Origin of the sequence: Trujillonella humicola (genome assembly GCF_046233715.1) — a bacterium.
Classification (GTDB): Bacteria; Actinomycetota; Actinomycetes; order Mycobacteriales; family Geodermatophilaceae; genus Trujillonella; species Trujillonella humicola.
On record NZ_JBJNRJ010000002.1, the window covers coordinates 1 to 203,076 of the forward strand.

Genomic DNA, 203,076 nt, shown 5'->3' on the forward strand with positions numbered 1-203,076 from the left:
CCCCCCCCCCCCCCCCCCCCCCCCCCCCCCCCCCCCCCCCCCCCCCCCCCCCCCCCCCCCCCCCCCCCCCCCCCCCCCCCCCCCCCCCCCCCCCCCTCGCGGGGGCGGCTCTCGTCTGCCCGCCGTCGCGGGGCGGCTCACGTCTGCCCGCCGTCGCAGGGGCGGCCGGTGGCCGGTGGTCGGTGGGCCGGCCGGGGTCACTGGCCCCGGCCGGTCTCCTCCTGGAGCTCGTCGATCTTCATCGAGGCGTCGGCCTTGGTGATGTCGTCGGGCACCTCCTCGCCCGCCTGGCGGGCGAGGGTGGTCAGGTAGCTCTTCTGCGCGCCGGTGGCCGGCTCGTCGCCGGTCACCCAGTCCTTCGGGTCCTTCTCCGCGGTCGGGTCACCGGGCTGGCCGCTGTTCACCGTCGATTCGCTCATGTGTTCGATGCTAGGCGCGGGTGAGCTCCTGCGCAGCGCGAGCCGAGGCGGCGGAGGCGGTGGCCGCGGCGGCGCGGGTGCCGGCCTCGGCGACCCGGCGGCGGGCGTCCTCCCACCGCCGGCCGGTCCGGTAGACGTGGACGCTGCCGCAGGCGGGGCACTCGACGGCCATAGCCACGTGCGTCGGGTGGTTCGTGACCGACCGGATGCGCCGGTCGGCGACGAGCTCGTCGGTCCGTGTGACGGGGCAGGTGATCAGCAACATGGGACGAGCCTGTCCCGGCGCGGCCGCGGAGACGAGTGGCCGGAGTGACACGTATCGCGTCATTCCTGCCATAGTGTCCGCATGACCGACACGCAGCGGCCCGTCGTCGTCAGCGCGATCGTGTCCGACCGCCTGGTCGGCGCCTTCGGGCTCGGGGTGGCCGCCGAGGTGTTCGGCTACGACCGCAGCTCCATGGGTCTGCCGCGGTTCGACTTCGCCCTGGTCAGCGACCGGCCGGGCGTCGTCCGCACCGACACCGGGCTCCCCCTCACCGTCGAGCACGGCTTCGAGCGGCTGGCCGAGTCCGACGTCCTGCTGATGACCGCCTGGGAGGGCATGCACGACGTGCCGCCGGAGGCGCTGCTCGAGGCGTTGCGCGCCGCCCACGCCCGCGGCGCGATCATCGTCAGCCACTGCACCGGCGCGTTCGCCGTCGCCGCCGCGGGGCTGCTCGACGGCTGCCGGGCCACGACGCACTGGAAGTACGCCGGCGAGCTGGCCGCCCGCTACCCGGCCGTCGACGTCGACCCGGCGGTCCTCTACGTCGACTGCGGCCAGATCATCACCGGTGCCGGCACTGCCGCCGGCGTCGACGCGATGCTGCACCTGATCCGCCGGGAGTGGGGCCCGGCCGCGGCCAACGCGCTGGCCCGCGAGATGGTCGTCCCGCCGCACCGCGACGGCGGGCAGGCGCAGTTCATCGACGCGCCGGTCGCCGCCTGCGAGGACGACCGGCTCGGGGTCGTCCTCGAGTGGGCCCTCAACCACCTGGCCGAGGAGATCTCCGTCGAGACGCTGGCCCGCCGCGCCCTGATGAGCCCGCGCAGCTTCGCCCGCCGGTTCAAGGCGACCACCGGGACCACCCCGCACGCCTGGCTGCTCGGCCAGCGGCTGGCCGCAGCGGAGACGCTGCTGGAGGACAGCGACGCCTCGGTCGAGGAGATCGCCCGGCTGGTCGGGTTCGGCACGGCGGCCGGCTTCCGCGACCAGTTCGCCCGTCGCCGCGGGGTGTCCCCGCGCGCCTACCGGCAGACCTTCCGCACGGTCCGCACCAGGGACGGCGGGGTCGACGACGACGCGGCCGCCTGAGCGCCGACCGGCCCGGGCCGGCCTAGGGTCGCCCGTGCCCGGCGCCGACCGGCGGTGACGGGACCCGTGGGGACGGGGCCCGCGGCCCGGCCGTCCTCCGCGGCAGGCGCAGGGCCAGCAGCGCGGCGACCCGCGCCTCCACCACCGGGGACACCAGCGGGGTGCCACCGGCCCGCTCCGCCGGCCGCAGCAGCTCCCCGGGCACCACGACGTAGCGGTCGGGCGCGGCCTCGGCGCGATCGAGGAACGCGCGGCGCACCGCGGCCGGGTCGGCGTCGGCCGGTGCCTCGGTGACCGGTGCGTCGACCACGACGGTCAGGTCCGGCAGCAGGGTGCGGGTCGCCCACATCGACGTCCGCAGGATGCGGTCGGCGTCCAGCCCCTGGCCCGCGCCGTGGAAGGCCATCGAGGCGTCGACGTAGTGGGCGCTGAGGACCACCCGGTCGGCGGCGAGCGCGGGGCGGATGACGGTGGCCACGTGCTCGGCGCGGTCGGCGGCGGCCAGCAGCGCCGCGGTGTAGGCCTCCACCCGCGGGCCCTCGACGTCGACCCGCACCTCACCGGCGATCCGGCCCGCGCCGGCCCGGCGCGGTGCGGGAGCGGACCCTCCCGTCCCGGAGCCGCCGGGCCGCGGCGGGTACAGCAGCCGGCCCACGCGCCGGCCGAGGTCGGTGTCGCTGGGCTCGGAGGTGACGACGACGGGGTACCCGCGGTCGCGCACCACCTCGGCGAGCGCATCGGTGTAGCGCCGGGTCAGCTCGCGGTCGGCGCCCTCGACGACGAGGAACAGCCCGGCCGAGCGGGGGGTGGCGGTGAGGATGTCCGAGCTGCCCCACAGCAGGCGCAGCAGGTCGCGGGAGCGTCCGCGGTGCCGGGGCGCCACCTGACGGGTCGCGTAGGTGCTCACCAGCAGGGCGACGGCGCTGCCGACGAGGAGGGTGAGGCCGGGGCCGGTGACGCTGAAGACCAGGTCGCCGAGCGCGAAGTCGTGCGAGCCCAGCGTGCCGGCCAGGCCAGGGCCGATCGCGACGGCGAGCAGCAGCACGATCCGCACGGAGGAGACGACGAAGGAGAACACCCGCCCGCGCAGCCGGTCCTCGACCTCGAGACCGATCAGGGTGTAGCCGATGATCCAGCTCATCCCGGCGAACAGCCCCACGAGGAACGCCGCGGCCGTCGCGAGGACGAAGTCCTGCAGCAGGGACATCGCGAGCAGCGCCAGGCCGGCGAGGCCGATCGCGCGGGCGAACAGGGTGCGCCGAGGGACCGTCGGCAGGATCCGCGGGCCGACGAGCATGCCCAGCGCCAGCCCGGTGAAGACGGTGCCGAAGAGGATGCCGTAGCCGGCCGGCCCGGCCTGCAGCGTGGCGATGTAGAGCTGGGCGACGCCGATGACCAGGCCGCCGGCCCCGAAGGCCCCGACGGTGCCGATGTACAGCGCCCGCATGGTGGGCTGGCCGCGCAGGAACGAGATCCCCTCGGCGACCAGCGAGAAGACGTTCGTGGCCGTGCTGCGTTCGGCCGCCCTCCCGGGTATGAGGTGGCGGGACAGGAAGATCGTCGCAGCGGTCACCCCGTAGGTCAGCGCGTCGACGACCAGCGCGATCACGATCGCCGAGCGCTCCGCGCCCGGGCCGCCGGAGACGGCCCGGGTCAGCGTGGACAGCAGCGCGAACAGCAGCGCGGCGATCGGGACGGCGCCGTAGATCGAGAACTGCACGAGCTGGTTGGCCACGGCCAGCCGTTCCCGCGGCACGATCGCCACCTGCATGGCCTGCTTGGCCGGGTTGGTGAACAGCCCCACCGCCTCGACCAGGAACTGGGCGACGTACAGCCAGGTCAGCTGGTAGGTGAAGGCGATCGACAGGTACAGCGAGAGCGCGAGCAGGTCGCCGACGACCGCGGTGACCCGGCGGTCGAGCTTGTCGGCGAGCGCCCCGGCCAGCGGCGCGAGGAGCAGGTCGGGCAGCAAGCGGACGAGGATGACGCCGGAGATGGCCGCGCCCTGGACCGCCATCGACTCCTCGCGGGTGAGCTGCGCGGCCATCGCGGTCGTGGCGAGCAGGCCCAGCCAGTCGCCCAGGCTGGAGACGGTGATCGCCAGCCACAGCCGGCGGAAGACCGGGATGTGCAGCAGCACCCGGAGCGCGCTGTCGGGCGCCGCGCCGGCCGGGCCCCGGGGGAGGCCCGCGTTCGCGTGCTCCTCGGTCACTGCTGTCGCCGTTCGTCCGCCGGTCGGTTGGCGGCGAGGGTAGTGCCGGGCCCACCGTCTCAGGGGGCCTGTGGCTCCGCGGGGGCCGATCCGGCCGGGAATCCACCCGGACGGCGGACGTGGAGCACCAGCGGCAGGGGGCTGGCCGGGTGCGGGGCGACCATGCCGAGGTCCATCCGGGCCTCGGCCAGCCGCCGCAGCTCGGCGAACGCCGGCGCACCGATCAGCGCGGTGAGCTCCGCGGCGTAGGTGAGCACCATCGGCTCGGGCGAGACGTGCGCGGCCGGGGAGCCGGTGCACCACCAGTGCAGGTCGGCCCCGCCGGGCCCCCAGCCGCGGCGGTCGAACTCGCCCAGGGTGGTCACCACCACCCGGGTGCCGTCCGGGCGGTCGACGACCTCCTGCTCCCGGCGCACCGGCAGCTGCCAGCAGACGTCGGGCTTGGTGGTGAGCGGGTGCAGGTCCTCGCGCAGGGCCATCCGGTGCAGCGCGCAGCCGGCTCCTCCGGGGAAGCCGGGCCGGTTGAGGAACACGCAGGCACCGTCGACCAGGCGGGTGCGCAGCGAGCGGGCGCCGTCCTCGGCGTCGTCGTCGGCGTCGTCGGCGTCCCGCTCGGTCCAGGCGCCGCGTCCCACCGGCGCGAGCTGCCAGTCCTCGTCGGTGAGCTCGGCGACCGCTGCCGTCACCCGCAGCAGGTCGTCCTCCTCGCTGAAGAAGGCACCGTGGCTGCAGCAGCCGTCGTCGGCGCGCCCCTCGACGACCCCGGCGCACCCGCGCCCGAACACGCAGGTCCAGGCCGACGTGAGCCAGGTCAGGTCGGCGCGGACCACCCGGCCGGGATCGGCGGGGTCGGGGAACTCCAGCCACTCGCGGGCGAAGTCCGGGTCCACCTCGCGGAGGACCTCGGGCGGGTCGTCGGTCGGCACCGCCCCAGGGTAGGGAGGGCACCGGCGCGCGGTGCCCGTGCAGCCGCCCCGGCCGGCGCCCGGCAGACTGACCGCATGCGGCTCGGGGTGCTGGACGTCGGCTCGAACACCGTCCACCTCCTCGTGGTCGACGCCCACCGGGGCGGCCACCCCACCCCGACCCACGACGACCGCTGGCTGCTGCGCCTGGCCGAGCACGTCGGCGACGACGACATGCTGTCGAAGGCGGGGGAGAAGGCCCTGGTCCGGGCCGTGCGCAAGGCCTGCGAGCGGGCCGAGAAGCTCGGCTGCGAGGAGCTGCTCGGCCTGGTCACCTCCGCCATCCGGGAGGCCCGCAACGGCCTGGAGGTGCTCGATCGCGTGCGCGCGGAGACGGGCGTGGACCTGCAGGTGACCAGCGGGGAGGACGAGGCCCGGCTGACGTTCCTCGCCGTCCGCCGGTGGTACGGCTGGAGCGCCGGCCGTCTCCTGGTGCTCGACATCGGTGGCGGATCGCTGGAGCTGGCGGCCGGCATCGACGAGGACCCGGAGGTCGCGCTCTCCCTGCCCCTGGGCGCCGGGCGGATGACCCGGCGCTTCCTGCCTGCGGCCGCGTGCGGCGGACGGCCCGACCTGGCCGCTCTGCAGGAGCTCGAGGAGCACGCCGCGGACCTGCTGGCCCCGGCGGCCAAGAAGCTGCGGGCGGTCGGTCCGCCCGACCTCGTGGCCGCGACCAGCAAGACCTTCCGGACCCTGGCCCGGCTGACCGGCGCGGCGCCCTACTCCGCCGGGCTGCGGATGCCGCGGGAGCTGACCGCCGACGGGCTGGGGCAGCTGCTCGGCTTCGTCTCGCGCATCGAGAGCTCCGCCCTGGCCGAGCTGCAGGGCGTCTCGCCGGACCGCGCGCACCAGGTGCCCGCCGGCGCCGTGGTGGCGCACGCCGCGATGCGTGCCCTGGACGTACCGTTCGTCCGCATCTGTCCGTGGGCCCTGCGGGAGGGCGTCATCCTCCGGCGGCTGGACTCCCTGGGAGGCCTGTGATGTCCGACCCGCGCCGGGACCCCGAGACAGGGGGCCGCTCGCTGGCCGACATCCTGCGCGAGGCCGGGGTCGAGTCGCCCAAGACCGGTCGGCGCCGGCGCGGCGAGACCGGCGAGGAACCGGTGGTCCGTCAGCGCGGGTCGCGCGGCAGCGGGGACACCGGCCGCGTCGCGGACGGCCCGGCCTACGGCCGCCGGGCCGGGGACACCGGCGCGACCCCGCCGGTCGCGCCCGCCGACCCGGTGAAGGCCCGGGTCCGGGCGCCCGCCGACCCGCTCGCCCGCCGCCCGGCCGCCGACCCCGCCACGGCCGTGGGGCGCGGCCCGGACGGGGGGCCCACCACGGCCGCGATCCCGGGCCTGCGGCCCTCCCGCAAGCCGGGCGTGCCCGGTGTGGCCGCGTCCGGGAACGCCGGCCCCTCCACCGGGCCCTCGACCGGGCCCATCCCGGTGGTGGGCGACGACCCTCCCCTGATCGAGGACGAGCCCACCGGCGGCGCGCTGGCCTGGCTGCGCTTCGCCGGCGAGCTGGTGGTCGCGCTGGCCGCGGGAGTGGGGATCTACCTGCTGTTCACCGTGCTGTGGGAGCAGCTGCCGCGGATCACCGTGGTCATCGCCCCGCTGGCCGTCACGGCGCTCGTCGGCGCGGTGGGTGCGTGGCGGCACCGCTTCGGCGGGGAGGGGCTGGGGTTGCGGCTGATCGTCGTCCTCGTCTTCGCCGGCACCCTGCTCACCGTCGCGCCGGCCGCCTCCCTCCTCGGTACCTGACGGAGGGCCCCGCCCCCCCAGCGCTCGCACGCTCGCGGCGGGCCCCCGCAGCCGGGCCCTGGACGTCAGTTCCCGTCCGTGTCGGTTCCCTCCTCCGTCCCGGCCTTCGCGAAGACCTCCACGACGGCGGCGCCGAAGGCCTCGAGGTCGTCGGGCTTGCGGCTGGTCACCAGGGCGCCGTCGACGACGACCTCCTCGTCGACCCACGTCGCGCCGGCGTTGCGCAGGTCGGTCCGCAGCGACGGCCACGAGGTCATCCGGCGGCCCCGGACGACGTCGGCCTCCACCAGCACCCACGGCGCGTGGCAGATCGCCGCCACCGGCTTGCCGGCGTCGAAGAACGCCTTCACGAAGGCCACGGCGTCGGCGTCGGCGCGTACGAAGTCGCCGTTGATCACCCCGCCGGGCAGCACGAGGGCGGCGTAGTCGTCGGGGTCGGCGTCGGCCACGGTGGTGTCGACGTCCTTCTGGTCCCCCTTGTCGATGTGGTCGTAGGCGGTGATCCGGCCGGACTCCAGCGAGACCAGCTCCGGCTGGGCCCCGGCCTCCTCGAGGGTCTGCCACGGCCGGTCCAGCTCGACCTGCTCGACGCCGTCGGTCGCCAGCACCGCGACCCTCATCCCGCTCAGCTCGTTCGCCATGGGGCGGCGGCTACCCCGGCACCGGAGGCGGCACACCCCGGGCCGTCCGCCCTGGTCACCACTACCGTTCGGGCCGTGCGCGCCCCCTGGCAGGACCTCGTCCGCCGAACCGGACGGCGGCCGGCCCCGGCCGCGGCCGGCCCGGCCGGCGCGGTGCGGACGGCGGCCGGCCTCGTCGCCGCCGGCCACCCCGTGGCGCTCGATCCCGTGCCCGGCGCCGGGACGCCGGAGCAGCTGGCCGCCCTGGTCGAGGAGGTCGCGGCGGCCGGTCTCGCGGCGTCCTGCCGCCTCGTCGTGCCGCTCGGCGACCTCCCCGACGCCGCCGTCGCCGGGCTGGCCGAGCGGGCCCGGGCCGCGGGGGTGGGGGTGGACCTCGCCGGTCCGCCCGACCGGGTGCGGGCGCTCGCCCCGCGGCTGCCCGGCGCCGGTGCGGTGGTGGCCGCGGCGAGCCCGGGGGCGGAGGAGGCGTGCCGTGCGCTGGCCGGCGGCCGGGTGCGCCTGGTCGCCGGGCGGACGCGGGCCGCCGACCTGGCGTTCGTGCGCTGCCTCAACGTCCTGATGGCGTCGGGCGGGCACACCGGGGTCGGCGCGGGCGACCGGCGGCTGCTGGCGATCGCCGGCGAGCGCGCGGCCTGGAACCAGCGGGATCGGGAGACCTGGGAGTACGTGATGGAGCAGGGAGTGCAGGTGGACGAGCAGCGCAGGCTGCTGGCCGGAGGTTCCACGGTGCGCGTGGTGCTGCGCTGGGGGGCCGGCCGATGAGCCGGACCGGGGTGGCGCTGGTCGGGGGCGGGAAGATGGGCGAGGCGCTGCTGTCCGGCCTGGTCCGCCGGCGCGGGCCCGCGGGCATCGTCGTCTGCGAGCGGCACGAGGAGCGGGCCGCGGAGCTCACCGCGCGCTACGGCGTCTCCGTGCTCGGCCTGGCCGAGGCCGCGGACACGGCGCGGGTGCTGGTGCTGGCCGTCAAGCCGCAGGACGTCGACACGCTGCTGGGCGCGCTCGCCGGGGCGGTGGACGACGGCCACCTCGTCGTCTCGATCGCCGCCGGCGTGCCGACCGCGCGGATCGAGGCCGCGCTGCCCGCCGGCGTGCCGGTCGTGCGGGTCATGCCCAACACCCCGGCCCTCGTCGACGAGGGGATGAGCGTGCTCTCCGCGGGCGCGCACGCCGGGGAGGAGCACCTGGACGAGGCCGAGGAGCTGCTCGCCGCCGTGGGCCGGGTGCTCCGGGTGCCCGAAGCGCAGCAGGACGCGGTGACGGCGCTGTCGGGCAGCGGGCCGGCCTACTTCTTCTACGTCGTCGAGGCGCTGGTCGAGGCAGGCATCCTGCTCGGCCTCCCCCGGGCGACCGCCGCGGACCTCGTGGTGCAGACGGCGCTGGGGGCGTCGGTGATGATGCGCGACACCGGGGAGCACCCGGTGCAGCTCCGGGAGGCGGTCACCAGCCCCGGGGGGACGACGATCGCCGCGATCCGCGAGCTGGAGCGGCACGGCGTCCGCTCGGCGCTGATCGCCGCGGTCGAGGCCGCGCACGCGCGCTCGCTGGAGCTGGGCGTCGCAACCGGCTGACGCTACCGGGTCCGGTCCGGAGGGTGGGGATGTCCGCGGAGCGGGTCGGGGCGTGTCGCGTGCGACGCGCCCGGGCACATGTCGACAGGGCTACATAGGTGTAGTTCTGCCGAGGACGGACCGGTCCGCATGTCCGTTTCATACGTCGCATCCGTAACGCGGGCCCCCCTACTCTCTGTGTCAGCACGTGCGTGTCCCGTAGCCGGTGGGGAAGCCGGCGCCCGACTCGTGCTAGTCCGGAGACGACTGACATGACCATGCCCCAGCGCCACGCCCCCCAGCAGCACGCGCAGTACGCCCGTCCGGGCGTGCCCGCCCCGCGGCCGGTCGGTCGCCCCGTCTCGGCCGCCACCATGGCCCGTCCCGTCGGCCCCCAGCACCCGGCCGCCATGCCCGTCGGCCGCCCGGCCGTCCCCGCGCCCCGCGCCTCGGTCACCTTCCTGACCGTCGCGGAGGTCGCCAGCATGATGCGCGTCTCGAAGATGACCGTGTACCGCCTCGTCCACGCCGGCGAGCTGTCCGCCGTCCGCGTCGGCCGGTCCTTCCGCGTCCCGGAGCGCGCCGTGCAGGACTACCTGCGCGACGCCTACACCGACATCGCCTGATCGAGGACCCTGCTGCCCCACGCCACGCTCCGCGCGGCGCGGGTCCCTGCAGCAGGGCCGAGGGGCGGCGGTCGGTCAGCCGCCTCGCCTCTCGAACGGGGTGTCTCCGGCTCCCGCGGCAGCGTCGCCGCGAGGGTGCCGGGTACGCTCGACGGGATGTGACCGGTGGGCCGCCCCCCGGGCGCACACGAGCTGCTCACCCCGCGCGGTGCCCCTCGGCCTCCCGGCCGGCGGACGGCGCCGCGCCCGCGACCGTCGGGAGTACCCATGGGTTCCGTGATCAAGAAGCGCCGCAAGCGGATGGCGAAGAAGAAGCACCGCAAGCTCCTCAAGAAGACGCGCGTGCAGCGTCGCAACAAGAAGTGAGCTGACGCTCGTGCCGCCCGCGGTCGTGCTGGTCACCGGTGTGAGCCGGTGGCTCGGCGGCGCGCTGGCGGCCGAGCTCGCCCACGACCCCGCCATCGGCCGGGTCATCGGCGTGGACACCGTCCCGCCGTCGGCGGAGATGCTGCGCCGGCTGGGCCGCACCGAGTTCGTGCGGGCCGACATCCGCAACCCGCTGATCGGCAAGGTCATCGCCACGGCCGGTGTCGACACGGTCGTGCACATGAACATCAGCTCCACCCCGGCCGGGTCCGGGGGGCGCGGGCCGATGAAGGAACTCAACGTCATCGGCACCATGCAGCTGCTGGCCGCCTGCCAACGCGCGCCGTCCGTGCAGCGGCTGGTCCTGAAGTCCACCAGCGCCGTCTACGGTGCCTCCCCGCGCGACCCCGCCGTCTTCACCGAGGCGATGCAGGCCCGGCGGGTGCCCTCCGGGGGCTTCGCCCGGGACAGCCTCGACATCGAGGGCTACGTGCGCTCCTTCGCGCGGCGTCGTCCCGACGTCGGCGTCGCCGTCCTGCGCTTCACCAATTTCATCGGGCCGCGGATCGACTCCCTGCTGACCGGCTTCCTGCGGATGCCGGTCGTGCCCACGGCGCTGGGCTACGACGCGCGCGTGCAGCTCCTCCACGAGGACGACGCCCTCGCGGTGCTCACCCGCGCCACCACCGGCGACTTCACCGGGACCGTGAACGTCGGCGGGGCGGGGACGATGCTGCTGTCGCAGGTCATCCGCCGGCTGGGCCGGCTGCAGGTGCCGCTGCCCTCGCCCACCCTGGGCTCCCTCGGCCGGCTGACCCGCCGGTTCGGGTTCATCGACTACTCCCCCGAGCAGATGCGCTTCCTCAACTTCGGCCGCGTCGTCGACACCACCGTCCTGCGCACCCGGTTCGGCTACGCGCCGCGCTACAGCACGGCCGAGGCGCTGGCCGACTACGCCCGCACGGTGCCGCCCGTCGTCCCGCCCGAGATCATCGGCTCGGTGGCCGGTCGCGTGGAACACCTCGTGGGCCGGGTGGGCTCGACCGCCGCGGCGGTGGGGGAGCGGCTGCGTCCGGCCCCGCCCGCTCCCGGGCTGCGGGCGGTGCGCGATGCCTGAGGCCCGCGTGATCCCGCTGCGGCCCGACGACGACGAGCCGCACGCGCCGCCGCCCTCGGCCACGAGCTGGGACGAGCAGCTCACCGAGGCCCTGGAGTTCCTCCGCCGCCGGCTGACCGGGGACTACGGCACCGACGAGTTCGGCTTCGATCCCGACCTCACCGACCACGTCCTGCTGCCGATGCTGCGGCCGTTGTTCACCCGCTGGTTCCGGGTGGAGACCCACGGGGTCGAGAACGTGCCCGACACCGGTGGTGCCCTGATCGTGGCCAACCACTCCGGCACGCTGCCGGTCGACGCGCTCATGACCACCGTCGCCCTGCACGACGACCACCCCGCCGAGCGCCGGTTCCGGCTGCTGGGTGCCGACCTCGTGTTCGAGCTGCCCTTCATCGGTGCGATGGCGCGCAAGTTCGGTGCCACCCTGGCCTGCAGCGAGGACGCCGAGCGGTTGCTCACCGGCGGCGAGCTGGTCGGGGTCTTCCCCGAGGGGTTCAAGGGCATCGGCAAGCCGTTCCGCGAGCGGTACACGCTGCAGCGGTTCGGCCGGGGCGGTTTCGTCACAGCGGCTCTGCGCACCGGGGCGCCCATCGTCCCCTGCGCGATCGTCGGGGCCGAGGAGATCTACCCGATGATCGGCAACGCGAAGACCGCCGCCCGCCTGTTCGGTCTGCCCTACCTGCCGATCACCCCCACCTTCCCGCTGCTCGGCCCGCTGGGGCTGGTGCCGTTGCCGTCGAAGTGGCTGATCGCCTTCGGGGAGCCGATCGAGACGGCGTCCTACGGCCCGGCCGCCGCCGAGGACCCGATGCTCGTGTTCAACCTCACCGACCAGGTGCGCGAGACCATCCAGCAGTCCCTCTACCAGCTCCTGCTCAAGCGCCCGTCGGTGTTCTGAGGGAGGGACGGCGGCGGCCCGGCGGCGTCCGGCCGGGGCGTTGGCCCCGGCCCGGCCACGCGGCGGGGTGGAGTGGCCGCCGGGGGGACATCGCTGCGCGCAGGCCCGGCCCGCCCCGGGCGGTCGTGCAGTTCTCCACGTCATCGCGGCGTCGTGAGGTGGACGGGTGCACACCGGTGCTGCACGGCGGCGGCCCGGCGGCGTCCGGCCGGGGCGTTGGCCCCGGCCCGGCCACGCGGCGGGGTGCATCGCTGCGCGCAGGCCCCCCCTCGTCAGAACAGCTTGGCGAGCAGGCGGCGGGGGACGGGCGGGGGCGGCAGCTCGATCACCGGCTGCCGGCGCCGGCGGATCGCCACGGTGCCGCCGACGACGCCGCCGGAGATCGCGGCCGCGGCCAGCGTGGGGATGCCGATCATGGCCGCCTTCCGGCCGGTCCGGAAGTCGCGGACCTGCCAGCCGCGCGACCGCGCCACCGCACGCAGCTCGGTGTCGGGATTCACGGCGACGGCCGTCCCGGTGAGGGTGAGCATCGGCAGGTCGTTGGAGGAATCGCTGTAGGCCGTGCAGCGGGAGAGGTCCAGCCCCTCCCGCGCGGCCAGCGCGCGGACCGCCTCGGCCTTGGCCTCGCCGTGCATCAGCTCGCCGACCAGGCGGCCGGTGTACGCACCGTCGCGGACCTCGGCGACGGTGCCGAGCGCGCCGGTGAGCCCCAGCCGGCGGGCGATGATCCGCGCCAGCTCGACCGGGGTGGCGGTGACCAGCCAGACCCGCTGGCCGGCGTCCAGGTGCTGCTGGGCGAGCACCCTCGTGCCCGCCCAGATGCGGTCGGCCATCAGCTCGTCGTAGATCTCCTCGCCGGCCTCGACGATCTCGCTGACCCGCCGGCCGGCGACGAAGGCCAGCGCGTTCTCCCGGATGGTGTGCATGTCGTCGGCGCTCTCGTTGCCGGCCATCCGGAACTTGGCCTGCTGCCAGGCGAAGCGGGCCAGGTCGCGGGCGGTGAAGTACTTGCGCGCGGCCAGCCCCCGGGCGAACCAGAACAGCGACGCGCCCATCATCATCGTGTTGTCGACGTCGAAGAACGCGGCGGACGTGGGGTCGGGGACGACGGCCGGCGGCGGCTGCACCTCTGCGGCGGCTGCCGAGGCGGCCCCGGCGACCGACGCCCGCGTCGCCTCGCCCCCGGGCGGCTCCGGTGCCCGTCGGCCGCGGAAGGGCAGGACCGGCACAGGCGACCTCCTCGGTTCCGAGCCCGCCGGCGGGCTCTCCCCTCGCGACCCTAGTGAGCCGCGGGCCGCCCCGTGCACGCGGTCAGCAGATGAGCGGCCAGACGCACACGGGCAGCGGGGTGTCCAGCAGCGGGGGCGGCGAGGAGGGGGTCGGGGACGGCCCGCCGGGCGCCCCGGGCACCGGCGGGAGCGGGAGGGGCCCTCCTCCGGGGCCGGGCAGCGGCGCCGGCGGGACCGCCGGGACCGCTCCGGTCGACGGCGCACCGGTCCCCGGGCCCCCACCCGAGCCGCTCCCGGAGCCGGGGCCGGCGCCCCCGCCCGGTGTCCCGGCCGTTCCGCCACCGGGCTGCGGCACCGGCGTCTGCTGCGGAGGAGCCGGCGCCGCCGGGGCGTCGCTCCCGGGCGCGTCCGGTCCGGCCGCCGGCGCGCCCCCGGCCGGCGGCGGCGCGGCCGGATCGGGAGCGGTGCAGATGCCCGGGACGGGGCCGAGGGCGTCTCGGCCCGCGGCCGGGGGGACCGTCGGGCAGCTGAGCGAGGCCTGCACGGCCGCGGCGCGGGCCTGCACGGCGTCGAGCAGCTCCTGCGACGCCTCGGCCGCCCCCGCCGTCACCGTCGGCAGTTCCGGCCGGAGCCCGGCCAGCCCGGCGGACTGCCGCTGGCTCCAGGCGGCCAGCCGGTCCGCCGGTGCCGGGTCCCCGTCCACGACGGCCGCGCCGACCAGCAGGGCAGCACCCTCGGTCGTCTGCGCGTCCATCGTCGAGAGCGTCTGCACCACCAGCTCCGGGTCGTCCTGCGCCGCGGCCAGCTCGTCGAGGCGGGTGCTCGCGAACTGCAGCAGGGTCAGCCCGCGGTCGTCGCCGGCGAGGGCCAGCTGGGTCTGCTCGGTGCCGCGCTTGACGTCGTAGAGCAGGTCGCCGGGCCGGGCATCGGCCGACAGGGCCACGAGGGTCCCCAGCGCGCTGACCGCGAGGGCCGCACCGGCCAGCCCGGCGGTGACGCGGGTGCGCCACCGGGACGGCGGGCCGTCGCCGGCACGGGCGCGCAGCAGGCGGCGGGCGAGGCCCGGCCGGGGCGGCTCGGGGGAGCGGACCGCCGCCATCGCGACCAGCCGGGCACGGGAGGCGGCGCGGAAGTCGGGCGCGGGCTCGTCGTCGAGGACGGTGGCCAGCCGGTGCAGCCCGGCGACGACCGCGTCCTCCCGGTCGCGCACGCCGGCAGCACGGCCGCGCGCGACCGGAGGCCGGGCGCCGTCCTCGGTCGTCATCGCCGTCCTCCGGTCGGTGCGGGACGCGTCCGGCCGCTCCGGACGTGCACCCGCACGGCCAACGACGTCCCTCCGGCGGCGGTTACGGGGTACCCGTGGGTAACCGGCAGGTCCGCCCGCGGGGTCATCGGAGGCCCTCCGGCAGGAGCGCGGCCAGCCGGCGCACCGCGCGGTGCTGCAGCGCCTTGACGGCGCCGTCCTTCTTGCCCATGACCGCCGCCGTCTCGGCCACCGACAGGCCCTGCAGGAAGCGCAGCGAGATGCACTCCTGCTGCTCGCTGTTGAGCTGGCGGACGCAGGCCAGCACCTGCTCGTGGGTCAGCCGGGAGACCACCGAGTCCTCCGGGCCCTCCGTGCCGCGGTCGGCGTCGCGCATGTCGGCGGTGGTGACCTCGAGCCGGTAGCGGCTGCTCTTCACGTGGTCGCGGACGATGTTGCGGGCGATCGTCACCAGCCAGGCGCCCACGTCGCGGCCCTGGAAGGACAGCGAGTCGATGCGGCGCAGTGCGCGGACGAAGGTCTCGCTGGTGAAGTCCTCGGCCAGCGCGCGGTCGCCGACGCGGTGGTACAGGTAGCGATACACCATCGTGACGTAGTGGTCGTACAGCTCCCCGAAGGCCTCGGCGTCGCCGCGCTGGGCCCGGGCGACGAGGGCCCAGACGTCGACCCGGTCGTCGGGGAGGGTCTCCCCGAGAGCGGCGACCTCGGCGACGAGCGCGGCGTCCTCCGGATCGGCATCCGGTGCCAGCGCCAGGTCGTCGGTCGTGGCGGGCCCGGCCTCCGGCTGCGACGGGGCCGGCCGGGGACCCGGCCGGGGACCCGGTCGCGGGGCCGGCCGCAGCGGGGCGACCGCGTCGGGCAGCCGGGCCGGCGCCGCGTCCCGCGGGTACGGCGTCGGGCGTGGCCGGCGCGGCGCCGGAGGCAGCCCGGCGGACCCCTCCGGGACGGCGGCGGACCGCTCGTCCACGGGGCGCGGCGGGGCCATGCGGGCGTCGACCTCCTCGTGGGCCCGCGGACCCGGGACCGGGGTTCGGCTGCGCGCACGCGTGCGCCGGGAGCGGCGGGCGCGTGCGGTGCTCGTCACATGGTGACAACATCGCGAGAACCCGTCCACGCGACCCCGGCGGCCACCCCTCACGGGTGACCCCCGCGGGTGGCACCACCGCGCCCGTCGGAGGAGATGCCGAGTGCCCGGAGTCCCGCCCTCGCTGGCCGCGCTGGTCCGCGCGGCGGCCCGGGAACGGCCGGACGCCCCCGCGGTTGTCGACGGGGACACCCGGCTGACCTGGGCCGAGCTCGACGCGCAGGTGGACCGGGCGGCCGCGGGCTACGCCGTCCACGGGCTCGCGCCGGGGGAGCGGGTGGCCGTCCAGCTGCCCAACGGTGTGCCCTGGCTGCGGGCGACGCTCGGTGCGCTGCGCGCCGGTCTCGTCGTCGTCCCGGTGAACACCGCGTACACCGATCCCGAGCTCGAGCACGTCCTGCTCGACTCCGGCGCCGCCCTGCTCGTCGCCGGGCGGGACCGGCCACCGGTCGCCGGGGTGACGGTGTGCCCGGGCCCACCCGAGGACGACGGTCCGGCGCCCGAGGTCGAGCCCGACCCGGCCGTGCCGGCCTTCCTGGCCTACACCAGCGGCACGACCGGCCGGCCCCGCGGCGCCGTCCTCAGCACCGCCGCGCTGCGCGCCAACCAGGAGCAGTGCCTGGCGATGGACCCGCCGCCCGTGCGCCCCGACGACCGGGTGCTCCTGGTGCTGCCGCTGTTCCACGTCTACGGCCTCAACGCCGGGTTCGGGCTGGTCGCCGCGACCGGGGCGTGCGCGGTGCTGATGGAGGCGTTCGACCCGCGGGCGGCGCTGGCGCTGATGGCCGCCGAGCAGGTCACCGCCGTCCCGGGCGCCCCGCCGATGTACCAGGCGTGGCTGGCCGCCGCCGACGCGGCCGGCAGCGACGCGGACCTGCGCCGGGCCTTCGCCGCGGTCCGGATCGCCTCGTCGGGAGCCGCACCGCTGCCCGCGGAGACCTGGACGGCGATGCGCGAGCGGGCCGCGGTCACCGTGCACGAGGGGTACGGCCTGACCGAGGCCTGCCCGGTGGTCTCGAGCACCCTGGCCACGGGCCGGCCCAAGCCCGCGTGCATCGGCGGCCCGCTGCCCGGCGTCGAGGTGCGGCTGCGCGACACCGCCACCCACGGGGCCGGTCCCGGGGCGCCGGCCGAGGAGGTCGCCGACGAGGGGCCCGGCGAGATCTGGGTGCGCGGGACCAACCTGTTCTCCGGCTACTGGCCCGACGGCGCCGACGGCCCCGACGCCGAGGGCTGGCTGGCCACCGGGGACCTCGCCTACCGCGACGCCGACGGGGACCTGCACCTGGTCGACCGGCGCAGCGACCTCGTGCTGGTCAGCGGGTTCAACGTCTACCCGGCGGAGGTGGAGCGCGTGCTGGACACCCATCCCGCGGTGCGGGAGAGCGCGGTCATCGGGGTGCCCGACACCCGGACCGGCCAGGCGGTGCGCGCGGTCGTCGTCCTGGAACCGGGGACGGCGGCGACCCTCGAGGAGCTGCAGGAGCACGCCGCGGCAGCGCTGGCCCGCTACAAGGTGCCGACCTCGGTGCACTTCCTGCCCGCCCTGCCGCACTCCCTCACCGGCAAGGTGAGCCGCGCCCGGCTGCGCGAGCTGGGGCTCACCCGGCCCGACGACCCGGCCGAGGGCGCGGCGGCGGAGGGAGCCGGCGATGGCTGACCGGCTGCAGCTGATCACCCGGGCCGGCTGCCACCTGTGCGAGACCGCGGCGCAGACGCTGGCGGCGGTGGCCGCCGAGGCCGGGCTCGAGGTCGCCGCGGTGGACGTCGACGCCGATCCCGACCGGCAGGCCGAGTACGGCGACCGGGTCCCGGTGGTGCTGCTCGACGGGCGGGAGCACTCCTACTTCACCGTCGACGTCCCCCGGCTGCGCCGCGACCTCGGCATCGGCTGAAGGCCCCTCGCAGGGGCCCGCCGCGAGCCCGCGAGTGGCGGGGGGCGAGGAGGTCCTTGGTATGGTCCTCACCACAGGGAGACGCATCCGCGCTGCCCGGCGGCACGGCCGCTGCGCAGCGACTTTGTTCCTGCGTTCACAAGCGGTTAACGTGGGCGGCGCCGGACGGCGTCTGCGTCCGGTTCCCGATGTCGTCGCTCCCCGGTCAGCCGCCGGGCGGACGGCGCGCCCGCTGTGGAGACCGTCCCGTGAACCCGTCGAGGCCCCGGATCCCGGAGGCCACCGTGGCCCGCCTGGCCGTGTACCTCCGGGTGCTCACCGGGCTGGCCGACGGCGGCCGCGGCAGCGTCTCCTCTGGTGAGCTGGCCGGCGCCGCCGGGGTGAACCCAGCCGGGCTGCGCAAGGACCTCTCCCACCTCGGCCCGTGCGGCGTGCGCGGCGTTGGTTACGACGTCGAGGGTCTGCGCGACCGGATCGCCCGCGTGCTGGGCGTCGAGCGGTCGCGCGCCTGCGTGCTCGTCGGCCTGGGCAACCTCGGTTCGGCGCTGGCCGACTACGCCGGGTTCGGCAGCCGGGGGTTCGAGTTCGTCGGCCTGTTCGACAGCTCTCCGGACCGGATCGGCCAGGTGATCGGTGGCCGCACCGTGCGCCCCGTCGACGAGCTGGACGAGGTGGTGGTCGCGACCCGCGCGACGATCGGGGTCATCGCGACACCGGCCGAGGTGGCGCAGTCGGTCTGCGACCGGCTGACCGCGGCCGGGGTGAGGAGCATCTTGAACTTCGCACCGGTGACGCTCGCCGCTCCCCCGGACGTCGACGTCCGGCAGGTCGACCTGTCCGTCGAGCTGCAGGTCCTCGCCTTCCTCGACTCGGGCCGCGACACCGACGGCCCCGCCGGGACCGACCGCCGGCGCGCCGCCGTCCCGGCCCTGGGGGGGACCGCATGAGCCTGCTCGCCGTCGGCATCAGCCACCAGACCGCACCGGTCTCCCTCCTCGAGCAGTTCGCCATGGGCGCCGACGACACGGTGAAGGCGCTCGAGGAGCTGGTGGGCACCGACCACGTCAGCGAGGCCATCGTGCTGGCCACCTGCAACCGGGTCGAGGTCTTCGCCGAGGTCGACCGCTTCCACGGCGGCGTCACCGAGGTCAGCCGGGTGCTGGCCCGCCAGGCCGGCGCCACCGTCGAGGAGCTCTCGCCGTACGTCACCGTGCACTACGAGGACCAGGCGGTCGCGCACCTGTTCACCGTCGCCGCCGGCCTGGACTCCATGGTCGTGGGCGAGACGCAGGTGCTCGGCCAGCTGCGCCACGCCTACGCGCTGGCCCGCGAGCAGGGCACCGTGGGCCGTGCGCTGCACCCGGTCGCCCAGCACGCCCTGCGGGTCGGCAAGCGGGTGCACTCCGAGACCGGCATCGACCGCGCCGGGGCGTCGCTGGTGTCGGTCTCCCTCGACCACGCCGAGCAGCGGATCGGGCCGCTGGCCGGCCGTCCGGTGCTCGTCGTCGGCGCGGGCTCCATGGGCGCGCTGGCCGCGACCACGCTGTCGCGGCGCGGCGCCCTGGTGACCGTCGCCAGCCGCACCCCGGAGCACGCGGCCCGGCTGGCCGCCGCCGTCGACGGCGCGACCGCCGAGATGGCGGACCTGCCCGCCGCCATCGCCGGGGCCGACGTGCTCGTCACGTGCACCGGCGCCTCCGGCCTCGTCGTGGGCAGCGAGGCCGTCGGCGCGGCGATGCTCGCCCGCCCCGACCGGCCGCTGGCCGTCGTCGACCTCGCGCTGCCGCGCGACGTGGACCCGGCCGTCGCCGGCCTGCCCGGCGTGCACGTCGTCGATCTGGCTCTGCTGCAGGGCGAGCGCACCGCCGCGCACGACACCTCGCTGGCCGGGGCGGTCGCCGCCGACGACATCGCCGCCGCGCACGCGCTGATCGAGGCCGAGACCGCCCTGCTGCGGGCCGAACGGCAGGCCGCCGCGGTCGCACCGACGGTGTCGGCGCTGCGCAGCCAGGCCGCCGAGGTGGTCGACGCCGAGCTCCTGCGGCTGTCCACCCGGCTGCCCGACCTCGACGCCCGCGCCCGATCGGAGATCGCCCGCACGGTCCGCCGCGTGGTCGACAAGCTGCTGCACGAGCCCACCGTGCGGGTCAAGGAGCTGGCCAGCACCCCCGGCGGGGTCGACTACGCCGACGCGTTGCGGGCGCTGTTCGGGCTCGGCATCGACGCCGACGTGCCGGCCGCGGGGCCGCGGCTGGCCGAGGCCGTCACCGTCGATCCCGACGACCTGCGCCCGGGCGGTCCGGCATGACCGGCACGACGGTGGCGACCCTGCGGCTGGGCACCCGCGCCAGCCTGCTGGCGACCACCCAGTCGCAGACCGTCGCCGACGCCATCACCGCGGCCAGCGGCGTCCCCGTGGAGCTCGTGCCCATCAGCACCGAGGGCGACCGCAACCGCGCGGCGATCAGCCAGCTCGGCGGCACCGGGGTGTTCGTGGCGGCGCTGCGCGAGGCGCTGGCCGCCGGCACGGTGGACCTCGCGGTGCACAGCTACAAGGACCTGCCGACCGCGGCGGAGCCGGGCCTGGCCATCGCGGCGGTGCCGCTGCGGGAGGACCCGCGCGACGCGCTCGTCGCCCGCGACGGCCTGACCCTCGGCGAGCTGCCGGCCGGCGCCCGCGTGGGCACCGGCGCCCCGCGGCGGGTCGCCCAGCTGCGCGCGCTCGGCCTGGGCCTCGACGTCGTCCCGATCCGCGGCAACGTGGACACCCGGATGGCCCGGGTCGCCGGGCGGACGGGCGAAGGCGGGGACCTGGACGCCGTCGTCCTCGCCCGCGCCGGGCTCGCCCGGCTGGGCCGGCTCGACGCGATCACCGAGACCCTCGACCCGCTGCAGGTGCTCCCCGCGCCCGCGCAGGGTGCGCTGGCCGTCGAGTGCCGGGCCGACGACGCGTCGACCCGCACGGTCCTCGCCGCGCTCGACGACGCCGTCACGCGGGCCTGCGTGCTCGCCGAGCGGACGACGCTGGCGGCGCTGGAGGCCGGGTGCAGCGCCCCGGTCGCGGCCTACGCCGAGGTCGCCGAGGGCGAGGACGGCCCCGAGCTCTTCCTGCGCGCCTCGGTGACCGCGCTGGACGGCAGCGACGGCGTCCGCGGCTCGGTCACCGGGCAGGCCGAGGACGCCGCGCGGCTGGGCCACGAGCTCGCCGCCGACCTGCTCGACCGCGGTGCGGCCGAGCTCATGGCCGCCTCGAGGTGACCGCTTCCCCGACCCTCCCCACGCCGGGCCCCGCGGCCCGGCCCCCGAACCCCGAACACGACGCCCTCCCCGAGGGACAGAACAGGAGCACGCGATGACGCGCTTCCGCAGCAGGAGCGGCGGGGCGGCCGGCACGGTCGTCTTCGTCGGCGCCGGCCCGGGCGACCCCGGGATGCTGACCGCCCGCGCCACGGCGGCGCTCGCCGAGGCCGACGCCCTCGTCGTCGACCCCGGGGTCGCCCCCGCCGTCACGGCCGCGGTCCGCGAGAGCCGGCCCGACCTGGAGCCGGCGACCGCGACCGGCGAGCCGGACGAGGTGGCCCGGGCCGCGGTCGCCGCGGCGAAGAAGGGCGACACCGTCGTCCGCCTCGTCGCCGGTGACCCCTTCACCTCCGACGCGGTGATCAAGGAGGTGCTCGCCGTCGGCCGCACCTCCGTGCCCTTCGACGTCGTCCCCGGCGTCGCGGCGGTCACCGCCGTCCCGGCGTTCGCCGGCGTCGCCCTCGGCGGCACCAGCCTGACCGCGGACCTCCGCGGTGGTGCCGACCTGCCGGCGCTCGCCTCGGCCGCGCACGGCCTGGGCGCCCCCCTGGTCCTCACCGGGGACGCCGCGGACCTGCCCGACGCCGCCGCCCGGCTGGTCGAGGGCGGCCTGCCCGCCGGCACGCCCGTCGTCGTCACCACCGCCGGCTCGACCACCGACCAGAAGAGCGTGGCGGCCAAGCTGGGCGCGGTCGCCGAGAAGATCGCCGGCCTCGACGCGCTGACCGGCGCCGTCGTGGCCACGGTCGGGGCCGTCGTCGACAAGCGCGGCAAGCTCTCCTGGTGGGAGAGCCGGCCGCTGTTCGGCTGGCGGGTGCTGGTGCCGCGCACCAAGGACCAGGCCGGCGACATGAGCGACCGGCTGCGGGCCTACGGTGCGGTGCCGGTGGAGGTGCCCACCATCGCCGTCGAGCCGCCGCGCAGCCCGGCGCAGATGGACCGTGCGATCAAGGGCCTGGTCACCGGCCGGTACGGCTGGATCGTGTTCACCTCGGTCAACGCGGTGAAAGCGGTCCGGGAGAAGTTCACCGAGCTCGGTCTGGACGCCCGCGCGTTCGCCGGGGTGAAGGTCGCCTGCGTCGGCGAGCAGACCGCGGCCGCGGTGCGGGACTTCGGGATCGTGCCCGAGCTCGTGCCGACCGGGGAGCAGTCCAGCGAGGGCCTGCTGGCCGACTTCCCCGAGTACGACGACGTCCTCGACCCGATCGACCGGGTGCTGCTGCCGCGGGCCGACATCGCCACCGAGACCCTCGCCGCCGGCCTCAAGGAGCGCGGCTGGGAGATCGACGACGTCACCGCCTACCGCACCGTCCGGGCGGCCCCGCCGCCGGCGGCGGTCCGCGAGGCGATCAAGGGCGGCGGCTTCGACGCGGTGTGCTTCACCTCGTCGAGCACGGTGCGCAACCTGGTCGGCATCGCCGGGAAGCCGCACGCGAAGACGGTCGTCGCGGTGATCGGGCCGCAGACCGCCGCCACCGCCCAGGAGTTCGGCCTGCGGGTCGACGTCCAGCCGGAGACCGCCGCCGTCGCCCCGCTGGTCGACGCGCTGGCCGCGTTCGCCGCGGCGCGCCGGGAGGAAGGCGACCCGAAGTGAGCGCCGCCGGGGGGGCGAACCCTGGCTTCGCCCGCGGGCGCCGGTTGCGGTCGACGCCCGCGCTGCGGCGGCTGACGGCGCAGACCCGGCTGTCGCCGGCCGACCTCGTGCTGCCGGTGTTCGTCAAGGAGGGCATCGCCGAGCCGCAGCCGATCGGCTCCATGCCCGGCGTGGTCCAGCACACCCAGGACTCGCTGCGCAAGGCCGCGCACGAGGCCGCCGAGGCCGGCATCAGCGGGCTGATCCTGTTCGGGATCCCCGCCGGCAAGGACCCGGTGGGCTCGCAGGCCGACGCCGCCGACGGCGTGGTCAACCAGGCGCTGCAGCAGTTGCGGGCCGACCTCGGCGACGAGCTGGTGCTCATGGCGGACCTGTGCCTGTGCGAGTACACCGACCACGGGCACTGCGGCGTGGTCACGCCTGCGGGCATCGTGGACAACGACCCGACCCTGGACCGGTACGCCGCGGTGGCGGTCGCGCAGGCCCAGGCCGGAGCCCACGTGATCGCCCCCAGCGGGATGATGGACGGGCAGGTCGCCGCGATCCGCCGGGCGCTGGACGGCAGCGGGTTCCCCGAGCTGCCGGTGCTGGCCTACGCGGCCAAGTACGCCTCCTGCTTCTACGGCCCGTTCCGCGAGGCCGCCGAGGGCGCTCCGCAGTTCGGCGACCGGTCGACCTACCAGATGGACCCACCCAACGCCGACGAGGCGCTGCGGGAGGTCGAGCAGGACCTCGCCGAGGGCGCCGACGCGGTGATGGTCAAGCCGGCGCTGGCCTACCTGGACGTCATCGCCCGGGTCGCCGACGAGGTCCGGGTGCCGGTGAGCGCCTACCAGGTCAGCGGCGAGTACGCGATGGTCGAGGCGGCCGCGGCCAACGGCTGGGTGGACCGCGACCGGGCGATCCTCGAGACGCTCACCGCGATCCGCCGGGCCGGCGCCGGATCGGTGCTGACCTACTGGGCGGTCGAGGCCGCCCGCCTGCTGCGCCGCTGAGCGAGGGCGCGCCCGGGGACATGGACGACGTCGAGCGGACGGACTACGTCGAGGCCGGCGGCTCGTGGCGGCCGTTCTGGCTGATCGCCGCGGCTCTCGGTGCCCTCGTCGTCATGGACGTCGTGCTGCCCGGCCCGGACGTGCCGCCGCCGGTGTGGGCGCTGTGCGTCGTCGCCGTCCTCGGGGTCGTCGCCGCCGGGGCGCTGTCGGCCCGCCGGGTGTGGACCGTGCGGGTCGGGCTCACCGACGACGGCGCCGACGGGCCGGCCGGGCAGCCGGCGCTGCGCGTGGGCCGGGAGCGGGTGCCGCTGACCGAGGTCGACACCGCCCACCTGCGCGCCGTCCGGGAGGGCGAGGCGGGGGTGGACGCCGGGGCGCCCGTGCTCGGTGGCGGCTGGACGCTGCCGCGGGGACGCACCGGCCTGCCGCTGCGGCTCGCCGACGGGCGGACCGTCCTCGTGCCCACGCGGGACCCCGGCGCGCTGACCCGCGCCCTGCTGGCGGCGGCGCCGGAGGCCGGTGAGACGGGGCCCTCACCCGGTGACCCCCGCGGGGAGGGGACACTGGGGCCGTGACCTCGCTGGACGCCTTCCGCTATCCGTACGAGGCCCCGGTCTCCGCCGAGCTGTTCGCCCGCGGGCAGCACGTGACCCCCGGCGGCGTGAACAGCCCGGTCCGCGCCTTCCGGGCGGTCGGCGGCACCCCGCGGTTCATGGCCGAGGGCCAGGGCCCCTGGCTCACCGACGCCGACGGCCGCCGCTACGTCGACCTGGTGGCCTCCTGGGGACCGCTGATCCTGGGCCACGCCCACCCGGCGGTCGTCGAGGCGGTCACCGCCGCCGCCCGTCGCGGCACCTCCTTCGGCGCCCCCACCGCCGGCGAGCTGGAGCTGGCCGAGGAGATCATCGGCCGGATGCCGCCGGTCGAGCGGGTGCGGCTGGTCAACTCCGGTACCGAGGCGGTCCTGTCGGCGATCCGGCTGGCCCGGGGCGCGACCGGCCGCCGGCTGGTCGTGAAGTTCGCCGGCTGCTACCACGGCCACGTCGACGCGCTGCTGGCGTCGGCCGGCTCCGGCGTGGCCACCCTCGGCCTGCCCGACACCCCCGGCGTCACCACCGGCGCGGCCGCCGACACCGTCGTCCTGCCCTACAACGACGTCGCCGCCGTCGAGGCGGTCTTCGCCGAGCGCGGGGCCGACATCGCCTGCGTGATCAGCGAGGCGTCGCCGGGGAACATGGGCGTCGTCCCGCCGCTGGACGGGTTCAACGCCCAGCTGCGGCGCATCACCGCCGAGCACGGCGCGCTGCTGGTCCTCGACGAGGTGATGACCGGCTTCCGGGTGTCGCGCTCCGGCTGGTACGGCCTCGACCCGGTCGACGCCGACCTGTTCACCTTCGGCAAGGTCATGGGGGGCGGGCTGCCGGCGGCGGCGTTCGGCGGCCGGGCCGACCTGATGGCGCAGCTGGCGCCGTCCGGGCCGGTCTACCAGGCCGGCACGCTGTCGGGGAACCCGGTCGCCGTGGCGGCCGGGCTCACCACGCTGCGGCTGTGCACCGACGAGGTCTACGCCCGCTGCGACGAGGTGGCCGTGACCCTGCGCGGCGCGGCCAGCGCCGCCCTCTTCGCCGCCGGCGTGCCGCACCGCATCCAGCAGGCCGGGTCGATGTTCTCGGTCTTCTTCGTCCCCGACGACCGCCAGGTGCGCGACTTCGACGACGCCCGCAGCCAGGAGACCTTCCGCTACACCGCCTTCTTCCACGCCATGCTCAGCCGCGGCGTCTACCTGCCGCCCTCGGCGTTCGAGGCCTGGTTCGTCAGCGCCGCGCTGGACGACGACGCGGTGCAGCGCGTCCTCGACGCGCTGCCGGCCGCGGCCCAGGCGGCCGCCGAGGCCACCCCGGAGGGCGCACCGCGGGTGACCGGCCAGGACCCGAGCGAGGTCAGCACCTGATGCCCGAGACCACCGTCGTCCACCTGCTGCGCCACGGCGAGGTGCACAACCCCGCCAAGGTGCTCTACGGGCGGCTGCCCGGCTACCGGCTGTCGACGGCCGGCGAGGAGATGGCCGGCAGCGCCGCCCGCTGGTTCACCGGCGTCGCCGCCGACCCGGTCGTCACGTACCTGGTGTCCAGCCCGCTCGAGCGCGCCCAGCAGACCGCGGCGCCGATCGCCGAGGCCCTCGGCCTGCCGGTCGCCACCGACGAGCGGCTGATCGAGGCCGCCAGCGACTTCGAGGGGCTGCGGGTGGCCGTGGGCGACGGCGCGCTGCGCGACCCGCGGCACTGGTGGAAGCTGCGCAACCCGTTCCGGCCGTCCTGGGGCGAGCCGTACGTGGAGATCGCCGCCCGCATGCTGCGCGCGGTCGAGGCGGCGCGGGACGCCGCCCGCGGCTCGGCCGCGGTCTGCGTCAGCCACCAGCTGCCGATCTGGACGCTGCGGCTGCACCTGGAGGGGCGCCGGTACGTGCACGACCCGCGGCGCCGCGAGTGCGCGCTGGCCAGCGTCACGTCGGTGACCTACACCGACGACCGGGTCGCCGGTGTCACCTACGCCGAGCCGGCCGGCGCCACCGACCCCGACGCGGTGCCCGGCGCATGAGGAAGCTCCTCGCGGCCCTCGGGGGCGCCGCCCTGCTCGCCGCCGGCTGCACCACCGGCGAGGGGTCGGCGGTGGACGTCAACAACGGCGGCGAGTTCCGCTTCGTCGCGGGCACCCCGGCCGGCGAGGTCATCCCCGAGGACGAGCGGGCGACCGCGCCCGAGTTCGCCGGGCAGCTGCTCGGCGGCGGCGACTTCGACTCCGCGGACCTGACCGGGGACATCGCCGTCCTCAACTTCTGGGGCAGCTGGTGCGCGCCGTGCCGGGTCGAGACGCCGGAGTTCCAGCAGGTCTACGCCGAGGTGCGCGACGACGGGGTGGAGTTCGTCGGGCTGAACGTCAAGGAGACCGACCCGCAGTTCGCCGAGGCGTTCGTCGACTCCAACGGCATCGAGTTCCCGTCGGTGTACGACCCCCGCGGCGAGGTCGCCCTGGCGTTCCGGAACTACCCCGCCAACGCCGTCCCGTCCACGATCGTGCTCGACCGGGACTACCGGGTCGCCGCCGTCTACACCAGCCAGGTCTCGCAGGAGGACCTGCGCGCCACGCTCGACCGGCTGCTCGAGGAGGGCTGACGTGGGAGAGACCTTCAGCGGCCTGGTCACCGACGGCCCGCTCCTGGTCGCCGCGGCCGTCGCGGCGCTGGTCGGGCTGATCAGCTTCGCCTCGCCCTGCGTGCTCCCGCTCGTGCCCGGCTACCTGTCCTACGTCGCCGGCCTGGCCGGCACCGGTCGGACGGCGGACGGTGACCGGCCCGCCGGCGGCGGGACGACCAGTACGGGGACGACGGGGACGGCGGCGGCGGGGACGGCGACGGCCACGGCGACGGTCGCGGCGGCCGACCAGCGGACCGGCCGCCGGCAGATGGTGCTGGGCTCGCTGCTGTTCGTGCTGGGCTTCACCGCGGTCTTCGTCGCGCTCGGCACCGCGGCCGGCTCGCTGGGGCGGCTGCTGCTCGTCCACGACGACGTCATCACCCGGGTGATGGGCGTCGTCGTCATCGTGGTGGGCCTGGGGTTCCTCGGCTGGCTGCCGCTGCTGCAGCGCACCAAGCGGCTGTCGCTGCGGCCCGCGACCGGGCTGGTCGGCGCGCCGCTGCTCGGCGTCGTCTTCGGCCTGGGGTGGACGCCGTGCCTGGGGCCGACGCTGGGCGCCGTCCTCAGCCTCGCCTACGCGGAGGGCACCGCCGGCCGCGGCGCGTTCCTGTCGGTGGCGTACTGCCTGGGCCTCGGCGTGCCCTTCGTGCTGGTCGCGCTCGGCGCGCGCTGGGCGCTGGGTGCCACCACGTTCCTGCGCCGGCACGCGCGCGCCGTCACCCGGGTGGGCGGCGGGCTGCTCGTGCTCGTCGGTCTCCTGCTGGTCACCGGCGCGTGGGCCGAGATGATGGGCTGGCTGCGCTCCTGGGCGGCCACCACCGGGATCGGGACGACGCTGTGAGCGAGCTCGCGAGACCACAGCGCGGGCACAGCACGGGTCGGAACGGCCAGGACGAGCGCCGGCGAGGACTGACGTGACGACCACCGCCCCGCCCCGGCAGGCCGCCACCCCGCCACCGCCGCCGGCCCGGCCCTCCGCCGGCCGGCGCGTCTGGAACCTGTGGCTGCGCTGGTGGCGCCGGCTGACCGCCATGCGGACGGCGATCATCCTGCTGTTCCTGCTCGCGCTGGCGGCGATCCCCGGATCCTTGCTGCCGCAGCGCTCGCTGTCGCAGACCGCCGTCGCCCGGTACTTCGCCGACCACCCGACGCTCGCGCCGGTGCTGGACCGGCTGTACCTGTTCGACGTCTTCAGCTCCCCGTGGTTCGCCGCGATCTACCTGCTCCTGTTCGTCTCGCTCATCGGCTGCGTGCTGCCCCGCGCGGTGGAGCACGCCCGTGCGCTGCGCACCCCGCCGCCGGCCGCGCCGCGCAACCTGCTGCGGCTGCCGGACTCCGCGCGGCTGGAGATCCCGTCCGGCGGCCCGGACCCCCTCGACGTCGTCGAGGAGGAGCTGCGGGTGCGCCGCTACCGCGTCGTCCGGCGCTCGACCGCTGCCGGCTCTGCCGATCCCGCCGGGTCCCGCGGCGACGAGCTCTCCGCGGAGAAGGGGTACCTCAAGGAGGCCGGGAACCTGCTGTTCCACCTCTCCCTGGTGGCCCTGCTGGTGGCGCTGGCCGGCGGGAAGCTCTGGGGCTACGAGGGCAGCATCCTGGTCACCGAGGGCCAGGGGTTCTGCAACGCCTTCCAGCAGTACGACACCTACTCCGCCGGTCCGCTGGTCGAGGGCGGGGACCTCGCCCCGCTGTGCGTCGACCTCGCGGACTTCCGCGCCGAGTACGAGGAGGACCTGACCGCCTCCTCGTTCACCGCCGACATCGCCTACGGCGCACCGGGGGCGCAGGCCGCGGAGCGGACCATCGGCGTCAACGACCCGCTGCGCGTGGACGGCGCGCGGGTGTACCTGACCGGCCACGGCTACTCGCCGACGTTCACGGTGACGGCCAACGGCCGGACCTTCGAGGACGTCTCCGCACCGTTCCTGCCCACCGACCAGGCGACGATGGGCAGCGAGGGCGCGCTGAAGCTGCCCGACCTGGGCGCCGACGCCGAGTCGCAGCTGGCCATCCAGGGCTTCTTCGCGCCGACCGGGGTCGTGCGGGACGGCATCCTGGCCAGCGTCGACCCGCGCCCGCTGGAGCCGCGGGTGGCGGTCGTGGCCTACCAGGGCTACCTGGGGCTGGACAGCGGCCGGCCCCAGTCGGTGTACGCCATCGAGCAGGAGCAGATCGACCGCGGCGCCCTGGAGCGCGTCGGCTCGGCGAACCTGGCCGTCGGCGAGACGCTGACGCTGCCCGACGGCACGGCGATCACCTTCACCGGCTACCGGCAGTTCGCCGCCCTGCAGCTGTCGCACGACCCGGGGCAGGTGGGGGTGCTCGTGGCCGCCATCGCCGTCCTGGTGGGGCTGCTCGCCATGCTCCTGCTGCGCCGGGAGCGGGTCTTCGCCCGCGTCGGCCCGGCCGCCGGGGGCAGCGGTACCGTGCTGACCATCGGCTCGCTCACGCGGGGCGGCGGAGAGGGCACCGAGCGCTTCGCCGTGCTGGCCGACGACCTGCGGGCGGCGCTGGCCGCCCGCGCACCCGCACGCACCGCCCCGCCGGCCGGCGGGGCTCGCCCGGACCCGGAGGTCCCCACCCCGTGACCGTCGACACCACCCTGGCCGACCTGTCCGACACGCTGTTCTCGATCAGCGTCGGCCTGTACTCGCTGGCCGTCGTGGCCTTCTGCGCGCAGCTGGCCTTCGGCCGCCGCCCCGCCGCCCGGCGCGAGCTGGTCGGTGCCGGTGCCGGTGCCGGTGCCGGTGGTGTCCCGCCCGCGCCGGCGGGAGGCGACGCGCCCGCCGAGCCGGCGAGCGTCCGCCGCTACGGGCTGGCCGGCATGGTCCTCACGGTGCTGGGCGCGCTGGCCCAGGGCGGCGTCCTGCTGTTCCGCGGCCTGGCCACCGACCGGCTGCCGTGGGGCAACATGTACGAGTTCGCGACCGGCGTCGTCCTCGTGGCCGTCGTCGCCTTCGTCGTCCTGGCGCTGCGGCGGCCCGCGCTGCGCCACCTCGGCGTCTTCGTCCTCGTCCCGGTCGTGCTCTCCATGGTCGGGATCGGCCTGTTCCTCTACGCCGAGGCCGGGCCGCTGGTGGCCTCGCTGCGCTCGAGCTGGCTGGCCGTGCACGTCTCCACGGCGATCCTGGGCTTCGGCGTCTTCTTCGTGAGCGGGATCGCCAGCGTCATGTACCTGCTCCGGGCCCGCCACGATGCCCGCGTCGCCGACGGCACGGCCCCCGGTGGTGGCCTGCTCGACCGCCTGCCCTCGTCCGCCGCGCTGGACCGGGTGGCCCACCGCACCGCGGTCTTCGGGTTCCCGATCTGGACCTTCGCGGTGATCGCCGGCGCCATCTGGGCCGAGAGCGCCTGGGGCCGCTTCTGGGGCTGGGACCCCAAGGAGACCTGGGCCTTCATCGCGTGGGTCGTCTACGCCGCCTACCTGCACGCCCGGACCACGGCCGGCTGGCGCGGCCGGCCGGCCGCGTGGGTCAACGTGGTCGGGCTGGGCGTCATGATCTTCAACCTGCTCTACGTCAACATGGTGTCCACCGGCCTGCACAGCTACGCCGGCGTCTCCTGAGCCGCCGGCCCGGCCGCTCCCCGGAGCGGCAGCGGTGGTCACTCCGGGTGACCGGACCCGGACGGGGGACGTCGGCGAGTGACGGGAACGCCCCGTCCGTGCTGGGATGCAGCCATGGACGGCGACGGGGCTGATGACCGTGGGTAGGCATGCAGCAGCGGCGGGCGCGGACGCCGACCCGGTGGTCGCTGCGGCGCTCGCCCGGCGCGGACCGGCGGTCACCGGTCCGCGGCACGCCCGTGACGGCGAGGAGCGGCGTCCGACGCCGGTCGGCTGGCCCGGCCGGGACGACGACGCCCCGGGCGGCTCACCGGTGGGCTGGCCGGGTTCGATCACCGACGAGCCGGCCACGCAGCCGGCCGCCGAGCCGGCCGCGGCGCCGGAGTCCGTGCGCCCCCGCGGGTGGCGGCGCCTCTTCGGCGGCCGCGCCGCCTAGCCCGCCACCCGCAGACGGGGCAGGGGCGGGCGGGCAGCCCGGCCCGCCGCGGAGGCGGGCCGCCGGCCGCTCAGGCCGGCGAGCCGTCGTCGCGGCGGGCGCGACGCTCCAGCTCGCGGAGGAACTCGGGGTCGTCGTCGGGCGCGACCGGACGCGTGCTGCGCGGGGGCCGGGGCCGGCGCTGCGGGCGCGGAGCGCCCAGGCCGGCACCCCCCGCCGTGCCGGACTTCTCCGCCGCACGCATGACCAGCACGACCACCGCGATCGCCACCACCAGGAACACCAGGAACACCACGGGCGCCACCTCTCCGTCTCCCCCCGTGGGACGAGGGTACGTCCGTGGCGATACTCGGGGGTGGGGACGGAGCGTCCGATCCCCGTCCGGACGGAGGACGTCATCGACGCGGTGGACCGAAGGCTCATCGAACTGCTGCAGGCCAACGGGCGGGCGAGCTACGCGGAGCTGGCCCGCCAGGTGGGTCTCTCGGCGCCCGCGGTGCACGAGCGGGTCGGCAAGCTGGAGGCCGCCGGTGTCATCACCGGCTACCGGGCGGTCGTCGACCCCATGGCCGTGGGGCTCGACGTCACGGCCCTGATCAGCGTCATCGAGAGCGACTCCGTCGACGAGACCGGCGTGGAGGCGGCGCTGGCCGCCATGCCCGAGGTCGAGGACTGCTGGCGGGTGGCCGGCAGCGAGGGGTACGTGCTGAAGGTCCGTGTGGCCGACATCCCGGCACTCGAGGCGGCCATCAGCGCGTTGAACCGGATCAGAGGAGTCGCACGCACCCGGACCACGGTGGTGCTCTCGACGAAGTGGGAGGGCCGGCATGGCTGAGCCGACGGACCGGACGACCGACCCGGCGACCCCCGGGTCCCCGACGGGCGGGCCGGCGACGCCCCCACGGGTGGCGCCGCCGCTGGTGCTCTACACCCTGGGCCGGCTGCTCATCACCGTCGCCCTCGTCGCGCTGATCTGGGTGGCCGGGCTCCCCGGTTTCCCGGCGCTGCTGTTCGGCCTGCTGCTGTCGATGCCCGCGGCGCACTTCCTGCTGCGCGGCGTCCGCGAGCGGCTCACCGAGGCCCTCGCGGCGCGGGGTGTCGCCCGACGCGCCGCGAAGGAGGACCTGCGCGCGCGGCTGTCCGGCGACGCCGACGACGACGTCTGAGACCCTCGATCCCGAGGGCCGGTACCGGCGGGGCCGGCTGTTCGGCCGTCCGGCGCCCTTCGTCAGCTGAGGGCGAGCCCCGCACCGAGCAGGACGCCGGTGGCCAGGGTCAGCAGGCCCGTCGACTGCAGGCCCGCGACGAGCGCCGGCCCGCGCGCCCCGGACAGCACCAGCCGGGCCGGCGGCACCGCCAGCGGGCCGGCCAGCAGCGCGAGCAGCGCCCACGGACGGGCTGCCCCGATCGCGACGACGACGGCGAAGGCGACCGCCAGCAGGCCGGCGAACGCCAGCCGGGTCCCCCGCTCGCCGAGCAGCACCGCGAGCGTCCGCTTGCCCACGGCGGCGTCCCCGGCGATGTCGCGCAGGTTGTTCACCACCAGCAGGGCCACCGAGAGCAACCCGACCGGGACGGCGGCCGCCAGCGCCAGCCCCTCCACGGCGCGGGTCTGGACGAACGTCGTGCCGGCGACGGCGACCAGGCCGAAGAAGACGAAGACGAACACCTCGCCCAGCGCCCGGTACCCGTAGGGGAGCGGGCCGCCGGTGTAGGTCCAGGCGGCCGCGATGCACACCGCGCCGACGGCGACCAGCCACCAGCTCGACAGCGCCGCCAGCACCAGCCCGGCCACCCCGGCGACGGCGAAGGCGGCCAGCGCGGCGGTGAGCACCTGGCGGGGGGTGGCCGCGCCGGAGCCGACCAGCCGCATCGGGCCGACCCGGTCGGCGTCGGTGCCGCGGCGGCCGTCGGAGTAGTCGTTGGCGTAGTTGACCGCCACCTGCAGGGCCAGCGCGACCAGCAGGGCGAGCAGCGCGGGGCCGAGCCGGAACCCGTCGAGCGCGGCCGCGGCGCCGGTGCCGACCAGCACCGGGGCGACGGCCGCCGGCAGCGTCCGGGGCCGGGCACCGGCCACCCACTGCGCGGGCGTGGCCATCAGGCGGCGCCCATCAGCGACGCCGCGACGGCGCGGCGGTCGGGTTTGCCCGTGTGCAGCGCGGGGACGGCGGGGATGCGGTGCAGCTCCCGCGGCGCGGCGGGCGGCCCCAGCCGCTGCGCCACCCAGGGGCGCAGGACCTCGAGGTCGGGGTCGGCGCCCGGCGCCGCGACGACGGCGGCGACCACCCGCTGGCCCCACTCCACGTCGGGCCGGCCGAAGACCACGGCGTCGGCGACGGCCGGGTGCTCGCGCAGCACGCTCTCGACCGCCTGCGGCGCGACGTTGACCCCGCCGGTGACGACGACGTCGTCCAGCCGGCCGTGCACGGTCAGGACGCCGTCCACGAGCTCCCCGGCGTCACGGGTGCGGAACCAGCCGGCCGCGAACGCCTCGGCCGTGGCCGCCGGGTCGGCGCGGTAGCCCAGCGCCAGCACCGGCCCGGCCAGCGCGATCCCGTCCCCGTCGACCCGCACCGCGACGCCGTCCAGCGGCACGCCGTCGTACACGCACCCGCCCGCGGTCTCGGTCATCCCGTACGTCGTCACCACCGCGACGCCGGCCTCGCGCGCCCGGGCCAGCAGCCCGGGATCGGTCGCCGCGCCGCCGACGAGCACCGCGTCCAGCGCCTGCAGCGCCGCGGGCTCGGCCGCGAGGTACCTCCGCAGCTGCGTCGGCACCAGCGAGGCGTAGCGGCGGCCGGCCGGCATCCGGGCGACCGCGGCGGCCAGGGCCTCGCCGGGGCCGAGCACGGTCGGGTCCGTGCCGGCCAGCAGCGAGCGGCCCAGCACCTGCAGGCCGGCGATCGCCGACACCGGCAGCGCCAGCAGCCACGCGCCCGGGCCGCCGAGCCGCTCGTGCGTCGCGGCGGACGAGGCGCGCAGCGCGGCGGCCGGCAGCAGGACGGCGCGGCCGTCGCCGGTGGAGCCGGAGGTGACGACGACGAGGTCGGCACCGTCCTCCAGGGGCTCCTCGGGCCGCAGCACCGAGCGGGCGCGCTGCACCGCGGCCGGTGGCCCCGCGGGCAGCACGGCCAGCGGTGCGCCACCGGCCAGGCAGGCGCGCAGCGGTTCCAGCAGCGCCAGGGGGTCGCCGGGCGCGGGCACGAGGGTGAGGTGCCGGGCCACGGCGGTTCACGCTAGATGACGGGTCCGTCGCGGCCCCCCTGTAGGGTCCCGCTGCGAGCTGGCGAGTGGTGGGGGGCAGGGGGGTCCTTTCTGTGGCGGACGCGGCGGGGATCGACGCCGTCGCCGTCTACTCGGTCCCGCTGCGCACCCGGTTCCGCGGGATCGACGTCCGCGACGGGGTGCTCGTGCACGGCCCCGCCGGCTGGGGCGAGTTCAGCCCGTTCTGGGACTACGGCGCCGCGGAGAGCCGCCGGTGGTGGGCCGCCGCCCGCGAGGCCGCCGTCGAGGGCTGGCCCGCCCGGGTCCGCGACGCCGTCCCGGTCAACGTGACCGTCCCCGCCGTCGGCCCGGAGCGCGCGCACGCGATCGTCGCCGCCTCCGGCTGCCGCACCGCCAAGGTCAAGGTCGCCGAGCCGGGGCAGACGGCGGCCGACGACCGCGCGCGGGTCGAGGCGGTGCGGGCCGCGCTCGGACCCGCCGGCGCGGTGCGGGTCGACGCCAACGCCGCCTGGGACACCGACACCGCCGCCGCGCGGATCCGCGACCTCGACGCGGCCGCGGGGGGCCTGGAGTACGTCGAGCAGCCGTGCGCCACGCTGCCGGAGCTGGCGGCGCTGCGCCGCCGGATCGACGTCCGCGTCGCCGTCGACGAGGGGGTGCGCCGCTCGGCCGACCCGCTGCGGGTGGACCTGCGCGAGGCCGCCGACGTCGTCGTCCTCAAGGTGCAGCCGCTGGGCGGCGTGCGGGCGGCGCTCGAGATCGCCGGCGCGCACGGCCTGCCGTGCGTGGTGTCCTCGGCGCTGGAGAGCTCGGTCGGCATCGCCGCCGGTGTCGCGCTGGCCGCGGCCCTGCCCGAGCTGCCCTTCGCCTGCGGGCTGGCGACCGTCGCGCTGCTCGCCGGCGACGTCGCCGCCGACCCCCTGCTGCCGGTCGGCGGCGAGCTGCCCGTGCGGGCCGTCGACCCCGACCGGCGCGGCGCGCTGGCCGCCCCCGCCGACGTCGACGCCCGCTGGCGGGCGCGCCTGCAGGAGGCCACCGCGTGAACCCCTCCACCGCCCTGGCCACCGTCCTGGTCGACGAGCTGGTCCGCGGCGGGGTGACCGACGCCGTCCTGTCGCCCGGGTCCCGGTCGGCCCCGGTCGCCCTGGCGCTGGCCGCGGCCGAGCGGTCGGGCCGGCTCACCCTGCACGTGCGGATCGACGAGCGGACGGCGGCCTTCCTGGCCCTCGGGCTGGCGAAGGCCTCCGGACGGCCGGTGCCGGTGCTCACCACGTCGGGGACGGCGACCGCGCACCTGCACGCGGCGGTCCTGGAGGCCGACGCGAGCGGGGTGCCGCTGCTCGCGCTGACCGCCGACCGCCCACCCGAGCTGCGCGGCACCGGCGCCAACCAGACGATCGAGCAGCCGGGGCTCTACGGGCGGGCGGTGCGCTGGGCGGTCGACGTCGGCGTGCCGGAGGAGGGCCGCGAGGCGGCGCAGAACCGCTACTGGCGGTCGCTGGTGGCCCGGGCGCTCGCCGTCGCCGGCGGGGTGCTGTCGGGCGACCCGGGCCCGGTGCAGCTGAACCTGGCGCTGCGCGACCCGCTGCTGCCCGACGGCCCGCCCGGTGAGCTGTCCGCGCCCTGGGCCGGGCGGCCCGGTGGGGGGCCGTGGACGGTGGCCGAGCCGTCGGCCGGCTGGGCCGCGGCCGCCCACGACCTCCCGCCGCGGACGCTGGTCATCGCCGGGGACGGACCCGGGCACGCCGCTCCCGGCCTCACCGAGGGCTCCGCCTGGCCGGTCGTGGCCGAGCCCGGCAGCGCCTTCTGGGGGGTGCGCGGTGGCGTGCGCGGCGGCGTCCTGCTCCTCGGGTCCGCGGAGTGGCTCGCCGCGCACCGACCCGAGCGGGTGCTCGTGGTGGGCCGGCCGACGCTCTCGCGCCCCGTGTCGGCGCTCCTCGCCGATCCCGCCGTCACCGTGGAGACCGTCAGCGCCGTCCCGCGGTGGGCCGATGCCGGGCGGTTGGCCGCCCGCGTGGCCCGCCTGTTCGCCGGTACCGGCCCGGAGGCCCGGGTGGACGCCGGCTGGGCGGACACCTGGCGGGCGGCCGCCGGCCGGGTGGAGGTCGCGGTGGACGCCCTCCTGGACGCGATGCCGGAGCTGACCGCGGCCCGGCTGGCCCGCGACCTGGTCGCGGCGCTGCCGCGGGGCGCCCTGCTCGTGCTCGGCTCGTCCACGCCGGTCCGCGACGTCGACCGGCTGGCCGTGCCGCGGCCCGACGTGACCGTCCTGGCCAACCGCGGCGTGGCCGGGATCGACGGCACGATCTCCACCGCGGTGGGCGCCGCGCTGGCCCACCGGCGGGCCGGTGGCGGCCCGGCCGTGGCGCTGATGGGGGACCTCACGTTCCTGCACGACCTCACCGGCCTGCTGCTCGGCCAGGGCGAGCCGGCGCCCGACCTCACCGTCGTCGTCCCCGACAACGGCGGCGGCGGCATCTTCGCCCAGCTCGAGCCCGGGCGACCGCAGCACGCCGAGGACTACGACCGGCTGTTCGGCACCCCGCACGGCCGCGACCTCGTCGCCGTCGCCCGGGCGCTGGGCTGGCCGGCCGAGGAGGTCCGGGACACCGCGGAGCTGTCCGCCGCGCTCGGTGGGGGCGGCCGGCGGGTGCTCGTCGTCCGCACCGACCAGCGGGCCGAGGCAGACCTCGCCGTCCGGCTGCGGGAGGCGGCCGCCGCGGCGCTGGGGTAACCGGCTGGATCGTGCAGGTTAGGCTGCCCTGGCCCGTCAGCCCGCCGTCCGGAGGAGGAGCACTGCCTCCGACGACGCGCACCCTGCTTCGGCGGGCCCTGCGGCGGCACCCGCGCCGGCTGGTGGCCGCGATCCTGCTGCTGTCGCTGCACCAGGCCTGCGAGGCGCTGGTCCCGGTGGCGATCGGCCTGACGATCGACCGCGCCGTCGCCACCGGCGAGGTGCCCGCGCTGGTCGTGGCGCTGCTGGGCACCGGCCTGCTCTTCGTGGTCCTGTCCCAGGCCTACCGCTTCGGCGCCCGGGCCGTGGTCGCCGCCTGGTGGGAGGAGACGCACCTGCTGCGGGTCGAGGTCACCGAGCGGGTGCTCGATCCGCGGGGGCTGGCCGATCCGCCACCGACCGGGGAGCTGCTGTCCACGGCGACGTCCGACGCCGACCGGGTGGGGCGCGTCATCGAGGCGGCGTCCGTGGTCGTGGCCGGGGCGACCGCCCTGGTCGTCGCCGCGGTGTCCCTCCTGCTCGTGCACGTCCCGCTGGGGCTGGGCGTGCTGCTGGGCGCCCCGCTGCTGGTGGGCGCCCTGCAGCTGCTCGCACCGCTGCTCACCCGCCGCACCAGCGCCCAGCAGGAGGACGTCGCGCGGACCGCGGGCATGGCCACCGACCTCGTGCAGGGGGTGCGGGCGCTGCGCGGCGTCGGCGCCGAGGACGCGGCGACCGAGCGGTACCGGCGCACCAGCCGGGCCGCGCTGGCCTCGACGATGCACGCGGCCCGGGCGGTGGGGGTGTACCGCGGGGTCACCACGCTGGGCAGCGGCCTGTTCCTCACCGCGGTCGCCGGCGTGGCCGGTGCCCTGGCCTTCGACGGCCAGCTCAGCGTGGGGGAGCTGGTCACCGTCGTCGGCCTCGCGCAGTTCCTCGCCGAGCCGGTGGGCCTGCTCGGCTTCGCCGGCCAGAAGTACGCCGAGGCGCGGGCGTCGGCGGCCCGCATCGCCGCCGTGCTGGCCCGGCCGGTGCTCACGGCGGGCGGGGGAGGCCGCGCCCCGGCAGGCGAGGGCCGGCTGGAGCTGCGCGCCGTCACGGCCGGCCCGCTGGAGGGCCTGTCGCTGTCGGTCGCGCCGGGGGAGCTGGTCGGCGTCGTGGCTCCCGATCCCCGCGACGCCGAGGCGCTGGTGGCCCTGCTCGCCGGCCGGCTCCCCGCCGGGGACGTCCGCGGGGAGGTCCTCGTCGACGGGCTGGACGTCGGCGACCTCGACCCGGCGGCCGTCCGCCGCGCCGTCCTCGTCGAGCCGCACGCGGTGGTGCTGTTCGAGGGGACCGTGCGCACGGCGGTGGACCCCGACGGCGCCGCCGGCGACGACCGGTTCCTGGCGGCGGTGCACGCGGCCGCCGCCGACGACGTCCTCACCGGCCATCCCGACGGGGCCGACCGGGCCGTGGCCGACCGGGGGCGCAGCCTCTCCGGAGGGCAGCGCCAGCGGGTCGCCCTCGCCCGGGCGCTGCTGCTGGCCCCGCCGGTGCTGGTGCTGCACGACCCGACCACCGCGGTCGACGCGGTCACCGAGGAGGCCATCGCTGCCGGGGTGGCCGGGCTGCGCCGCGGGCGGACGACGGTCCTGGTGACCAGCAGCCCGGCGCTGCTGGGCCGGTGCGACCGGGTCCTGCTGCTCGAGGGCGGCCGGGTCGCCGCCGCCGGCACGCACGCCCAGCTCTCGGCCGCCGACGCCTACCGGACGGCGGTGCTCCGGTGACCGCGGAGGCGACGGAGGACCTTCCGTCCGCAGCCGCCGGGGCGGAGGCCGGGACGCGAGCCGGGACGGGAGCCGGCACGGTGCCCGGGAACGGCGGCCTGCTGCCCACCGCGACCGGGCGGCGGGCGGCGCGGGTCGTCGGCCGGTACGCCGCCGACCGGCCGCTGCACGTCGTCGCCGCCGTCGTGCTCGCCCTCGCCGCCGCGGCCTCCGGGCTGGCCGCTCCCGTCGTGCTCGGGCGGCTCGTCGACGCCGTGTCCGAGGGCGGCTCCATCGGGGGGTACCTGATCGCGCTGGCCGCCGCGGCGGTGCTCGGCGCGGTCCTGGTCGGGGCGTCGGCCGTGGCCATCAGCCGGCTGGGGGAGTCCCTGCTGGCCCGCCTGCGCGAGGCCGTCGTGGCCCGCGTCCTGCACCTGCACACCGCGGTGCTGGACCGCGTGCGCCCCGGCGACCTGCTCGCCCGCGTCGGCGACGACGTCGCCCGGGTCAGCCAGTCGGTGACGACGGGCCTGCCCGAGGTCATCGGCGCCGGGCTCGCCGTCGTGCTCACCGTCCTCGGCCTCGGCGTGCTCGACTGGCGGCTGGCGGTGGCCGGGCTGCTGGCCCTGCCCAGCTACGCCCTGGCGCTGCGGTGGTACCTGCCGCGGTCGGCGCCGATGTACGCCCGCGAGCGCGTGGCGATCGGCGAGCGGGCCGACGGCCTGATCGGCGCGGTGCACGGCGCGGACACGATCCGGGCCTACGCCCGCAGCGCCCCCCACGCCGCGGAGGTCGCCCGCCGGTCGGCCGCCGCGCGCGACGTCGCGGTGGGCGTCTTCCGGCTGTACACCGACTTCGGGTGGCGGACGAACCGCTCGGAGTTCTTCGGGCTGGCCGCCGTCCTCGGCGTCGGGTTCCTGATGGTCCGCTGGGACGTGGGCACGGTCGGCGAGGTGACGACGGCCGCGCTGCTGTTCCACCGGTTGTTCGCCCCGCTGGGGATCCTGCTGTTCACCTTCGACGAGGTGCAGGCGGCCGGCGCGGCGCTGGTCCGGCTGGTCGGCGTGGTGGACCTCCCCGACACCGTCGCCGCGCCCCGGCGCCCGGCCGGGCCGGTCCGGCCGGCCGTGGAGCTGCGCGGCATCGGTCACCGTTACGGCGACGGGCCGGCCGTCCTCACCGACGTCGACCTGCGGATCGCGCCCGGCGAGCGGGTCGCGCTGGTCGGCGCGAGCGGAGCCGGCAAGACCACCCTGGCCGCGGTGCTCGCCGGCGCGCTGGAGCCGACGGAGGGCGAGGTGCTCCTCGACGGCGTCCCGGCCCGGGGGCTGCCCGGCCGGGGGCTACGCGACCACGTGGCGCTGGTCAGCCAGGAGGTGCACGTCTTCGCCGGACCGCTGGCCGACGACGTCCGCCTCGCCCGCCCCGACGCCTCCGACGCCGAGGTCGACGCCGCGCTGGCGCTGGTCGGCGCCCGGTGGGTGGCCGCGCTGCCGCAGGGGACGGCGACCCGGGTCGGCGAGGGCGGCACCGCGCTGACCCCGGCTCAGGCCCAGCAGCTGGCCCTGGCCCGGCTCGCCCTCGCCGACCCGCCGGTGGCGGTGCTCGACGAGGCGACGGCCGAGGCGGGCAGCGCCGGCGCCCGGGACCTCGAGGAGGCCGCGTTCGCGGCGACGGCCGGCCGCACGACGCTGGTCGTCGCGCACCGGCTCACCCAGGCGGTGCGGGCCGACCGGGTCGTGGTCCTGGACGGCGGCCGGGTGGTGGAGGAGGGCGGCCACGCCGACCTGGTCGCCGCCGGCGGCCGCTACGCGGCGCTGTGGGCGGCCTGGCAAGGCCGCTGACCGGTGCGCAGGCCCGGCGCGCGGCGGTCGCGTCGAGCGGTCCGGGCGGTCCGGGCCGGCGGCCGCGGGGTCAGCTCTCGAGCGCGGCCTGGAAGGCGGCGAACTTCGACTGCGTCTCGGCCAGCTCGGCGGCCGGGTCCGAGCCGGCCACGATGCCGCAGCCGGCGTAGAGCCGGGCGGCGGACGGGTCGTCGGGGGAGAGCTGGGCGCAGCGCAGGGCCAGGCCGAACTCGCCGTCCCCGCGGGAGTCCAGCCAGCCCACCGGCCCGGCGTAGCGCCCGCGGTCCATGCCCTCGAGCTCGCCGATGACGTCCGCCGCGCGGTCGGGCGGCGTGCCGCAGACGGCGGCGGTCGGGTGCACCGCGGCGACCAGGTCCAGCAGCGAGGCGCGGCCGGCCCGGCCGGTCCGGCGCTGGGTGCCGGTGACGTCGGTGGCCAGGTGGCGGACGTTGGCCAGGGTCAGCAGCTCCGGCTCGGCCGGGGCGTGCAGCTCGCTGCAGTAGGGCTGCAGTGCACGGACCAGCGAGTCGACGGCCAGTGCGTGCTCGGCGCGGTCCTTCTCCGAGGCGAGCAGCGCGGCGGCCAGGCGCTCGTCGTCGACCCCGGCGCCGCGGGGAGCGGTCCCGGCGAGGACCCGCGCGGACAGCTCCCGGCCGGTGCGGCGCAGCAGCAGCTCCGGGGTCGCGCCGAGCAGGCCGTCGACGGCGAAGGTCCAGCAGCCGGGGAACCGTGCGGCCAGCCGGTCCAGCAGCCGGCGCGGGTCCAGCGGCACGTCGGCGGTCACCAGCAGGTCGCGGGCGAGCACCACCTTGTCCAGCTCGCCGGCGGCGATGCGGCGCACGGCCGTGGCCACCGCCGCGCACCAGGACACCGGGTCGAGGGCGCCGTCGGCGTAGCGCAGCCGGCCGGGAGCCTGCGCCGGCTCCGGGCGGGCGGGCAGCGGCGCCGGGTCCCCGACGGTCGTCATCCAGGCCACGCCGTCGCGGCGGCCGACCACGACCTCGGGGACGACGAACACCGACGTCCCGGCCGCGGGGTCGAAGGCGACGCTGGCGAAGGCCACCGGCCCCGAGCCGGGGACGGCGACCGGGTCCGCGGCGGTCAGCCCGGCCGACAACCCCGCCCACCAGGAGGCGGCCTCGGCCAGCGCGTGCGGTCCGGAGACCTCGAGCCGGGCGGCCTCTCCCCAGCCGACGAGGCCCTCGCCCCGGCGCACCCAGGAGAGCGCCCCCTGCGCCGGCAGCAGGCGCAGCAGGTCGGGGGCGTCGGGCAGCTCGACGGTGGTGACCGCGGACGCGGCGGCGTCCGGGGAGGTCAGCGCCGCTGTCGTCACGGGTCCAGAGTAGGCAGCCGGGTAGCGTCGCTGCCGTGGCAGACCGGCGAGACGACGCACACACCGCCGGGCTCCGGGCCGGTCTGGACAAGGCGCCCGCCGAGGTCGCGGCCATGTTCGACCGGGTCGCCCGGCGCTACGACGTCACCAACACCGTGCTCTCCGGGGGCCTGGACGCCGGCTGGCGGCGCGCCACCCGCGAGGCCGTGGGTGCCCGGCCGGGCGAGACCGTGCTGGACGTGGCCGCCGGGACGGCGGTCTCCACGGTGGAGCTCGCCGCCGGGGGCGCGACCGCCATCGCGTGCGACTTCTCGCAGGGGATGCTGCGCGCCGGTGCGGGCCGGCCGGTGCCCAAGGTCGCCGGGGACGCCATGGCGCTGCCGCTGGCCGACGCGAGCGTGGACTCCGTCGTCATCTCCTTCGGCCTGCGCAACGTGGCCGACCCCGACGCGGCTCTGCGCGAGTTCCTGCGGGTCACCCGGCCCGGCGGCACATTGGTCGTCTGCGAGTTCTCCAGCCCCACCTGGGCGCCGTGGCGGACCGTCTACCTCGAGTACCTGATGCGGGCGCTGCCGCGGATCGCGCGGGCGGTCAGCAGCAACCCCGACGCCTACGTGTACCTCGCCGAGTCGATCCGCGCCTGGCCCGACCAGGCTTCGCTGGCGGCCCGCGTGCAGGCGGCGGGATGGGCCGATGTCGCCTGGCGCGACCTCACCGGCGGCATCGTCGCGCTGCACCGCGCCCGCCGGCCGTAGCCGGTCGCCGCTCCGGGCCCGGGGACCCTGGCCCCGGCCCGCCCGGCGGCCTAGCGTCGGACTATGACGACTCCCGCGGGCCCGAGGTGCGGCGCCGCCGGGCCGGCGGCGGGCTGACGTCCCGGGCGGTGCGCTTCGCCGACCGCACCGAGGCCGGCCGCGCCCTGGCCGGGGCGGTGGCCGGGGCGCTGGCGCAGCGACCCGGCGGGTGCGCGGCCGCACCGGTCGTGCTCGGCCTGCCCCGCGGCGGCGTCGTGGTCGCCGCACCGGTGGCCGCCGCGCTGCACGCGCCGCTGGACGTGCTCGTCGTCCGCAAGCTCGGCGCGCCCGGGCGGCCGGAGCTGGCGATGGGTGCGGTCGCGGTCGCCGGGGACGTCGTCGAGACCGTCCGCACGCCGGAGGTCGCCGACGCGCTGGCGGTCGACGCCGGCACCTTCGCCGCCGTCCGCGACCGGGAGCTCGCCGAGCTCTCCCGCCGGGCGGCGGCCTACCGCACCGGCCGGTCGCCGGCGGTGCTGCGCGGCCGCACCGTCGTCCTCGTCGACGACGGGCTGGCCACCGGCTCGACGATGCGCGCGGCGCTGGCCGCCGTGCGGCAGCAGCGCCCCGCCTGCGTCGTCGTCGCCGTGCCCGTCGCCTCCCCGCGGGTGGCGGCCGAGCTCGCGGCGGAGGTCGACGAGCTGGTCTGCCTCACCGCCCCGGCCGGGTTCCGGGCGGTGGGGCAGGCGTACCGGGACTTCTCGCCGACACCGGACGACGCGGTCGTGGCGGCACTGGCGGCGCCCCCGCCGTGATCCCCGCCCGGGGCACCAGGCGGGCGGCCCGCCAGAGGCCCCCCGGCCGCTCCGCGTGAGTCCGGTCACGGGGGGCTTGTTCCGTGGCTCACAACGCGGCGTAGGCTCGGACGCGACGACCTCGTGAAAATGTTCACAAGCGATCCCGGGAACGGCCGAGGGGAGGACGACGTGCCCAGCCCGCTGACGGAGGCACCGCGTGGCGAGCAGCCGCGCGCCGACGTCGTCGTCGTCGGCGCCGGTCCGGCGGGCTCCGCCGCGGCCCGGACGCTGGCGGTCGCGGGCCTGGACGTCGTCGTCCTGGAGAAGGCCGAGTTCCCCCGCGAGAAGGTCTGCGGTGACGGGCTGACCCCGCGCGGGGTCAAGGCGCTCGACGACCTGGGCGTGGACACCACCGGGTGGGTGCGGCACCGCGGGCTGCGGGTCTTCGGCGGCGGCGAGGTCGTCGAGGTCGACTGGCCGCAGCTGCGCTCGTGGCCCTCCCACGGGCTGATCCGGACCCGCAGCGACCTCGACTCGCTGCTGGCCGACCACGCCGCGGTCGCCGGTGCGCGGGTGCACACCGGAGTGCAGGTGACCGATCCGTCGCTCGACGACGCGGGGCGGGTCGCCGGGGTGCACGCCCTCGTGGGCCCGGCCCGGGAGCCGGCCACCTGGCGGGCGCCGCTCGTCGTCTCCGCCGAGGGGCTGTCCGGCCGGCTGGCCAAGTCGCTGGGCCTGGCGCGCCGCGAGGACCGCCCGCTCGGGGTGGCCGTCCGCCGGTACGTGCGCACGCCCCGCGCCGACGACCCCTACCTCGACATCTCCTTCGACCTGTCGGCCGACGGGCCGAGTGCGGACTCCATGCCCGGCTACGGCTGGTCGTTCGGGATGGGGGACGGCACGGCGAACGTCGGCTTCGGTCTGCTCGACACCCGCCGCGGCACCGGCGCCGAGCCCCGGGCGGTCCTGCGCCGGTGGCTGGCCACCCTGCCGCCCGAGTGGCAGCTGGGCGAGGAGCACGCCGTCACGCCGCTGCGCGGTGCCGGCCTGCCGATGGCGCTGCACCGCGGACCGGCCTACACCCGCGGGCTGCTGCTGGCCGGCGACTCGGCCGGCACGGTCAACCCGTTCAACGGCGAGGGCATCAGCTACGCCCTGGAGACCGGCCGGATGGCAGCCGAGACGGCGGTCGAGGCGCTCCGCGCGCCGGAGGGGCCGGCCCGCGAGGCGGTGCTGCGCCGCTACCCGGCACGGCTGCGCGCCGAGTACGGGCACCACCACCGGCTGGGCATCGGCTTCCTGGCCCTGCTGGACCGGCCCGACGTCGTCCGCTTCGCCACGGCGCACGGCCTCAAGCGGCCCGCGCTGGTGAACCGGGCGCTGCGGCTGATGGGCAACCTGTCCGACGGCGCGCAGGGCGACCGGTTCGACCGCGCGCTCGCCGTCCTGACCCGACTGACCCCGGCGGTGTGAGGTCGACATGACGATCCGATACCAATTCGACACGGGCTGTGGTCGTGCTGACCGAGCCGTGACCGTCGCCACCGTAGGGTGCCGCTGATGTTGTCGAACTACGTGCCGATCGTGGGCCTGTTCGCCCTGGCCGCGGCGTTCGCCCTCTTCTCGGTCGCCGCGGCCCCGTTCATCGGCCCCCGCCGGTACAACCGGGCCAAGCTGCAGGCCTACGAGTGCGGCATCGAGCCGGTCGACCAGCCGCTGACCGGCGGTCGCTTCCCGATCAAGTACTACCTGACGGCGATGCTCTTCATCGTCTTCGACATCGAGATCGTCTTCCTCTACCCGTGGGCCGTCGCGAACGACGCGCTCGGGGTGTTCGGGCTGGTCGCGATGGTCGTCTTCATCGGCACCGTCTTCCTCGCCTTCGCCTACGAGTGGCGGCGCGGCGGACTGGAATGGGACTGAGCGTGGGGTTGGCGATCTAGTCATGGGTCTCGAGGAGAAGCTCCCCAGCGGCGTCCTGCTGACGTCGGTGGAGAAACTGGTCAACTGGACGCGCAAGTCCTCGTTCTGGCCGGCCACCTTCGGGCTGGCCTGCTGCGCGATCGAGATGATGGCCACCGGCGCCGGGCGCTACGACCTGGCCCGGTTCGGCATGGAGGTCTTCCGCGCCTCACCCCGGCAGGCCGACCTGATGATCGTCGCCGGCCGGGTGAGCCAGAAGATGGCGCCGGTCCTGCGGCAGATCTACGACCAGATGCCCGAGCCGCGGTGGGTGCTCGCCATGGGCGTGTGCGCCAGCTCCGGCGGGATGTTCAACAACTACGCGATCGTGCAGGGCGTCGACCACGTCGTCCCGGTGGACATGTACCTGCCCGGCTGCCCGCCGCGGCCGGAGATGCTCATGGACGCGATCCTCAAGCTGCACTACAAGATCCAGCACGAGCCGCTGGGTCCCAAGCGCGCCAAGGCCCTGGCCCGGGCCCGCGAGGAGGGCACGGCGCCGGACCTGCTCGTCGAGATGCCCTCCAGCGTCCGCGCGGACAAGACCGCCCGGGCGGCCTACGAGCAGGCGGCGGCCGAGGGGCGCAGCGGCCAGTTCACGATCGAGCAGCGCGGCGGCCGTGCCGTCCTGCTGCCCGAGCCCTACGTGCGGAGCCCCCGGTGACCGGCCCGGGCGACCGCGCGGGGGCCGACGCCGCCCTGGGGGCCTCCGCGCCGTCCGGGGGGTTCCGCAAGGGGGCGTTCGGCGTCACCGGCAGCGGCGACACCTCCGGTTTCGGCGGTCTGGTCCGCGTCGAGCCCGGCGGCGCCGTCGCGCTGCACTCGACCGAGCGCCCGTACGGCGGCTGGTTCGACGAGGTCACCGACGCGCTGATCGAGGCGGTGGGCGAGGCGACCTACGCCGTCGCCGTCTCCCGGGTGGTCGTCGACCGCGGCGAGATCACCTACTTCGTGCCGCGCGAGCACCTGCTCACCGTGGTCCGGGCCCTGCGCGACGACGACGCGCTGCGTTTCGAGCTGTGCTCGAGCGTCTCCGGCGTCGACTACCTCGACAGCGGCGGCCCGGCCGTCGCGCCCGGCCGGCCCCGGCTGCACGTCGCCTACCACCTGACGTCGATGACCTACCGGCGCCGGATCCGCGTCGAGGTCGCCGTCACCGCCGAGGACCCGCACGTGCCCTCGGTGACCGGCGTCTACCCGACGGCGGACTGGCACGAGCGGGAGACCTACGACATGTTCGGCATCGTCTTCGACGGTCACCCGTCGCTCACCCGGATCCTCATGCCCGACGACTGGGACGGCTTCCCCCAGCGCAAGGACTACCCGCTCGGCGGCGTCCCCGTGGAGTACCACGGCGCGACGATCCCGCCGCCCGACACCCGCAGGTCCTACCGGTGAGGGGCTCCCGATGACGACGTCCACGACGGGGCAGGACCCGTACGCCGGCTCCCGGGAGACCACCGAGGGCCGGGTCTACACGGTCACCGGCGGGGACTGGGACCAGACCTTCGCCGGCGACCTCGGCGGCGACGAGCGGCTCGTGGTCAACATGGGGCCGCAGCACCCGTCCACGCACGGCGTGCTCCGCCTGGTGCTCGACCTCGAGGGCGAGACGGTGACCAAGGCCCGGGTGGTCATCGGCTACCTGCACACCGGCATCGAGAAGAACACCGAGTACCGCAACTGGACCCAGGGCACGACCTTCGTGACGCGGATGGACTACCTGTCGCCGCTGTTCAACGAGGCCGGCTACTGCATGGCTGTGGAGAAGCTGCTCGGCATCGAGGTGCCGCAGCGGGCGGAGACGATCCGCGTCCTGGTCATGGAGATCAACCGGGTCGCCTCCCACCTGGTCGGGCTGGCCACCGGCGGCATGGAGCTCGGCGCGCTGACCGCCATGACCAACGGCTTCCGCGAGCGGGAGCTGTGCCTGGACCTCCTCGAGGAGATCACCGGGCTGCGGATGAACCACGCCTACATCCGGCCCGGCGGGCTGGCCCAGGACCTGCCGCCGGGAGCCGTGGAGTCCATCCGCGAGTGGCTGACCGTCATGCCGCAGCGCCTGGCCGAGTACCACCGGCTCCTGACCGGCCAGCCGATCTGGCAGCGCCGGCTCAAGGACGTCGGCTACCTCGACGTCACCGGGTGCGTGGCCCTCGGCGTCACCGGTCCGCCCCTGCGGGCCGCGGGCCTGGCCTGGGACCTGCGCAAGGTGGAGCCCTACCTGGGCTACGAGACCTACGACTTCGAGGTGCCCACGGCCGACACCTCCGACGCCTGGGGTCGCTACCTGGTGCGGATGGCCGAGATGCAGGAGTCGCTCAAGATCGTCGCCCAGGCCCTGGACCGGCTGGAGCCCGGTCCGGTCATGGTGGAGGACAAGAAGATCGCCTGGCCCGCGCAGCTCTCGCTGGGCGCCGACGGCATGGGCAACTCGCTGGAGCACGTGCAGCACATCATGGCCGGCTCCATGGAGTCGCTCATCCACCACTTCAAGCTGGTGACCGAGGGCTTCCGGGTCCCCGCCGGGCAGGTGTACGTGCCGGTCGAGTCGCCCCGCGGGGAGCTCGGCTACCACGTGGTGAGCGACGGCAGCACGCGCCCGTGGCGCGTCCACGTGCGCGACCCCAGCTTCGTGAACCTGCAGGCGACGGCCGCGATGAGCGAGGGCAGCATGATCGCCGACGTCATCGCGGCGATCGCCTCCATCGACCCTGTGATGGGAGGAGTCGACAGGTGAGTTCCCTTCCTGGCTCGCCCGAGGGCGCGGCGACGACCGGCCTGGTGGACACGCCGGTCGACTCCTCGCCGGATGCGCTGGCCGAGCTCCCGCCGCTGACCGGGCAGACCCGGCTCGAGGCGCGCGAGATCATCGCCCGCTACCCGCAGCCGCGCTCGGCGCTGCTGCCGATGCTGCACCTGGTGCAGTCGGTGCAGGGCTACGTGTCGCCCGAGGGCGTGGCGCTGTGCGCCGAGGAGCTCGGCCTGACCAAGGCCGAGGTGGGCGCGGTGGCGACCTTCTACACGATGTACAAGCGCCGCCCGACCGGCCGGCACCTGGTCAGCGTGTGCACCAACACCCTGTGCAACGTCCTGGGCGGGCAGCGGATCTACGAGGCGCTGTGCACCGACCTCGGCGTCCACCACGACGAGACCGCCGCCGACGGCTCGGTCACCCTCGAGCACGCCGAGTGCCTGGCCGCCTGCGACTACGCGCCGGTCGTCACCGTCGACTACGAGTTCTACGACCAGCAGGACGTCGACAGCGCGCGGGAGCTGGTGGCGGCGCTGCGCCGGGGCGAGAAGCCGCACCCCACGCGCGGCGCCCCGCTCACCGACTTCCGCGGTGTCTCCCGCCAGCTGGCCGGGTTCTCCCAGTGGGCCGACGACGACGCGGCCGAGGCCGCGGTCGACGCCGCCTGGGCGGCCGGGCCGACCCTCCGGGGCGTCCACCTGGCCGCCGAGCGCGGCGAGACCGCCCCGCCCATGCCCGCCGGCACGCCGGCGGAGCCCGCCGACCCGGGTCAGCCGCGCGAGACGGTGCGACCTTCTGGGCGGACCGGCGAGACCCCCGAGAAGGAGGCCGGCGACGCCCGCGTCGCGGCCGCGGACACCCCGGCCGAGGAGGCCGGGACCCGGGCGACGCATCCCGACGCCGGCAGCGAGTACGGCCGCGGCCGGCCGCGCAAGCAGCCGCGGGGCGGCACCGAGACACCCGCAGGACGCGAGCCGGGCACCTCCGGCCAGGGTCCGGGAAAGGCCTGACATGCCCCTCACCCCCGTCCTCACCTCCCGCTGGGGCGCCGACCAGCCCTGGCGGCTGTCCACCTACGAGTCGCTGGAGGGCTACGACGCCCTGCGCACCGCGCTGCGGATGGACCCCGACGAGCTGGTCACCCTGGTCAAGGAGTCCGGCCTGCGCGGCCGCGGCGGCGCCGGCTTCCCGACCGGGATGAAGTGGAGCTTCATCCCGCAGCCCAAGCCGGGGGAGACCCCGACCGGCCCGGCGGCCAAGCCCAAGTACCTCGTGGTCAACGCCGACGAGGGGGAGCCGGGGACCTGCAAGGACCTGCCGCTGATGATGACCGACCCGCACTCGTTGGTCGAGGGCGTGATCATCTCCGCCTACGCCATCCGCTGCCACTTCGCGGTCATCTACGTGCGCGGCGAGGCGGTGCACGCCCACCGCCGGCTGGTCAGCGCCGTCCAGGAGGCCTACGCGGCCGGCTACCTCGGCACCGACGTCCTCGGGTCGGGCTACGACCTGGAGCTGGTGGTGCACGCCGGGGCCGGGGCCTACATCTGCGGGGAGGAGACCGCGCTGCTCGACTCGCTCGAGGGCTACCGCGGCCAGCCTCGGCTCAAGCCGCCGTTCCCGGCCGTGGCCGGCCTCTACGGCGCCCCGACGGTGATCAACAACGTGGAGACGCTGGCCAGCGTGCCGTTCGTCGTCCGCGGCGGTGCCGGGTGGTTCAAGGAGTTCGGCCCGGAGAAGTCGCCCGGCCCCAAGATCTACTCGGTGTCGGGGCGCGTGGTCCGCCCCGGTCAGTACGAGGCCCCCATGGGGACGACGATGCGCGAGCTGCTGGAGATGGCCGGGGGCATCCGCCCGGGGCACGAGCTCAAGTTCTGGACCCCCGGCGGCTCGTCGACCCCGTACTTCACCGCCGAGCACCTCGACGTCCCGCTCGACTTCGACTCCGTCGCCGCGGCCGGCTCGATGCTCGGCACCACCGCGCTCATGGTGTTCGACGAGACCGACTCGATCGTCGAGGCCACCCTGCGGTTCACCGAGTTCTACGCGCACGAGAGCTGCGGCAAGTGCACCCCGTGCCGCGAGGGCACCTACTGGCTGGTCCAGATCCTGGAGCGGCTCGTCGAGGGCCGCGGCACGGCCGCCGACCTCGACCTGCTCACCGACACCTGCGACAACATCCTGGGCCGGTCGTTCTGCGCCCTCGGCGACGGCGCCACGAGCTGCATCGCCAGCTCGCTGAAGTACTTCCGGGACGACTACATCGCCCTGCTGCCCGCCGAGGAGCAGGGCCGGCTCGGCCGGTCCCTGCGCCTGGAGCCCGTGGGAGCCGCGTCGTGACCGAGCTCGCGGGACCGCGCGAGGACCCAGCACACCGTGGTACCGGTGCGACCAGCGCCGGCGAGGAGAGCCTGTGACACTCGTCAGCCCCGAGCCCGCGGCGGCCGTCCCGCCCGGGACACCCGGGCCGCACACCCCGCCGGACGCCGTCCGCTGCACCATCGACGGGTTCGACGTCGCCGTCCCCAAGGGGACGCTGATCATCCGCGCGGCCGAGATGATCGGCGTGCAGATCCCGCGGTTCTGCGACCACCCCCTGCTCGAGCCGGTCGGCGCCTGCCGCCAGTGCCTGGTCGAGGTCGAGGGGCAGCGCAAGCCGGTCGCCTCGTGCACCATGCCGGTGACCGAAGGCATGGTCGTGCAGACGCAGCTCACCAGCCCGGTCGCCGACAAGGCGCAGCAGGGCACGATGGAGCTGCTGCTGATCAACCACCCGCTGGACTGCCCGGTCTGCGACAAGGGCGGCGAGTGCCCGCTGCAGAACCAGGCGATCAGCAACGGCCGCGCCGAGAGCCGGTTCGTCGACGTCAAGCGCACCTACCCCAAGCCGCTGCCGATCAGCAGCCAGGTGCTGCTGGACCGGGAGCGCTGCGTGCTGTGCGCCCGCTGCACCCGGTTCTCCCAGCAGATCGCCGGCGACCCGTTCATCGAGCTGTTCGAGCGCGGCGCCCTGGAGCAGGTCGCCATCTACGAGGACGAGCCGTTCGAGTCCTACTTCTCCGGCAACACCACCCAGATCTGCCCGGTCGGGGCGCTCACCAGCGCCCAGTACCGGTTCCGCTCGCGCCCGTTCGACCTGCGCAGCGAGGACAGCGTCTGCGAGCACTGCGCCTCGGGCTGCGCCCAGCGGACCGACTACCGCCGCGGCCGCGTGCTGCGCCGGCTGGCCGGTGAGGACCCGCAGGTCAACGAGGAGTGGAACTGCGACAAGGGCCGGTGGGCCTTCCGCTACACCACCGCCAACGAGCGGCTCACCACCCCGCTGGTGCGCCGGGACGGCGTCCTGCAGCCGGCCTCCTGGCCGGAGGCCTGGGCCGCGGCGGCCGCCGGCCTGACCGCGGCGCGCGCCGCCGGCGGCGTCGGGGTGCTGCCCGGCGGGCGGCTGACGGTGGAGGACGCCTACGCCTACGCGAAGTTCGCCCGCGTGGCGCTGGGCACCCACGACGTCGACGCCCGCGCCCGCGCGCACTCCGCCGAGGAGGAGGCCTTCCTCGCCGCCCGGGTGGCCGGGCGCTTCCCGGGCGCCGGTGCCGTCACCTACGACGAGCTGGGGAACGCCCCGGCCGTGCTGCTCGCCGGCTTCGAGCCGGAGGAGGAGTCGCCGATCGTCTTCCTGCGGCTGCGCCGGGCCGTGCGGACCCGCGGGCTGCCGGTCTTCGACCTGGCGCCGTTCGCCACCCGCGCCGCGGTCCGGCTGCAGGCCACCGTCCTGGGCACGCTCCCCGGCACCGAGGCCCGGTCCCTGGCCGCGCTCGCGGCCGGCACCTGGGGCGGGCCCGCGGTCGAGGCGCTGCGGCAGCCGGGCGCGGTCGTGCTCGCCGGCGAGCGGCTGGCCGAGGTCCCCGGCGCGTTCAGCGCGCTGACCGAGCTCTCCCGCCTGACCGGTGCCCGCGTCGCCTGGGTGCCGCGGCGGGCCGGTGAGCGCGGCGCCGTCGAGGCCGGGGCGCTGCCCGGGCTGCTGCCCGGCGGCCGGGTGGTCACCGAGGCCGCCCACCGGGCCGACGTCGCCGCGCTGTGGGGCCTGGCGCCCGACGCGCTGCCGGCCGCGCCCGGGCGGGACACCACCGGCATCCTCACCGCCGCACGGGACGGCCTGCTGGGCGGCCTGCTGGTCGGCGCCGTCGATCCCGCCGACCTGCCCGACCCGCGGCTGGCCGGGGCGGCGCTGGCGGCGGCCGGCTTCGTCGTCAGCCTCGAGATGCTGCCGAGCGCGGTCACCGAGCACGCCGACGTCGTCCTCCCGGTGGCCGCGGCGCCGGAGAAGGCCGGCAGCTACCTGGACTGGGAGGGCCGCGTGCGGCCCTTCGACGCGACCCTGCACGGCACCGGGCAGCTGACCGACGGCCGGGTGCTGCACGGGCTGGCCGAGGAGATGGGCGTGGACCTGCGGCTGCCCGACCCCGAGGCGGCGCGGGCCGAGCTCGGTGCGCTCGGGCTGCCGGCCACCGTGGCGCCCGTGACCGGCCTCGACGTGCCGCCGCGCCCGGACGCCGTCCCCGGCAAGGACGAGGCGGTGCTCGCCTCCTGGCGGCAGCTGCTCGACGTCGGCACCCTGCAGCGCGACGAGCCGGAGCTGGCCGGCACCGCCCGCCCGCCGGTCGCCCGGCTCGGCCGGGAGGCCGCCGCGCGGCTGGGCCTGGCCGACGGCGACCGGCTCACCGTGACCGGTGCGGCCGGCTCGGTCACCCTCCCGCTGCGGGTCACGGAGATGCCCGACCGCGTGGTCTGGCTGCCCATGCGCTCGCCCGGCAGCGAGGTCCGCGGTGCCCTCGGCACGGCGCCCGGTGGCGTCGTCCGCCTGTCCGCCGGAGGTGCGGCGTGAGCGTCCTGGCCAGCCCTGAGCAGCCGACGCTCGAGGACTTCGGCAACGACGTCTGGTGGATCGTCCTCATCAAGGTCGTCGGCGTCTTCGCCGTCCTCGTCGTGATGACGCTGTTCGCGATCGTCCTCGAGCGCAAGGTCGTGGCGCGGATGCAGCAGCGCACCGGCCCGAACCGGGTCGGCCCGCGCGGGTCGCTGCAGAGCCTGGCCGACGGCCTGAAGCTCGCGTTCAAGGAAGACATCATGCCGGCGATGGCCGACAAGCCGGTGTACTTCCTCGCCCCGGTGATCGCCGCCGTGCCGGCGTTCCTGGCCTTCTCGGTCATCCCGATGGGCCCGACGGTGAGCATCTTCGGCGAGCAGACCCCGCTGCAGCTCACCGACGCCTCCATCGGCGTGCTCATCGTCCTGGCCTGCTCGGCCATGGGGATCTACGGCATCGTGCTGGGGGGCTGGGCCTCGGGCTCGACGTACCCGCTGCTGGGCAGCCTGCGCAGCGCCGCCCAGATGATCAGCTACGAGATCGCGATGGGCCTGTCCATCGTCGCCGTCTTCCTCTACGCCGGCACGCTGTCGACCTCGGAGATCGTCGCCGCGCAGGCCGACGGCAACCAGGTGTCGTTCTTCGGCCTGGAGTTCACCGGGCCGAGCTGGTTCGGCGTCCTGCTGCCGGTCAGCTTCGTGATCTACGCGATCGCGGTGGTGGGGGAGACCAACCGGGCGCCGTTCGACCTCCCCGAGGCCGAGAGCGAGCTCGTCGGCGGCTTCCACACCGAGTACTCGTCGCTGAAGTTCGCGCTGTTCTTCCTGGCCGAGTACATCAACATGGTCACCGTCTCCGCCCTCGCCGCGACGCTCTTCCTCGGCGGCTGGCGCGCCCCCTGGCCGCTGTCCATCTGGGACGGCGCCAACTCCGGCTGGTGGCCGATGCTGTGGTTCTTCCTCAAGGTCATGGCCGCGCTGTTCGTCTTCATCTGGCTGCGCGGCACGCTGCCCCGGCTGCGCTACGACCAGTTCATGCGCTTCGGCTGGAAGGTCCTCGTCCCCGTCGCGCTGGTGTGGATCCTCGTGGTCGCCACGATGCGCACCGTCTCCCGCGAGGCCGACCTCTCCACCGGGCAGGTCGCGCTGTTCGTGGGCGTCCCGATCGCCCTGCTCCTGCTCGGCGGGCTGTGGCTCGCCGGCCGGGCGGGCAACCGCGATACCCGCGTCATGGCGGAGGAGGCCACGGCCGGCGGGATCCACGCGACCGACCCCGATCCGGAGGTGCTCGCGCCGGTCGGGCCCCGGCGGCGGCCCGCCCAGCGCACCGGTCCCAGCCGGGCCGAGGGTGGGTTCCCGATCCCGCCCATGGACCTCGTCGTCCCGCCGTCCCCGCGGCTGCGCCGCGGCGAGCCGGTGGGGGCGGGCAGCCGCAGCGAGGGCGGCGTCGTGGCCACCGGACGCCGGGGCGGCGCCCGCACCGACTCCGCGCTGACCGATACCCAGGAGGACGGCGATGCCTGACCGTGGAACCGACCCGACCTCCGGCGGCGGGGAGAAGGGGCTCGCCCGTGCCGCCCGGGGTGGCGAGGTGGAGCGCCGCGGCCGGCGGTCCGACGCGGCCCCGACGACGCGTCGCAGCCTGCTGCCGGCGCCCGGCCAGGGCTTCGGCGTCACCTTCGCCCAGATGTTCCGGAAGGTGACCACCGAGGAGTACCCCGAGGTCCCCAAGGTCACCAAGCCGCGCTACCACGGGCGGCACGTGCTCAACCGGCACCCCGACGGGCTGGAGAAGTGCGTCGGGTGCGAGCTGTGCGCCTGGGCCTGCCCGGCCGACGCCATCTACGTCGAGGGCGGCGACAACACCGAGGACGCCCGGTACTCGCCGGGTGAGCGGTACGGGCGCGTCTACCAGATCAACTACCTGCGCTGCATCTTCTGCGGTCTGTGCATCGAGGCCTGCCCGACCCGCTCGCTGACGATGAGCAACGACTTCGAGCTGGCCGACGACAACCGGCAGGACCTCATCTACACCAAGGAGCAGCTGATGGCCCCGCTGCTGCCGGGGATGGAGGCGCCCCCGCACGCCATGCGCCTGGGCGACGACGAGAAGGACTACTACCTGGCGGCCACCCAGCGCGGGGAGCAGGCGTGAACGCACTGGCCGCGGCCGCCGACACCGGGGTGCAGCTGGGCACCGGCGAGGCCGTCGTCTTCTGGGTGCTGGCCCCGGTGGCCCTCGCCGGAGCGCTGGGCATGGTGTTCTCCCGCAACGCGGTGCACTCGGCGCTGTGGCTGGTGCTGACCATGCTGTCGCTGGGCGTCTTCTACGTCGTCCAGGAGGCGCCGTTCCTCGGGGCGGTGCAGATCATCGTCTACACCGGCGCGATCATGATCCTCTTCCTGTTCGTGCTCATGCTGGTCGGCCGGGACTCCTCCGACTCGGTCGTGGAGACGCTGCGCGGCCAGCGCGTGGCGGCCATCGGCCTGGGGCTCGGCTTCGCCGCTCTGGCCGGAGCCGGCATCGGCCGGGCCACCCAGGACGCCCCGGTCGCCGGCCTGGACGCCGTGCAGGGCGCCGACACCTCCAACGTGGAGGCGATCGCTGCGCTGCTCTACACCCGCTACCTGCTGGTCTTCGAGGTGACGGGCGCGCTGCTGATCGTGGCCGCGGTGGGGGCGCTGGTGCTCACCCACGTCGAGCGCGAGCCCGGCACCCGGCAGGGGCAGAAGGAGCTCTCCCGGGCCCGCTTCCTCACCTCCGACCGGCCGCAGACGCTGCCCGGACCCGGCGTCTACGCGCGCGCCACCTCCGTCGCCGCGCCGGCGCTGCTGCCCGACGGGAGCCTCGCCGAGGACAGCTTCGGCACCGGCATCGAGCCCCAGGAGGTCGAGCAGATGCCGCGCCCCACCGGCCGCAGCCAGCTGGGCAGCCCCGACCACGCGCTCGGCACCCAGGACGGCGCCTCCGGCACCGGGCGGGAACCCCGATGACGATCGCGAACTACCTCGTCCTCGCCGCGATCCTGTTCACCATCGGCGCCGTCGGGGTGCTGGTCCGCCGCAACGCCATCGTCGTCTTCATGTGCGTCGAGCTGATGCTCAACGCGGTGAACCTGACGCTGGTCACCTTCGCGCGCTCGACCGGCACCATCGACGGCCAGATCATCGCGCTGTTCGTGATGGTCGTCGCCGCTGCCGAGGTCGTGGTCGGCCTGGCGATCATCATGTCGATCTACCGGACCCGCCGCTCGGCGTCGGTCGACGACGCCAACCTGCTGAAGTACTGATCGGGGACCGGTCGATGGAAACAGTGCCCGCTGACGGGCTGCTCTCCGCCTCCTGGCTGATGATCGCCCTGCCGCTCGCCGGCGCGGCCGTGCTGCTGCTGGGGGGTCGGCGCACCGACCGCTGGGGTCACCTGCTGGGCACCGGGACGGTGGCCGCGGCCTTCGTGATCGCGCTCGCCTGCGCCGTCCAGCTCGACGAGCGCCGGATCGCCGTCGACCTGTTCACCTTCGTCGACACCGGCTCGCTCGACGTCTCCGCCGGGCTGCTGGTCGACCAGCTGTCGATCATGTTCGCCCTGCTGATCACCGGCGTCGGCGCGCTGATCCACGTCTACTCGATCGGCTACATGGCGCACGACCCGCGCCGCCGCCGGTTCTTCGCCTACCTCAACCTGTTCGTCGCGGCCATGCTGCTGCTGGTGCTCGGCGACAACTTCGTCGCCCTGTACGTCGGCTGGGAGGGCGTGGGCCTGGCGTCCTACCTGCTCATCGCCTTCTGGCACGAGCGCCCGGCCGCGGCGACCGCCGCGAAGAAGGCCTTCATCATGAACCGGGTCGGCGACGTCGGCCTGGCCCTGGCGATCTTCATCATGTTCACGCAGCTGGGCACGGTGTCCTACGAGGGCGTGTTCGGCTCGGTGGGGCTGCTCGCCGGCGGCACGGTGACCGCGATCGGCCTGCTCCTGCTGCTCGGGGCCTGCGGCAAGTCCGGCCAGTTCCCGCTGCAGGCGTGGCTGCCCGACGCGATGGAGGGCCCGACCCCGGTCTCGGCGCTGATCCACGCGGCCACGATGGTGACCGCCGGGGTCTACCTGATCGCCCGGTCCGCGCCGATCTTCGACCTGACCGAGACCGCGCGCACCGTGGTCCTCGTCGTCGGCGCGGTGACGCTGCTGATCGGCGCGATCGCCGGCTGCGCCTACGACGACATCAAGAAGGTGCTGGCCTACTCGACGGTCAGCCAGATCGGCTACATGTTCCTGGCCGTCGGGCTCGGTCCGGCCGGGTACGTCGCCGCGCTGGCCCACCTGCTGACCCACGGCTTCTTCAAGGCCGGCCTCTTCCTCGGTGCCGGCTCGGTCATGCACGCCATGGACGACCAGGTCGACATGCGCCGCTTCGGCGGGCTGGCCCGGAGGCTCCCGGTCACCTTCGTCACCTTCGGGCTGGGCTACCTGGCGCTGATCGGCTTCCCGTTCCTGTCCGGCTACTGGACCAAGGACGCGATCATCGAGGCGGCGCTGGACCGGGGCGGCGTCTCGGGCTGGGTGCTCGGCGGCGTCGCGGTCCTCGGTGCGGGCCTGACGGCCTTCTACATGACCCGGCTCATGTTCATGACCTTCTTCGGCCAGCCGCGCTGGGCGCCCTCGGCGCCGGGTCGGCCGGCGCCCCACCCGCACGAGTCGCCGTCGGTCATGACGGTGCCGATGATCGTGCTGGCGGTCGGCTCGGTCGCGGCCGGCTTCCTGCTGGTGCAGGCCTTCCCGCTGCAGGAGTGGCTGACGCCGGTCTTCGGCGAGCCGGAGGAGGCCGAGCACGTGGTGGCGCCGGCCGTCGTGGGCGTCGTGGTGACCGCGGTGATGGCGCTCGGCGTCCTCGCCGCCTGGCTGTTCGTCGGCCGGCGGGAGGTGCCGGTGGTGGCGCCGGAGCGGGTCTCGGTGGTCACCCGGGCCGCGCGCCGGGCGCTGTACGCCGACGCGGTCAACGAGGCGCTGTTCATGCGTCCCGGCCAGTGGCTGACGCGGGCGCTGGTGTGGGTGGACAACCGCGGGGTGGACGGCGCGGTGAACGGCATGGCCGCGGCCCTGGGCGGGTCGTCGGCGCGGCTGGGCCGGGCCCAGACCGGCTTCGTGCGCACCTACGCGCTGGGGATGCTCGGCGGCGCGGTGCTCGTCGTGGGAGCCCTGCTGGCGGTGACGGCGGGATGAGCGGGAGCACGCTGCGGATCGACGGAGGGACCCCGACGGTGAGTGACCGAGACGGAGCTTGCGGAGCCGACCAGTGAACTCCTTCCCGTTCCTGCTGCTGATGATCCTGGTGCCCGCCGTCGGTGCCGCGGTCGTCGCGGCCCTGCCCCGGGGCCGCGAGCTGCTGGCCAAGCAGATCTCCCTCGGCATCAGCCTCGTGGTGCTGCTGCTCGCCGTGCTCGCCACGGCCGCGTTCGACACCGGCGGCGACCGCTTCCAGCTGACCACCTCGGTCACCTGGATCGAGGACTTCGGCGTCTCCTTCGCCCTCGGGGTCGACGGCATCGCGCTGGTGATGCTGCTGCTGATCGGCGTGCTGGTGCCGGTCGTCATCGGCGCCTCGTGGGCCGACGAGCCGGTCGGCAACCGCTCGATGACCACCTTCTTCGCCTGGATCCTGCTGCTCGAGGCGATGATGGTCGGCGTCTTCGCCGCGACCGACGTCTTCCTCTTCTACGTCTTCTTCGAGGCGATGCTCGTCCCCATGTACTTCCTGATCGGCAGCTTCGGCGGGCCGCGACGGCAGTACGCGGCGGTCAAGTTCTTCCTCTACAGCCTCGTCGGCGGACTGGTCATGCTGGCCGCCGTCATCGGCCTGTACGTCGTCAGCGCGCAGCAGGGCGAGGGCAGCTTCGCCTTCGAGGTGCTCAACGCCATCGACATCGACCCCGACGTGCAGCGGCTGCTGTTCCTCGGCTTCTTCGTCGCCTTCGCGATCAAGGCGCCGCTGGTGCCGCTGCACACCTGGTTGCCCGACGCCGGTGCCGAGGCGCCGATCGGCGGGTCCGTGCTGCTGGTCGGCGTCCTGGACAAGGTCGGCACGTTCGGTTTCATCCGCTACTGCCTGCCGCTGTTCCCCGACGCCTCCCGCGACTTCGCCCCCTACGTGCTCGTCCTGGCCGTCGCCGGGGTGCTGTACGCGGCGCTGCTGGCGATGGGGCAGACCGACATGAAGCGGCTGGTGTCCTACACGTCGATCGCCCACTTCGGCTTCATCGCGCTGGGCGTCTTCGCGTTCACCACCGAGGCCGGCACCGGCGCGGTGCTCTACATGGTCAACCACGGCATCGCGACCGGGCTGCTGTTCCTGGTGGTGGGCATGCTCATCGCGCGCGGCGGCTCGCGCCGGATCGCCGACTACGGCGGGGTCGCCGCGCACGCACCGGTGCTGGCCGGGGTCTTCCTCGTCGCCGGGCTCGCCTCGCTGGCGCTGCCGGGCACGAACAGCTTCGTCAGCGAGTTCCTCGTGCTCATCGGCTCGTTCCCGAGCCGGCCGGTGTTCACCGTCCTCGCGACGGTCGGCATCATCCTGGCCGCGCTGTACGTGCTGCTGATGTACCAGCGCACCATGCACGGCCCGCCCCGCGGGCTGTTGGACGGTCGCGGCCTGGCCGACCACGGCGCAGCCGGGCCGGCCGCCACCGTGCCGGCCGGGGACGGGGCCACGACGGCGGGGAGCAGCGCGACCGCCACCGCCACCGCGGCACCGCCCGCGGCCCGCCGGTTCCCCGACCTGAGCCGGCGCGAGATCGCGGTGGCCGCGCCGATGGTCGCGCTGATCATCGTCCTGGGCGTCTACCCGCAGCCGCTCATCGACCTCATCGAGCCCGCCGTCGCGGCGACGATCTCCGACGTCGGCGGGGACGCCGCCGGGGTCGTCCCCCAGGTGGACAGCAGCGGTGCCGAGACGGAGGCGGGGAACTGATGATCGAGGCACCGGACCTCTCCTGGGCGGCCCTCGCGCCGCTGCTGTTCGTGTTCGGCGCGGCCTGCGTCGGTGTCCTCGTCGAGTCCTTCGCCCCGAGGGACTCGCGGCACCCGGCCCAGGTGGCGGTGGCCCTCGTCGGCACGCTGGGCGGGCTGGTCAGCGCGATCCTGCTCGCCGCCACGCGCGACCTGTCCGGCGACGGGGCGGAGGTGACCGCCGTCGGCGCGCTGGCCGTCGACGGGGCCGGCGTCTTCCTGCAGGCCACGATCGCCGGACTCGGCGCCCTGTCGGTGCTGCTCTTCGCCGAGCGCTCGCTCGACCCGGCGAGGTCGTCGTTCGTCGCGGCGGCCGCCGTCCCGGCCGGCAGCCCGCGCGACCGGGAGCTGCTGACCGCGCACCGGGTGCAGACCGAGGTGTACCCGCTGGCCACGTTCGCCATCGGCGGCATGATGCTGTTCGTCGCGGCCAACGACCTGCTGGTCATGTTCATCGCGCTGGAGGTCCTCAGCTTCCCGCTCTACCTGATCTGCGGCCTGGCCCGTCGGCGGCGCCTGCTGTCGCAGGAGGCCGCGGTGAAGTACTTCCTGCTGGGCGCCTTCGCCTCGGCCTTCTTCCTCTACGGCCTCGCGCTGGTCTACGGCGCCACCGGCAGCGTCCGGCTGTCCACGATCTCGGAGACCGTCGCCACCGAGGGCGACGGCGTCCTGCTCGTCCTGGGCCTGGCCCTCCTGCTGGTCGGCCTGATGTTCAAGGCCAGCGTCGCGCCCTTCCACACCTGGACCCCGGACGTCTACCAGGGTGCCCCCACCCCGGTGACCGCCTTCATGGCCGCCTGCACCAAGGTCGCCGCGTTCGGCGCCATCCTGCGGCTGCTCTACGTCGGCTTCGGCACCGACGAGTGGACCTGGCGGCCGCTGGTCTACGGCATCGCGATCGTCTCGATGGTCGTCGGGGCCGTCCTGGGGCTCACCCAGACCGACCTCAAGCGGATGCTGGCCTACTCCTCGATCGCGCACGCGGGCTTCCTGCTCACCGGCGTCATCGGCTTCGACGCGGCCGGCGACAGCCCGGGCCTGTCGGCGACGATGTTCTACCTGCTGGTCTACGGGCTCACGACGCTCGGCACGTTCGCCGTCCTCACGATGGTGCGGGACGGCGACGGCGAGGCCACCCACCTCTCGTCCTGGGCCGGGCTGGCCCAGCGCTCGCCCCTGGTCGCGGCCGTGATGACGCTGTTCCTGCTGGCGCTCGCCGGCATCCCGCTCACCAGCGGCTTCACCGGCAAGTTCGCCGTCTTCCGGGCGGCCATCGACGGCGGCGCCTGGCCGCTGGTCGTCGTCGCGCTGCTGACCAGCGCGGTCGCGGCCTTCTTCTACCTGCGGGTGGTCGTGCTCATGTACTTCTCCGAGCCCGCCGCGGAGGGGCCCACGGTCGGGGTGCCGGGTCTGCCCACCACGGTCGTGCTGGCGGTCACCGCCGCCGCCACGCTCGTCCTGGGGATCGTGCCCGGGGCGGTGCTCGACCTCGCAGGCCAGGCGGCTAGATTCGTCGGTTGATGACCGGAGCCCGCGCCGCTGTCGACGCCACCGCGCCCGTCCAGGCGTGGCACCGCGCGTCCGCCCCGGCCTCGACGATGGGCGCCTGGCTGCCCGAGGGGGCTCTGGGGGAGGCCCTCGCCGAGGGCCTGGCGCGGGTCGAGTCGGCGCTGACGTCGTCGGTCGACAGCCCGCACCCGTTCGTGCGGGAGGCGGCCGCCCACCTCATGGCCGCCGGCGGCAAGCGCTTCCGGCCGATGCTGGCGCTGCTGGCCGCTCAGCTCGGGGACCCGTCCGCGCCCGGGGTCACCGAGTCGGCGGTCGTCTGCGAGCTGACCCACCTGGCGACGCTGTACCACGACGACGTGATGGACGAGGCCGCCGTGCGGCGGGGTGCCCCGAGCGCCAACGCCCGCTGGACCAACAGCGTCGCCATCCTCACCGGGGACTTCCTCTTCGCCCGCGCCTCCGACCTGCTGGCCGACCTCGGGCCCGAGGCGGTCCGCGTCCAGGCGCGCACCTTCGAGCGGCTGGTCACCGGCCAGATCCGGGAGACGGTCGGCCCGGCCCCCGGCGACGACCCGGTCGGGCACTACCTGGAGGTGCTCGCCGACAAGACCGGCTCGCTGGTGGCCACCGCGGCCCGGTTCGGCGCCTCGTTCGCCGGCGTCGAGGCCCGCCTGGTGGAGGCGCTCACGGCCTTCGGCGAGGAGGTGGGCGTCGCGTTCCAGCTCTCCGACGACCTCATCGACATCGTCAGCGAGGAGGGGGCATCGGGGAAGTCGCCCGGCACCGATCTCCGCGAGGGCATCGCGACGCTCCCGGTGCTGTTCGCGCTCGCCGGCGACGACCCCGCCGAGGCGCGGCTGCGCGAGCTGGTGGCCGCGCCGATCACCGACGACGCCGAGCACGCCGAGGCCCTGGCCCTGCTGCGGTCCTCGGCCTCGCTCGAGCGTGCGACCGGGGTCCTGGCCGAGTACGCCGACCGTGCCCGGGCCCGCCTCGTCGAGGTGCCCGTGGACGAGGTGCGCGAGGCGCTGTCGGCGTTGTGCGACTACGTCGTCACCCGCACCGGCTGACGATCCGGGGATGCTGGACAGGGTGACACCTCGCGGACCCCGCACCCTCGCCGTCCTCTCGGCCCTGCTCCTGCTGTCCGCCGCCTGCGGCGGCGACGACCGGCCCGGCCGGCAGGGCGAGTCCGCCACGCAGGACGTCCCCGGTCCCGCCCCGACGGGGTCCGCGGGCGCCCCCGCGCTGCAGGTCGAGATCGTCCTGGACGGCCTGGACCACCCCTGGGACGTCGCGCAGGCCCCCGACGGCACGCTCGTCGTCGACGAGCGCGCCGGCGGTCTCACCGCGGTGCGCCCCGACGGCGAGGTGGTCGAGGTCGAGGCCGGCTTCGGCGACCTGTACGCCCGGGGGGAGACCGGGCTCATGGGCCTGGTGCTCGACCCGGCGTTCGAGGACAACCGGCGGCTGTACACCTGCCAGGGGGTCGAGGAGGACGGCGGCGCGGAGATCCAGGTGATCGCGTGGACCGTCGACCCCGCCTGGACCGCCGCCACCCGCGCAGCCGACCCGCTGGTCGGCGACATCCCCGCGAACGAGGACTCCGGCCGGCACGGCGGTTGCCGGCTCCGCTTCGACCCCGAGGGCGCGCTGCTCATCGGCACCGGTGACAACGCCGTGGGCACCCACCCGCAGGACCTGGGGTCCCTCGCCGGCAAGGTGCTGCGGGTCGACGCGGCGACGGGGCGGGCGCTGCCGGGCAACCCGTTCGCGGGGGACGGGGACGGTGCGGACGACCGGATCTGGACGTACGGGCACCGCAACGTGCAGGGCCTCGCCGTCCGGTCGGGGTCGGGGCAGGTCTACGCCGTGGAGCACGGCCCGGACCGCGACGACGAGGTCAACCTCCTGCGCCCGGGCGGCAACTACGGCTGGGACCCCGTCGGCAGGGGCGACTACGACGAGAGCGTCCCCATGACCGACCCGGACATCCCCGGGGCCGTGGCGGCGGTCTGGAGCTCGGGCAGCCCCACCATCGCGACCTCGGGCGGCACGTTCCTGTCCGGGGCGGCGTGGGGGTCCTACGACGGACTGCTCGTCGTCGGCGTGCAGAAGGACACCGGCCTGCTCGCCCTGCGCCTGGACGGGGACGGCGCCCTGCTCGAGCAGTTCCGCATCCCCGAGCTGGAGGACGACTTCGGCCGCCTCCGGTCGCCGCAGCTGGGCAGCGACGGCGCGCTCTACGTCACCACCGACAACGGCGGCGGCGAGGACCGGCTGCTGCGCGTCACCCCGGCCTAGCGACGCCGCAGGGCCCGCCTCCCGGTGCGGAGACGGGCCCTGCGGCGGCCCTCCTGCAGGGCCCCGCCGCGAGCGTGCGAGCGGTGGGGGGAAGGGTCCTTCCTAGCCCTCGACGGTCCAGGTGTCGGCACCGGACAGGATGGCGTCGAGGTCGGCGGAGCCCTCGGCGGCGTCGAGCTGGTCGCTCATCATCCGGTCGTAGGTCGGCTTCTGCACCGCCCGGAAGACGCCCATGGGCGTGTAGCGCAGGTCCTGGCTGGACAGCCGGGACAGCGCGAACGCGTAGGCGGGGTCGGCCCGGTGCGCGTCGTGGACGACGATCTCCTCCGCGCGGACCTGGTTGGTCTCGGCGATCCGCAGGCCGCCGAACTCGTCGCGGACGACGCAGGAGGCCCCCTCGGGTCCGAAGACCAGCGGCTGGCCGTGCACCAGCGGGATCGACCACTGCACGCCGGTCGCCGGGTCCTTGAGCAGGTCGAAGGCGCCGTCGTTGAAGATGTTGCAGTTCTGGTAGATCTCCACCAGCGCGGTGCCCTGGTGCTCGGCGGCCTGGCGGAGCACGTCGGTGAGGCCCTTGCGGTCGGAGTCCATGGCCCGGCCGACGAACGTCGCCTCGGCGCCGATCGCCAGCGAGATCGGGTTGAACGGGTGGTCCAGCGACCCCATCGGGGTGGACTTGGTGACCTTGCCGACCTCGGAGGTCGGCGAGTACTGGCCCTTGGTCAGCCCGTAGATCCGGTTGTTGAACAGCAGGATCTTGATGTTGACGTTGCGGCGCAGCGCGTGGATCAGGTGGTTGCCGCCGATGGACAGCGAGTCGCCGTCCCCGGTGACGACCCAGACCGACAGGTCGGGCCGGGAGGCGGACAGCCCCGTCGCGATCGCCGGAGCACGGCCGTGGATCGAGTGCATCCCGTAGGTGTTCATGTAGTACGGGAAGCGGGAGGAGCAGCCGATGCCGGACACGATGACCATGTCCTCGCGCGCGATGCCCAGCGAGGGCAGGAAGCTCTGGACCGCGTTGAGGATGACGTAGTCACCGCACCCGGGGCACCAGCGGACCTCCTGGTCGGTCTTGAAGTCCTTGGCCTTGAGCGCGGTCTGCTTCTCCCCGTTGGTGGCCACCGAGGAGGAGATGGCGTCGGCGATGGGCCCCTCGAGGGGCATGCCGAGGTCGATGGTGCTCACTGGGTGCCTCCGAGAGCGGACGGAGCGGTGGAGTCGATGACGTCCTGCACGACGGCGGCGAGCTCGGCGGCCCGGAAGGGCAGCCCGCGCACCTGCGTGTGGCTCTGGACGTCGACGAGGTACTTGGCGCGCAGCAGCAGCGCGAGCTGCCCGAGGTTCATCTCCGGGCAGACGACGCGGTCGTAGCGGGCCAGCACCTCGCCCAGGTCCGCCGGGAACGGGTTGAGGTGCCGCAGGTGGATCTGCGCGACCTTGCGCCCGGAGCGGCGCACCCGCCGGCAGGCGGCACCGATGGGCCCGTAGGTCGAGCCCCAGCCGATGACCGCCACGTGGGCGTCGCCGTCGGGGTCGTCGACGTCGGTGGGCGGGATCGTCGCGGCGATGCCGTCGATCTTCGCCTGCCGGGTGCGGGTCATGAAGTCGTGGTTGGCCGGGTCGTAGGAGATGTTGCCCGTGCGGTCGGCCTTCTCCAGGCCGCCCACGCGGTGCTGCATCCCCGCCGTCCCCGGGATCGCCCACGGCCGCGCCAGGGTCTCGGGGTCGCGCTGGTAGGGGAGGAACTCGCCGTCCTCGCCGTTGGGCTCGGTCGCGAAGCCCACCGCGCCGGTCAAGTCCGGCAGGTCGGCGCTGTTCGGCACGGCCCAGGGCTCGGCCCCGTTGGCCAGGTAGCCGTCGGACAGCAGGATCACCGGCGTGCGGTAGGCCAGGGCGATCCGCGCGGCCTCGAGGGCTGCGTCGAAGCAGTCGCCGGGGGAGCGCGGTGCGATCACCGGCAGCGGGGCCTCGCCGTTGCGGCCGAACATCGACTGCAGCAGGTCGGACTGCTCGGTCTTGGTCGGCAGGCCCGTCGACGGGCCGCCGCGCTGGACGTCGACGACGACCAGCGGCAGCTCGATCATCACCGCCAGGCCGATGGCCTCGGACTTCAGCGAGACGCCGGGGCCGGACGTCGTCGTCACCCCGAGGGCGCCACCGAAGGACGCGCCGATGGCCGAGGAGACGCCGGCGATCTCGTCCTCGGCCTGGAAGGTGCGGACGCCGAAGGCCTTGTGCTTGGACAGCTCGTGGAGGATGTCCGACGCCGGCGTGATCGGGTAGGCGCCGAGGAACACCGGCAGGCCCGAGCGCTGACCGGCGGCCACGAGCCCCAGCGACAGCGCCTGGTTGCCGGAGATGTTGCGGTACTTGCCCGGCGCCATCGGAGCGGGCTTGATCTCGTAGGAGACCGCGAACGCCTCGGTGGTCTCGCCGTAGTTGTAGCCGGCCCGGAAGGCGGCGATGTTGGCCGCGGCGATCTCGGGCTTGCGGCGGAACTGGCGCTCGAGGAAGCGGACGGTGCCCTCGGTCGGCCGGTGGTACATCCACGACAGCAGGCCGAGGGTGAACATGTTCTTGCTCCGCTCGGCCTCCTTCTTGCCGAGGCCGGAGTCGGCGAGCGCGTCCAGCGTCATGCTGGTCAGGGGGACGCTGACGGTCTGCCACCCCTCCAGCGAGCCGTCCTCGATCGGGTTGGTCGCGTAGCCGACCTTCGCGAGGTTGCGCGAGGTGAACTCGTCGGAGTCCAGGATGAGCAGCCCGCCCCCGGGGAGGTCGGCGAGGTTGGCCTTGAGGGCCGCCGGGTTCATCGCCACGAGGACGTCGGGAGCGTCGCCCGGCGTCATGATGTCGTGGTCGGCGAAGTGCAGCTGGAACGAGCTGACCCCGGGCAGGGTGCCCGTGGGCGCCCGGATCTCGGCGGGGAAGTTGGGCAGCGTCGACAGGTCGTTGCCGAAGGACGCGGTCTCGCTGGTGAAGCGGTTCCCGGTCAGCTGCATGCCGTCACCGGAGTCACCGGCGAGCCGGATCACCACGCGGTCGAGTTCGACGACGCTCTTCACGAGGCCGCCGGGGGCGGAGCTGCCTGCAGTGACAGCCGGGTCGGTTGCAGTCATGAGTGGTCTACCTCCACCGGGCGAGGTTACGTGGGTGTGAAGAGAAAGAAGTGTGGAATCGCACACTTCCCGCCTCGTCGTCACGCATGGCGAGATCCTGTCACGTGGATCGAGACTGCGGGAGTACCTCTCCGTATTCTATGCGCAGAGATGCCCCTCCGGGTGGGCGCGCTGCGCGGCGGCTCCGACACCCGGCCGCGCCGGCCTCCGGGGAACGGCTCCCGCGAGGCCCGCGTTGAGCCGGACGTGCACCGCTGGAACAACGCGCTGAAGACGGCCCTGCTCCTGGGCCTCATGGGCGGGCTCATCCTGGTCGCCGGCGCGCTGCTCGGCGGCCGGGGCGGCCTGGCCATCGCCCTCGTGGTCGCTCTCGCCGTGAACGGGTTCGCCTACTTCAACTCCGACAAGCTCGCGCTGCGCGCCATGCGCGCCTTCCCGGTGACCGAGACGCAGGCCCCGCAGCTCTACGCGATCGTCCGGGACCTGGCCACCGAGGCGCGGCAGCCGATGCCGCGCCTCTACGTGAGCCCGACCGACCAGCCGAACGCCTTCGCGACCGGCCGCAACCCGCGCAACGCCGCCGTCTGCTGCACCCAGGGGATCCTCGAGCTCCTCGACCGCCGGGAGCTGCGAGGGGTGCTCGCGCACGAGCTGTCGCACGTCTACAACCGCGACATCCTGATCAGCAGCGTCGCCGGCGCCATGGCCACGGTGATCACCTACATGGCGCACATGGCGATGTTCGCCTCGCTGTTCGGCGGCCGCGCAGGCGACGACCGGGGTGGCGGCAACGCCCTCGGGTCCCTGCTGCTCATCGTCCTGGGGCCGGTGGCGGCCGGGCTGGTGCAGATGGCGGTCAGCCGCAGCCGGGAGTACCAGGCCGACGCCACCGGGGCCGAGCTCTCCCAGGACCCGCTCGCGCTGGCGTCCGCCCTGCGCAAGATCGAGCGCGGCGCCGGGGCGCGTCCGCTGCCGCAGGACGACCGGCTGGTGACCCAGAGCCACCTGATGATCGCCAACCCGTTCCGGGGGCAGGGGCTGGCGTCGATGTTCTCCACCCACCCGCCGATGCCGCAGCGGATCGCGCGGCTCGAGCAGATGGCCCGGGAGCGCGGCCAGCTGTAACGGCCTGCCTACGCTCTTCCGCGACGACGGGAGGGCGCGATGCGCTACGTGGCGGTGGGGGACAGCTTCACCGAGGGAGTGGGCGACGAGCTGCCCGGCGGCGCCGTCCGTGGCTGGGCCGACCTCGTCGCCGGCGGGCTGGCCGCGGCCGGCGGGGAGGCCGTCGAGTACGCGAACCTCGCCGTGCGCGGCCGGCTGCTGGAGCCGATCGCGACCGAGCAGGTGCCCGCGGCGCTCGCCCTCGACCCGCCGCCGACGCTGCTGACGTTCAACGGCGGCGGGAACGACGTCATGCGGCCGGGGGTGGCCCCGGACCGGTTGCTCGAGCTCACCGAGCGGGCGGTCCGGCTCGTGGTCGCGGCGGGCGTCCGGCCGGTGCTGGTGAGCGGGGCGGCCCCCTCGGCCCGGCTGCCGTTCGGGCGGACCCTGCGCCGCCGGGCCGCGCTCCTCACCGGTGGACTGGCCGAACTGGCGGCGCGGCACGGGGTGACGTTCGTCGACGCCTTCGCCGACGCCGAGCTGCGCCGAGGCGCCTACTGGGCGGCCGACCGGTTGCACCTCGGGCCGGCCGGGCACCGGCGGGTCGCCTCGTTGGTGCTGGCCGCGCTCGGTCACGACGTCGCCGCCGCGGCGGTCGATCCCGCGCCCGAGGCGCCGCGCCGGGCGCTGGCCGAGGCCCGCTACTACCGGGAGCACGTGCTCCCGTGGATGGGCCGGCACCTGCGCGGCCGGTCCTCCGGGGACCTGCGCACCGGCAAGCACCTCTCCTGGGTCCCGGTCGCGCCGGTCCCGGCCGGCGCCGCGCCGCTGTCCTGAGGCGCGCCGCCGGCCGGGCAGGCGGCTGCCCGCCCCGGCCCCGGGACGGGGCGCGGGGCCGGAGCGGGACCGCTCAGCGGTAGTTGTCGAACTGCAGGGCGACGTCGAGGTCGGCGCCGCGCAGCAGCTGCTGCACGGCCTGCAGGTCGTCGCGCTTCTTGCCGCTGACCCGCAGCTGGTCCCCCTGGATCTGCGCCTGAACGCCCTTGGGGCCCTCGTCGCGGATCAGCTTGGCGATCTTCTTGGCGACGTCGGACTCGATCCCCTGCTTGATCCGGGCGGAGATCCTGTACTGCTTCCCGGAGGACTGCGGCTCGTCGGCGTCCAGGGACTTCAGCGAGATGTTCCGCTTGATCAGCTTCTCCTTGAACACCTCCAGGGCGGCGCTCACTCGCTCCTCGGTGTCGGCGGTCAGGGTCACCCCCTCCTCGCCGGCCCAGGCGATGGAAGCGTTGGTACCCCGGAAGTCGAACCTCTGGGACAGCTCCTTGCCCGCCTGGTTGAGCGCGTTGTCGACCTCCTGGCGGTCGACCTTGCTGACGACGTCGAAGGACGAGTCGGCCACGTCCCCTCCTCCCTCCTGCGGCCGGTGACCCGCCGGGAGGACCCGGCGGACGGGTCCGGCCCGTCTTGTAGTCTCTTCCCGGTACCACCACGGCGGGTTGCCCGAGTGGCCAATGGGAGCGGACTGTAAATCCGTCGGCTTAGCCTACGAAGGTTCGAATCCTTCACCCGCCACCGGTACGTGAACGGCCCCCGACCTCCTGGTCGGGGGCCGTTCGGCGTCTCAGGGAACCGTCGGTGCCCGGGCCCCGGCGACGGCGGTGCGCTCCAGCGGCCGCCCGCCGAGGAACAGCCAGCCGAAGGCGATCTCCACCTGCCGCGTGCACCGCACCGTGACCTCGGCGCCGTCGGTCTCCGCCGACCAGGAGTCCAGCTTGTGCCCGCCGGCAGCCAGCGAGTCCGCGACGGCGGCCTGCGCACCGGCACGCGTCAACGGCAGGGTGCCGTCCCCGACGCCGGCCGAGTAGACGGCCGCCTCGTCGGCCCGGTTGGCCGCGGCCAGGGCCGCGGCGTCGCAGACGGACTGCACGGACTGCTGCTCGAGGAAGGCGTCCGAGGCCGCGACCGCGCCCAGCGCCATGAGGGCGGCGACCAGCCAGCAGACGAGCACGAGCGGCAGCGACGACCCGCGCTCGGACGCCGACCCTCCAGTCTGCTGCACGCCGCGGAGCCTAGGACGCCGTCCACCGCCTGTGGATCCCGCTGGGGACGGATGTGGACGGCCGGGATCCACCCCCGGCGGCTCGCGGGCCGGCCTGTGGACGAGAGCGCCAGATCCCAAAGACCCCGTTCGTCACACGAATGGGTGACGGAACCGCGATCTCGGGTGACACACCGTGACGACATAACGGTTCGTCACGCCGTCGTGATCGTCGGTGCTTGCTCCGGTCGAGTGACGGGAAGCAATGTCCCGGGTGCGGTCCGTACACCGACTGACGCTCTGTCCCCGCGCCCCGGGTGCCAGCCCGCATCGAAGAAAGCAGTTCTTCATGCCTGAGGAGGCGTCATGAACACGCGCGGAGCAACGTGGGGTCGTGGAGCGACGTGGGGTCGGGGGGCCACCTGGGGTCGCGGAGCCACCTGGGGCCGCGGAGCCACCTGGGGCCGGGGAGCGACCTGGGGGCGCTGACCCGCGGCCCGTGGGGTCCGCCCCCGCGCCGCCTGGTCCCGGGCGGGCAGCCGGCACCTCGCCGGCTGCCCCCTTCGGGGTGGAGTGGTACGTGGGGCGCATGATCCGCTGTTAGCCTCGGCGCCGCTTCTTCCCTCCTCACGAGTCGGGTGCCGGTGACCAGTTCCGAGGCTGCTCCAGCGCCTCTCGGGGTCCTCCGGCCGTGGAGCATCGCCGGTGCGGGCGCGACCCTGGCCCTGATCACCGCGGCACTGGTCTTCCCGCACGCGGACGGGGACTTCCGGCTGCTGCCCTTCCTGCTCGCGACCGCGGCGTTCGCCGCCGCGGAGTTCGTCCAGCTGCACGTCGAGTTCCGTCGCCACGTCTACCGCTGGTCGGTCAGCGAGTTCGGGCTGGCGGTGGCCCTCGTGGAGCTCGGCGGCGTGTGGGTCGCCCTGGCGCGGGTGCTCGCGCTGGGCGTCGTCCTGGCCCTCCGCCCCTACTCCCCGGCCAAGGCGGCCTACAACCTCGGCATCGCCACCGTCGAGGGCGCCGTCGCGGTCGCCGTCCTCGGCCTGCTCCCGTTCACCGCGCTGACCGAGCCGGTCGCGTGGGTCTCGCTCATCGTGGCGGTCATGGCCGCCGACGTCGTCGGCACCTCGATGGTGGTCGCCGCGATCCGGCTCAGCGGCGGGCACCCGGGGCGCCAGTTCTGGCAGGAGCAGCTGCTGCCGATCACCGTCGTGGGTCCCTTCGCCGTGTCGGTCGCCGTGGTGGCGATGCTCCTGGTGCCGGTGACGCCGTGGGCGGCGGTCCTGATGCTCCCCATCGCCGCCGCGGTCGTGCTCCTCTTCCGCCGCTTCGCCGCGGTCTCCCGCGAGCGGCGGACCGTCGAGCAGGTGTACGACTTCGCCCGGCGGGTCGAGGGGCTCAGCCCCGACGACCACGGCACCCGCGAGATGGTCGCGGCGGTGCGCGAGCTGCTCAACGCCGAGCGCGTGGCCCTCTGGCTGCCGCCGTACCTGGACCAGGAGCCGCGGCTCGTGGTGGACGCCGAGGACGGCGTCGGCTGGTACGACGGCCCCGGCGACCCGGAGGACCTCGTCCGCCGGCGGGCCGTGGCGCCCGGCTCCGCCGGGCCGGTCCTCCTCGCCGCCGCGCGGGCCGGTGACGCCGAGCTGGCCGCGCTGGCCCGCCGCGGCGCCCGGGAGGTGCTGGGCGCACCCGTCGCCACCGCTGCCGGTGAGCCGGGCTACCTGGAGGTCTGCGACCGCCGCAGCGACCTCGTGAGCTTCGCCGACGGCGAGCGCGCCGCCCTGGACTCGATGCTCACCCACGTCAACGCGGCCATCCGGCAGCAGCAGCTGCTGACCCAGATCCGTTACGACGCCGACCACGACCGCCTGACCGGCCTGCCGAACCGCCAGCGCCTGGTCGCGGAGATCGACCAGCTGCTCGCCGGGGACCCGGCGACCACCCGGGCCGGGCTGATCCTGGCCTCCCTGGACAACCACACCGAGATCGTCGACACCCTCGGGCACGCCGCCAGCGACGAGCTGCTGCTGGTCACCGCAGGCCTGCTGCGCGAGCACGCGCCCCCGCAGGCCGTGCTGGCGCGCATGGAGGGCGACCAGTTCGCCGTCCTGCTGCCGGGCCTGTCGCTGGCCGCCACCGAGCGGTCCGCCCGCCGGCTGCGCGAGGCCACCTCCACCCGCGCCCGCGTCGCCGGGCTCGACCTGGAGGTCACGCTGACGATCGGCGTCGCCGCGGCGCCGGTGCACGGCACCGACTCCGGGACGCTCATGCAGCGGGCCGACGTCGCGCTGCTGGCCGGCGCCCCCGGCAAGGGGGTGGCCAGCTACCACCCGGTGCTCGACCAGCAGAGCCTGCGCCGGCTGCAGCTGGGCACCGAGCTCGAGCACGCCATGGCCGAGGGCCAGATCAGCGTCGTGTTCCAGCCGATCATCGACGCCCGCACCTCCGACATCGTGTCCGTGGAGACCCTCGTCCGCTGGGCCCACCCGCGCTACGGCGCGGTCGCCCCGGACGAGTTCATCCACCTCGCCGAGCAGATCGGCCGGATCGGCCCGCTGACCGACCACGTGCTGGACCTCGCGCTGGCCCGCTGCAGGCGGTGGCTGGACCAGGACATCGCGCTGTCGGTCGCGGTCAACCTCTCCGCCCGCTGCCTCGGCGAGCCGGACCTCGTCGAGCGGGTCGCCCGGGCGCTGCGCCGGCACGGCGTCCCGGGGGAGCTGCTGACGCTGGAGCTCACCGAGGGCAGCGTCGTCGACGACTCCGTGCGCAGCAGCACCGTCCTGGCCGACCTGCACGCGCTGGGCCTGCGGCTGTCGATGGACGACTTCGGCACCGGCTACTCCTCGCTGTCCCAGCTGCGCCAGCTGCCCATCGACGAGGTCAAGATCGACAAGTCCTTCGTGCTGAGCATGTCGACCAGCCAGGGCGAGTCGTTCATCGCCCGCTCGATCATCGAGCTGGCGCACAACCTGGGGCTGCGCGTCGTGGCCGAGGGCGTCGAGGACGAGCTGACCCGCAACACGCTGGCCGACATGGGGTGCGACAAGCTGCAGGGCTTCCTGGTCAGCCGGCCGCTGCCCGACGACCGGCTGGAGAGCTGGCTGCTGGCCCGGGCCGGCGTCCGCTCGGCCGCGCCCGGCGCGACGCACCGGCGGCTGTTCGTCCGCGCCTGAGCGGATCGCCCGGACTCGTGGCGGCCCCCTGCGGGGACCCCGAGCCCATCGGGTAGAGTTCTCGACGGCTCCGGCCACCGCCCCTTTAGCTCAGTCGGCAGAGCGTCTCCATGGTAAGGAGAAGGTCTACGGTTCGATTCCGTAAAGGGGCTCGTACGAGTCAGTGACCCGCGGTCCGGTCGGGAGACCGGGCCGCACGGTCCTCCCGGCGGTGTAGCTCAGCCAGGCAGAGCAAGCGGCTCATAATCGCTGTGTCACCGGTTCAAATCCGGTCACCGCTACTCATGACGGACCCCGCAGCGGGGTCCGTCGTCGTGTGGGCGTCCCGCCCGCACCCGGGTCCCGCGGGACCCGCCCGACAAGGCTGGGAGAGCACCCATGGCAGCCACCGACGTCCGTCCGAAGATCACCCTGGCCTGCCAGGAGTGCAAGAACCGGAACTACATCACCCGCAAGAACCGGCGCAACGACCCCGACCGGCTCGAGCTGAAGAAGTACTGCCCGCACGACCGCAAGCACACGGTCCACCGCGAGACCCGCTGACGCGGTAGTCCCGAGGATCGCCGGGAGAGGGCGGGGAGCATGGCGCTGGACGCAGGACTGGTCGGGCGCAGCTACCCGCCCTCCGCCGTCTACGAGGTCGGCCGGGTGAAGATCGCCGAGTTCGCCGCCGCCCTGGGGTCCACCGACCCCGTGCACACCGACGTGGACGCCGCCCGCGCCGCCGGTCACCCCGACGTGATCGCCCCGCCCACGTTCGCGATCGCGCTGACCCTGGCGGCTGCCGGGGTGGTCGTCGAGGACCCCGACGTCGCCCTGGACTACAGCCGGGTGGTGCACGGTGAGCAGCGCTTCGTCCACCACCGGCCCATCCGCGCGGGGGACCGCCTGGTCGCCGTCCCCACCATCGAGGCGGTGCGCACCGTTGCGGGGAACGACCTGCTGACCACGCGGGTCGACGTCGCCACGGAGGACGGCGAGCCGGTCTGCTCGGCGACCTCGCTGCTGGTCGCCCGGGGCACGGCGTGACCGCGCGCGTGCGGGCGGCGGACGTCGCCGTCGGCACCGAGCTCCCCGAGCGGGTGTACCCGGTGACCCGTGCCGACCTGGTCCGCTACGCCGGCGCGTCGGGTGACCTCAACCCGATCCACTGGAGCGACCGGGTGGCCACGTCGGTCGGACTGCCCGGCGTCATCGCCCACGGGATGCTCACGATGGGGCTGGCCGGCCGCGCGGTGACCGACTGGGCCGGCGACCCGGGGGCGCTGGTCGAGTACCAGGTGCGCTTCGGTCGCCCGGTGGTCGTCCCCGACGACGACGCCGGCGCGGAGGTGGCCGTCCGCGGCCGGGTCGCCGCCGTCCTCGGGGAGGGCCGGGTGCGCGTCGACCTGACCGTCACCAGCGGCGGGGAGAAGGTCCTCTCGCTGGCCCGCGCCGTCGTCCGGCTGGCCTGACCGGCGGGCACACCCGCGCCCGGCAGCGGGGCGTTCGCCCGGCCTCCGTCCGGTCCCGTACACTCGACGTCCTGGGGTGTTCGACCCCGCCACCGGCGTGCCCCGGATCCCCTCGGGGACTCGGTGCCCGCCCGGGGCGAGGCGCCCCCCGGGCCCAGCTCAGGGCAGCCGTCCCGGGCACTAGGGGTGTAGCTCAATTGGCAGAGCAGCGGTCTCCAAAACCGCAGGCTGCAGGTTCAAGTCCTGTCACCCCTGCCCGTGCCGCCGGCGACCTGGCCGGCGATCAGCACGCAGCAGCAGGTAGCACCACCGCACGACACCGGCCGCGGTCCCGCGGCCCGGGCACCGACCACGAGGGCAGCGAGGCGCAGTGAGCGACGAGAAGCGCGGACGCGAGGACGACTCCCGCTCCGTCTCCGACGCGACCGACGAGCAGCTCGACCGCGAGGCGCCCGGGGTCGACGACGCCGCCGAGCTGGAGGCCGCCGAGGGCGCGATCGCCGAGGAGGCCGCGACCGAGGAGGACAAGGTCGTCCCGCGGTCCGCGCGCCGCCGGGGCGGGCGGATCACCGCCGCCTCCGACGACGAGGACGACGAGGACGACGAGGACGACCAGCCGGTCGCCCCCCGGACGCGGCGCCCGGCCCGTGAGCGCACCTCCTCCCGGCCGGCCGACCGGTCCACCGAGGGCGCCGGCACCCGGTCGCGGGCGGCCGCCGAGCGGGCCCGCGCCCAGGACTCCCGGCAGCGCCGCAGCCTGCGCCGCTTCCTCCGCGAGGTCGTCGCCGAGCTGCGCAAGGTCATCTGGCCGGGCCGCCGCGAGCTGATCACCTACACGACCGTCGTCATCGTCTTCGTGACCTTCATCGTCGCGCTGGTGGCCGGCCTGGACCTCCTCTTCGCGCAGGGCGTGCTCGCCGTCTTCGGCTGACCACCGGCGCCCACCGCACACGACGACGCAAAGGAAGCAACCCCCGTGACCGAGCCCCGCGAGCCCTTCGAGACCGACAGCGCCGTGCCCTCCATCGACCTCGACGACGCCCGCGTCGACGAGTTCGGCAGCGTCGACCTCGAGACCGGTGCCGGCGAGACGGGCGCGGCCGAGGGCAGCACCGACACCGTCGACCAGGACACCGCCACCGAGGTGGCCGACGAGGTGCCCGACGTCGAGAGCGGCGACCCCGACACCCTCGCCTCCGACCCGCTGGTCACCCCGGCCGCCGAGGTCCCCGAGGAGGACGCCGACCCGGTCGAGGCGCTGCGCAACCGGCTCAAGAGTCAGTTCGGCGACTGGTACGTGATCCACTCCTACGCCGGCTACGAGAACAAGGTGAAGACCAACCTCGAGTCGCGCATCCAGTCGCTGGACATGGAGGACTACATCTTCCAGATCGAGGTGCCCACCGAGGAGGTCACCGAGATCAAGAACGGCAAGCGGACCCAGGTCAACCGCAAGAAGCTGCCCGGCTACCTGCTGGTCCGCATGGACCTCAACGACGAGTCGTGGGGCGCGGTCCGCAACACCCCCGGCGTCACCGGCTTCGTCGGCGCCACCTCCCGTCCGTCGCCGCTGTCGATCGACGAGGTCGTCACCCTCCTCGCGCCGCCGGCCGCCCCGCAGGCCGCCAAGGTCGCCGAGCCGGGCGTGACCGGCGGGACCACCGCCGCCGCGCCGGTCACCGTGGTCGACTTCGAGATCGGCGAGTCGGTGACCGTGATGGACGGACCGTTCGCGACCCTCCCGGCCACCATCAACGAGATCAACGCCGAGCAGCAGAAGCTGCAGGTGCTGGTCTCGATCTTCGGCCGCGAGACGCCCGTCGAGCTGTCGTTCACCCAGGTCAGCAAGATCTAGGACCCCGGTGCCCCCCGACCCTCGCTCCGCTCGGGCCGGGACCCTGCACCGGGGCCTTCCAGCCACACCCACGCACGCACGTCACCGAAGGAAACGGACATGCCTCCCAGGAAGCGGTTGACCGCGGTCATCAAGCTCCAGATCAACGCCGGTGCGGCGACCCCCGCGCCGCCCGTGGGTCCGGCGCTCGGCCAGCACGGCGTCAACATCATGGAGTTCTGCAAGGCGTACAACGCCGCCACGGAGTCGCAGCGCGGCAACGTGATCCCGGTCGAGATCTCGGTGTTCGAGGACCGCTCGTTCACCTTCGTCACCAAGACCCCGCCGGCGGCGCGCATGCTGCTCAAGGCGGCCGGCGTGGAGAAGGGGTCCGGCGAGCCGCACAAGACCAAGGTCGCCACGGTCACCCGCGACCAGGTCCGCGAGATCGCGCAGACGAAGATGGCCGACCTCAACGCGAACTCCCTCGACGAGGCCGAGAAGATCATCGCCGGCACCGCCCGGTCGATGGGCATCACCGTCCAGGGCTGAGCCGCCGCCAGCCCGGACGACCCCGGACCCGCACGGGATCCGGACAGCAGCTGTGGGAGGGCCGGCCAGGCCCGTACACCACGCGACACCCGCGCCGGACGGCGCGGGGAGAGGACACACCATGGCCAAGCACGGCAAGAAGTACCGCGAGGCAGCGGCGAAGGTCGACCGGGAGAGCCTGTACAGCCCCCTCCAGGCGGCCGGTCTGGCGAAGGAGACCTCGCCGACCAGCTACGACGCCACCGTCGAGGTGGCCATGCGCCTGGGCGTCGACCCGCGCAAGGCCGACCAGATGGTCCGTGGCACGGTCAACCTGCCCCACGGCACCGGCAAGACCGCCCGCGTCATCGTCTTCGCGACCGGTGACCGCGCGGCGGAGGCCGAGGGCGCCGGCGCCGACGTCGTCGGCTCGGACGACCTGATCGAGCGCATCCAGGGCGGCTTCCTGGACTTCGACGCGGCGATCGCGACCCCCGACCAGATGGCCAAGGTCGGCCGGATCGCCCGTATCCTCGGCCCCCGCGGCCTGATGCCGAACCCGAAGACGGGCACGGTGACCACCGACGTCGCCAAGGCCGTCAGCGACATCAAGGGCGGGAAGATCAACTTCCGCGTCGACAAGCAGGCCAACCTGCACCTGGTCATCGGCAAGACCTCCTTCGACGAGGCCAAGCTGGTCGAGAACTACGCGGCCGCCCTCGACGAGGTGCTGCGGGCCAAGCCGGCCGCCGCCAAGGGCCGGTACCTGAAGAAGGTCACCATCTCCACCACCATGGGCCCCGGCATCCCGGTCGACCCGAACCGCACCCGCAACCTGACGGTGGACGAGCCCACCGCCTGACGCGAGTCGCTCCCGAGGGCCCCGCAGCGCACCGCGCTGCGGGGCCCTCGCGCGTCCGGCCCCGGTGCTCCGGCGAGATCTGCACACTCGTCGGCATCAGGGGCCGATGCCGACGACTGTGCAGATCTCGTCGACGCAGGGGGGTGCGGCGGGGGCGGCGCTGGACGCGTGTACCCTCGTCTGCGTTCCCCCCACGACCGCAGGTCGTCGCACGTCCGCGTGCGATCGAAGGTCCCGGATCCCCGGGCGGCCCGCGCAGGAGGACGGTCCGATCGCGGGCGCCGCCGTGCGCCTGCCCTCGCCCCGTGCGCCTGCGCCGGGGCGTTCCTCGTCTCCGGGCCCCGATCGTGCGAGGCCGCGCACCGGCCGGCGGTCGCCCGTCAGACGAGAGGAGGCCCATGCCCACGCAGGCGAAGGCCGCGGTGATCGACGAGATCACCGAGCGGTTCCAGAAGTCCAGCGCGGCCGTGCTCACCGAGTACCGCGGGCTGACCGTGGCGCAGCTGACCCAGCTGCGCCGTTCCCTCGGTGCGGGCAGCAGCTACGCCGTCGTCAAGAACACCCTGACGAAGCGGGCAGCGGACTCGGTCGGGCACACCGACCTCGGCCCGCTGCTGAACGGCCCGACCGCCATCGCCTTCATCGAGGGCGACGTCGTCGAGGCCGCCAAGGCCATCCGTGACTTCGCGCGCGCCAACCCGCTGCTCGTCGTCAAGGGCGGCGTGGTCGAGGGCCGCACGGTCTCGCCCGCCGAGGTCACCGCCCTGGCCGACGTCGAGCCCCGCGAGGTGCTCCTGGCCAAGCTGGCCGGCGCGATGAAGGGCAACCTGACCAAGGCCGCCGGCCTGTTCCAGGCCCCGCTGTCGCAGGTCGCCCGCCTGGCCGCGGCGCTGCAGGAGAAGCCCGCCGAGGGCGCCGACTCCGCGGCCGACGACACCGCTGCTGCAGACACCACCCCCGACTCTGCCGAGACCGCGGACGCCGCGGCCGGCACCGACTGACCCCCAGAAGGAGAGATCATGGCCAAGCTGTCCACCGCGGAGCTGCTCGACGCGTTCAAGGAGATGACGCTGCTCGAGCTGTCCGACTTCGTGAAGCAGTTCGAGGAGACCTTCGAGGTCACCGCCGCTGCTCCCGTCGCCGTCGCGGCCGCCCCGGCCGCCGGTGGTGGCGGCGGCGGTGCCGCCGAGGAGGCCGCCGAGCAGGACGAGTTCGACGTCATCCTCGAGGCTGCCGGCGACAAGAAGATCCAGGTCATCAAGGAGGTGCGCGGCCTGACCTCGCTCGGCCTCAAGGAGGCCAAGGACCTGGTCGACGGCGCGCCGAAGCCGGTCCTGGAGAAGGTCGCCAAGGACGCCGCCGAGAAGGCCAAGGCCGCCCTCGAGGGCGCCGGCGCCACCGTCACCGTCAAGTGACCCCTCCCCGGCGGCGGCTCGTCGCCGGGTAGCAGCACCACCGCAGAGGCCGTCCTCCCCCTCGGGGAGGGCGGCCTCTGCGCGTCCGGGTGAACCGCCGGGACGTGTGCGTCGGCGGCCGCGTGACCCACGTAACCTCCCGCCGGGCCGCTCGTTACTCGCTGGTAGGTCCGGGACGTGGGCTCCGACGTGCGACCTGCGGAGGGAGGGCGACCGCTGGTTGCTCTCGGCGATCCGGGGGACCCCCGATGAGTGACGACCGCCCGCGGCCGACGCCGCGCCCGCGGGCCACGCCCGCGCCCCGTCCCGGACCGGGACCGACCCCGCGTCCCGGCCCGCGCCCCCGCGTCGCCGGCAGCCGCCGCGAGCGCGACGGGACGGCCGCGGACGGGACGGCCGCCGACGAGACGGCCGCGGCGGGTCCCGCTCCCCGGCCGCGCCCGCGTCCCGCGCCGGCACCCCGCACCGGGCCTGCGGCGCGGGCCGCCGGGCGCGCCGCCGCCGGCACCGGTCGCCCCGACGGCCCCGCTGCCGGGGCCCGGGCCGCGGGACGGGACGTTCCCACCGGGGTCTCCGCGCGCCGGCGGCGCGCCCGCACTGCACGGGGGCCGGCGGCCGCGGACGTCGGCGGCGGGCGCCGCGTGCCCGTCGTCGCGGTCCTGGCCGTCCTCTGCCTGGCCGCGGCCGCGGTCGCGGCGCTGCTGTGGTTCCGGCCGCCGGGGCGCACCCACGTCGACCCGGACGTCTTCACGGCCGCGAGGGATAACGTCGAGGCGGTCTACCGCTACGACTACCGCGACTCCGAGGGCAGCGTGGACGGCCAGCTCGCCGTCCTCACCGGGGACCTGCGCAGCCGCTACGAGGCCGAGGCGCAGGGGGCGCTGATCGACACCTACGAGCAGGTGTCGGCCAGCATCCGGTACGACGTCCGCGACGTCGCGGTGCAGCAGGTCGACGACGACCAGGAGGAGGCGACGCTGGTCGTCTTCGGCCGGCTGGTGGCCGAGTCGGTGAACACCGGCACGCAGCCCGCGCCCGCGGGGAGCGAGTGCGAGGTCACCGCGGAGGGGGCGCAGTCCTGCGTGCGCACGGTGCAGATCCGGATGGTCCGCGACGGTGGCGACACCTGGAAGATCGATCAGCTGACGGTGCTCACCACCGGGTGACGGCCGCGTCCGCAGGGTCGAGGCGAGCCCGCGAGGCGTGCGGGGACGGGGTCCTCCGACCGGCGTGGCGGCTGACCGGGCGGCCGCGGGCTGGCATCATGGCCGCGGCAGTCCCGCCGCTGGTGGCGAGCCGCTGGTCCCTCCGGGCGTGGTGTCGGTGATCACCGCCCCCGACGTGGACAGTGCGCTGCAGCAGGGGTAGGGTTCCCTGTTGCGCTGCCCCCTGACTGCTTGCCCGCCGAGACGGGTCACCTGGGGTGCCCGGGGGACCCTCCCGAGCATCCTGCCGACCGATCGAGCGGGCCTCGTCGCAGACCGGTGGCAGCCTCGCCGAAACCGACGACGACCCAGGACGACCAGCACCGACCCGCCCGCACGTCGTGAGGTCCTTGGAAGGACGCATCTTGGCAGGCTCTCGCCCCACCAGCATCTCCGCAGGCACCACCGAGTCACCCACCCCGCAGAGCACCACCCCGCAGTCCGGCCCCCGCACCGGCGAGGCCGACCAGCAGAAGATCCCGGGCGCGCCGCTCCGCGTCTCCTTCGCCAAGATCAGCGAGCCGCTCGAGGTGCCGGACCTCCTGGCCCTGCAGACGGCTTCGTTCGACTGGCTCATCGGCAGCCCCGAGTGGCGCGCCACGCTCTCGCCCGAGGAGCAGGCCGCCGCGGTCGGCGGGCTGGCCGAGATCCTCGAGGAGATCTCCCCGATCGAGGACTTCAGCGGCTCGATGTCGCTGTCCTTCTCCAACCCGCGCTTCGAGGACGTCAAGGCGTCGCTCGAGGAGTGCAAGGACAAGGACATGACCTACGCGGCGCCGCTGTTCGTCACCGCCGAGTTCATGAACAACACCACCGGCGAGATCAAGAGCCAGACGGTGTTCATGGGCGACTTCCCGATCATGACGAGCAAGGGCACGTTCGTCATCAACGGGACCGAGCGCGTCGTCGTCTCCCAGCTCGTCCGCAGCCCGGGCGTCTACTTCGACAAGACCCTGGACAAGACCTCCGACAAGGACGTCTTCAGCGCGAAGGTCATCCCCAGCCGCGGTGCCTGGCTGGAGTTCGACGTCGACAAGCGCGACACCGTCGGCGTCCGCATCGACCGCAAGCGCCGCCAGCCGGTCACCGTGCTGCTCAAGGCGCTCGGCTGGACCGAGGACCGCATCCGCGAGCACTTCCAGTGGTCGCCCACGGTCCTGGCCACCCTGGAGAAGGACCACATCGCCGGCCAGGACGAGGCCCTGCTCGACATCTACCGCAAGCTGCGGCCGGGCGAGCCGCCGACGCGGGAGAGCGCGCAGGCGCTGCTGGAGAACCTCTTCTTCAACCCCAAGCGCTACGACCTGGCCAAGGTCGGCCGCTACAAGGTGAACAAGAAGCTCGGCGTCGAGGTCCCGCAGGCGACCCTCACGCTGACCGAGGACGACATCGTCGCCACCATCGAGTACGTCGTGCGGCTGCACGCCGGCGAGCCCGACCACGGCGTCGACGACATCGACCACTTCGGCAACCGCCGGCTGCGCACCGTCGGTGAGCTGATCCAGAACCAGATCCGGGTCGGCCTCTCCCGCATGGAGCGCGTCGTCCGCGAGCGGATGACGACCCAGGACGTCGAGGCGATCACGCCGCAGACGCTGATCAACATCCGGCCGGTCGTCGCCTCCATCAAGGAGTTCTTCGGCACCAGCCAGCTGTCCCAGTTCATGGACCAGACCAACCCGCTGGCGGGCCTGACCCACAAGCGCCGCCTGTCGGCGCTGGGCCCCGGTGGTCTGTCCCGCGAGCGGGCCGGCATGGAGGTCCGCGACGTGCACCCCAGCCACTACGGCCGGATGTGCCCGATCGAGACCCCGGAAGGCCCGAACATCGGCCTGATCGGCTCGCTGTCCTCGTTCGGCCGGGTCAACGCGTTCGGCTTCATCGAGACGCCGTACCGCCGGGTGGACAACGGCACGGTCTCCGACCGGATCGACTACCTGACCGCCGACGAGGAGGACCGCTTCGTCGTCGCCCAGGCCAACTCGCCGCTGGACGCCAACGGCCGGTTCGCCGAGGACCGCGTCCTGGTCCGCACCAAGGGCGGTGAGGTCGACTACCTCTCCCCGGAGAACGTCGACTACATGGACGTCTCGCCGCGGCAGATGACCTCGGTCGCGACGGCGATGATCCCGTTCCTCGAGCACGACGACGCCAACCGCGCGCTCATGGGCGCCAACATGCAGCGCCAGGCCGTCCCGCTGCTGCGCAGCGAGGCGCCGCTGGTCGGCACCGGCATGGAGCTGCGTGCCGCCGTCGACGCCGGTGACGTCGTGGTGGCCGAGAAGGCCGGCGTGGTCGAGGACTCGACCGCCGACTACGTCACCGTCATGGCCGACGACGGCACCCGGCAGACCTACCGGCTGCTGAAGTTCCGCCGCTCGAACCAGGGCACCTCGATCAACCAGACCCCGGTCGTCGACGAGGGTCAGCGCGTCGAGGTCGGCCAGGTCATCGCCGACGGCCCGTGCACCGACGAGGGCGAGATGGCGCTGGGCAAGAACCTGCTCGTCGCCTTCATGCCGTGGGAGGGCCACAACTACGAGGACGCGATCATCCTGTCGCAGCGCCTCGTGCAGGACGACGTCCTGTCCTCGATCCACATCGAGGAGTTCGAGGTCGACGCCCGCGACACCAAGCTCGGCGCCGAGGAGATCACCCGGGACATCCCGAACGTCTCCGAGGAGGTCCTCGCCGACCTCGACGAGCGCGGCATCATCCGCATCGGTGCCGAGGTCGTCCCCGGCGACATCCTCGTCGGCAAGGTCACGCCCAAGGGCGAGACCGAGCTGACCCCCGAGGAGCGGCTGCTGCGCGCGATCTTCGGGGAGAAGGCCCGCGAGGTCCGCGACACGTCGCTGAAGGTCAAGCACGGCGAGTCGGGCAAGGTCATCGGCGTCCGCGTGTTCTCCCGCGAGGACGGCGACGAGCTGCCCGCCGGCGTCAACGAGCTGATCCGGGTCTACGTCGCCCAGATGCGCAAGATCTCCGACGGCGACAAGCTCGCCGGACGCCACGGCAACAAGGGCGTCATCGCGAAGATCCTGCCGCAGGAGGACATGCCCTTCCTCGAGGACGGCACCCCGGTCGACATCGTGCTCAACCCGCTCGGCGTCCCCGGCCGGATGAACGTCGGCCAGGTCCTGGAGACCCACCTCGGGTGGGTCGCCAAGCAGGGGTGGCAGATCGAGGGCACGCCGGAGTGGGCGGCCAAGCTGCCGGCCGCCGCGCGCTCGGCCGAGCCGGGCACCCGGACGGCGACGCCGGTGTTCGACGGCGCCAAGGAGGACGAGATCGTCGGTCTCCTCGAGTCGACGACCCCCAACCGGGACGGCAACCGGATGGTCGCCCCGACCGGCAAGGCGCGGCTGTTCGACGGCCGGTCCGGGGAGCCCTTCCCCGAGCCGATCTCGGTGGGCTACGTCTACATCCTGAAGCTGCTGCACCTGGTCGACGACAAGATCCACGCCCGGTCGACCGGCCCCTACTCGATGATCACCCAGCAGCCGCTGGGCGGTAAGGCGCAGTTCGGTGGCCAGCGCTTCGGCGAGATGGAGTGCTGGGCGATGCAGGCCTACGGCGCGGCCTACGCGCTGCAGGAGCTGCTGACCATCAAGTCCGACGACATCCTCGGCCGGGTCAAGGTCTACGAGGCGATCGTCAAGGGCGAGAACATCCCCGAGCCGGGCATCCCCGAGTCGTTCAAGGTGTTGCTCAAGGAGCTGCAGTCGCTCTGCCTCAACGTCGAGGTGCTGTCCGGTGACGGGCAGGCGATCGAGCTGCGCGACACCGACGACGAGGTCTTCCGGGCCGCGGAGGAGCTGGGCATCGACCTGTCCCGCCGCGAGCCCTCCTCGGTGGAAGACGTCTGATGTGTTCCGCGCCGGGTCCTCGCTCCGCGGGGACCCGGCGCGGCCAGATCACAAGACAACAGACACAAGCAATTCCTAGCCCCTGAAAGGGGTTCCCCTTGCTCGACGTCAACTTCTTCGACGAGTTGCGCATCGGTCTGGCCAGCGGCGACGACATCCGCCAGTGGTCGCACGGTGAGGTGAAGAAGCCGGAGACCATCAACTACCGGACCCTGCGTCCGGAGAAGGACGGTCTCTTCTGCGAGAAGATCTTCGGTCCCACGCGGGACTGGGAGTGCTACTGCGGCAAGTACAAGCGGGTCCGGTTCAAGGGCATCATCTGCGAGCGCTGCGGCGTCGAGGTGACCCGGGCCAAGGTCCGCCGTGAGCGGATGGGCCACATCGAGCTGGCCGCGCCGGTCACCCACATCTGGTTCTTCAAGGGCGTCCCCTCGCGCCTGGGCTACCTGCTCGACCTGGCGCCCAAGGACCTCGAGAAGATCATCTACTTCGCGGCCTACCTGATCACCTCGGTCGACGACGAGTCCCGCCACCGGGACCTGCCGACCATCGAGGCCGAGATCAGCGCCGAGAAGTCGAACCTGGAGAACCGCCGCGACTCCGACGTGGAGGCCCGCCAGCAGAAGCTGGAGGCCGACCTCGCCGAGCTCGAGGCCGAGGGTGCCAAGTCCGACGTCCGCCGCAAGGTGCGCGAGGGCGGCGAGCGCGAGATGCGCCAGATCCGCGACCGGGCGCAGCGGGAGATCGACCGCCTCGAGGAGGTGCTCGACACCTTCCGCAAGCTCGAGGTGAAGCAGCTGATCGCCGACGAGGGCCTCTACCGCGAGCTGCGCGACCGCTTCGGTGAGTACTTCGAGGGCGGCATGGGCGCCGCGGCGCTGCAGAAGCTGCTGTCCGACTTCGACCTCGACGCCGAGGCCGCCTCGCTGCGCGACACGATCCGCAACGGCAAGGGCCAGCGCAAGCTGCGGGCCCTCAAGCGGCTGAAGGTCGTCGCGGCGTTCCAGCAGACCCGCAACTCGCCCATGGGCATGGTGCTGGACTGCGTCCCGGTCATCCCGCCGGACCTGCGCCCGATGGTGCAGCTCGACGGTGGCCGCTTCGCCACCAGCGACATGAACGACCTGTACCGCCGGGTCATCAACCGGAACAACCGGCTCAAGCGGCTGCTGGACCTCGGCGCGCCCGAGATCATCGTGAACAACGAGAAGCGGATGCTGCAGGAGTCCGTGGACGCGCTGTTCGACAACGGCCGCCGCGGCCGGCCGGTCACCGGCCCGGGCAACCGCCCGCTGAAGTCGCTGTCGGACCTGCTCAAGGGCAAGCAGGGCCGGTTCCGGCAGAACCTGCTCGGCAAGCGCGTCGACTACTCGGGCCGCTCGGTCATCGTCGTCGGCCCGCAGCTGAAGCTGCACCAGTGCGGTCTGCCCAAGCAGATGGCCCTGGAGCTGTTCAAGCCCTTCGTGATGAAGCGGCTCGTGGACCTCAACCACGCGCAGAACATCAAGTCCGCCAAGCGGATGGTGGAGCGCGCGCGGCCGGTCGTGTGGGACGTGCTCGAGGAGGTCATCACCGAGCACCCGGTGCTGCTGAACCGCGCGCCGACCCTGCACCGCCTGGGCATCCAGGCCTTCGAGCCGCAGCTGGTCGAGGGCAAGGCCATCCAGATCCACCCGCTGGTCTGCACCGCGTTCAACGCGGACTTCGACGGCGACCAGATGGCCGTGCACCTGCCGCTGTCGGCCGAGGCGCAGGCCGAGGCCCGGATCCTGATGCTCTCGAGCAACAACATCCTGAGCCCGGCCGACGGTCGCCCGATCACCGCGCCGACCCAGGACATGGTGCTGGGCCTGTACCACCTGACGACCGTCGTGCCGAGCCGGCACGAGGCCGAGGGTGGCCAGCCGGCGGCGTTCTCGTCGGCGGCCGAGGCCGTCATGGCCTACGACAAGGGCTCGCTGGGGCTGCAGGAGCGGGCCTGGATCCGCCTCGACGAGGTCTTCGGCGTCGACAACGGCGTCAACGACCCGTGGGAGCAGCCGGAGGACTGGACCCCGGGCGCCCCCGCGCGCGTGCTCACCAGCCTCGGCCGGGTGCTGTTCAACGAGGCCCTGCCCGAGGACTACCGCTTCGTCAACTACCAGGTGCCGAAGAAGGAGCTCGGGGCGATCGTCAACGACCTCGCCGAGCGCTACCCCAAGGTGCAGGTCGCGGCGACGCTGGACGCCCTCAAGTCCGCCGGGTTCCACTGGGCCACCCGCGCGGGGATCACGATCGCCATCGACGACGTGGTCACCCCGCCGGCCAAGCAGGAGATCCTGGACCGGCACGAGGCCGAGGCACGGCAGATCGAGAAGCAGTACGAGCGCGGCGTCATCACCGACGCCGAGCGTCGTGCCGAGCTCATCGAGATCTGGACCCGTGCGCGGGCCGAGGTCAGCCAGGCGATGGTGGACAACTTCCCGACCACCAACCCGGTCTGGGTCATGGTCAACTCCGGCGCCCGCGGAAACATGATGCAGATCAGCCAGATCGCCGGCATGCGCGGTCTGGTGGCCAACCCGAAGGGCGAGATCATCCCGCGGCCGATCAAGGCCAACTTCCGGGAGGGTCTGTCGGTGCTGGAGTACTTCATCTCCACGCACGGTGCCCGCAAGGGCCTGGCCGACACCGCGCTGCGGACCGCCGACTCCGGTTACCTCACCCGCCGGCTGGTGGACGTCTCGCAGGACGTCATCATCCGCGAGGAGGACTGCGGCACCGACCGGGGCGTCCTCATGCCCATCGGCACCGTCGTCGACGGCACGGTCACCCGGGACGCGCACGTCGAGACCAGCGTCTACGCCCGGGCCCTGGCCGCCGACGTCACGGCCGAGGACGGCACGCTCGTCGCGCAGGCCGGTCAGGACCTCGGAGACGTGCTCATCGCGGCGCTGATCGACGCCGGCGTGGCCGAGGTCAAGGTGCGCTGCGTCCTGACCTGCGAGTCGCTGCTGGGCACCTGCGCCACCTGCTACGGCCGGTCGCTGGCAACCGGCAAGCTGGTGGACGTCGGCGAGGCGGTCGGCATCATCGCCGCCCAGTCGATCGGTGAGCCGGGCACCCAGCTGACGATGCGCACCTTCCACACCGGTGGTGTCGCGGGTGAGGACATCACCCACGGTCTGCCGCGTGTGGTGGAGCTCTTCGAGGCCCGCGTGCCCAAGGGCAAGGCGCCGATCGCCGAGCTGGCCGGCACCGTCCGGATCGAGGACGGCGAGCAGTTCCGCAAGCTGACCATCACCCCGGACGACGGCTCCGACGAGGTCGTCTACGACAAGCTGTCGCGCCGGTCGCGGCTGCGGGTCGAGGACGGCTCGCACGTCGAGGTCGGCGAGCAGCTCACCGAGGGTGCGGTGGACCCGCACGAGGTGCTGCGGATCATGGGCCCGCGCGAGGTGCAGCTGCACCTGGTCCGCGAGGTCCAGGAGGTCTACCGCAGCCAGGGTGTGTCGATCCACGACAAGCACATCGAGGTGATCATCCGCCAGATGCTCAAGCGGGTGACCATCATCGACTCGGGTGCCACCGAGTTCCTGCCCGGTGCGCTGGTCGAGCGGACGCTGTTCGAGACCGAGAACCGTCGCGTCGTCGCCGAGGGCGGCGAGCCGGCCTCGGCCCGTCCGGTGCTCATGGGCATCACCAAGGCCTCGCTCGCGACCGAGTCGTGGCTGTCGGCCGCCTCCTTCCAGGAGACGACCAAGGTGCTCACCGACGCCGCCATCCAGGGCAAGAGCGACAGCCTGCTCGGCCTCAAGGAGAACGTGATCATCGGGAAGCTGATCCCGGCCGGCACCGGCATCAGCCGCTACCGGAACATCACGGTCGAGCCGACCGAGGAGGCCCGCGCCGCCGTCTACACGATGGCCGGGTACGACGACGGGCAGTACTACAGCCCCGACGTGTTCGGCTCGGGCTCCGGCGAGGCCGTGCGCCTGGAGGAGTACGACTGGCGGGGCTGACCCCCGGCAGCACGACGGGAAGGCCCCCGGACCGATCGATCGGTCCGGGGGCCTTCCCGCGTCCGTGGCCGGTGGTCCGGGGCGACGTCGCGTCCTGTGACGAAACCGGTGGGCGCCCGGCTACCGGTCGCAGAGCGCGCGCATCGTCGACACGGTGCGCAGCCGGTTCTCCCGGCTGTCGTCGAGCGGCTGCAGGGCCAGCGTGGTGACCCCGGCCTCGCGGAAGGCCGCGAGGCGCTCGGAGACGTACCCCTCCGGGCCGATGAGCGAGACCGCGCGGACCAGCTCGTCGGGCAGCGCGGCCGCGGCCTCGTCCTTCCTCCCCGACAGGTAGAGGTCCTGCACCGTCGCCGCGGCATCGGCGAACCCGTAGCGGACGGCGAGGTCGTTGTAGAAGTTCTTGCCCCGCGCGCCCATGCCGCCGACGTAGAGGGCCAGGTGCGGACGGACGAGGTCGTGCAGCGCGTCGACGTCCTCGCCGATGGCGACCGGGACGCCCACCACCACCTGCAGGTCGCCGAGCGCCGGGTCCCGCTTGGCCTTGCCTGCGGCCAGGGACTCGCCCCACACGTCGGCCGCCCGCTCGGGCATGAACCAGATGGGCTCCCACGCCTCGGCGATCTCGGCGGCCAGCTCGACGTTCTTGGGACCCAGCGCGGCCAGCATGACCGGCACCCGCTCGCGGACCGGCGTGTTGATCAGCTTGAGCGGCTTCCCCAGGCCGGTGCCCTGCTCCGGCGGCAGCGGGATCGTGTACTTGGGCCCGGCGTGCTGGAGCCGCTCCCGGCGCCACACGGCGCGGCAGATCTCGACGATCTCGCGGGTCCGCTGCAGGGGAGCGTCGTAGGGGACGCCGTGCCAGCCCTCGATGACCTGAGGCCCCGAGGCGCCCAGGCCCAGGGTGAACCGGCCGTCGGAGACGTAGTCCAGCCCGGCCGCGGTCATCGCGATCAGCGCCGGCGTGCGGCTGTAGATGGGGAAGATGGCGCTCAGCAGCTCCACCCGCTCGGTCACCGCGGCGAGGTAACCCAGCTGGCTGACGGAGTCGAAGGTGTAGACCTCCGCGATGGTCGCGACGTCGAGCCCGGCGGCCTCGAGGTCGCGGATCTCCTCCGCGGTCTCGCGGAAGCCCCCGCTGTAGCTGGCCTGGATGCCGATGCGCACGTGCCCTCCCGGGGTCGTCGGCGCCCTCGTCGGCGCCGGGCACGACCGTATCGGCGGTCCCTCAGAGCGGGCGGACCACCCCGACGACGTGCGTGACCACGCGCACGCCGTCGACGTCGGTGGGCACGAGGCCGGCCGCCACCGGGTCGGCGAGGTCCACCTTGACGACGTAGCCGGCGCCGCGCCGGGCGAGGCCGATCCCCACGACCTCGGGCACCCGGGCCAGCCGCGCGCTCAGGGCGCTCTTGGCGGCGCGGGCGGAGGCTCGATCGGTCACCCCTCCATGGTGCGCCACTCCCCGCCTCCGGGACAGAGCGAGGGCCCTGTTCTCCCCACCTTTCGCGAGCTCGACGCGGGATCGGGGGGAGAGGCCGTCAGCCGAGCCACTGGACGCCGAGGACGTCCAGGACGGTCGACAGCGGGCTGGCGTAGGTCACCCCGCCGCCGTGTGCTCCGCCCACCTCGCTGCCGGCGAAGAGGAGCGCGAGCGGCGCGCGGTCGGAGCTCCGCCAGATGACCGAGCCGCTGTCCCCGCCGGCGCTGAACGTCCCGGCCGTGCCCTCGATCTCGATCTGCCCGTCGAAGGTGTGCACGGCGTCGTCGTACTGCACCGCGACGCCGTCGACCTCCACGGCCGTGATCCGTCCGCGGGTGTGCCCGGTCGTCCGGCCGATCTTCTCCACGGCCTCGTCCGGGTCGACCTCCTCGCCGTGGGCCACCACGGCCGCGAGCGGACCGCCGGGGTAGGCGGCCGGGTCGTGCTCGACGCCCTCGTCGAGCGCCGCCACGGCGGCGTCGACGAGGTCGCGACCGCCGCTGAACCGCTCGAAGGCGGTGAGGCGCGCCACCCGGTCTGCGGCGGTGCCCCGGTCGGCCGGGCCCGGCTGCAGCGCGGCGTCGCCGGGCAGGGCGGCGCCGCCGGCCGCGAGCACGTGGTTGTTCGACAGGATCGCCGGTCGCCCGCCGTGGCGGACGAAACCGCCCAGCGTGCCGGCGGTGACCGCGGGGTGCCCGACCGACAGCCCCGGCCGCAGCGGGCGGACGCGCCGCTGCAGGTCCGCCGGGGAGACCGCGGGCGCGCCGGCGGGGGAGGGGAGGGCCCGGACGGGCCCGATGACCCGGACGTCGACCTGGGCGCGGACGGCGTCCGCCACCCCGGTGAGCAGGATCGCGGCATCGGCCGGCGTCGCGACGCGGATCGCCAGCCGCGCCTGGCCCGGACCCGACAGGGCCAGCCCCAGCGCGGGTCGGAACCACGACCGCCCGGGCGCCAGCCCGCGGGCGCCGACCGGCTCCTGCCAGCCGGCGATCCGGGCACCCAGCCGCGCCTTGAGCTCCCGCGCCGAGTCGATCTGCACCGTTCCCCCTCGCTCCCCGGACCGTCGCCGAGGGTGATCTTCCTGGGACCGACCGTAGGGTGGCGGTACGACAGTCCGGTGGCTGCCGCCGCGACGCCCGGGCCGGTACAGTCCCCTCCGACCGCCGGGCACCGGCCGGTCCGCCGCCGGGAATGAACCGGCGCGCGCGGTGTTGGAACGGGTGGTCGCCGCTGTGAGCGGCGTCGCCTGCGTCGACATGGGGACCCGGTTTGCACCGGCCCTTTCGGCGCGGGTATCGTGGTCAGCCGTGCCCAGGGTGCCCTGGGCCTGCTCCCGTTCGCGGTGCGCTCGCCGACAGGTTGGTGGCGCCGAGTCGCGGGGGGCGACCGATCCGGTTGGCAGCGCCGACCGGTCCCGGGAACGGCGACACGCCCGACCGCGGGGACCGGTGGTGGCCCGCGGCCCGGATCGGGTACGGCCCCGGCAGGACCGGCACCCGGCACGACAGAGCACCGACCGACAGCACGACCCAGCGCAGGTAGGAGATCCAGGCCCCCCATGCCCACGATCAACCAGCTGGTCCGCAAGGGCCGCGAGGACAAGGTCGAGAAGACCAAGACCCCGGCGTTGAAGGGTTCCCCTCAGCGCCGCGGCGTGTGCACCCGCGTGTACACGACGACGCCGAAGAAGCCGAACTCGGCGCTGCGCAAGGTCGCCCGCGTCCGCCTCACCAGTGGCATCGAGGTCACCGCCTACATCCCCGGTGTCGGCCACAACCTGCAGGAGCACTCGATGGTGCTCGTGCGTGGTGGTCGTGTGAAGGACCTCCCGGGTGTTCGATACAAGATCATCCGCGGGTCGCTGGACACCCAGGGTGTCCGCAACCGCAAGCAGGCTCGCAGCCGGTACGGCGCGAAGAAGGAGAAGAGCTGACATGCCCCGCAAGGGTCCCGCTCCCCGCCGTCCGCTCGTCGCCGACCCGGTGTACCAGTCGCCGCTGGTCACCCAGCTGGTGAACAAGGTGCTGGTCGACGGCAAGCGCTCCGTCGCCGAGGCGATCGTCTACGGCGCCCTCGAGGGCTGCCGCGACAAGACCGACACCGACCCGGTCGTGACGCTCAAGCGCGCGCTGGACAACGTCAAGCCGGCGCTCGAGGTCCGCAGCCGCCGCGTCGGCGGTGCGACCTACCAGGTCCCGGTCGAGGTCCGCGCCTCCCGCAGCACCACCCTCGGCCTGCGCTGGCTGATCCAGTACAGCCGCGCCCGCCGGGAGAAGACGATGACCGAGCGCCTCATGAACGAGCTGCTCGACGCGAGCAACGGCCTGGGAGCCGCGGTCAAGCGCCGCGAGGACACCCACAAGATGGCCGAGTCGAACAAGGCCTTCGCGCACTACCGCTGGTAGTCGCCCCCCCGCCGGCCCGGCCGGCACCCGCGGCCGGCGGGCAGTCCGGGCCACCCCCGGACACCCGCGCGGACCGAACCGAAGAGGAGAGAAGAGATGGCCAGCAACGAGGCCCAGCTCGCCAGGACCCGCAACATCGGGATCATGGCGCACATCGACGCCGGCAAGACCACGACGACCGAGCGCATCCTCTTCTACACCGGGATCAACTACAAGATCGGTGAGGTCCACGACGGCGCGGCCACGATGGACTGGATGGAGCAGGAGCAGGAGCGCGGCATCACCATCACGTCGGCCGCGACGAAGTGCAGCTGGAACGACCACGACATCAACATCATCGACACCCCCGGGCACGTCGACTTCACCGTCGAGGTGGAGCGGTCGCTGCGGGTGCTCGACGGTGCGGTGGCCGTCTACGACGGGGTCGCCGGCGTGGAGCCGCAGACGGAGCAGGTGTGGCGGCAGGCCGAGAAGTACGGCGTCCCGCGGATGTGCTTCGTCAACAAGCTCGACCGCACGGGTGCGGACTTCTTCCGCTGCGTCGACATGATGGTCGACCGGCTCGCCGCCAACCCGGCCGTGCTGCAGCTGCCGATCGGGGCCGAGGCCGACTTCATCGGCGTCGTCGACCTGGTGCAGATGCGCGCGCTCACCTGGCGCGGTGAGACCAAGATGGGCGAGGACTACGCCGTCGAGGAGATCCCCGCCGAGCTCGCCGACCAGGCCGCCGAGTACCGCGAGAAGCTGCTCGAGACGATCGCCGAGACCGACGACGACCTCATGGAGGCCTACCTCGGCGGCGAGGAGATCACCGTCGAGCGCCTCAAGGCCGCGATCCGCAAGGCGACCATCACCGCCCAGGTGAACCCGGTCCTGACCGGGACCGCGTTCAAGAACAAGGGCGTGCAGCCGCTGCTCGACGCGGTCGTCGACTACCTGCCCAGCCCGCTGGACATCGAGGCGATCGTCGGCACCGCGCTCGACGGTGAGACCGAGGTCCTGCGGCACGCGGACGAGGACGAGCCGTTCTCCGCGCTGGCGTTCAAGATCCAGACCGACCAGCACCTGGGCAAGCTGACCTACATCCGCGTGTACTCCGGGAAGCTCTCCTCCGGTTCGCCGGTGCTCAACAGCACCAAGGACCGCAAGGAGCGGATCGGCAAGATCTACCAGATGCACGCCAACAAGCGCGAGGAGCGCGAGGGCGTGGGCGCCGGCCAGATCGTCGCCGTCGTCGGGCTGAAGCAGACCACCACGGGTGACACCCTCTGCGACCCGCAGAACCCGGTCATCCTGGAGTCGATGACCTTCCCGGCCCCGGTCATCTCGGTCGCCATCGAGCCGAAGACCAAGGGCGACCAGGAGAAGCTCGGCACCGCCATCCAGAAGCTGGCCGAGGAGGACCCGACCTTCCAGGTGCGCCTCGACGAGGAGACCGGCCAGACCGTCATCTCCGGCATGGGCGAGCTGCACCTGGAGATCCTCGTCGACCGCATGCGGCGAGAGTTCAAGGTCGAGGCCAACGTCGGCAAGCCGCAGGTGGCCTACCGCGAGACGATCCGCAAGGCCGTCGAGAAGGTCGACTACACCCACAAGAAGCAGACCGGTGGGTCCGGCCAGTTCGCCAAGGTCCAGGTCACCCTCGAGCCGCTGGAGATCAGCGGCGACTCGGCGACCTACGAGTTCGTCAACGCCGTCACCGGTGGTCGCGTGCCGAAGGAGTACATCCCCTCGGTCGACCAGGGCATGCAGGACGCCATGCAGTACGGCATCCTCGCCGGCTACCCGATGGTGGGCGTCAAGGCGACCCTCATCGACGGCCAGTACCACGAGGTCGACTCCTCGGAGATGGCCTTCAAGATCGCCGGCTCGATGGTCTTCAAGGAGGCCGCCCGCAAGGCCAGCCCGGCCCTGCTCGAGCCGATGATGGCCGTCGAGGTCGTCACCCCCGAGGACTACATGGGTGACGTCATCGGCGACCTGAACTCCCGGCGCGGGACGATCCAGGCGATGGAGGAGCGCTCCGGCGCCCGCGTCGTCCGGGCCCTGGTCCCGCTCTCGGAGATGTTCGGCTACGTGGGCGACCTGCGCAGCCGCACCCAGGGGCGGGCGAGCTACACCATGGTGTTCGACTCGTACGCCGAGGTCCCGCAGAACGTCGCCAAGGAGATCATCGCCAAGGCGACCGGCGAGTGACCCGCCGGGCGAAGCCCATCCGCCCGGCACCCCCCAGCAACCCCACCCCAGAGTTCGCGCACGACTGCGACACCACGAGGAGAGGAACCCAGTGGCCAAGGCCAAGTTCGAGCGGACCAAGCCGCACGTCAACATCGGCACCATCGGGCACATCGACCACGGGAAGACCACCCTGACCGCGGCGATCACCAAGGTGCTGCACGACAAGTACCCGGACCTCAACGAGGCGTCGGCCTTCGACCAGATCGACAAGGCGCCCGAGGAGAAGGCCCGCGGCATCACGATCTCGATCGCCCACGTCGAGTACCAGACGGAGAACCGTCACTACGCGCACGTCGACTGCCCCGGGCACGCCGACTACATCAAGAACATGATCACCGGTGCCGCGCAGATGGACGGCGCCATCCTCGTGGTCGCCGCCACCGACGGCCCGATGCCGCAGACCAAGGAGCACGTGCTCCTGGCCCGCCAGGTCGGCGTCCCCTACATCGTCGTGGCGCTGAACAAGGCCGACATGGTCGACGACGAGGAGATCCTCGAGCTCGTCGAGCTGGAGGTCCGCGAGCTGCTGTCCGAGTACGAGTTCCCGGGCGACGACGTCCCCGTGGTCCGCGTCTCGGCGCTGAAGGCCCTCGAGGGCGACGCCGAGTGGGGCGACAAGCTCATGGAGCTGATGAACGCCGTCGACACCGCGATCCCGGAGCCGGAGCGCGACATCGACAAGCCGTTCCTCATGCCCGTCGAGGACGTCTTCACCATCACCGGCCGCGGCACCGTCGTGACCGGTCGCGTGGAGCGCGGCATCGTCAAGGTGTCGGAGGAGGTCGAGATCGTCGGCATCCGCCCGACCTCGACCAAGACCACCGTCACCGGCGTGGAGATGTTCCGCAAGCTGCTCGACCAGGGCCAGGCCGGTGACAACGTCGGTCTGCTCCTGCGCGGCATCAAGCGCGAGGACGTCGAGCGCGGCCAGGTCGTCGTGAAGCCGGGGTCCATCACCCCGCACACGAACTTCGAGGCCTCGGTCTTCATCCTCTCCAAGGACGAGGGTGGCCGGCACACGCCGTTCTTCAACAACTACCGTCCGCAGTTCTACTTCCGGACGACGGACGTGACGGGCGTCGTGACGCTGCCCGCCGGCACCGAGATGGTCATGCCCGGCGACAACACCGAGATGACGGTCGAGCTGATCCAGCCGATCGCCATGGAGGAAGGCCTCAAGTTCGCCATCCGCGAGGGTGGCCGGACCGTGGGCGCCGGTCGCGTCACCAAGATCAACAAGTAGCACCCGCGGACGGGCGGCTGCCGGACCGGCGGCCGCCCGTCTCCCGGGTCCGGGCTCCCGCTCGTGCTCGGACCCACCACAGACAGACTTACGATCGGCAGGAGCGAGACAAGGCGATGGCGGGACAGAAGATCCGCATCCGGCTGAAGGCCTACGACCACGAGGCCATCGATGCCTCGGCGCGGCGCATCGTGGACACGGTGACGAAGACCGGAGCGCGCGTCGTCGGCCCGGTGCCGCTGCCGACGGAGAAGAACGTGTACTGCGTCATCCGGTCCCCGCACAAGTACAAGGACTCGCGGGAGCACTTCGAGATGCGCACGCACAAGCGCCTCATCGACATCCTCGACCCGACGCCGAAGACGGTCGACGCGCTCATGCGCATCGACCTGCCGGCCTCGGTCGACGTCAACATCCAGTAAGGGGGAGTCATGGCGAGCAACTTCCGCGGACTCCTCGGCGAGAAGCTGGGCATGACCCAGGTCTTCGACGAGAACAACCGCATCGTGCCGGTGACCGTCGTCAAGGCGGGGCCGTGCGTGGTCACCCAGGTGCGCACCCCCGAGGTCGACGGCTACTCGGCCGTCCAGCTCGGGTTCGGGGAGATCGACCCCCGCAAGGTGAACAAGCCCGAGGGCGGCCACTTCGCCAAGGCCGGCGTCACGCCGCGCCGCCACGTGGTGGAGCTGCGTACCAACGACGCCTCCACCTACACCGTCGGCCAGGAGCTGACGGCCGAGGTGTTCGACGGCGTCGCCAAGGTCGACGTCATCGGCACCAGCAAGGGCAAGGGCACCGCGGGCGTCATGAAGCGGCACGGCTTCAAGGGCCTCGGCGCCGCGCACGGCACCCAGCGCAAGCACCGCTCGCCCGGCTCGATCGGTGGGGCCTCGACCCCCGGCCGGGTCTTCAAGGGCCTGCGGATGGCCGGCCGCATGGGCGCGGTCAAGACGACGACGCTCTCGCTGGTCGTCCACAAGGTGGACACCGAGCGCGGGCTGCTGCTGATCAAGGGCGCCATCCCCGGCCCGAAGGGCGGCCTCGTGCTCGTCCGCTCGGCCGTCAAGGGCGGTCCCGTGGGGAGTGACGACCAGTGACCCAGTCCACTGAGGCCCGGACCGACCGACAGGTCGACGTCCGGACGCCGGCGGGCGAGACCTCCGGCAGCGTGACGCTGCCCGGTGAGCTCTTCGACGCCAACGCCAACGTCTCGCTGATGCACCAGGTCGTGGTGGCCCAGCTGGCCGCCGCGCGCCAGGGCACGCACGCCACCAAGACGCGCGGGCGGGTCAGCGGCGGTGGCACCAAGCCGTACCGCCAGAAGGGCACCGGTCGCGCCCGGCAGGGCTCGATCCGCGCGCCGCAGTTCACCGGCGGTGGCACGGTCCACGGGCCGCAGCCGCGTGACTACACCCAGCGGACCCCCAAGAAGATGAAGGCCGCCGCCCTCCGTGGCGCCCTGTCCGACCGGGCCCGCGAGGACCGCGTGCACGTGATCACCACCTTCGTCGAGGGCGACGCCCCGAAGACGAAGGAGGCGCTCAAGGCGCTCGACGCCGTGACCTCGGCCAAGCGCGTGCTCGTGGTGCTCGACCGCGACGACGTCCTCAACTGGGTCAGCCTGCGCAACGAGCCCCGGGTGCACCTGCTGGAGGCCGGGCAGCTGAACACCTACGACGTGCTGGTCGCCGACGAGGTGGTCTTCACCGAGGCCGCGCTCGCCGAGTTCGTCGCGGGCCCGGCCCGCAAGGCCGACAAGCCCGACCTGTCGACGCACGAGACGCCGGGCGGCGTCCCGTCGATCGCGCCGGCCGCGGGCGAGGGCACGGTCGAGGTGTCCGGCTCCGCCGGTGCCGCCGCGGCCGCCGCGCCGAAGCGGGCGCCGAAGGACGGGGATCCGGCTCCGGCCTCCGCGGCCGAGGCCGCGTCGGCGCCGGCCGAGCAGGCCGCCGCCGCCAACGCCGGTCCCGACGCCACCGCCCCGAGCGACGAGGCGACCGGCCAGGACGGCACCACCGACACTGCCGAGGAGGAGAAGGCGTGACCTTCCGCGACCCCCGGGACGTCCTGCTCGCGCCGGTCATCTCGGAGAAGAGCTACGGGCTCCTGGACGAGAACCAGTACACGTTCCTGGTCCACCCGGATGCCAACAAGACGCAGATCAAGATCGCCGTGGCGCAGGTCTTCAACGTGAAGGTCCTCGACGTCAACACGATCAACCGTCAGGGCAAGAAGAAGCGCAGCCGGGGCAACCGGATGGGCAAGCGCCCCGACACCAAGCGCGCCATCGTCTCGCTCGCCCCCGGCGACCGCATCGAGATCTTCGGCGGTCCCGGCGCCTGAGGCGCCGTGACCGATCCGGACCAGAGATATAGAGGACTCCAGTCAGATGGCTATCCGCAAGTACAAGCCGACGACGCCGGGCCGCCGCGGCTCGAGCGTCGCCGACTTTGCTGAGGTCACCCGTGACCATCCCGAGAAGTCGCTGGTCCGGCCGCTGCACGGCCGCGGCGGGCGCAACGTGCACGGGAAGGTGACGGCCCGCCACCAGGGTGGCGGGCACAAGCGCGCCTACCGGCTCATCGACTTCCGTCGCGCCGACAAGGACGGCGTGCCGGCGAAGGTCGCGCACATCGAGTACGACCCGAACCGGACGTCGCGCATCGCGCTGCTGCACTTCGCCGACGGCGAGAAGCGCTACATCATCGCGCCGGCCCGGTTGAAGCAGGGCGACACGGTGGAGTGCGGCCCCGCCGCCGACATCAAGCCGGGCAACAACCTGCCGCTGCGGAACATCCCGGTCGGCACCGTGGTCCACGCCATCGAGCTCCGTCCCGGTGGCGGCGCCAAGATCGCCCGGTCGGCGGGGACCAGCGTCCAGCTCGTCGCCCGTGAGGGCCGGTTCGCCCAGCTGCGCATGCCGTCGGGCGAGATCCGCAACGTCGACGTGCGCTGCCGCGCCACCGTCGGCGAGGTGGGCAACGCCGAGCAGTCGAACATCAACTGGGGCAAGGCCGGCCGCATGCGGTGGAAGGGCAAGCGCCCGACCGTCCGCGGTGTCGCCATGAACCCGGTGGACCACCCGCACGGTGGTGGTGAGGGCAAGACCTCCGGTGGGCGCCACCCGGTGAACCCGAAGGGCAAGCCCGAGGGCCGCACGCGCAAGCGCAAGGCCTCGGACTCCATGATCGTGCGCCGCCGGCGTACCAACAAGAAGCGCTGAGCGGGTAGAGGAGCTCGACAGACATGCCACGCAGCCTGAAGAAGGGCCCGTTCGTCGACGACCACCTGCTCGCGAAGGTGGACGCCCAGAACGAGAAGGGCACCAAGAACGTCATCCGCACCTGGTCGCGGCGCTCGACGATCATCCCCGACATGCTCGGGCACACGATCGCCGTGCACGACGGCCGCAAGCACGTCCCGGTCTTCGTGACCGAGGCGATGGTCGGGCACAAGCTCGGCGAGTTCGCGCCCACGCGCACCTTCCGTGGGCACGTCAAGGACGACCGCCGGTCGCGGCGCGGCTGACGGCGAGGAGATCCCAGAGATGACTTCCCAGTTGGGGCAGGAGACGCCGGTCGCCCGGGCCACCGCCCGGTTCGTCCGCGTCACCCCCATGAAGGCACGCCGGGTGGTGGACCTGATCCGCTACCTGCCGACCGACGAGGCCCTGGCCCTGCTGCGCTTCGCGCCGCAGGCCGCCAGCGAGCCGGTGGCCAAGGTGGTGGCCAGTGCCGTCGCCAACGCCGAGCACAACCTGCAGCTCGACCGCAACGCGCTGGTCGTCAGCGCCGCGTTCGTCGACGAGGGTCCGACGCTCAAGCGGATCCGTCCGCGGGCGCAGGGCCGGGCGTTCCGCATCAACAAGCGGACCAGCCACATCACCATCGAGGTGAGCGAGGTCGCCGGCAGCGCCGAGCTCGCGCAGAAGTCGCGCAAGGCGCGCCGGGACACCGGCCAGACCGGCCCCGCGACCCAGCAGAAGAGCAACACGAGGGGAGGGACCCGCTAGTGGGTCAGAAGGTCAACCCGCACGGGTTCCGGCTCGGCATCACCACCGACTACAAGTCCCGGTGGTACGCCGACAAGCTGTACAAGGACTACGTCAAGGAAGACGTCGCCATCCGCAAGCTCATGTCCAAGGGCATGGAGCGGGCCGGCATCTCCAAGGTCGAGATCGAGCGCACCCGTGACCGGGTCCGCGTCGACATCCACACCGCGCGCCCGGGCATCGTCATCGGTCGCCGCGGCGCCGAGGCCGACCGCATCCGCGGTGAGCTGGAGAAGCTCACCGGCAAGCAGGTCCAGCTGAACATCCTCGAGGTGAAGAACCCCGAGGCCGACGCGCAGCTGGTCGCCCAGGGTGTCGCCGAGCAGCTGTCCAGCCGGGTCAGCTTCCGCCGCGCCATGCGCAAGGCCATGCAGTCGGCCCAGCGCAGCCCGCAGGTGAAGGGCATCCGGGTGCAGTGCTCCGGTCGCCTGGGCGGCACCGAGATGAGCCGGTCGGAGTTCTACCGCGAGGGCCGCGTGCCGCTGCACACCCTGCGCGCGAACATCGACTACGGCATCTACGAGGCCCGCACCACGTTCGGCCGCATCGGCGTCAAGGTGTGGATCTACAAGGGCGACGTGAGCGGCTCGCGGGCCGAGCGCGAGGCCCTCGAGGCCCTGGCCGCACGCCAGCAGCGTCGCGAGCGCGCGCAGCGCCCGCAGCGCCGCTCGGGTTCCAGCGGGACCACCGCCGGCGGGACCGAGGCCGGCCGCGCGGCCGCCGAGGGCACCGGGCCGGTGGCGGACACCACCGAGGCCGTCGTCGCGCAGACGTCGGGCGAGGCCCCGGAGACGACGGTCGCCGAGCTGGCCGGTCCGGAGGCCACCAGTGCCGCCGAGACGGCCGCCGAGGCGACGTCCACCGAGGCGACGGCATCCGAGAACCAGGAGAGCTGAGCCATGCTCATCCCACGGCGCGTCAAGCACCGCAAGCAGCACCACCCGAGCCGCTCCGGCCGGGCCAAGGGCGGCACCGCGATCAACTTCGGTGACTACGCCATCCAGGCCCTGGAGCCGGCCTACGTGACCAACCGGCAGATCGAGTCCGCCCGTATCGCCATGACGCGGCACATCCGCCGTGGCGGCAAGGTGTGGATCTCCATCTACCCGGACCGCCCGCTGACCAAGAAGCCGGCCGAGACCCGCATGGGCTCGGGCAAGGGCTCGCCCGAGTGGTGGGTGGCCAACGTGAAGCCGGGCCGGGTGCTCTTCGAGCTCTCCGGCGTGGCCGAGCCGGTCGCTCGCGAGGCCATGCGCCGGGCCATCCACAAGCTGCCCATGAAGTGCCGCTTCATCACGCGTGAAGGAGAGGTGTGATGGCCGCCGGTCTGACCGCTCCGGAGCTGCGCGAGCTCTCTGTCGACGAGCTCGCCTCGCGGCTGCGCGAGTCCAAGGAAGAACTGTTCAACCTGCGGTTCCAGGTGGCCACCGGCCAGCTGGACAACAACCGGCGGCTGCAGACCGTCCGCCGCGACATCGCGCGGATCTACACGATCATGCGTGAGCGCGAGCTGGGCCTGTCGGTCGCCCCGAGCGAGGGTGTGGCATGAGCGAGTCCCAGTCGGCGACCGCCAACGAAGCGACCGCGTCGGGCCCCGGGCTGGCCGGGCGCGGCTACCGCAAGGTCCGGGAGGGCCTCGTCGTCAGCGACAAGATGGAGAAGACCATCGTCGTCGAGGTCGAGGACCGGGTGAAGCACGGCCTGTACGGCAAGGTCATCCGCCGGACGAGCAAGCTGAAGGCCCACGACGAGCAGGGGATCGCCGGCATCGGCGACCGCGTGCAGATCATGGAGACCCGGCCGACGTCGGCCACCAAGCGGTGGCGGCTGGTCGAGGTCCTCGAGAAGGCGAAGTGATCCCCGGGCGGGGCCTCGCGTGAGCGGGGTCCCGCCGACCGGCCCTCCGGGGTCGTGTCCGGAGCAGGTACTCTGGACGACTGGCGCCGCCCGCGGGTGCGCGCCGCATCCCGGTACCTCGTGACGGTCAGCACCGGCGGCCCCGCTGCCGGTGCGTCCGCACGTGGGTATCGGACAGCCGGTTCACCGATCCGGCCCGGCTGTCACCACTGAGAATGGGAGTAGGACGTGATCCAGCAGGAGTCGCGACTGCGGGTCGCCGACAACACGGGTGCCAAGGAGATCCTCTGCATCCGTGTCCTCGGCGGGTCCGGGCGACGCTACGCGGGCATCGGTGACGTCATCGTCGCCACCGTGAAGGACGCGCTGCCGGGTGCCGGTGTGAAGAAGGGCGACGTCGTCAAGGCCGTCGTCGTGCGCACCGTGAAGGAGCGTCGGCGTCCCGACGGCTCCTACATCCGCTTCGACGAGAACGCCGCGGTGATCATCCGCGACAGCGGCGACCCGCGCGGCACGCGCATCTTCGGCCCCGTCGGCCGTGAGCTCCGCGACAAGCGCTTCATGCGGATCATCTCGCTCGCTCCGGAGGTGCTGTGAGCATGGCTGCCCACAAGAACGACAACGGCACGCGCAAGGCGCCGTCGATGAAGGTGAAGAAGGGCGACCAGGTCGTCGTCCTGTCCGGCAAGGACAAGGGCGCGAAGGGCCGCGTCATCGCCGCCTACCCGCAGACGCAGAAGGTGCTCGTCGAGGGCGTCGGCCGGGTCAAGAAGCACACCCGGATCAGCTCCAACCAGCGCGGCGCCCAGCAGGGCGGGATCGTCACGCAGGAGGCTCCCATCCACGTGAGCAACGTGATGGTGATCGACTCCGAGGACAAGCCGACCCGGGTCGGTTACCGCAAGGACGAGGAAGGCCGCAGCATCCGGGTCTCGCGGCGCACCGGTAAGGACCTCTGACCGACATGAGCGCACCCACCCGTGAGCTGCCCCGCATGCTGGCCCGGTACCGCGACGAGATCGTGCCGGCGCTGCAGTCGGAGTTCGGCTTCGAGAACGTCATGCAGATCCCGCGGCTGACCAAGATCGTCGTCAACATGGGCGTCGGTGAGGCGACCCGTGACGCCAAGCTGATGGACGGCGCGGTCCGCGACCTCACCGCCATCACCGGCCAGAAGCCGGCCGTCGTCCGCGCCCGCAAGTCCATCGCGCAGTTCAAGCTCCGCGAGGGCATGCCGATCGGCGCCAAGGTCACGCTCCGCGGCGACCGCATGTGGGAGTTCCTGGACCGGCTGCTGTCGCTGGCCCTGCCCCGCATCCGCGACTTCCGCGGCCTGAACGCCAAGCAGTTCGACGGCCACGGCAACTACACGTTCGGCCTGACGGAGCAGTCGATGTTCCGCGAGATCGACGTCGACAAGATCGACCGGCCGCGCGGCATGGACATCACGCTGGTCACGACCGCGACCAACGACGACGAGGGACGCGAGCTGCTCCGGCTCCTCGGCTTCCCCTTCGCCGGCCAGCCCGTCGTTCCGACGACCCGCTGAGACCGGGCCGGACGAGAGAGCTAGAGGAGACGACATGGCCAAGAAGGCCCTGATCAACAAGGCGGCCCGCAAGCCGAAGTTCGCGGTCCGCGGCTACACCCGCTGCCAGCGCTGCGGTCGTCCGCACGCGGTGTTCCGCAAGTTCGGCCTCTGCCGGATCTGCCTGCGGGAGATGGCGCACGCCGGGGAGCTCCCCGGCGTCAGCAAGTCCTCCTGGTAACGGGAACACCTGACATGGCCGCCCTGCAGGGTCCCGTCGCGAGCGTGCGAGCGACGGGGGGCAGGGGGGTCCTTACCCGCCGAGAGGCCTGCGCGAGATCCGCGTGCGGAACCGCGGCGAGAGAGGCACGACACCCATGACGATGACCGACCCGATCGCGGACATGCTGACGCGGATCCGCAACGCCAACCAGGCGTACCACGACTCGACGACGATGCCGTCCTCCAAGCTGAAGACGCACATCGCCGAGATCCTCCAGCAGGAGGGGTACATCGCCGGCTGGCAGGTCAACGAGGTCGAGAAGGACGGCACCACCCGCAAGGAGCTGGTCGTCGACCTCAAGTACGGCCCCAACCGCGAGCGCAGCATCGCCGGAGTCCGGCGGGTGTCGAAGCCGGGCCTGCGCGTGTACGCCAAGTCGACCGCGCTGCCCAAGGTCCTCGGCGGACTCGGGGTGGCGATCATCTCCACCTCGACCGGCCTGCTGACCGACCGCCAGGCGAACAAGAAGGGCGTGGGTGGGGAAGTCCTCGCCTACGTCTGGTAAGAGGAGCGAGCAGAGATGTCACGGATCGGACGACTCCCGGTTCCGGTGCCCGGCGGCGTGGACGTCGCCATCGAGGGCCAGACCGTCAGCGTCAAGGGCCCCAAGGGCACCCTGTCCCACACCGTCGCCGCCCCGATCACGGTGGCGCGCGGTGAGGACGGCACGCTGCAGCTGGCCCGGCCGGACGACGAGCGGGAGAGCCGGGCCCTGCACGGGCTGTCGCGCACCCTCATCGCCAACATGATCACCGGCGTGACCGAGGGCTACACCAAGACCCTCGAGATCGTCGGCGTCGGCTACCGCGTCCAGGCCCGCGGGTCGGACCTCGAGTTCGCCCTGGGCTTCAGCCACCCGGTGCCGGTCAAGGCGCCGGAGGGCATCACGTTCACGGTCGAGTCGCCGACGCGCATCCGCGTCGCCGGCATCGACAAGCAGCAGGTGGGCCAGGTCGCGGCCAACATCCGCAAGCTGCGTCGCCCCGACCCGTACAAGGGTAAGGGCGTCCGCTACCAGGGTGAGGTCGTCAAGCGCAAGGTCGGGAAGACGGGTAAGTGATGGCACAGACCGAGAAGAGTGCTCGGGTCCACACGCCCGTGGGCACCGACGTCAGCACCGCGCGCCGGGTCTCCCGGCTGCGCCGGCACAACCGGCTGCGCAAGCGGGTCTCCGGCACGCCGGAGCGCCCGCGCCTGGTGGTCAAGCGCAGCTCGCGCCACATCCACGCCCAGGTCGTCGACGACACCGTGGGCCACACCCTGGTCAGCGCGTCCACGCTGGACGCCGGCCTGCGCGGCACGGAGGGCGACAAGTCCGCCCTGGCCCGCCAGGTCGGTGCGCTGGTCGCGGAGCGCGCGAAGGCGGCGGGGATCACCGCGGTCGTGTTCGACCGTGGCGGCAACCGCTACCAGGGCCGGATCGCCGCGCTGGCCGACGGCGCCCGCGAAGGCGGTCTGGACTTCTGATGACCAGCACGCACACCAACAGTGAGAGGGACGTCTGATGCCAGGACCACAGCGACGCGGCGGCGGCGCCGGCGGCGGTAACGACCGCCGCGACCGTCGTGACGGCGGGCGGGGGCCGGGCGGCGCTCCCGCCGAGAAGAGCAACTACATCGAGCGCGTGGTGGCCATCAACCGCGTGTCCAAGGTCGTCAAGGGTGGTCGGCGCTTCAGCTTCACCGCCCTGGTGATCGTGGGCGACGGCGACGGCACCGTGGGCGTCGGCTACGGCAAGGCCAAGGAGGTGCCCGCGGCGATCGCCAAGGGCGTCGAGGAGGCCAAGAAGCACTTCTACAAGGTGCCGCGCATCGCCAGCACCATCCCGCACCCGGTGCAGGGTGAGGCGGCCGCCGGTGTCGTGCTGCTCAAGCCGGCCAGCCCCGGTACCGGCGTCATCGCCGGTGGCCCGGTGCGCGCCGTCCTGGAGTGCGCCGGCATCCACGACGTGCTCTCGAAGAGCCTCGGCTCGTCGAACCCGATCAACATCGTGCACGCGACCATGCAGGCCCTGAAGGACCTGGTGCGTCCCGAGGAGATCGCGGCCCGCCGCGGTCTGCCCCTCGAGGACGTCGCTCCTGCCGCCATGCTGCGGGCGCGTGCGGGCCAGGGGGTCTGACATGGCTCAGCTGAAGGTCACCCAGATCCGGTCCGCGATCGGCACGAAGCCCAACCAGCGCCAGACGCTGCGCTCGCTGGGCCTCAAGCGGATCAACGACTCGGTCGTGCAGGAGGACCGTCCCGAGATCCGCGGGATGGTCGCGACGGTGCCGCACCTGGTCACCGTCGAGGAAATCTGAGCAGGGACACGCCATGACTCTCAAGGTCCACCACCTGCGCCCGGCCGAGGGCGCCCACACCAAGAAGACCCGGGTGGGTCGGGGTGAGGGCTCCAAGGGCAAGACGGCCGGCCGCGGCACCAAGGGCACCGGCGCCCGGGGCACCACCTCGGCGCGGTTCGAGGGTGGTCAGACGCCCCTGCACATGCGTCTGCCCAAGCTCTCGGGCTTCAAGAACCCGAACAAGGTCGTGTTCCAGGTCGTCAACCTCGACCGGATCGCGGCGCTCTTCCCGCAGGGCGGCACCGTCGACGTCGACGCGCTGGTCGAGGCCGGCGCCGTGCGTCGCGGCCAGCTGGTCAAGGTGCTCGGCACCGGCGAGCTCGGTGGCGTGGCGGTGGACGTGTCCGCCCACGCCTTCTCGTCGTCGGCCGCCCAGAAGATCACCGCGGCCGGGGGCAGCACCACGGTCCTCTGAGCAGCCCAGGACCCCCGGGGCGCGCCTGCTGACACCCAGGCGTGCGCTCCGGGGGTCGTCTGCTGCTCAGGACCTCGCAGGCACCACACCCGGACGCCCTGCAGGGACCCGCCGCGAGCCTGCGAGCGGTGGGGAGCAGGGAGGTCCGTACACTCACACGACCGACTCGGGGAGGGCACGTGCTGCAGGCGTTCGCCGCGGCGTTCCGGACGCCAGACCTCCGGCGCAAGATCCTCTTCTCCCTGGGGGTCATCGCCATCTACCGGCTGGGCGCGGCCGTGCCCGGCCCCGGCGTGTCCGTCGAGGCCATCAACAGCTGCCTCGAGGCCGCCCAGAACTCCAGCCAGCGGGACATCTACTCGCTGGTCAACCTGTTCTCCGGCGGTGCGCTGCTGCGGCTGTCGGTCTTCGCGCTGGGCATCATGCCCTACATCACGGCCAGCATCATCGTGCAGCTGCTCGTGGTGGTCATCCCGCGGTTCGAGCAGCTGAAGAAGGAAGGGCAGTCGGGTCAGGCCAAGCTGACCCAGTACACCCGGTACCTGACGATCGCGCTCGCCGTGCTGCAGAGCACCGGCATCATCGCGCTGGCCCGCAGCGGTCAGCTGTTCCCGGGCTGCAACCGCGACATCATCCCGTCGGACTCCATCTGGGCCACGGTCATCCTGGTCATCGCCCTGACCGCCGGCACCGCCGTGATCATGTGGCTCGGTGAGCTGCTGACGGAGAAGGGGATCGGCAACGGCATGTCCGTGCTGATCTTCACGTCGATCGCCGCCCGCATCCCGGCCGAGGGCGGGTCCATCCTGCAGACCCGCGGCGGCATCGTGTTCGCGCTGATCTGCCTGCTGGCCCTGGTCATCATCGCGTCGGTCGTCTACGTCGAGCAGGCGCAGCGGCGCATCCCGGTCCAGTACGCCAAGCGCATGGTCGGCCGCCGCATGTACGGCGGGACGTCGACCTACCTGCCGCTCAAGGTGAACCAGGCCGGCGTCATCCCGGTCATCTTCGCCTCGTCGCTGCTGTACCTCCCGCAGCTCATCACGCAGCTGCAGGGCGACGAGACCGGCGTCGTCCGGCGGTTCTTCGAGAACTACGTCATCAACCAGAGCAGCTGGGCGCACATCGCCATCTACTTCGGCCTGATCGTCTTCTTCACGTACTTCTACGTGTCGATCACGTTCAACCCCGAGGAGCGCGCCGACGACATGAAGCGCTACGGCGGCTTCATCCCGGGCATCCGGCCCGGGCGGCCCACCGCGGAGTACCTGCAGTACGTGCTCTCCCGGATCACCCTCCCCGGGTCGATCTACCTGGGGACCGTGGCAGTCTTGCCCAACCTGTTCCTCTCGGTGACGCAGGAGGGGCAGAACCAGAACTTCCCGTTCGGCGGGACGGCGGTGCTCATCATGGTCGGAGTGGGGTTGGAGACGGTGAAGCAGATCGAGACGCAACTGAACCAGCGCAACTACGAAGGGTTCTTGAAGTAGTGCGCGTCGTGCTGCTCGGCCCTCCGGGCGCGGGCAAGGGGACCCAGGCCCAGATCATCGCCGGGCAGCTCGGGGCGCCCGCGATCTCGACCGGTGACATCTTCCGCGCCAACGTCAGCGGCCGGACCGAGCTGGGCCTGCAGGCCAAGACCTTCATGGACGCCGGGGACCTGGTCCCCGACGAGATCACCGTGGCGATGGTCAGGGACCGGCTGGCCGAGCCCGATGCCAAGGCCGGCTTCCTGCTCGACGGTTTCCCGCGGACCATCGCCCAGGCCGAGCAGCTGCGCGAGTCCCTCGCCGAGCTCGGTCACGGGCTGGACCGCGTCCTCGAGCTCGTGGTGGACGAGGACGAGCTGGTGCGCCGGCTGTCCGGGCGCCGCATGCTCGTCGACGGCGAGTGGGTGCAGCGCGAGGACGACAAGCCGGAGACCGTGCGGCACCGTCTGGCGGTGTACCGGGCGCAGACCGCGCCGCTCTCGGGCTTCTACGAGGGCGAGGGGCTGCTGGCCCGGATCGACGCGATCGGCAGCGTCGAGGAGGTCACCGCGCGCGCCCTGGAGGCGCTGGGGCGCAGCCCCGAGGGCGGGGCAGCGCCGCAGGGCGCCCGGTAGGCGCACGGCGCACATGTCGGCCGGGATCCTGCGCCGCCTGCCCCTGCTGGCGAAGTGGAGTGGACGGATGATCCAGATCAAGACGCCGCACGAGCTCGAGCTCATGCGTGCGGCCGGGCTCGTGGTGGCCGGGGCGCTGGCGGCGGTGCGTGCCGCGGTGCGCCCCGGCGTGACCACCGGCGAGCTCGACGCCATCGCCGAGGACGCCATCCGCAGCAAGGGGGCGATCCCCTCGTTCCTCGGCTACCACGGGTTCACCGGCAGCATCTGCGCCTCGATCAACGACGAGATCGTCCACGGCATCCCGAACTCCGGACGCGCGCTCGCGCCCGGCGACAACATCTCGATCGACTGCGGCGCGATCCTCGACGGGTGGCACGGCGACTCCGCCGTCACCGTCACGGTGGGGGAGCCCTCGCCGCAGGACGCGGCCCTGATGGCCGTGACCGAACGCTCGATGTGGGCGGGCCTGGCGGCCGCGGTGGCCGGCAACCGGCTGACCGACATCAGCCACGCGGTCGAGCAGGTGGTCACCGCCGAGGCGCACCCGTACGGGATCGTCGACCACTACGGCGGGCACGGCATCGGCACCGAGATGCACCAGGACCCGCACGTGCTCAACTACGGGCGACCAGGCCGCGGCCCTCGCCTCGTGCCGGGACTGGCGCTGGCGATCGAGCCGATGGTGACCGTGGGCGACCCGGCCACCGTCGAATTGGAGGACGGCTGGACGGTCGTCACCAAGGACGGCTCCCGCGCCGCGCACTTCGAGCACACCGTCGCCGTCACGCCGGAGGGCCCGTGGGTCCTCACGGCCGAGGACGGCGGACTCGCCGGCCTGGCCCCCTTCGGCATCACGCCCCGTCACTGACCCGCCTGCAGGGGTCGCCGCGCGTGCGAGTGGCGGGGAGCACGGCCCCGTCCCGGAGGGCGGGTTGGAGAGGTCCGCAGGGGCGGGGTACAGTGAACGACGGCGTTCGCGCCGTCCTGTCGTCGTGCTGTGGCCGCATGACGCGGGGCGCCCTCGCGAGAATGCCTGTGCACCACCTGTTCAGCAACCACCACACACCGTCGCGCCGGTCTCCGGCGTGGGCGGAGACCGAGTCAGGGAGGCCGTGTAGGGCATGGCGAAGAAGGACGGGGCCATCGAGGTCGAGGGTCGCGTCGTCGAGCCGCTGCCCAACGCGATGTTCCGGGTGGAGCTGCAGAACGGGCACCGGGTGCTCGCCCACATCAGCGGCAAGATGCGGCAGCACTACATCCGCATCCTGCCCGAGGACCGCGTGGTCGTGGAGCTCTCGCCCTACGACCTGACCCGCGGTCGCATCGTCTACCGGTACAAGTAACCGCCGCGTCGCGGCGCCCGATCCCGGGTGCGACCGCGACCGGCTCACGATCGACAGGAATGAGGGGCGGCACCGGTGAAGGTCCAGCCGTCGGTGAAGAAGATCTGCGACAAGTGCAAGGTGATCCGCCGGCACGGCCGGGTCATGGTCATCTGCGACAACGCCCGCCACAAGCAGCGGCAGGGCTGAGGGAGTACCTGAGACATGGCACGACTGGCTGGCGTCGACCTGCCCCGCGAGAAGCGGATGGAGATCGCGCTCACCTACATCTACGGGATCGGCAAGGCCCACGCCAAGGAGACCCTGGCCGCGACGGGCGTCAGCCCCGACCTGCGCGCCAGGGACCTCAGCGACGAGGACCTGCTGAAGCTGCGCGACTACATCGACGAGCACTTCCGCGTCGAGGGTGACCTGCGCCGCGAGGTGGCCGCCGACATCCGCCGCAAGGTGGAGATCGGCTGCTACCAGGGCCTGCGCCACCGCCGGGGGCTGCCCGTCCACGGTCAGCGCACCCGGACCAACGCGCGCTCGAGCAAGGGCCCGCGCAAGACCATCGCCGGCAAGAAGAAGGCCGGCAAGAAGTAGTCCCACGGGGGGCTCCGCCCCCCGTGCACCCCCCGGTCGGTCCGCGCGTTCGCAGGGACGGGATCGACCGGGGTCCAGGCCACGAAAGACAGAGGATCCGGAGAGACATGCCTCCCAGGGCTCGCACCGCGGCCGGTGCCAAGAAGGTCCGCCGCAAGGAGAAGAAGAACGTCGCGCACGGCGCCGCGCACATCAAGAGCACCTTCAACAACACGATCGTGTCGATCACCGATCCCAACGGGAACGTGATCAGCTGGGCCTCGGCCGGGCACGTCGGGTTCAAGGGCTCGCGCAAGTCCACGCCGTTCGCCGCGCAGATGGCCGCCGAGAACGCGGCCCGCAAGGCGCAGGAGCACGGCATGCGCAAGGTCGACGTCTTCGTGAAGGGCCCTGGCTCCGGCCGGGAGACCGCGATCCGCTCGCTCCAGGCCACCGGCCTCGAGGTGGGTCAGATCCAGGACGTGACGCCGCAGCCGCACAACGGCTGCCGCCCCAAGAAGCGCCGCCGGGTCTGACCGGCCACTCACGAGACTGACGAGGAGTACCTGACGTGGCCCGTTACACCGGAGCCGACTGCCGCCTGTGCCGGCGCGAGAAGATGAAGCTGTTCCTCAAGGGCAGCAAGTGCGAGTCCCCGAAGTGCCCGATCGAGATCCGGCCGTACCCGCCGGGCGAGCACGGCCGGGGTCGCAGCAAGGACAGCGAGTACCTCCTGCAGCTGCGCGAGAAGCAGAAGGCCCGCCGCATCTACGGCGTGCTGGAGAAGCAGTTCCGCGGCTACTACGAAGAGGCGAACAAGAAGTCGGGCAAGACCGGTGAGGTCCTGCTGCAGATCCTCGAGTCGCGCCTGGACAACGTGGTCTACCGGGCCGGCTTCGCCGAGTCCCGCGACATGGCCCGCCAGCTGGTGCGCCACGGCCACATCCGGGTGAACGGCCGCAAGGTCGACATCCCGTCGTACCGGGTCAGCGCGAACGACATCATCGAGGTCGCGGAGAAGTCCCGCACCATGCTGCCGTTCGAGGTCGCCCAGGCCCGTGCCGGCGAGCGTCCCGTGCCGCCGTGGCTGGAGGTCATCACCAACCAGCTGCGCGTGCTCGTGCACAGCGTCCCCGCGCGCCAGGTGATCGACACCCCGGTGCAGGAGCAGCTGATCGTCGAGCTCTACTCCAAGTAGTCGGAGGACCCCCCGCTCCCCGCCCTGCGCTCCGCGCGCGGCGTGGGCCGGCAGGGGGGCCGAAGGCCCCGGCGGGCGGACCGATGTCCGCCGGGGCCGGCACCACCCCCTCACGGCGTCATATGGCGGTCGCCGGAGGACACGAAGGAGAACGACCGTGCTCATCGCACAGCGCCCCACCCTGACCGAGGAGACGATCACCGAGCAGCGCTCGCGGTTCGTCATCGAGCCGCTCGAGCCCGGCTTCGGCTACACGCTCGGCAACTCCCTGCGTCGCACCCTGCTGTCCTCGATCCCCGGTGCTGCCGTGACCAGCATCCGGATCGAGGGCACCCTGCACGAGTTCACCACCGTGCCGGGCGTCAAGGAGGACGTCACCGAGATCATCCTCAACCTCAAGGGCCTCGTGGTCAGCTCCGACTCGGACGAGCCGGTGACCATGTACCTGCGCAAGCAGGGCCCCGGTGAGGTCACCGCCGCGGACATCGCTCCGCCGGCCGGCGTCGAGGTGCACAACCCCGACCTGCACATCGCCACCCTCAACGGCAAGGGGCGGCTCGAGATCGAGCTGGTCGTCGAGCGCGGCCGCGGCTACGTGCCGGCCCCGCAGAACAAGCAGCCCGGTCAGGAGATCGGCCGCATCCCGGTCGACTCGATCTACTCGCCGGTCCTGAAGGTCACCTACGCCGTCGAGGCGACCCGTGTGGAGCAGCGGACCGACTTCGACCGGCTGGTCGTCGACGTCGAGACCAAGCCGTCCATCGCCCCGCGCGACGCGATCGCCAGCGCCGGTTCCACGCTGGTCGAGCTGTTCGGCCTGCTGCGCGAGCTGAACCTCGACGCCGAGGGCATCGAGGTCGGGCCGAGCCCCGCCGAGGCCGCCGACATCGCGAACTTCTCGATGCCGATCGAGGACATGGACCTCACCGTCCGGTCCTACAACTGCCTCAAGCGCGAGGGCGTGCACACCGTCGGCGAGCTGGTCACCCGCTCGGAGGCCGACCTCCTCGACATCCGCAACTTCGGGGCCAAGTCCATCGACGAGGTCAAGATGAAGCTGGCGGCCATGGGCCTGGCGCTCAAGGACAGCCCTCCCGGGTTCATCCCGAGCTCGATCGAGAGCTACGACGAGGGCTACGAGACCGACGCGTACCAGACCACCGGGTACGCCGACGGCGCCGACTACGGCGACGCCGCGTACCAGGAGACCGAGCAGCTCTGAGCACACCGGTGCCGGACGGCGGGCCAGCCCCGCCGTCCGGCACCGCCCCGGTGGCCGCCACACTGGAGGCGGCCCCCGGACCCCGAGAACCTGAACCACCCCGCTTGGCACCACGACCGCTCGACGCAGCCGGCACGTCCGTCCGGCCGCCTGAGGAAGGACCGACATGCCCACCCCCACCAAGGGCCCCCGTCTCGGCGGTTCCCCGTCGCACGAGCGGCTGATGCTGGCCAACCTGGCCACGTCGCTGTTCGAGCACGGCCGGATCACGACCACCGAGGCGAAGGCCAAGCGGCTGCGCCCGCTGGCCGAGAAGCTGGTGACCTTCGCCAAGCGCGGTGACCTGCACGCCCGCCGCCAGGTCATGACGACCATCCGGGACAAGGACGTCGTCCACCACCTCTTCGCCGAGATCGGTCCGCGGTACGAGAACCGGCCCGGCGGCTACACCCGCATCACCAAGGTGGGCCCCCGCAAGGGCGACAACGCCCCCATGGCCGTCATCGAGCTGGTCGAGGCCCTGACCGTCGGGCAGCAGGCCGTCGGCGAGGCCGAGCGGGCCCGCGGCACGCGCTTCGCCTCCGGCGCCGGCGCTGCCGCCGCCAGCGGTGAGGTCACTGCCGACGCGCTCGAGTCCGCCGACGACGCGGAGTCCGCCGACGACGCGGAGTCCGCCGACAGCGCTGAGTCCGCCGACAGCGCGGACTCGGCGGAGAGCGCCGACTCGGCCGACAGCGCGGACTCCGCGGACGAGCTCGACGACGAGGCGGCCGAGGAGGCCGGTGACGACGCGGCCGCGGGGGACACCGCGGACACGGACGGGACCAAGTGACCGAGCCCGGCGGCCCGGTCGACCGCGAGGCCCAGGAGGTCGTGACCGACCTCTACAACCCGGACGGCGAGCGGCAGGACACCGCTGAGGCCGAGGGCCGGCCGCACCGGCAGAACGCCTCGATCGTCGACGACCCGACGCTGTCCCCGGAGGTCGCGGACGCGGCCGCCGCCGAGATCGAGGCGGCCGAGCTCGGCGACGCCGCCACGGCGAGCCAGCAGTACGAGGGCGGCGACTCCGCTCCCGACCCGCAGTGACGCCCTGAGCACCCAGCACGACGACGAGCCCGCCACCGGTCCCGGTGGCGGGCTCGTCCGTCTCCGCCTGGACATCGCCTACGACGGCACGGACCTGCACGGCTGGGCCCGCCAGCCCGTGTCGCACGGTCGGACCGTCCAGGACGACCTCGAGGAGGGCCTGGCGCGCGTCCTGCGCCGGCCGGTGTCCCTGACCGTCGCCGGCCGCACCGACGCCGGCGTGCACGCCACGGGGCAGGTGGCACACGCCGACGTGCCCCGCGCGGCGTGGGAGGAGCAGCGGGCCAGGCTGCTGCGCCGGCTGCGCGGCGTCCTGCCCGCCGACATCGCGGTGACGGCGGTCCGGGAGGTGCCGCCGGAGTTCGACGCCCGCTTCGGCGCTCTGGCCCGCCACTACGTCTACCGGCTCACCGACGGCGACGCCGGCCCTCCGCCGCTGCGGCGGTCCGACACGGTCGGCTGGCCGCGCCGGCTGGACTCCACCGCGATGGACACCGCCGCGCGCTCCCTCGTCGGGCTGCACGACTTCGCCGCCTTCTGCCGCCGCCGGGAGGGGGCGACCACCATCCGCACCCTGCTCGCCCTGCGGGTGGAGCGCGCGGGCGACCTCGTGCGCGTGCACGCCTCCGCCGACGCCTTCTGCCACTCGATGGTCCGCAGCCTGGTCGGCGCCCTCACCGCCGTCGGTGAGGGACGGCGGGACCCGGGCTGGCCCGCGGCGCTCCTGACCTCGACGGTGCGCTCCAGCGAGGTGCCGGTCGTCCCCCCGGGTGGGCTCACGCTCGTGGCGGTGGACTACCCGCCCGACGCGGACCTCGCGGCCCGGGCCGAGCGGACCCGGGCGCTCAGGCCGAGCTGACCGCGGCGGCGACCGGCGTCGACCCGGAGACGAGCTCGAGCACCACGCCGTCCCGCGGGGCGTCGAGGAAGCCGGCCAGGACCGCGGCGACGTCGTCCCGGGGGATGTTCCCCCGCGACACGGAGGGTGCCAGCGCGACGCGGCCGGTGCCGGGGTCGTCGGTCAGGCCGCCGGGCCGCACCACCGTGACGGCCAGGCCCGGGCGGGCGAGCACCGCCTCCTCGGCGGCGAGCTTGGCCCGCAGGTAGGCCGTGAACACCTCGTCGACCCCCGCCGGAGCCGCCCCGCCCGCCACCGCGTCGACCCCCATGGACGACACGAGCAGGTAGGTGCGCACGCCCGCGCGCTCGGCCGCGTCGGCCAGCAGGACGGCGGCCCCGCGGTCGACGGTGTCCTTGCGCGCGATCCCGCTGCCCGGGCCGGCTCCGGCCGCGAAGACGACGGCGTCGGCGCCCCGGACGACGTCCGCGACCTCGTCGACGCCGGCCTGCTCCAGGTCGAGCACCGCGGCCTCGACGCCGTCGGCCCGGAGGTCGTCGACGTGGCCGGGATCGCGGACGATCCCCACGACGGTGTCGCCGCGGGCGGACAGGAGACGGCCGAGGCGGCGGGCGACCTGCCCGTGGGCCCCGGCGACGACGACGCGCATGCCCGCCCCCTACCCCGGAGCAGGCGGCGCACTCCCCGTCGCGGCGCGGGCCCGCGCCAGGTCGGCGGGGGTGTCGCAGTCGGTCCACGGGGCCGGACGGCCGGCCTCGACCGGCGGACGCCAGCGGGTGACCGCCAGCGGGGCGAGCACCCGGCGGACCGGCACGTGCCCGCTGGTCCCGGTCAACGCCGCGCGCAGCGCGGCCGTGCGCCAGACGCCGAGCAGCCACTGGTCGCGGCCGGCGTCGTCGACCACGAGGACGCCGTCCCCGGTGAGGCGCTGCCGCAGCCCCCGCACGAGTTCCGCGGTGAGGAAGGGCAGGTCACCGGCGAGGACGGCGACGACGCCGGCGTCCACCCGGGCCAGCCCGGCACGCATCGCGGCCACCGGTCCGCCGCCCGGCGGGCGCTCGCGGACGACGACCACCCCCTCGGCGACCGGCTGGGGCGGCCCGACCACGACCCGCGGCTCGGCGTCGGCGACCGCGGCGAGGACCGCCGCGAGCATCGACCGGCCGCCGACCTGCAGCTGCGGTTTGGCCTGGCCGCCGAGCCGGGCCGCCCGGCCGCCGGCCAGGACGACGGCGGCGTAGGGCGGCAGCGCGGGCACGAGCGAACCGTAGGGCCATTCCCGCGCCGTGTCCGCGAGCGGGCCGTGGGTACCGTCGCCCGACGTGGGACGAGTCACGAGCCGGACGCCGGTGCTGCGCATCCGCGGGGAGCACCGCACGACCCGGCCGGACACGGTGGCGGCGGAGGAGCCGCTGGAGATCCGGCTGTCGGGCACGCCGCTGGCGGTCACCATGCGCACCCCGGGGGACGACTTCGACCTGGTGCACGGCTTCCTGGCCACCGAGGGGGTGATCGCCACCGAGGCCGACGTCCTGGCGCTGCGCTACTGCGACTCGGTCGATGCCGACGGCCGCAACACCTACAACGTCGTCGACGTCGACCTGGCGGCGGGCGTCGAGCCGCCGGACACCGCGCTGGACCGCAACTTCCTGACCTCCAGCTCCTGCGGGGTGTGCGGCAAGGCCAGCATCGACGCGATCCGCACCCGCACCCGCCACGACGTCGCCGCGGACGGGGTGCGGCTCCCGCTGGCCACGCTGCTGGCCCTGCCCGACCGGCTCCGGGCCGCCCAGCAGGTCTTCGACCGGACCGGCGGGCTGCACGCGGCCGGCCTGTTCACCGCCGGCGGCGAGCTGGTCTCGCTGCGGGAGGACGTCGGCCGGCACAACGCGGTGGACAAGGTCGTCGGGGACGCCCTGCGCGCCGGTCGGCTGCCGCTGGCCGGGCACGTCCTCCTGGTCAGCGGCCGGGCGAGCTTCGAGCTGACCCAGAAGGCGGCGATGGCGGGCATCCCCGTGCTCGCCGCCGTGTCGGCACCGTCGTCCCTGGCGGTGGAGCTGGCCGCCGACGCCGGCATCACCCTGGTCGGCTTCCTGCGGGGCGACGGCTGCAACGTCTACACGAGACCGGACCGCCTGAGTGGAGTGTGAGAGTGCAGGGAACCTGCGTTCCCGCACTCCACCTCAGTGGTCGCCGCCGCGGAGCTGGCTGACGACGTGGGGGAGCAGAGGCCCGAGGACGGCGAGGCCGTCGCGCACGCCGCCGGTGGAACCGGGCAGGTTGACGATCAGCGTCCGGCCCGCCGTCCCGGCCAGCCCGCGGGAGAGCACGGCGGTCGGCACCTGCGGCGCCCCGTACCGCCGGACGGCGTCGGCGATGCCCGGCGCCTCGCGCTCCAGCACGTCGCGGGTCGCCTCGGGGGTGACGTCGGTGGGGGACAGCCCGGTGCCGCCGGTCGTGAGGACGACGTCGGCGCCCGAGGCCACGGCCGCGTGCAGGGCCCCGGCCAGCGCCCCCCGGTCGTCGGGCAGCACGTGCGGGCCCTCGACCGCGAAGCCCAGCGCGCGCAGCCCCTCGGCGAGCACCCGGCCGCTGCGGTCCTCGTAGACCCCGGCCGAGGCCCGGTTCGACGCGGTGACCACGACCGCGCGGGCCCCCTCCGGCAGCCCGGTCACCGCCGCCACTCGCCGCTCTTGCCGCCGGACTTGGCCAGCAGCCGCACGTCGGTCAGCGACGCCCGCGGGTCCACCGCCTTGACCATGTCGATCATCGTCAGCCCGGCGACCGCGACCGAGGTCAGCGCCTCCATCTCCACGCCGGTGCGGTCGGCGGTGCGCGCGGTCGCGGTGATCTCCACGGCCTCGTCGGTGACCTCCAGCTCCACCGTCACGCCGTGCAGCGCGATGGGGTGGCACAGCGGCACCAGGTCCGGCGTCCGCTTGGCCCCGGCGATCCCGGCGATCCGCGCCACGGCCACGGCGTCGCCCTTGGGGACGCCCTCACCGCGCAGCAGCGCGACCACCTCGGTGCTGACGAGCACCCGGCCCGCGGCGGTGGCCTCCCGGGCGGTGACCGACTTGGCCGAGACGTCGACCATGCGCGCGGCACCGGACTCGTCCACGTGCGTCAGCCGCTGTTCGCTCACTGCAGCGCTCCCTCGATCAGCACGACGTCCACGGAGGCGCCGGCGGGCAGTTCGGTGACGTCCTCGGGGACGACGACCAGGCAGTTGGCGCGGGCCAGGTGCGCCACCAGGTGCGACCCCGGCCCGCCGACCTGGGAGACCCGCCCGCCGTCGTAGCGACCGCGCAGGAACTGGCGGCGGCCGGGCGGGGAGCGCAGCGGGTCGGTGAGCACGGCGGGTGCGCGCATCCGGTCGGGGGTGGCGTGCCCGAGGGAGCGGCGCAGCGCCGGGCGCACGAAGACCTCGAAGGAGACGAAGGAGCTCACCGGGTTGCCGGGCAGCGTGACCACGGGGACGCCGTCCACGGTGCCGGCGCCCTGGGGGCCGCCCGGCTGCATGCCGACCTTGACGAACTCGACGGTGCCCAGCCCGGCGAAGGCGTCCTTGACGACCTCGTAGGCGCCGGCGCTGACCCCGCCGCTGGTGAGGAGCAGGTCGGCGGTGGCGAGCTCGGCGCGGACGGCGGCCAGGAAGCGGTCGACGTCGTCGGGCACGAAGTGCAGCGTCCGCGCGGTGCCGCCGGCGTCTGCGACCGCGGCGGCGAGCAGCGCGGAGTTGGACTCGTAGATCTGCCCGGGCGCGAGCGTGGCGCCCGGGGCGACCAGCTCGCTGCCGGTGGAGAGCACCAGGACCCTCGGTCGCCGCGCCACCGGCAGGTCGCGGTGGCCCACCGCGGCGGCCAGGCCGAGCTGCGCGGCACCCAGGGGGGTGCCCCCCGCGAGTGCCACGGAGCCCTCGGCGATGTCCTCCCCGGCCCGCCGCAGGTGCGTGCCGGCCGCGGGGTGGTCGCGGATCTCCACGACGTCGGTGCCGCCGTCGGTCAGCTCGACCGGCACGACCACGTCGGCGCCGGCCGGCAGCGGCGCACCGGTCATGATCCGCTGCACGGTGCCCGGCGCGAGGGGCCGGACGTCGGTCCGCCCGGCCGGGATGTCGTCGGCCACCGGCATCCGCGCGGGCAGCCGCGCCAGCTCGCCGGCGCGGGCGGCGTAGCCGTCCATCGCCGAGTTGTCGAAGCCCGGGAGGGCGACCAGCGCCGGCACGTCCTCGGCCAGCACCCGCCCGTGGGCCTGCGCCAGCGGGACCCGCTCGGCGGGCATCGGCGGCAGCAGGCCGGCGACGACGGCCCGGTGTTCCTCGACGGTGCGCACCCCGCCATCCTGGCCGATGGCTCGCGACGCGGCGGTCCGGGTGCACGGACCTCCGGGGGCGGGGGTCAGAGGAACTTGTCCGGTCGCACCACGGCGACCGGGCTGGTCCACGCGATGACGGCGTAGTGCGGGAAGTAGTCGCGGGCGAGCATCTCCAGCAGGGCGTCGGCGACCGCGGAGGAGACCAGGGTCTCGATCCGGACGTTGGCTCCCTCCCACTCGCTGGCCTGGACGAAGCCCGTGCCCCGTCCGCGTCCGGTCGTGACGGTCCAGCCGCGCGCGCCGGCCGCCTGCACGTCCCGCAGCAGCCGGTGCTCGACGACGGCCTCGGCGACGATGGTGACGCAGGTGACAGGAACGGTCCTCATGCCGATCCCCTTTCAGCCGAGGGCGCGAGCCAGAGCCAGGTAGAGCGGGATGCCGACGACCAGGTTGAACGGGAACGTGATGCCCAGGCTGCTGGTCAGGTAGTACGCCGGGTTCGCCTGGGGCAGTGCCAGCCGCACCGCGGCCGGCGCGGCGATGTAGGAGGCGCTGGCCGTCAGCACGCCGAGCAGGGCCGCGCCGCCCACGGACAACCCGACCGCGGTGCCGGCGAGGACCCCCAGGGTGCCGTTGACGAGGGGCAGGACGAGCGCGGCCACGAGCAGGCCCGGACCGGCCGCGGGGACCTCACGCAGTCGCCGGCCCGCCAGCACCCCGAGGTCGAGCAGGAACAGGACCAGCATGCCGGGGAAGAGCGCGACGAAGAGCGGGGCGATGCTCTCGTAGGCGCTGGGCTGCGCGATCGCGCCGATCGCCAGGCCGCCGGTGAGGAGCAGGATGCTGCGCCCGGTGAGGATCTCGCGGACGGCCTCGGCCCGGCCCGCCCCGGCGACCGTGGCGGCGGACCCGGCCAGGAGCAGGCCGATGAGGATGCCCGGTACCTCCAGGACCGCCAGCAGCGTGGCGGCGTAGGCCTCGTACGGCTCGTCCTGGTCCTCGAGCAGAGCGACCGCCGCGGTGAAGGTCACCAGGGACGTCGAGCCGTAGTGCGCGGCGACCGCGGCCCGGTCGACCGGGCCCAGGCGCGTCAGCGCACGCAGCCCGGCCCACGCCGTCAGCGGGGTGATGACGCCCAGGACGACGGCCGCCAGCACCGGGAGCAGGACGTCGCCGATCTCGGCGGCCCGCAGCCCGGCCCCGCCCTTGAGCCCGATGGCGAGGAGGAGGTAGGAGGAGATCGCCGTGTGCACGGCGTCGGGCAGGCGCACGTCACTGCGGAGCAGGACCGCCAGGACGCCCAGCAGGAAGGCGAGGACCGCGGGGGAGGTCAGGGTGGTCAGCGCGGACACGTCACCGCCAGGGGGCCGCTGGACCGCAGGGCCGGGAACCGCCGTCCGGCGGTGCCCCCTGACCTCGTGCAGGACAGGGGCGGCGAGGTCACGACCCGGAACCATAGCGAGGGTCGTTGCCCCGGGGACCCGCCCGAGTGGTAAGCACCTGTGCAGAACCCGGTGCCAGGACGGGCGGGGCCGGCTGTGGCGGGGAGGGCGTGGATGGCCGAGTACGAGCGGATGCTGACGGCGAACGAGGAGTGGGCGGAGGGCTTCGCCGGGCAGCTACCCGTGGCCCCGGCGCGCAGGGTCGCGGTCGTCGCGTGCATGGACTCCCGCATGCCGCTGTTCCCGCTGCTCGGTCTGGCCGTCGGTGACGCGCACGTCATCCGCAACGCCGGCGGGGTCGTCACGGAGGACACGATCCGCTCGCTGACGATCTCCCAGCACGTGCTCGGCACGCGCGAGATCGTCCTGGTGCACCACACCGACTGCGGTCTGCAGAAGACCGACGACCAGTCCTTCGCCGACCTGGTCGAGCAGGCCACCGGGCACCGCCCGCCGTGGGCGGCGCGCACCTTCACCGACGTGGACGAGGACGTGCGGGCCTCCGTCCGCCTGCTGCAGGAGAGCCCCTACCTGCTGTCCAAGGACGTCTGCGGCACCGTCTACGACGTGGCCACGGGCCGGCTGCGCCAGGTCGCGCCGTGACCCGGGGTTCGCGGGCCCGCGTGGCCGCGCTGGTCCTGCTGACCGCTCTGGCGGGGTGCACCGGCACCGTCCGCGGCTCGGCGAGCCCGGCGGACGACGCCACCCCGACCGCGGCGCCCTCCACGAGCGCGCCGTCGACCACCGAGCCGGGCGAGCCCCCGATCGAGATCACCCCGCCGCCGGCGCGCGGTGTGGGCCTGCTGCTGGAGGCGCACCGCATCGCCTCGGTCACCGCGCTGGTGCAGACGAGCTTCCCCGACCGCACCGACACGTGCTTCCCCTCGGGCCCGTCCACGTCGGCCCAGGGGCTGGAGTCGGTGTACTTCACGGCCGGCACGGCGGCGCCGATCCTCGAGGACTACGGCTTCGTCACCGCGTGGGGGCAGTGCAACCGCACGGTGGACGGCGAGTTCGCCACCATCACCCTGGCCATGGAGCTGTCGGACCCGCAGGCCGCCGTCCGGGCGGCGAACGAGCTGGTCGAGGCCCAGGCCGTCGACGGCTTCGAGATCGTGCCCGTCGAGACCGACGGGGGCGCGCTGCTGCTGCAGGAGGGCGACCGGGCCACCGTGCAGGCCTTCGTGCCGGTCGGCCGGATGGTCGCCTACGTCTGGCACCAGGGCCTGGCGGCCGCCGCCGGTGACGACATCACCCGCGTGCTCGGCGACCAGGTGACGCTGCTGCAGGGGTTCTCGCCCACGCCGCAGGCCGACGTCCCCTCCCTGCCGACCGACCCCGACGGCCTGCAGGCGATGACGCTCGACCCGCCGGGGGACTTCAACGACTTCTCCGGCCCCTACGACTTCGAGGGCTACCTGCGGATCTCGATCGACCCGGCGCGCGAGCGGGAGCTGCTCGGCGGCAACGGCTTCTCGGGCTTCTACGCCAAGCAGTCCGAGGAGGGCGAGACGCTGTACGCGGTGGCCGTCTACCGGTTCGGCACCGTCGAGCAGACCAACGCCGTCTACGACGGCTTCCGGGAGCTGGAGACGACCGCCTTCGGTGGCACCCCGTTCGTGCTGCCCGCCATCCCCCAGGCGCCCTGCTTCGTCTTCGACGCCGGGGACGGAGCGTTCTACCAGCGCTGCTACGTCGGCTTCCGGACGTTCCTGGCCAGCGTGGACGTCGGTGGGCTCAGCGCTCCGGACGACTACGCCCGGATGAACGAGCTGCTCCCCGCCCAGCGGGACCTCATCGACGACTGAAGAAGGACCACCCTTCCCCCCACGCCTCGCGAGCTCGGCGCGGGCCCCTGAGGGGTGGCCACTCCTGGCGCTGGTGAGCGCCGTCGGATGCCGGTGAGGTGGCTGGTATCGTCGTCGGCTGGTGCGCGGCCGCCGGCTGGTGCGCGCGTGCCGCGACGTCTCCCGTGTTCGGCGAGGCGATCCCACCAGCCACCCCGACGATCGACGGAGGACACGAGCGCCGTGCGCACGTACACCCCCAAGCCCGGCGAGATCGCCCGGACCTGGCACGTCATCGACGCCACCGACGTGGTGCTCGGTCGACTGGCCAGCCAGACGGCGATCCTGCTCCGCGGCAAGCACAAGCCCCAGTTCGCCCCGCACGTCGACGTCGGTGACTTCGTCGTCATCGTGAACGCCGGCAAGGTCGCCCTGACCGGCTCCAAGCGCGACGAGAAGATGGCCTACCGCCACTCCGGCTACCCGGGCGGCCTGAAGGCCATCCCGGTCGGCGACCAGCTGCGCACGCACCCCGACCGCGTCATCGAGCGCGCGGTCAAGGGCATGCTGCCGCACAACACGCTGGGTCGTCAGATGCTCAAGAAGCTGAAGGTGTACGCCGGGCCGGAGCACCCGCACGCCGCGCAGCAGCCCCAGACCTACGAGATCAAGCAGGTGGCCCAGTGACCAGCTCGCTGACCGTGACCGACGCCGAGGGGCGCCCGGTCCAGACCGTCGGCCGGCGCAAGGAGGCCGTGGTCCGCGTGCGGCTGCTGCCCGGCACCGGCCAGTTCAAGCTCAACGGCCGCACCCTCGAGGAGTACTTCCCGAACAAGGTGCACCAGCAGCTCATCCGTGAGCCGTTCGTGACGCTGGAGAAGGCCGAGCAGTACGACGTCGTGGGCCTGCTCAAGGGCGGCGGCGTCACCGGGCAGGCCGGCGCGCTGCGCCTGGCGATCGCCCGGGCGCTCATCCAGATCGAGGCCGAGGACCGCCCCGCGCTGAAGAAGGCCGGCTTCCTCACCCGTGACGCCCGGGTCAAGGAGCGCAAGAAGTACGGCCTCAAGAAGGCCCGCAAGGCGCCCCAGTACAGCAAGCGCTGACCCGCGCGGCGTCGATTCCCGTGGGGGGGAGACTCTTCGGGACCGACGGCGTCAGGGGTCGGGCCAACGACGACCTCACGCCGGAGCTGGCCCTGGCGGTGGCCCGCGCCGCCGCAGGTGTGCTCGCCGACCGCGACGGGACCTCGCGTCCCGTCGCGGTCGTCGGCCGCGACCCCCGCGCGAGCGGGGAGATGCTCGAGGCCGCGGTCGTGGCCGGCCTCTCGAGCGCGGGGGCCGAGGTGCTGCGCGTGGGCGTGCTGCCCACCCCGGCCGTCGCCTTCCTCACCGCGGACACCGGCGCCGACCTCGGCGTGATGATCTCCGCGAGCCACAACCCGATGCCCGACAACGGCATCAAGCTGTTCAGCCGCGGCGGGCACAAGCTGCCGGACGCGGTCGAGGCGGCCATCGAGCACACCGTGACCACCCAGCGCCGCCGCACCGACGGCCACCGGCCCACCGGTGCCGGGATCGGCCGCGTCCGCGACCTCGGCGACGGCGGTACCCGCTACGCCGAGCACCTGCTGGGCACGGTCGACGAGCCGCTGGCCGGGCTCACGCTCGTCGTCGACTGCGCGCACGGGGCCGCGGCCGGCGTGGGTCCGGAGGTCTACCGGCGCGCCGGTGCCACGGTCCACGTGATCGGCGGCGAGCCCGACGGCTGGAACATCAACGACGGCATCGGCTCGACCCACCTCGGCCCGCTCACCGAGGCGGTGCGGGCCCACGGGGCGGACCTCGGGATCGCCCACGACGGGGACGCCGACCGCTGCCTGGCCGTCTCGGCCGGGGGCGACCCGGTCGACGGCGACGCGATCCTCGCGGTCTGCGCGCTCGGCCTCAAGGAACGCGGCACGCTGCGCGAGGACACCGTCGTCGCGACCGTGATGAGCAACCTCGGCTTCCACCACACGATGCGGCGCGCCGGGATCGCCGTGCAGACCACCGCCGTGGGCGACCGGTACGTGCTCGAGGCGCTGCGCCGCGGTCGCCTGAGCCTCGGCGGGGAGCAGAGCGGTCACCTGGTGTTCCTCGACCACGCCACCACCGGCGACGGCGTCCTCACCGGCCTGTCGCTGCTGGGCCGGATGCGGGCGACCGGGGGGTCGCTGGCCGAGCTGGCCTCCGTGGTCGAGCGCCTGCCGCAGGTGCTGGTCAACGTGCCGGTGCGCGACCGCATCGCCGTCGTGGAGAGCGAGGCCGTGGCCGACGCGGTGAACGCCGTCGAGGCCGAGCTGGGCGACGAGGGCCGCGTGCTGCTGCGGCCCTCGGGCACCGAGCAGCTCGTGCGGGTCATGGTCGAGGCGCCCACCCAGCAGCAGGCCGACGACGTCGCGCACCGGCTCGCGGAGGTCGTGGCCGCCGTCGGCTAGGAGCTGACCCCTCCGGGCGAGGGTCACTCCCGCGGTCCCCGGTGTCGCCGCCGCGCGCCGGTACCCTCGGTCGAATGTGCGGCATCGTGGGTTACGTCGGCCCGAAGGACGCCCTCGACGTCGTCCTCGAGGGTCTGCGGCGGCTGGAGTACCGGGGCTACGACTCCGCCGGTGTGGCGGTCCGGGTCGGGGAGGGCGGGGCCGGTGCGGGCGCCGGTGAGCTGGCCACGGCGCGCAAGGCCGGCAAGCTCGCCAACCTGGAGAAGGTCCTCGCCGACGCGCCGCTGCCGGCGTCCACCATCGGCATCGGGCACACCCGCTGGGCCACCCACGGCGGCCCGACCGACCGCAACGCGCACCCGCACGTGTCCGCCGACGGCCGGGTGGCGGTCATCCACAACGGCATCATCGAGAACTTCGCCGCCCTGCGGACCGAGCTCGAGCAGCGCGGCGTCGAGTTCGGCTCCGACACCGACACCGAGGTGGCCGCGCACCTGCTGGCCGACGCCTACGCCGAGCTGCCGGCGGGCCCCGACCGCCTCGCCGAGGCGATGCGGGCGGTGTGCCGCCGGCTCGAGGGCGCGTTCACCCTCGTGGCCACGCACGCCGACGAGCCCGACACCCTGGTGGCGGCCCGGCGCAACAGCCCGCTCGTCGTCGGCATCGGGGAGGCGACCGGACCGGACGGGACGAGCACGGCGGAGTACTTCCTCGGCTCCGACGTCGCCGCCTTCATCGCGCACACCCGCGAGGCCCGCGAGCTCGGCCAGGACCAGGTCGTCGAGATCGACCGCACCCGCGGGCTGACCGTCACCGACTTCTCCGGCGCGCCGGCCGAGCCCACGGCCTACACCGTCGACTGGGACGCCGCGGCCGCCGAGAAGGGCGGCTACGACTGGTTCATGCTCAAGGAGATCGCCGAGCAGCCCCGGGCGGTCGCCGACACCCTGCTCGGCCGCCTGGGCGAGAGCGGCCGGCTCGTGCTGGACGAGGTCCGCCTCTCCGACCAGGACCTGCGCGACATCGACAAGGTCTTCGTGGTCGCCTGCGGCACGGCCTACCACGCCGGCCTCATCGCCAAGTACGCGATCGAGCACTGGACCCGCATCCCCGTCGAGGTCGAGGTGGCCAGCGAGTTCCGCTACCGGGACCCCGTGCTCGACCGGTCCACGCTCGTCGTCGTCATCAGCCAGTCCGGCGAGACGATGGACACCCTCATGGCCCTGCGGCACGCCAAGGACCAGAAGGCGCGCGTCCTGGCCATCTGCAACGCCAACGGCTCGACGATCCCGCGGGAGTCCGACGCCGTCCTCTACACCCACGCCGGCCCGGAGGTCGCCGTCGCCTCGACCAAGGGCTTCACCACCCAGGTGGTCGCCTGCTACCTGGTCGGGCTCTTCCTCGCCCAGGTCCGCGGCCTGAAGTACGAGGACGAGGTCGCCGCCATCGTCGAGGACCTGCGCGCGCTGCCGGACAAGGTCGCCGAGGTGCTCGAGCAGATGGAGCCGGTCCGGGCGCTCGGCCGCTCGCTGGCCGACGCGAACACGATCCTGTTCCTCGGCCGGCACGTGGCCTTCCCGGTCGCCCTGGAGGGCGCGCTCAAGCTCAAGGAGCTCGCCTACATCCACGCCGAGGGGTTCGCCGCCGGTGAGCTCAAGCACGGACCGATCGCGCTGATCGACGAGGGGACGCCGGTCGTGGTCGTCGTCCCGTCCCCGCGCAGCCGCGAGTCGGTGCACGGCAAGGTCGTGTCCAACATCCAGGAGGTGCGGGCCCGCGGGGCGCGCACCATCGTCATCGCCGAGGAGGGCGACGAGGACGTCGTCCCCTATGCCGACCACGTGATCCGCGTGCCGCGCACCCCCACCCTGCTGGCGCCGGTCGTCACCACGGTGCCGCTGCAGGTGCTGGCCTGCGAGATCGCCGACACCCGCGGCTACGACGTGGACCAGCCGCGCAACCTGGCCAAGTCCGTCACGGTGGAATAGGCCACCCGAGCGTCGGCTCGGAGGTTGCCCGTGGCAACCTCCGACGGGTGACGACGAGCGAGGCGCCGGAGCAGGTCTCCTACGACTGCGGGGACGTCGTCCTGCGCGGGGACCGCCGGTCCGGTGGCGACCGCGGCGAGGTGCTGTTCCTGCACGGCGGTGGGCAGACCCGGCACTCCTGGGGCGGCGCCGCCCGCGAGCTCGCCGCACGGGGCTGGACCACCACGACGCTGGACCTGCGCGGGCACGGCGACAGCGGCTGGTCGCCGGACGGCACGTACGGCATGGACCGCTACGCCGGTGACATCGCGCAGGTGGTCGAGCGGCTCGGCCGCGGCGTGGTCCTGGTGGGGGCCAGCCTCGGCGGCCTCACGTCGCTGACCGTCGCCGGTCGGGACCCCGACGCCGCACGGGCGCTGGTCCTGGTCGACATCGTGCCGCGCACGGCGCCGGAGGGAGTGCGGCGGATCGGCGCGTTCATGCGCGCCCACCTCGACGGCTTCGACGACCTCGACCAGGTCGCCGACGCGGTCGCGGCCTACACGCAGCGCCCGCGGCGGAAGAACCCGGACGGGCTGAGGAAGAACGTCCGGCAGCGCGATGACGGTCGCTGGTACTGGCACTGGGACCCGGCGATGATGTCGATCGTCCCGGACGACGAGCCGCGCCCCGGGGTCCAGCCGGAGCCGCTGATGGACCTGGCCCGCACCGTGACGCTGCCGGTGCTGGTCGTCCGCGGTGGCCGCTCGGACGTCGTCGACGACCAGGGGATCGACGAGTTCCTGGCGGCGGTCCCGACCGCCCGCGTGGTGGACGTCGCCGAGGCCGGGCACATGGTGGCCGGTGACGACAACGACGACTTCACCAGCGCGGTCGACGCCTTCCTCGAGGAGCTCGACCGGTCCTGAGCCGGTCTCGGCGCGAGGAGCACGACAGCGCGCGGGAGTCCCCCGGGGCAGACTGGCCGGCGTGATCATCGGGATCGGTATCGACGTCGTGCCCGTCGACCGCTTCGCCGCCTCGCTCGAGCGCACGCCCGGCCTGCGGGACCGGCTGTTCACCGCCGGGGAGCAGCTCACGCCGTCGGGCCGGCCGCGCACCGGCGAGTCGCTGGCGGCGCGGTTCGCGGCGAAGGAGGCGCTGGCCAAGGCCCTGGGCGCGCCGGGGAACCTCCACTGGCACGACGCCGAGGTGACGGTGGGCGACGCCGGCCGGCCGCACCTGGTGGTGCAGGGCACGGTCGCGCGGCGGGCGCACCAGCTCGGCGTCACCACCTGGCACCTCTCGCTGAGCCACGACGGCGGCATCGCCTCGGCGTTCGTGCTCGCCGAGGGCATCCCGCGGGTGGAGGACGCCCCGTGATCGGGCTGTACACCGCCGAGGAGGTGCGCGCCGCGGAGGCGCCGCTGCTCGCCGCGGCGCCCGAGGGCGCGCTGATGCAGCGGGCCGCGACCGGGCTGGCCACCGTCTGCCTGCGGCTGCTCGGCCGCGCGCACGGCACCCGGGTCACCGCGCTGGTCGGCGCCGGCGACAACGGTGGCGACGCGCTGTTCGCCGGCGCGCACCTCGCCGGCCGCGGGGTCCGGGTGACCGCGGTGCTCCTCGATCCCGGCCGCGCGCACGCGGCCGGGCTCGCCGCGCTGCGCCGCGCCGGCGGGCGGGTCGCCGGAGCGGGGGGAGCCACCGGCCTGGACCGTGCCGACCTCGTGCTCGACGGCATCGTGGGCATCGGCGGCCGGGGTGGCCTGCGCCCCGCCGCGGCCCGGCTGGCGGCCCAGGCCGCGGCCGGGCCGGGCCTGGTGGTCGCCGTCGACCTGCCCAGCGGGGTGGACCCGGACACCGGCGCCGTGGAGGGCGAGGCGTTCACCGCCCAGCACACGGTGACCTTCGGCGCGGTCAAGGCCGGCCTGGTCGTGGGGGAGGGCCGCCGGCACGCCGGGCAGGTGCACCTGGTCGACATCGGGCTGGCCGGCACGCTGCCGCGGCCGCGCACCGTCCGGCTGACCGACGCCGACGTCGCGGCGCGGCTCGACCCGCCCACCGACGACGACGACAAGTACTCCCGCGGCGTGGTCGGCGTCGTGGCCGGCTCCTCGACCTACCCCGGCGCCGCGGTGCTGTGCACCGGCGCCGCCCTGCGCACCCGGCCGGGCCTGGTGCGCTACGCCGGGACCGCGGCCGCCGGGGTGCGGGCCGCCTGGCCGGAGGCGATCGTCACCGAGGGCCGCCCGGCCGACGCCGGCCGGGTGCAGGCGTGGGTCGTCGGCCCGGGGCTGGGCACGGACGACGACGCCGCGGACGTCGTCGCCGAGGTGCTGGCCACCGACCTGCCGGTGCTGCTCGACGCCGACGCGCTCACCATGGCCGCCCGCCGTCCCGACCTGGTCCGCGACCGGGACGCCCCGACGGTCCTGACCCCGCACGACCGCGAGTACGGGCGGCTGGGCGGCGAGGTCGGCGCCGACCGGATCGGCGCGGCCCGCCGGCTCGCGGCCGACCTCGGCGCGGTGGTGCTGCTCAAGGGCGCGGCCACGGTCGTGGCCGCGCCCGGCGGGCAGGCCTACGTCAACGGCACCGGCAGCCCGTGGCTGGCCACCGCGGGCACCGGCGACGTCCTCTCCGGGATCGCCGGCGCGCTGCTCGCCACCGGCCTGCCGCCGGCCGAGGCGGCGGCCGTCGCCGCGCACGTGCACGGCCGCGCGGGGCAGCTGGCCGCCGCGGACGGGCCGCTGGTCGCCGGGGACCTGGTGCGCCGGCTGCCCGGGACACTCGCGCTGCTGCACCGGGACGGGTCCGGCGACCTGGGAGACTGGAACGTGTGAGTGCCCTCCCCACCCGTGCCGAGGTGGTCGTCGACCTCGACACCATCGCCGCCAACACCGCGGCCCTGCGCGAGCGCGTCGGCCGCCCCCTCATGGCGGTGGTCAAGGCCGACGGCTACGGCCACGGGCTGGTCCCCTCCGCCCGCGCCGCCCTGGCCGGCGGGGCCGACGCGCTGGGCGTGGCGGTGGTCGAGGAGGCGCTGGCGCTGCGCGCCGCGGGGGTGACCGCGCCGCTGCTGGCCTGGCTCAACGCCCCCGGGGAGGACTTCGCGGCCGCGCTGGCCGCCGACGTCGAGGTGTCGGTCAACGCCACCTGGGGCGTCGAGGAGGTCGTCGCGGCCGCCCGCGCCACCGGCCGCACCGCCCGCCTGCACCTCAAGGTCGACACGGGCCTGTCCCGGGGCGGGGCGACGCCCGACGAGTGGCCGGCGGTGGTCGCCGCCGCGGCACGGGCCCAGGCGGGCGGCGAGGTCGAGGTCGTCGGCCTGTGGAGCCACCTGGCCTACGCCGACGCCCCCACCCACCCCACCATCGGGCTGCAGAAGGCGGTGTTCGAGGAGGCCGTGACCGTGGCCCGGGACGCCGGCCTGCGCGACGCCCGGCGGCACCTGGCCAACTCCGCGGCCACGGTGGCCCTGCCCGAGACCTGGTACGACCTCGTCCGCCCGGGCATCGCCGTCTACGGGCTGGACCCGCTCGGCGGCGACCCGGCCGCCCACGGGCTGCGCCCCGCGATGACCGTGCAGGCGCAGGTGCTGCTCACCAAGCGGGTCCGCGCCGGCACCGGTGTCTCCTACGGCCACACGTACGCGACCGCCGCCGACACGACGCTGGCGGTGGTCCCCGCGGGCTACGCCGACGGGATCCCGCGCGCGGCCGGCAACCGTGCCCCGGTGCTCGCGGCCGGCGCGCAGCGCACGATCGCCGGCCGGGTCTGCATGGACCAGTTCGTCCTCGACGTCGGGGACGACCCGGTCCGCGCCGGCGACCGGGTGGTGCTGTGGGGACCGGGCGCCGACGGGGAACCCACCGCGCAGCAGTGGGCCGACGCCGTCGACACCATCCACTACGAGCTGGTCGCGCGGATCGGCGGCCGGTTCGCCCGGCGCTACGTCGGCACCGCCGGGGCGGCGCGGTGACGCCGCGGAAGCGCCCGCACGGCGCCTCCCACACCGCGGGCGTCGTCGCCGGGGTGGCCGGCCTGGCCGCCGCCGGGACCGCGGTCGGCGTCGCCGTCCACCGGCACGCCGCCCGCCGGGTCGACGCGGAGCGGGTCGGCTCCGCGGCCGGGCTCCCCGCCGGTGCGACCGACGCCGAGCTGCGCGAGGAGGACCCGCTCGGCCCCGCGTCCCGGCACGCCGACCGCAGCGCCCTGGTCCAGGCCGACGACGGCGTGCTGCTCGCGGTGGAGGAGGTCGGACCGCTGGACGCGCCGCTCACCGTCGTCTTCGTGCACGGCTACACGCTGTCCATGCACTCCTGGACCTTCCAGCGCCGCTCGCTGGGCGCGGAGCTGGCGACGGCCAACGGCTCCCGGCCCAAGGCCCGGCTGGTCTTCTACGACCAGCGCGGGCACGGGGCCTCCGGTCGCGGGCCGGCGGAGAACTCGACGATGGCGCAGCTCGGGCGCGACCTCGCCGCGGTGCTGCGGGCGCGCGCCCCCCGCGGCCCGGTGGTCCTGGCCGGGCACTCGATGGGCGGCATGACCGTCATGGCGCTGGCCGAGGTGCACCCGGAGCTGTTCGGCGACCGGGTCGTGGCGGCCGCGCTGCTGTCGACCTCCAGCGGCAACCTCGCCGAGCTGTCGTTCGGCCTGCCGGAGTTCGTCACCCGCATCCGCGCGTCGATCATCCCGCTCGCGGCGTGGACGATGCGGCGCCGTCCCGGTCTCGCCGAGCGCACCCGGCGGCTGGCCGCGTCGGTCGTGTCGGCGGCGACCTGGTCGCTGTCGTTCGCGTCGCGGGACGTCGACCCCGCGCTGGGCCGCTACGTCGACGCGATGATCGCCGGCACGCCGGTCGACGTGATCGCGGAGTTCTACCCGGCGCTGGCCGGCCTGGACGAGACCGGTGCGCTGGGGCCGCTGACCGCCGTCCCGACCCTCGTGCTGACCGGCGACAGCGACACCCTCATCCCACCGGAGCACAGCGCGACGCTGGTCGAGCTGCTCGGCGGGGACGACGCCGAGCTCGTGGAACACGTCGTGGTCCCCGACGCCGGGCACATGGTGCCGCTGGAGAAGCCGGCCGAGGTCACCGCGGCGCTGTCGGCGCTGGTCCGCCGGGTGAGCGCGGGACGGACCGTCGCCACCGCATAGTGTCGTGGCGTGGCAGCTCCGCGTCCGCCCCGGCCCGACGCCGCGGCCGAGGAGGTCGCGCGCACCGCGGCCGCCGCGGCCGACTGGACCGCGCTGGCCGCGGCGGCCCGACCCTGCGTGGCCTGTCCCGAGCTCGCCGCCGCCCGGCAGCACGTCGTCGTCGGTGACGTCCCGCCGTCGGGTCGGCCGCGGTTCGTGCTCGTCGGCGAGGCGCCCGGCGCGAACGAGGACCGGACGGGCCGGCCGTTCGTCGGGAGGAGCGGCGAACTGCTGGACCAGCTGCTCATCGAGGCCGGCCTGGACCGCGGTCAGGCGGCGGTGCTCAACATCGTGAAGTGCCGGCCGCCGGGCAACCGCACGCCGAGGGCTCCCGAGGTCGCGCGGTGCAGCGGCTGGCTGCGCCGGCAGCTCGAGCTGCTCGACCCGCCGGTGGTCGTGGCGCTCGGGCTGTCCAGCGCGAAGTGGTTCCTCGGGCCGCGCACGGTGCTCGCGCAGGTGCGTGGCCGGCCGCACGAGGTCGACGGCCGCGCGGTCTGGGCGACCTACCACCCCTCGGCCGCGATCCGCTTCGGCCCGGGCGGGGCGCCGCGGGCCGGGCTGCTCGCCGACCTGACCGCCGTCGCGGAGGAGCTGGCGTGAGGCGCGAGCACGTGCTGCCCACCGCGGAGGACACGCGGGCCCTGGGCGCTGCGCTGGCCGAGGTGGTCGGACCGGGCGACCTCGTGGTCCTGGTCGGCCCGCTGGGGGCCGGCAAGACCGCCCTCACCCAGGGGCTCGGGGCCGCGCTCGGGGTGCGCGAGCCGGTCACCTCGCCCACCTTCGTGATCGCCCGCGTGCACCGCGGCGGGCGGCTGCCGCTGGTGCACGTGGACGCCTACCGGCTGGGCGGGGTCGCCGACGTGGACGACCTCGACCTCGATGCCTCCACGGCCGACTCGGTGACGGTGGTCGAGTGGGGGCAGGGGCTGGTCGAGCAGCTCGCCGACGAGCACCTGGAGGTGCGGCTGGAGCGGCACGAGGACGACGACGTGCGCACCGCCGTCCTCGTCCCGCACGGCCCCGGCTGGGAGCGGCGGCTGGGCGACTAGCCTGGTCGCTCGTGCTGGTTCTGGCCCTGGACACCGCGACGCCGACCCTGCTGGCCGGCCTCGCCCGCCGGTCGCCCGACGGCGGGGTCGAGGTGCTCGCCGAGCGCGCCGTCCCCTCCGGCACCAGGCACGCCGAGCTGCTGACCCCGGCGGTCCGGGGCGTGCTCGCCGACGCCGGGCTCGGGCTCGCCGACGTCCGGGCGGTCGTCACCGGCCTCGGCCCCGGCCCCTTCACCGGGCTGCGGGTCGGCGTGGTCACCGCCGCAGCCCTGGCCGACGCCCGCGGCCTGCCGGTGGTCGGCGTCTGCTCGCTGGACGCGATCGGCTCCGGCGCCCGCACCGTCGTCACCGACGCCCGGCGCAAGGAGGTCTACTGGGCCGGCTACGACGCCTCCGGCGCGCGGATCGCAGGCCCGGGCGTCGTCCGCCCCGAGGCCGCGCAGCTGACCGGGCCGCTCGTCGGTGACCCGGCGTTCGCCGACCGGCTCGGCGCGCCGGTGACGCCCGCCCGGGTCACGACGGCGGGGTTGCTCCGCGCGGCCGGTGCCGGGCTCGACGACCCGTCGTCCGCCGGCCCGCTGGTGCCGCTGTACCTGCGCCGCCCGGACGCCACCCCGCCGACGTCGTTCAAGCCGGTGACCACCTCGTGACGGTGCGGCTGCGGCCGATGCGGCTGGCCGACCTGCCGGCGGTGATGCAGCTCGAGGAGGAGCTCTTCGCGCCCGACACCTGGACGGTGTCGATGTACCGCGACGAGCTGTCGCGCACCGACACGAGGCACTACCTGGTGGCCGTGGACGGGGACGAGGTCGCCGGCTACGCCGGGCTGATCGCCTACGACGACGAGGCGCACGTGGCGACCATCGGCGTCGCCGGGGCCCGGCAGGGCGAGGGGATCGGTGCGCTGCTGCTCGACGCGCTGCTCGCCGAGGCCGACCGGCGCAGCCCCGTGGTGCTGCTCGAGGTGCGGGCGGACAACGAGGTGGCGCAGGGCCTGTACCGCCGCCGCGGGTTCGCCGAGATGGGCCGGCGCCGCGGGTACTACCAGCCCAGCGGCACGGACGCCGTCGTGATGAAGCGGGAGCGGACAGGGGCGTGAGCATCGCAGCGAGGAACGAGCGAGGAGCGGAGCGCCCCGCGGGAGCGACCGGAGACAGGGAGAAGCTGTGACCTCGAGCGAGCCGCTGGTCCTGGGGTTCGAGACCTCGTGCGACGAGACCGGCGTGGGGCTGGTGCGCGGCCGCACCCTGCTGTCGGACGCTCTGGCGACCTCGATGGCGGAGCACGAGCGCTTCGGCGGCGTCGTCCCGGAGATCGCCTCCCGCGCGCACCTGGAGGCCATGGTGCCCACGGTGCACCGGGCGCTGGCCGAGGCCGGTGTGCGGGCCGCCGACGTCGACGCGGTCGCGGTGACCGCGGGCCCGGGGCTCACCGGGGCGCTGCTGGTCGGGCTGGCCGCGGCGAAGGCCTACGCGCTGGCGCTGGACGTCCCGCTGTACGGGGTCAACCACCTCGCCGCGCACGTCGCCGTCGACGAGCTGCAGCACGGCGAGCTGGCCGAGCCCTCGCTGGCGCTGCTCGTCTCCGGGGGGCACAGCTCTCTGCTGCTGGTGCCCGACCTCGCCCGGGAGGTCGTCCCTCTCGGCCGGACGGTCGACGACGCCGCGGGGGAGGCCTTCGACAAGGTGGCCCGCGTGCTCGGCATGCCCTTCCCCGGCGGGCCGCCGATCGACCGGGCCGCGCGCGAGGGCGACGGTGCGGCGATCGACTTCCCGCGCGGCCTGACCGGCCCCCGCGACGCGCCCTACGACTTCTCGTTCTCCGGGCTGAAGACCGCCGTCGCCCGCTGGGTGGAGGCCCGGCAGCGGGCCGGGGAGCCGGTGCCGGTCGCCGACGTCGCCGCCTCGTTCCAGGAGGCCGTCGCCGACGTGCTGACCGCCAAGGCGGTGCGGGCCTGCCGCGACCACGGCGTCGACCACCTGGTGCTCGGCGGGGGAGTGGCGGCCAACTCGCGGCTGCGCGCGCTGGCCGAGGAGCGCTGCGCGGCGGCCGGCATCGTGCTGCGGGTGCCCAGCCCGCGGCTGTGCACCGACAACGGGGCGATGGTGGCCGCCCTGGGGTCCCGGCTGGTCGCGGCCGGCGTCGCCCCGTCGTCCCCCGACCTGGGAGCCGACAGCTCGCTCCCCATCGAGGTCGTCGGAGTGTGAGAGCGCAGGTCTCCTGCGCTCTCACACTCCGCACACGAGTGCGGTGGGTCTCCCGGCGACGCGGGTGACGACGACGACGGCGGAGCCCTCGCCCGGTCCGCGCAGCTGCCGCGCCAGCTGCTCCGGCTCGATCGCCGACCCGCGCTTCTTCACCGTCACCCGGCCGACGCCGCGGGCCCGCAGCAGCGCCTTCAGCTTCCTGAGGTTGAACGGCAGCACCTCGTCGATGCGGTACGAGGTGACCCAGGGCGAGTCCGCCGCCGCGTCGGAGGTCAGGTAGGCGATCGTCGGGTCGACCAGCGTCGCCCCCAGGCCGGCGGCCGCGAGCGACACCAGCCCGGAGCGGATCACCGCCGGGTCCGGCTCGTGCAGCCAGCCGCGCACCGGGCCGGTCGGCGCCGGACCGGGGTCGGTGTCGGCGGTGAGCTCGTGCGCGACGCCGTCCCGGACGACGGTCGCCCGCCGCCGCACCTCGGACACGCCCCGGCCCCACAGCAGCGCCTCGACGATCGAGCCGCGCACCGAGACCCACTCGGTCTCCACGCCGGGGGGCACCCGGTCGTGGTCCAGCCCGGGCGCGACCTTGACCACGGTGACCGGGACCCGGTCGAGGAGCGAGACGACCGTCGTCCAGGGCGGCGACCAGCGGTCGGGGTCCAGCTGCCGGCGTCCACCCGCCCGGCGCGCGGGGTCGAGGACGGCCGCCGCGCAGTTGGCGACCTCACCGCCCCGGGCCGCCGCGACCAGTTCGACGGCATCGCCGGCGACCACCCACACCCGGTCGGCCAGGCCCAGGGCCTCGACGTTGGCGGCGGTGAGCTCGCGGGCGAGCGGGTCGACGTCGACCGCGAGCACGCTGGCGCCGGCGCGCGCGAGGGCGATCGTGTCGGTGCCGGCGGCGCAGCCCAGGTCGGCGACGGAGTCGACCTCCCCGGGGCCGGCCAGCAGCCGGGCCGCCCGCCGTGCGGCGAGCTCCGGCCGCCCCGCCTGCTCGAGGGTGTCGGCGGTCAGGAAGAGCCGGTCGGCGTCGGCACCGAACACCGGCCGGGCGCGGGCGCGCTGGCGGGCGAACCCCCAGGCCGGCCCGGCCAGCTCGGCGCCGACGGCGGCGCGCAACCGGTCCAGGGCGGGCAGGACGTCCATGCCGGCAGCGTGCAGCGAGGCCGCCAGTTCCAGGGCCGCGCTGCCCTCGGGGGTGCGGAGCAGCGCCAGTTGCTCGAGCATCCCCACCGGGTGGGTCCCGGACGCGTCGGCTGTCACGGCGACAGCGTGACGCACCGGTCCGGGACACCGCGGAGAGACCCTGTTGAGCGGCTGGCACTCTCGTGGGTAGAGTGCCAGCGACACGGCAGCCACCTGACCCCCGCGACGGCAGGTGCGCAGGTCCGTGCCACAGCATCAGCCACCCGACCGTCGATCCCGAAGGGGGCGTCACCGACGTGACGACCGCTACCAAGGTCAACATCAAGCCGCTGGAGGACCGCGTCGTGGTCCAGGCCAACGAGGCCGAGACCACCACCGCCTCCGGCCTGGTCATCCCGGACACCGCCAAGGAGAAGCCGCAGGAGGGCACGGTCATCGCCGTGGGCCCCGGTCGCGTCGACGACAACGGCAACCGCGTCCCGCTCGACGTCTCCGTCGGCGACGTGGTCATCTACTCGAAGTACGGCGGCACCGAGGTCCGGCACGGCGGCGAGGACTACCTCGTCCTGTCCGCGCGCGACCTGCTCGCCGTCGTGGAGAAGTGACCTCCTCTCTCCACCCGCGTCCCTGACGCACTGCACGAACCGACCGCCCCGGGCGACCCGAGACACCGGGTCCCTGGGGCGGTCGTCGTCCGCCACCGAGTTCCACTCCCGACGAGAGGTCCGGCCCCATGGCCAAGATCATCAAGTTCAACGAGGACGCCCGCCGCTCCCTCGAGCGCGGCGTCGACAAGCTCGCCGACGCGGTCAAGGTGACGCTGGGTCCGCGCGGGCGCAACGTCGTCCTGGACAAGAAGTTCGGCGCCCCGACCATCACCAACGACGGCGTCACGATCGCCCGCGAGGTCGAGCTCGAGGACCCGTACGAGAACCTCGGCGCCCAGCTGGCCAAGAACGTCGCCACCAAGACCAACGACGTCGCCGGTGACGGCACCACCACCGCGACCGTGCTGGCCCAGGCCCTGGTCCACGAGGGCATGCGCAACGTGGCCGCCGGCGCCAACCCGATGGGCCTGGGCCGCGGCATGCGCGCCGCCGTCGACGCCGTGCACGCGGCGCTGGACGAGGTCGCCATCCCGGTCGAGGAGCAGGACGCCATCGCCGGCGTCGCCACCGTCTCCGCCCAGGACGCCGAGGTCGGCACGCTGATCGGCGAGGCCATGCAGAAGGTCGGCAAGGACGGCGTCATCACCGTCGAGGAGAGCAACACCCTCTCCACCGAGCTCGACGTGACCGAGGGCGTGCAGTTCGACAAGGGCTACCTGTCGCCCTACTTCGTCACCGACACCGAGGCGATGGAGGCCGTCCTCGAGGACGCGCTGGTCCTCCTCGTGCAGGGCAAGGTCGGCGCGCTGGCCGACCTGCTGCCGCTGCTGGAGAAGGTGCTCTCCTCCGGTGGTCGCCCGCTGCTGATCGTCGCCGAGGACGTCGAGGGAGAGGCGCTGTCCACCCTGGTCGTCAACTCCATCCGCAAGACCATCAAGGTCGTCGCGGTGAAGTCGCCGTACTTCGGCGACCGGCGCAAGGCGTTCATGACCGACCTGGCGATCGTCACCGGCGGCCAGGTGGTCAGCGAGGACGTCGGGCTGAAGCTGGACTCGGTCGGCCCGGAGGTGCTGGGCACCGCCCGCCGCGTCGTCGTCACCAAGGACGACACGACCATCGTGGACGGCGGCGGCACCGGCGAGGCCATCGGCGAGCGCGTCGCGCAGATCCGCCGCGAGATCGAGGCCACCGACTCCGACTGGGACCGCGAGAAGCTGCAGGAGCGGCTCGCGAAGCTGGCCGGCGGCATCGGCGTCATCCGCGTCGGCGCGGCCACCGAGGTCGAGATGAAGGAGAAGAAGCACCGGATCGAGGACGCCATCGCCGCCACCCGCGCCGCGGTGGAGGAGGGCGTCGTCCCCGGTGGTGGCTCCGCGCTGGTGCACGCCGCCGCGGCGATCGACTCCCTCGACCTGTCCGGGGACGAGCTGACCGGTGCCCGCGCGGTGCGCAAGGCGCTGGACGCCCCGCTGGTCCGCATCGCCGAGAACGCCGGCTTCGAAGGCCGCGTCGTGGTGAGCAAGGTCCGCGAGGCCGGCGCCGGCACCGGCTTCAACGCCGCCACCGGCGAGTACGGCGACCTGGCCGCCCAGGGCGTCATCGACCCGGTCAAGGTCACCAAGGCGGCGCTCGGCAACGCCGCCTCGATCGCCGCGATGGTCCTCACCACCGACTCCGCGGTCGTCGAGGCGCCGCAGGAGGAGGAGGCCGGGGCCGGGCACCACACCCACGGCCACTCGCACGGCCACGGCCACGCGCACTGAATTCCGCCAGCCCCCTCCCGTGATCATCGGCGGGTGGCGCTCCCGACCGGCGTGTCGGGCAGCCACCTGCCGATGATCAGCGGGGGCCCCGCACAGACGAGAGGGCCGGTCCAGCGACTGCTGGACCGGCCCTCTCGGCGTCTGGACGGGGTGCTCAGACCCCTGCGGCGACGGTGGCGGGCTCCGCGGCGATCAGCCGGGCCCGCTCCTCCTCGCTCATGCCGCCCCACACCCCGTAGGGCTCGCGGACGGCGAGCGCGTGCTTGAGGCACGCGTCGATGACCGGGCACTTGGCGCACACCGCCTTGGCGGCGGTCTGCCGGCGGGCCCGCGCCGGGCCGCGCTCGCCGTCGGGGTGGAAGAACAGGGCGGTGCTCTCCCCACGGCAGGAACCGTGCAGCTGCCAGTCCCACACCTCGGCGACGGGGGTGGGGAGTCGGCGGATGTCAGCCATGTCGGTCCTCCTCGGCTCGGTGCGAGCCGGAGGGGGCGGTCCGGCTGCAAGGGGCCGGTGCCCGACGCCCACCCGGGTCAAACACCTCGGGTCGCGGCATTTTCCTGCCTGTGCTCTCACCCCGCTGGGTGAGGGCGTCTGTCCCCCGGTCCCCGTGCCGATCAAGGTGGATCCCGGTCGTGCCGACAGCGGCGGGGGAGCCCCGTCCGAGGTCGGCGGGGGAGTCGCCCGGCAGCCGGATCCGGCGGACCGGGAGAACGGAGTGTCAGGCGTGATCGACGACAGGATGCGTGGCCCCGGCCACGGCACGACGACGGTGTGGGTCTACGACGAGCGGCGGCGGGTGCGCGAGGACATCGCCTCCCGGCTGGTCGCGCTGCCCTTCGTCGGCCGGGTCGAGGCCGTCGGTGACGCCGCCGGGCTGATGTCCCGCCTGGCCACCCGGCAGCCCGACGTCCTGCTGATCGGCACCCAGCGCGCCACGGACTCGGGGCTGACCGTCGCCACCCAGGCGCTGCGGACGCACCCGCGGCTGCCGGTGCTGGTGCTCGGCGCCCCGGACGACGCGGAGACCGTCCGCGCCGCCGTCGCCGTCGGCGCCCGCGGGTACCTGCGCTGGGACGCCACCGCCCTGGAGATGGGCCTGGGCCTGTCCCGGGTCGGCCTGCGGGTCGACGGGCGGACGCCGCAGCCGGCCAACGGCCACCCCGTGCCGCTGGCCAGCGTCGGTGCGCACCCGGCGACCCCGGCCTGGACCGGCGCGACCCCGCTCGCCGGCAGCGCGCCGACCACGGTGCGCGCGGCCGTGGTCCGCGAGGCCGCACCGGTCAGCCTGTCCATGCGCGAGATGCAGGTGCTCACCGGCATGAGCCAGGGCAAGAGCAACGCGCAGATCGGCCGGGAGCTCTACCTGTCCGAGGACACCATCAAGACCCACGCCCGGCGGCTGTTCCGCAAGCTCGGCGCCAAGGACCGCGCCGAGGCCGTCGCCACCGGCTTCCGCCGGGGGATGATGCAGTGAGCCGAGAGCGGGTTCGGCGACCGTAGTCGAGCCCAGCCGGCTCTCGTCGCGTCGCTGGGGGCGCGGGGCACCCCGTGTGGTCCGCGCCCCGGCGTCGTGAGCGGGGCGACCGGGTTCGGCTGCGCCGTCCACACCCGCCTGCCCGGACGGGCGACCGGTCGACGCGTGCCGCGGGCCGTCGCCCTGGAGACGCCCGCCGAACGGGTCACCGCGGCCGGAGCGGCCCCCCACCGGGGCGGCCGATCCCGCCCGTGCCCCCTCCGATCCCGCCGCCCGCACTACCCGCATCGGTGCCGGGACGGCCCTCGACGATGATCTCGCCGTTCCGCTTCGTGACCTCGTAGCGGGCCTCGCCGCTGGAGGTGCTCCCGCCGATGATGTCGCTCACGGCGAAGAGGTGCGCCTCGCGGCCGCTCACGCTGGACGAGCTGCTCCGGCTGCGCCAGCTGCGCCAGCGCAGCCGCCAGCCGACGGTCACGCGTGCGTCACGGCCCTCGACGCGATAGGTGACCGACCCGGCGGCGCCCTCCGGGCGCCCGCGGCGGCGCGAGCCGTAGATGTCCACCGTCTTCGGTGGTATCCGCGAGCTCGGCAGTTCGCCGAACATGCCGCTGGTGTGCTCGTGGCCGGTCATGACCAGCTCGTCGTCGGTGTGGTTGTGCACCTCGACGACCACGCCTCGGGCGGGCATGTTGTCCCGCAGCTTCGTGGCCACCTTCGCGGCCGTCTCGGCGATCTCGGCAGCCGCGGCGATCGCGACGAGCTTGCCCATGACCTCCCCCTCTCGTCCGACGTGGCCGAGCCGCGTCCTCCGGCGCCCGACCGCACGGCCTCGCTGTCCACGGTGCGCCTCGTGGTCGCGCCGGCGCAGTGGTACGCGCACGTCGATACCGGGTGCGGTGCGCTCTACCGCCGGCCCTCGGCGCAGGCGGGACGCGACGGTGTGCGGATCGGCGAGGCCGGCGAGGACCGCCTGCCGGCGTCGGCCGGTGGGGCTCGGCCGCAGTCCCTGCTCCCCCCGGACCACCCGGCCGCCCGCGGAACGAGCCGCGGCCGCCGGGCGAGCACCGACCGATCGGGTCCTCGCCGGCCGCCCTGCGGGTGGGGTGCGGCGTATGGCGATCCGATGACGATCGGCCGCGGCGTGCTGGGGGGCGCGACCGGCCGGGTACCTGGAGGGCTCCGCTACACGAGGAGGTCACCCGTGCTCGGGTTCATCGCACTGCTGCTCGTCGTCTGGCTGGCGCTGAGCATCGTCGGCGCCGTGGTCGAGGGCCTGTTCTGGTTGCTGATCGTCGGCGTCATCCTGTTCGTCCTCACCGCCGCCGTCGGCTGGACCAGGCGCAGGACGGGCGTCTGAGGACGGCCGGGGCCCGTGGGGGCGCGGGCCCCCGCTCAGTCCTCGCGAGCGTGCCGGCCGGACCGGCCGTTGCCCGGCTCCTCGCGCTCGGCGACCGCGGCGACCCCGTCGGCGTAGCCGCTGGCGTAGTCCCAGCTCACGTAGTCGTCCGGATCGGGGTCGAAGGGCGGCTCGTGCCGGCCGGTCTGCCCCTCCTCCAGCAGCTGCCGCAGGTTCGCCTGCATGAGGGCCCAGTCGACGTGGTGCTCCTCGTCGCAGTCCGGGCAGTCCACGACGATGCCCTTGATGCCGCTGGGCTCCAGCAGCGTCCGGAACACCTCGAGCTCGGCGAGGTCGTCGAGGACTCCGGCCCGCTCCTCCATCGTCAGCGGCGGCGGACCCGACGGGTCGTACCGCCCGGCGTCGGAACCGGTGAAGTCGTCGGGGCTCACGGGTCCACGGTAGCCGCCCGGCAGCCGGCGGTCCTCCCCACGAGGGCCGCCGCCTACGATCGGGGACGGTTCCCCGCGCGCCCAGCAGGGTGCAGACCGATCCCGGAGGGGTGGCGGCTGGCATGCAGCCCGATGAGTTCGTACCCGAGCTGCCGGCGAAGTTCGCCCCGCTCGGCCTGACCTACGACGACGTCCTGCTCATCCCGGGCGCCTCGGACGTCGTCCCGGCGGAGGTCGACACCAGCAGCCGGCTCACCCGCGGCATCCGGCTGGCCGTCCCGCTGCTGTCCAGCGCGATGGACACCGTCACCGAGGCCCGGATGGCGATCGCCATGGCCCGCGTGGGCGGGGTCGGGGTGCTGCACCGCAACCTCGCCGCCGAGGAGCAGGCCGGCCAGGTCGACCTGGTCAAGCGCTCCGAGGCCGGCATGGTCACCAACCCGGTCACCGTCTCGCCGGACAACACCCTCGCCGAGGTCGACGCCCTCTCCGCCCGCTACCGGATCTCCGGCGCCCCGGTCGTCGACGCCGACGGCGTCCTGGTCGGCATCTGCACCAACCGCGACATGCGCTTCGAGACCGACCAGCACCGGCTCGTCCGCGACGTCATGACGCCGATGCCGCTGGTCACCGCCCCGGTCGGCGTGGACCCCGACACGGCGCTCGCGCTGCTGTCCAAGCACAAGATCGAGAAGCTGCCGATCGTCGACGAGGGCGGCCGGCTGCGCGGCCTCATCACCGTCAAGGACTTCGTCAAGCGCGACCAGTACCCGCTGTCCACCAAGGACGCCGACGGCCGGCTGGTCGTCGCCGCCGCCGTCGGCGTGGGCGAGGAGTCCTACAAGCGCGCGGGCCTGCTGGTGGACGCCGGTGTCGACGTGCTCGTCGTCGACACCGCGCACGGCCACCAGCGCGCCGTCCTCGACATGGTCGTCCGGGTGAAGGCCGACTTCGGCGTGCAGGTGGTCGGCGGGAACATCGCCACCCGCGCCGGTGCGCAGGCGCTGATCGACGCCGGCGTGGACGCCGTCAAGGTCGGCGTGGGCCCCGGCTCGATCTGCACCACCCGCGTGGTCGCCGGTGTCGGCGTCCCGCAGATCAGCGCCATCTACGAGGCCTCGCTCGCCGCGGGGCCGGCCGGGGTGCCGGTCATCGCCGACGGCGGGCTGCAGTACTCCGGCGACATCGCCAAGGCGCTGGTCGCCGGCGCCGACACCGTGATGATCGGCGGGCTGTTCGCCGGGGTCGAGGAGGCTCCCGGCGAGCTCGTCTTCATGAACGGCAAGCAGTTCAAGACCTACCGCGGCATGGGCTCGCTGGGCGCGATGCAGAAGCGCGGCACCCAGTCCTACAGCCGCGACCGGTACTTCGCCGACGACGTCCTCTCCGACGACAAGCTCGTGCCCGAGGGCATCGAGGGGCAGGTGCCCTACCGGGGCGCGCTGGCCACGGTCGCCCACCAGCTCGTCGGCGGGTTGCGCGCGTCGATGGGTTACGCGGGCGCGGCGACCATCGCCGACCTGCAGGAGCGCGGCCGGCTGACCCGCATCACGTCCGCGGGCCTGACCGAGAGCCACCCCCATGACATCCAGATGACGGTGGAAGCACCGAACTACCGGGCCCGGTGACCTGATGCCCGCACGCGACACCGTCGAGATCGGCCTCAACCGCTTCGCCCGCCGGGGGTACGACCTCGACGAGGTCTCGATCGTCCCCTCCCGCCGCACGCGGGACATGGACGACGTCTCCACCGCCTGGCAGATCGACGCCTTCCGCTTCGACATCCCCCTGGTCACCAGCCCGTCGGACGCCGTCGTCAGCCCGGCGACCGCGGTCGCCGTGGGCCGGGCCGGCGGGCTCGGCGTGCTCAACGCCGAGGGCCTGTGGACCCGCTACGAGGACCCGACGCCGGTCTACGCCCGCATCCGCGAGGCGGCCGGCGCCGGTGCGCCGCCGGTCTCGGTGCTGCAGGAGGTCTACGCCGCGCCGGTGCAGCCCGAGCTGATCACCGCCCGGATCAAGGAGATGGCCGCCGCCGGGGTGACGACCGCGGTCCGGGTCTCCCCGCAGCACACGCTGCAGCTGGCGCCGGCGGCCCTGGCGGCCGGCGTGGACCTGCTGGTCATCCAGGGCACGATCGTCTCCGCCGAGCACGTGACGACCTCCGGCGAGGCGCTCAACCTCAAGGACTTCATCGCGGACCTCGACGTCCCGGTGATCGCGGGCGGCGCGGCGAACTACCAGACCGCCCTGCACCTGATGCGCACCGGCGCGGCCGGCGTCATCGTCGGCGTCGGTGCCGACAGCTACTCCACCGGGGACGCCGTCATGGGCATCCGGGTGCCGCTGGCCAGCGCGATCGCCGACGCCGCGGCCGCCCGCCGCGACTACCTCGACGAGACCGGCGGCCGGTACGTGCACGTCATCGCCAACGGCCGGATCGAGACCAGCGGCGCCATCGCCCGGGCCCTGGCCTGCGGCGCCGACGCCGTCCAGCTCGGCGAGCCGCTGCGAGCGGGCGCCGAGGCGCCCGGCGGGGGCATCTGGTGGGACTCGGTGGCCGCGCACCCGCGGCTGCCCCGTGGTGGCACCTCGGCGCCCGTCGAGCCGGCCGGCTCGCTGGCCGACGTGCTGCTCGGCGAGGCGCACGCCGCGGACGGCCGCACCAACCTGTTCGGTGCGCTGCGGCGCACGATGGCCAAGACCGGCTACCGGGACCTCAAGGAGTTCCAGCGGGTCGAGCTGGTCGTGAGCGGCTGATGGACTTCCCCACCGTCCTGGTCGTCGACTTCGGGGCGCAGTACGCGCAGCTCATCGCCCGGCGGGTCCGCGAGGCCGGCGTGTACTCCGAGATCGTCCCGTCGTCGACGCCGGCCGAGGAGATCGTGGCGCGCAAGCCCGCGGCGATCGTGCTCTCCGGCGGCCCGTCCAGCGTGTACGCCGAGGGCGCGCCGCAGGTCGACCCGGTGCTGTTCGAGTCCGGGGTGCCGGCGTTCGGCATCTGCTACGGCTTCCAGGCGATGGCGGCCTCCCTGGGCGGCACCGTGGCCCGCACCGGCGACCGCGAGTACGGCGGCACCCCGCTGACGGTCACGACCGGCGGCCGGCTGTTCGGCGACCTGCCCGTGGTCCAGCCGGTGTGGATGAGCCACGGGGACGCCGTCAGCGAGGCCCCGCCCGGGTTCACCGTGACCGCCACCTCCACCGGTGCGCCGGTCGCCGCCTTCGAGGACGTCGACCGCCGGCTGGCCGGTGTGCAGTTCCACCCCGAGGTCCGGCACACCGCGCACGGGCAGACGGTGCTCGAGCACTTCCTCTTCGACATCGCCGGGCTGGAGCCCAGCTGGACGATGGCCAACGTCGTGGAGGAGCAGGTCGCCGCGATCCGCGACCGGATCGGCGACCGGCGGGCGATCTGCGGGCTGTCGGGCGGCGTCGACTCCGCGGTCGCCGCCGCGCTGGTGCAGCGGGCCATCGGAGAGCGGCTGACCTGCGTCTACGTCGACCACGGGCTCATGCGCGAGGGCGAGACCGAGCAGATCGAGCGGGACTTCGTCGCCGTGACCGGCGCCGACCTGCGGGTGGTCGACGCCGCCGACCGGTTCCTCTCCGCGCTGGCCGGCGTCAGCGACCCCGAGGAGAAGCGGAAGGTCATCGGCCGCGAGTTCATCCGGGTGTTCGAGCAGGCCGCCACCGACGTCGTCGCCGACGCGCAGGCGCACGGCGAGACGGTCGACTTCCTCGTGCAGGGGACCCTGTACCCCGACGTCGTGGAGTCCGGTGGCGGCACGGGGACGGCGAACATCAAGAGCCACCACAACGTCGGCGGTCTCCCCGACGACCTGACCTTCACCCTCGTCGAGCCGCTGCGCACGCTGTTCAAGGACGAGGTGCGCGAGGTCGGCCGGCAGCTCGGCCTGCCCGACACCCTCGTGCAGCGGCAGCCGTTCCCCGGACCGGGCCTGGGCATCCGCATCGTCGGTGAGGTCACCCGCGACCGGCTCGACGTGCTGCGCCGGGCCGACGCGATCGTCCGCGCGGAGCTGTCCGCGGCGCACCTGGACACCGAGATCTGGCAGTGCCCGGTGGTGCTGCTGGCCGACGTCCGCTCGGTCGGCGTCCAGGGCGACGGGCGCACCTACGGGCACCCGGTGGTGCTGCGCCCGGTGTCCAGCGAGGACGCGATGACCGCGGACTGGACCCGGCTGCCCTACGACCTGCTGGCGCGGATCTCCACCCGGATCACCAACGAGGTGGCCGAGGTGAACCGCGTCGTCCTCGACGTGACGAGCAAGCCCCCGGGCACCATCGAGTGGGAGTGAACGAACTGGCTGGAGCGCGGGGCCGGCGCGACTCGGCTCAGCCGGCGCGGTAGGCCAGGCCGCGGCCGTCGGGTGCGGTGAGGGTGAGCCGGTCGCCGTCGACGGCCAGGGTGGCCCCGGCGGTGAGGACGGCGATCACCTGCTCGTCCTGCCCGGCCAGCTCCGGCGGGCAGGCCACGTCCTCGACGGCCAGGTCCTCGACGGCCGGCGGGCCGAGGGTCAGCACGTCCCCGTCCCGCCGCCACGGACCGCTCCAGCCGCGGCAGCCGGTGGACCCGCTCGCCGTCCCGTCGGCCGCGAGCTCCAGCCGCGGCTCGCCCTGCACCGACGAGGCGAGCTCGCCGACCACGAGGGTGTCGAGCACCCAGCGCGTGCCCACCGGGTCGCGGTCGGGGACCGGGACCTCGCGGGTGAAGTGCAGGGTGGCGCCCTCCCCGGTGAGCACGAGGGCCTCGCCGTCGCGGGCGGCGCGGTCGACGGCGGCCAGCGCGGACAGGAAGGCCGACTCGGCGGCCATGACCGGCGGGTCGCACGCCATCTCCGTCTGCCCGATCGGGTCGAGGACCAGCGCGTCCCCGTCGAGCCGGTAGCCGGCGAAGTAGTGGTTGCAGAACGCCGTGCCGCTGAGCCGGCCGGGCTCGGCCACGAGGGTGGCGGCCGAGCCCCGCGGCAGCGGCAGGGCGGCGCCGGCGACGTCCCCGGACACCAGCCGCCAGCTGCCGAGGACGTCGGGGCGCCGGGGTTGCTCCGCCGGGTCCGCGCACGCGGGCGCGGTCAGCAGGACGGCGCCCAGCGCGGCGAGCAGCAGCAGCCGGGGCACGGCGCCAGCCTGGCCGCACGGCCCGGCCGGGTGCAAGCGGCACTGCCGGGTGCAGACGCCGGGGACGCGGGCGACGCCGGGACGCGCGAGCGGGCCCGGGGAGCGGCTGCTCCCCGGGCCCGCGACCGGATCCACGCCCCGACCCGGGTCTCAGCGCCGCCGTCGTGCCCGGCGGACCTCGCTCACCAGCAGGGCGACCCCTGCGCCGATCAGCACGAGCCACAGGACCCCGCCGTCCTCGAGGACCCCGAGCGGGAGGTCGGCGGGGGTGAGACCGATCAGCGCCCACAGGACGAAGAGCAGTCCCGGGACCAGCGCGACGAGGTCGGGCCGGCGGCGGCGCGGCGCGGGGACCGCGGTGGCGCCGGCGAGGACCGGGGCGTCGGCCGCCGTGAGCTCGCGCAGCGCCTGCTCCTGCCAGGCGGTGGGCGTGGTCGGGAACTCGCTGTAGTCAGCCACGGGACACCTCCACGTCACCGACGCCGTGGTCGATGACCACGACGAACTCGGGCTCCCCGTCGTCGACCCAGGCGCCGGAGCCGGTGCCCGGGAAGAAGCCGCCGTCGGAGGAGCCACCGTCGAACACCCGGGTCGAGCCGACGCCGGTGTCGATGTCCAGCCGGACGTCGGCGTCCCGGGGCAGGACGACGTCGAGGTCGCCGACGCCGTGGTCGATCTCGACGCGCAGCGCCTCGTCGAGGTCGGAGACGTCGATGCGGCTGAGGTCCACGGTCATGTCGCCGGCGCCCAGCTCGTAGCGGTCGCGCACCTCGGCGACGCTCGCCGGCCGGTAGTTCCGGTCACCGACCCCCGCGCCGGTCGGCCACGGCACGGACGAGGCCACCGCGAGGGCGAGGGAGAGGACGGCGCCCAGCGCGACGAGCCCGCCCCGGGAGGTGCGCCCGGGGACGAACGCGGCGGCCACGAGACCGAGGCCCACGGCCAGCAACGCGACCGCGAGGAACGGCCGGGGACCGGGGTTCCAGTCGCTCAGCTGCGTGACCAGCGCCAGCAGCCCGACGGCGATGAGCGCGCCGGCGAGGGTGACGCGGCCGACCGGGGAGCGCGGCTGCGCCGGTGTGGGCGGGGCGGCCGGTCCGGCGGCCGTGGCGAGGCCTCGGGGGAGGGCCCCGGCGCCGTCCCCGGCGCGCGGCCCGGCCGGCATGACGACGCACAGCAGCAGGTAGACGATGATGCCGGAGCCTCCGGCGAGGGTCAGCGCGACGAAGCCGACCCGCCAGAGCAGCGCGTCGATGCCGCTGTACTCGGCGAGCCCGCCGGCGACGCCGGTGAGCATCCTGTCGGAGCGGCTGCGGCGCAGTGCGGTCCGTGCGGGCGGACCGGGCGGCGGAGGCGGCGGCCAGGCCGGGCCGGGCGGGTCCACCGAGGGGGGCGCGGGGGGCGGGACTGCGGTCATGGCACAGAGCGTGCGCGCCCGGCGGTGGCCCGGTCATCAGGGAACGCCCCCATCCGACCCTGGTCCCGCCCGCGGGGGTGATCACCGGTGCCCGCGCCGCCCGCGCGGTGCGACCATCGACACCGTGATGGTCGAGGGGCAGGCGCCCGAGGAGGTCCGGACCGGCGACGCGGCGACCGCCGCGGTCCGGCCGCCGGCGCCCTCCCCTGCTCCGCGGCCACCGCTCGTGCGTCCGCGCACGGGGCGGATGCTGGCCGGCGTCTGCGCCGGGACCGCCGCCCACCTGCGGGCCGACCCGCTGGTGGTGCGGGTGGCGATGGTCGCGCTGGCCGTCACCGGCCTGGGCGTCGTCGCCTACGGGCTGCTCTGGCTGTTCATGCCGCTGTCCGACACCGACGATGCGCCGGCCTTCGTCGCGCCGCAGCCCAGCCGCCGGCAGACCATCGGCCTGGTCCTGCTCGGCATCGGCGCGCTGGTGCTGGTGACCGACGTGGCCAGCTGGGGCGGCGGGGGGGTCACCGTCCCGCTGCTCCTGGTCGGCGCCGGCCTGGCCACCATCTGGCGGCAGCTGGACACCGACCGCACGCTCAAGCGGCCCGGCGTCCGGTGGGTGCTGGCCGGCGGCGTGGCCCTCGGCGTGATCGGCGTCGTCCTGCTGCTGGCCACCACCGGGCAGCTGGCCAACGCGCGCAACGGCTTCGCCGCGACCCTGGTGATCCTCGTCGGCATCGTGCTGGCGACCGCGCCCCTCTGGCGGCGGCTGCTCACCTCCCGGGAGGCCGAGCGCACCGCCCGGATCCGGTCCGAGGAGCGGGCCGCCGTCGCCGCCCACCTGCACGACTCGGTGCTGCAGACGCTCGCGCTCATCCAGCGGCACGCCGCCGACCAGCAGGCCGTCGCCCGGCTGGCCCGCAGCCAGGAGCGCGAGCTGCGCACGTGGCTGTACGAGCCGGAGAAGGCCTCGCAGGGCACGTGGGCCGGGCTGGTGTCGGCCATGGTCGCCGAGGTCGAGGCCGACCACGCGCTGACCGTGGACCCGGTGGTGGTCGGTGACGCCGAGGTGGACGACGCGCTGGCCGCGCTCGGTGCCGCCACCCGCGAGGCGCTGGTCAACGCCGCCAAGCACTCCGGCGCCGCGTCGGCCGACCTGTACACCGAGGTCACCGCGCGGCAGGTGTCGGTGTACGTGCGCGACCGGGGGGCCGGGTTCGACCCGGCCACCGTGCCGGCCGACCGGCGGGGGCTGCGCGACTCCGTGGCCGGCCGGCTGACCCGGGTCGGCGGGACGGCGACGGTGCGGTCGGCGCCGGGCGAGGGGACCGAGGTGGAGCTGCTGCTCCCGAGGGAGGAGCAGTCGTGACCGAGCCGCAGGTGCCGAGGGTCTTCCTCGTCGACGACCACGGGATGGTGCGCGCGGGGGTGCGCGCCGAGCTGGGGGAGGCGGCGACCGTCGTGGGCGAGGCGGCCGACGCCGACGCCGCGATCGCCGGCATCCGCGCCACGGTGCCCGACGTCGTCCTGCTCGACGTGCACCTGCCCGGCGGCGGCGGGCGTGCGGTGCTCGAGGCGCTGCGGAGCGAGCTGCCCGCCGTCCGGTACCTGGCGCTGTCGGTGTCCGACGCCGCGGAGGACGTCATCGCCGTCATCCGGGCCGGCGCCCGCGGCTACGTCACCAAGACCATCTCCGGACCCGACCTGAGGTCGGCGGTGCAGCGGGTCGCCGACGGTGACGTCGTCTTCAGCCCCCGCCTCGCCGGGTTCGTGCTCGACGCCTTCGCCGCCGCCGGCGGTCCCGGCGCGGCGTCCCCGGCGGAGGACCCGGCCACCGACCCCGGCCTGGACCTGCTCTCGGCCCGGGAGCGCGAGGTGATGCAGCTGCTGGCCCGCGGCTACACCTACCGGGAGATCGGCTCGCGGCTGTTCATCTCGGTGAAGACCGTGGAGTCCCACGCCTCGAACGTGCTGCGCAAGCTGCAGCTGTCCAACCGCAACGAGCTCACGAGGTGGGCCGCCACCAACCGGCTGCTCTGACCGGCGACGAGTGGCCGGTCCGAGCGGCTTCCACTAGGACTGGGACGACCTGACCGGTGGCCGGCCGAGGGCCGGCCGGCAGAGCGGAGAGCGCATGCTGCGCACCCTGTCCCGTCCCCTGGTTGCGGGTGTCCAGCGCTACCTGCCCGGGGCGTTCGTCTTCGCCGTCATCCTGACCGTCGTCGTCGCCGTCCTCGCCCTCCTCTTCGGCGACATCGGGCCGGCGGAGCTGACGCGCGCGTGGGGCGACGGTCTGTCGGGGCTGCTCGCCTTCATGACCCAGGTGGCCCTGGTGCTGCTGCTGGGCTACACGCTCGCCCTCACCCGGCCGGTCAAGGCCGGGCTCGTCCGCATCGCCGACGTGCCGAAGAGCCCCCGGGCGGCGTACGCCTTCGTCGCGCTCGTCTCGGCCGTGGCCTCGCTGATCAGCTTCGGGCTGGGGCTGGTGGTCGGGGGCGTGATCGCGCTGGAGGTCGGCCGCGCCGCGCGCCGCCGGGGGACCCGGCTGCACTACCCGCTGCTGGTCGCCAGCGCCTACTCCGGCTTCGCCGTGTGGCACATGGGCTACAGCGCCACCGGCCCGCTGGCCGCCGCGACGCCGGGCAGCTTCGTCGAGGAGGCGATCGGCCGGACGATCCCCATCGGGGAGACCGTCTACTCGTCGTGGAACCTGATCGCCATCGTCATCGCCGTGGCGGCGATCCTCGGCACGGTCGTGCTGATGGCGCCCAAGAAGGGGGACGCCGTCACCGAGCTGCCCGAGCGGATGGGGTCGGAGGACCCCGACGTCGAGCTCGCGACCCCCGAGACGCCGGCCGAGCGGATGGAGGCGTCCCGCCTGGTCACCGCGGTGCCGGGCCTGGCCCTGGTGGGCTACCTGGTGGTGTACGTGGTGCAGGAGGGGTTCGACCTCACCCTCGACATCGTCAACTGGTCGTTCCTCGCGGCGATCCTGCTGATCGTGCGCAGCCCGGCCGAGCTCGCCGAGCTGGTCAGCGGGGCGGTGCGCACGGTCGGCGAGGTGCTGATCCAGTACCCGCTGTACGCCGGGATCATCGGGATGATGACGGCCTCCGGGCTGGCCACGCAGCTGAGCGAGTTCTTCTCCGACGTCGCCGGCCCCGGCACGCTGGGCGTGCTGGCGTTCCTGTCCGCCGGGCTGCTGAACCTGTTCGTCCCCAGCGGCGGCGGTCAGTTCGCCGTCCAGGCGCCGATCTTCCTCGATGCCGCCGACGCGCTGGGGGTCGACCCGGCGGTCATCACGATGGCCATCGCCTACGGCGACCAGTGGACCAACCTGATCCAGCCCTTCTGGGCACTGCCGCTGCTCGCCGTCGCCGGCCTCGGCGTCCGCGACATCTTCGGCTTCACCGCGATCACGTGCCTCATCAGCGGCATCGTCTTCGCCGGCACGCTCCTGGTCCTCGGCGCGGGGTGAGCCGGCCCGGCGCTACTCGGTGAAGACGACGTGGAAGGCCTCGGCGAGAGCGCCGGCGGGCAGGCCGAAGGTGCGCGCAGTCCGGGCCATCCAGCCGGTGACGAACTGCTCGACGTCGTCGCGGTGGCCCACCTGGCTCACGTGCGCCTTGAGCGCGGCGAACTTCAGCTCGGCCACCCCGGTCACGTCGACGGCGTGGTCCGCCCGGGGGCTGGCGCCCAGCCACACCTCCGAGACCGTCCACGCCTCGAGCCCCTCGCGGGCCAGCAGCTCGGGGAACGCGAACGGGTTGCGGGCGTCGGGGTAGACCGCCCGCAACGTCGACTCCCCCACGGTCATGTGGTCGGGGTGGCTGGCGCCGATCCGCTCGTAGAACCGCTCGGGCGAGCTCGTCAGCACCCGCTGCGGACGCACCTGGCGGATCACCCGGGTGATGTCGCGCCGCAGGTCGAGGGTCAGCTCGAGCCGGCCGTCGGGGTGGCCGAGGAAGCGGACGTCGGTCACGCCCACCGCCGCGGCCGCGGCCCGCTGCTCCTCCTGCCGCATCGGTCCCATCAGGTGGCGCGGGGTCTCGTCGAACCCGCCGGCGTCGCCGTCGGTGACGATGCAGTAGGTGACCTCGGTGCCGGCCGCCGTCCAGGTCGCGACGGTGCCGGCGCTGCCGAAGTCGACGTCGTCGGGGTGGGCGAGCACGCACAGGACGCGCTCGACGTGCTCGGCGGGACGGCGGGCCAGGGGAGCGGTCACCCGGCGGAGCCTAGAGAAGGGGCCCTCCTGCCCGCCGACCCGCTCGCGGGCCCGTGGGTCGGGTCCCTGCACCAGGGCGGTCAGAGCCGGCCGCGTCCCTGCCGCAGCAGCATGAGCGCGAGGGTGGCGCCGTCGTCCCCGAGGGCGGAGCGGAAGCGGGCCAGCACCTGCGACTCCCGGGACAGCGACAGCCGGGTGCCGCCGGAGGCGGCGCGCAGCGCGCCGATCTCGCGAGAGACCGCCAGGCGGCGCTGGACGAGCTCGATGATCTGGGCGTCGCAGGCGTCGATCTGCTCGCGCAGCGCGCCGATCGGGTCGGCCGGGTCGGTGGCGGCCGTGGTGGTGACGGCGGTGGTGCTCATCGGGGTCCTCCTGCGGGTCGGCTCTCGGCCGTCGGACCCCGGAACCACGAACGCCCCGGGCTCCTCGGGCCCGGGGCGTCTGTTGCGGCGTGTGCTCAGCCAGCGGTGACGGACACCGGATCCCGGTGGCCGTAGTAAAAGCTGACCGTGGCGAGCACGTCGGCGAGTGTGCCACACGTCGCCGCCCGGTCGGGCGGGGGCCGCCGTCGTCCCGCCGGGCCCTGTCACCCGTCCGAACTACAGTGGTGTGGCTATGAGCAGCGTCCAGCAGGCCCTCCCCGGTACCGCCGCCCTCCAGCGGCACACGCGCGGTCAGACGGGGCGGGAGCTGGACCGCATGCTCGCCGGGCTCAACGGCCCGCAGCGCGACGCGGTGGTGCACGAGGGCAGCCCGCTGCTCATCGTCGCCGGTGCCGGGTCGGGCAAGACCCGGGTCCTCACGCACCGCATCGCCTACCTGCTCGGCGCCCGCGGTGCGCAGCCGGGCGAGATCCTGGCGATCACCTTCACGAACAAGGCCGCCGGCGAGATGAAGGAGCGGGTGGCCGCGCTGGTCGGCCCGCGCGCCCGGGCGATGTGGGTGTCGACCTTCCACTCGATGTGCGTGCGCATCCTGCGCGCGGAGGCCGCCAAGCTGGGCCTGAAGTCGTCGTTCACGATCTACGACCAGGGCGACTCGGTGCGGCTCATGTCGATGGTCGCCCGCGACCTGGACCTCGACGCCAAGCGCTACCCCGGCCGGAGCCTCGCCGCCCAGGTCTCGAACCTGAAGAACGAGCTGGTCGACGAGGAGGCGTTCACGCCGCAGACGGCGCCGGAGAAGGTGTTCGCCGAGGCGTACACGCTCTACCAGCAGCGGCTGCGTCAGGCGCACGCGCTGGACTTCGACGACCTGATCATGACCACGGTGCACCTGCTGCAGGCGTTCCCGGACGTCGCCGAGCACTACCGCCGCCGCTTCCGGCACGTGCTGGTCGACGAGTACCAGGACACCAACCACGCGCAGTACGTGCTGGTCCGCGAGCTGGTGGGGCCACCCGAGGGCTCGGCGGGCGGGGCCGTTCCCCCGGCCGAGCTGTGCGTCGTGGGGGACGCCGACCAGTCGATCTACGCCTTCCGCGGCGCGACGATCCGCAACATCGACGAGTTCGAGCGCGACTACCCGCAGGCGACGACGATCATGCTGGAGCAGAACTACCGCTCCACGCAGCGCATCCTGCGGGCGGCCAACACCGTCATCGCCAAGAACACCTCCCGCCGGCCCAAGAACCTGTGGACCGATGCCGGTGACGGCGAGCTGATCGAGGGCTACGTCGCCGAGAACGAGCACGACGAGGCCGCGTGGGTGGCCGAGCAGATCGACGCGCTGGTCGACGAGGGCACGGCGGCGCCGAAGGAGATCGCCGTCTTCTACCGGACCAACAACGCCTCCCGCGTGTTCGAGGAGGTGTTCATCCGCGTCGGCATGCCCTACAAGGTCGTCGGCGGGGTGCGCTTCTACGAGCGCAAGGAGGTCCGCGACGCGCTGGCCTACCTGAAGGTGGTCGCCAACCCGGCCGACGTGGTGAGCCTGCGCCGGGTGATCAACACCCCCAAGCGCGGCATCGGGGAGCGCGCCGAGGCCTGCGTGGAGGCCTACGCCGACCGCGAGCGGATCCCGTTCGCCTCGGCGCTGCGGCTGTGCTCGGAGGTGCCCTCGCTGGCGCCGCGGTCGCTCAAGGCGATCCAGGAGTTCGTGGCCCTGCTGGAGGAGTTCGAGCAGCTCGTCGCGACCGGCTCGGGCCCGGCCGCGCTGCTGGAGAGCATCCTCGACCGCACCGGTTACCTGACCGAGCTCTCGGCGAGCACCGACCCGCAGGACGAGGGGCGCGTCGACAACCTCAACGAGCTCGTCTCGGTGGCCGCGGAGTTCGAGGCGGCCCACCCCGAGGGCACGGTCACCGACTTCCTCGAGCAGGTCTCGCTGGTGGCCGACGCCGACCAGATCCCGGTGGCCGGTGACGAGGCCGGCGTCGTCACGCTCATGACGCTGCACACCGCCAAGGGGCTCGAGTTCCCGGTGGTCTTCCTGACCGGGCTGGAGGACGGCGTCTTCCCGCACCTGCGTGCGCTCGGCGACCCCAAGGAGCTGGAGGAGGAGCGCCGGCTGGCCTACGTCGGCATCACCCGCGCCCAGCAGCGGCTGTTCCTCTCGCGGGCGACGGTGCGCACCAGCTGGGGGCAACCGGCCTACAACCCGCCGTCCCGCTTCCTCGACGAGCTGCCCGCCGACACCGTGCACTGGGCCAACCTCACCCCGACCCCGGCGCCGAGCACCGGCTACGGCCGCGGGTACTCCTCGGCGCAGACGCGGGTGGCGGCGACCGGCCTGTCCACCGGGGGCCTGCGGGGCGGTGCCGGCAACCGGGCCGTCGTCTCGGTCGAGGTCGGCGACCGGGTGAGCCACGACGCGTTCGGGCTCGGCACGGTCGTCGAGGTCAACGGCGTCGGTGACAAGGCCCAGGCGACCGTCGACTTCGGCAGCGGCGGCACCAAGCGCCTGGTCCTGCGCTACGCCCCGCTGGTCAAGCTGTGACCGGCTAGATCGCGACGCCGCGCTCGGCCAGGTAGTCCTCGGGGTCGATCCGCCGGCCGTCCATGCCGCCGCGGTGGATCTCGTAGTGCAGGTGCGGGCCGGTGGACTGGCCCTCGCTGCCGATCTGGGCGATCTCGTCGCCGGCGTGCACGATGTCGCCGGCCGAGACGTCGTAGTAGCGCATGTGGCCATAGATGTGGACGTCGCCGTCGGCGTCCTGGATGTAGACGGCGTTGCCGTAGCCGGAGGCGCGGCCGGCGCGGAGGACGACGCCGTCGGTCGTCGCGTAGATCGGGGTCCCGAGCGGGGCGGCGAGGTCCACGCCGTAGTGCATGGCGCCCCAGCGCATGCAGAAGCAGGTCGTCATCCGGGCGCCGGGCACCGGGTCGGCCGTCGTGGGGGTGCGGGCGGCGCGGGAGGCGGCGAGCTCGCCGAGCCTGGCCTGCGCCTCGGCCTCGCTGATGCCCTGGCGGACGCTGACGTCCTCCATCTCCCCGGTGAGACCGAAGTCGCCGAGCCCGTAGTCGGCGGCGCTCGCGCTGACCGGCGCGTCGGGCGCCTCCCCGAGGAAACCGGGGGTGGCGGCGGCCAGCGCGCCGGCGACCAGGGCGGCCAGCCACAGCGGGCCGCGGCGGCCCGGGGGACGGGGGAGGCGGCGGCGGGCGGCGGTGTCCTCACCGGTGGCGGGCGCGGTGCCGGGGGCTGCGCCGGCGGCCGCGCCGTGGGCCCCGGCGCCGTCCTCGTCCTCGCTGCCGGCCTCGGGAGGCGAGCTGCTCGCGGGAGCGGTCACCCTGCGGCCGAAGCGGCCGGTGAGCTGGGCGGGCCCGGTGAGCTCGCCCGCGTCCTCCGGACGCTCCAGGAGCGTGGGACCGGCAGAGCGAGACACGTGGCACCTCCCGTGGAGCCCGCCCGCCGGCGCCCGGGGGCGCCCGTCGGGGGAGCGACGGCGGCGGAGGCGACCGGTTCTGGGACGCCCACCGGGAGTGGTCCCGGCGCCGTGATCGGACCGTAACTGTGCGTCAGTCAGGTGACGGGCAAGCGACCCTGCGTGTCGCCGTGTCGACCGACACGGCGTGCGGTCGTCGGCACGCCGGCCCGCGCCCGGGGGGCGCCGACGAGCGGGAAACCGGGCAGCGGGAGGCTCGGGGGCGGCGCGCTGACCAGCGGGTCGTCCCCCGCGTCGGTCTCGCGTCCGACCCGTCGGCCGGCCCGGGGCGGGACCGTCGGTCGGGTGGTGCGGGTGGGGCGGGTGGGGTCAGGCGGCCGCGGGGGTGGCCGACGGCGCGGCGCCGCGGAGGCCGGCCAGGGTGACGGCGACCTCGTCGACCACCGTGCGGGAGAACGGCAGCGACATGTGCCCCACCCCGCGCACCAGTACGTTGCGCGCGCCGAGGTCGGGGTGGTCGCAGCGCGCCGCGCTGGTCGGCAGCACGAGCTGGTCGAGGTCGCTGTAGACCGCGGTCACCGGGAGGGTGAAGCCCGGTGCCGGCTCGGCCAGCTCCTGCAGCAGCGCGGAGCCCGGGCGCAGCTGCCGGACCAGCGGCGTGGGCAGGAGGTGGGCCAGCACCGAGCCCGCGTGCGGGGTGCCGAGGGTGACCAGGCTCTGGATGCGGCGGGCGCCGTCCTGCCGCTGCGCGTGGTAGCGGGCGATCAGCCCGCCCAGGCTGTGGCCGACGACGTGGACGCGGTCGTGGCCGGTCCGGGCGCAGATCCGCTCGATCTCCTCGCCGAGGTCGGCCGCGCCCGCCGCGGCGTCGCCGAGCAGGGGGCTGTAGTTCCAGGTGCAGACGGAGGCGAAGCCCCGGCGGCGCAGCCCGCGGCGCATGGCGGTGAAGATCGACCGGTTGTCGACCAGCCCGTGGACCAGGAGCACGGGCACGCGCGCGGCCAGCGGATCGGCCGCGAACAGGGCGCGGACGCTGGGCGGGGCCGCGGCGGGCCGGCGGCTCGGGTCCGGCCGCAGGACCTCGGTGCGCGCGCCGAGGGGGTACATCAGCACGTGCGCGCCGACGAGGGCGAGCTCGGTGATGCCGCCGGTCAGCGTGGCCGGGCGGGCGAGGGCGCGCAGGACCCCTCGTGGCGCTCCGGGAACCGGCGTGCCGGTGTGCGACGCTGGTTCCGACCCCGGGTCGGTGTGCGGCCGCATCGGCACTCCTCCCCGTGTCGGTCCCGCGGCGGGACCGGAGACCTGCTCCGTCGGTGGCTGAGCACGGCTTGTGCTCCGTTCACCCGACGGTAATACCGCCGAGTGTCACACGTCACACGTGCGACACCCCCGGACCGGCGCTTCGAGGCCGGTTCGTGACCATCGGATCGAAGGGGGCACCGTGTCCGCCCGCGAACGACCGGCCCGCGACGCCCGGGCCGCCACCGCCCGGCGGGCGGGTGACACCCGGACCGCCCGAGGCCGGGGCGGTGCCCCGGCGGGCGGGTCCGCCCGCGGCCGCTCCGGAGCGGGTCCGGCCGGCAGGCCTCGTCCCGGCCGGCCCGGCGGCCGCCCGTCGGGCCCCGGCCCCGCCCTCGTGGTCGGCGACGTCCCGGTGGTGGCGCGTGCCGCGGGAGGGCTGCTGCTGCTGGCGGGGCTGCTCGGGATCGCCGCCCTCGACCCGACCTACCTCGTCCTCGCCGGTGAGGAGACCTCGCTGGCGGCCGGCGGTGCCGGCGTGCCGGCCGGGCTCGTCGTCCCGCTCGTCTCGCTGGCCGTGGGCGCGCTCCTGGCCGCCGGCCGGCTGCCCAAGTTCGGCCTCGCCCACGCCGGCGTCGCCGGCGCGCTCGCGGTGGGCGCGCTGCTCATCGAGGTGCACGACGGCACCTGGTCCACGGCCCGCGCCGGCCGCGAGGTGGTCGCGGGGGAGTGGGTGCTCACCACCTCGGTCGACCGGGGCGCCGGGTGGTGGCTCGGCATCGCGGCGCTGACCTGCCTCGTCCTGGCCGGCGGCTGCGCCGCCGCGGCGTGGGGGCGCACCGTGATGGAGGACGACGGGTCGCTGGACCCCGCCCGTCCCGGGCTGGCCGGTGCGGCCGCGCTGCTCGGCGGTGCGACGGTCCTGTGCCTGGCCGCGCCGGCGGTGGGCCTGCCCGAGCTCCTGGTCACCAACCCGCGCACACTGGAGGAGGTCGTCGTCGAGCAGCAGGGCCCGCAGGCGCTCTACGGGCGTCCCGGCTGGGCGCTGCTCGGCGGCCTGCTGCTGGCCGGCGCGGTCCTGCTCTGCTCGGCGCTGGCGCCCTCGCTGCGGCCGCGGCTGGCCGCCGTCGGGGGGTTGCTGGCGATCACCGCCGCGGTCCTGTCCGCGGGGCTCGCCGGCCTGCGGGACGCCGGCGCCCCGGAGCTGGAGTGGACGCTGCCCGGCGTCGGGCTGCTCCTGCTCGGCGTCGCCTACGCGGGGCTCACCCTGCTCGCCTGGCGGCTGCGCCGGCCGCCACCGGCCCGCCGCTGACGGGGCTCCTACGCTGCCCGCCGTGGAGGCCGAACGGTTGCGCGTCGTGGTCGCCGGACCCGGCACCGGGGACGGCGCCCGGGCGGTGGTCGCGCTGGCCCGCGCGCTGCGGGTCGCCGGCGCGGAGGTGGTGCACACCGGCGGCGGTGGCTCCCCGGCCCAGCTCGCGGCGACCCTGGTGCAGGAGGACGCCGACGCGCTGGGCCTGGCCGGGAGCTCCGGCGCCCTCCTCGCCGAGGTCCTCGGCCGCGCAGCCGACCAGGGTGCCGACGACGTCGCGGGGTTCCTGATCGGCGCCGTGGGCTCCGAGGCCGACGGCGCCGACCTCCCGGAGAGCGCCCGCGCCTTCCCGCCCGGCGCGGCCCCGGACGACGTCGTCGGCTGGCTGCGCACCGTCGGCGCCGGCAGCTGACGCCCCGCGCGGGGCCCTGAGCAGGACGGTCGCCCGTGGGTGCCCATGCCACCGCCGGACCTCGTCCGGGTGACCGGTCTGTGATGCCGCCCACCCCTCACATCGCCGGGGAGACGGCGGGGTGACGGGGACGTTACGGTGCCTGCTCGTGGATCTCTTCGAGTACCAGGCCCGTGACCTGTTGGCCTCGCACGGCGTTCCCGTCCTCCCCGGTGGCGTCGCCGAGACGCCGGAGCAGGCCGAGGCGATCGCCCGCGAGATCAGTCAGCAGGTCGTCGTCAAGGCGCAGGTCAAGGTCGGGGGCCGCGGCAAGGCCGGCGGCGTCAAGCTCGCGGCCGACGCCGACGAGGCGCGCGCCCGCGCCCAGGACATCCTCGGGCTGGACATCAAGGGCCACATCACGCACAAGGTGATGGTCGCCCAGGCGTCCGACATCGCCGAGGAGTACTACTTCTCCTACCTGCTCGACCGTGCCAACCGCACCTTCCTGGCCATGGCCTCGAAGGAGGGCGGCATGGAGATCGAGCAGCTCGCCGTCGAGCGGCCCGAGGCACTGGCCCGGATCCCCGTCGACGCCACGACCGGCGTCGACGCGCAGAAGGCCGCCGAGATCGTCGACGCCGCGAACTTCCCGGCCGAGGTCCGCGACCAGGTCATCGCGATCGCCGTCCAGCTGTGGGAGGTCTTCCAGCAGGAGGACGCCACCCTGGTCGAGGTGAACCCGCTGGCCAAGGCCCCCGACGGGACCGTCCTGGCGCTGGACGCGAAGATCACCCTCGACGAGAACGCCCGCTTCCGGCACGAGGCGCACGAGGCGCTGGAGGACACCGCCGCCGCGGACCCGCTCGAGGCGCGGGCCAAGGAGAAGGACCTCAACTACGTGAAGCTCGAGGGCGAGGTCGGCATCATCGGCAACGGCGCCGGCCTGGTCATGAGCACGCTCGACGTCGTCGCCTACGCCGGTGAGGAGTTCGGCGGCGTCAAGCCGGCCAACTTCCTCGACATCGGCGGCGGCGCCTCGGCCGAGGTCATGGCCAACGGCCTGGAGATCATCCTCTCCGACCCGGCCGTCAAGAGCGTCTTCGTCAACGTCTTCGGCGGGATCACCGCCTGCGACGCCGTGGCCAACGGCATCGTGTCCGCCCTCGGGATCCTGGGCGACGAGGCGACCAAGCCGCTGGTCGTCCGGCTGGACGGCAACAACGTCGAGGAGGGCCGGCGGATCCTCGCCGAGGCCAACCACCCGCTGGTGACCGTGGTGGACACGATGGACGGCGCCGCGCGCCGGGCCGCCGAGCTCGCCGCCTGATCGCCCCGAACACCAGACAGGACTCAGAGATGTCGATCTTCCTCAACGAGAACAGCAAGGTCATCGTCCAGGGCATGACCGGCTCCGAGGGGCGCAAGCACACCCAGCGGATGCTGGCCTCCGGCACCGCGATCGTCGGCGGCGTCAACCCCAAGAAGGCCGGCCAGAGCGTCGACTTCGACGGCGCCAGCGTGCCGGTGTTCGGCTCCGTCGCCGAGGCCATGAAGGAGACCGGCGCCGACGTCAGCGTCATCTTCGTGCCGCCGGCCGGCGCGAAGGCCGCCACCATCGAGGCCGTCGACGCGCAGATCGGGCTCGCCGTCGTCATCACCGAGGGCATCCCGGTGCACGACTCCACCTACGTCTGGGCCCACGCCCAGGGCGGCGCCACCCGGATCATCGGCCCGAACTGCCCCGGCCTGATCAGCCCCGGGCGCTCCAACGCCGGCATCATCCCGGCCAACATCACCAAGCAGGGCAAGATCGGCCTGGTCAGCAAGTCCGGCACGCTGACCTACCAGATGATGTACGAGCTCCGCGACATCGGCTTCTCCACCTGCGTCGGCATCGGCGGCGACCCGGTCATCGGCACCACCCACATCGACTGCCTGCAGGCCTTCCAGGACGACCCGGAGACCGAGGCCATCGTCATGATCGGTGAGATCGGCGGCGACGCCGAGGAGCGGGCCGCCGACTTCGTCAAGGCGAACGTGACCAAGCCGGTCGTCGGCTACGTCGCCGGCTTCACCGCCCCCGAGGGCAAGACGATGGGCCACGCCGGCGCCATCGTGTCCGGCTCGGCCGGGACCGCCCAGGCCAAGAAGGAGGCCCTCGAGGCCGCCGGGGTCAAGGTCGGCAAGACGCCGTCGGAGACCGCGCGCCTGATGCGGGAGATCGTCGGCGGCTAGTCCGCCTCGCCGTCGCCCGCTGCCCCGGTCCTCCCTCGGACGACCGGGGCAGCGGCGTCTCCAGGGCCGGGAGCTCCTCGTCCGGCACGGGCGTGGCCGGGCCCGCGCGAGGAGGCGGAGCCGTGTGTCGGCCGGGTCACGAACCGACCCGCACGGGGGAGTTCTAGGCGTGGCGAGGTTGCATGCGTCAACATCAACGGGCCAGCATCCCTGCGACCAGGGTGCCATGACAGAGGAGAGTCGACCGATGACAGGTAGTCAGCCGCCTCAGCAGCCGGGTGGCTACGGGCAGCCCGACCCGGGTCAGCAGCCCGGGTACGGCCAGCCGGCCGGTTCCTCCCCGCACGGCCAGCCGCAGCCGGGCCACGCCCAGCAGCCTCCGCAGCAGCCCTACGGCCAGCCGCAGCCCGGGTACGCGCACAACCCCTACGCGCAGCCGGCCGGGACCGGCGGCTCGGTCTCGTTCGACCCCAAGAAGCTCACGATGGCGTCCTACGTGATCGCCGGCGGCTTCCTCGTGTACTTCCTCCTGCTCTTCTTCGACTGGTACCAGTTCGACAACGGATTCGTCGACGTGGGCGCCAGCGGCTGGAACTCCGGCGCCGCCACGACGGCCTTCATCCTCTTCCTCCTCGCCGCGGTCTGGGCGCTGCTGCCGGCGGTCACCGACCTCAAGCTGGGCTTTCCGCGCGGCTTCGTGACCGTCGGCCTGACCGGCCTGGGGCTGCTCTTCACGCTGATCGCCTGGATCGACACGCTCGAGCTGGACTTCAGCCTCTGGTCCCTGCTCGGCCTGCTGGTCGCCGCCGCGATCACCGGCTTCGCGGTCCTCGGCCTGCTCCCGGAGCTGAGGAACCGCCCCGGCCTGCCCGGCGGGCTCGCGAACGCGGCGCAGTGGGCCAACCAGCAGGCGCCCGCCTTCGGCAACCAGCCGCAGGCCCCGCAGCAGCAGTACGGCCAGCCGCAGTCCTACGGCCAGCCCCAGCCTCCGCAGCAGCAGTACGGCCAGCCGCAGTCCTACGGCCAGCCCCAGCCCCCGCAGCAGCAGTACGGCCAGCCGCAGTCCTACGGCCAGCCCCAGCCCCCGCAGCAGCAGTACGGGCAGCAGCCGCAGTCGCCTCCGCCCCCGCCGGCCCCACCCGGCCAGGGGCCCACGCCCGGTCAGCCGACCGGCGGAGCCTGACCGCGGCGTCCGCACGCCGTCCGTCCCGCCGGTGGGCCCGGCCCGCCACCGTCACAGCAGAGGAGTCGTCGAATGTCCAGCAGTCAGCCGCCCCAGCAACCCGGAGGGTTCGGGCAACCGTCCCCGGGTGAGCAGCCGGGGTACGGCCAACAGCCGGGCGGCTCCTCGCCGTACGGCCAGTCCCAGCCGCCGCAGCAGCCCACCCCGCCGGCCTACGGGCAGCAGCAGCCGGCGCCTCAGCAGTACGGCCAACCGCAGCAGTACGGGCAGCCCCAGCAGTACGGCCAGCCCCAGCACGGCCAGCCCACGTTCGCCGGCCAGGGCGGGGGTTCCCGCTCCTTCGACCTGTCGAAGGTCTCGCTCCTCGACTGGCTGATCGCCGGCGGCTGGGTCCTGCTGACCCTGTTCATGATCCTGCCGTGGTTCGGCTTCGACCAGGAGACCGACGGCATCGACGACTCGGTCAACGGGTTCAGCAGCTCGGTCGAGGTCGGCGGCTTCGGCAGCTTCGACATCGGCTACTCGACGGCCCTGTCCGTCATCGCGTGGCTCCTGATCCTCGCCGCCGCGGTCTGGGCGATCCTCCCGGCCTTCGTCGACCTCAAGCTGCCGTTCCCGCGCAGCTTCGTCACCGTCGGGCTGAGCGCGCTCGCGCTGCTGCTCATGTTCATCTGCTGGATCCAGGTGCTGACCGTCGACGAGGAGGCGCCCTTCAGCGTGGTCGCGTTCCTCGCGCTGCTCACGGTGGTCGCCATCACCGCGGTCGCCGTCCTCAGGCTGCTGCCCGAGCTGAAGGCTCGCAAGGCCGGTGCCCACGCCGGCCCCGGCGCCGGAGGCGGCTTCGGCGGTGCCCAGCAGTACGGCCAGCCGCAGTCCCCGCAGTACGGGCAGCCGCAGGCACCGCAGCAGTCCTACGGGCAGCCGCAGTCCCCCCAGTACGGCCAGCCGCAGGCACCGCAGCAGCCCTACGGGCAGCCGCAGTCCCAGTCCCCGCAGCAGGGGCAGCCGCAGGCACCGCACCACGGGCAGCCGCAGGCACCCCAGCAGCCCTACTCGCCCCCGCCCCCGCCGCCGGTCCAGCCGGGCCAGGCGGGTCAGCCGGGTCAGCCCGGCCAGCCCGGCCAGCCGGGCCAGGGTCCGACCCCGGGGCAGCCCACCGGGGGGTTCTGACCGCTCGCGCCCCCCGGGGGGCGCCCAGCACCGGTACGCACGAGGGCCGGCGACGTCGCGTCGCCGGCCCTCGTCGCGTTCCCCGGCGCGTGGCGCGCCCGTCCGCGGCCGGCGGTCGGGATAGTGGGGCACGTGGTCCCGCTGCTGTCGCGTCTGACGTCCTCCGGACGGCGGGTCCCCGGCCACCCCGTCTGGCTGGCCGTCGCGGCGGTCGCCGCCCTCTCGGTCTTCGGGCTGGTCGCGCTGACGCTCGCCCTCGTCGTGGTGCAGACCCTCGACCCCACCGGCGGGCTGTCCGTCGGGGGATGCGCCGCGCTCGCCGGCCGGCTGTGGGTGCTCGCCCACGGCGGCCGGCTGCAGCTCGAGTCCGGCCCGCTCGCGCTCGCGCCGCTCCTGCTCACCCTCGGGGTGGCCTGGGGGCTGGTCCGGGTGGGCCGCGGGGTGGCCGACGCCTCGGACGTCCCCGATGCCCGCGCCGCCGCCGAGGTGACCGGCGTCGCCGTCGCGGTGCACGCCCTCGTCGCGCTGCTGGTCGCCGTCGCCGTCGGTGCGCCCGGCCGCGGTCTCCTGCAGGCGGTCGGCGGCGCCGCGGCGCTCGCCGCGCTCGCCACCGGCTGGGGGGTGGCGCGCCAGAGCGGCCTGGTCGACGACGTGCTGGACCGCCTCCCGGCGCCGGTCCGGCCGGCGCTCCGCGGCGCCGCGGCCGGGGCGCTGACCGCCCTGGCGCTGTGCACCGCGATCGTGGCCATCGCCGTGGCGGCCGACGCCGCGGGATATGCGCGGCTGTCAGCGGACCTGGGGGGCTCGGGGGCGGGCGCCGTCGGTCTGCTGGGCCTCGCGCTGCTGCTCCTGCCGAACGCCACAGCCGCGGTCCTCGGCATGGCCGCCGGACCGGGGTTCTCCGTCGGTGCGGCCACCCTGATCTCGGCCGACACGGTGACGCTCGGGCCGCTGCCGGCGCTGCCGCTGCTCGCCGCCCTGCCCGACACCCAGGCGGTGCCGCTGATCGCCCTGGTCTCCCTCGCGGTCCCGGCGACGGCCGGGCTCGTCGCCGGGGCGGTCGTCGGCCGCCGGCTGACCGGGGACGGCGGGCCCGTCGTCGCCGGGCTGTGGGCGGTGGTCTCCGGGGCGCTGATGGGGGTCGCCGCGGGCGTGTTCGCGTGGGCGGGCGGCGGCGCCCTGGGCGACGGCGGGCTGGCGGAGGTCGGCGCACGCCCGGTGGCGACCGGGCTGGCCGTCGCCGCGCAGGCCGGCATCGCCGCCGTCCTCGCCGCGGTGGTCACCCGCTGGCGGGCCGGCAGCCGACCGGCCATCGGTGCTCGGAGCCGCCGCGAGCAGCCGAGCGGGAAGGGGGTCCCGGGGTCCTTCTAGGATCACCGGCGTGCCGTCCGCCGACTCGTCCGGGCGAGCCCGCGTCGTCGTCCTCGTCTCCGGTGCAGGGTCGCTGTGCGCCGCGCTGCTCGACGCCGCCGACGAGCCGGCCTACCCGGCGGCGGTCGTCGCCGTCGGTGCCGACCGGGAGGCGCCCGGCCTCGAGCACGCCCGCCGGCGCGAGCTCCCCACCTTCGTCTGCCGGCTGGGCGACCACCCCGACCGCTCCGCCTGGGACCGCGCGCTGGCCGACGCGATCGCCGTGCACCGGCCCGACCTGGTGGTCTCGGCCGGGTTCATGAAGATCGTCGGCCCGGCGGTGCTCGGCGCCTTCGGCGGCCGGCTGCTCAACACCCACCCCGCGCTGCTGCCGGCCTTCCCCGGGGCGCACGCCGTCCGGGACGCGCTGGCCGCGGGGGTCGAGGTCACGGGCAGCACGGTGCACTGGGTCGACGCCGGCGTGGACACCGGCCCGGTGATCGCCCAGCGCGAGGTGCCGGTGCTGCCGGACGACGACGAGGACCGGCTGCACGAACGGATCAAGGCCGTGGAGCGGACGCTCCTGGTGGACACGGTGGCGCAGCTCGCCGCCGGTCGGCCGGCCGGAGGCAGGAAGAGGGAGACCCCCCGATGAGCGACCGCACCCCCATCCGTCGCGCGCTGCTGGGCGTGTACGACAAGAGCGGCGTCGAGGAGCTCGCCCGCGGGCTCGCCGAGGCCGGTGTCGAGCTGGTCAGCACCGGCGCGACCGCTCGCCGGATCGCCGACGCGGGCGTCCCGGTGACCCCCGTGGAGCAGGTCACCGGCTTCCCCGAGTGCCTCGACGGCCGGGTCAAGACGCTGCACCCCGCCGTGCACGCCGGGATCCTGGCCGACCGGCGCCGGCCGGAGCACGTCGCCCAGCTCGAGGAGCTGGACATCCGCGCCTTCGACCTGGTCGTGGTGAACCTCTACCCGTTCACCGAGACGGTGGACTCCGGTGCCACGCCCGACGAGTGCGTCGAGCAGATCGACATCGGCGGCCCGGCCATGGTGCGGGCCGCGGCCAAGAACCACCCCTCGGTCGCGGTCGTCGTCGACCCCGCCCGCTACGGCGACGTGCTCGCCGCGGTCCGGGCCGGCGGGTTCACGCTCCCCGAGCGGCGGCGCCTGGCCGTCGCGGCCTTCCGGCACACGGCCACCTACGACATCGCCGTCGCCTCCTGGATGGGCAGCGTGCTGGCGCCCGGGGAGGACGGCGCCGCCTTCCCGGAGTGGGTGGCGGCGAGCTGGGAGCGCGCCGACGTCCTGCGCTACGGCGAGAACCCGCACCAGGGGGCCGCGCTGTACCGCGGCGTGCAGCCGGGCCTCGCGCACGCCGAGCAGCTGCACGGCAAGCAGATGTCCTACAACAACTACCTCGACACCGACGCCGCCTGGCGTGCCGCGCACGACCACCGCGACCCCTGCGTGGCGATCATCAAGCACGCCAACCCCTGCGGGATCGCCGTGGGTCCCGACATCGCCTCGGCCCACCGCAAGGCGCACGCCTGCGACCCGGTCTCGGCCTTCGGCGGGGTGATCGCCGCCAACCGCGAGGTCGACCTCGCGATGGCCGAGCAGGTCGCCGACGTCTTCACCGAGGTCGTGGTGGCGCCGTCGTTCACCGAGGACGCCGTCCAGGTGCTCACGGCGAAGAAGAACATCCGCCTGCTCCGGCTGCTCACCGGCTCCCGCGCCGGCACGGAGCTGCGGCCGGTCAGCGGGGGCCTGCTGCTCCAGGCGGCCGACCGCATCGACGCCGCCGGCGACGACCCGACCAGCTGGACGCTGGCGACGGGCGAGCCGCTGGACGCCGCGGAGCTGGACAACCTCGTCTTCGCCTGGCGCAGCGTGCGGGCGGTGAAGAGCAACGCGATCCTGCTCGCCCACGACAAGGCGACGGTGGGCGTGGGCATGGGCCAGGTCAACCGCGTCGACTCCGCCCGGCTGGCCGTGGCGCGGGCCGGCGAGCGGGCCGCCGGCTCGGTCGCCGCCTCCGACGCGTTCTTCCCGTTCGCCGACGGCCTGCAGGTGCTCGTGGACGCCGGGGTCCGCGCCGTCGTCCAGCCGGGGGGCTCCGTCCGCGACGCGGAGGTCGTCGCCGCCGCGGCCGCCGCCGGCGTCGCGATGTACCTCACCGGGACGCGCCACTTCGCCCACTGATGAACGACCCCCTCGCCCCCCGCCACTCGCAGGCTCGCAGCGGGTCCCTGCGAGGGGGCCACGGGCCCAAGCCCCATGTCCGGCCGCCGGAGGCCGGGGAGACCCTCGAGGACGCCGATCTCGCGCGGGTCGACTGGTGGGGCGCGGAGCTGGCGGAGGTCACCTTCGTCCGCTGCCGCTTCGACGACGCCGACCTCACCGAGCTGGTCACCCGGCGCTGCGTGTTCGAGCAGTGCGTGCTCACCGGCGCCCGCATGGCCGGCTCGCGGCACATCGGGACGGCGTTCCTCTCCTGCCGCCTGGACCGGTCCCGGCTGTTCGACGCGGTGTGGGAGGGGTGCAAGCTCACCGGCTCGCACTTCCCGGGGGCGACCCTGCGGCCGCTCACCACCTCCGACAGCGACTGGAGCTGGACCTCGCTGCGCGGGGTCGACCTCTCCGGCTCGGACCTGTCCGGTCAGCGCTTCACCGAGGCGGACCTGACCGACGCAGACCTGCGCGAGTGCGACCTCACCGGGGCGCACCTCGGGCGCGCCCGCTTGCAGGGGGCCAAGCTGCGGGGGAGCGACCTGCGCGGCGCCGTCACCGATGCTGTGAACTGGCGCACGTTCGACCTCACCGGCGTCCGCCTGGACCTGGCGCAGTCCGTGCAGGTCGCACGGGCACACGGGGCGCTGGTGACCGACTGAGGCTGCCGTGACCCGTGGGAAAGCGAACCCTTCCGTCACGGGTTTGAGATCCTGATGATGTGGGCATGCTCGTCGCTTTGGTCCTCGTCCTGATGGTCGCCTGCGCGCTCTCGGTCTGGAAGGACGTCGTCCACCAGCGCAGCGACGGCTCGCTGGGCGGGGCCGACTTCCCGCGGGGAGCCGTGGCCGCCACCCGGCGCACCCTGCGCTCCTTGCTGCCCCGCTCGCGCAAGCCCCTCCTGCCCGCCGAGGACCGCGCGCCGCTGCCGGGCCGGATCAGGTGCTCCGACCTCTCCGGCTACGTCGCGTCCGGCTACCAGGGGATCGTCGTCCACCTCATGCAGGCCGACCGCCGCCGCCGGGCCTGACCGCCCTACCGCACCTTCGGGCCGGTCAGCATCGCCTTGAGCGAGCCGAGCAGCCCGAGGGCGGGGACCGCCAGGGCGAACCAGAAGCCGAGCTCGAAGGCGTCCCAGGTGAACTCGGTCGCGTTGAGCGCCACGAGCGTGCCACCGGCGGCCGCCATGGTCGCCAGCAGCGCCAGGACGCCGAGCGTCTTGTGGCTCCGGGCGGGCAGCAGGCACAGCAGGCCCAGCACCAGGAGCGCACCTCCGGCGAGGACGATCACCGGGGGCTGCCACGAGCCCGCGTCGAAGTCCTCGAAGCCGTCGGAGACGAGGTCCCAGCCGCTGGCCCCGGGCACCCAGACCAGCGCCAGGGAGACCGCCGCGGCCACCCCGGCGAGCACCAGCAGCAGGGCGGCCGACGGATCGGGACGGCGCACCGTGACCGGCGAGGTCGAGTACTGCGGCGTCGTGTAGTAGCTCTCGCTCTGCTCGGGGTACCCGTGGGCGCCCGTGCCCGACCGGCCCTCACCCGCCGGCCCGCCCGCTCCGGAACCGCCCGCTCCGGAACCGACCGCGCTGGCCCCGGCGCCGGAGTAGGCGGCGCTGCCGACCGGCTGCAGCCCCGGGGTCGTGCTCTCGCGCCACCCGGCGGACTGCTGCCCCGGGACGTCGTGGCGGGGGGCGGCAGGGGACTGGTCGCGCTCGCTCATGGCTCTCCTCGCGGCTGACGCGGGCGGGAAGGCGCCCACGGGCACGCCAGCCTAGGGCCGCGCCGGCCTCGCCGGACGACTGCCGGGCACACCGCCGCCGTCGCCCGGGCGGGTTCGGGCAGACTGTCGCCCGTGCCCGCCACGACCCTCGACGGCAAGGCGACCGCCGCCGCGATCCGGACCGAACTGACCGAGCGCGTGGCCGCGCTGACCGCCGCCGGCCACCGTCCCGGCCTCGGCACGGTGCTCGTGGGCGACGACCCCGGCAGCCGGTGGTACGTCGGCGCCAAGCACTCCGACTGCGCTCAGGTCGGGATCGCCAGCATCCAGCGCGAGCTCCCGGCGACCGCGACCCTCGCCGACGTGCTCGCCGTCGTCGAGGAGCTCAACGCCGACCCCGCGTGCACCGGCTACATCGTCCAGCTGCCGCTGCCGCGGCAGGTGGACGAGTACGCGGTGCTCGAGGCGATGGACCCGGCCAAGGACGCCGACGGGCTGCACCCCACCAACCTCGGCCGGCTCGTCCTGGGCGTCGACGGGCCGCTGCCGTGCACCCCGGTGGGCATCGTCGAGCTGCTGCGCCGGTACGACGTGCCCATCGCCGGAGCCGAGGTGGTCGTGGTCGGCCGCGGCATCACCGTGGGCCGCCCCCTCGGCCTGCTGCTCACCCGGCGCAGCGAGAACGCCACCGTGACCCTCTGCCACACCGGCACCCGCGACCTGGCCGCGCACCTGCGGTCCGCCGACATCGTCGTCGCGGCCGCCGGCGTCCCCGGGCTCGTGACCCGGGACGTGGTCAAGCCGGGAGCCGCGGTGCTGGACGTGGGGGTCAGTCGGGTCGACGGGAAGATCGCCGGGGACGTCGCGAGGGACGTCGTCGAGGTCGCCGGGCACGTGGCGCCCAATCCCGGCGGCGTGGGCCCGATGACCCGCGCCATGCTGCTGCTGAACGTGGTCCTGGCCGCGGAGCGCGCGGCCGGCGTCGAGGCGCTCTCGGCCTGATGGTGACCATGACCCGTCCGCCGCTCCACCGCCGCCGGCCCTTCCTCGCCGGTCTGCTGCGCCAGCTGCCGCTGCTCGCCGTGATCGTCGCGGTCGGCGTGGGGCTCGCCATGGTGGCGTTCGAGCACTGGCGGCGCGGGCTGGTCGTCATGGGCGTCGCCCTGGTGGTCGCCGCGGTCCTGCGGCTGCTCCTGCCGGTGCGCCGGGTGGGCTTCCTCGCCGTCCGCAGCCGGCCGGTCGACGTCGTCCTGCTGGCCGGCGTGGGGGTGGCCGTCGTCGCGGTCGCGCTGGCCATCCCGGCCGACGCCGGGACCGTCCCCCTGCTGCCTCCGAGCCCCCGCTGAGGCGGCGGGGTGCGTTCTGCCGCTAGGTTGGCCGCCATGGCAGAGCAGCCCAGGAACGGCAAGGTCACCGTCGTCGGTGCCGGCTTCTACGGCTCGACCACCGCTCTCCGTCTGGCGGAGTACGACGTCTTCGAGACCGTCGTCCTCACCGACATCGTCGAGGGCAAGCCCGAGGGCCTGGCCCTCGACATCAACCAGTCCCGCCCGATCGAGGGCTTCGAGACGAAGGTCGTCGGGGTCGGGGGCGGCTCCTACGAGGGCACCGAGGGGTCCGACGTCGTCGTGATCACCGCCGGACTGCCGCGCAAACCGGGCATGAGCCGGATGGACCTCATCGAGACGAACGCGAAGATCGTCCGCGAGGTCGCCGAGAACGTCGCCCGGACCTCCCCGGACGCCGTGGTCATCGTCGTGTCGAACCCGCTCGACGAGATGACCGCGCTGGCGCAGCTGGCCACCGGCTTCCCGAGGAACCGGGTCATGGGTCAGGCCGGGATGCTCGACACGGCCCGGTTCAGCCACTTCGTCGCGGAGGAGTGCGGCGTCCCCGTCGCCTCCGTGCGCACCCTGACGCTCGGGTCGCACGGCGACACGATGGTCCCGGTGCCCTCGCGGTGCACCGTCGACGGCAAGCCGCTGGCCGACGTGCTGCCCGCCGAGCGCATCGAGGAGCTGGTGACCCGGACCCGCAACGGCGGGGCCGAGGTCGTCGCGCTGCTCAAGACCGGATCGGCCTACTACGCGCCGTCCGCGGCCGCCGCACGCATGGCGAAGGCGGTCATCGAGGACTCCGGCGCCGTCATGCCCGTGTGCGCGTGGGTCGACGGCGAGTACGACATCTCCGGCGTCTACCTCGGCGTGGAGGCCGAGATCGGGCGCGAGGGAGTGCGGCGGGTCGTCCAGGGCGATCTGACCGACAGCGAGCTGGCCGGGCTGCGCGAGGCGGCCGAGGCCGTGCGCGCCAAGCAGGCCGACATCGCCGACCTGTGAGCCGACCTCCGGCCGCACCGGCCGGAGCTGCAGAGAGGGAACCATGAGCAAGATCAAGGTCGAGGGCACCGTCGTCGAGCTCGACGGCGACGAGATGACCCGGATCATCTGGCAGTTCATCAAGGACCAGCTGATCCTCCCGTACCTCGACGTGAACCTCGAGTACTACGACCTGGGCATCGAGCACCGTGACGCCACCGACGACCAGGTGACGGTCGACTCCGCGAACGCGATCAAGAAGCACGGCGTCGGCGTCAAGTGCGCCACCATCACGCCGGACGAGGCGCGGGTGGAGGAGTTCGGCCTCAAGAAGATGTGGCGCTCCCCGAACGGGACCATCCGCAACATCCTCGGCGGCGTCATCTTCCGCGAGCCGATCATCATGGAGAACGTGCCGCGGCTGGTGCCGGGCTGGACCAAGCCGATCGTCGTCGGCCGCCACGCCTTCGGCGACCAGTACCGCGCCACCGACTTCCGCTTCCCGGGCGAGGGCACCCTGACGGTGACCTTCACCCCGGCCGACGGCTCCGCGCCGATCGAGCACGAGGTCTTCCAGGCGCCCGGCGCCGGCGTGGCCCTGGCGATGTACAACCTCGACGAGTCGATCCGCGACTTCGCCCGGGCCTCGCTGAACTACGGCCTGAACCGCAACTACCCGGTCTACCTCTCCACCAAGAACACGATCCTCAAGGCCTACGACGGCCGGTTCAAGGACCTGTTCCAGGAGGTCTTCGAGGCCGAGTTCAAGGACCGCTTCGAGACGGCCGGGATCACCTACGAGCACCGGCTGATCGACGACATGGTCGCGGCGTCCCTCAAGTGGGAGGGTGGCTACGTCTGGGCCTGCAAGAACTACGACGGCGACGTCCAGTCCGACACCGTCGCGCAGGGCTTCGGCTCGCTGGGGCTGATGACCTCGGTGCTCATGAGCCCCGACGGGCGCACCGTCGAGGCCGAGGCCGCCCACGGCACGGTGACCCGGCACTTCCGGCAGCACCAGCGCGGGGAGCAGACGTCGACCAACCCGATCGCTTCGATCTTCGCCTGGACCCGGGGCCTGGCGCACCGGGGCAAGCTGGACGGCACCCCGGAGGTCACCCGGTTCGCCGAGACGCTGGAGAAGGTCTGCATCGACACCGTCGAGGGCGGTCAGATGACCAAGGACCTCGCGCTGCTCATCTCGCGCGACCAGGCCTGGCTGAACACCCAGGACTTCCTCGCGGCCATCGACACCAACCTGCAGAAGGCCATGTCCTGAGCAGGACGGCCTGAACAAGGACCCCGTCCTCCTCACGCCACGCTCCGCGCGGCGCGAGCCTCCGGAGGGGGCCGGACGCCGGCCCCCTCACCTCCCGGGTGAGGGGGCCGGCGCGCGTCCCGGCTCCGGGGATCCGGGTTCAGCTCAGCCGAACACCTGGGTCCACCACGGGCCGCCCGGGCCCTCGGCGATCCCGACCCCGAGCCGGGTCAGGTCGCAGTCCAGGATGTTCGCCCGGTGGCCCGGGCTGGTCATCCAGGCCGCCATGACCGCGGCGGCGTCGGACTGGCCCCGGGCGATGTTCTCCGCCCGGGCGGAGGTCCCGGCCGCGGCCGCCCGCTCGAACGGGTCCCGGCCGTCGGGGTCGGTGTGGTCGAAGAAGCCGCGGTCGCGCATGTCGGCGCTGTGCGCCCGGGCGAGGGCGGCCAGTCCCGGGTCGGCCACGAGGGCCCCGCAGCCGGCGGCCGCCCGCTGCTGGTTGACCAGCGCGAGGACCTGCTGCTCGGCCGGCCCTGCCGGTGCCGGGGCCGCCGCTGCGGGAGCCGGCGTGCCGGCCGGCGCCGGCGCGGTCGGCGTCCCTGCCGCCGACGGCGTGCTGCTGCCGGACGGGGTGCTGCTGCCGGGCGGCGTGCTGCTGCCGGACGGCGAGCTGCTGCCCGACGGCGAGCTGCCGGTGGCCGGCGGGGTGCCCGGCCCGGTGCTGCCCGGGGTGCCGCCGGGTGTGCCGGGGGAGGTCGTGCCGGGGGAGGTCGTGCCGGGCCGTGTCGTGCCGGGCGGCGTCGTGCCGGGCGGTGTCGCGCCCGACCCTGGGGCGGTGGCGCTGCCCGGCCCGGTGGTGCCGCCGGGCGGCGTCGTGCCGGCCGCCGTCGTCCCGGGCGGGGCCGGCTCGGGCGGGGGAGGGGCGCCGTCCGGCTCGCCGTCCACGTCCAGCCGGACCGTGCCCGACTCGAGGTCCGCGCCGCCGGGCTCCAGGTCGGTCGAGGCGTCGACCGTCACGGTGCCGTCGGCCGGGGTGCCGGCGCCGGGGACGACCAGGACGGCGAGCACGACCGCGGCCACCGCCGCGCAGACGCCGGCTCCCGACAGCAGGGCGGCCCGTCGGCGCAGGAACGCCGTGAGCCGGGTCAGCGGCCCCGGGCCGGTGGTCATGTGGTGCACGAGGGGTCCTCACGAGTTGCAGATGACACGGATGTGCTTTACCGGAGACTAGACGTGATCGGTCCGTCACGAAAAGCCACCGAGGTCAGCCGCCCCCCGCTGGCCCGTGGTCCGTCCGGGTGGGTGCCCGGTGGGCATCGTCGGGCGGGGCAGGCAGCATGGAGCCGCACCGCACGACCGCCGTACCGCACGACCGCCGAACCCGAACCGAACCGACAGGAGCACGCCGCCGGTGAGCGACGTCTGGCTCAACATCCTCATGGTCGTCGTCTTCGTCCTGATCGGCGGCTTCTTCGCCGGGGCGGAGATCGCCCTGGTCTCCCTGCGCGAGTCGCAGGTGCGGGGGATGACCGAGTCCGGCGGCCGGCGCGGCGCGGCCGTGGCCCGGCTGCTCAAGGACCCCAACCGGTTCCTCGCCGCCGTCCAGGTGGGTGTCACCCTCGCCGGCTTCTTCTCCGCCGCCTTCGGGGCCAGCACGCTGTCCCAGCCGCTGGCCGACGTGCTCCAGGAGCGCGGCCTCTCGCCCGGGCTGGCCGGCACGCTCGCGCTGATCCTGGTGACGATCGCGATCAGCTACCTGTCCCTGGTCGTCGGCGAACTGACCCCCAAACGCCTGGCGCTGCAGCGGGCCGAGGGCTTCTCCCTGCTCGTCGCCGCGCCGCTCAACGGCGTCGCCACGGCGTTCCGCCCGGTCATCTGGCTGCTGTCCCGGTCGACCAACCTGCTGGTCCGCCTGCTCGGTGGCGACCCGAAGGCGAGCGGTGAGGAGATCAGCCAGGAGGAGCTGCGCGACCTGGTGGCCGCGCACGAGTCGCTGAGCAGCGACGAGCGGCAGCTCATCGGCGAGGTCTTCCGCGCCGGAGACCGGGAGGTCCGCGAGGTCATGACGCCGCGGACGGAGGTCGACTTCCTCGACGCGTCGCTGACCGCGAGCCGGGCGGCCCGGCAGGTCGCCGACAGCAGCCGGTCCCGCTTCCCGGTCGTCGGCCGCGACCAGGACGACGTCGTCGGCTTCGTGCACATCCGCGACCTGCTGCTGCCCAACCACCCCGCCGGGCGTGCGGCGACCGTCGGCGACCTGGCCCGCGAGGTGAAGCGGCTGCCCGGTACCGCCGGCGTGCTCACCGCGCTGTCCGGCATGCGCCGGGAGAACCAGCACCTGGCGATCGTGGTCGACGAGTACGGCGGCACCGACGGCATCGTCACCCTCGAGGACCTCATCGAGGAGGTCATCGGGGAGATCTACGACGAGTACGACGAGGAGGTCGCCCCGGGACCCGCTGCGGTGCCCGGCGGCCCCCAGGACGTCGACGGCCTGCTCAACCTCGACGACTTCGCCGAGGTGACCGGGCTGCGGCTGGCGGAGGGCCCCTACGAGACGGTCGCCGGCTTCGTCCTGGCCGAGCTCGGCCGGCTGCCGGAGGTGGGCGACGTCATCGAGGTCGAAGGCCGCCGGATGAGCGTGGTCGAGCTCGACGGGCGGCGGATCGCGCGCCTGTCGGTCACCCGCCCGGCACCGCCCGCGCCCGACCCCGAGTCGGTGGAGAGCGCGGCGGGCCCGGCCTAGCGGCCGCTCTGCAGAGCACCGCCCCGAGCCCTGCGGGAGGCGGTCAGCGGCGGGCCTGCGCGACCTGCCAGGCGTCGCGGACGATGCCGGCCAGGTCGGTGTGCCGCGGTGCCCAGCCCAGGTCGGCCCGGATGCGGTCGCTGCCGGCCACCAGTTGCGCCGGGTCACCGGCGCGCCGCTGCCCGACCTCGACCGGCACCGGGTGTCCGGTGACCTCCCGGACGGCGTCGACCACCTGCTGGACCGAGAAACCCGTGCCGTTGCCGAGGTTGTAGATGCGGTGCTCGCCCGGCTGCGGTGCGGTGAGCGCCAGCAGGTGGGCGTCGGACAGGTCCTGGACGTGGATGTAGTCGCGGATGCACGTGCCGTCGGGCGTCGGGTAGTCCTCGCCGTACACCGTCATCACCTCCCGCTGACCGGCCGCCACCTGCAGCGCGATCGGGATGAGGTGGGTCTCGGTGGTGTGCCGCTCGCCCAGGCCGTAGGCGGCTCCCGCCACGTTGAAGTAGCGCAGGCTCACCGCGGCGAAGCCGTACGCGGTCGCGTACGAGGTCAGCATCGCGTCGACGGCGAGCTTGGTGGCGCCGTAGGTGTTGGTCGGCCGGGTCGGCGCGTCCTCCGGGATCGGCACCTGCTCCGGCTCGCCGTAGGTGGCCGCGGTCGAGGAGAAGACGATCCGCCGGCAGTCGGCGGCCCGCATGGCCTCGAGCAGGGCCAGCGAGCCACCGACGTTGGTCTCCCAGTAGGTCTCCGGCCGGACCTGCGACTCGCCGACCAGGCTCTTGGCGGCGAAGTGCAGCACCGCCTCGGGCCGGACCTCGGCCAGCACCGGCGCCGAGTCCTGCAACGAGGCCGTCACGAGCCGGGCGCCGGGCGGGACCGCGTCGGCGTGGCCCGTGGACAGGTCGTCGAGCACGGTCACCTCGTGCCCGGCCTCCAGGAGGGCGGCGGTGACTACGCTGCCGATGTAGCCGGCGCCGCCGGCGACCAGAACGCGCATGGGACCCACCCTAGGGACGGCGGAGCGGACGCACCCGACCCACCGGGGCGGGTCCGCCCTCGGGAGGACGGACGACGTGGTCAGCGCACGCCCGGCGGTGCGGTCCCTGCCGGCCTACCGGCCCGGGCGGAACCCGGCGGACCTCGCGCGCGAGCTCGGGGTGGCCCGCGCGGTCAAGCTGGCCAGCAACGAGGTGGCCTTCCCCCCGCTGCCCGCGGTCGTCGAGGCGCTGAGCACCGCGGCCGCGGAGACCAACCGCTACCCCGACAACGGCGCCGTCGTCCTCACCGAGGCCCTCGCCGGCCGCTACGGCGTCGACCCCGCGCAGGTCGTTCCGGGCTGCGGCGCGGTGATGCTGTGCCAGCAGCTCGCCCAGGCCTACAACGACCCGGGCAGCGCGATCGCCTTCGCCTGGCGCAGCTTCGAGATGTACCCGCTGCTGGCCCAGGTGGCGGGCGCCCGGTCGGTCCCGGTGCCGCTGGTGCCGGGGCGGCCGGGTGGACCGGCCGACACCCACGACCTCGAGGCGCTGGCCGCCGCGGTCGACGCCGACACCCGGCTGGTCTTCGTCTGCAACCCGAACAACCCGACCGGCACCGCCGTCGGCCGGGACGCGCTCGAGCGGTTCCTCGACGCGGTGCCCGCCGACACCCTCGTCGTGCTCGACGAGGCCTACCGGGAGTTCGTCACCGACCCCGACGTCCCCGACGGCATCGAGGTGATGCGCGGACGGCCGAACGTGGCGGTGCTGCGCACCTTCTCCAAGGCCTGGGGGCTGGCGGGCCTGCGGGTGGGGTACCTGGTCGCCGAGGATCCCGCCGTCGCCGACGCCGTCCGGCGCACGCACGTGCCGTTCAGCGTCTCGATGCTCGCCCAGGCCGCCGCGGTCGCCGCGCTGGCCAGCGAGGACGAGGTGCGCCGCCGGGTCGCCGCGGTCGTCGCCGAGCGCGACCGGCTGACCGCCGGGCTGCGGGGCCTGGGCCTGGACGTGCCCGACAGCCAGGCCAACTTCGTCTGGTTGCCCACCGCCGGACGGACGGCGGAGCTCGCCGCGGCGCTGGAGGCACGCGGGGTCATCACCCGCCCGTTCGCCGGCGAGGGGATCCGCGTCACCGTCGGCACCCCCGAGGAGGACGACCTCGCGCTCGCAGCCCTCGGCGAGGTCCTCGGCCGGAGCACCGGCCCGGGCGAGGCCCAGGAGGTTCCCGCGGTGCCGGCCGCCACGCCGACCGGCTGACCGGGCTCGCCCGCCGCGGCCTCGCACTTCGCCGGCCGATGCGGGAGGGGCAACCCGGGCCCGGCTCCGGGCTGGTTTGATGGCCGACGTGCCACCGTCCCCCACGTCGCTGCCCCGTGTGCTCTCCGGCATCCAGCCGACAGCGGGGTCGTTCCACCTCGGCAACCACCTCGGAGCGCTGCGCCAGTGGGTCGCGCTGCAGGAGACCACCGAGGCGTTCTACTGCGTCGTCGACCTGCACGCCATCACGCTGCCGCAGGACCCCGCCGAGCTGCGCCGCAACACCCTGGCCTCGGCCGCCCAGCTGATCGCCCTCGGCGTCGACCCGGGCCGCAGCTCGCTGTTCGTGCAGAGCCACGTCCCCGAGCACCTGCAGCTGTCGTGGGTCCTGGAGTGCCTCACCGGCTTCGGCGAGGCCAGCCGGATGACCCAGTTCAAGGACAAGAGCCAGCGGGAGGGCACCGCCGGCGCGTCGGTGGGCCTGTTCACCTACCCGGTCCTGCAGGCCGCCGACATCCTCGTGTACCAGGCCGACCAGGTCCCCGTGGGCGAGGACCAGCGCCAGCACCTCGAGCTCACCCGGGACCTGGCGATCCGGTTCAACGGCCGCTTCGGCGACACGTTCACCGTGCCCGAGACGCTGATCCCCGCCGGCGGCGCGCGGATCATGGACCTGCAGTCGCCGGAGAAGAAGATGAGCAAGAGCCTGCCGCCGGCCGGCTGCGTGCTGCTCCTCGACGACCCGAAGGTGACGGCGAAGAAGATCCGCTCCGCCGTCACCGACACCGGCCGCGAGATCGTCGCCGACCCGGTGGGCAAGCCCGGGGTCACGAACCTGCTGACCATGCACAGCGCGCTGTCGGGCACCCCGGTCGCGACGCTGGAGGAGCAGTTCGCCGGCCGCGGCTACGGGGACCTGAAGAAGGAGCTCGCCGAGGTCGTCGTCGACTTCGTCACCCCGGTCCGCGAGCGCACCCAGGAGCTGCTCGGTGACCGGGCCGAGCTCGAGCGGGTGCTCGCCGCCGGCGCCTCCCGGGCCCGCGAGGTGGCCGCGCAGACGGTGGCCGCGGCGTACGACCGCGTCGGGTTCCTCCCACCGGCGGGTCCGCGCGCATGACCCGGCCACCCCAGCACGACGACACCTTCGTCCCGCGCAGCCGCCCGCGCCCGGAGACGGCGGTCGTGGGCATCGTCGTCGCGATCCCCGAGCCGTGGGCGCAGCTGCTCACCGACTGGCGGGCCAAGTGCGGCGACCCCCAGGCCGGCCTGGTGCCGCCGCACGTGACCCTGCTGCCCCCCACCGAGGTGCTCGCCGCCGACCGGTCCGGGGTCAGCGAGCACCTGGCCGCGGTCGCGCGGCGGCACCCGCCGTTCGACATGCACCTGGCGGGCACCGGCACCTTCTCGCCGGTCTCGGAGGTGGTGTTCGTGGCGGTGGCCCGCGGCATCGGCTCCTGCGAGCTGCTGGCCGACGACGTGCGCAACGGCCCCCTGGGCCGGCCGCTGACCTACCCGTACCACCCGCACGTCACGGTCGCCCACGACGTCTCCCCGGACATGCTCGACCTGGCCTACAGCGCCCTGGCCGACCTGTCCGCGGAGTTCCGCGTCGAGCACTTCACCGAGTTCGAGCAGGCGTCCTCGGGGGCCTGGGTGGTGGCGCGCGAGTACCCCCTCACCGGCCCGCGCCCGTAGCCCGTCCGCCCGCTCCGCCCGGCGGGTGAGGTCGCCCGTCGCGGTCCCGGCGGAAGTCGCTGCCGCCGGTCGCAGCTAGCAGACTGGGCCCGGTGAGCGCGACCCGTGCCCGGCCCGAGCAGGCCGGCCCTCCCGGCGGGTCCGCCGGGGCCGGGGGGTCCGACGGCGACGACGGCGCCGGCCCGCCCGGCGGGGCGAACCGGCCGGCGGGCCGGTTCGCCTGGGTCGGGCAGGCCTGGGAGCGCGGCGAGGTGGGCCTCGACGGGCTGCGCCGCCGCTGGGCCTGGTTCGACCACCTCGCCCGGGCCGGCGGCCGCTACCAGCGCAGCCAGGGCAGCCTGCTGGCCGCGGGCGTCACCTACTACGCCTTCCTCGGCCTCTTCCCCGTGCTGCTGCTGGTCGCCTCGGTCATCGGGCTGGTCCTCGCCGGTGACGCGCTGCTGCAGCGCGAGCTCTACGACGCCATCCGCGAGGCGTTCCCCGGGGCGACCGGCGAGAGCATCGTCGAGGAGCTGCAGAGCGCGGTCGGGGCCGCCGGCGTGGTCGGGGTCATCGGCCTGGTCGGGTTCCTCTACGCCGGTCTCCGGGTGATGGACAAGCTGCGGGTCGGGATGGAGCTGATCTGGAAGGGCCGGGTCGACGAGCCCGAGTTCCTGCGGGACAACCTCCAGGACCTCCTGGCGCTCGTGCTCCTCGGCGCCGTCGGCCTGCTGAGCCTGGCCCTGACCGGCGTCGCGACCACCGCCACCACCTGGACCCTCCAGCTGATCGGCCTCGACGACGTCGCGGGGCTGTCGCTCCTGGCCACCGTCGTGGGCCTGCTCCTGGCCCTGGGCAGCGACGTCGTCGTCTTCCTCTGGCTGCTCAAGGTCGTGTCCGCCAGCCCGCACCGGCTGCGCGACCTGTGGCCGGGCGCGCTGTTCGGCGCCGTCGGCTTCGAGCTGCTGAAGGTGGTGGGCAGCTTCTACCTGTCGCTGATCGGCGACAGCGTCACGGCGTCGGCGCTCGGTGGGGCGGTCGGCGTCCTGGTGTGGATCAACGTCGTCTTCCGGTACGCCTTCTTCACCGCCGCGTGGACGGCGACCCTGCGCCGCTTCGCGCCGGCGGACGCCTGACCGCGCGGCGCCGGCCGACCACCGTGGCGACGACGACCCCTGCCGCGGCCACGACGAGCACGCCGCCCACCACCGCCGGCGCCCCGCCGCTCTGCTCGCCGTCCGTCGCGGCGGCGGCCGGCAGCGGGCCGGCCGGTGGCGCGGACGTGGCGGCCGGGGTCGTCGTCCCCGCCGCCGCCGGCTCCGCGGTCGCGCGGGCCTCGGCGCCGGAGTCGACCAGCCGGCCCACGCCGCCGGTGCCCGGGTCGGTGCCGAAGCCCCAGTCCAGCAGCAGTGCGGCCTGGTCGGCGGCGCGCAGCGGCAGGTTCTCGGTGCCCATGACGCTGACCACCAGGCGGCGGCCGTCGCGCTCGGCCGCGGTCACGAAGGTGTGCCGCGCCGCGTCGGTGAAGCCGGTCTTGCCGCCGAGGCCGCCCGGGTAGCCGCTCAGCGGGTTCTGGTTCTGGATCTGGTAGCCGGGGGAGCGGCCCTCGACCGGCGGCATCTGCGCGGTGGGGGCGACCAGGATCGCGGCGGTGACCGGGTCGGCGACCAGCCGGCGGAAGACCAGGGCCAGGTCGTAGGGGGAGGAGGACTGCCCGGCGACGTCCAGGCCCGACGGCGTCCCGGCGACGGTGTCGAAGGCACCGATCTGCTCCGCCGTGGCGTTCATCGCCGCCAGCGTGCGGTCGACCCCGCCGGCCGCGCGGGCCAGCGCGTTGGCCGCGTCGTTGCCCGACTGCAGGACCATGGCCACGAACAGCAGCGACACCGGGTACCGGCCGCCGGCGACCAGCCCCACCCGGCTGCCCTCCACCTGCTCGTCCTCGACGGTCCCCTCCACCACCTGCGCCGGGTCGAGCAGCGGCGCCAGGGTGAGCAGGGTCAGCGCCTTGAGGGTGCTGGCCGGGTAGTAGCGGCCGTGCGGGTCGCGCGCGGCGAGCACCTCTCCGGAGAGGGCGTCGGCGACCAGCCAGCCGCGGGCGACGATCCCCTCGGGCAGCGGCGGCGTGCCGTCGGCGACGACGACGTCCCGGGTGTCCAGGTCCTCGCCGCCCACGGTGCCGCCGCCGGGCGCGCTGCCCTGGGGCGGGAGACCCGGGTACGGGGCGGTCGGCGTGGGCGCTCCGGGGTCGGCCGTCGGCCGTGCCGGATCGGCCGCCGCCGGGCCGGACCCGGTGAGCAGTACCACTCCCGCAGCGAGCACCGCAGCGGCCCGCCGTCGCCACCCGCGCCCTCGCACGGCGCCGACGCTAGCCCGGCCGGCAGGTGACCGGGCCGGTGACCCGGCACACGCGCCACCGGCGTCGGCAACGATCGCGTCTCTATCCGCCGCTCGCCCCTGGGGGCCGGGCGGTACCCGCGGGTAGCTTTCCCCCCGTCGCCGTCGGCGGCCGAGCCGGCTCACCGCCGGGGAGGACGCACGGCGGCGGGTGAGCCCACCGGGCCGCGCCCGGCGACACCGGGTGCGGTCCCCAAGAGGAGGAGAGACGTCGTGCGCGGAGCGCGGATGAGGAAGGCCGGCTTTCGGGCGACGGCGCTGCTGCTGGCCGGCAGCCTCGCGCTGGTCGGTTGTGCCAGCGACGAGGACGAGGGCGGCAACGGCGGCGGCGGCGGTGGCGGCGGTGGCGGCGGTGGCGGTGGCGGTGACGAGCTCCGCATCGGCCTGGCCTACGACACCGGCGGCCGGGGGGACCGCTCGTTCAACGACTCCGCGTACGCGGGTGTGCAGGCCGCCATCGACGAGTTCGGCGGCGAGGTGCAGGAGTTCAGCCCGAACGACAGCGGGTCCGACCGCGTCGAGGGTCTCGCCACCCTCGCCGAGCAGGGGTACGACCCGGTCATCGCGGTGGGCTTCGCCTACGGCGACACCATCGGCGAGGTGGCCGAGGACTTCCCGGACACGACCTTCGCGATCATCGACTCCTCGGTCGCCGAGCTGGGTGCCGACAACCTGACCGGCATCCTGTTCGCCGAGGAGCAGGGGTCCTTCCTGGCCGGCGTCGCGGCCGCGCTGAAGAGCGAGACCGGTCAGATCGGTTTCGTCGGCGGCGTCGAGTCGCCGCTGATCCAGAAGTTCCAGGCCGGCTACGAGGCAGGTGCCCGTGCGGTCAACCCCGACATCGTGATCAACAGCCAGTACATCTCGCCGGCCGGGGACTTCTCCGGGTTCAACGACCCGGCCCGCGGTCAGATCCTCGCCCAGGGCATGTACGACGCCGGCGCCGACATCGTCTACCACGCGGCCGGCGGCTCGGGCACCGGCGTGTTCCAGGCGGCGGTCGCCGCCGGGCAGCTGGCCATCGGTGTCGACTCCGACCAGTACGAGACGGTCGACGACCCGGCGCAGCAGGCCGTGATCATGACCTCGATGCTCAAGCGGGTCGACAACGGTGTCCAGGCGTTCCTCGGCGACTTCGTCTCCGGCGACCTGCAGGGCGGCTCGGACGTCGTCTACGACCTGGAGAGCGACGGCGTGGGCCTGTCCACCAGCGGTGGCCAGATCGACGACATCCAGGGTCAGATCGACGAGTACCGCCAGCAGATCGTCAGCGGCGAGATCACGGTCCCGACCACTCCGTGACCTGACGCGCGGACCTGACGCGCGCGAGCGCAGGCGAGGCACGACGGCGGGCCCGGGGCACACCCCCGGGCCCGCCGCCGTGTCCGGCCCGGCCCCACCGCGGGCGAGGCGGGACGCGGGTGCGACATCATGCGGCGGTGCCCCGCCCGGACCGGGCGGGGGGACCGGCCGGCGCGGGCGACCCCGCTCCGGCCGGCCCGAGGCCGTCGACCAGGACGACCGGCCCCGACACCCGGGGCCGCAGCGAGGAGAGGGCCCATGGCCACAGCCGGTCCCACCGGGGACACCGACCCCGGGGGCGCCCGCCGCGGGGGAACCGACCCGGGCGGCGTCCCGCTCGCCGTCGAGCTGCGGGGGATCACCAAGCGCTTCCCGGGCGTGGTGGCCAACCGCGACATCGAGCTGCGGGTCCGGCGCGGCGAGGTGCACGCCATCGTCGGGGAGAACGGCGCCGGCAAGTCGACGCTGATGAAGACGCTCTACGGGATGCACCGACCGGACGAGGGGACCATCGCCGTCGACGGCCGGGAGGTCACCTTCCGCAGCCCGTCGGACGCCATCGAGGCCGGCATCGGCATGGTGCACCAGCACTTCATGCTGGCCGACTACTTCACGGTCCTGGAGAACATCGTCCTGGGCAGCGAGCCGACGCGCCGCGGGCGCCTGGACAGGGCCGAGGCCCGGCGGCGGATCAACGAGATCTCGGCCCGGTACAGCCTCGGCCTCGACCCCGACGCCCACGTCGAGGACCTCGGCGTCGGCGACCGGCAGCGCGTCGAGATCGCCAAGGTGCTCTACCGCGGGGCCCGCACGCTCATCCTCGACGAGCCGACCGCGGTGCTGGTCCCGCAGGAGGTCGACGAGCTGTTCCGGAACCTCGCCGAGCTCAAGCGCGAGGGCCTGACCGTCATCTTCATCTCCCACAAGCTCGACGAGGTGCGCCGCGTCGCCGACTCGATCACCGTCATCCGGCGCGGCACCACGGTCGGCGAGGCCGACCCGCGCACGACGACGGTCAAGGAACTGGCCGAGATGATGGTCGGGACGCAGCTGCCCACCCCCGCCACCCGCGAGTCCACCGTCCGCGAGACCGTCGTCCTGGGGCTGTCGGGCGTCACCGTGCACGACGCCGCCGGCCGCAGCGTCGTCGACGACGTCGACCTGACCGTCCGCGAGGGCGAGGTCGTGGGGATCGCCGGCGTCGAGGGCAACGGTCAGGCCGAGCTCGTCGAGGCGATCATGGGTCTGCGCCCGCTGGCCGCCGGCACGCTCGCGCTGGGGACCGACGACATCAGCGCGTGGACCACCCGCACCCGCCGGGAGGCCGGTATCGGCCTCATCCCCGAGGACCGCCACCGCCAGGGCATGCTGCTCGACGCACCGCTGTGGGAGAACCGCATCCTCGGCCACCAGACCCGCCCGCCGGCGGTCAAGGGGCCCTTCATCGACCGCCGCGGCGCGCGCGCCGACACCGAGCGGATCATGCGCGAGTACGACGTCCGGGCGCCCGGGCCCGACACCCTCGCCGTCGCCCTGTCCGGTGGCAACCAGCAGAAGCTGATCGTCGGCCGGGAGATGAGCGCCGCCCCGCGGCTGCTGCTCGCCGCCCATCCCACCCGCGGGGTGGACGTCGGCGCGCAGGCCGTCATCTGGGAGCTGCTCAAGGACGCCCGCGCCGAGGGGCTGGGCATCGTGCTCGTCTCGGCCGACCTCGACGAGCTCATCGGCCTGTCCGACACCCTGCACGTCATGCTGCGCGGCCGACTCGTGGCCACCGTCGACCCGACCCGGGTCACCCCCGAGGAGCTCGGCGGGTACATGACCGGCGCCCGGACCGCGGCGGGTGCGGCGTGAGCCCCCTCCGCCGCGCCGGGCTGGCGCTGCTCGGGCCGGCGCTCGCGCTGGTCGTGGCCCTGCTCATCTCCGGCCTGGTCATCGTGGCCATCGGGGAGAACCCGTTCACCGCGCTCGAGGTCATCACGAACCTGGGCGAGACGCCGTCGGCGCAGGTCCAGTCGATCGTCGTCATCCTCAACCGGGCCGTTCCCCTGTTCCTCGCCGGGCTGGCGGTCTCCATCGCGTTCCGGATGGGCCTGTTCAACATCGGCGTGGAGGGCCAGTACCGGCTGGCGACCATCCTGGCGGCCGCGGCCGGCGCCGCGGTGAGCCTGCCCGCCCCGCTGCACGTGCTGTTCATCATCGTGGTCGCGATGCTGGTCGGCGCCTTCTGGGCCGGCATCGTGGCGGTGCTCAAGGTGACCCGCGGCGTCAGCGAGGTCATCAGCTCGATCATGCTCAACTTCGTGGCGCTGGGGCTGGCGGGCTTCCTGCTGACCGGTCCGCTGCGGGGCAGCCCCGAGGGCGCCGGCATCGTCACCACCGCCGAGATCGCGGAGTCGGGCCGGTTCCCCGGCCTGACCGGGATCCTCACCTCGCTGGGGCTGGCCCAGCCGCGCAGCGACCTGTACGGGTTCCTCCTCGTGGCCGTGCTCGTGGGCGTGGTGGTGTCGGTGCTCCTCTCCCGCACCCGCTTCGGCTACGACCTGCGCGCGACCGGTCTGTCGCCGTCGGCGGCCACCGCCAGCGGCGTCGACACCCGCCGGATGGTGGTCACCACGATGCTGCTCTCCGGCGCGGTCGCCGGCCTCATCGGCATGCCCGACCTGCTCGGGGCGAACTACGAGTACGGCACCGAGTTCACCACCGGGCTGGGCTTCCTCGGCATCGCCGTCGCGCTGCTGGGCAAGAACACGCCGGTCGGCATCGCGCTGGCCGCGCTGCTGTTCGCCGTCCTCGACCGGGCCGCGCCGCTGCTGCAGTTCCAGGACATCCCGGCGTCGGTCGTCACGATCATCCAGGGCACGATCGTGCTCGCCGTCGTCATCGCCAACGAGCTCGCCCGCCGGCTGGCCCGGCGCTCGGCCGAGCGGGGAGCCGCCCGCGCCTCGGGCGCGCCGCCCGACGGCGGCGGCGGGGGGACGGGGACCCCGTTGCCGCCCGACGTCGGACCCGACGGCGGGCACCGCGCGTACACCGGCGTGCCGGGCGCGCCCGAGGGAGCACAGCAGGGGGGCACGCGATGAGCACGGTGTCGACGGCCGCCCAGCCCGGTGGCGCCCCCAGCCGGGGGCCGCTGACCGACCTTCTGTTCGGCGGGGGCCGCCAGCGGCGGTTCCTGTGGTTCGCGGTCGGCGTGGTCGCGGTGTTCTCGGTGGTCCGGGTGCTCTCCGGCGAGGTGGCGCTGACGTCGTCCTCCACGCTCGGGGCGGCGCTGCTGCTGGCAGTGCCCATCGGTCTGGCGGCGCTGGGCGGGCTGTTCTCCGAGCGCGCGGGCGTGGTCAACATCGGCCTCGAGGGGATGATGATCCTCGGCACCTGGGGGGCCGGGTACGGCGGCTGGCAGTGGGGATGGGTGGGCGCCCTCGTCTGCGGCACGCTGTTCGGTGCGCTCGGGGGCCTGCTGCACGCGGTGGCCACCGTGAGCTTCGGCGTCGACCACGTCGTCTCCGGCGTGGCGATCAACCTGCTCGCCGGCGGCGTGGTCCGGTTCCTCTCCGAGCTGGTCTTCACGGAGGGGACCGGCGGTGGGCCGACCCAGTCGCCGTCGCTGGCCGGCAGCCCGCCCAGCTTCTCGGTGCCGGTGCTGTCCTCCGGACCCGACTGGCTGGGTGAGCTGGAGTCCCGGCACTGGTTCCTGGTGAGCGACGTCGCCGGCCTGCTGCGCGGCGTCACCAGCGGGATCGGCCTGCTCACGCTGCTCGCCGTGCTGCTGGTGCCGGTCTCCTACCTGATCCTGTGGCGGACGGCGTTCGGCCTGCGGCTGCGCTCGTGCGGCGAGAACCCGGCGGCCGCGGACTCCCTGGGCGTGCCGGTGTACCGGCTCAAGTACATCGCCGTGGTCATCTCCGGGGCGCTGGCCGGCCTCGGTGGCGTCTTCCTGGTGTTCATCGCCGGCATCTACCGCGAGGGGCAGACCGGCGGGCGCGGGTTCATCGGCCTGGCGGCGCTGATCTTCGGGAACTGGCGGCCCGGCGGGCTGGCCGCCGGTGCGGGCCTGTTCGGCTTCGCCGACGCCCTGCAGCTGCGCAGCCGCTCGGCGGTGGTGGCCCTGCTGCTGATCGTCGCGGTCGGCCTCGCGGTCGTCGCGGTCGTGCAGCTGCGGCGGGCCCGCTACTGGCAGGCCGGCCTCGCGCTGGCCTTCGCCGCGGCGGCGCTGTGGGGCTTCCTCACCATCGACGTCCTCGCGCCGGGACTGGTGTCCTTCACCCCGCACCTGATCACGCTGCTGGTGCTCTCGCTGGCCTCTCAACGACTACGGATGCCGAAGGCCGACGGGTTGGTCTACCGGCGAGGGGAGAACTAGGTGACGTCGCCCGGGATCGACTGGGACGCGCTGCGCAGCGCGGCGCGCGAGGCGATGACCCACGCGTACGCCCCGTACTCGCGGTTCCCCGTGGGCGTCGCCGGGCTGGTGGACGACGGTCGCGTGGTCACCGGCTGCAACGTGGAGAACGCCTCCTACGGGCTGGGCCTGTGCGCCGAGTGCGGCATGGTCAGCGACCTGGCCCGCACCGGCGGGGGCCGGCTGGTGGCGGTGGCCTGCGTCGGCGGCGACGGGCAGCCGCTCATGCCCTGCGGGCGCTGCCGGCAGCTGCTGTGGGAGCACGGCGGCGCGGAGATGCTCATCGAGACGGTGTCGCTGGGCATCGTGCCGATGCGCGAGGTGCTGCCGGACGCGTTCGGCCCGGACGACCTGGTGAAGGCGGCCGGGCGGTGACCGCCTTCGACGCGATCGACGTCCTCCGGGCCAAGCGGGACGGCGTCGAGCTGACCGCCGACCAGATCCGCTGGGTGATCGGCGCCTACACCGCCGGGCAGGTGCCCGACGAGCAGATGAGCGCGCTGCTCATGGCGGTCTTCTTCCGGGGCATGACGCCGGGCGAGCTGGCCGTCTGGACGCAGGCGATGATCGACTCCGGCGAGCGCAAGGACCTGTCCTCGCTGGGCCGCCCGACCGCCGACAAGCACTCCACCGGCGGCGTCGGGGACAAGACGACGCTGCCGCTGGCGCCCCTGGTGGCGGCCTGCGGGGTCGCGGTGCCGCAGCTGTCCGGCCGCGGGCTCGGGCACACCGGCGGCACGCTGGACAAGCTGGAGGCGATCCCGGGCTGGCGCGCCGACGTGCACGAGGAGGCCTACCTGCGCCAGCTGCGCGAGGTGGGCGCCGTCGTGTGCGCCGCCGGCAACGACCTCGCGCCGGCGGACAAGAAGCTCTACGCGCTGCGCGACGTCACCGGCACGGTCGAGTCGATCCCGCTGATCGCCAGCTCGATCATGAGCAAGAAGATCGCCGAGGGCGCCGACGCGCTGGTGCTCGACGTGAAGACCGGCTCCGGGGCGTTCATGAAGGACGTCGCCTCCTCCACCGAGCTGGCCCGCACGATGGTCGGCCTCGGGGAGGCGGCCGGCGTCCGCACCGTGGCGCTGGTGACGGCGATGGACCGCCCCCTCGGTCGCGCCGCGGGCAACGCCGTCGAGGTCGCCGAGTCGGTCGAGGTGCTGGCCGGCGGCGGGCCGGCCGACCTCGTCGAGCTGACCCTCGCCCTGGCGCGGGAGATGCTGGCCGGAGCCGGCCGCGACGACGTCGACCCCGCCGACGCCCTGGCCGACGGGCGCGCCATGGACGTGTGGCGCCGCATGGTCGCCGCGCAGGGCGGGGACCCCGACGCGCCGTTGCCGCGGCCCGCCGAGCGGCACGTGGTGACGGCACCGGCCACCGGCACGCTCACCCGGCTGGACGCGTACGCCCTCGGCGTGGCCGCCTGGCGGCTGGGTGCCGGCCGGGCCCGCAAGGAGGACCCGGTGTCGGCGGCCGCCGGTGTGACCTGGACGGCGACCGTGGGGGAGCAGGTGACCGCCGGTCAGCCGCTGCTGGAGCTGCAGACCGACGACGCCGCGCGCATCCCGCGGGCGCTGGAGGCGCTGGAGGGCGCGGTCGGGGTCGACACCGACGACGTCCCGCTGCCCCTCGTCCTCGACCGCGTGACCGGAGTGTGAGAGGCGAGGAGACCTCGCTCCTCGCACTCCGGTCAGCGGGTATGGCGCCGGTCACGCCGGGGGGCGGAGCACACTGGGCAGTCGTGAGCAGTCCGACCGCGGTCCCGGCGACGAGCACCACGCCGCGTCCCGCCACCCCGCTGGACCCCGACGCGGCGATCTCCGTGCGCGGGCTGGTGCGCCGCTACGGCCCGGCCGCCGCCGTCGACGGGCTGGACCTGGACATCCACCGCGGGGAGATCTTCGCGCTGCTCGGGCCCAACGGCGCCGGCAAGACGACCACGGTGGAGATCTGCGAGGGGTTCCGGCGGCGGGACGCCGGCGAGGTGCGGGTGCTGGGCACCGATCCCGCGGCCGGCGGGCGGAGCTGGAAGGCGCAGCTGGGCATCGTCCTGCAGTCCGGTGCCGGCGACAGCCAGCTGACCTGCCGCGAGCTGCTGCGCGCGCAGGCCGCCTACTACGCCGACCCGCGCGACCCCGACGAGGTGCTGGAGCTGGTCGGGCTGACCGAGAAGGCCGGCGTCCGCGGCCGGGCGCTGTCCGGTGGCCAGCGACGGCGGCTGGACGTGGCCCTGGGCATCGTCGGCCGGCCGACCCTGCTGTTCCTCGACGAGCCGACCACCGGCTTCGATCCCGAGGCCCGCCGCCAGTTCTGGTCGCTGATCCGCTCCCTGCGCGACCTCGGCACCACGATGCTGCTCACCACCCACTACCTGGACGAGGCCGAGGCGCTGGCCGACCGGGTGGGCGTGATCGCCCGCGGCCGGCTGGTCGAGGTCGCCGTCCCCTCGGCGCTGGGCGGGCGGGGCAGCGCGCCGGCCGTCGTCAGCTGGACCGAGGACGGCGTCCGGCGCAACGCGGAGACCCAGACGCCGACCGGGCTGGTGGCCGAGCTCGCCACCCGCTTCGGCGGCGAGGTGCCCGACCTCGCCGTCGCCCGGCCCACCCTCGAGGACGTCTACCTGCGGATGATCGGAGAGCCCGCGTGACCGTGACCTCGGAGCGCGCCCTGCCGAGCCTGGGCGCCGTCTACCGGACCCGCGCCGGGGTCGAGCTCAAGGAGTTCTTCCGGCAGCGGGAGTCGGTGGTCTTCAGCCTCGCCTTCCCGGTGATCCTGCTCGTCGTCTTCGGCGCGGTGCTCGACTACGACATCGGCCTGGGCATCCCGTTCACCCAGTACTTCATGGCCGGCATCGTCGCCGCCGGCATCCTCGGCGTCAGCCTGCAGAACATGGCGATCTCGATCGCCACCGAGCGCTCCGACGGCACCCTGAAGCACCTGATGGGGACGCCGATGCCGCGCAGCGCGTACTTCGTCGGCAAGGTCGCGCAGGTCCTGGTCACGACCGTGCTGATCGTGCTGATCCTCCTGGCGGTCGGCGCCGTCTTCTACGACGTCGCGCTGCCCTCCGGCTCCGACTGGGTGACCTTCGGCTGGGTCGCCCTGCTCGGCGCGGCCGCCTGCACGCTGCTGGGCATCGTGGTCTCCAGCCTGGCCCGTAACGGCCGCTCGGCCTCGGCGATGGTCACGCCGATCGCGCTGGTGCTGCAGTTCATCTCCGGTGTCTTCTTCCAGTTCAGCCAGGTGCCGAGCTGGATGCAGACCATCGCCTCGCTGTTCCCGCTCAAGTGGATGGCGCAGGGCTTCCGGTCGGTGTTCCTCCCCGACGCGCTCGCCGTCGACGAGCCGGCCGGCTCCTGGGAGCTGGACCGGGTGGCGATCGTGCTGGGGCTGTGGTGCGTCGCCGGGCTCGTCCTGTGCGTGCTGACCTTCCGCTGGCAGGACCGGGGGACCGACTGATGGCGACCGTGCCCACCGCCGCGCAGCTGCGCCGCGCGCCGAAGGTGCTGCTGCACGACCACCTGGACGGCGGGCTGCGGCCGCAGACTGTGCTCGAGCTCGCCGACGAGGCGGGCTACCGCGGCCTGCCGGCCGGGGACGCCGGGACGCTCGGCACCTGGTTCCGCGCCGCTGCCGACTCCGGCTCGCTGGTGCGCTACCTGGAGACCTTCGCCCACACCGTCGGCGTGATGCAGCGGCCCGAGGCGGTCCGGCGGGTGGCCCGCGAGTGCGCCCTGGACCTGGCCGCCGACGGCGTCGTCTACGCCGAGGTGCGTATGGCCCCGGAGCTGGGGACCGCGCAGGGCACGCCGATCGAGGCGGTCGTGGAGGCCATCCTCGACGGCTTCGCGGCCGGCAGCGCCGAGGCGGCCGCCGCCGGGACGCCGATCCGCGTGGGCGCGCTGCTGTGCGCCATGCGGCAGGCCGACCGCTGGGACGAGGTGGCCGGGCTCGTGGTCCGCTACCGCGACGCCGGCGTCGTCGGGTTCGACCTCGCCGGCCCGGAGATCGGTTTCCCGCCCGACCGCCACCCCTCGGCGATCGCGCTGCTCGACCGGGCCGGCGCGCACCGCACCGTCCACGCCGGTGAGGCGGCCGGCGTGGAGAGCATCCGCGCGGCCCTGGACGGCGCCCGCGCCCAGCGGCTGGGCCACGGGGTGCGGATCGCCGACGAGGTGCCCGCCGACGGCCCGCTGGGCCCGCTCGCGCGGCGGGTGCTCGACGAGCAGGTGCCGCTGGAGGTCGCGCCGTCGTCCAACGTGCAGACCGGCGCGTACCCGACGCTGGCCGCGCACCCGGTCCACCGGCTGCACAGGGCCGGCTTCGCCGTCACGGTGAACACCGACAACCGGCTGATGAGCGGGGTGAGCGCCACCAGCGAGCTCGCCGACGTCGCGGCCACCTTCGGCTGGGGGTGGGACGACGTGCAGCAGGTCACCGAGCGGGCGCTGGCCGCCGCCTTCCTCGACGACGCCGAGCGCGACCGGCTGCTCACCGACGTCGTCCGGCCGGGGTACGCGGCGCTGCGACCCTGATCACCACCGGAATCCCGGGGAGGCGGCCGCTGCTAACCTGGGTGCACCGGCACTCGCCGGTCATCCTCCCGGACGGTCCGTCCGGGCATGAGCGCATCCGTGCAGATCCTCACCGTCCACCGACGTGAGCGATCGCCAGTGAGGACGCCGGTCCGGTGTCCGCGCATTCGCCACGGGACGCGCCCGAGCTGTATCGGAGTCCCACGCTTGACCACGTTCGACGCTGTCGACGTCCAGACCACCCCTGAGATCCCCGCTCCCGAGGCCGTCCTCGAGACCGTTGCCGCCGAGACCCCGGCCGAGCCGCAGGGGCCCACCTTCGGCCAGCTGGGCCTGCCCCAGCAGCTGGTGACCGCGCTGGAGCGGCGCGGCATCCGCCACCCGTTCGCCATCCAGGCCTCCGCGCTGCCCGACGCCCTCGCCGGGCGCGACGTGCTCGGCAAGGCCGCCACCGGCTCGGGCAAGACGCTGGCCTTCGGCCTGCCGATGCTCGCCCGCCTCGGTGCAGAGGCCGGCCGGGGCCGCCGGTCGCCGCGCGGGCTCGTGCTCGTGCCCACCCGCGAGCTCGCCCAGCAGGTGCACGACAACCTGGCCCCGCTCGGCCAGGCCCTCGGTGTGCAGGTCGCCGCCGTCTACGGCGGTGCCTCGATGTACCGGCAGATCCAGCAGATGCGCCGCGGCGTCGACGTCGTCATCGCCACGCCGGGCCGGCTGCAGGACCTGATCGGCCAGGGCGAGGTCACCCTCGACGAGATCGAGGTCTCGATCGTCGACGAGGCCGACTTCATGTCCGACCTGGGCTTCCTGCCGGTCGTGCAGGAGCTGCTCGACCAGACCCGGCCCGACGCCCAGCGGTTGCTGTTCTCGGCGACGCTGGACGGCGAGGTCGACTCGCTGATCCGCCGGTACCTCAAGGACCCGGCCCGCCACGAGGTCAAGCGCGCCGGCGACGACGCGCCGCCGGCCGAGCACCGCGCGTACAGCGTCGCCTTCCGCGACAAGGTGCCGGTGACCCAGGAGCTGGCCGCCCGCCCGGGCCGGACGATCGTGTTCGTCCGCACCCAGCTCGGCGCCGACCGGCTGGCCGAGAACCTCAAGGCGGTCGGGATCAAGGCCGAGGCCATCCACGGCGGCCTGCCGCAGTCGGCCCGCCGCCGCGCGCTGGAGGCGTTCACCGACGCCCGCAGCCCGGTGCTGGTGGCCACCGACGTCGCCGCCCGCGGCATCCACGTCGACGACGTCTCGCTGGTCCTGCACTACGACCCGCCGGCCGACGCCAAGACCTACACGCACCGCTCGGGCCGCACCGCCCGTGCCGGCGCCGCGGGTGTGGTCGTCTCCCTGCTGCTGCCCGACCAGGTCGGCCAGGCCAAGCGGCGCTTCCGCTCGGCCAAGGTCGACCCGGCGGTCAGCCGGATCCGCCCGGGTGACGCCCCGATCGCCGAGCTCGTCGCGAGCGGCGTGCACGTCGAGCCGGTGGAGCGGCCGGTGCGCGAGTCGCGCCGTCCCTCCGGCGGGCACGGCGGTCACGGCGGTCGCCGCCCGCGCCGCGACGGCGACCGTCCTCGCCGCGACGGCGACCGTCCTCGCCGCGACGGCGACCGCCCCCGCCGTCCGTACGGCGAGCGCTCCTCCGGCGAGCGCTCGGAGCGCCCGCACCGCTCCGAGCGTCCCTCCGGTGACCGCCCCTACGGCGACCGCCCGTACGGCGGCGAGCGCCGGTCGAGCTCCTACCGCGGCCAGGGCCGCCGCCCGGGCTCGCACGTCGCCGAGTAACCACCCAGCACGCCGAACGGCCGGTCCCGGATCCCCGGGGCCGGCCGTTCGGCGTTCCGGCCTGCGGTCAGGGCGGGGGACCGCAGCCGAGGACCGCACGAACGCCTGGGTCGACGCCGGGAGCCGTTGCGGGTGTTCCTCGCGCCTCGATGGTCCGGCAGAACCGCCGGCGCGCGAGTTCCACCCGCAACGGGTGGTGCGGGTGCCTAGTCGCGGAAGACCAGCGCCCCGCCGACCTCGCGGACGACCTCGTCCCAGTCGCTGCGCACCGCGGCGGCGTCGTCGGCGTGGAGGGTGGCCTGCGGTTCGCGGTCGGCGCGGGCCAGCGCGCGGCCCAGCGGTGACGGCGGGGTGAGCAGCTCGTCGACGCGGGTGAGGCGCGCGTACTCGGCCACGTCGCGGACGCCCTCCACCGGCTGCACCAGGGCCTCGTGCTGCACCAGGCCGGCGGCGCCGTCGGCCACCTCGGCCAGCACCTCCGCCAGCTCGGTGAGGTCGTAGCGGTCCTGCTCGGCCGGCAGCGGCGGGGTGTCGGTGGCGACGACCTCCGGCCACGAGGCGATGCCGACGAGGTCGTGCTCCTCGTCGCCGGCGACGAAGCGGGTCAGCTCGGCCGGGGTGGCGAAGAGGTAGATCTCGCCCGAGCGGCCGAGGAAGCGGGCCTCGTCCTCGACGTAGCAGCGCAGCGTGAGCCCCGCGCCCTCGGGCACGACCAGCTCCACCGGGAGGATGCCGACGCCCTCCCAGAAGCGCGCCGCGGCGGCCACCTGCGCCGGGGGTGCCGAGACACGGCTGCCTCCGCGGATCGTGCTGGTCCCCGACGCCACGGCGGCGGACGCGGCGGTCGCCCCGGCAGCCGGGCCGGCCGCCGAACGGTCGTCCGCCGCGCCGGCCTCGTCGTCGGCCGCCCCGTCCGCCTCGTCGTCGAGGTCCTCGTCGTCGAGGTCCGCGTCCTCGCCCTCGTCGACCGCCCCGGCCGCCGACGGGTAGTCCTCCAGCGAGGCGGTGCCGGCGCCGGTCCAGTCCAGGTGCGCCGACAGCTCCTCGACGACGTCCTCCCACAGCTCGTCGAGCGCCGACCCCATGCCGACCCAGGCGTCCTCCCCGGCGCGGCCGGCGAAGGCGTCGACGCCGAGGCCGAGGGAGCCGACCTCCGGCCGGGACACCAGCTCGGCCAGCGAGGGGAACTCGCCGCCGCGCCAGCTGCGCGCGGTCTCCGGGTCGCGGTCGACGTCGACGTCCGGGTCGAACTCGGGGTCGTCGTCGGCCGGGGTGTCGCCGGCGAACTCGTCGTCGTCCTCGTCGTCGTCACCGGTGTCCAGGCACTCGGCCAGGGCGCGGACGATGTCGATCGTCACCGCGAGCTCCTCGACCGCCCACCGGTCGGGGTTCTCCGCGGCGATGTCGTAGACGCCGTCGAGGTCGTAGCGGTGGTCGTCGTCGGGGGTGAGGTCCGCGGCCCCCAGGCCGGTGACGACCGGCCAGACCGGGTGGTCGGCGAGGTCGTGGTCGGTGGCGGTCCGGCAGAAGGCCGCCAGCTTCGCCGGAGTGGGGAAGAGGTGCACCATGGCCTTGTCGTCCCCGGTGGTGCCCAGGAACGCCTGCCACTCCTCGCCGTCCTCCTCCCACGGCGGCGCCCAGAGGGTGTATCCGGTGCGGTCGTCGAGGGTGAGCGCGATGGGGACGATGCTGGGCCTGGCCACGACCCCATCCTGCCGGATGACGGTCCCCGTCTCCCCACCCCTCGCAGGCGCTCGGCGGACCCCGGAGGGGCGGGGGTGTCCTAGAAGCCCTTGGGGTGCCAGACCGTCTTCGTCTCGAGGAACGTCCGCATCCGGGTGAGCCCCGGGTCGGCGGTCCAGTCCGGCTCCTCGGCTCCCGTCCCCCGGGCGGGAGGCCGGAGCACGCGCTTGATGCTGCCGGCGGCCTCCCGCTCGAACTCCATGGCCCGGTCGGCCGGGGCGCCGGTGAGGTCGATGGCGTCGACGTCGTCGTGCTCGGCCAGCCACGGGCCGAGCTCCGCGGCATCGCCGGTGAGCAGGTTGACCACCCCGCCCGGCACGTCGCTGGTCGCCAGGACCTCGCCGAGGGTCACCGCGGGCAGCGGCCGCTCCCTCGAGGTGACGACGACGGCGGTGTTGCCACCGGCCAGCACGGGCGCGAGCACGCTGACCAGGCCGAGCAGCGAGGACCGCTGCGGCGCCAGGACGGCGACCACGCCGGTCGGCTCGGGCAGCGAGAAGTCGAAGTACGGGCCGGCGACGGGGTTGGCGCTGCCGAGGACGGCGGCCAGCTTGTCGGTCCACCCCGCGTACCAGACCCAGCGGTCGATGGCGGCGTCGACGGCGGCCCGCGCCTTGTTCGCCGACAGCCCCTCGCCGGCGGCGACCTCCTCGCAGAACTGCACGTGCCGGCCCTCCATCACCTCCGCGACCCGGTACAGCACCTGGCCGCGGTTGTAGGCGGTGGCGCCCGACCACCTCGGGAAGGCCGCGCGCGCGGCGACAACGGCGTCCCGGGCGTCCTTGCGGGAGGCCCACGCGGCGTTGGCGAGGAACCCGCCCCGGCTGTCGGTCACCTCGTAGGTGCGCCCGGACTCCGAGCGGGGGAACGCCCCGCCCAGGTAGAGCTTGTAGGTCTTGCGGACCGCGAGCCGCTCGGTCACTCGTCAGCACCCCTCAGGTACGCGGCCAGGCCGTGCCGGCCGCCCTCGCGGCCGTAGCCGGACTGCTTGTAGCCGCCGAAGGGCGACGTCGGGTCGAACTGGTTGAACGTGTTGGCCCACACCACGCCGGCGCGCAGCCGGTCGGCGATGGCCAGGATCCGCGAACCCTTCTCCGACCAGATCCCGGCCGACAACCCGTAGGTGGTGTTGTTCGCCTTGGCCACCGCCTCGTCGGGCGTGCGGAAGGTGAGCACCGAGAGCACCGGCCCGAAGACCTCGTCGCGGGCGATCCGGTTGGCCGTCGAGACGCCGGTGAACACCGTCGGCGGGAACCAGAAGCCGCGGTCGGGCAGGTCGCAGGCCGGCTGCCAGCGCGTCGCGCCCTCGGCCTCCCCGACGTCCACCAGCTCCCGGATCCGGGTGAGCTGCTCGGCGGAGTTGATCGCGCCGATGTCGGTGTTCTTGTCCAGCGGGTCGCCCACGCGCAGGGTCCCGATCCGCCGCTGCAGCGACGCGATCACCTCGTCGTGCACGTTCTCCTGCACCAGCAGCCGCGAGCCCGCGCAGCACACGTGGCCCTGGTTGAAGAAGATGCCCTGCACGATCCCCTCGACCGCCTGGTCGATCGGGGCGTCGTCGAAGACGATGTTGGCCGCCTTGCCGCCCAGCTCCAGGGTCAGCTTCTTGCGGGTGCCGGCCACGGCCCGGGCGATCGACCGGCCGACCTCGGTGGAGCCGGTGAAGGCGACCTTGTCGACGTCGTCGTGCTCGACCACGGCCCGCCCGGTGTCGCCGGCGCCGGTCACGATGTTCACCACGCCCGGCGGCAGGTCGGCCTGCCGGCAGACCTCGGCGAACAGCAGCGCGGTGAGCGGGGTGGTCTCGGCCGGCTTGAGGACGACGGTGTTGCCGGTGGCCAGCGCCGGCGCGACCTTCCACGCCAGCATGAGCAGCGGGAAGTTCCACGGGATGACCTGGCCGGCCACACCCAGCGGCCGCGGGTCGGGCCCGAGGCCCGCGTGGGCCAGCTTGTCGGCCCAGCCGGCGTGGTAGAAGAAGTGCGCCGCGGCCAGGGGGACGTCGACGTCGCGGGACTCCCGGATCGGCTTGCCGTTGTCCAGCGACTCCAGGACGGCGAACTCCCGCGCCCGCTCCTGCAGCAGCCGGGCGATCCGGAAGAGGTACTTGCCGCGGTCGGCCGGGCGCATCGGCCCCCAGACGCGGGTGAACGCCCGGCGGGCGGCCTTGACCGCGCGGTCCACGTCGGCGGCGGTGCCGACGGCGACCTCGCTGAGCACCTCCTCGGTGGCCGGGTTGACCGTATTCATGGCCTCCCCGGAGCCGTCGACGAACTCGCCGTCGACGAACAGGCCGTAGGAGGGGGCGATGTCGACGATCGAGCGGGACTCGGGGGCGGGGGCGTACTCGAAGACGCTCGAGGGCGCCGGGCCGGGCGGGGTGGTGGCCATCAGTCGACGCTCACGTGGTCGGGGCCGGAGTAGTGGCCGGTGCGGAGCTTCTGCCGCTGCAGGAGCAGGTCGTTGAGCAGGCTGGAGGCGCCGAGGCGGAACCAGTCGGGGGAGAGCCAGTCGGGGCCGGCGGTCTCGTTGACCAGCACGAGGTGCTTGATCGCGTCCTTCGTCGTCCGGATGCCGCCGGCGGGCTTGACGCCGACCTGGCGACCGGTGGCGGCGCGGAAGTCGCGGACCGCCTCCATCATCACCAGGCACACCGGGAGGGTGGCGGCCGGCGAGATCTTGCCGGTCGAGGTCTTGATGAAGTCGCCGCCGGCGAGCATCGCCAGCCAGGAGGCGCGGCGGACGGCGTCCAGGGTGACCAGCTCCCCGGTCTCCAGGATGACCTTGAGGTGCGCGTCGCCGCACGCCTCCTTGACCGCGACGATCTCGTCGAAGACGTCGAGGTAGCGCCCGGCCAGGAACGCGCCGCGGTCGATGACCATGTCGATCTCGTCGGCGCCGTTCGCCACGGCGTCGCGGACGTCGGCGAGCTTCACCTCGCGGCTCGCCCGGCCGCTGGGGAACGCGGTGGCGACGGCCGCGACGTGGATGCCGGTGCCGGCCAGCGCCTCGCGCGCGACGCCGGCCAGGTCGCCGTAGACGCACACCGCGGCCACCGGCGGGCAGCTCGGGTCGGTCGGGTCGGGGCGGGCGGCCTTGGCGGCCAGCGAGCGCACCTTGCCGGGGGTGTCGGCGCCCTCCAACGTGGTCAGGTCGACCATCGAGATGGCGGTGTCGATGGCCCAGGCCTTGGCCGTGGTCTTGATCGACCGGGTGCCCAGCACCGCGACGCGGGACTGCGCGCCCACCTGGTCGACCCCGGGCAGGCCGTGCAGGAAGGCGCGGAAGGCCGAGTCGGAGCGGGTCACGTCCGCGTACGGCGCCGGGGGCTCGCGCCGCGGCGGGGTCCCCGCCGTCAGGGCGTGCGGGTCGAGCACGTGCGTCATGCCCGCCATCATCCCCTGCCGGCGGCGCGTTCCCGACCGTCGCCCACCCGCCCGGGTGGGCGCACCCTGCGGGTGCGTTCGGCACGGTGCGGGCGGGAGCCGGCCGGCATCGCGGGGAACCCGCCCGCGGAGTGCCCCGGTGCGCGCCGCCGGCCCGGGAGACGCTGCGGGTTCCGAGCTCCGGTGTCGCTACGGTGGCGCCCGTGCAGCTGACCGTCGTCGACCACCCGCTCGCCCGCGCCCGCCTGTCGCACATGCGCGACGAGCGGACCGACAACGCGAGCTTCCGCGCGGCCCTGCGCGACCTCACCCAGATGCTGCTCTACGAGGCCACCCGCGACCTCGCGGTGGCCGAGCAGCCGATCACCACGCCGGTGACGGCGACGACCGGCTTCCGGATCGCCGCGCCGCCGCTGATCGTGCCGGTGCTGCGGGCGGGCCTGGGCATGGCCGACGTCGCCCACCGGATGCTGCCGGAGTCGCAGATGGGCTTCGTCGGGCTGGCCCGCGACGAGGAGACCTTCCAGCCGAAGGCCTACATGGCCTCGCTCCCGGAGAGCCTGGTCGACCGGCACGTGTTCGTCCTCGACCCGATGCTGGCGACCGGCGGCTCGCTGGTGCACTGCTGCGGGCTGCTGACCGAGCGGGGCGCCACCGAGATCACCGTGCTGTGCGTGCTCGCCGCGCCCGAGGGGCTGCGCCGGCTCGAGGAGAGCGGCCTGCCGCTGCGGGTGTTCACCACCAGCGTCGACGAGGGGCTCAACGACAACGCCTACATCGTGCCGGGGCTCGGCGATGCCGGGGACCGCCAGTTCGGGGCGGTCTGAGGCGTGCGGTTCGCCGTCCTCGGCACCGGGTTCTGGGCCCGGACGGTCCACGCCGCCGCGCTGGCCGCCCACCCCGACGCCGAGCTCGTCGCCGTCTGGGGGCGCGACCGGCGCAGGGCCGAGGAGGCCGGCGCGGAGTTCGACGTCCCGGGCACCGACGACCTGGACGCCGTCCTGGCCGACGTCGACGCCGTCTCCATCGCGCTGCCGCCGGACGTGCAGGCCCCGCTGGCCGAGCGCGCCGCGGCCGCGGGCAGGCACCTGCTGCTGGAGAAGCCGACCGGGCTGAGCCTGCCGGTCGCCGACCGGCTGGCCGACGCCGTCCGGGCGGCCGGGGTGGCCTCGGTCGTCTTCTTCACGATCCGCTTCCAGGAGGCGACCTCCACCTGGCTCGCCCAGGCCGCGCGCACCCAGCCGGCCGGCGGCTCGGGTACCTGGCTGGGCTCGATCGCCGGCTCGCCCTTCGCCGGCTCGCCGTGGCGCCAGGAGCACGGCGCGCTGTGGGACGTCGGCCCGCACCTGCTGTCGCTGCTGGTGCCGGCCCTCGGGCCGGTGACGGCGGTGCAGGCGGCCGCGGGCCTGCGCGACACCGTGCACCTGGTCCTGCAGCACCCCGGCGGCGTGGCCAGCACGGCCAGCGTCTCGCACACGGTCGCCCCGCTGGCCGCCGGCGTGGAGGTGTACGTGCACGGGGACGCCGGCCGGCTGGTGTTGCTGCCGGAGCTGGACCGGCCCGTGGCGGCCTGCACGGCGGCGATCGACGAGCTGCGGGCCGCGGCGCTCACCGGCGGGGCGCACCCGCTGGACGTGCACTTCGGCCGCGACGTCGTCGCCGTCCTCGCCGCCGCGGAACGGGCGCTGGCCACCGGTTGCCGGGAGGCCGTCGGGACCTGAGCCGCCGCTCCCAGTCGCGCCCCAGTGGGGTGCAACAGCGCCGTCCCACCCTCCTCCCATCGGACGGAGCCCCACCGGGGCCGGCGGGAGGAGAGGGACATGCACGACGTGGAGCGGGACGGCGGCTCGTGGTACCTGCGGCGCGGACGGATCAGCCGGCGGACCTACTGGCTGCACTACGCGCTGCCGATCACCGCGGCGAGCCTGGCGGCGGTGGTCCTGGACGTCAGCTCCGGTCTGGCCTGGTACTCCACCAGCTACTCCGGTGGCTACTACGGCTACGCCGCCCAGGAGACCTACGCCGGCGGACCGTTCATGCTGCTCACGTCGCTGGCACTGCTGGTGCCCTCGGTCAGCGCCCTGGTCGCCCGGCTGCACGACCGCGGCCGCTCCGCGTGGTGGCTGATGTGGGGTCTCGTGCCGTTCGCCGGCGGGATCGTCCTGCTCGTCTGCACCCTCCAGCGCGGCGACGAGGGCCCGAACGGCTACGGGTTCCCCGAGGGCAGCGGCTTCAGCGAGCGGCGGCCGGCGCCGGCCCTCGTCCGCTGAGACCGAGCGGGCGCCGGGCCGCCTGCGGTCAGCGGTGTCGGCGCCACCACAGCGCCAGGCCGCCGGCGGCGAGCAGGACGCCGGCGGCCGCCGCGGTCGCCGCCGGTGTGGTCAGCGCGTCGGCGAGCCGGTCGAGGTGCTCCACCGAGGCGCCGGCACCGACCTGCAGCACCGTGCTCGGCACGAGACCGACCGCGGTCGCGGCGAGGTACGCGGCGGGCCGGACGGCCGACAGGCCGGCCGCGTAGCTCACCACCGCGAACGGCGCGGCCGGGAACAGCCGCAGGGCCAGCACCGCGGCGAAGCCGCGGGTGTCGAGGAACCGGTCGGCACGGGCCAGCCGCGGTCCGGCGAGTGCCGTGACCGCCGGGCGGCCCAGCGCCCGGCCGAGCACGAACGCCCCGACGCCACCGATCACCCCGCCCGCCAGGGAGATCGCCAGGCCGGTCCAGAACCCGGCGACCAGCCCGGCGAGCACCGACAGCGCGGTGCGGGGGACCGGGCCCAGCAGCGCCAGGCCGACGCCGAGGGCCAGCAGCACCGGACCGAGGGCGCCGGCGTCGTCGAGCCAGTCCCGGGCCGAGTCGACGGCGGGCAGGTCGGCGGTCGCCGCGACTGCGACGCCGACCGCCAGCAGGACGGCGAGGGCGACGGCGCGCGTCCACGGGGCCCGGCCTCGCCGCGGAGGCCCCGGGCGGGCGTGCGAGCCCGGGGGAGCAGCGAGGCGCTCACTCACGTCCGGAAGACCACCAGGCGGAGCATCACGAAGTTGACCGCGGTGCCGACGCCCTGCGACAGCGCCCAGGCCAGGGTGATCCGCCAGCTGCTCTCGGGCAGCACGGCCAGCGCGAGCGCGTTGACGCCGAGGATCACGAAGAACGTCGTGGTGTACAGCACGGCGAAACCGGTGGCCCGCTTCGCCGAACCCTCGACTCGGAAGGCCCAGCGCCGGTTGAGCACGTAGGCGGTCGTCGTCCCGCAGACGAAGCTCAGCGCGCGGGCCGCCGTCGTCCACATGCCCAGGTGCAGGGAGAGCGTGTAGACCGTCAGGTCCACGACGGCCCCGAGCAGGCCGACCGCGACGAAGCGGACCAGCTGGTCGACCAGGCCGGTGCGCCGTCCGGTCGGTCCGTCGGGTGCGGTCACCGGCGCGGCCCGGGGCGTGTCGTCGGCCAGCTGCGGCGTCCTGTCGTCGGGCACGCGGACCATTGTGACCACAGCCGGACCCGCACACGGGTTCCGCCGCGGGGCCCGGCGCCCCTTCCGTCACACCCCCAACACGTGGGCCAGTTCGGTGAGGGAGGCCACGGTCAGGTCGGCGTCCGGGTCGGTCACCGGCGGTGTCCGCACCCCGCCGAACTCGTGCGGCCGGTGCAGGTACGCGGTCGGCAGCCCGCGTCCCCGCGCGGCGGCCAGGTCGTCGACGTGCGCGGCGACCATGAGCACCCGGGCCGGGGGCAGGCCGAGCAGCCGCGGCGCGGAGTCGTAGACCTCGGCGTCGGGCTTGTAGCGCCCGACCACCTCCGCGCCGAGGACGGCGTCCCACGGCAGGCCGGACCGGCGGGCCAGCGCGATCTGCAGGGCGACCCCGCCGTTGGACAGCGGGGCGAGGACGTAGCGCGTCGCCAGCCGCGCCAACCCCGGGGCGGCGTCGGGCCAGGCGTCCAGCCGGTGCCAGGCCAGCACCAGCTCGTCGCGCACCGCCGGCGGGACGTCGCCGGCGCCGTGCGCCTCGAGCACGCCGTCGACCGACTCGCGGTGCAGCACGTCCAGCGGCACGAAGGGGCGGCGTCCGCTGCGCACCTCCTCCATCGAGGGGACGTAGCGGGCCCGCCAGTCGTCGGCGAAGCCGGCCGCGTCCACCCGGTCGCCGAGCAGCCGGGTCACCTCGCGGGCGACGCCGGTGCGCCAGTCGACGACCGTCCCGAAGACGTCGAAGACCAGCGCCCGCACGTCCATCACAGCCCCAGCGCCGCCGAAATCTCGGCCCGCAGGGCGTCGAGCTCGTCGGCGCCACGGCCGCGGGCGGCGATCACCCCGGCGTCGTCGTGCACGGGGACGACGGTCTCCAGGTAGGCCTTGAGCTTGGGCTCGGTGCCGCTCGGCCGGACGACGACGCGCACGCCGTCCCCCAGCAGCCGCACGGCGTCGACGGGCGGGTCCTCGTGCGCCAGGTCGGCGGCGGCGACCGGGCGGCCGAGCAGCGTGGCGGGCGGCAGCGCGCGCACCCCGGCCAAATCGCCGGAGATGACCCCCTCGTCCACCACCCGCACCCACACGTGCCCCGTGGCCAACACGCCGAGCTACC

General features: G+C 74.6%; 211 protein-coding genes and 4 tRNA genes. 166 read left to right on the forward strand and 49 right to left on the reverse strand.

All coding sequences use genetic code 11. From position 1 onward, the window contains the following. Nucleotides 1–197 precede the first annotated feature (197 nt). Both ACK586_RS01300 and ACK586_RS01305 read right to left on the reverse strand, forming a co-directional pair. Nucleotides 198–419 (reverse strand): DUF3072 domain-containing protein, encoded by a 222-nt coding sequence (locus tag ACK586_RS01300; protein ID WP_409328656.1) that lies wholly within the window; start codon nt 417–419, stop codon nt 198–200. A gap of 10 nt (nt 420–429) precedes the next feature. Beyond that, on the reverse strand, nt 430–684 hold the full coding sequence (locus ACK586_RS01305; RefSeq protein WP_409328657.1) for a hypothetical protein: 255 nt from the start codon (nt 682–684) through the stop codon (nt 430–432). Between the two features lie 81 nt (nt 685–765). Here ACK586_RS01305 and ACK586_RS01310 point away from each other — a divergent pair, with 81 nt between their 5' ends. Beyond that, entirely contained in the window at nt 766–1,773 is a 1,008-nt protein-coding gene (locus ACK586_RS01310) for a helix-turn-helix domain-containing protein (protein ID WP_409328658.1), read from the forward strand. Nucleotides 1,774–1,795: 22 nt separating this feature from the next. Here the strand turns inward: ACK586_RS01310 and ACK586_RS01315 are convergent, their stop codons facing one another. Next, nucleotides 1,796–3,985, reverse strand: coding sequence for a bifunctional MFS transporter/dTMP kinase (locus tag ACK586_RS01315; RefSeq protein WP_409328659.1), 2,190 nt, complete (start codon nt 3,983–3,985; stop codon nt 1,796–1,798). 59 nt (nt 3,986–4,044) lie between these two features. Further along, nucleotides 4,045–4,911, reverse strand: coding sequence for a DUF3109 family protein (locus tag ACK586_RS01320; protein ID WP_409328660.1), 867 nt, complete (start codon nt 4,909–4,911; stop codon nt 4,045–4,047). Nucleotides 4,912–4,986: 75 nt separating this feature from the next. Between ACK586_RS01320 and ACK586_RS01325 the strand changes: the two genes are divergently transcribed. Together ACK586_RS01325 and ACK586_RS01330 are read left to right on the forward strand one after the other, a co-directional pair. Beyond that, complete coding sequence (locus tag ACK586_RS01325) at nt 4,987–5,931, forward strand: Ppx/GppA phosphatase family protein (protein WP_409328661.1); 945 nt, start codon at nt 4,987–4,989, stop codon at nt 5,929–5,931. Beyond that, entirely contained in the window at nt 5,931–6,698 is a 768-nt protein-coding gene (locus tag ACK586_RS01330; RefSeq protein ID WP_409328662.1) for a hypothetical protein, read from the forward strand. The genes ACK586_RS01325 and ACK586_RS01330 overlap by 1 nt, the downstream gene beginning before the upstream one ends. A gap of 65 nt (nt 6,699–6,763) precedes the next feature. On the opposite strand, the gene ACK586_RS01335 is transcribed toward ACK586_RS01330, so the two are convergent. Beyond that, nucleotides 6,764–7,339 carry a type 1 glutamine amidotransferase domain-containing protein gene (locus tag ACK586_RS01335; protein WP_409328663.1) on the reverse strand — a complete coding sequence of 192 codons (576 nt, stop codon included), beginning with the start codon at nt 7,337–7,339 and terminating at the stop codon, nt 6,764–6,766. Nucleotides 7,340–7,414: 75 nt separating this feature from the next. Here ACK586_RS01335 and ACK586_RS01340 point away from each other — a divergent pair, with 75 nt between their 5' ends. The 6 genes from ACK586_RS01340 (at nt 7,415) to ACK586_RS01365 (ending at nt 11,893) form a co-directional block, all read left to right on the forward strand. After that, a complete protein-coding gene (locus tag ACK586_RS01340) occupies nt 7,415–8,101 on the forward strand; it encodes a hypothetical protein (RefSeq protein ID WP_409328664.1) in 687 nt (228 codons plus the stop codon). After that, nucleotides 8,098–8,907, forward strand: coding sequence for a pyrroline-5-carboxylate reductase (gene proC / locus ACK586_RS01345; RefSeq protein ID WP_409328665.1), 810 nt, complete (start codon nt 8,098–8,100; stop codon nt 8,905–8,907). The genes ACK586_RS01340 and proC overlap by 4 nt, the downstream gene beginning before the upstream one ends. 251 nt (nt 8,908–9,158) lie before the next feature. Next, nucleotides 9,159–9,512 carry a helix-turn-helix domain-containing protein gene (locus ACK586_RS25575; protein WP_425330346.1) on the forward strand — a complete coding sequence of 118 codons (354 nt, stop codon included), beginning with the start codon at nt 9,159–9,161 and terminating at the stop codon, nt 9,510–9,512. A 276-nt stretch (nt 9,513–9,788) separates the two neighbouring features. Next, complete coding sequence (locus ACK586_RS01355) at nt 9,789–9,878, forward strand: 30S ribosomal protein bS22 (RefSeq protein WP_425330347.1); 90 nt, start codon at nt 9,789–9,791, stop codon at nt 9,876–9,878. A gap of 10 nt (nt 9,879–9,888) precedes the next feature. Beyond that, a complete protein-coding gene (locus ACK586_RS01360) occupies nt 9,889–10,995 on the forward strand; it encodes an NAD-dependent epimerase/dehydratase family protein (protein WP_409328666.1) in 1,107 nt (368 codons plus the stop codon). Next, a complete protein-coding gene (locus ACK586_RS01365; protein WP_409328667.1) occupies nt 10,988–11,893 on the forward strand; it encodes a lysophospholipid acyltransferase family protein in 906 nt (301 codons plus the stop codon). Before ACK586_RS01360 ends, ACK586_RS01365 begins: the two co-directional genes overlap by 8 nt. A gap of 272 nt (nt 11,894–12,165) precedes the next feature. Here the strand turns inward: ACK586_RS01365 and ACK586_RS01370 are convergent, their stop codons facing one another. The 3 genes from ACK586_RS01370 to ACK586_RS01380 all read right to left on the reverse strand — a co-directional run bounded on the left by ACK586_RS01370 (nt 12,166) and on the right by ACK586_RS01380 (nt 15,371). Further along, complete coding sequence (locus ACK586_RS01370) at nt 12,166–13,122, reverse strand: HAD family hydrolase (RefSeq protein ID WP_409328668.1); 957 nt, start codon at nt 13,120–13,122, stop codon at nt 12,166–12,168. Nucleotides 13,123–13,204: 82 nt separating this feature from the next. Beyond that, nucleotides 13,205–14,386: a hypothetical protein gene (locus ACK586_RS01375; RefSeq protein WP_409328669.1), complete on the reverse strand. Its 1,182-nt coding sequence runs from the start codon at nt 14,384–14,386 to the stop codon at nt 13,205–13,207. Between the two features lie 124 nt (nt 14,387–14,510). Further along, nucleotides 14,511–15,371 (reverse strand): sigma-70 family RNA polymerase sigma factor, encoded by an 861-nt coding sequence (locus tag ACK586_RS01380; protein ID WP_409328670.1) that lies wholly within the window; start codon nt 15,369–15,371, stop codon nt 14,511–14,513. A gap of 202 nt (nt 15,372–15,573) precedes the next feature. Here ACK586_RS01380 and ACK586_RS01385 point away from each other — a divergent pair, with 202 nt between their 5' ends. The 15 genes from ACK586_RS01385 (at nt 15,574) to ACK586_RS01455 (ending at nt 30,446) form a co-directional block, all read left to right on the forward strand. Beyond that, nucleotides 15,574–17,130, forward strand: coding sequence for a class I adenylate-forming enzyme family protein (locus tag ACK586_RS01385; RefSeq protein WP_409328671.1), 1,557 nt, complete (start codon nt 15,574–15,576; stop codon nt 17,128–17,130). Further along, nucleotides 17,123–17,365, forward strand: a complete 243-nt coding sequence (locus ACK586_RS01390; RefSeq protein ID WP_409328672.1) for a glutaredoxin family protein — start codon at nt 17,123–17,125, stop codon at nt 17,363–17,365. The genes ACK586_RS01385 and ACK586_RS01390 overlap by 8 nt, the downstream gene beginning before the upstream one ends. Nucleotides 17,366–17,613: 248 nt before the next feature. Then, nucleotides 17,614–18,312 carry a redox-sensing transcriptional repressor Rex gene (locus tag ACK586_RS01395; protein WP_409328673.1) on the forward strand — a complete coding sequence of 233 codons (699 nt, stop codon included), beginning with the start codon at nt 17,614–17,616 and terminating at the stop codon, nt 18,310–18,312. After that, nucleotides 18,309–19,673, forward strand: coding sequence for a glutamyl-tRNA reductase (locus ACK586_RS01400; protein WP_409328674.1), 1,365 nt, complete (start codon nt 18,309–18,311; stop codon nt 19,671–19,673). The genes ACK586_RS01395 and ACK586_RS01400 overlap by 4 nt, the downstream gene beginning before the upstream one ends. Beyond that, complete coding sequence (gene hemC, locus ACK586_RS01405; protein WP_409328675.1) at nt 19,670–20,623, forward strand: hydroxymethylbilane synthase; 954 nt, start codon at nt 19,670–19,672, stop codon at nt 20,621–20,623. The genes ACK586_RS01400 and hemC overlap by 4 nt, the downstream gene beginning before the upstream one ends. Before the next feature lie 94 nt (nt 20,624–20,717). Beyond that, nucleotides 20,718–22,259 carry a uroporphyrinogen-III synthase gene (locus tag ACK586_RS01410; protein ID WP_409328676.1) on the forward strand — a complete coding sequence of 514 codons (1,542 nt, stop codon included), beginning with the start codon at nt 20,718–20,720 and terminating at the stop codon, nt 22,257–22,259. Continuing rightward, nucleotides 22,256–23,254: a porphobilinogen synthase gene (gene hemB, locus ACK586_RS01415; RefSeq protein WP_409328677.1), complete on the forward strand. Its 999-nt coding sequence runs from the start codon at nt 22,256–22,258 to the stop codon at nt 23,252–23,254. Before ACK586_RS01410 ends, hemB begins: the two co-directional genes overlap by 4 nt. A gap of 20 nt (nt 23,255–23,274) precedes the next feature. Continuing rightward, nucleotides 23,275–23,829 (forward strand): hypothetical protein, encoded by a 555-nt coding sequence (locus ACK586_RS01420; protein ID WP_409328678.1) that lies wholly within the window; start codon nt 23,275–23,277, stop codon nt 23,827–23,829. Continuing rightward, nucleotides 23,826–25,205 carry a glutamate-1-semialdehyde 2,1-aminomutase gene (gene hemL / locus ACK586_RS01425; RefSeq protein WP_409328679.1) on the forward strand — a complete coding sequence of 460 codons (1,380 nt, stop codon included), beginning with the start codon at nt 23,826–23,828 and terminating at the stop codon, nt 25,203–25,205. Before ACK586_RS01420 ends, hemL begins: the two co-directional genes overlap by 4 nt. Beyond that, nucleotides 25,205–25,852, forward strand: a complete 648-nt coding sequence (locus ACK586_RS01430; protein WP_409328680.1) for a histidine phosphatase family protein — start codon at nt 25,205–25,207, stop codon at nt 25,850–25,852. The genes hemL and ACK586_RS01430 overlap by 1 nt, the downstream gene beginning before the upstream one ends. Continuing rightward, on the forward strand, nt 25,849–26,427 hold the full coding sequence (locus ACK586_RS01435) for a TlpA family protein disulfide reductase (RefSeq protein WP_409328681.1): 579 nt from the start codon (nt 25,849–25,851) through the stop codon (nt 26,425–26,427). Before ACK586_RS01430 ends, ACK586_RS01435 begins: the two co-directional genes overlap by 4 nt. 1 nt (nt 26,428) lies before the next feature. Then, nucleotides 26,429–27,289, forward strand: a complete 861-nt coding sequence (locus ACK586_RS01440; RefSeq protein WP_409328682.1) for a cytochrome c biogenesis CcdA family protein — start codon at nt 26,429–26,431, stop codon at nt 27,287–27,289. A 73-nt stretch (nt 27,290–27,362) separates the two neighbouring features. Further along, complete coding sequence (gene resB / locus ACK586_RS01445; RefSeq protein WP_409328683.1) at nt 27,363–29,033, forward strand: cytochrome c biogenesis protein ResB; 1,671 nt, start codon at nt 27,363–27,365, stop codon at nt 29,031–29,033. Continuing rightward, nucleotides 29,030–30,010 (forward strand): c-type cytochrome biogenesis protein CcsB, encoded by a 981-nt coding sequence (gene ccsB / locus ACK586_RS01450; RefSeq protein ID WP_409328684.1) that lies wholly within the window; start codon nt 29,030–29,032, stop codon nt 30,008–30,010. Before resB ends, ccsB begins: the two co-directional genes overlap by 4 nt. 133 nt (nt 30,011–30,143) lie before the next feature. Continuing rightward, a complete protein-coding gene (locus ACK586_RS01455; protein ID WP_409328685.1) occupies nt 30,144–30,446 on the forward strand; it encodes a hypothetical protein in 303 nt (100 codons plus the stop codon). A gap of 70 nt (nt 30,447–30,516) precedes the next feature. Here ACK586_RS01455 and ACK586_RS01460 read toward each other — a convergent pair whose 3' ends face one another. Further along, the gene (locus ACK586_RS01460) at nt 30,517–30,741 is read right to left on the reverse strand and encodes a hypothetical protein (protein ID WP_409328686.1); all 225 of its coding nucleotides are present in this window, start codon (nt 30,739–30,741) and stop codon (nt 30,517–30,519) included. Nucleotides 30,742–30,852: 111 nt separating this feature from the next. On the opposite strand from ACK586_RS01460, the gene ACK586_RS01465 reads away from it, so the two are divergent. Together ACK586_RS01465 and ACK586_RS01470 are read left to right on the forward strand one after the other, a co-directional pair. Then, nucleotides 30,853–31,281 carry an Lrp/AsnC family transcriptional regulator gene (locus ACK586_RS01465; RefSeq protein WP_425330348.1) on the forward strand — a complete coding sequence of 143 codons (429 nt, stop codon included), beginning with the start codon at nt 30,853–30,855 and terminating at the stop codon, nt 31,279–31,281. Further along, on the forward strand, nt 31,274–31,612 hold the full coding sequence (locus ACK586_RS01470) for a DUF4229 domain-containing protein (RefSeq protein ID WP_409328687.1): 339 nt from the start codon (nt 31,274–31,276) through the stop codon (nt 31,610–31,612). Before ACK586_RS01465 ends, ACK586_RS01470 begins: the two co-directional genes overlap by 8 nt. A gap of 62 nt (nt 31,613–31,674) precedes the next feature. On the opposite strand, the gene ACK586_RS01475 is transcribed toward ACK586_RS01470, so the two are convergent. Together ACK586_RS01475 and menE are read right to left on the reverse strand one after the other, a co-directional pair. Continuing rightward, nucleotides 31,675–32,544: a 1,4-dihydroxy-2-naphthoate polyprenyltransferase gene (locus ACK586_RS01475; protein WP_409328688.1), complete on the reverse strand. Its 870-nt coding sequence runs from the start codon at nt 32,542–32,544 to the stop codon at nt 31,675–31,677. After that, nucleotides 32,544–33,671, reverse strand: coding sequence for an o-succinylbenzoate--CoA ligase (gene menE, locus ACK586_RS01480; protein WP_409328689.1), 1,128 nt, complete (start codon nt 33,669–33,671; stop codon nt 32,544–32,546). Before menE ends, ACK586_RS01475 begins: the two co-directional genes overlap by 1 nt. Nucleotides 33,672–33,763: 92 nt before the next feature. Between menE and ACK586_RS01485 the strand changes: the two genes are divergently transcribed. The 4 genes from ACK586_RS01485 to ACK586_RS01500 all read left to right on the forward strand — a co-directional run bounded on the left by ACK586_RS01485 (nt 33,764) and on the right by ACK586_RS01500 (nt 39,976). Further along, entirely contained in the window at nt 33,764–34,714 is a 951-nt protein-coding gene (locus ACK586_RS01485) for an o-succinylbenzoate synthase (protein WP_409328690.1), read from the forward strand. Then, nucleotides 34,711–36,405 (forward strand): 2-succinyl-5-enolpyruvyl-6-hydroxy-3-cyclohexene-1-carboxylic-acid synthase, encoded by a 1,695-nt coding sequence (gene menD, locus ACK586_RS01490; protein ID WP_409328691.1) that lies wholly within the window; start codon nt 34,711–34,713, stop codon nt 36,403–36,405. Before ACK586_RS01485 ends, menD begins: the two co-directional genes overlap by 4 nt. Nucleotides 36,406–36,527: 122 nt before the next feature. Continuing rightward, a complete protein-coding gene (locus tag ACK586_RS01495) occupies nt 36,528–38,153 on the forward strand; it encodes an ABC transporter transmembrane domain-containing protein (protein ID WP_409328692.1) in 1,626 nt (541 codons plus the stop codon). Nucleotides 38,154–38,233: 80 nt separating this feature from the next. Next, nucleotides 38,234–39,976, forward strand: a complete 1,743-nt coding sequence (locus ACK586_RS01500) for an ABC transporter ATP-binding protein (protein WP_409328693.1) — start codon at nt 38,234–38,236, stop codon at nt 39,974–39,976. Nucleotides 39,977–40,046: 70 nt separating this feature from the next. On the opposite strand, the gene ACK586_RS01505 is transcribed toward ACK586_RS01500, so the two are convergent. Beyond that, nucleotides 40,047–41,309: an isochorismate synthase gene (locus ACK586_RS01505; protein WP_409328694.1), complete on the reverse strand. Its 1,263-nt coding sequence runs from the start codon at nt 41,307–41,309 to the stop codon at nt 40,047–40,049. A 35-nt stretch (nt 41,310–41,344) separates the two neighbouring features. On the opposite strand from ACK586_RS01505, the gene ACK586_RS01510 reads away from it, so the two are divergent. The 19 genes from ACK586_RS01510 to ACK586_RS01600 all read left to right on the forward strand — a co-directional run bounded on the left by ACK586_RS01510 (nt 41,345) and on the right by ACK586_RS01600 (nt 63,233). After that, nucleotides 41,345–42,064 (forward strand): demethylmenaquinone methyltransferase, encoded by a 720-nt coding sequence (locus ACK586_RS01510; protein WP_409328695.1) that lies wholly within the window; start codon nt 41,345–41,347, stop codon nt 42,062–42,064. Between the two features lie 86 nt (nt 42,065–42,150). Further along, nucleotides 42,151–42,858: a phosphoribosyltransferase gene (locus tag ACK586_RS01515; RefSeq protein WP_409328696.1), complete on the forward strand. Its 708-nt coding sequence runs from the start codon at nt 42,151–42,153 to the stop codon at nt 42,856–42,858. A 171-nt stretch (nt 42,859–43,029) separates the two neighbouring features. Beyond that, complete coding sequence (locus ACK586_RS01520; RefSeq protein WP_409328697.1) at nt 43,030–44,313, forward strand: geranylgeranyl reductase family protein; 1,284 nt, start codon at nt 43,030–43,032, stop codon at nt 44,311–44,313. A gap of 87 nt (nt 44,314–44,400) precedes the next feature. Next, on the forward strand, nt 44,401–44,763 hold the full coding sequence (locus ACK586_RS01525) for an NADH-quinone oxidoreductase subunit A (RefSeq protein WP_425330349.1): 363 nt from the start codon (nt 44,401–44,403) through the stop codon (nt 44,761–44,763). A 22-nt stretch (nt 44,764–44,785) separates the two neighbouring features. After that, complete coding sequence (locus ACK586_RS01530; protein WP_425330350.1) at nt 44,786–45,466, forward strand: NuoB/complex I 20 kDa subunit family protein; 681 nt, start codon at nt 44,786–44,788, stop codon at nt 45,464–45,466. Next, complete coding sequence (locus tag ACK586_RS01535; protein WP_409328698.1) at nt 45,463–46,200, forward strand: NADH-quinone oxidoreductase subunit C; 738 nt, start codon at nt 45,463–45,465, stop codon at nt 46,198–46,200. Before ACK586_RS01530 ends, ACK586_RS01535 begins: the two co-directional genes overlap by 4 nt. 10 nt (nt 46,201–46,210) lie before the next feature. Next, nucleotides 46,211–47,542: an NADH-quinone oxidoreductase subunit D gene (locus ACK586_RS01540; RefSeq protein ID WP_409328699.1), complete on the forward strand. Its 1,332-nt coding sequence runs from the start codon at nt 46,211–46,213 to the stop codon at nt 47,540–47,542. Further along, the gene (nuoE, locus tag ACK586_RS01545; protein WP_409328700.1) at nt 47,539–48,567 is read left to right on the forward strand and encodes an NADH-quinone oxidoreductase subunit NuoE; all 1,029 of its coding nucleotides are present in this window, start codon (nt 47,539–47,541) and stop codon (nt 48,565–48,567) included. The genes ACK586_RS01540 and nuoE overlap by 4 nt, the downstream gene beginning before the upstream one ends. Before the next feature lies 1 nt (nt 48,568). Next, the gene (gene nuoF, locus ACK586_RS01550) at nt 48,569–49,897 is read left to right on the forward strand and encodes an NADH-quinone oxidoreductase subunit NuoF (RefSeq protein ID WP_409328701.1); all 1,329 of its coding nucleotides are present in this window, start codon (nt 48,569–48,571) and stop codon (nt 49,895–49,897) included. 73 nt (nt 49,898–49,970) lie between these two features. Further along, a complete protein-coding gene (locus ACK586_RS01555; RefSeq protein WP_409328702.1) occupies nt 49,971–52,439 on the forward strand; it encodes an NADH-quinone oxidoreductase subunit G in 2,469 nt (822 codons plus the stop codon). Continuing rightward, a complete protein-coding gene (nuoH, locus tag ACK586_RS01560) occupies nt 52,436–53,944 on the forward strand; it encodes an NADH-quinone oxidoreductase subunit NuoH (RefSeq protein WP_409328703.1) in 1,509 nt (502 codons plus the stop codon). Before ACK586_RS01555 ends, nuoH begins: the two co-directional genes overlap by 4 nt. Beyond that, nucleotides 53,937–54,575, forward strand: a complete 639-nt coding sequence (gene nuoI / locus ACK586_RS01565; RefSeq protein ID WP_409328704.1) for an NADH-quinone oxidoreductase subunit NuoI — start codon at nt 53,937–53,939, stop codon at nt 54,573–54,575. The genes nuoH and nuoI overlap by 8 nt, the downstream gene beginning before the upstream one ends. Then, entirely contained in the window at nt 54,572–55,414 is an 843-nt protein-coding gene (locus ACK586_RS01570; RefSeq protein ID WP_409328705.1) for an NADH-quinone oxidoreductase subunit J, read from the forward strand. The genes nuoI and ACK586_RS01570 overlap by 4 nt, the downstream gene beginning before the upstream one ends. After that, entirely contained in the window at nt 55,411–55,710 is a 300-nt protein-coding gene (nuoK, locus tag ACK586_RS01575; protein WP_409328706.1) for an NADH-quinone oxidoreductase subunit NuoK, read from the forward strand. The genes ACK586_RS01570 and nuoK overlap by 4 nt, the downstream gene beginning before the upstream one ends. A 14-nt stretch (nt 55,711–55,724) precedes the next feature. Continuing rightward, nucleotides 55,725–57,638, forward strand: a complete 1,914-nt coding sequence (nuoL, locus tag ACK586_RS01580) for an NADH-quinone oxidoreductase subunit L (RefSeq protein WP_409328707.1) — start codon at nt 55,725–55,727, stop codon at nt 57,636–57,638. 73 nt (nt 57,639–57,711) lie between these two features. Next, nucleotides 57,712–59,382 (forward strand): NADH-quinone oxidoreductase subunit M, encoded by a 1,671-nt coding sequence (locus ACK586_RS01585; RefSeq protein WP_409328708.1) that lies wholly within the window; start codon nt 57,712–57,714, stop codon nt 59,380–59,382. Then, nucleotides 59,382–60,941, forward strand: a complete 1,560-nt coding sequence (gene nuoN / locus ACK586_RS01590) for an NADH-quinone oxidoreductase subunit NuoN (protein WP_409328709.1) — start codon at nt 59,382–59,384, stop codon at nt 60,939–60,941. Before ACK586_RS01585 ends, nuoN begins: the two co-directional genes overlap by 1 nt. Continuing rightward, on the forward strand, nt 60,941–61,999 hold the full coding sequence (locus tag ACK586_RS01595; protein ID WP_409328710.1) for a polyprenyl synthetase family protein: 1,059 nt from the start codon (nt 60,941–60,943) through the stop codon (nt 61,997–61,999). Before nuoN ends, ACK586_RS01595 begins: the two co-directional genes overlap by 1 nt. A gap of 22 nt (nt 62,000–62,021) precedes the next feature. Next, on the forward strand, nt 62,022–63,233 hold the full coding sequence (locus tag ACK586_RS01600; RefSeq protein WP_409328711.1) for a PQQ-dependent sugar dehydrogenase: 1,212 nt from the start codon (nt 62,022–62,024) through the stop codon (nt 63,231–63,233). Nucleotides 63,234–63,335: 102 nt separating this feature from the next. On the opposite strand, the gene ACK586_RS01605 is transcribed toward ACK586_RS01600, so the two are convergent. Then, complete coding sequence (locus ACK586_RS01605) at nt 63,336–64,421, reverse strand: 2-oxoacid:ferredoxin oxidoreductase subunit beta (protein WP_409328712.1); 1,086 nt, start codon at nt 64,419–64,421, stop codon at nt 63,336–63,338. Then, nucleotides 64,418–66,352 (reverse strand): 2-oxoacid:acceptor oxidoreductase subunit alpha, encoded by a 1,935-nt coding sequence (locus ACK586_RS01610; RefSeq protein WP_409328713.1) that lies wholly within the window; start codon nt 66,350–66,352, stop codon nt 64,418–64,420. Before ACK586_RS01610 ends, ACK586_RS01605 begins: the two co-directional genes overlap by 4 nt. Nucleotides 66,353–66,502: 150 nt before the next feature. On the opposite strand from ACK586_RS01610, the gene htpX reads away from it, so the two are divergent. Together htpX and ACK586_RS01620 are read left to right on the forward strand one after the other, a co-directional pair. Beyond that, entirely contained in the window at nt 66,503–67,477 is a 975-nt protein-coding gene (gene htpX / locus ACK586_RS01615; protein ID WP_409328714.1) for a zinc metalloprotease HtpX, read from the forward strand. A 39-nt stretch (nt 67,478–67,516) separates the two neighbouring features. After that, complete coding sequence (locus ACK586_RS01620) at nt 67,517–68,293, forward strand: SGNH/GDSL hydrolase family protein (RefSeq protein WP_409328715.1); 777 nt, start codon at nt 67,517–67,519, stop codon at nt 68,291–68,293. A 73-nt stretch (nt 68,294–68,366) separates the two neighbouring features. Here ACK586_RS01620 and ACK586_RS01625 read toward each other — a convergent pair whose 3' ends face one another. Next, a complete protein-coding gene (locus ACK586_RS01625) occupies nt 68,367–68,858 on the reverse strand; it encodes a YajQ family cyclic di-GMP-binding protein (RefSeq protein ID WP_409328716.1) in 492 nt (163 codons plus the stop codon). A gap of 91 nt (nt 68,859–68,949) precedes the next feature. Between ACK586_RS01625 and ACK586_RS01630 the strand changes: the two genes are divergently transcribed. Then, a tRNA-Tyr gene (locus ACK586_RS01630) sits at nt 68,950–69,031 on the forward strand. A 49-nt stretch (nt 69,032–69,080) separates the two neighbouring features. Here the strand turns inward: ACK586_RS01630 and ACK586_RS01635 are convergent. After that, on the reverse strand, nt 69,081–69,518 hold the full coding sequence (locus ACK586_RS01635) for a pilus assembly protein TadG-related protein (RefSeq protein WP_409328717.1): 438 nt from the start codon (nt 69,516–69,518) through the stop codon (nt 69,081–69,083). Nucleotides 69,519–70,141: 623 nt separating this feature from the next. On the opposite strand from ACK586_RS01635, the gene ACK586_RS01640 reads away from it, so the two are divergent. The 16 genes from ACK586_RS01640 to ACK586_RS01715 all read left to right on the forward strand — a co-directional run bounded on the left by ACK586_RS01640 (nt 70,142) and on the right by ACK586_RS01715 (nt 87,847). After that, nucleotides 70,142–72,676 (forward strand): putative bifunctional diguanylate cyclase/phosphodiesterase, encoded by a 2,535-nt coding sequence (locus ACK586_RS01640; RefSeq protein ID WP_409328718.1) that lies wholly within the window; start codon nt 70,142–70,144, stop codon nt 72,674–72,676. Nucleotides 72,677–72,755: 79 nt separating this feature from the next. Beyond that, nucleotides 72,756–72,828 (forward strand) — tRNA-Thr (locus ACK586_RS01645). 55 nt (nt 72,829–72,883) lie between these two features. Further along, nucleotides 72,884–72,957 (forward strand) — tRNA-Met (locus ACK586_RS01650). Between the two features lie 97 nt (nt 72,958–73,054). Then, the gene (rpmG, locus tag ACK586_RS01655; RefSeq protein WP_091941123.1) at nt 73,055–73,219 is read left to right on the forward strand and encodes a 50S ribosomal protein L33; all 165 of its coding nucleotides are present in this window, start codon (nt 73,055–73,057) and stop codon (nt 73,217–73,219) included. 39 nt (nt 73,220–73,258) lie between these two features. Continuing rightward, nucleotides 73,259–73,705, forward strand: a complete 447-nt coding sequence (locus ACK586_RS01660) for an FAS1-like dehydratase domain-containing protein (protein WP_409328719.1) — start codon at nt 73,259–73,261, stop codon at nt 73,703–73,705. After that, nucleotides 73,702–74,130, forward strand: a complete 429-nt coding sequence (locus ACK586_RS01665; protein ID WP_409328720.1) for a MaoC/PaaZ C-terminal domain-containing protein — start codon at nt 73,702–73,704, stop codon at nt 74,128–74,130. Before ACK586_RS01660 ends, ACK586_RS01665 begins: the two co-directional genes overlap by 4 nt. 182 nt (nt 74,131–74,312) lie before the next feature. Next, nucleotides 74,313–74,385 (forward strand) — tRNA-Trp (locus tag ACK586_RS01670). A gap of 115 nt (nt 74,386–74,500) precedes the next feature. Next, nucleotides 74,501–75,061, forward strand: coding sequence for a preprotein translocase subunit SecE (gene secE / locus ACK586_RS01675; RefSeq protein ID WP_409328721.1), 561 nt, complete (start codon nt 74,501–74,503; stop codon nt 75,059–75,061). 45 nt (nt 75,062–75,106) lie between these two features. Beyond that, nucleotides 75,107–75,985, forward strand: a complete 879-nt coding sequence (gene nusG, locus ACK586_RS01680) for a transcription termination/antitermination protein NusG (RefSeq protein WP_409328722.1) — start codon at nt 75,107–75,109, stop codon at nt 75,983–75,985. A gap of 99 nt (nt 75,986–76,084) precedes the next feature. Continuing rightward, nucleotides 76,085–76,516: a 50S ribosomal protein L11 gene (gene rplK, locus ACK586_RS01685; protein WP_409328723.1), complete on the forward strand. Its 432-nt coding sequence runs from the start codon at nt 76,085–76,087 to the stop codon at nt 76,514–76,516. A 121-nt stretch (nt 76,517–76,637) separates the two neighbouring features. Then, entirely contained in the window at nt 76,638–77,357 is a 720-nt protein-coding gene (rplA, locus tag ACK586_RS01690) for a 50S ribosomal protein L1 (RefSeq protein WP_409328724.1), read from the forward strand. A gap of 398 nt (nt 77,358–77,755) precedes the next feature. After that, a complete protein-coding gene (rplJ, locus tag ACK586_RS01695) occupies nt 77,756–78,358 on the forward strand; it encodes a 50S ribosomal protein L10 (RefSeq protein WP_409328725.1) in 603 nt (200 codons plus the stop codon). Between the two features lie 18 nt (nt 78,359–78,376). After that, entirely contained in the window at nt 78,377–78,772 is a 396-nt protein-coding gene (rplL, locus tag ACK586_RS01700; protein ID WP_409328726.1) for a 50S ribosomal protein L7/L12, read from the forward strand. A 641-nt stretch (nt 78,773–79,413) separates the two neighbouring features. After that, a complete protein-coding gene (locus ACK586_RS01705; RefSeq protein WP_409328727.1) occupies nt 79,414–79,938 on the forward strand; it encodes a hypothetical protein in 525 nt (174 codons plus the stop codon). A 404-nt stretch (nt 79,939–80,342) separates the two neighbouring features. Beyond that, nucleotides 80,343–83,846, forward strand: a complete 3,504-nt coding sequence (gene rpoB, locus ACK586_RS01710) for a DNA-directed RNA polymerase subunit beta (protein ID WP_425330351.1) — start codon at nt 80,343–80,345, stop codon at nt 83,844–83,846. Nucleotides 83,847–83,944: 98 nt separating this feature from the next. Then, nucleotides 83,945–87,847 (forward strand): DNA-directed RNA polymerase subunit beta', encoded by a 3,903-nt coding sequence (locus ACK586_RS01715; RefSeq protein WP_409328728.1) that lies wholly within the window; start codon nt 83,945–83,947, stop codon nt 87,845–87,847. A 120-nt stretch (nt 87,848–87,967) separates the two neighbouring features. On the opposite strand, the gene ACK586_RS01720 is transcribed toward ACK586_RS01715, so the two are convergent. The 3 genes from ACK586_RS01720 to ACK586_RS01730 all read right to left on the reverse strand — a co-directional run bounded on the left by ACK586_RS01720 (nt 87,968) and on the right by ACK586_RS01730 (nt 90,369). Next, nucleotides 87,968–89,011 carry an LLM class F420-dependent oxidoreductase gene (locus ACK586_RS01720; RefSeq protein ID WP_409328729.1) on the reverse strand — a complete coding sequence of 348 codons (1,044 nt, stop codon included), beginning with the start codon at nt 89,009–89,011 and terminating at the stop codon, nt 87,968–87,970. Nucleotides 89,012–89,072: 61 nt separating this feature from the next. After that, complete coding sequence (locus tag ACK586_RS01725; protein WP_409328730.1) at nt 89,073–89,288, reverse strand: hypothetical protein; 216 nt, start codon at nt 89,286–89,288, stop codon at nt 89,073–89,075. Between the two features lie 97 nt (nt 89,289–89,385). Further along, nucleotides 89,386–90,369: a hypothetical protein gene (locus ACK586_RS01730; RefSeq protein WP_409328731.1), complete on the reverse strand. Its 984-nt coding sequence runs from the start codon at nt 90,367–90,369 to the stop codon at nt 89,386–89,388. A gap of 519 nt (nt 90,370–90,888) precedes the next feature. Between ACK586_RS01730 and rpsL the strand changes: the two genes are divergently transcribed. The 37 genes from rpsL to truA all read left to right on the forward strand — a co-directional run bounded on the left by rpsL (nt 90,889) and on the right by truA (nt 114,074). Continuing rightward, the gene (gene rpsL / locus ACK586_RS01735) at nt 90,889–91,263 is read left to right on the forward strand and encodes a 30S ribosomal protein S12 (protein ID WP_012950487.1); all 375 of its coding nucleotides are present in this window, start codon (nt 90,889–90,891) and stop codon (nt 91,261–91,263) included. A 1-nt stretch (nt 91,264) separates the two neighbouring features. Then, nucleotides 91,265–91,735 carry a 30S ribosomal protein S7 gene (gene rpsG / locus ACK586_RS01740; RefSeq protein WP_409328732.1) on the forward strand — a complete coding sequence of 157 codons (471 nt, stop codon included), beginning with the start codon at nt 91,265–91,267 and terminating at the stop codon, nt 91,733–91,735. A gap of 96 nt (nt 91,736–91,831) precedes the next feature. Beyond that, the gene (gene fusA / locus ACK586_RS01745; RefSeq protein WP_409328733.1) at nt 91,832–93,931 is read left to right on the forward strand and encodes an elongation factor G; all 2,100 of its coding nucleotides are present in this window, start codon (nt 91,832–91,834) and stop codon (nt 93,929–93,931) included. A gap of 91 nt (nt 93,932–94,022) precedes the next feature. Then, nucleotides 94,023–95,216: an elongation factor Tu gene (tuf, locus tag ACK586_RS01750; RefSeq protein WP_409328734.1), complete on the forward strand. Its 1,194-nt coding sequence runs from the start codon at nt 94,023–94,025 to the stop codon at nt 95,214–95,216. Nucleotides 95,217–95,332: 116 nt separating this feature from the next. After that, the gene (rpsJ, locus tag ACK586_RS01755; RefSeq protein WP_014742859.1) at nt 95,333–95,638 is read left to right on the forward strand and encodes a 30S ribosomal protein S10; all 306 of its coding nucleotides are present in this window, start codon (nt 95,333–95,335) and stop codon (nt 95,636–95,638) included. Between the two features lie 9 nt (nt 95,639–95,647). Beyond that, on the forward strand, nt 95,648–96,313 hold the full coding sequence (gene rplC / locus ACK586_RS01760) for a 50S ribosomal protein L3 (protein ID WP_409328735.1): 666 nt from the start codon (nt 95,648–95,650) through the stop codon (nt 96,311–96,313). Beyond that, nucleotides 96,310–97,260 (forward strand): 50S ribosomal protein L4, encoded by a 951-nt coding sequence (rplD, locus tag ACK586_RS25580; RefSeq protein ID WP_425330352.1) that lies wholly within the window; start codon nt 96,310–96,312, stop codon nt 97,258–97,260. The genes rplC and rplD overlap by 4 nt, the downstream gene beginning before the upstream one ends. Further along, nucleotides 97,257–97,559: a 50S ribosomal protein L23 gene (rplW, locus tag ACK586_RS01770; protein WP_409328736.1), complete on the forward strand. Its 303-nt coding sequence runs from the start codon at nt 97,257–97,259 to the stop codon at nt 97,557–97,559. The genes rplD and rplW overlap by 4 nt, the downstream gene beginning before the upstream one ends. Nucleotides 97,560–97,605: 46 nt before the next feature. Further along, nucleotides 97,606–98,439, forward strand: a complete 834-nt coding sequence (gene rplB, locus ACK586_RS01775; protein WP_409328737.1) for a 50S ribosomal protein L2 — start codon at nt 97,606–97,608, stop codon at nt 98,437–98,439. A gap of 23 nt (nt 98,440–98,462) precedes the next feature. Then, nucleotides 98,463–98,744, forward strand: coding sequence for a 30S ribosomal protein S19 (gene rpsS, locus ACK586_RS01780; protein WP_026857017.1), 282 nt, complete (start codon nt 98,463–98,465; stop codon nt 98,742–98,744). Between the two features lie 19 nt (nt 98,745–98,763). Beyond that, nucleotides 98,764–99,228, forward strand: coding sequence for a 50S ribosomal protein L22 (gene rplV / locus ACK586_RS01785; protein WP_425330353.1), 465 nt, complete (start codon nt 98,764–98,766; stop codon nt 99,226–99,228). Continuing rightward, a complete protein-coding gene (rpsC, locus tag ACK586_RS01790; protein WP_409328738.1) occupies nt 99,228–100,163 on the forward strand; it encodes a 30S ribosomal protein S3 in 936 nt (311 codons plus the stop codon). Before rplV ends, rpsC begins: the two co-directional genes overlap by 1 nt. Before the next feature lie 3 nt (nt 100,164–100,166). Beyond that, on the forward strand, nt 100,167–100,583 hold the full coding sequence (rplP, locus tag ACK586_RS01795; protein ID WP_409328739.1) for a 50S ribosomal protein L16: 417 nt from the start codon (nt 100,167–100,169) through the stop codon (nt 100,581–100,583). After that, the gene (gene rpmC / locus ACK586_RS01800; protein ID WP_236825794.1) at nt 100,583–100,816 is read left to right on the forward strand and encodes a 50S ribosomal protein L29; all 234 of its coding nucleotides are present in this window, start codon (nt 100,583–100,585) and stop codon (nt 100,814–100,816) included. Before rplP ends, rpmC begins: the two co-directional genes overlap by 1 nt. After that, the gene (gene rpsQ, locus ACK586_RS01805; RefSeq protein ID WP_409328740.1) at nt 100,813–101,124 is read left to right on the forward strand and encodes a 30S ribosomal protein S17; all 312 of its coding nucleotides are present in this window, start codon (nt 100,813–100,815) and stop codon (nt 101,122–101,124) included. The genes rpmC and rpsQ overlap by 4 nt, the downstream gene beginning before the upstream one ends. Nucleotides 101,125–101,352: 228 nt before the next feature. Continuing rightward, complete coding sequence (gene rplN / locus ACK586_RS01810; RefSeq protein ID WP_029433456.1) at nt 101,353–101,721, forward strand: 50S ribosomal protein L14; 369 nt, start codon at nt 101,353–101,355, stop codon at nt 101,719–101,721. A 2-nt stretch (nt 101,722–101,723) separates the two neighbouring features. Further along, nucleotides 101,724–102,083, forward strand: a complete 360-nt coding sequence (rplX, locus tag ACK586_RS01815) for a 50S ribosomal protein L24 (RefSeq protein WP_425330354.1) — start codon at nt 101,724–101,726, stop codon at nt 102,081–102,083. Between the two features lie 5 nt (nt 102,084–102,088). Beyond that, on the forward strand, nt 102,089–102,673 hold the full coding sequence (gene rplE / locus ACK586_RS01820; protein ID WP_409328741.1) for a 50S ribosomal protein L5: 585 nt from the start codon (nt 102,089–102,091) through the stop codon (nt 102,671–102,673). 34 nt (nt 102,674–102,707) lie between these two features. Then, nucleotides 102,708–102,893 (forward strand): type Z 30S ribosomal protein S14, encoded by a 186-nt coding sequence (locus ACK586_RS01825; protein WP_113838243.1) that lies wholly within the window; start codon nt 102,708–102,710, stop codon nt 102,891–102,893. Between the two features lie 142 nt (nt 102,894–103,035). Then, nucleotides 103,036–103,440, forward strand: coding sequence for a 30S ribosomal protein S8 (rpsH, locus tag ACK586_RS01830; protein WP_425330355.1), 405 nt, complete (start codon nt 103,036–103,038; stop codon nt 103,438–103,440). A 15-nt stretch (nt 103,441–103,455) separates the two neighbouring features. Next, on the forward strand, nt 103,456–103,995 hold the full coding sequence (gene rplF, locus ACK586_RS01835; protein ID WP_409328743.1) for a 50S ribosomal protein L6: 540 nt from the start codon (nt 103,456–103,458) through the stop codon (nt 103,993–103,995). Continuing rightward, complete coding sequence (gene rplR, locus ACK586_RS01840; protein ID WP_409328744.1) at nt 103,995–104,402, forward strand: 50S ribosomal protein L18; 408 nt, start codon at nt 103,995–103,997, stop codon at nt 104,400–104,402. Before rplF ends, rplR begins: the two co-directional genes overlap by 1 nt. Nucleotides 104,403–104,439: 37 nt before the next feature. Next, a complete protein-coding gene (rpsE, locus tag ACK586_RS01845) occupies nt 104,440–105,054 on the forward strand; it encodes a 30S ribosomal protein S5 (protein WP_026857030.1) in 615 nt (204 codons plus the stop codon). Between the two features lies 1 nt (nt 105,055). After that, complete coding sequence (gene rpmD, locus ACK586_RS01850; RefSeq protein ID WP_409328745.1) at nt 105,056–105,235, forward strand: 50S ribosomal protein L30; 180 nt, start codon at nt 105,056–105,058, stop codon at nt 105,233–105,235. 13 nt (nt 105,236–105,248) lie between these two features. Then, nucleotides 105,249–105,692, forward strand: coding sequence for a 50S ribosomal protein L15 (gene rplO / locus ACK586_RS01855; RefSeq protein ID WP_409328746.1), 444 nt, complete (start codon nt 105,249–105,251; stop codon nt 105,690–105,692). Nucleotides 105,693–105,871: 179 nt separating this feature from the next. Next, nucleotides 105,872–107,182, forward strand: a complete 1,311-nt coding sequence (gene secY, locus ACK586_RS01860; protein ID WP_409328747.1) for a preprotein translocase subunit SecY — start codon at nt 105,872–105,874, stop codon at nt 107,180–107,182. 8 nt (nt 107,183–107,190) lie between these two features. Continuing rightward, on the forward strand, nt 107,191–107,796 hold the full coding sequence (locus ACK586_RS01865) for an adenylate kinase (RefSeq protein ID WP_425330356.1): 606 nt from the start codon (nt 107,191–107,193) through the stop codon (nt 107,794–107,796). A 13-nt stretch (nt 107,797–107,809) separates the two neighbouring features. Further along, nucleotides 107,810–108,667 (forward strand): type I methionyl aminopeptidase, encoded by an 858-nt coding sequence (map, locus tag ACK586_RS01870; protein WP_425330357.1) that lies wholly within the window; start codon nt 107,810–107,812, stop codon nt 108,665–108,667. Between the two features lie 253 nt (nt 108,668–108,920). After that, a complete protein-coding gene (gene infA / locus ACK586_RS01875; protein WP_012950459.1) occupies nt 108,921–109,142 on the forward strand; it encodes a translation initiation factor IF-1 in 222 nt (73 codons plus the stop codon). Between the two features lie 75 nt (nt 109,143–109,217). Continuing rightward, the gene (gene rpmJ, locus ACK586_RS01880; RefSeq protein ID WP_012950458.1) at nt 109,218–109,331 is read left to right on the forward strand and encodes a 50S ribosomal protein L36; all 114 of its coding nucleotides are present in this window, start codon (nt 109,218–109,220) and stop codon (nt 109,329–109,331) included. 15 nt (nt 109,332–109,346) lie between these two features. Beyond that, on the forward strand, nt 109,347–109,727 hold the full coding sequence (gene rpsM / locus ACK586_RS01885) for a 30S ribosomal protein S13 (protein ID WP_089303741.1): 381 nt from the start codon (nt 109,347–109,349) through the stop codon (nt 109,725–109,727). 107 nt (nt 109,728–109,834) lie between these two features. Beyond that, nucleotides 109,835–110,242: a 30S ribosomal protein S11 gene (gene rpsK / locus ACK586_RS01890; RefSeq protein ID WP_026857037.1), complete on the forward strand. Its 408-nt coding sequence runs from the start codon at nt 109,835–109,837 to the stop codon at nt 110,240–110,242. 35 nt (nt 110,243–110,277) lie between these two features. Beyond that, nucleotides 110,278–110,904 carry a 30S ribosomal protein S4 gene (gene rpsD, locus ACK586_RS01895; protein WP_409328749.1) on the forward strand — a complete coding sequence of 209 codons (627 nt, stop codon included), beginning with the start codon at nt 110,278–110,280 and terminating at the stop codon, nt 110,902–110,904. 157 nt (nt 110,905–111,061) lie between these two features. Next, nucleotides 111,062–112,126 carry a DNA-directed RNA polymerase subunit alpha gene (locus tag ACK586_RS01900; protein ID WP_409328750.1) on the forward strand — a complete coding sequence of 355 codons (1,065 nt, stop codon included), beginning with the start codon at nt 111,062–111,064 and terminating at the stop codon, nt 112,124–112,126. A gap of 166 nt (nt 112,127–112,292) precedes the next feature. Next, a complete protein-coding gene (gene rplQ, locus ACK586_RS25585; RefSeq protein WP_425330358.1) occupies nt 112,293–112,958 on the forward strand; it encodes a 50S ribosomal protein L17 in 666 nt (221 codons plus the stop codon). Next, nucleotides 112,955–113,215, forward strand: a complete 261-nt coding sequence (locus tag ACK586_RS01910; RefSeq protein ID WP_409328751.1) for a hypothetical protein — start codon at nt 112,955–112,957, stop codon at nt 113,213–113,215. Before rplQ ends, ACK586_RS01910 begins: the two co-directional genes overlap by 4 nt. Before the next feature lie 73 nt (nt 113,216–113,288). Then, nucleotides 113,289–114,074, forward strand: a complete 786-nt coding sequence (truA, locus tag ACK586_RS01915; RefSeq protein WP_409328847.1) for a tRNA pseudouridine(38-40) synthase TruA — start codon at nt 113,289–113,291, stop codon at nt 114,072–114,074. On the opposite strand, the gene ACK586_RS01920 is transcribed toward truA, so the two are convergent. Beyond that, nucleotides 114,061–114,723 (reverse strand): SDR family oxidoreductase, encoded by a 663-nt coding sequence (locus ACK586_RS01920; RefSeq protein ID WP_409328752.1) that lies wholly within the window; start codon nt 114,721–114,723, stop codon nt 114,061–114,063. The two genes, truA and ACK586_RS01920, sit on opposite strands and share 14 nt — an antisense overlap. Before the next feature lie 9 nt (nt 114,724–114,732). After that, nucleotides 114,733–115,332, reverse strand: a complete 600-nt coding sequence (mobA, locus tag ACK586_RS01925) for a molybdenum cofactor guanylyltransferase (protein ID WP_409328753.1) — start codon at nt 115,330–115,332, stop codon at nt 114,733–114,735. A 64-nt stretch (nt 115,333–115,396) separates the two neighbouring features. Between mobA and fdhD the strand changes: the two genes are divergently transcribed. Continuing rightward, nucleotides 115,397–116,224 (forward strand): formate dehydrogenase accessory sulfurtransferase FdhD, encoded by an 828-nt coding sequence (fdhD, locus tag ACK586_RS01930; protein ID WP_409328754.1) that lies wholly within the window; start codon nt 115,397–115,399, stop codon nt 116,222–116,224. Between the two features lie 33 nt (nt 116,225–116,257). On the opposite strand, the gene ACK586_RS01935 is transcribed toward fdhD, so the two are convergent. The 5 genes from ACK586_RS01935 to ACK586_RS01955 all read right to left on the reverse strand — a co-directional run bounded on the left by ACK586_RS01935 (nt 116,258) and on the right by ACK586_RS01955 (nt 119,743). After that, nucleotides 116,258–116,749, reverse strand: coding sequence for a MogA/MoaB family molybdenum cofactor biosynthesis protein (locus ACK586_RS01935; RefSeq protein ID WP_409328755.1), 492 nt, complete (start codon nt 116,747–116,749; stop codon nt 116,258–116,260). Beyond that, nucleotides 116,746–117,219 (reverse strand): cyclic pyranopterin monophosphate synthase MoaC, encoded by a 474-nt coding sequence (moaC, locus tag ACK586_RS01940; RefSeq protein WP_409328756.1) that lies wholly within the window; start codon nt 117,217–117,219, stop codon nt 116,746–116,748. The genes ACK586_RS01935 and moaC overlap by 4 nt, the downstream gene beginning before the upstream one ends. Then, on the reverse strand, nt 117,216–118,409 hold the full coding sequence (gene moeA / locus ACK586_RS01945; RefSeq protein WP_409328757.1) for a molybdopterin molybdotransferase MoeA: 1,194 nt from the start codon (nt 118,407–118,409) through the stop codon (nt 117,216–117,218). The genes moaC and moeA overlap by 4 nt, the downstream gene beginning before the upstream one ends. 65 nt (nt 118,410–118,474) lie before the next feature. Further along, a complete protein-coding gene (locus ACK586_RS01950; RefSeq protein WP_409328758.1) occupies nt 118,475–118,777 on the reverse strand; it encodes a P-II family nitrogen regulator in 303 nt (100 codons plus the stop codon). 12 nt (nt 118,778–118,789) lie between these two features. Continuing rightward, complete coding sequence (locus tag ACK586_RS01955) at nt 118,790–119,743, reverse strand: sodium-dependent bicarbonate transport family permease (protein WP_409328759.1); 954 nt, start codon at nt 119,741–119,743, stop codon at nt 118,790–118,792. A 204-nt stretch (nt 119,744–119,947) separates the two neighbouring features. On the opposite strand from ACK586_RS01955, the gene ACK586_RS01960 reads away from it, so the two are divergent. The 16 genes from ACK586_RS01960 (at nt 119,948) to tsaD (ending at nt 134,518) form a co-directional block, all read left to right on the forward strand. Beyond that, nucleotides 119,948–120,436: a beta-class carbonic anhydrase gene (locus ACK586_RS01960; RefSeq protein WP_409328760.1), complete on the forward strand. Its 489-nt coding sequence runs from the start codon at nt 119,948–119,950 to the stop codon at nt 120,434–120,436. After that, nucleotides 120,433–121,641 (forward strand): DUF7373 family lipoprotein, encoded by a 1,209-nt coding sequence (locus tag ACK586_RS01965; protein ID WP_409328761.1) that lies wholly within the window; start codon nt 120,433–120,435, stop codon nt 121,639–121,641. Before ACK586_RS01960 ends, ACK586_RS01965 begins: the two co-directional genes overlap by 4 nt. Nucleotides 121,642–121,863: 222 nt before the next feature. After that, nucleotides 121,864–122,307: a 50S ribosomal protein L13 gene (gene rplM / locus ACK586_RS01970; protein WP_409328762.1), complete on the forward strand. Its 444-nt coding sequence runs from the start codon at nt 121,864–121,866 to the stop codon at nt 122,305–122,307. Further along, the gene (gene rpsI, locus ACK586_RS01975; RefSeq protein WP_409328763.1) at nt 122,304–122,723 is read left to right on the forward strand and encodes a 30S ribosomal protein S9; all 420 of its coding nucleotides are present in this window, start codon (nt 122,304–122,306) and stop codon (nt 122,721–122,723) included. The genes rplM and rpsI overlap by 4 nt, the downstream gene beginning before the upstream one ends. Before the next feature lie 20 nt (nt 122,724–122,743). Beyond that, nucleotides 122,744–124,096: a phosphoglucosamine mutase gene (glmM, locus tag ACK586_RS01980; RefSeq protein WP_409328764.1), complete on the forward strand. Its 1,353-nt coding sequence runs from the start codon at nt 122,744–122,746 to the stop codon at nt 124,094–124,096. 74 nt (nt 124,097–124,170) lie between these two features. Continuing rightward, complete coding sequence (gene glmS, locus ACK586_RS01985; protein WP_409328765.1) at nt 124,171–126,084, forward strand: glutamine--fructose-6-phosphate transaminase (isomerizing); 1,914 nt, start codon at nt 124,171–124,173, stop codon at nt 126,082–126,084. 47 nt (nt 126,085–126,131) lie between these two features. Beyond that, nucleotides 126,132–126,992, forward strand: a complete 861-nt coding sequence (locus tag ACK586_RS01990) for an alpha/beta fold hydrolase (protein WP_409328766.1) — start codon at nt 126,132–126,134, stop codon at nt 126,990–126,992. Between the two features lie 61 nt (nt 126,993–127,053). Then, entirely contained in the window at nt 127,054–127,446 is a 393-nt protein-coding gene (locus tag ACK586_RS01995; protein ID WP_409328767.1) for a holo-ACP synthase, read from the forward strand. Continuing rightward, the gene (locus tag ACK586_RS02000; RefSeq protein ID WP_409328768.1) at nt 127,443–128,906 is read left to right on the forward strand and encodes an NAD(P)H-hydrate dehydratase; all 1,464 of its coding nucleotides are present in this window, start codon (nt 127,443–127,445) and stop codon (nt 128,904–128,906) included. The genes ACK586_RS01995 and ACK586_RS02000 overlap by 4 nt, the downstream gene beginning before the upstream one ends. Beyond that, entirely contained in the window at nt 128,903–130,045 is a 1,143-nt protein-coding gene (alr, locus tag ACK586_RS02005; RefSeq protein ID WP_409328769.1) for an alanine racemase, read from the forward strand. Before ACK586_RS02000 ends, alr begins: the two co-directional genes overlap by 4 nt. Then, nucleotides 130,042–131,223, forward strand: coding sequence for an alpha/beta fold hydrolase (locus tag ACK586_RS02010; protein ID WP_409328770.1), 1,182 nt, complete (start codon nt 130,042–130,044; stop codon nt 131,221–131,223). Before alr ends, ACK586_RS02010 begins: the two co-directional genes overlap by 4 nt. Before the next feature lie 9 nt (nt 131,224–131,232). After that, a complete protein-coding gene (locus ACK586_RS02015) occupies nt 131,233–131,862 on the forward strand; it encodes a uracil-DNA glycosylase (RefSeq protein ID WP_409328771.1) in 630 nt (209 codons plus the stop codon). Further along, entirely contained in the window at nt 131,859–132,311 is a 453-nt protein-coding gene (gene tsaE / locus ACK586_RS02020; protein WP_409328772.1) for a tRNA (adenosine(37)-N6)-threonylcarbamoyltransferase complex ATPase subunit type 1 TsaE, read from the forward strand. The genes ACK586_RS02015 and tsaE overlap by 4 nt, the downstream gene beginning before the upstream one ends. A gap of 11 nt (nt 132,312–132,322) precedes the next feature. Then, the gene (gene tsaB, locus ACK586_RS02025) at nt 132,323–132,961 is read left to right on the forward strand and encodes a tRNA (adenosine(37)-N6)-threonylcarbamoyltransferase complex dimerization subunit type 1 TsaB (protein ID WP_409328773.1); all 639 of its coding nucleotides are present in this window, start codon (nt 132,323–132,325) and stop codon (nt 132,959–132,961) included. Then, the gene (rimI, locus tag ACK586_RS02030) at nt 132,958–133,410 is read left to right on the forward strand and encodes a ribosomal protein S18-alanine N-acetyltransferase (RefSeq protein ID WP_409328774.1); all 453 of its coding nucleotides are present in this window, start codon (nt 132,958–132,960) and stop codon (nt 133,408–133,410) included. The genes tsaB and rimI overlap by 4 nt, the downstream gene beginning before the upstream one ends. Nucleotides 133,411–133,477: 67 nt before the next feature. After that, a complete protein-coding gene (gene tsaD, locus ACK586_RS02035) occupies nt 133,478–134,518 on the forward strand; it encodes a tRNA (adenosine(37)-N6)-threonylcarbamoyltransferase complex transferase subunit TsaD (RefSeq protein ID WP_409328775.1) in 1,041 nt (346 codons plus the stop codon). 21 nt (nt 134,519–134,539) lie between these two features. Here tsaD and ACK586_RS02040 read toward each other — a convergent pair whose 3' ends face one another. Then, entirely contained in the window at nt 134,540–135,778 is a 1,239-nt protein-coding gene (locus tag ACK586_RS02040) for a THUMP-like domain-containing protein (protein ID WP_409328776.1), read from the reverse strand. Between the two features lie 179 nt (nt 135,779–135,957). Between ACK586_RS02040 and groES the strand changes: the two genes are divergently transcribed. Next, on the forward strand, nt 135,958–136,266 hold the full coding sequence (gene groES / locus ACK586_RS02045; RefSeq protein ID WP_409328777.1) for a co-chaperone GroES: 309 nt from the start codon (nt 135,958–135,960) through the stop codon (nt 136,264–136,266). 128 nt (nt 136,267–136,394) lie between these two features. Further along, the gene (gene groL / locus ACK586_RS02050; protein WP_409328778.1) at nt 136,395–138,032 is read left to right on the forward strand and encodes a chaperonin GroEL; all 1,638 of its coding nucleotides are present in this window, start codon (nt 136,395–136,397) and stop codon (nt 138,030–138,032) included. 154 nt (nt 138,033–138,186) lie between these two features. Here groL and ACK586_RS02055 read toward each other — a convergent pair whose 3' ends face one another. Further along, a complete protein-coding gene (locus ACK586_RS02055) occupies nt 138,187–138,486 on the reverse strand; it encodes a WhiB family transcriptional regulator (protein ID WP_409328779.1) in 300 nt (99 codons plus the stop codon). A gap of 271 nt (nt 138,487–138,757) precedes the next feature. Between ACK586_RS02055 and ACK586_RS02060 the strand changes: the two genes are divergently transcribed. Next, the gene (locus ACK586_RS02060; RefSeq protein ID WP_425330359.1) at nt 138,758–139,507 is read left to right on the forward strand and encodes a LuxR C-terminal-related transcriptional regulator; all 750 of its coding nucleotides are present in this window, start codon (nt 138,758–138,760) and stop codon (nt 139,505–139,507) included. Nucleotides 139,508–139,712: 205 nt separating this feature from the next. Here the strand turns inward: ACK586_RS02060 and ACK586_RS02065 are convergent, their stop codons facing one another. After that, a complete protein-coding gene (locus tag ACK586_RS02065) occupies nt 139,713–140,279 on the reverse strand; it encodes a hypothetical protein (protein ID WP_409328780.1) in 567 nt (188 codons plus the stop codon). A 354-nt stretch (nt 140,280–140,633) separates the two neighbouring features. On the opposite strand from ACK586_RS02065, the gene ACK586_RS02070 reads away from it, so the two are divergent. Then, nucleotides 140,634–140,867, forward strand: coding sequence for a hypothetical protein (locus ACK586_RS02070; protein ID WP_409328781.1), 234 nt, complete (start codon nt 140,634–140,636; stop codon nt 140,865–140,867). 35 nt (nt 140,868–140,902) lie between these two features. On the opposite strand, the gene ACK586_RS02075 is transcribed toward ACK586_RS02070, so the two are convergent. Continuing rightward, the gene (locus ACK586_RS02075) at nt 140,903–141,298 is read right to left on the reverse strand and encodes a DUF5319 family protein (protein WP_409328782.1); all 396 of its coding nucleotides are present in this window, start codon (nt 141,296–141,298) and stop codon (nt 140,903–140,905) included. Between the two features lie 122 nt (nt 141,299–141,420). On the opposite strand from ACK586_RS02075, the gene guaB reads away from it, so the two are divergent. Genes guaB through guaA form a run of 3 tightly spaced genes read left to right on the forward strand, consistent with a single transcriptional unit; the run spans nt 141,421 to nt 145,620 of the window. After that, entirely contained in the window at nt 141,421–142,926 is a 1,506-nt protein-coding gene (gene guaB / locus ACK586_RS02080; protein ID WP_409328783.1) for an IMP dehydrogenase, read from the forward strand. Nucleotides 142,927–142,930: 4 nt separating this feature from the next. Continuing rightward, the gene (locus tag ACK586_RS02085; protein WP_409328784.1) at nt 142,931–144,058 is read left to right on the forward strand and encodes a GuaB3 family IMP dehydrogenase-related protein; all 1,128 of its coding nucleotides are present in this window, start codon (nt 142,931–142,933) and stop codon (nt 144,056–144,058) included. Continuing rightward, a complete protein-coding gene (gene guaA / locus ACK586_RS02090; protein ID WP_409328785.1) occupies nt 144,058–145,620 on the forward strand; it encodes a glutamine-hydrolyzing GMP synthase in 1,563 nt (520 codons plus the stop codon). The genes ACK586_RS02085 and guaA overlap by 1 nt, the downstream gene beginning before the upstream one ends. Before the next feature lie 37 nt (nt 145,621–145,657). Here the strand turns inward: guaA and ACK586_RS02095 are convergent, their stop codons facing one another. The 3 genes from ACK586_RS02095 to ACK586_RS02105 form a co-directional block, all read right to left on the reverse strand. Continuing rightward, entirely contained in the window at nt 145,658–146,440 is a 783-nt protein-coding gene (locus ACK586_RS02095; RefSeq protein WP_409328786.1) for an META domain-containing protein, read from the reverse strand. Nucleotides 146,441–146,590: 150 nt separating this feature from the next. Then, nucleotides 146,591–146,899, reverse strand: a complete 309-nt coding sequence (locus tag ACK586_RS02100) for a hypothetical protein (protein WP_409328787.1) — start codon at nt 146,897–146,899, stop codon at nt 146,591–146,593. Beyond that, nucleotides 146,892–147,857 carry a PspC domain-containing protein gene (locus ACK586_RS02105; RefSeq protein WP_409328788.1) on the reverse strand — a complete coding sequence of 322 codons (966 nt, stop codon included), beginning with the start codon at nt 147,855–147,857 and terminating at the stop codon, nt 146,892–146,894. Before ACK586_RS02105 ends, ACK586_RS02100 begins: the two co-directional genes overlap by 8 nt. A gap of 127 nt (nt 147,858–147,984) precedes the next feature. Between ACK586_RS02105 and ACK586_RS02110 the strand changes: the two genes are divergently transcribed. The 3 genes from ACK586_RS02110 (at nt 147,985) to ACK586_RS02120 (ending at nt 151,326) form a co-directional block, all read left to right on the forward strand. Further along, complete coding sequence (locus tag ACK586_RS02110) at nt 147,985–149,217, forward strand: ATP-binding protein (protein WP_409328849.1); 1,233 nt, start codon at nt 147,985–147,987, stop codon at nt 149,215–149,217. Beyond that, a complete protein-coding gene (locus ACK586_RS02115; RefSeq protein ID WP_409328789.1) occupies nt 149,214–149,888 on the forward strand; it encodes a response regulator in 675 nt (224 codons plus the stop codon). Before ACK586_RS02110 ends, ACK586_RS02115 begins: the two co-directional genes overlap by 4 nt. Before the next feature lie 94 nt (nt 149,889–149,982). Continuing rightward, a complete protein-coding gene (locus ACK586_RS02120; RefSeq protein WP_409328790.1) occupies nt 149,983–151,326 on the forward strand; it encodes a short-chain fatty acid transporter in 1,344 nt (447 codons plus the stop codon). 12 nt (nt 151,327–151,338) lie between these two features. Here ACK586_RS02120 and ACK586_RS02125 read toward each other — a convergent pair whose 3' ends face one another. Then, complete coding sequence (locus ACK586_RS02125; protein ID WP_409328791.1) at nt 151,339–152,073, reverse strand: PIG-L deacetylase family protein; 735 nt, start codon at nt 152,071–152,073, stop codon at nt 151,339–151,341. An 80-nt stretch (nt 152,074–152,153) separates the two neighbouring features. After that, entirely contained in the window at nt 152,154–152,663 is a 510-nt protein-coding gene (locus ACK586_RS02130) for a chorismate mutase (RefSeq protein WP_409328792.1), read from the reverse strand. Nucleotides 152,664–152,688: 25 nt separating this feature from the next. Here ACK586_RS02130 and pcrA point away from each other — a divergent pair, with 25 nt between their 5' ends. Further along, nucleotides 152,689–155,010 carry a DNA helicase PcrA gene (gene pcrA / locus ACK586_RS02135; RefSeq protein ID WP_409328793.1) on the forward strand — a complete coding sequence of 774 codons (2,322 nt, stop codon included), beginning with the start codon at nt 152,689–152,691 and terminating at the stop codon, nt 155,008–155,010. A 4-nt stretch (nt 155,011–155,014) separates the two neighbouring features. On the opposite strand, the gene ACK586_RS02140 is transcribed toward pcrA, so the two are convergent. Then, nucleotides 155,015–155,896, reverse strand: coding sequence for a M23 family metallopeptidase (locus ACK586_RS02140; RefSeq protein WP_409328794.1), 882 nt, complete (start codon nt 155,894–155,896; stop codon nt 155,015–155,017). A 369-nt stretch (nt 155,897–156,265) separates the two neighbouring features. Continuing rightward, nucleotides 156,266–157,156, reverse strand: coding sequence for an esterase/lipase family protein (locus ACK586_RS02145; RefSeq protein WP_409328795.1), 891 nt, complete (start codon nt 157,154–157,156; stop codon nt 156,266–156,268). Between the two features lie 397 nt (nt 157,157–157,553). Here ACK586_RS02145 and ACK586_RS02150 point away from each other — a divergent pair, with 397 nt between their 5' ends. The 11 genes from ACK586_RS02150 (at nt 157,554) to ACK586_RS02200 (ending at nt 168,041) form a co-directional block, all read left to right on the forward strand. Continuing rightward, the gene (locus ACK586_RS02150; protein ID WP_409328796.1) at nt 157,554–158,447 is read left to right on the forward strand and encodes a hypothetical protein; all 894 of its coding nucleotides are present in this window, start codon (nt 157,554–157,556) and stop codon (nt 158,445–158,447) included. Nucleotides 158,448–158,469: 22 nt separating this feature from the next. Then, nucleotides 158,470–158,859 carry a methylmalonyl-CoA mutase gene (locus tag ACK586_RS02155; RefSeq protein ID WP_409328797.1) on the forward strand — a complete coding sequence of 130 codons (390 nt, stop codon included), beginning with the start codon at nt 158,470–158,472 and terminating at the stop codon, nt 158,857–158,859. 148 nt (nt 158,860–159,007) lie between these two features. After that, nucleotides 159,008–160,168 carry an ADP-forming succinate--CoA ligase subunit beta gene (gene sucC / locus ACK586_RS02160; protein ID WP_409328798.1) on the forward strand — a complete coding sequence of 387 codons (1,161 nt, stop codon included), beginning with the start codon at nt 159,008–159,010 and terminating at the stop codon, nt 160,166–160,168. A gap of 29 nt (nt 160,169–160,197) precedes the next feature. Further along, nucleotides 160,198–161,076: a succinate--CoA ligase subunit alpha gene (gene sucD / locus ACK586_RS02165; RefSeq protein ID WP_409328799.1), complete on the forward strand. Its 879-nt coding sequence runs from the start codon at nt 160,198–160,200 to the stop codon at nt 161,074–161,076. 247 nt (nt 161,077–161,323) lie between these two features. Further along, a complete protein-coding gene (locus ACK586_RS02170; RefSeq protein ID WP_409328800.1) occupies nt 161,324–162,259 on the forward strand; it encodes a hypothetical protein in 936 nt (311 codons plus the stop codon). A 72-nt stretch (nt 162,260–162,331) separates the two neighbouring features. Continuing rightward, nucleotides 162,332–163,429 (forward strand): hypothetical protein, encoded by a 1,098-nt coding sequence (locus ACK586_RS02175; RefSeq protein WP_409328801.1) that lies wholly within the window; start codon nt 162,332–162,334, stop codon nt 163,427–163,429. A 132-nt stretch (nt 163,430–163,561) separates the two neighbouring features. Next, entirely contained in the window at nt 163,562–164,800 is a 1,239-nt protein-coding gene (locus ACK586_RS02180) for a cell division protein PerM (RefSeq protein ID WP_409328802.1), read from the forward strand. 10 nt (nt 164,801–164,810) lie between these two features. Continuing rightward, nucleotides 164,811–165,434, forward strand: coding sequence for a phosphoribosylglycinamide formyltransferase (purN, locus tag ACK586_RS02185; protein WP_409328803.1), 624 nt, complete (start codon nt 164,811–164,813; stop codon nt 165,432–165,434). Next, nucleotides 165,431–166,984, forward strand: coding sequence for a bifunctional phosphoribosylaminoimidazolecarboxamide formyltransferase/IMP cyclohydrolase (gene purH, locus ACK586_RS02190; RefSeq protein ID WP_409328804.1), 1,554 nt, complete (start codon nt 165,431–165,433; stop codon nt 166,982–166,984). Before purN ends, purH begins: the two co-directional genes overlap by 4 nt. Next, the gene (locus ACK586_RS02195) at nt 166,984–167,673 is read left to right on the forward strand and encodes a pentapeptide repeat-containing protein (RefSeq protein WP_409328805.1); all 690 of its coding nucleotides are present in this window, start codon (nt 166,984–166,986) and stop codon (nt 167,671–167,673) included. Before purH ends, ACK586_RS02195 begins: the two co-directional genes overlap by 1 nt. Before the next feature lie 65 nt (nt 167,674–167,738). Further along, complete coding sequence (locus ACK586_RS02200) at nt 167,739–168,041, forward strand: hypothetical protein (protein ID WP_409328806.1); 303 nt, start codon at nt 167,739–167,741, stop codon at nt 168,039–168,041. Nucleotides 168,042–168,046: 5 nt separating this feature from the next. On the opposite strand, the gene ACK586_RS02205 is transcribed toward ACK586_RS02200, so the two are convergent. Next, entirely contained in the window at nt 168,047–168,730 is a 684-nt protein-coding gene (locus tag ACK586_RS02205) for a hypothetical protein (protein ID WP_409328807.1), read from the reverse strand. Between the two features lie 132 nt (nt 168,731–168,862). Here ACK586_RS02205 and ACK586_RS02210 point away from each other — a divergent pair, with 132 nt between their 5' ends. The 4 genes from ACK586_RS02210 to ACK586_RS02225 are packed head-to-tail and all read left to right on the forward strand — an operon-like array spanning nt 168,863 to nt 172,324. Beyond that, nucleotides 168,863–169,732 carry a bifunctional methylenetetrahydrofolate dehydrogenase/methenyltetrahydrofolate cyclohydrolase gene (locus ACK586_RS02210; protein WP_409328808.1) on the forward strand — a complete coding sequence of 290 codons (870 nt, stop codon included), beginning with the start codon at nt 168,863–168,865 and terminating at the stop codon, nt 169,730–169,732. Between the two features lie 8 nt (nt 169,733–169,740). Next, a complete protein-coding gene (locus tag ACK586_RS02215) occupies nt 169,741–170,076 on the forward strand; it encodes a DUF3017 domain-containing protein (RefSeq protein WP_409328809.1) in 336 nt (111 codons plus the stop codon). A 36-nt stretch (nt 170,077–170,112) separates the two neighbouring features. Beyond that, nucleotides 170,113–171,066 carry a malate dehydrogenase gene (mdh, locus tag ACK586_RS02220; RefSeq protein WP_409328810.1) on the forward strand — a complete coding sequence of 318 codons (954 nt, stop codon included), beginning with the start codon at nt 170,113–170,115 and terminating at the stop codon, nt 171,064–171,066. Nucleotides 171,067–171,109: 43 nt separating this feature from the next. Beyond that, nucleotides 171,110–172,324, forward strand: a complete 1,215-nt coding sequence (locus ACK586_RS02225) for an NADP-dependent isocitrate dehydrogenase (protein WP_409328811.1) — start codon at nt 171,110–171,112, stop codon at nt 172,322–172,324. Nucleotides 172,325–172,468: 144 nt separating this feature from the next. Here the strand turns inward: ACK586_RS02225 and ACK586_RS02230 are convergent, their stop codons facing one another. Continuing rightward, a complete protein-coding gene (locus tag ACK586_RS02230; RefSeq protein ID WP_409328850.1) occupies nt 172,469–173,473 on the reverse strand; it encodes a CAP domain-containing protein in 1,005 nt (334 codons plus the stop codon). Between the two features lie 241 nt (nt 173,474–173,714). On the opposite strand from ACK586_RS02230, the gene ACK586_RS02235 reads away from it, so the two are divergent. After that, a complete protein-coding gene (locus ACK586_RS02235) occupies nt 173,715–175,049 on the forward strand; it encodes a hemolysin family protein (protein ID WP_409328812.1) in 1,335 nt (444 codons plus the stop codon). A 43-nt stretch (nt 175,050–175,092) separates the two neighbouring features. Here ACK586_RS02235 and galE read toward each other — a convergent pair whose 3' ends face one another. After that, nucleotides 175,093–176,049 (reverse strand): UDP-glucose 4-epimerase GalE, encoded by a 957-nt coding sequence (gene galE, locus ACK586_RS02240; protein WP_409328813.1) that lies wholly within the window; start codon nt 176,047–176,049, stop codon nt 175,093–175,095. 76 nt (nt 176,050–176,125) lie between these two features. On the opposite strand from galE, the gene hisC reads away from it, so the two are divergent. The 4 genes from hisC (at nt 176,126) to ACK586_RS02260 (ending at nt 180,096) form a co-directional block, all read left to right on the forward strand. Beyond that, nucleotides 176,126–177,286, forward strand: a complete 1,161-nt coding sequence (hisC, locus tag ACK586_RS02245) for a histidinol-phosphate transaminase (RefSeq protein WP_409328814.1) — start codon at nt 176,126–176,128, stop codon at nt 177,284–177,286. A gap of 88 nt (nt 177,287–177,374) precedes the next feature. Continuing rightward, a complete protein-coding gene (trpS, locus tag ACK586_RS02250; protein WP_409328815.1) occupies nt 177,375–178,403 on the forward strand; it encodes a tryptophan--tRNA ligase in 1,029 nt (342 codons plus the stop codon). After that, the gene (locus ACK586_RS02255) at nt 178,400–178,981 is read left to right on the forward strand and encodes a 2'-5' RNA ligase family protein (RefSeq protein WP_409328816.1); all 582 of its coding nucleotides are present in this window, start codon (nt 178,400–178,402) and stop codon (nt 178,979–178,981) included. The genes trpS and ACK586_RS02255 overlap by 4 nt, the downstream gene beginning before the upstream one ends. A gap of 92 nt (nt 178,982–179,073) precedes the next feature. Continuing rightward, nucleotides 179,074–180,096 (forward strand): YihY/virulence factor BrkB family protein, encoded by a 1,023-nt coding sequence (locus ACK586_RS02260; protein ID WP_409328817.1) that lies wholly within the window; start codon nt 179,074–179,076, stop codon nt 180,094–180,096. On the opposite strand, the gene ACK586_RS02265 is transcribed toward ACK586_RS02260, so the two are convergent. After that, complete coding sequence (locus tag ACK586_RS02265; protein ID WP_409328818.1) at nt 180,044–181,318, reverse strand: D-alanyl-D-alanine carboxypeptidase family protein; 1,275 nt, start codon at nt 181,316–181,318, stop codon at nt 180,044–180,046. The genes ACK586_RS02260 and ACK586_RS02265 overlap by 53 nt on opposite strands. Before the next feature lie 252 nt (nt 181,319–181,570). Here ACK586_RS02265 and ACK586_RS02270 point away from each other — a divergent pair, with 252 nt between their 5' ends. The 10 genes from ACK586_RS02270 to ACK586_RS02315 all read left to right on the forward strand — a co-directional run bounded on the left by ACK586_RS02270 (nt 181,571) and on the right by ACK586_RS02315 (nt 193,369). Then, on the forward strand, nt 181,571–182,659 hold the full coding sequence (locus ACK586_RS02270; RefSeq protein ID WP_409328819.1) for a BMP family lipoprotein: 1,089 nt from the start codon (nt 181,571–181,573) through the stop codon (nt 182,657–182,659). A gap of 258 nt (nt 182,660–182,917) precedes the next feature. Further along, entirely contained in the window at nt 182,918–184,513 is a 1,596-nt protein-coding gene (locus ACK586_RS02275) for an ABC transporter ATP-binding protein (protein ID WP_409328820.1), read from the forward strand. Beyond that, nucleotides 184,510–185,742, forward strand: a complete 1,233-nt coding sequence (locus ACK586_RS02280) for an ABC transporter permease (protein ID WP_409328821.1) — start codon at nt 184,510–184,512, stop codon at nt 185,740–185,742. The genes ACK586_RS02275 and ACK586_RS02280 overlap by 4 nt, the downstream gene beginning before the upstream one ends. Next, entirely contained in the window at nt 185,739–187,022 is a 1,284-nt protein-coding gene (locus tag ACK586_RS02285; RefSeq protein ID WP_409328822.1) for an ABC transporter permease, read from the forward strand. The genes ACK586_RS02280 and ACK586_RS02285 overlap by 4 nt, the downstream gene beginning before the upstream one ends. Next, nucleotides 187,023–187,436: a cytidine deaminase gene (locus tag ACK586_RS02290; RefSeq protein ID WP_409328823.1), complete on the forward strand. Its 414-nt coding sequence runs from the start codon at nt 187,023–187,025 to the stop codon at nt 187,434–187,436. Continuing rightward, nucleotides 187,433–188,716 carry a thymidine phosphorylase gene (locus ACK586_RS02295; RefSeq protein WP_409328824.1) on the forward strand — a complete coding sequence of 428 codons (1,284 nt, stop codon included), beginning with the start codon at nt 187,433–187,435 and terminating at the stop codon, nt 188,714–188,716. The genes ACK586_RS02290 and ACK586_RS02295 overlap by 4 nt, the downstream gene beginning before the upstream one ends. Nucleotides 188,717–188,799: 83 nt before the next feature. Continuing rightward, nucleotides 188,800–189,705, forward strand: a complete 906-nt coding sequence (locus ACK586_RS02300) for an ABC transporter ATP-binding protein (protein WP_409328825.1) — start codon at nt 188,800–188,802, stop codon at nt 189,703–189,705. Then, entirely contained in the window at nt 189,702–190,517 is an 816-nt protein-coding gene (locus tag ACK586_RS02305; protein ID WP_409328826.1) for an ABC transporter permease, read from the forward strand. The genes ACK586_RS02300 and ACK586_RS02305 overlap by 4 nt, the downstream gene beginning before the upstream one ends. After that, a complete protein-coding gene (locus ACK586_RS02310) occupies nt 190,517–191,593 on the forward strand; it encodes an adenosine deaminase (RefSeq protein ID WP_409328827.1) in 1,077 nt (358 codons plus the stop codon). The genes ACK586_RS02305 and ACK586_RS02310 overlap by 1 nt, the downstream gene beginning before the upstream one ends. Before the next feature lie 207 nt (nt 191,594–191,800). Beyond that, entirely contained in the window at nt 191,801–193,369 is a 1,569-nt protein-coding gene (locus tag ACK586_RS02315) for a DEAD/DEAH box helicase (RefSeq protein WP_409328828.1), read from the forward strand. Between the two features lie 206 nt (nt 193,370–193,575). Here ACK586_RS02315 and ACK586_RS02320 read toward each other — a convergent pair whose 3' ends face one another. The 4 genes from ACK586_RS02320 to deoC all read right to left on the reverse strand — a co-directional run bounded on the left by ACK586_RS02320 (nt 193,576) and on the right by deoC (nt 198,498). After that, complete coding sequence (locus tag ACK586_RS02320; RefSeq protein ID WP_409328829.1) at nt 193,576–195,072, reverse strand: hypothetical protein; 1,497 nt, start codon at nt 195,070–195,072, stop codon at nt 193,576–193,578. Between the two features lie 80 nt (nt 195,073–195,152). Further along, nucleotides 195,153–196,034, reverse strand: coding sequence for an aldehyde dehydrogenase family protein (locus ACK586_RS02325; RefSeq protein ID WP_409328830.1), 882 nt, complete (start codon nt 196,032–196,034; stop codon nt 195,153–195,155). Beyond that, nucleotides 196,031–197,503 (reverse strand): aldehyde dehydrogenase family protein, encoded by a 1,473-nt coding sequence (locus ACK586_RS02330; RefSeq protein WP_409328831.1) that lies wholly within the window; start codon nt 197,501–197,503, stop codon nt 196,031–196,033. The genes ACK586_RS02325 and ACK586_RS02330 overlap by 4 nt, the downstream gene beginning before the upstream one ends. Continuing rightward, nucleotides 197,503–198,498 (reverse strand): deoxyribose-phosphate aldolase, encoded by a 996-nt coding sequence (gene deoC / locus ACK586_RS02335; protein ID WP_409328832.1) that lies wholly within the window; start codon nt 198,496–198,498, stop codon nt 197,503–197,505. Before deoC ends, ACK586_RS02330 begins: the two co-directional genes overlap by 1 nt. A 203-nt stretch (nt 198,499–198,701) precedes the next feature. Here deoC and upp point away from each other — a divergent pair, with 203 nt between their 5' ends. From upp to ACK586_RS02350, 3 genes are all read left to right on the forward strand, one after another. After that, on the forward strand, nt 198,702–199,325 hold the full coding sequence (gene upp, locus ACK586_RS02340) for a uracil phosphoribosyltransferase (RefSeq protein ID WP_409328833.1): 624 nt from the start codon (nt 198,702–198,704) through the stop codon (nt 199,323–199,325). Nucleotides 199,326–199,328: 3 nt separating this feature from the next. Next, nucleotides 199,329–200,219 carry a Gfo/Idh/MocA family protein gene (locus ACK586_RS02345; protein WP_409328834.1) on the forward strand — a complete coding sequence of 297 codons (891 nt, stop codon included), beginning with the start codon at nt 199,329–199,331 and terminating at the stop codon, nt 200,217–200,219. Between the two features lie 99 nt (nt 200,220–200,318). Beyond that, a complete protein-coding gene (locus ACK586_RS02350; protein WP_409328835.1) occupies nt 200,319–200,768 on the forward strand; it encodes a DUF805 domain-containing protein in 450 nt (149 codons plus the stop codon). A gap of 28 nt (nt 200,769–200,796) precedes the next feature. Here the strand turns inward: ACK586_RS02350 and ACK586_RS02355 are convergent, their stop codons facing one another. The 4 genes from ACK586_RS02355 to ACK586_RS02370 form a co-directional block, all read right to left on the reverse strand. Next, the gene (locus tag ACK586_RS02355) at nt 200,797–201,504 is read right to left on the reverse strand and encodes a TVP38/TMEM64 family protein (RefSeq protein WP_409328836.1); all 708 of its coding nucleotides are present in this window, start codon (nt 201,502–201,504) and stop codon (nt 200,797–200,799) included. Further along, on the reverse strand, nt 201,501–201,968 hold the full coding sequence (locus ACK586_RS02360; RefSeq protein ID WP_409328837.1) for a GtrA family protein: 468 nt from the start codon (nt 201,966–201,968) through the stop codon (nt 201,501–201,503). The genes ACK586_RS02355 and ACK586_RS02360 overlap by 4 nt, the downstream gene beginning before the upstream one ends. 66 nt (nt 201,969–202,034) lie before the next feature. Then, entirely contained in the window at nt 202,035–202,727 is a 693-nt protein-coding gene (locus ACK586_RS02365) for a haloacid dehalogenase type II (RefSeq protein ID WP_409328851.1), read from the reverse strand. After that, nucleotides 202,727–203,065: a hypothetical protein gene (locus ACK586_RS02370; RefSeq protein ID WP_409328838.1), complete on the reverse strand. Its 339-nt coding sequence runs from the start codon at nt 203,063–203,065 to the stop codon at nt 202,727–202,729. Before ACK586_RS02370 ends, ACK586_RS02365 begins: the two co-directional genes overlap by 1 nt. Between the last annotated feature and the right edge of the window lie 11 nt (nt 203,066–203,076).

Excerpts from the sequence above, each read along its gene's own strand:
- ACK586_RS01300 (WP_409328656.1), bottom strand. The coding sequence starts at position 419 with ATGAGCGAATCGACGGTGAACAGCGGCCAGCCCGGTGACCCGACCGCG.
- ACK586_RS01305 (WP_409328657.1), bottom strand. The coding sequence starts at position 684 with ATGTTGCTGATCACCTGCCCCGTCACACGGACCGACGAGCTCGTCGCC.
- ACK586_RS01310 (WP_409328658.1), top strand. The coding sequence starts at position 766 with ATGACCGACACGCAGCGGCCCGTCGTCGTCAGCGCGATCGTGTCCGAC.
- ACK586_RS01325 (WP_409328661.1), top strand. The coding sequence starts at position 4,987 with ATGCGGCTCGGGGTGCTGGACGTCGGCTCGAACACCGTCCACCTCCTC.
- ACK586_RS01330 (WP_409328662.1), top strand. The coding sequence starts at position 5,931 with ATGTCCGACCCGCGCCGGGACCCCGAGACAGGGGGCCGCTCGCTGGCC.
- ACK586_RS01335 (WP_409328663.1), bottom strand. The coding sequence starts at position 7,339 with ATGGCGAACGAGCTGAGCGGGATGAGGGTCGCGGTGCTGGCGACCGAC.
- proC (WP_409328665.1), top strand. The coding sequence starts at position 8,098 with ATGAGCCGGACCGGGGTGGCGCTGGTCGGGGGCGGGAAGATGGGCGAG.
- ACK586_RS25575 (WP_425330346.1), top strand. The coding sequence starts at position 9,159 with ATGACCATGCCCCAGCGCCACGCCCCCCAGCAGCACGCGCAGTACGCC.
- ACK586_RS01365 (WP_409328667.1), top strand. The coding sequence starts at position 10,988 with ATGCCTGAGGCCCGCGTGATCCCGCTGCGGCCCGACGACGACGAGCCG.
- ACK586_RS01375 (WP_409328669.1), bottom strand. The coding sequence starts at position 14,386 with ATGACGACCGAGGACGGCGCCCGGCCTCCGGTCGCGCGCGGCCGTGCT.
- ACK586_RS01380 (WP_409328670.1), bottom strand. The coding sequence starts at position 15,371 with ATGGCCCCGCCGCGCCCCGTGGACGAGCGGTCCGCCGCCGTCCCGGAG.
- ACK586_RS01390 (WP_409328672.1), top strand. The coding sequence starts at position 17,123 with ATGGCTGACCGGCTGCAGCTGATCACCCGGGCCGGCTGCCACCTGTGC.
- ACK586_RS01400 (WP_409328674.1), top strand. The coding sequence starts at position 18,309 with ATGAGCCTGCTCGCCGTCGGCATCAGCCACCAGACCGCACCGGTCTCC.
- hemC (WP_409328675.1), top strand. The coding sequence starts at position 19,670 with ATGACCGGCACGACGGTGGCGACCCTGCGGCTGGGCACCCGCGCCAGC.
- ACK586_RS01410 (WP_409328676.1), top strand. The coding sequence starts at position 20,718 with ATGACGCGCTTCCGCAGCAGGAGCGGCGGGGCGGCCGGCACGGTCGTC.
- ACK586_RS01420 (WP_409328678.1), top strand. The coding sequence starts at position 23,275 with ATGGACGACGTCGAGCGGACGGACTACGTCGAGGCCGGCGGCTCGTGG.
- ACK586_RS01430 (WP_409328680.1), top strand. The coding sequence starts at position 25,205 with ATGCCCGAGACCACCGTCGTCCACCTGCTGCGCCACGGCGAGGTGCAC.
- ACK586_RS01435 (WP_409328681.1), top strand. The coding sequence starts at position 25,849 with ATGAGGAAGCTCCTCGCGGCCCTCGGGGGCGCCGCCCTGCTCGCCGCC.
- ACK586_RS01455 (WP_409328685.1), top strand. The coding sequence starts at position 30,144 with ATGACCGTGGGTAGGCATGCAGCAGCGGCGGGCGCGGACGCCGACCCG.
- ACK586_RS01470 (WP_409328687.1), top strand. The coding sequence starts at position 31,274 with ATGGCTGAGCCGACGGACCGGACGACCGACCCGGCGACCCCCGGGTCC.
- ACK586_RS01475 (WP_409328688.1), bottom strand. The coding sequence starts at position 32,544 with ATGGCCACGCCCGCGCAGTGGGTGGCCGGTGCCCGGCCCCGGACGCTG.
- ACK586_RS01525 (WP_425330349.1), top strand. The coding sequence starts at position 44,401 with ATGTTGTCGAACTACGTGCCGATCGTGGGCCTGTTCGCCCTGGCCGCG.
- ACK586_RS01530 (WP_425330350.1), top strand. The coding sequence starts at position 44,786 with ATGGGTCTCGAGGAGAAGCTCCCCAGCGGCGTCCTGCTGACGTCGGTG.
- ACK586_RS01540 (WP_409328699.1), top strand. The coding sequence starts at position 46,211 with ATGACGACGTCCACGACGGGGCAGGACCCGTACGCCGGCTCCCGGGAG.
- nuoF (WP_409328701.1), top strand. The coding sequence starts at position 48,569 with ATGCCCCTCACCCCCGTCCTCACCTCCCGCTGGGGCGCCGACCAGCCC.
- nuoI (WP_409328704.1), top strand. The coding sequence starts at position 53,937 with ATGCCTGACCGTGGAACCGACCCGACCTCCGGCGGCGGGGAGAAGGGG.
- nuoK (WP_409328706.1), top strand. The coding sequence starts at position 55,411 with ATGACGATCGCGAACTACCTCGTCCTCGCCGCGATCCTGTTCACCATC.
- nuoL (WP_409328707.1), top strand. The coding sequence starts at position 55,725 with ATGGAAACAGTGCCCGCTGACGGGCTGCTCTCCGCCTCCTGGCTGATG.
- nuoN (WP_409328709.1), top strand. The coding sequence starts at position 59,382 with ATGATCGAGGCACCGGACCTCTCCTGGGCGGCCCTCGCGCCGCTGCTG.
- ACK586_RS01595 (WP_409328710.1), top strand. The coding sequence starts at position 60,941 with ATGACCGGAGCCCGCGCCGCTGTCGACGCCACCGCGCCCGTCCAGGCG.
- ACK586_RS01610 (WP_409328713.1), bottom strand. The coding sequence starts at position 66,352 with ATGACTGCAACCGACCCGGCTGTCACTGCAGGCAGCTCCGCCCCCGGC.
- htpX (WP_409328714.1), top strand. The coding sequence starts at position 66,503 with ATGCCCCTCCGGGTGGGCGCGCTGCGCGGCGGCTCCGACACCCGGCCG.
- ACK586_RS01620 (WP_409328715.1), top strand. The coding sequence starts at position 67,517 with ATGCGCTACGTGGCGGTGGGGGACAGCTTCACCGAGGGAGTGGGCGAC.
- rpmG (WP_091941123.1), top strand. The coding sequence starts at position 73,055 with ATGGCAGCCACCGACGTCCGTCCGAAGATCACCCTGGCCTGCCAGGAG.
- ACK586_RS01660 (WP_409328719.1), top strand. The coding sequence starts at position 73,259 with ATGGCGCTGGACGCAGGACTGGTCGGGCGCAGCTACCCGCCCTCCGCC.
- rplK (WP_409328723.1), top strand. The coding sequence starts at position 76,085 with ATGCCTCCCAGGAAGCGGTTGACCGCGGTCATCAAGCTCCAGATCAAC.
- rplA (WP_409328724.1), top strand. The coding sequence starts at position 76,638 with ATGGCCAAGCACGGCAAGAAGTACCGCGAGGCAGCGGCGAAGGTCGAC.
- rplJ (WP_409328725.1), top strand. The coding sequence starts at position 77,756 with ATGCCCACGCAGGCGAAGGCCGCGGTGATCGACGAGATCACCGAGCGG.
- rplL (WP_409328726.1), top strand. The coding sequence starts at position 78,377 with ATGGCCAAGCTGTCCACCGCGGAGCTGCTCGACGCGTTCAAGGAGATG.
- rpsL (WP_012950487.1), top strand. The coding sequence starts at position 90,889 with ATGCCCACGATCAACCAGCTGGTCCGCAAGGGCCGCGAGGACAAGGTC.
- rpsG (WP_409328732.1), top strand. The coding sequence starts at position 91,265 with ATGCCCCGCAAGGGTCCCGCTCCCCGCCGTCCGCTCGTCGCCGACCCG.
- fusA (WP_409328733.1), top strand. The coding sequence starts at position 91,832 with ATGGCCAGCAACGAGGCCCAGCTCGCCAGGACCCGCAACATCGGGATC.
- rpsJ (WP_014742859.1), top strand. The coding sequence starts at position 95,333 with ATGGCGGGACAGAAGATCCGCATCCGGCTGAAGGCCTACGACCACGAG.
- rplC (WP_409328735.1), top strand. The coding sequence starts at position 95,648 with ATGGCGAGCAACTTCCGCGGACTCCTCGGCGAGAAGCTGGGCATGACC.
- rplB (WP_409328737.1), top strand. The coding sequence starts at position 97,606 with ATGGCTATCCGCAAGTACAAGCCGACGACGCCGGGCCGCCGCGGCTCG.
- rpsS (WP_026857017.1), top strand. The coding sequence starts at position 98,463 with ATGCCACGCAGCCTGAAGAAGGGCCCGTTCGTCGACGACCACCTGCTC.
- rplV (WP_425330353.1), top strand. The coding sequence starts at position 98,764 with ATGACTTCCCAGTTGGGGCAGGAGACGCCGGTCGCCCGGGCCACCGCC.
- rplP (WP_409328739.1), top strand. The coding sequence starts at position 100,167 with ATGCTCATCCCACGGCGCGTCAAGCACCGCAAGCAGCACCACCCGAGC.
- rpmC (WP_236825794.1), top strand. The coding sequence starts at position 100,583 with ATGGCCGCCGGTCTGACCGCTCCGGAGCTGCGCGAGCTCTCTGTCGAC.
- rpsQ (WP_409328740.1), top strand. The coding sequence starts at position 100,813 with ATGAGCGAGTCCCAGTCGGCGACCGCCAACGAAGCGACCGCGTCGGGC.
- rplX (WP_425330354.1), top strand. The coding sequence starts at position 101,724 with ATGGCTGCCCACAAGAACGACAACGGCACGCGCAAGGCGCCGTCGATG.
- rplE (WP_409328741.1), top strand. The coding sequence starts at position 102,089 with ATGAGCGCACCCACCCGTGAGCTGCCCCGCATGCTGGCCCGGTACCGC.
- ACK586_RS01825 (WP_113838243.1), top strand. The coding sequence starts at position 102,708 with ATGGCCAAGAAGGCCCTGATCAACAAGGCGGCCCGCAAGCCGAAGTTC.
- rpsH (WP_425330355.1), top strand. The coding sequence starts at position 103,036 with ATGACCGACCCGATCGCGGACATGCTGACGCGGATCCGCAACGCCAAC.
- rplF (WP_409328743.1), top strand. The coding sequence starts at position 103,456 with ATGTCACGGATCGGACGACTCCCGGTTCCGGTGCCCGGCGGCGTGGAC.
- rplR (WP_409328744.1), top strand. The coding sequence starts at position 103,995 with ATGGCACAGACCGAGAAGAGTGCTCGGGTCCACACGCCCGTGGGCACC.
- rpsE (WP_026857030.1), top strand. The coding sequence starts at position 104,440 with ATGCCAGGACCACAGCGACGCGGCGGCGGCGCCGGCGGCGGTAACGAC.
- rpmD (WP_409328745.1), top strand. The coding sequence starts at position 105,056 with ATGGCTCAGCTGAAGGTCACCCAGATCCGGTCCGCGATCGGCACGAAG.
- rplO (WP_409328746.1), top strand. The coding sequence starts at position 105,249 with ATGACTCTCAAGGTCCACCACCTGCGCCCGGCCGAGGGCGCCCACACC.
- map (WP_425330357.1), top strand. The coding sequence starts at position 107,810 with ATGTCGGCCGGGATCCTGCGCCGCCTGCCCCTGCTGGCGAAGTGGAGT.
- infA (WP_012950459.1), top strand. The coding sequence starts at position 108,921 with ATGGCGAAGAAGGACGGGGCCATCGAGGTCGAGGGTCGCGTCGTCGAG.
- rpsM (WP_089303741.1), top strand. The coding sequence starts at position 109,347 with ATGGCACGACTGGCTGGCGTCGACCTGCCCCGCGAGAAGCGGATGGAG.
- rpsK (WP_026857037.1), top strand. The coding sequence starts at position 109,835 with ATGCCTCCCAGGGCTCGCACCGCGGCCGGTGCCAAGAAGGTCCGCCGC.
- rplQ (WP_425330358.1), top strand. The coding sequence starts at position 112,293 with ATGCCCACCCCCACCAAGGGCCCCCGTCTCGGCGGTTCCCCGTCGCAC.
- ACK586_RS01920 (WP_409328752.1), bottom strand. The coding sequence starts at position 114,723 with ATGCGCGTCGTCGTCGCCGGGGCCCACGGGCAGGTCGCCCGCCGCCTC.
- ACK586_RS01950 (WP_409328758.1), bottom strand. The coding sequence starts at position 118,777 with ATGAGGACCGTTCCTGTCACCTGCGTCACCATCGTCGCCGAGGCCGTC.
- ACK586_RS01960 (WP_409328760.1), top strand. The coding sequence starts at position 119,948 with ATGGCCGAGTACGAGCGGATGCTGACGGCGAACGAGGAGTGGGCGGAG.
- glmS (WP_409328765.1), top strand. The coding sequence starts at position 124,171 with ATGTGCGGCATCGTGGGTTACGTCGGCCCGAAGGACGCCCTCGACGTC.
- groL (WP_409328778.1), top strand. The coding sequence starts at position 136,395 with ATGGCCAAGATCATCAAGTTCAACGAGGACGCCCGCCGCTCCCTCGAG.
- ACK586_RS02055 (WP_409328779.1), bottom strand. The coding sequence starts at position 138,486 with ATGGCTGACATCCGCCGACTCCCCACCCCCGTCGCCGAGGTGTGGGAC.
- ACK586_RS02065 (WP_409328780.1), bottom strand. The coding sequence starts at position 140,279 with ATGGGCAAGCTCGTCGCGATCGCCGCGGCTGCCGAGATCGCCGAGACG.
- ACK586_RS02070 (WP_409328781.1), top strand. The coding sequence starts at position 140,634 with ATGACGATCGGCCGCGGCGTGCTGGGGGGCGCGACCGGCCGGGTACCT.
- guaB (WP_409328783.1), top strand. The coding sequence starts at position 141,421 with ATGCAGCCCGATGAGTTCGTACCCGAGCTGCCGGCGAAGTTCGCCCCG.
- ACK586_RS02085 (WP_409328784.1), top strand. The coding sequence starts at position 142,931 with ATGCCCGCACGCGACACCGTCGAGATCGGCCTCAACCGCTTCGCCCGC.
- guaA (WP_409328785.1), top strand. The coding sequence starts at position 144,058 with ATGGACTTCCCCACCGTCCTGGTCGTCGACTTCGGGGCGCAGTACGCG.
- ACK586_RS02105 (WP_409328788.1), bottom strand. The coding sequence starts at position 147,857 with ATGACCGCAGTCCCGCCCCCCGCGCCCCCCTCGGTGGACCCGCCCGGC.
- ACK586_RS02110 (WP_409328849.1), top strand. The coding sequence starts at position 147,985 with ATGGTCGAGGGGCAGGCGCCCGAGGAGGTCCGGACCGGCGACGCGGCG.
- ACK586_RS02120 (WP_409328790.1), top strand. The coding sequence starts at position 149,983 with ATGCTGCGCACCCTGTCCCGTCCCCTGGTTGCGGGTGTCCAGCGCTAC.
- pcrA (WP_409328793.1), top strand. The coding sequence starts at position 152,689 with ATGAGCAGCGTCCAGCAGGCCCTCCCCGGTACCGCCGCCCTCCAGCGG.
- ACK586_RS02145 (WP_409328795.1), bottom strand. The coding sequence starts at position 157,156 with ATGCGGCCGCACACCGACCCGGGGTCGGAACCAGCGTCGCACACCGGC.
- sucD (WP_409328799.1), top strand. The coding sequence starts at position 160,198 with ATGTCGATCTTCCTCAACGAGAACAGCAAGGTCATCGTCCAGGGCATG.
- ACK586_RS02170 (WP_409328800.1), top strand. The coding sequence starts at position 161,324 with ATGACAGGTAGTCAGCCGCCTCAGCAGCCGGGTGGCTACGGGCAGCCC.
- ACK586_RS02175 (WP_409328801.1), top strand. The coding sequence starts at position 162,332 with ATGTCCAGCAGTCAGCCGCCCCAGCAACCCGGAGGGTTCGGGCAACCG.
- purH (WP_409328804.1), top strand. The coding sequence starts at position 165,431 with ATGAGCGACCGCACCCCCATCCGTCGCGCGCTGCTGGGCGTGTACGAC.
- ACK586_RS02195 (WP_409328805.1), top strand. The coding sequence starts at position 166,984 with ATGAACGACCCCCTCGCCCCCCGCCACTCGCAGGCTCGCAGCGGGTCC.
- ACK586_RS02200 (WP_409328806.1), top strand. The coding sequence starts at position 167,739 with ATGCTCGTCGCTTTGGTCCTCGTCCTGATGGTCGCCTGCGCGCTCTCG.
- ACK586_RS02205 (WP_409328807.1), bottom strand. The coding sequence starts at position 168,730 with ATGAGCGAGCGCGACCAGTCCCCTGCCGCCCCCCGCCACGACGTCCCG.
- ACK586_RS02215 (WP_409328809.1), top strand. The coding sequence starts at position 169,741 with ATGACCCGTCCGCCGCTCCACCGCCGCCGGCCCTTCCTCGCCGGTCTG.
- mdh (WP_409328810.1), top strand. The coding sequence starts at position 170,113 with ATGGCAGAGCAGCCCAGGAACGGCAAGGTCACCGTCGTCGGTGCCGGC.
- ACK586_RS02225 (WP_409328811.1), top strand. The coding sequence starts at position 171,110 with ATGAGCAAGATCAAGGTCGAGGGCACCGTCGTCGAGCTCGACGGCGAC.
- ACK586_RS02230 (WP_409328850.1), bottom strand. The coding sequence starts at position 173,473 with ATGACCACCGGCCCGGGGCCGCTGACCCGGCTCACGGCGTTCCTGCGC.
- galE (WP_409328813.1), bottom strand. The coding sequence starts at position 176,049 with ATGCGCGTTCTGGTCGCCGGCGGCGCCGGCTACATCGGCAGCGTAGTC.
- ACK586_RS02255 (WP_409328816.1), top strand. The coding sequence starts at position 178,400 with ATGACCCGGCCACCCCAGCACGACGACACCTTCGTCCCGCGCAGCCGC.
- ACK586_RS02275 (WP_409328820.1), top strand. The coding sequence starts at position 182,918 with ATGGCCACAGCCGGTCCCACCGGGGACACCGACCCCGGGGGCGCCCGC.
- ACK586_RS02285 (WP_409328822.1), top strand. The coding sequence starts at position 185,739 with ATGAGCACGGTGTCGACGGCCGCCCAGCCCGGTGGCGCCCCCAGCCGG.
- ACK586_RS02310 (WP_409328827.1), top strand. The coding sequence starts at position 190,517 with ATGGCGACCGTGCCCACCGCCGCGCAGCTGCGCCGCGCGCCGAAGGTG.
- ACK586_RS02330 (WP_409328831.1), bottom strand. The coding sequence starts at position 197,503 with ATGGCCACCACCCCGCCCGGCCCGGCGCCCTCGAGCGTCTTCGAGTAC.
- deoC (WP_409328832.1), bottom strand. The coding sequence starts at position 198,498 with ATGACGCACGTGCTCGACCCGCACGCCCTGACGGCGGGGACCCCGCCG.
- ACK586_RS02350 (WP_409328835.1), top strand. The coding sequence starts at position 200,319 with ATGCACGACGTGGAGCGGGACGGCGGCTCGTGGTACCTGCGGCGCGGA.
- ACK586_RS02365 (WP_409328851.1), bottom strand. The coding sequence starts at position 202,727 with ATGGACGTGCGGGCGCTGGTCTTCGACGTCTTCGGGACGGTCGTCGAC.